The organism is Agrobacterium sp. 22-3639C2 (assembly GCF_053522105.1).
This window is the reverse complement of record NZ_JBNWDB010000004.1, coordinates 458408-667549: the sequence shown is the minus strand read 5'-3', so window position 1 is coordinate 667549 and position 209142 is coordinate 458408. Positions and strand designations below refer to the sequence as shown.

The window sequence follows — 209142 nt, the reverse complement described above, 5'->3', positions numbered from 1 at the left end:
CGCCGATGCATATCTGTTCGCTCTCACAAGCTGGGGACAAGCGTCATGGCTGAAGTCATACTATGGTGCAGATATCCATTTCGACGATCTTCTCAACCTCAGAGGCTGGTATGAACGCGTAAAAGAACGGGATGCGGTGAAGCAGTCCATACTTGAAGAAGGCTTATCGCTGAGCTGAGTTCATCATTCTTTCCAGCACGCTATATGTCCGCAATTGGCGCTTCCGCGCCAAGTCGGCCGTTGGCCCATAGCAGATGTTGACAGAGGTGTTTTGCCACACTGTACTGGCTGCCATCGCAGATGAATGCAGCCACAAGGTTAGCCAGATGCAAATTAGGAATGCCTCGAAAGAGGATGCGCTCCGGTGCGTGGAGCTTGTCGAAGCAAGACGTAAAGAATACGAGAACTACGAGCCGCGCTTTTGGAAAAAAGCCGCTAACTCAGCTGCTTCGACTCTTTCATGGTTTGAAAAACTGTTCTCTGATGAGCACAACGTGTCTCTTGTCGCCGTTGAGAACACACTGATCGTCGGTTTTCTTATCGCGCGAGAGTTTCCAACTCCGCAAGTATACGATCCGGGTGGGGCGACCGCTTTGATCGATGACTTCTGCGTTGCTGCTAAAGATCGTTGGCACGATGCGGGTGCAGCATTGTTGCAGCGCGCAAAATCGGAGCTAAATCGGCGGGGGTTCGCACAAGTTGTGGTAGTTGGCGCTCAACGGGATGCCGCCAAAACTGCGTTATTGAGCCAAGCCAACCTTTCATTAGCTTCGACATGGTGGACATCAGAAGTGTAGCATTTCCCGAAATTGCGGGCATTCCTTAACTCAACGGCACCCAGCCATAAGTTGGACTCTCCGTTGCCGGAACGGCCGCTTCTGGTGCACTCTCGCCAAACTGGCCGCCGCCCCGAGCGGCCTCAAACCTCATCTTTTAAAGAACAGGCTCGAAAACACAGTTGACCACGCCAACGTTTGCCACGAACTTGCAAAGCTCAGACATGGACGGAGTTATGTGATGGTGCGGTCGGTCATCGAGTTGCGGAACGTCGCCGGCACTGAGGCAGCGATGGGTTGGGCTGGCGGCCATACGGTGGTCATCGATCGGCCGGAAGGCAAGGCCGGGGGATTGGGTCTCGGTTTCAATGGCGGCCAAATGCTCGCTCTAGCAATAGGAGGCTGCTACTGTAATGACCTACGCTATGTCGCCCATGAACGTGGCGTGAAAATCGAACAAATTGCCGTAACAGTGACACTTGACCTAGAGGGTGTACCGCTGGTCGCCACCAAAGCCGTGCTATCTGTAAAGTGCGAGACATCGGACGGCTCCGATCCGAAAGCCTTGATCGATCATGCGTGGTCGGTGTGCACAGTCGCCAACTCCCTCAATCGCGGGATCCCGACGATAATACAGGTCGCATGACCGTTTTTGGCGCTTTTCAGCCTTTTCGCGGTACCTGCTACAGATTGAGTTGAGGCCGAAACATCTTCGCTGTCGTCCTACGGTCAATCGTCCCCACTAGACTTTGAGTCCGTCTCGGATGGCGTGGGCAAGATGTGAGGCACCGCTGCGAGAATGACCAAGACGATCGCGGTCGATAAGACGGCCGTTACCTCCATTCCCAGGCCGGCCATTACACCAATCGCGGCTGTCGCCCAGATACTGGCCGCTGTGGTGAGCCCTTCTACCTCCCGCTGCGCCGAGCGGATTATGATAGCACCCGCGCCGAGGAAGCCTATTCCTTGAACGACACCCTGCAGTACCCGTGAGAGATCGCCGATCTGCATGCCGCTCTGCAGTGGACCTAAAACGAAAAGTGCAGCACCTACGGCAACCAACATATGAGTCCGCAAGCCAGCACTTCTGCCCTTGCTCTCGCGTTCGAACCCGAGAACCCCACCGAGTACCGCCGCGATCACAAGGCGCACAGTGATGCGAGTTATGGCCGACGCGTCTGGAACATCAGAGAATTCTTTGACTAACGTCCCCCAAACTTCGTCTCCCACGGTCGCATCCTTATGTCGTTCGCAAATTTGGCATGTAAACGAGGTGCCATACAAACGCTGCGTTGGCAACTTCACTGCCGCCATCGTCACCCGTGAGGGTAACTTTTGTGCCGATAGGGGGAATAACAGCCGTCTCGCACCGTCAATTGCCGCAGGATGCCTTCCCCCAACCGTCCAGCGGAGCGATTGCTCGTGCGAGCGCAAGCAGCAAGCACCGGGATGTAAAGCCATGTCTGCATTTAGGTACGGGCAAACACGGTGTCTGTGACTGGAATGAAGGCGCGAAGCGGAAGACGACCTTCGGCCCGGAGAGGAAGTCGAGCTCGGTCCTGAACGTCCCTTGACAACTGACCCTGTTTGGAGTGGCAAATAATCGCTACTTTATGGGCTCAATTTGGAAAGCGTCCGATAAGATGGAACAATCGCAATACAGCACCGCGTCCCGTTTGCCGACAGTAGAAGAGTACCTGCATCTTCGTTCTGTCGCCGGGCTAAGTGCGTTTTCGCCAGAGGCTGCCCGGTTAGGGCTAACGGGTACGGTTTACTCGGTCGTTGTCATGCATCGAGGCGCGGCAATCGGGATGGGGCGATTGATCGGCGATGGAGGCTGCTTTTTCCAGGTTGTCGACATCGCTGTTCATCCCGACCATCAGGGACGAGGACTGGGGAAAACCATCATGCAGACAATCATGTCGTATGTCTCGCGAAAGCTGCCCGTCTCGGCCTATGTCAGTCTGATCGCGGACGTTCCGGCGAACAAACTCTACGAAAAATTTGGCTTCAAAGAAACTGCTCCGCGATCGCTGGGAATGGCATATCGGGTTACTTCGGCTAAACCTTGAAACGAGCTTGCAAGACGGCCGCAATTGGCGCAAAGCGGAAGACGGCAGTCGGCCCATTGCGGACAATGCTCAAACGGCGGCAGCGATGTTACGGCCCGGTAAAAGGTACCAAAAGACGGAAGTCAAAACGACTACACTGCCCAGCAGGACTGGCAGCGTGATCTCCTCGCTGAAGAAAATCCAAACCCATATCGGACCAAGGATGACATCAAGCATGGAAAGTAGTCCAGCTTCACCTGAAGCGACCCGTCGAGAACCAAGCAACAAGAGCACGTAACCAATGCCCGTCGTGAAAATTCCATAGAATGCGCATGCAAGGAGCTGTGTTGGCGTCGGCATCGAATGCTGCATGAGAGGAAGTGCGATGCAAAAGCATGCCAAAGCGGCAAAGACCGTCATCATAGTCGAGTCCATAGTCGGAAACCGTTTGGCGATGACAATCTGCGTGGCGCACCCAGTCGTCATGACAAATGCAGCAAGGATGCCGAGAATGTCGTTTGCCGACATCGCCGCTCCGACCGAAATACCTACCCCCAGGAACGCTAGACAACCAGCGATTATGAAGCGGTATGTCACGCGGTCCTTCAGCCACAAAAAGGCGATACCAGTCGCGACGAATGGAAGCGTGGCGTACACTGTCATGACATTAGCGACGGTGGTCCATTGCAAAGACGCAACGTAGGTGATCGCCGCTATTGTCGACACGGCACATGCGGCTAAGCCGGGCATGCCGAAAGTTCCTTTACCACCTGTCTTCGTTGATCTTCGGCGGTACAATACGAAAGCGCCGAGCGTGACTAATGAGAAGGCCGACCGCCAGCCGATCATTGACCAGACATCCATGTCGGCGATGCGCACAAAAAGCCCGGCTGTGCTCCACAGAACGGCAGAAGAAATCACCAGGTAGATGCCGACAAGCCGACTGCGTGCTATGCTCATACGAAGCTCGCTCCACGGAGAGAAATGTGTATAAGCAGCCTTGTAGACGATTGGTCTAGTTATGGATGGTCAATTTACGACGCGAGATCGGCTCATTTCCGAAGGCATGCGGCAACTGTTGGCCCATGGATATGAGGGTGTGGGGATTGGCCCGATCCTGAAGGCCGTCGATGTCCCGAAAGGGTCGTTCTATTACTTCTTCCAGAGCAAGGATGATTTCGTCGTGGCGGTCATCGAAGCCTACGAGGAAAAGTACCGTCGCCTGAGGGAGCACTTCTTCACCGACACCTCGCTCCGTCCGCTGGCTCGTCTCGACGCCTATTTTGCAGCTCTTGAAGCCGAATACAGGACGGACGCTCCGTATGCAGGCTGCCTTTATGGCATCATTGCCCAAGGCGCTGCGGGCCGGAGCGCAGTCGTTCTTGATACGCTCGCTACGTCATTCGCACGCTGGGAGAAAAGCATTCAAGGGGTGCTGGCCGCTGCGCAGCAGGATGGCGATATCGACATTGAAGAGAACATCAATGATTTAACAGCCAGTATCGTGGACGCCTACGAGGGGGCGCTCATTCGAGCTAAGGCAAAGGAGGGCGCGTCTGCGTTCACGCGCTTCCGTGAAATCGTGCTGAGACGTTTGGTTTCCCCCACAAAGCTGGATGTCCGCTAATGGCGCACAGGTGACGTGTTACGCCGCTGCGAAGCGTTGCCTGCTTTCAGGCGCGTCCCATGATGGCCTCTGTGACCGACACGAAGGCGCTTTGCCGACTGGCCGGAGCCGACCCCATTATCGCCGTTCACTATGCGGGCTGACTTCCCGGAAGCAATCATCGCGGGGGGGCCTTAGCTGTAAAGGTAGCGACGCATGCAATAGAGCAGCGTTGCCATTTCCGCGTTCTCGCGCAAGTCGATCGCGCGCCTGAAGAGGAACCGATGGGTCGCCTCGTCGACGCCATTAGTTAGCTCGCATTCAAAGGTGAACCGATGCGTTTGTGAGGATCGGCTGGTTTAGCGAACGGAAGCTTCCGTGAACTTAATGCGGGCCGAACGACCGATTGAAGCCGCTTTGCCAGCTTGCCAGACCCGATCCCATTCTGGCCGTTTGGCGCCAGAACGCCAACTCCCAAAAGCCGCCGCGAGCAACTAATCCAAAAGCTTGGCTTGCGCTCCGTCCTCATACCGCGCTCGCAGCTTCCCCAAGATCTCGTGTGAGAAACATGACGGTCGCCAAATCGGACGTTCCTCTGGGAAACTCTCTCCCAGATCGTGCCACTCGACACTAGCATCGGCGGTCGTGCCCTGGAAAGTGGCCTCAGTATTGGCCGAGAGGGCCGAAGCGCTGTAGGGAATTAAGATCCTCTGCCTCATGGTCGTGGTTTGCTCTGGGCCGGCGGTGAGCCGAACTTGCGGGAATAGGCGCGGGAAAATGCGGCGGCGCTGCCGAAGCCGACCCCGGCGGCGACCGATTTAACACTTCGTCCGGCGCGCAGTTCTGCTCGTCCGAGCGCCAGGCGCCAGCCATTGAGGTAGGCGATAGGCGACTGGGCAACGGTTTGCGTGAAGGTGGAAATGAATTGTCCGCGCGACATATCCGCTATGGCGGCAAGGTCCGCAATCCGCCAATTTCGCGCCGGATTGTCATGTATGGCCACAAGGCTGGAATGCAGTGCGGGGTGCGCCAGACCCGCCAGTAATCCCGCATCGACCGTGCCGATCGCTATTGCCTTGCGGATCGCAAGCACGACGATGATCTCGCATAGACGCGCCTCGATAGTACCGCCACCACAGCGGGCGACCTCGACCTCGGCCACCATCAGTTGACACAAACCGCGCAATTCCGGTTCGTTGGCCAGTGAAAGGCACAATTCGTCTGGCAGTGCACCGACCAACGGATTGGCACTACCGCCAAAATCCACTGTGGCGCCAGCGCATATAGCTGCGCCATCCGGCAGCGACGCCGTGGATCTGGCGCGATAAAGCAGATGGGTCGGTTCACCTGCGCCATGGACATTGATGATCAGGAGGTTAGCGGCTTCAGCACAATCGCAACGTGATGCGCCAAGATGAAAGGCTTTCAGGAAAGCCGTCAACCGATCATGTTTTCGCCCGGAATCTGAACTTTCAGTCATGTATTTCCTCCCTTTCCTGATCGCAAATCTTGTATCCTCCCTGAGCGAAGCACGCCAGCACGTCGAAACAGACAAGAGACAGCATGACACAGGATTCTGCAGCCAAATTTGACGCCTCCCGCGCAGGGGAATACGCACGACAAAGTAGGATAGCGCTGGCCGGATATGACGCCTGCCACGAGCTTTCCGCCTGCATGCTGTCTGCAGCTCTGGGCGAAGGAACGGCGGCACGGGTGCTGGTTGTCGGGGCTGGCGGTACGGCGGGCGAAATCATCGCCGCCGCTCGGCTGGAACCGCAATGGTCCTTTGTCGCCGTCGATCCTTCAGCACCGATGCTCAACCTTGCACGCGATCATCTGGTCAGGGCCGAAGTGTCTGACCGGGTGGAGACCGTCCTCGGAACCGTCTCCGATCTGGATAGAGCTCCATCGTTTGACGCTGCAATCATGATCGGCGTGCTGCACCATTTGCCAGGGAACGCCGCAAAGCAGGATGTTCTGGCGCAGATTGCAATGCGGCTGTATCCTGACGCGCCCCTGATTGTGGCGGGGAATTATCGGGCATATGCGTCTCAGCCCCTGCTCATGGCAGCCTGGGCAGCACGCTGGCGTATGAACGGCGCCGGGCCTGAAGAGGTCCAGACCAAAATGGGCAAGATTCTGCAGGGCGCGGAGCCACCCCGATCGGAAGACGAGGTCATTTCGTTGCTGGAGGGCGTTGGTTTCAACGAACCGCTTCGGTTTTTTGCAAGCCTGTTTTGGGGAGCATGGCTTGCCCGACACGTGGGGAACGCTAAGTGAGCGCCATAATCTGCTCGATTTGCAGACAGTTTGGATCAAAGAGACAAGTTCACTCTAAGCCATCCGGTATTGGCAAATTGTCAGCCCGAACCCCGATGGCTCAACGTAACGCCGGGGCGAAAAACGCCGTATGAGCACACTCGCGCAGCTAGAGGATAGCTTTCAGGCATTCGAAGCGACAACGCGAGCGACTTGAACGAAGGCGTATATCCGGAAAAGGCCGATGCGCCGAAATACACGGTCCCGCTCGACTCGGTGCCCTTGGCTCACATGATAAAAATCGGCGAGGCTGCATGCAACCTCGCCGTATCTGGCCGTTGACTTGCGCGTTCTATTTACGCGTAAAATTCGGGAGCCTTCTTGAAGTTCGCCCAGGCGTCAGGGTCATGGCCGGTGACGACTGTTGCATCATGCTTTTCGGCATAGGTGCGGAGCTTCTGAACAGAACGGACCGTGTCAACGGTCGAGGCAAGGAAGCCAGGCAAAGCCTTCTCTTCCCAGTGGTCCAGTGTGTAGGCAGCATCGATCGTCAGGAGAAGCGGTTTGCTGTTTGGCAGGCGCACCAGGAAGGACTGGTGGCCGGGCGCGTGACCGGGCGTGAAGATCGTGGTGAGCGTGCCGTCGCCGTAAACGTCGTAATAATCGTCCTGCGTACCGTTGAGGAACTGCCACTTCAGACCCGGCTTGTCGAAGTCCTTGCGGATATAGCCGCCGCCAGCAAACCAGTCGGGCGTAAAGGCATACTCATATTCAGAGCGCTGCACGATGTGGGTTGCGTTGGGGAAGCGACCGATGGCGCCGGTATGATCGAGATGCAGGTGCGACTGCACAACATATTTGACATCGGCCGGATCGAAACCAAGCGCCTTGATCTGGTCAACGCAGCCCTGGTCCTTGTCCAGCACTGGCCAATAGACATCGCAGATGCCGCCCCAATGGCCACGCGGATCCGTTGCAACTTCAATCGCGTTGCCGCCATCGATCACGGTGTGCCCAGCCGGATGGGTAATCAGGAAAAACGGAACGGGGATCTCATAGTCCGCACCGTTCCCCTGGTTCATCTTGATGTTGTGTACCTTGCATTTCAGCGTACCCGACTGAAGCATGTAAAGTCTGATATCGGTCACTCGTTTTCCTCCCTTGGGACTGAAGATATTGCTGTAAGAAATGGGTCAGAACGCCTCGCGGTAGAGCGCAAGCGCATCCTCTTCGCGGACTTCGACCGGATTATTGACCAACAGACGGCTCTGTTTCATTGCGTCGGACGCAAGCATGGCGAGCGTGTTGTCCGTCACGCCGACATCGCGCAGACGCCGCGGCGCGCCGCTTTCGTCCATCAGCGTTTCCATATGCTGAACGAACGCATCCGAACGGGTTGCCGCATCCCCTTCACCCGGAACACCCAGCACGTCGGCAAGCTCCGCATAAAGCGACGCTGCAGCCTTCGCGTTAAAGCGTAAAACCGGCCCCAGCATCAGGGCATTGGAAAGCCCGTGTGGCACGTGATAATGGCCGCCCAGCGGATAAGCGAGCGCGTGGACGGCGGCCACCGGTGAGTTGGCGAAAGCCTGACCTGCCAATGTCGCACCCAACAGCATGCCTTCACGGGCTTTCCGGTCGGTGCCGTCCTTGCAGGCGGCGATCAGATTTGCACCGAGCAGACGCAGTGCCTCGCGCGCCAGAGCATCTGATAGCGGGTTCTTCTTGTGTTTGCTGGTGTAAGCCTCGATGGCATGCACCATGGCATCGATACCGGTGGCAGCCGTATGGACCTGCGGCAGTCCCACCGTCAGTTCAGCATCCAGAAGAACGAAATCAGCGTAAAGCTGCGGGGAAACGACCCCCATCTTGGTGGTTTCGCCCGTGGTGATGATCGAGATGTTTGTGACTTCCGAACCTGTACCGGCCGTGGTCGGCACCAGCACGAGCGGCAGGCGTGATCCCTTTACGTTTCCGATCCCATACATGTCGGCAAGCGTCTGGTCGGAGACCAGAAGGACAGCCACAAGCTTGGCGATATCGAGCGATGAGCCCCCGCCAAGACCGATGACGATATCGACTCCGATCTGCCTTGCGGACTCGACGCAGTCGGCAACGATGTGCTCTGGCGGATCAGCAACGACCTTGTCAAAGATCGTGACGTTAAAGCCGCTGGCCGCAAGTGCGTCAGCAATCGGCTTGATGAGGCCGGCCTTGATGAGACCTGCATCGGTAATCAGCAGCGCCTTGCGCGCCTGAAACCTGCCGGAAAGAATCTCTCCGAGGCGCTGGGCGCCACCCCAGGCAACCTGCATGGAGGGAACGGTGCGGAATTCGAAAGGGTTGATGGTCATCTGATCCTCCCAGCGTGATCTCAGCCGATGGCCGAGCACAGGTATTTGATTTCAAGATATTCATCGATGCCGTAGTGCGAGCCTTCGCGGCCCAAGCCGGACTGCTTCACGCCACCGAATGGTGCGACTTCGTTGGAGATGAGGCCTGTATTGTGGCCCACCATGCCGTATTCGAGCGCTTCTGCGACACGCCATGTCCGGCGGACATTCTCGGTGTAGAAATAGGCCGCCAGACCAAATTCGGTGTCGTTCGCCATGGCGACCGCTTCGTCTTCCGTCCCGAACCGAAAGAGCGGGGCGACGGGTCCAAAGGTCTCCTCACGGGCAACCTTCATGGCCTGGGTTGCACCAGTCAGAACCGTTGGTTCGTAGAATGTGCCTCCAAGAGCATGGCGCTTTCCACCGGTGACGATCTTTGCTCCCTTGCCAAGGGCGTCAGCAACGTGATCCTCGACCTTTGCCACGGCATCCTGGTCGATCAGTGGACCGATCAGAACACCAGGTTCGGTGCCCTCACCGACGGACAGGCTTTCGACCCTTTTGACCAGTTTTTCCGCGAATGCGTCGTAAACACCATCCTGGACATAGATCCGGTTGGAGCACACGCAGGTCTGTCCGGCATTGCGGTATTTCGAAACGATCGCGCCCTCAACGGCCGCATCCAGATCGGCATCATCAAAGACGATGAAAGGCGCATTGCCACCAAGTTCCAGCGACAGTTTCTTGATCGTCGAGGCCGATTGCGCCATCAGCAGACGACCGACTTCAGTCGATCCGGTAAAGGAGATCTTTCGCACCGTGTCGCTTTCGGTAAATACCTTGCCGATATCGCGTGCGGCGCCCGTAACCACCTGGAAGACACCGGCGGGAACGCCCGCTTCTTCGGCGAGAACACCCAGAGCAAGTGCGGTGAGAGGGGTCTGCTCAGCCGGTTTGACGATCATCGTGCAGCCTGCAGCAAGTGCCGGGGCCGCCTTGCGGGTGATCATCGCGGCCGGGAAGTTCCATGGCGTGATCGCGGCGCAGACGCCGATCGGCTGCTTCAGGATGGTAATGCGCTTATCCGTGGTCGGCGAAGGAATGGTATCGCCATAAACACGTTTGGCTTCCTCCGCGAACCATTCCACGAAAGATGCCGCATAAAGGGCTTCGCCCCTTGCTTCCGCAAACGGCTTTCCCTGCTCGGAAGTCATCAACGCACCAAGATCATCAGCGTTCGCTACCATGAGATCAAACCATCGACGCAATATGGCAGCGCGGTCCTTCGCAGCCCGGCGGCTCCACTCGGAAAATGCCTTGCCTGCTGACTCGACTGCAGCTTCAACCTCATCTGCCGACAATGAAGGAACGTGACCGATGATCATCGAGTTGGCGGGATTTTCCACCGCAATCGTCTTGCCATCCGCAGCTTTCAGCCAGCGACCATTCAACAGGCAGGCATCACGCAACAGCGCCGCATTTTTTAGCTTGATCATCGACCTCTCCCGCACTATAGTTCAGCTAATTGAACTTGAATCATTAGAGTGAACTATGGGCCAAAGGGGCCAAGTGTGTCAAGGAAGGTGCATGGCTGAAGATCAACAATCGTCGCAAATATCAGACACTGTACCGGCACTCAGACGCGCCGTGCGTATTCTGGATCTTGTGGCAGGTTCCCCGCGGGACCTTACAGCCGCCGAGCTGACACGATTTCTGGATTTGCCCAAAAGCAGCGCGCATGGCTTGCTTGCGGTGATGACTGAGCTTGATCTTCTGGCGCGATCTGCCGATGGAACCCTGCGTATTGGACCTCACTCGCTCAGATGGGCGAACGGTTTTCTATCGCACCTCGATATCGTATCGACATTCAACGACCATCTCGCCCAGCGCCACGACCTCGATCCCTACACGGTGACCCTCACCGTCCGCGAGGGTGGCGAAGTCGTTTACATTGGCTGTCGCAACTCGGCCCAGCCGCTTGGACACACGTTTCGGATCGGTATGCGTCTGCCGGCGCCATTTACGGCCACCGGGAAGATCCTCCTGTCCGATCTGGGGCCCGGTGAATTGAGGATGCTGTTCTCTCAGTTTCCACAGCCTCTGACATCAAGGAGCGTTGCTGGCCTTTCGCAGCTTGAAGAGGAACTGGCTTTGACGCGCGCTCGCGGCTACTCCATCGACGATGGTCAGATCCGCGAAGGTATGCTTTGCATTGGGGCTGCCATACGCGATTACTCGGGAGCCGCATCTGCCGGCATTGCGATCAGTCTGATCCGCAGCGAAGCCAGCGACGAAAAAATCGCGTACCTTGGTGAGGAGCTTCGCACCACTGCCAACGCGCTTTCTGAAAAGCTTGGGTACCGATCGCAGAAAGATTAGTCGTAACCTGTAGGGGTATGGTCGATGCCGACGAGCCCAGCTTTGCTGTAGGGGCCAGTGCACCGATACCCTAGGTAGCCCCTGTCCCGAGTACGGCTGCGCCGAGCGCAGTTCCGGTCGAGAACATAAAAGACATCATCGATGTATTGAGCACCAAGGGAAAAGACTTCGGTCCGCAGATGCACGATCCACCGCGTTGCCTTATTCCTGGCTGGGACGAAGCCGAACAATGGGTTGTCATCACAAGACGACTACTTCGGAGCTTGTCCGGGATGTCGCGCCGGCCCGGATAAGGCGGCGTCTGTAAGCTCAGGCCTTGCTCCAGCCGATATTTCGGCAAACGCAGTTGAACTGGCTAATATCCGGTCATCTCCAGATAACCTTGTCCTGAGGTGCTTCCATCAAACTCTATTGGCCCTTCCCAGTAGGGGGTTGACGTCGCCATCCAGGCTTTCTCGTTCAGGGGCTTCGTTTTTATGTCGAGGCCACGGCTGGGTATCTTCACGCTCCATTCGACCGGAATGCTCTTTCCGTTGATATCCGCGGTTCGCAACGGACTGAGCAAAACGTCTTTCGGATCGACGGGAGACGGCCTTCCATCGGCGGAAATCCAGTTAGCGGAGATGTAGCCGCTTTTGTCGTCACGCAGACGGAAGGCCATGAGTTTTTCGCCGGATGCGAGGTGAAGGGAAAACCAGTCCCATCCCGTCTGGCTCGAGGCTAGCGGTTGCGACGACCATTCCCGATCGAGCCACGCCTCGCCCGTTACCTCATGAGTTTCACCATCAAGAAAGACGCTGCCGCTGACACTGTAGAATGGCTGGGAGTAATAATAGCTTGCCTGGCCCTCTGCCGATTTAACCGAGTAGCCGTTGTCCCCCTGACGCACCAAAGGCCCGTGGGCCTGAAGTTTCAGACGATATCGGAAGCTCTCGCCATTGGCGTTCAAATCGATCTGATCGAGGTCGTCCCGTGCATCGTCAGTCCCTGCCTTCATTTGCCAATTGTCAATCCAGGCGTCGAAGGGTTCGCCTTTGACCCCCGCCTGTCCCACGCCTCCCCGCGCCAGCCGTTCGGCAACATGGTGACGGCTGGCAGTCGTCACGGCTGCGTGGCCAATCCAAATTTGAGGGTCGGACCATCCGGGGCGCTCGACAGGTTCAAGCGCAGAACGAAAGAGTGTCCATTGGACGCCCATGCGCTGTCCATCGGCCGTCTGCAGATTTGCAGTAACGTACCACCACTCGATCCTGAAACCGGGATGTGCCTTGTGGTCTTTTGGAAAGACGATTTCAACGCCGCGTGTGGGAATGCTGAAGCCTTCGGCATTTGACCCGAGGCCCGCAAAGCCTTGCCCCATGACCGGCGTGGGCAAGGAAGTGCATGAAGCGCAAAGGAGCAGGAGGACGGCTTTAGCGTTCACTGGCGAATATCCTCAGAAGATCGGCCGGCGCGGTTTTAGCAAGCCGTCGAACAGGGATCAGGACCGAAATGATGGCGGCGAGCAGGGCAACAAGACCCAGCCTCAGCCAGTCTAGCGGAAACAGGATCAGCGGCAGTCGCCATCCAAAAGCCTCCACATTGATGATTGCCAGCAAAACCCAGGCCAGTCCCAGCCCGACAGGAATGGCGGCAATGAATGTCACAAGCCATAGAGCAAGAGTTCGCAGGACCTCCAGCATCGCAAGGTCGCGGCGACGAAGTCCAAGTGCCCAGACAGGAGCAAGCTGCGGCAGTCGAAGTGAAGCGAGCGTAAGCTGGCTCGAAAACATGGCAAAACCCGCCACCGCGAGCGTGAGCACATTAAGCGCGCCGGTGACCGCAAACGTCTGTTCGAAGATTGCAGCAGACTGCCGTTTCAACGAGGCCTGGTCTACAATATTGGCTTCGGGCAGGCCGAACTCCGTCATGAGGCGTTGTCTGAAGCCCGCAACATCCTCTGGCTCCATGCGAAGGCCGTATCTCAGCTTTTCAATGTCCGGGTAGTGCTGGACGAGGGCATCAAGACCAATGATGATCTCGCCCCTCGGATTGCCATAGTCGGAAAACACCCCGACGACCCGGGCTTTCCAGCCACTTGGCATTTCTATCTCTGCGCCGGGCGACGCCTTTCCTGACCTCCAGAACTGTTCGTTGACCAGTGCACCCTTCCCGCTCGCAATCTCGTCCCATGTTGCGGGCGCACCCGAAATCAACGGCCAATGATCCCTGTATGTCGCATCGTCAGCGACGCCGAAGATGCGGACGTCCTGCCCCGAAATTTCCCCTTCCGTACTCCAGATGGGTAGAACCGCCCTTGCGTGGTGGGGAAACCACTGCCGCAAACGCGCAGCTTCAGCCTCGTCACGGGCCGTCACATAGACCTCTGCGGCCAGGCGCTGATCGAGCCATCCCACAAATGTTTGCCTGAAGCTTGAGACCATGGTGCCGACCCCGATATTGGCCGACAAAGCGAGCAGCAATGCCATCAGCGCCAGGGAAAGACCCGGCAGTTGCTGGCGCGTATCGGCGAAAAACCAGCGGGTCAGTCCGTGTCCGGAGATGTGTTCGGCCACTCTCATGCCCAGTGCCAGCAAGGTTGGAAGAATGAGTGCAGCGCCCAGAAGAAGCGCTGCAAGCACTGCGAAACCTGAAATGAGCCCGCCGCCCAGCAGGACAAGCGAGCCAGATACAAAAAGCAGAACCAACCCGGAGGCCGCCTGATGGAGGAGGCTTTTCGTGGACACCATCGCCCACGCCCTGCCCTGTGCCGTGGACAGTATCGGCATCCGCCAGACGCGGAGGAGATGTTGGAGCGAGGAGAGCCCGGTCCCCACCAGCGCCATTGCAAGGCCGGCGATCCACCATTCAGGGCGCAGCGAGAGTGAACCGGCAACACTGGCCCCGTAAAGGCCGCGCAGGGTCGCGGCCACGCCCGGCAACAGAGCCGATGCGACCACGTATCCGACAACAATGCCGAGCGCTCCCGATACCAGTGCAAAGAGCGCGGTTTCGATAACCAGCATCACGGTTAAGGAGCGAAGCGAGACCCCGAGCGACCGCATGGTCCTGAACGATCCACGCCGTTGCTCGAACGACAGGCCCGTTGCGGAATACACGATGAAGAGACCGACAACGAAGGCAAGAAAACCAAAAGCCGTCAGGTTGAGATGAAAACTGTCCGTGAGGCTTGCGACATCGGGCCTGCTTTGTGCCTGTTCGAGTGAAAGTTCAGGGGCTATGTTTCCGATCGTCGGAAGATCGGGGTCTTGCGATGGCGAAACGATAAGCCGGCTCAGTTCACCATTGCGTTTCAACATGCGGTCAGCCGTGGAAATATCGACAAATGCTGCGCCATCGGGGAGATCCGCTCGTGCCTTAATGGTAAGGCCAGAGGTATCTTTCAATGTGGCAGCCGTTGCAGCAGAAACGATCATCTGTCCGGGCGTCTGAATGAATTCCACCAGCCCGGACGGATCAGATGGTGCAGGCACCATTCCGTCCGACGGCATGGTCAGGGGGTCGATGCCGATAAGCCTGATACGCGTCGTACCAAACCTGTAATCGCCTTCAATGATCGGAGAGACGTGCAAACCTGCCCTTCGAAGCCGGGCATATGTTTGCGAGGAAATTCTGCCGCCGTCCTTTGCCACCAGTTGATCCAGCTGGTTTTGCGCCAGGACCGAGGCCGCCCGGTCATAACTTGCTCTGGCTTCGGCATTGATTGCCTGGACCGCGCACCAAAGGCCGGTTGCAAGCGTGACGCCGACAATGAGGGTGAGAAGCTGAAGCGGTCGGTAGCGCCAGTGTGAGAGCAGCGCCCGGAAAGCGGTCCAGTTCATTGCGAAACCTTCCCGCCACTCAGCACGATACGCCGATCGAGTTTTACCGCCAACCGGCTGGAATGGGTCACCAGGAGGAGTGTGATCTGCGCGGACTTTGTCAGTCTCAACATAATATCGATGACGATATCAGCCGTCGCCTCGTCGAGATTACCTGTCGGCTCATCGGCAAGAATGAGGGGCGGTCTTGCCGCAAGCGTACGTCCGATCGCCACCCTTTGCTGCTGACCGCCGGAGAGCTGTTCGGGATAGCGTGCAAGCAGCTCTCCGATCCCCAGCGCCTCGACCAGGCTTTTTTCCCAGACCGGGTCGAAACGGCCCGCCAGCCGGGCGTGAAACGAGATATTGGATCCGACATCGAGGCTCGGAATGAGATTGAACTGCTGGAAGATTAAGCCCACCTCCCGGCGTCGGAAGCTCGCTCGACCGGCCTCGTCGAGATCGGTTATTTTCCGACCCCTCACCGTGATGATGCCACTGTCGGGCAAATCAAGGCCGCCGGCCAGATGCAAAAGCGTACTCTTTCCGCTGCCGGATTCCCCCGTCAGGGCAAGACTTTCGCCGGCTTCAAGTGAAAGGTCGACGCCGTTCAGGACCGGGATAATGCCTTCGGCTGTCTGGTAGGATTTCTTGATGCCGGAAAGTGAAAGGACCATGGCTCTTCGATCTCTGCTTCGTCCTATATGGACCGATATGCTGGCGGATCTCAACCGGTTTAGATACCGATATTCGACGCGCAGCCTAAACGACCGCACCGTTTCTGCCTGTAAAGTCGCCCTCCCATCTGGCGTCTCCCCCCTCCCGTTCCGAGCGTGAGATGGCACCCGACACAAAAAACACTCGCCGTAGCCTTCCGAGGCAAAACTCCTCAAAACTTAGGAGTATCCATGTCAGTCGCGGGCATCCGATTACTTTGGCTCACATGACAGGCGCATACAGGCTTCACCCTGTTGAAGAATTGTCCTATGCTGTGGAAACATGACAGGCGGTGTGCATCCGGACGGCGAGGGTCGCCAAGGCAATGTCCGGCCACAAGCAACTTCTAAACTCGGCCGGACTCTCATTGGAGAGTCGTCATGTCGGAACAATCTTTTGCAACGCCGTCCTTGCCGTTCGTACGTGTAGAAACCTGCGACGGAATACACGCCGCTGTCGCCTTTGAGGTGATGCGTGATCACTATGGGGTTTATGCTGCGACAGCAGCGGCATGGTGCGCCATCGAAGCACGTGGCGACGGTAAGGATGACCATTATCGTTTCTGGTTTGGTCTTTTTTGCGATCTTCGCAAGGCGTCCCCGGTCTTCTCTCTTCAGTTGCCACCAGCCTTCAAAATTCCAGGAATTTCTGAGCGCACCGGAATTCCGTCCGCGGAGAACAGGTGTGACTGCCTCTCGGTCTTGCTCAAATCCCGGCATGTCGGAAACGCAATTATTCGCGAAATACGATCAATAATAAAAAACTAATATTGGATTTGGCGCGGCAGCGTAGCCAATGTCTGCCAGCAAATTGCGAAAAATCAATCCATTACGAGGGCGAACGATGAAACGTGGAATCCTGTTTGTTACATTTGTAGCTGCAACCGGCCTGGTCAGATCTGCAGACGCAGAGCAGTTGATCGTCAACAGCTATGGTGGACCTTACGAAGATATCATCCGGGATCGGATCATCGAGCCCTTCGAAAAAGAATTCGGCGTGAAGGTTATCTACGACGCGGTTGGATCCGCGTCGCAAGACTTTGCGAAAATCAAGGCGACGCGTGGACGACCGGGCTTCGATGTCGTCGTCATGACTGCCTCGCAGTCGCTTGATGGCTGCCGCGATGGTCTTCTGGAGAAGTTTTCGCCGGAAACCGTACCCAACATTGCGAAACTCAACCCTGAAATCAGCAGGATCGCCGGCCCCTGCGGTGCTGTCCACGAAATTCAGTACCTGTCGCTTCTGTGGCGTAGTGACAAGCTCAAATCCACACCAACCTCCTGGTCGGCATTTTTCAGCGAGGAACTGAAGGGCAAGGTTATCCTTCCAACGTTCCAGAACATCATGGCTGCCTATCTCATGGAGATCATGTCGGTTGCGAACGGTGGCGATCTTATCGACAACGTCGATCCCGGCTTCGAGGCGATGGGCAAACTTGCAAAACAATCGATCGGCTTCGAACAGTCTTCCTCAATCATGGAGAATTACATGAAAGAAGGCCAAGTCTGGGCCATGCCATTCTGGAACGGGCGTGCGCAGCTGCTCGTCGACAGCGGTTTACCGGTTGATTACGTAAGGCCCACGGAAGGGACGATCCCGCTCGTTGCGACCTTGAATGTGCCGATTGGCGCCCGCAATAAAGAAATGGCGAACAAATTCGTCAATTTCTTTCTCGAGAAATCCAGCCAGGAGGCGTGGGTCACGGGCTACAATGTCGGCAGCGCCCGCACTGATATCGATGTTCCCGATGATGTTCGCGCCCGTCAGATCACCACCGAGGACGATCTAAAGACCCTTCTTCTCCCTGATCTTTCCACCGTCGCAGCCAAACTGCCGGAATGGGGAGCTCGCTGGGAGCGTGAAGTGATCGCGGCAGCGAAATAAGGGAGGGCACAATGACAACGCTGGAACTCCTGTCGCCACTTGAACCTGCGCGACGCCGGGCCTTTACGCTGCGGCCCTATCTTTCTCTAGTGCCACCTGCAACGGTACTTTTGATCTTCTTTGCTGTGCCAATGGGCATGATGGTCGGGATGAGCTTTCAAGGAGCCGATGATGAGGCATGGACAACAGCCAACTATCAGCGGTTTTTTTCCGACGATCTGATGCTGGCTGGTCTTGGCCGGACGATGCTCATGTCCGGTCTGGTTGCCATTTGCGTGACCGTTATGGCCTATCCGCTCGCATATTACCTGGCACGTTCGACGTCACGCTGGCGCACAGTCGTGTTTGCACTTGCGATTGCGCCCGAACTTGCCGGTGTTGTGCTGCGCACTTACGGCTGGCTGGTAATCCTGGAGGACCACGGCTTTGTGAACTCGATGCTGATATGGGCAGGGTTGATCTCTGACCCACTGCCACTGTCGAGAAGCATGTTCGGCGTCGTCGCTGGTCTGACGCATGTCGTTCTGCCCTTCGGGGTTCTTTCCTTGCTGACAAGCCTGCAAGGCATCAATCCCAATCTCGAAAAGGCCGCGCAAGTCCTGGGGGCCTCGCGTCCGGCCGTACTCCGCCATATCGTTTTGCCGCTTTCCATTCCAGGCATCGTCAGTTCGCTGCTCATCGCTTTCACGATGGCTGCTAGTGCCTATGCGACCCCGGCACTCCTCGGCGGTGCGGGCTTCAAGGTACTCGCAACGATGGTTTACGAGCAGGTCCTTTTCTACATCGACTGGCCGTTCGCTGCGGTGATGGCGAATGTGTTGCTGGCGGCAATGCTTGTCGCAGTCTTCATTGGCTCTCGCATTGAAGCGCGCCTCCATAACAAGCTGCATCTCTAGGAGAATGACGTGAACCGGTTTTTGTCGATTACCTTCAAGACTTCGCTGGCGCTCATCCTTGCATTCATCACGCTCCCGCTCCTGGTCGTGCTGGTGGCATCCGTGAGCCCGACCGCAAAGATCGTTTTTGCACCATCGCTCTGGACAACGAAGTGGTATGGCGCGCTCTTGACCAGCCGCTGGATCGACCCATTTTTGCTCAGCGTCGAGCTCGCGCTGATTGTAACGGTTCTCAGCGGACTGTTTGGGCTTCTGGCAGCCTTCGCGGTCGCCTACGAAAAATGCCCGGGCCATGCCACTATCATGTCATTCCTGTTGTCTCCGCTTTCCGTCCCGCAGATCGTCAAGGGGGTGGCAATCGTGCTGTTCCTTTCCTCGACCGGGTTTTATGGTCTTCTCGGAACGCCCGGCCTGATCATCGCACACGTCATACTCACCTTGCCATTCGTTGTGCGGATGATCGCAGGTGCAATGTTCAATTTCGACAAACGCCTTGATCTTGCGGCGCGTGTTCTGGGTGCAAGCAAGCTGCAAAGGATCCGCTACATCCTGCTGCCCTTGATCAAGCCCGGCCTTTTTTCAGGAATGACCTTCGCGTTCATTCTCTCCTTCAACAACATTCCCCTGTCGGTCTTCCTCGTCCGGCCTGGCGAAACGACACTTCCCATTACCGTTATCAATCACCTTGAATACAGCCTCGATCCGGTTCTGGCGGCAGTCAACGTCACCTCCCTCTTCTTTATCCTCGCGGCCGTCTTTCTCTTCGAGCGGATCGGCGGTTTTTCGACACAGATACATGGTGGAAGCAAATGAGCACAATGGACATAGAACTGATCGCGATCACCAAGAATTACGGTGCCAACCGCGTCGTCGACAATATTGATCTTTCGATCCCGGCAGGCGAATTCGTCAGCATCCTGGGTCCGTCCGGTTGCGGCAAGACAACGACCCTGAACATGATCGCGGGCTTCTCGGATCCTTCCAGCGGAGATATCCGGATCCGGGGGCAAAGCCAGCTGGGTGTCCCCCCGGAAAAGCGCGGGATCGGACTGGTTTTTCAGAACTACGCCTTGTTCCCGCATATGACGGTTGCCGAAAATGTCGCCTTTGGCCTGAAAATGAAAGGTTGCTCAAGAGATAAAACCGAGGCCGAGGTGCAGTCGGCCTTGAAACGTGTGCATCTCGAGGGTTTCGAACAGCGATATCCCAAGGAATTGTCCGGCGGTCAGCAACAACGCACTGCGCTTGCCCGAGCGATCGCGCCGAAACCGTCGCTACTTCTTCTGGATGAGCCCTTGTCCAACCTGGACCTCAAACTGCGAGAGGCGATGCGTATTGAGCTCAAGGAAATCCAGGAGGAGCTCGGAATGACTTTCATTTATGTCACCCACGACCAGGACGAGGCAATGGCGATGTCGGACCGCATCGTGGTCATGCATGGTGGCCTTGTGGCGCAAGAAGGTAAGCCGGACGATATTTATGACCGTCCACAGTCGCGTTTTGTCGCTGATTTCATCGGGAAATCAAATCTGCTTCCGATCGTATCGCTGAGACGGGATGAAGCAGCGACGATTGCTGTTGTCGAGGGCGGTCTTGAACTGATCGTCGTGTCGCCGGAAAATCCCGATGTCGTCCGGTACTGTTGCCTGCGACCGGAAGCCGTCCGTCTCACGCCCCGGGGAACCGAATTACCCTCCCCTGCCAATACGTTCAATGGAACCGTAACCAGGATCGTCAACCTCGGGGCGTATCGTGATTGCTTCGTCACCCTGACGAACGGGACCGTTCTCAAGTCACTCGTGCGATCGACGCGGCTGCCCGATTTGAGGGTCGGTCATCCTGTCCGTCTCTCAATTGATCCCGAGGCTGTACAGCTACTTGAAGATTAAATTGATCGTGTATTCCTATCAATGCACTGAAATTGATATTGGAGATACGAAGGTCAGTAACGCTACTCTTCCCTTGCAGAGATGGAAATTTCCAAGGAAGGAACAGGAAATGCTCAACACTCAAAGAATATCGGCCGTACAGGACGGAAGCAACGTTTGTGCCGACATCGTCGGGTTCGACTTCAACAACTATGACGAAAGGGACATTGAAGAAGTTCGCAAATACTGGCTGCACTACGGCGTTCTTCGTTTCAAGGCCGCTAACATCACTGACGAGCAGCAAGTCGCTTTCTCCCGTCACTTCGGCGAGTTCGTCATTCACCCCAAGCAGTTGCAGGAGGGTGGACATCCGACACACAAGGAAATCCTTGTTATCGCCAATACCATGAAAGACGGCAAGCCTTCCGGTGCCATGGGCAACAGCGAGGCGACCTGGCACACGGATACCTGGTTTTACGAGCGCCCGCCAGCAGGTGCAATCTTGCGTGCGGTGGAGGTGCCGGCGGAAGGTGGGGACACCTACTTTCTCTCCACCTATCGCGCCTACGATGCATTGCCGGAAGAGTTTCGCAAGGCAATCGATGGCAGGCAGATATTCTTCCAGAACGTCTACGACAAAACCGGGAAATTGCGGCTTGGCAAGGTGAAGCCTGCCAGCAAGGATTTCCGGGAATGGAACGGTATTGTCCATCCGCTGGTGCGCACTCACGCGGAAACCGGTCGCAAGGCGCTTTATCTTGGTGGAACGGCTGAAGGTGCATGGATCGTCGGGATGCCACTTGATGAAAGCGATGACCTGCTGAAGCGCCTGTGGCAGCACACGACCGAAACAAGCGAGGTTTTTGTCCAGAAGTGGACGAGAGGCGACATCATGATGTGGGACAATCGTTGCACCATGCATCGGCGGGATTCTTTTGATCCCAACACGATCCGGATCATGCACCGGACCACGACCTCCGGCGAACGTCCGGTCTGATCGTCTCAAGCTTAAGAAAAGCGACCTTAATCATGCAAGAGTACCGGATAGAAAAGGGAGGGGCTCCCCTTCCAACGGACCTTTGTGTCCTGCTGCAGGATGTTGAAACTGCAACGATCGGACATACCGAGCATTTTGGCTTTCTCAACACAGGCATCCGTCCGGTCCTTCCTGCGAAGGTCATCGGGCAGGCATTGACCGTCGCGGCACCAGGCCGCGACGGAGTGATCATCTATAAGGCGATCGACCTCATCCGGCCCGGCGATATTCTCGTTATCGCGCGGGTTGATGGGGACGATATCGCCTGTGTCGGCGGCGGCGTCGCGACAGCAGCAAAAGCGCGTGGCGCTGCTGCAATTATCGTGGACGGACCCTGCACTGATGTCGAGGAAATCGTCGCGTCAGGCCTGCCGGTCTGGTGTTGCGGAGTTTCGGCAAAAACGACGAACCGGGCATTCCGGACTGGTGGCTCCATCAATGTTCCCGTCGCCTGCGCCGGCACCGCGGTGCTTCCCGGTTTCGCGGTCCTCGCAGACACTTCCGGGATCTTCGTCGCAGACCGTTCACGGATGCGCAGCCTGGCTGAGGCGGCGCTGAAGCGTCAAGAACGGTCCGCTCGGCTGCGTGCCCATCTTGCGGCAGGCCATTCAATCTTCGCGTACGATGAGGGGCAATCCCAATGAAAATATCGCTCATTCAAATGAACTCTCAGCCGGACCGCAGGGCAAATTTGCGTCAGGCGCAGGCTTTGATGCTCAAGGCCGTCAAGGAGGAGGTGCCGGATCTGATAGTCCTGCCGGAACATTTCGATTGGTCAGGCGGTACCGCCGCGGAAAAGCTGGCGGCGGCAGACTACATGCCCGGTGGTGCAGCTTACCGGATGGCGCAGGAATTTGCTTGCCGGCACGGATTATGGCTCCATGCCGGCAGCATGCTCGAGCGTGTTCCCGGGGAAGAGCGAATATACAACACCACCGTTGTGTTCGATCCCGAAGGCAGGGAAGTCGGCCGCTATCGCAAGATTCATCTTTTCGACATTGTGGCTCCCGACGGCAAGGCCTATCGCGAGTCCGTCACGGTCGCACCAGGGCACGACCTTTTTGTCTACGAGGCTGGCGGCTTCCGGATCGGAGCCGCCATCTGCTACGACCTCCGGTTTTCCCGCCTGTTCGATCAACTTGCCGAGAACAAGGTCGATCTGGTCATTCTGCCGGCTGCCTTCACGATGCAGACCGGAAAGGATCATTGGGACGTCCTTTGCAGGGCACGCGCCATCGAGTTCCAGGTCTATTTTGCCGCGTGCGGCCAATGGGGCAGTTACCTTGCCGCCGGCGGCGAGACCCGGCAGTGTTTCGGCAACTCTCTGGTTTGCGATCCGTGGGGACAAGTCATCGCCCGCGCCTCGGATGGAACCGGCATTGCAACGGCACGGCTGGACAGCCAACGAATAAATGATGTGCGCCGGCTTATTCCCATGGAGCGCCATCGTCAGCAGTTTCCAAGCGCAGCATCTCGGGCAGGTCTTGCTGAAACGCCGTCACCAACAGCTCAACATCTAGTAGTCGAAAATGCTGCCTGCGACGGGCTATGTTCGACTTGCCGCAGCAAGACAGACCTGCCTGCCTCGTGTGAATAGTCGAGAGAGCGCCATGACGACCCCCGCAACGCAGACCCTTGCCGAATGCCTCGTGAATGCGTGTTTTGAGAACCTTCCGCCGGACGTGGTAGAGAAAGCAAAGCTCTGCCTGATGGACTCGGTCGGATGCTTTTTCGGCGGTCACCAAACCCCGGTCGCGCCGGGTCTGGAACGGCTTTCGGCTGACATCGCCGGAGGTTCCGCTTACCCTCCCCGTCCAGATCCCGCCTGGCACGCATTTCAGTACGCGACTCTGGCCAACGCCCTTGACCTCGATGACATCTACTGGAAGGGGCATCCTGGGGCGACAGTGGTTGCTGCCGCTCTCGCGGTTGCCAACCGGTCGCGCTCCACAGGGCGCGACCTGATTGCTGCAATCTTCGCCGGTTACGAAGTGGGATGCCGCATCGGCATGTCGCTCCGCCACAACAGACCGCGCAAGACCGTCCATGGCCATGGCACCTGGCAAATATTCGGCGCAGCCGCCGCGTCGGCGAAACTGCTGAAACTCGATCATAAGCAAGCGGCCCATGCCCTGGCAATCGCGGCTGCAAATGCACCTGTGGCGTCAGTCATGAAAACCGTTTACGGGGCCACACCGACAATGGCGAAAAACAATTTTGCGACCGCAGCAATGGGCGGCGTCAACGCAGCCTTTCTTGCTCGTGCCGGATTTGAAGGGCCTCTTGACGTTTTCGAAGGAGACACCGGTTTCTGGCGGATGGCGGGAGCCGATGGCGTCGACCTGTCGCAGCTGAAAATCGGGCCCGGTATTCGCTACGAAATACAAGACGTCGGCTTCAAGGCGTTTAGCTGCTGCAGGATCATTCAAAGCAGCGTCGAAGCTGCCGTTGAGGCATTCGCCGTCGCGGCTGTTCACGGCAACGGTCATGACGTCAGGGAAGTCGAGGTCTTCGCCTCCGAGATCGTCTGCCGTCCCCCGTTCAATGATCCCAAACCCCGCGACATCTGGGCGGCCCAGTTCAGCGCACCTTTTTCAATCGCCATGGGCGTGCTCGGACACGCTGCCGGTCCGGAATGGTTCGAGCCTTCCCGGTTCCTGGATCAAACAGTGCGCGAGCTGACGTCAAAAATCCGGCTCTTTCCTCTGAGACCCACGGATCGATTGAGCCATCATCACGGGGCAAAGGTCCGTCTTCACCTGCTCGACGGCCGCGTGGTGGAGGCCAATGTCGAGGTTGCGAAGGGCGATGCTGCCAATCCACTTTCGCCTTCGTTTCTGGAGAAGAAGTTTTTGCGCCTGTCGGCGGGGCGTTTGGATGGGAACGCAAAACTGGAATTACTGCAGTTCCTCAAGCAGCTCGAGTTAAAAGACGACCTGCGGTTTCTGCTGGACACGATCCGCACACCAAGAGGCGTGCCTCAGTCCGTGGACAGTCCTATGTAACCGGAATGAATATTGTCGCATAAATGATAGCTAATCTTGGCTTTATTTCCCGCTGATTCCTGCTGAAATCCTCTCGTTCGAATGTTCGAGGAGAACTCGCATGAGTGGAGGAATTATCAGTCCAAGCCTGTCAGACATACCGTGTTACTGCGCGACAGATATCGCCGTGAACGAGGCTCTCCTCGATGGCAAGATCGTCCATGAGGTTGCCGGCAAAGCATGGGACGACATTGCGCGCGGTTCCGCGTACGGCACGAAATCCGTGCTCTCCATCACCCCCGGAGAGATTGACAGGCATCCCTTGATCAAGGATTCAGTATCGCTGGAGGAGCGCCTTGGCTGGAAGTTGTCCTGCCTTTCAAGCGTCAACAGCCGCTATGGGGCGGTGAAAATCGTTGGCGCAAACGCCCTCAATCGCCAGCTCGGTCTTCCACGGTCACGGTCCACGATTGTCCTCCTGGACAAATTTACCCTCCTTCCTCTTTGCCTGCTCGATGGAACCGGCATCTCCGCCGCCAGGACGGCGAGTTATGCGACGTTTGTTCTTGAACGACTGCTCGCGCGCCGTCGAGATATGTCTGTCTTCCTGTTCGGCGCCGGACCGATTGCTGAAAAAATCGTTCTGGCGCTCGATCGATGCCACGGGGAAAAGATTCGCGAAGTCTTTATCCGTAGCCGCACAGTTGACTCAGCCATACGGCTCGCGAGATCGCTGGAAAAGACGGTAACCTTCGACATCATTCCTGTTCGGGACAACGCCGATCTCGTTCGATGCGATTTTGTGATTACTGCATCAAACGCCAAAGCTCCCGTCTTCGAGGCCAGTGAGATAGGCGACGCTCCCGTGCTTCATCTGGGTGGAGATGAAACACCCGCGGGACATTTGGAACGGGCGCTGCGGTGCGGTAGCGTTCTGTGTGACGATGTGGAGATGGTGTCGCGTCGTGGTTCGCAAAGCCTCGCGCTTCACTTCTCGCGGAAAGGAACGACGCTGGAGCAATTGGGACCACTTCTCGGCATCCGGTCAATTACGGCGGTTCTGGATCCGTCGGAGATCGCACAGGAAAAACCTGTCCACATCACCTGTGTCGGTTTGCCCATGCTGGACCTTTATGTGGCCGCACATGTCTATGAGACTTTGTCAGGCGTCACTGATGATAACGCCGGCGGAGCGACGGTTGCAAAAGCGGCCCACTGAGAGATGCTCCCATGTATATGACGAAGCTCCTCGCCGAATGCATTGCTGACCGTGTTTTCCATACCGCGCCGGTAGAGGTGAGAAACAAGGCACTGTGCTGCCTGCTCGACGCCGCGACCTGCGCTCTCGCCGGCAAATACACCACCGGATCGACGAGCGTCAGACTTGTTGCCAGCCGAATTTTCGGTCCCGGAAACGCGGCCCTCTGGTTTTCGGAGCATCGCTTATCGACCATCGGCGCCGCCTTCGCCAACTCGGCTTCTGTTTGCGCCCTTGATTTTGATGATGGTCATCGTGCCGCGCGCGGACATCCAGGTGCTGCGGTGATCCCTGCTGTTCTGGCCACCTCCGCTGACGGGGCAATCGACGCGGACGAATTCGTCGCTGCGATCGTTGCCGGCTACGAGATCGCCATCCGGATCGCCGCCGCACAAAATCCTGAGAACATAAAAAGTCGTCAAAGCGGTCTCTGGGCCGGCTACGGTGCGGTCGCTGCAGCCGGCAGTATCAATCGCACACGCGCTGATCATCTCGCCCAAGCCTTGGCGATCAACGGTGTATGGGCTCCCAATCAAGCGGCAAATGGAAGTTCCGGCTATTCGAAGCTCTCCGGAAATCATGCGAAAGAAGGAATCCCGTGGAGCGTCCTCACTGGCCTCACCGCACTCGACTTGGCCGACACTGGGTTTACGGGTCCAGAAGATATTCTCGATCACGCTTCCCATTTTGACAGGGATCGCATCGAGACCGGGCTTGGTCTGACCTGGGAAATCCTGGGGACCTATTTCAAGCCGTATTCCTGTTGTCGCTATATTCATCCCGCCATCGATGCAACGCTGGACCTCATGCAAAGCCGGAGACTCGAGCCGAAAGACGTACTGTCAATCGAGGTCCACACATTCCAGTGGGCTCAGCGGCTGCAAAACAAAGTCATACCGAAAACTCTCGTGGAGGCTCAATACAGTTTGCCTTTTTGTCTGGCAGCGGCCGTCCGGCGTGGCGCCTCTGCGCTCGCGCCCATCGATGAGCGACTTCTCGATGACCGGGAAATCTGTTCCCTTGCCGGCGCCGTTACCTTGGCCGTCGATGAACAGATCGACGAAAAATTTCCGGCAGAAACGTTAGCGCGAGTGACATTAACCACTCCTTCGTGCGAAATAACCTCCACCACCGTTATGCCGCGTGGCGATGCGGGCCGACCGATGCTTTGGGACGACCTTAGGGAGAAGTTCCATGAGGTGTGCAAGGGCAAAATGAGTGCAGCGCGTGAGGACGTTTTCGACACGGCGATTGACCAGCTCAAGTATGGTGATCCTCTGCCGTTCCTGCGAGAGATTTCGGCCGACCTGTGACTATTGATCGCTTCGCTTGGCTGTAGAAGCGCCCGAACCATTGCCTTTGATCGTTCCATTCCAGACCACCACCTTGCCATGGATGATGACGTGACGGACGCGGCCCAGGTTGACGCGATCGACGATCGCGAGATCGGCGCGCCTGCCCTTCTCGATCAAACCGCGATCGCTTGCCAGTTGTGGAAAGGCGCGTGCGACGTTCCCGGTCGCCAATGCGACAGCTGCAGCCGGTGACATCTGCTTCTTGTTAACAATGCGCTGGATTGCCACGAGGATGCTGTCCCAATGGCCGCCGGCATAGTCAGTCGAGATCGTATCGACGCATCCGGCCTCGATCAGGGCGTCGAAATTCGCCGGATTATTGCGCCAACGAGTCTGGATGCTGTCAAGCGTTGAGACATCGATGGTGACGCCACGCCGTCGCAGTTCGTGGGCGAATGATACGGATTCATCCGGCAGAAACATCGGATGGTTCGTATGACCCGCGACGATGTTTGCGCGGGGGTATTTCTCAGCGACTTCGATCAGACGTTGGACCGACGGCGCAGAATTGTGAAAAATCGCGGGGAAGCCCACACGCGCGGCTTCTCGCGCCACTTCCTCAAAGCCTCTCAGCGCGAGGTCGACCGGTGGCATTACGGACGCGAGAATGACCTGACGGACGGTTCGCGCGCTGCAGACATCGGACAGACCGCATTCGTTGAGTATCTCCTGCAATTCGCGATCGGAAACTCCATCCTCGACTTTCAGGTATCGGCCGACCACGGCATTTCGCAACCGGCGTGAAACTAGGGGTGATACCTCCCGTCCCGTCGCCAGTTTCATCGCCTCGGGAATGAACCTATATTCCTGTGCACCGCCTCCCAGTGTCTGGCCCCCGCCAACCTCACCAAGGGCTTTTGCTCCTTGAGACAAAGCATCATCGATGGATGCATGTCGATGTCGTTCGGAAAGGCCGGCACCATCGATTGCCAAGGCGGCTTCGATATTGGAAGGGGTATGCGCTGTGGAGATATGGACATCAAGCGGATGTGGATCGACCTCAAACGCCTCATCAGGCAACGCCAACCCGCATACATTCAACAATGTTGACGTCCCCTCGAGAAGGTGCCTGTTCCTGTTCCAGACGATCACGTCCCTATCGACAGGAGACGACCCGCTCGGCATAGATGGCCCGCACACGCAGCCATGGGCATGCGCATTGATAACGCCCGGGATAATCGTGTGGCCGTGAGCGTCGATGACTTCGATCTCATCAGGATTGAAGGATATATCGCCTGGCTGGACGAAAACAATTCGGCCTTCTCCGATACCGATGGATGCATTTTCATGAAATGTCGCGCCATCTCCCGTTATCACGGAAGCACCGCGTATGATCCTGTCGAGCCGACTATGAGACATTGCGATCGTCCCCCAAACCGTCTGGAGCCTGACGCGCAGGGGATTCCAGAATGTAGCCGACACCCCGGACGGTGCGGATAAGATCGGGTTGCCCGTTCCCGTTCAGTCTCTTTCGCAATCGGCCTATGTGGACGTTCAGTGTGCGCTCTTCGACATGATGCAGACCTGGCCACACCGCACTCATGAGCTCCGCCCGCCGACAAATCTCGGTCGGTCGCTCCATTAGGTACGACAACACAACAAATTCCAGTGGTCCCAAATGAATGTTTAGACCGTTTCTTGAAACCCGATGATGCTCGAAATCAATCTCGATGCCGCCATAGGACAACTGGCCTGATCGCGCTCGAGGCAGTGCCCGGCTGAGCGTACGCTTGCGCAGATATTCAAGCAGCTTGACCGGTGCAAACGGCCGGACGAAACATTCTTCGGCGCCGGCGCGCTGCATATCGACATATTGCCCCTCGGCGCCCGCACCAATGATTGCGAGCACGGGGACGCCCGCCGTGCGATGATTTCCCTTTATCCTGTCGCAGACCTCAACCGCGGGAAAGGGATCAGGTCTGCAGTCAAGCAGTATAGCCATGACTTGGTGATCGTCGGCCAGGTGCGACATCTCTTCCACGCCTCTGGCCATCCGAACCTGATAACCCTCCACTTCCAAAATATGTGAAAGGAGGAGGAAGAAGTCAGCATCAACCGAACCGATCAGGATCAATTTTTTCATCAAATGTCCTTTGCGTCGGCAGCACCCTACAAAAGCAGGGCTGTTATCTCCTGCATCGAACCAACATACCTACAATCGACACACCACTTTCTCTCATTTTCGATGTGAAATCGACTACTAGAAGTAGTAGTCGCCAAAAGTGGTGCGTTGTGGCACATTTGAAATTTATCTTTGTTATCAGGGGAGACGGTGGCCGCCGACACAGTTTGGCTACTCGCAGGACGATCATTGCAGGGACGGACATTTGACCACATCGAAGAGCGGAAAGACCAGGGATGGCTTCGTATCGAACGCTTGGCAGCTAGATCGGAAGCGTAGCGTCGCAATCGTTGAATTATCATCGCATCATCCAAACAGCGATAAACGCCTGTGCGAAACGGCTATTTTGCGTTGCCGAAGTAGATGCCTCCACCAACGGGCAACAGGCATCCGGGCTACCACGCCATCGCTGCGGTCTGGTTGGAAGCTACATAGCCCGCAACGGAAAGATGCTGCTGCCAGACCAAGACGGTCGCTCGGCGTGACTCCTGACGGGCGAGCTATCAGCGACCGAGCGGGACGCTGACCAAAGCTAGAAAAATGTTGATAAGGCGTCGGTTTCGAAGCGATCGTTCCCCCAATGTCGAGCCGATAGCCGAACAATAAGTCTGGACGCGGTACAGCCTGCCACGGCTTCAACCGAAAGACGAGCGGCAAAATCATGAAGATGTCGGTCGTCTAAAACGCTGGCGCGTTGTCGTTGAGCGCCCATGGGGAACGAGGTGCTTGTCGTCTGCGCCGTGAGACTCACCTCACATCGAAAAGGATTACGGCATGAAATCAGTGTCTGCGAATCTCGCCAAGGCTATCGAGACAATCACAGATGCCCCAACAGTCTACGAGGCTCTTTTATGTGTTAAGGAAATTTACGACGTCGATTTCGTCACCTACCATCTCACCGCAACTGTGATCAGCGACCTTGATGCACCATTTGTTCAATCGACTTACAGTCCGGAATGGATCGCACGGTATTTCCTGAAGCGATATGTTCAGGTCGATCCTGTTGTGCAACAGGGCTTTTTGCGGCAGCTTCCATTCGACTGGCGTGAATTCGAAATGACGCCCGAAATCGCAGCATTCTTTGATGATGCCCGGCAGCATGGCGTCGGAGAGTTCGGTTATTCGATCCCCATCACTGACAGGGTCGGCCGGCGGGCGATTTTCTCCCTCAGTGCGGAGCACGACCCGAAAGGCTGGGACAGACTTGTTGCAGGTAATCGGTCAGACTGGCTCGAAATCGCCTATCAGATCCATATGAAGGCGATCACGGAGATTCATGGCGGAGAAGACCCTGTTCCGGGTCTTAGTGCACGCGAGCGGGAGTGCCTGTCATGGGTAGCACGCGGAAAAGATCACAAGGATATTGCACTCATTCTCGGAATTTCCGAGCATACGGCAAGAAGCTACCTCAAGTCGGGCCGGTTAAAGCTTGGATGCGCAACTATTTCATCCGCCGCGGTCCAGGCGATGAAGTTCAGGCTGATCAACATCTGATGTAGCAGCACGAACCCGGACTTTCACCCTCGTGGCACAACAACCATAGACCTTCAATTTTCGGCGCAATACCTCAATTGATTGTGCCCATCTGTAGCAATGGGCAACCTGGGATTTACGTGCATCCTATTCCGACACATGATCGGAGATTGGCTCGTGTTCCTTCTTATCCAACCCTATCAGTATTATCGGTACGCAGGCCTGCTGGAGCAGTCGTTCCGATTGCGGAAGCGGGTTTTTCACGATTGTCTTGGCTGGCAGGTCGATGTGCATCACGGCCTTGAACGGGACGCGTATGACGAGTTAGGTGCTGTCTACCTGGTCTGGTGTGACAAGGACGCGCATCATCTCTATGGTACGGTACGGCTCATGCCGACCACAGGGCCGACATTGCTGCATGATGTGTTCAGGCGAACTTTGCCGGCAAAGGATCTGGTGTCTCCAGCCACATGGGAAGGCACACGAATGTGCCTTGATGTCGACCTCCTCAGAGCGTCTCAACCGACGCTCAGCCCATCCAGAGCGTTTGGGTTCCTTTTACTGGCCCTGTTCGAATGCGCCTTCGCGCATGGCATCAAAACACTTGTGTCGAACTACGAGCCGCCAATGGAGAGAGTATACCGGCGAGCGGGATTGAGAGTAACGGAGATTGGCCGTGCCGATGGTTACGGCCGGCTCCCGGTGTGTTGTGGCGTGTTCGCCGTTTCAGACGAAACTCTCAGTCAGATGCGAACAGTCCTTCGGGTTGCGCAACCTCTATACAGGCGATTTTTGCCAGCGGCGTCAGAAGCAGCCGCAGGACAAACGCCTCAAGGCTCGGACCACATCAAACCTCTTAGAAAAACGGAGCTCTTCTGGACCTGCAACGCAGCCCGCAGCCAGACGTGTCTCTCACGGATGGGAGGAAAATACCTCGGATGAAACTCTGGCTACACAAATTGATCGATACGACGTCCATAATGAAAACCAGCCGAGCGACTGCAGAACTACTCCATCACCTGACCCAAGAGCTGGGGTTTGACTATTATCATGCGCTGACTCTCCGTCATCCCGGGTTTGGGAACTCCGTCTTGTCGAATGCTCCCGAGGCGTGGCTGGACCAATATCGGCAGGAGCATTTCGACAGGATCGATCCAATCCTGGATCGCACCCGTGAAATAATGGCACCATTCGTCTTTGATTTTGAGCATGAGGGAAAACTCGCGCGCGGCCCCCAGCAAACATTCTATTCCAATGCAGACGAGGCGGGCATCAGGGCCGGCATATGCATGCCCGTGATGGCGCCATTCAGCGATTTGTTCACCCTCTCCCTTTTCACCGGCGACGTAACATTGCCCCACAAATACCAATTGCAGCCCGCTTTGAGTGCAAATGCTGTGGCGTTACTCTACAGGTGCGTGGAGGCGACCGCGGCCGCATCGATCAGATCACCGGCTATCGAATTGACGGCGCGACAGTCCATGGTTCTAAAATGGGCCGCCGAAGGAAAAACGACCCAGGAGATAGCGTTCCTTGAGAACATGACGCACCATACGGTGAATTTTCATATGAAGACCATTCGACGGAAACTTAAGACCGTTACCCTTCCCCAGACGACTGCATTGGCCACAAAGTTGGGATTGATCTAAGATTTGGGCTTCAGGCAAACCACTAAGATGAAATCTTCAATAGTAGAAGGCATTGAATTTATAAGAAAATAGCTATCGTTAGCGTGGACAATGGAGAGCGGCGCGACTTGCCTGAATTGGCGAAACCTCTCAGGATGGCATAAAGAAAACCAATCGAGGTCGATCTTAGAACGTCTCCACCTGGAACCTCGCGCAATTTTCCGAGGGACATTCCTACACGCTTTCCGCCAGAAGGGATGCCGACCCGATCCTGAGCGAGACGGCAAATTCTATCCCGAAGTATGCGAGGTTCGCGATGGCGTCGATCAAGACGGGCCGCCGAATTCCATAGGTCTTGGCTCCGGTCAGTTCGAAACTGTTTGGTCTGCTTGGCCTTGTGTGGTCGTGATGACCTAAATCTCCTGCCGCGCCGCCTCCTCGTCCTTCTCCTGATTGGAGCGGAACGATTTGTATTCCCATAGACCTGTCCGGGGATTGCGCCGTCGCCATATGGATTCTAGCCAGAACAGCCCGTCATCGACAGGCTTCACCGGAAACCACGCATACCATTCCCGCCATAGATGCTCCTCCCGCATCGTCTAACCCTTTCCCCCTGATGTTGACGTCATGCGCGGTATGCAACGACTACAGTTCCTCTTGCGATTGTGGCGACACCGAGCCAGTTCGGGAGCGACAGGCGCTCGCCGAGAAACAGCACGGCGAAGACCGAGACGAAGACGACCGACAGCTTGTCGATGGGGGCGACGCGGGCAGCATCCCCCAGCTTCAGCGCCCGGAAATAGTGAATCCAGGAACGCCCGTGGCGGGTCCCAAAAGGATAAGAAAGAGCCAGCTTCTCGGGGAGACCGAGGACGGTTCCTGCCAGTTGCCCCTGATGTAGAGCATCAGGCCCGCCGCCATCAGGATGACGATGGTACGAAAGAAAGTGGCGAAATCGGAGTTGACGTTCTCGACTGCGACCTTGGCGAAGATCGCGGTAAGTGCAGCAAATCCTGCCGAAAGAAGCGCCCAGAACCGCCAGCTTGTGACAAGCGTCTTCATGATCAGCCCCGTGGCCAGTAAGGCGGATAAGAGAAAGCCCGAGGAAGAGGCCGACTGTCGAAACCATCAGCGAGATCGTGACATAACCTGCCGGCAGCCCCCATCGTCCGCGCTCCCAGAGGCTGACGGTGTCGAGCGAAAAGGTAGAGAAGGTCGTGAGACCGCCCAGAAGCCCTGTTGTCATGAACAGACGCACCTCTTGCGGCAGCCCGTAGCGGACCACGAAGAACTCAGTCAAGAGACCCATGACGATGGAGCAGAGGACGTTGACGGTCAGCGTACCCCACAGGAATCCGTAGCCCATCGTCCGGGCGGCAGGCGTGTTCACGGCATGGCGTGCCGCACCGCCGATGCCTACTCCGAGGAAGACGATCAGGTAGGGCATGGCCTCGTCCTCAGCGCTTCGTGTCCGCCAATGCGTCTTCGGTCGCAAGCGAGTGGTCGAGCACGTCCCAGTGCTCGATGTGCTTGTAGATGATCACCTTGTTCTTCAGGAGCGAACCGTGTGTCCGGCAGAACTCTTCGAGCAGCTCACGGTCGGCGATGAGTTCGACGCACATGGTAAGATCAGGGTTCGGTATCTCGAAACCTTCGTGCTGCAGCTTGCCGCTGTTGGAGTAGCCGAAGTGGGTTTGATGGGCGACGGCGTTCATGATGCCGGAGGCTTTGGCCTGCATGACCAGTTCCCGGTAGAGCGGCTTGCCGCCACCGAACCAGCCTCCCGTGCCAACCGCCTTCGCGCGCGGCTTCATGTAGATGCGAACTATCCCGACCTCGCGGGAAGAAAGCTTGTGGCTGGTCATGACGATGGGCCTTCCTGAAAGATTTGCTGTTGTCTGGATCGAGCGCAGGCGCACTTCCGCCAGGAGATCGCCTCTGGCATGAGCGTTCATCTCGCGCATGTGGCGAACGGAGATATCAGGGGGGATGTCGTTGGCGGCGGCGGTCTTCGGCACGCCGACACGCTGTGAGAGGTAGATGCTGGAATGGCCGCTGCAGAGGTAGGCCACGAAGCAGGCGACGGCGATGTAGACGGAATGGGTCGCTCCGAAGAGTTCGATGCCCATAATCATGCAGGCGAGCGGCGTGTTAGTCGCGCCTGCGAAGACAGCAACGAAGCCGAGCGCGGCAAACAGGTCCGGCGGCGCGCCGAGCACACCAGCAACGGCACTGCCGAGAGCAGCACCGATGAAGAAGAGCGGTGTGACCTCGCCGCCCTTGAAGCCTGCGCTCAGCGTCACGATAGTAAAGAGACCTTTCCAGGCCCAGCTCCAGTAGTCGACATCATCGGGACGGAAGAAGCCGAGGATGGTGGCGTCCTCAAGGTTTGGAGACCAGACGCCGAGGCCGAGATACTCGCGGGTCCCCAGGATATAAACGAGGCCGATGAGGATGGCGCTCGCCAGCACCGGTCGCAGCGGCGCATAGGGCAGGATCGCCTTGTAGGCTGACGATGCCAGATGGGAGAGTTCGGCAAAGAAGTGCGCCGCGAGACCAAAGGCAACACCTGCGATCACCACCTTCAGCATCAGCAGCGCATCGAGATGAAAACCGACACCCTCGCCAGCAAGATAGGCAATCGAATAGTGGACATGGCCAATACCCCAGGCATGGCAGGTCCAGTCGGCCACGACGGCGGCCAGCAGTGAGGGAAGCAGCGCCTCGTATTGCATGCGCCCGATCGTCAGCACCTCCAGCGCAAAGACAGCGCCTGCAATCGGCGTCCCGAAGACCGCTCCGAAACCTGCCGCAATACCCGCCATCAAAAGGATGCGGATGTCCGATGGCGTCAACTTGAACAATTTGCCGAAGGCGCTCGCAAGGCTGCCGCCAAGCTGGACGGCGGTGCCTTCACGTCCTGCCGAACCACCGACGAGATGCGTCAGGACCGTCGTGACCAGAATGAACGGAGCCATGCGCAGCGGCACGCCGCCGCCAGGTTCATGGATCTGGTCGACGATGAGATTGTTGCCCCCTTCGGCCGACTTGCCGAACTTGCCATAGGCCCAGACCATCGCAAAGCCCGCGACCGGCATTAGGTAGATCAACCAGGGAAACTCGAAACGCAGCTCCGTCGCGCGGTCGAGGCTCCAGAGGAACAGGGCGACGAGCGATCCAACAACGATCGCCATCGGGACGACGATGACGAGCCATTTTGCGAGGCTGCGGATTTGCTGAAGGCGAAGACTGAAAATAGATGCGAGCGTCATGCGAACGAGGCTCCACCAAAACAGATAGTAATAGAAAAACAGAGCGGACTTTGACTTCCAGGCACGACTCTACTCCTTCGCGTGGTTCGCGTTGAGTAGGAGTCATCAGCTTCATCTGGGAAGCGGTTCGGCTTGGTGCCCGGCAGAATCCATTACCGTCAAAACCGATATGGCATCTCAAAGGTGATTGTCAACGCCCGGCGATGGTGCTCTCTGACTGGACAGCGAGGGGCTGACGTGGTGACACCGCTTACGGACAGTCATACGACGGCCCTAAATCAGCAACGCTGCGCGAGCAAGCGCGGCTCCGGGCCGTATTTTTCGCAAGAAATGCGCCAGTCAGCGTACTGACCAGGTCGCTCGCACAACTAATCCGAACAGTCCCATGATGTTCAGACGAAACAGCCCAGCCTTCAGCTCCCGTTTTCCACGGTCTGGTGCAGCCTTTGGATATGCTTGCGGCAGAGCGACTCGATCAGGGCGTGAAGTTCTGCGGTTCGCTCCTGAAGCCATTCAAGCGCTTCCTCCGATATCTCGAAACGCTTTGAATAGCGCGCCTTGACATAGGCCTCGTTGAGAATGTTGTACCATGCCGTAAAACGCTGATGGTCGCGCGGCCAGATGTCGACCAACCGTCGATCACGATCCTCCGAAAGGCCGCGCAGGAATTTGAGGTTGTGTGACGCAGGTGAATAGTTTGTCACTGTCAGGAGAAAGCAGTTGTAGGCCGTCTCGACCGCCTGATGGAGCAGGAAAACGGCCTTCTTATCCATATCCTTCGCAGAAGCAATTTGGGCGAGTTCTAGAAACTCGCTTGCGCTTAGCATTTCGCGATGAAAATGCTCCTCGGCAACTCTCAGCGCATCGGCAGGGCTGAGAGGCTTGGGCTCGGCGAGCGGTCGGTCATCGAATTCGTAGAGAACTATGCCTTCCCGGGCGATATCGACGAAGAAGGCTTGGCCATCATGCAAAAAATTGCTGATCTCGCGGGCGCCATGCATGATGAGGCCCACGGGCGTCTCGATCTCCTTGTCCCACATCAACCGGTCTGTTGTCTTGTCCCAGTATTTGGGATCGGCCAGTTCCTTGTTGCTGAGGATGACGAGAACGTCGAAATCCGAACGATAACCCTTTGACGTGTGCGGCTCATCCACCCATGTGCCACGGGCGTAGGAGCCGAAAAGGATGATTTTATAAATCCGCCCATCTTTCTTGGCTTCGGACTTCGAGCGCTCGACAATGCCGGCGAACTCTTCATGGATGATCCGGACGACCCTTTCCAGTTCGCGTTGCTTTGTCTGCGGAAGATGTCCGATATCCGATTTCATGGCCTTACCATCGATTCTTCTGGGTAGATATTCTAGCCGCTACCTGCAGGCGATTGCTACTCCACATTGTTGTAGCGCCTGCATCCACATTATGCGAGGCTCGACCGCGCTCAGCAACCATTAATCGTACAAACCTATCAATGTCGCATCTGGACCGAGGCGCTGAACCACTTTATCCTTCCTGGTATTCGAGGCATTCCTCGATCTTAATTGCGCCCTGGCGGAAGGAACTGAAATGGATCTGCGCCAAATGAGCACATTCGTTGCCGTTGCGGAAGAACTGCATTTCGGGCGCGCCTCCATCCGGCTCAACCTTGCGCAGCCTGCCGTCACTGCCCAGGTCCAGGCGATTGAGAAGGAACTGGGCGTTTCCCTTCTCATTCGTTCCACACGCCGTGTTCAGCTTACTCCCGCAGGATCGGTTTTTTACGAGCGTTGCGTTCAACTGCTTCGCGACGTCGACGAAACGTGTGCGATCACACAGGCGGTTGCGGGCAAGGCTGCCAGCAAGATCACCATCGGCACAATTCACCCGGCAACCTTCGGTGTTCTGCCCGATTTTCTTGCCCGAATTGGCCGACGTTATCCGGATATCCGCATTCATATCCGCAACGGCACAACCGAATCCATCGTACGGGACATTGAGCGCGGACAGGTCAATATCGGGTTTGTCCGGCCTTTGGACAACAACGGCGCATTGCGATGGCAGGCGATAACAGAGGAGAGGTATTTGCTCGCCGTCTCCAAAGAAAACGCTTTGGCTGAGGCCGAGACCGTCACGCTGGAAGACCTGCGCCGCCAGAAGATCATTTCCTTCTCGCGTTCAAACCTGTCCTACACGGAGCGGTATTTTCTCGATACATTCCGCGAGCATGAACTCTCCGATCGGATCGTCTATACCTGCGACGATACACTTTCACTAATCGCGCTCGTCTCCGCAGGCGTCGGTGTCGGCTTCGTTCCGGAATGGGCAGCAAACCTGCCGAACAGAAACTTTCGTTTGAAGGCAGTGGAGGAGATTGATCTGCGTATCGGCCTTGGGCTCGCCTGGAGCAATCAGGACCCGACCGCCAATCGTGATGACATCATCGAGATCGGCCGCCAGCTCGCATCCAATACGGCGAAAGGGCCGGCTCCTAAACAGCACCGCAACTGAACATCCGAAGTAGCATGCGGCAGGCCGGGGTTTTTGGTTTGCTGAACAGTCGTGAACGCACTGCTACGTGCGGACCTTATTCTCGCGCAACACAGCAAACACGAAGTCTGTCGTCGTAAATCACCGCGCGACATCTCGGGGATCGGAGAGCTCAGATCGGCGGCATCGAAGATGTTTTCGACGCGGGTGTTGACCGACAAGCCCCGCGCAACCGCGGTGGCAGCGATGTTACTACCCACCGGCCTTTACGCACTTGCTGTCTCGTTTGCCCGGCCATGAACTGGACACAGGTCGGCCAAGCATTGGGGGGCCGAAAGAGGAACCCGTTCTGAAGAATCGGCAGAACCTCTCTTTCCAAGTTATCCTGATAAATTCTATCCCGCCCGCCGCACGGTGTAGCTGCGAGGTACGCCGATCGCATCAATACCCCTCATATGAGGGAGCGCCGTTGTGGGTATTTCCCATCGTACGGACCAACTGCATGTTGTCCTTCATACTACCGTCGGTCGTCGCTTATGTTTTATGTTGGGCAAAGCGGATGGAAGACACTTCTGAGGAATGATAAATGGGGTATCAAAATGTCTCAGAGGCCTTCATTGAGCTAGAAGCTGCACTCACCGTAGCGAAGAAAATCTGCACGCAGAGTCGAGATATCTGCTTTTCGATCACCGACAGTTGCAACGGCAGGCAACTGAATTTCGAAAATGCGTGTGCCATCATCACAGTCGTTGACGGTGGTCTCATTGTAAGGGTCTCCGCCGGAGACCTGCTCACGTTCTACGGCATTCAAACGGTGATCGAGGGTCGCTTGTGGCAGATAGTACCCAGCGCCGCAAGATCAATGACATGGCTACCAGCACGAGAGTTCCTATCAGGACAATCTGCGAGAGCCTAGACAATGGACATGAGAGAATGACGGTCTGAACTGATGTGCGCCCCCCAGATAACAGGGTGAATTTCAAACATTACATCATACGGTGATTGAACTGCGGTTCAAACATTCCAATGCGGACTGTCTGGCTGCTATCTGACCCGCCATCAGACGATGATGCAAGCAGTCGTGGGTAGTCGAAGCTACATGATTCCTCAACGAAAGGAATGTCGGTCATAATCCCTTTTTAGAATTCGTTTGCACGAAAAACACCACCTCTCTCAACAACCCTATAAGCTCTGGCATTATCAACCGATAATAGACGACGAGGCCGTCACGACGCGATTCAACCACACCCGCCTCACGCAACTTTGCGAGATGCGGAGAAAGCGCTGATTGCGATAAATCGACATGGTGGGCCAACTGCTTCACGCTCTGCTCATCCTCGGAGAGTGCCAGCACGACCTCGACGCGCTTTGGGTTCGAGAGGACATCGAGCACCTCATCACATCGTTGGAAATATTCGGCGTACTTGTCTTCAACTGTTCCATGCATACGGGCTCGCCCGCGCAGATTTCCACGGATTTCGTCATAACGTTGGCGTGGGTTTCCGTCTCTTGGAAAGCGCAGAATGGTCCCCGTGGGCCGATCTGGCAAAGATTGACAATGGGCGTTGCGTCGTTCTTGGCTCATTAAAAATCTCTTTGAAATTGTCGGTCTCAATATGAAACTACAAAAAATGTTGAAGCTTGATTGCCCAATCGGATGCTGACTTCTCTAACTCGTCCATTTCCCACTCGTCATCATTTCTGGCTGTCGAATGGCTCGATGAGCAGCTTCCATTGAGCCGATTATCGGGAATAGTGGAAAGTCTCTCATTACCGATCCAACCGCAAAAAAATCGTGGCCGGTATTTTGACGTCACCGGGGTGTCGTTGTCCCCGATGACGATCAGGTATAACTTCCCGCCGTACTTCTCGGAAGTCAGAATTCTTCCCAGCTTTCGGTCACGGCAACGGCACCGCCGCCAAGTCCCACAGCTCCCGCCACTTTCGAAAGCATTCGGCGGGCAGGAGAAATGACAGGCTTGTGTTCGGCTCTCACCGCCGTCGGCCTGCCGGGTTCGACTCTTCCGTCGGCACCGACGCGGAAATCGGATATGATCTCTCGCAAGCGCTGCACCTCGCTCGCCAGAGAGGCACTCGCAGCCGTCGATTCTTCCACCATGGCGGCGTTTTGCTGCGTCACCTGATCCATCTGGTTCACAGCCGTGTTGACCTCGGCAAGACCAATCGACTGCTCTTTGGCCGACGTTGATATGGCGTCGAGCTGCGTGTTGATCGAAACAACCTGCTCCTCGATCACCTTAAGGGCTTGGCCCGTTTCCTGAACCAGCTTTACACCCGTGCTAACTTCATCCACGGAGTTTCGGATAAGATCCTTGATCTCCTTGGCCGCTTGAGCCGACCGCTGAGCAAGCTCGCGCACCTCCTGAGCGACCACCGCAAAGCCCTTGCCCGCTTCCCCGGCCCGCGCAGCCTCGACACCGGCATTCAGCGCCAACAGGTTGGTCTGGAAGGCAATCTCATCGATGACACCGATAATGCTGGATATCTGGTTCGACGACTGTTCAATGCGCTGCATGGCGATTACAGCATTCGAAACCACTTCGCCCGAGCGGCGCGCCGACTTGTTGGCTTCGATTGCCACATGACGTGCTTCTTCGGTGCGTTTGGAGGAGTTTGCAACGTTGGTGGTAATCTGGTCGAGAGCAGCTGCCGTTTCCTCAAGCGACGCGGCCTGCTGCTCCGTCCGTTTTGAGAGGTCTTCGGCACTCTGGCTGATTTCACGCGCGCCACTATCGATTGATCCTGTGGCGTTCGCCACAGATCGCAAGCTGTCTGCCAACTGTCCAACGGCTGCGTTAAAGTCAGACCTCAATGCTTCGAAATCAGTGGCAAAGGGTTCGTTCAGTCGGAACGTCAGGTTCCCGCTCGACAGGTGCTTCAGTCCTTCCGCGAGGCCCGACGTCGCCTGTGTCATCTGCTGGGCGCGCTCACGCTCAAGTTCCGCAACCCGCAGTTGCTCCGCCTCGCTGGCCGAGCGCGTCGCGGCCGCTTCCTGTTCAAGTTCCCTTGCCCGCAGGCCGTTTTCCTTGAATACTTGGACGGCCCTCGCCATACCCCCCACTTCATCGCGGCGATCCGTACCGTCGACGCCGGCGCTCAAATCCCCATTGGCGAGCACATTCATGGTGGCGGATATCCGCTGGATCGGACGCACCAGCCAGGAACGAATAGCAAGGAAACCGACGGCGAGAACGATGATCAACCCGAGGATGACAGCTGCCAGGGTCGTGGCAACGGTGCTGCTGGCTTGTGCGGACAGCTCCTCACCCGTCTTCTCAGCAGCATCGACGATCTCATTCGTTTCAGCTGTAAATTTTGGAGTGAGCGCGCTGAAAGCCGGCTGACACTGGCTCAGAAACAGCTGCTGTGATGCGGCAATGTCTTGCTCCGTCGTCGCGTTTCGCGCCGCCGCAATGGTTGGGCCACAAACCTCTTTCATGACCTTGAGGCCTTCGGTCTTGAGGAGAGCAATCTCGGCGCGCTGCGGGACAGCGCCAGCAACGATGTCCATATATTTCACAAAGCCGGCTTCAGCATCCTTGATGTCCTTTTCCGCCCGTTCGTTCAGGTCTGCCGAGCGCGACATCAACAGTTCTCCGATGGACGCTCGTGCTGCCTGGAGGTTGCGATTCGAGCGAGCCAAATATAAGGCGGCGGTTGACTCGCCATCCATCAGGCCGGCATAGTCTTCGTCAACACTGGCAATCTGTATTCCTGAATAAACGGCGACTCCGAGAGAGAACAACCCGAAACATGCCATTATAAGGAAAAATTTTGCGACGATAGAGATGTTTTTCATGTATCGCTCCTGCAACAATTGACGTTCAGTAGGAGGGACCACAAGCAATTCATTCGCCGGGTGCACCGATGGCGGTATATGATGAAAGAAAATTTCAAATATCCGAAATTTACTTCACGACATAATACCTGCCGAAGCCGATCAAGATTATCATTTCATTTCAGCATCACGATATCTAACGTGATAATATTTTATATTCGTTAAGGATGACGTTCTTGTAAGAGGTATTTAGCGCAGTTAAAGAATCTGCTCTGGCAGCTCTGGCCTATGCACGGACCCGGCGAAGGTCGCGTTCAAAATGTTGTCAGCTCTCTGAAACCATCCCCATAATAGCAGTTGCAAGTACACAGTTATACAATCAAATGTTTTAGCTCAATATCATAACACGCTGGTGCTGCTACCGGTGCGAGGGACCGTTTGGCCCGCCTTCTTGTTTTGTAGAGCTACAATTATGAATGTTTCAACCGCTATACCTACGACCATCGCCTTACCGCCACCCCTGCCGTCACCCAGCCCTGCCCCGTCATCATCCTCGGCCGTGACGACAATGGCAGGCCCCACGTGTCATTCTTCCCTGCCACCGATAGCCGCGCAGCGGAAAAAGCCGCAGAACTGCTTGGCATGGTGACGCTTAAGGTGGAAGGCGACGAACTCAGGGCGTTTCTCGGCCGGTTGCCACAGGGCAAGCTGTTCGATAGTGGCAAGGCCTTCGTGCCGTTTGTGAAGCAGGAGCTTTATCAGACCATCGCCGCCTACCTATACGCCTGCCGTGGCTGGAGAACACTCCTACCAAAAGGGCAATAGCTCGCAGGTCGTGTTGAAGACGCCAGATCCTTTTGGCGATGAAGCATTTTTGCGGGTTCCGCAGCACGGCGTGGTCGCGGAGGTCGGCCGTGATCGAATACACGCTGATCGCATCGCCAAAATTGTTCCGAGGCTGCGCGTCACCAAGCAAAACTGGAACCTTCCCGCTGGCCAGACAACGAATGTCAGCATTGGCACCTAATGGGCGGGTAACCGGGCCTGTGGGTGAGAACGATAAAGTCACGCTCAACATTAGGCTTGAAGGCGTAGTGGTTCTTAATCTCATCAGGGCCAGGAAAGGAAGTGATGACCGTCGGATTGCCCTGCTCAAGCTCCCACGGGTAATGGATGTTTCCGTTGCTCAAGATGACGAAGCGGGCATTCTGAGAGCGGGCATACTTGCGCGCCTGCCCCTGCCTATCCGAGGATCTTTATCTTCCGATTTCGCTTCCAAGACGATCAGCGGCTTGCCGTCTTTGCCCAGCAACAAAAAGTCGATGAATCCCTTCGCGCTTTTCTCAAAGTCCGCACCGAGACTTTCGATGTGCTCAGCTTCAGCTTGACGTTCGGCTCAAGAGCGACATTCGCGGGACCGCTTGTCATCGAAGAAGCGTCAGCCAGCGGCCTGCAGCAGCCGTTTGATTTTGATCCTCGCCGTCGCTTCCTTGCGTAGTACCAACGCCCATCCCCCGGGAAAATTCAGCCATCATTGCGCCTTCGGAATAAAACCCACAGTAAATCCGAACAATCGGCCAATCTTCCCTAAAGTTTCGAGCGTTGGGTTCGCCGTCCCGGCTTCGATCTCAGCAACTTGGCGCCTGGTGAGCGATAGCGTCTTGGCGAATTCGTCCTGCGTCAAACCAAGCCCTCTTCGGATTTCAACAACAGCCTCAGGTAACCTCAAGTCGCCAGTCCGAGCGCGTTCCGCCAGTGTTCGCCGGTTCTCAAGAATTTCCTCTTTCGTTGGCTTTCTCCATCGAGCCATTTAGCTGTCCTCCGGCATCACTGGCACGCCGCCAGAACGCTCTCCGCGATTTCAATGCAGCGGCCCATTGCACGCTCCAGAATTTCCGGAGACCCACCCATATCTTTCGCCATAGCTGGTGTTTGCCGGAGGTAACCGGCAAACACGGAAAGCTCAGCTGCGAGCGCATTCTGCTCATCAGGATCAGGGATCAGTTCAGCGCAAATGCGTTTCCAATCGGGAAGGTGATCGCGACCACCGTCCCGCATCATGGTCCAGCGGGTGGAACGAACGATCCCCTCTTTGGCAAGCCGCATTGGCGCGAAATCAAAGAGCGGAGACAGGCGGATCGTGCCGTCCAGGTGCTTACTCAGTGCAGAATTTCGGCCGTGATTATCGGGATTGCCGAGCGCCAAATTGGCGATGTCCCGCTTCAGGTATTCGACAATGTCCGCGAAGGGATTGGCAGAATATTGGCGCAAAACGTCGATGTAGTCCTCATGCGAGCCGACATGACCAAAATCAGCAACCCCGATCGCGGATACCAGGCTTTCTTGGCCCAGCCTAACGGTTCCGCCACCTTCTTTTTTCTTCCGGTCGAACCGAGGAATGATCAGGACACTTTCGGCATAGGTCGAAGGTTCGTCCACATTCAGGCCGATCTCTTGAGCGATCCGCGAATAGAGGGCTTCGCCTTCGAGTATAAGGCGGTCCACGGGCTCGCTGCTGCGGACCAGCTTGACAATGACGTGGCGCACGGCCTCATCATCAGTCACGAAGCTGTCGGGATAATAGAGACCGTCATTCGCTTGGGTCATCGAGACCTTGGGCCATTCGCCTTGCAGGCCGCTTGAGCCAGAGGCGAGCATTCCGAAGCGATCGGCGACTTCCATGAAACGATCCGAGCGCTCAAGCATTTCCGCTTCTGTAACCCCTTGGCGCTCAACACCGCGCAGCCGTTCCGTCTCGGCCTCCGCCGCTTCTTTGATCCGGATATTGCCTATGCCGCCCGTCGCCGATCGCAGAAGCAGCGGTAGATCAGAAGCGCGCGAGCCTTCAGCAAGACTGAGATGCTCGGCAAGCTTTCGCCTTGCATGACCCTGGGGCATAAGATCCAAGAGGAAGGGCGGCCAGCTGCGGCTATATCGATTTTCGAGATCAACGGGATATCGGACAGATAACGCGCGATGGTCGCGAACCGTTTTTCCACCCGCGAACTCCGCAGATGCAACTGTGACGAAATAGTCGAGATCGTAATCGACGATGGACGCGCCCTGGAAGCCGGCCGCGTCATCCTTAAGTTCCAGCGTCGCGGCGTGGTGCCACTGGCCATAAAAATGGGTTTGGAGCGTTAGGCGCATTAATTGACCCTTTCAATGGTTCAATTAACGCATATTTTCAATTTATTCAACCCATCAAAGTGGGTTGAATAACTGCCCTTGGACTGCCATCTACTGAAGCGGTCATTAAAACTCCTGATCCGGCTGACCATCTTCCGGCCACGCAACGCATTGCCGTAAGCGAACAGCATGAGGGACAAGCTCAGCACGGGTGTTAGCCATTCATTGGTTAAAGAGGATAACGCCGCGGGCGCGGTCGAGTACACGCCGGTGGCGCTCTGCTACGATGTTCTGGCTTGCCTGCATGCGGACAACCTGCTGCAGAACCTTCAACTGTTCCCGCATTACCTCGAACGCACGGCGCTGAGCAGGCGGCACGCGATTGATAACATCCAGCTCTCCACGCAGGATAGCATTGCGGCCGAAGCGCTCGTCGAGGGCGCGGCTGACGGTTGCAAACTCCTTACTAATGGCGGGATCGAGAGAGCCGGCAGCAACGTCGAGCCTGCCGTTCTTTTTCTTCATCGCCACTGAGAGTTCTCTCAGTGCATCTTCGGCGGACGGCGACAGTCCCGGGATGGCAATGCTCATGCGCTGGCGCTCCTCAGTGATCGCCTCCCTCTCTGCATCAAATGCGGCCCTAAATGAGGTGGCCAATAACCGCACACGGCTTGCCGCCTCCGGGACGGCACGGAAAGCCTCCTTCCGCTCCTGGCCGACAGCGAGCAATTTGTCCATGATACGGCCGGAGCCTCGCAACGCGCCGTAGGCAGCGGGATCATTGCTGATGGCCGCAGCGATCCGCTCACCGGCAAAGCCCTTCAGGATCAGATCTTCAATCTTTCCGACAGCACCTGCCGGATCGCGCCAGATACGCGCTGCCGCGTTCGCAAGGGCGGCGCGATTTTGACTGTAGTGAGGAACAGCTCGCGCCCTCTCCCGCGCCTCGTGGTCGATCGGGGTTTCAAACTCTGTTACAGCTGCAAGCATTGGCAACACCGGCACCGTCTCTTTCCCAGGCAGGACGCTGGCGCCGGTAACGATCCTGGAGCGATCTTTCCTTTCGGCAAGATGCTGTTCTTCGGCAAAGCGGCGTATGGCGGCAAAAAGACGATTGAGCTTTTCGCGCCGGTCGAGGTCAAGGTCGTCCGGCATGCGCTCGATCATGTTGCGCTGGGCAACAGTGTCTGCCTTGTCGGTGAAGGCGGACCAGCCGAAGCGAGCGTTGAGAGCGTCGTTGACCCCCCTCACCTCTTGAACAAAAAGGCGATCCTCCGCCGCGTAGGCGAAGGCCGTCTTGTAGGCATCCTTGCCACCGCGCTCGCGTACGGCTTCGATTTCGGCAAGGCGCGCCATAGCCGGTTTGGAAAGCGCCGGGATCGACAACGACATATGCGCGCGCCGTTGCTCCTCTCGCATGCCGAAGCGTTCGACCTGGCGGCGGAACTCTGTGGCATGGGAACGCGCCAGCGGCAGCAATTCGGACAAGGCCGACACCGCCGCATCGCGCTCGGAGCGGGCCGCGCGGCCATCGACAAGAAGATTCGATCCACGCAGACGGCCGAGACGCTGCGGCGAGGCCTCAAGATCGTCGGCAAGCTCGCGGGGCGCAATCCGCGCGTCGGAGGCAAGCGCGTTCAGTCTTGCAAGCGCACCTTCGGGATCGCGATAGATCTTTTGCAAGACTGGGCGAAGAATGGCGTCGCGTTCCTTCCAGTGATCCGAGCGAAGCTGCGCTCGGCGGGCATCCTCGCCGACACTGCGGGAAAACAATGTTTTCGGCGGGATGAGATATTGTCGATCCGTCGGAATTTTTGCCGTCCGGGTTTCGGCTCGTTCCTCACTATAGGAAACACGCTTCTCGCTTTCGATCGCGAAGCCGAGCGCCACGCTCGCCCGCTCCCAAAGCTTCGCCACTTGCTCGCGCTTCTGCGCCAGCCACGCCAGCTGCCGCGCCGCTCCGTCCTCCATCCAGGCTGCGACCCCAGAGAGCGTATCGATACCGCGACGCTGGGCAAAATCGCGGGCGTGCGCCCGGTAGCCGGCCTCGCTCTCGAAATCGAGGGTCGTCGTCTTGGCGCCGGAGCGGCCAAGACGCTCCACCAGTTGCTTGAACAGTTCCGGCCGATGGCTCTCCTCCTCGAGGCGCTGCCGGCGAACCTCTGTCGTTTCAATCCGTTTGGCAGTCCAGACGTTTCGATGGACCGTCCGTTCCTCGAGCCTCTTCTTTCCCGTTTTTTCGTCGATGACGGGCACCATCACCGTCACCCGTTCGACACCGTCCTTGCGCAGCGTCACCGTGTCGCCTTCCGACACGCCGGCCTCCTCCAGGGCCTTCGGAAGGCTTACGCCCCAGAGCCGATGCACGCTTCCGTCGTCCGTTTTCACATCGGCGTAGGGGCTTTTATCGGCATCCTCGTCTTGCGGCCTGAACTTCGCATTGCCGGTTCCGACCAGCTCGCCCGTGACGCCTGCGGCGTGATCAACCAGGGATCTTTTCCCCCATTCCGGCTTCGGCACAAAGTCCTCGCGAGCGGCATAAAGATCGGCCCGGTCGCGATGGCGGGTCATCGACACGTATGTCAGGTGCTGATCCATCATGCTGGTTGCGAGCACGAATGTCCTGTCGACGGTCGCACCTTGGGACTTGTGAATGGTCGCAGCATAACCGTGATCGACATTGCGATAGCTGTCTTCGCTAATGACGACATCCCGGCCATTATCGAGACGGACCGATAGTTGTGGGTCGCCGTGCGTGTCGCCGGTGTAGACGACCGTGCCGAGCATGCCGTTTTTGACATATTGGGGTCCAAGCTTTTGCGCACGCGGCTCGAGGAACCGGGCGTTTTGGAGGAAGATGATCCGGTCGCCGACGGCGAACTCCCGCACGCCTCGTTCCGTTTGAAATTCACGAGAGACGGTCAGGGCGCCTTCATCTTTCATGACGTTGCGCAGCGCTTCATTGAGCCGCCTTACGTCGTCATTGGTATGGGCGAGAACGAGCAGTTCGTCACCACGCATGCGAACCGACTGTTCTTTATCGGCATATTGCTGGATGAGGTCGCGGCGAGCGCTCGTCCAGTCAGCAACGATGCGCTCCACAGCTTCAGCCCGGCTCTCCGCCTCGACAATATGCCCCCGCTGCGCATAAGCATCCAGCCCCTCCTCGACCTTGCCGCGGGCGAAAAGACGGGAGGCCTCTCGCGCCCACTCTTCACGCTGGCGCCGCACACCGGCAAGTTCGGCAGAACCAATCCGTTCGGAAATCGCCCGAAAGGCTGCGCCGGCCTGGATCGGTTGAAGCTGCATTGCATCGCCGACCAGAACCACCTTGGCTCCAGCCTCCTCGGCGCGCTTGAGCACACGCGCCATCTGCTGCGACGAGACCATGCCAGCTTCATCGATGACAAAGATGTCCCGCCGGTCGAGGAGATCGCGTCCGTTCTCCCAGGCTAGTTCCCATGAGGCGAGCGTGCGCGATCTGATGCCGGAACTATCCTCAAGCCCTTCGGCCGCCTTGCCAGCAAGCGCCGCCCCGAAGACGCGGTAGTTGCCGCTCTCCCAGGCGATGCGCGCCGCGGCAAGCAGCGTCGATTTTCCCGCACCGGCATGCCCGACCACAGCGGCGATGCCAGTGTCGCCGGCGACATGATGGACAGCCTCCACCTGTTCGCGATCAAGCGTGAACGGATTTTCCGGATTGGCGGTTTCTATGGTTCTGACAGCCGCCGCAATCTTCGCCGCGGCGACGCCGAACCCCTTGCGCCGGGCCAGAACTTCCGCCGACTGCGCCATGTCATATTCGGTGCGCAGGATATCGCGTGTGGTGAAGACCGCAGGTTCGGCCACCTTGCCGGTCTGCAGGTTAGCCTGTTGCGGCTTCAACAGCACGAGGTCATTGGAGGCCATCAGCTTGGCGCGTATATTGGCGAAATCAGCGGGATCGTCGACATAGCGGTGCAGTGCCTTGGCGATGTCCCGTTCATCGAAGGTGGAGCGCTCGTTGCCGAGTCGTTTCAGGAGTAGGTGCGGATCGGCCAGCAGCCGGTCGGCCATCTCCTGCCGGCGCGCGAGATCGGCCGGAGCGAAATACATCGCGGCACCCTTGCGGGCGAGCGCTGCCTTTTCCGGCCCGAGATGTTTCTGGGCAATCCCGTCGAGCCCCTGTTCGGCATAGGAACGCCCGTCGAGGCGGATCTCATGGCCGGCAAGCGCCAGATGCCGATTGGCCGTATCCGCCCAGGCAATCTTCCATGCCTTCATGGTTTCCTTGTCGCCGGCCCAGAGCCTGTAGACGATCTTGCCCTTCGGTCGGTCCGGCGTGACGACCCGCAACGGCTCGCCGTCGGCGCCAAGCACCGGCACTTTCTTCGGCCCGAAACCCTGTTCCGTCAGAGGTCGAAGCGCGGTCATCAGGTGGATGTGTGGATTGCCCTGCCTGTCATGATAAACCCAGTCGGCGATCATGCCCTTGGACGTCAGGTTGTCCCGGACGAACTCGCGCACAAGGGCTATGTTCTCTGATCGCGTCAACTCTTCCGGAAGCGCGATGATCAACTCGCGGGCAAGCTGCGCGTCGGCACGAGTTTCGAATGCGTCCACTGCATTCCAAAGCGCCTCGCTGGCCGCAACGACGCTCTTCCCATCGATGGCCGCGCGCAGCCAGGCCGGTACCTGGTCCGGCAGCGCCAACTCCTCGTGTTTCAGTTCGGCGCCGCCGCCACGGTAACTGAAGGAGGTTCCGGCCTGTTCGTCCATCATCCGCGCCCGATGACGATAGGCGGCGGCCGAAACGATACTGCGTCCCGCTCCCCTGCTGATCACCTGCGCTCTGACGAACATGATCGCCACTAACGTCTCCAGTCCTTCCAGGCACGTCGCGTCAGCGACGTATATTGCGCCCTCAAATCAATCGGCCTGACAAGACCGATGCTGCTTTTCCGGAAGACGGCCCTGCTGGGATTTCCAATATCGACGTTTGGGGGCTTGTGTACGGTAGCGCGTTTGACTAATATTTTCTAGTTAGTTAAATGACGGAATAGAAATTTCCCAAGAAGTTGAAAGGACTTGATTATGACCACAAAGCCTACGCTCATGGATATTGATGCTCAAATCGAGAAGCTTCGCGAACGACGAAAAACTTTAATAGTAAAATCAGCTGATCGTTTCGCGCGTGCGGCGACGAAGTCGGGATTGGCGGAGATGGAGATCGCTGACGAGGAGGTGGATCGCATCTTCGACGAGATCGCAGCGCGATTTCGCAACGGCGAGAAGAAGCAGGCCGCTGGCTCACCTGCTTCGCCGCGTGGACAGGCAAATGGAGCGACTGGTTCGGAAACGGAGGCTCCACATGACAGCTGACCGAAAGAAGGGAGCGAGAGAAAAGTTCTTGCTCGGTGACATTGTCGTTCGCGCGGGCCTGTCGGACGCCGATCGGGCTTTCCTGCTTGGCGGACTTCTCGAAATGAAGCGGGTCGTGCAGGGGACACCTGAACATCGGCGTCTGTGCGATATCGGAGAGCTGGCCTTCAGGGATGCGGCATCCAACGGCGGGTTAGAACGCTTTTTGAAGGTGGCGGAATGAAGGGAAAGGCCAAACAGCATCCGAGCCTGTTGCTTATCACCATTCCCATCGCCGTCACCGGATTTTCCTTTTACGTCGCCCACTGGCGTTGGCCTGAATTGGCCGCCGGCATCACAGGCAAGACGCAATACTGGTTCCTTCGGGCGTCACCGTTGCCCGTCCTTTTGTTCGGGCCGCTGGCTGGATTGCTGGCAGTTTGGGCGCTGCCCCTCCATCGGCGAAGGCCCGTGGCATTGGCAAGCTTTCTATGCTTTTTCCTGGTGGCCGGCTTTTACGGGATGCGCGAGTTCGGTCGGCTTCAGCCGCTCGTAGAGAGCGGTGTGCTGACCTGGGATCGGGCGCCGTCTTTCGTCGACATGATTGCGGTCATTGGCGCAGCGATGGGGTTCATGGCGGCCGCGGTCGCGGCGCGCATCTCCAGCGTCGTGCCCGAACAGGTGACGCGCGCCAGGCGCGGAACATTCGGAGATGCAGACTGGCTGCCGATGTCGGCGGCGGCACGGCTGTTTCCCGATGATGGTGAAATCGTTATCGGTGAGCGCTACAGGGTCGACAAGGAACTCGTCCATGAGCTGCCGTTCGATCCAAACGATCCGGCCACCTGGGGACGCGGTGGCAAAGCCCCGCTGCTGACCTACGCCCAGGATTTCGATTCGACCCACATGCTTTTCTTCGCAGGCTCTGGTGGCTTCAAGACCACCAGCAACGTCGTGCCGACGGCGCTCAGATATACGGGTCCGCTCATTTGCCTGGATCCGTCCACCGAGGTGGCCCCGATGGTCGTTGACCACCGAAGAGATAAACTCGACCGAGAGGTTGTTGTGCTCGATCCGGCAAATCCGGTCATGGGATTTAACGTGCTCGACGGCATCGAGCACTCGCTAAAAAAGGAAGAGGACATTGTCGGCATCGCGCACATGTTGCTCTCGGAAAGCGTACGCTTCGAATCGTCGACCGGCTCTTACTTCCAATCGCAGGCGCACAATCTGCTGACTGGTCTTCTGGCGCATGTGATGCTGTCACCGGAATATGCAGGACGGCGAAATCTGCGCAGCCTGCGCCAGATCGTCTCCGAGCCGGAAACCTCCGTGCTCGCCATGCTGCGCGACGTACAGGAACACTCTGCGTCCCCCTTCATCCGCGAAACGCTCGGCGTCTTTGTTAACATGACCGAGCAAACTTTCTCAGGCGTCTATTCGACGGCATCGAAGGATACGCAATGGCTGTCGCTCGATAATTACGCGGCACTGGTTTGCGGCAACACGTTCAAATCGAGCGAGATCGCTGGCGGAAAGAAAGACGTCTTTATCAATATCCCCGCATCGATCCTGCGGTCCTATCCCGGTATCGGTCGGGTGATCATCGGCTCGCTGATCAACGCGATGATAGAAGCGGATGGTGCGTTCACGAGGCGAGCGTTGTTCATTTTGGACGAAGTCGATCTGCTTGGCTACATGCGCGTGCTTGAAGAGGCGCGCGATCGCGGTCGCAAGTATGGCGTTAGCATGATGCTGATGTACCAGTCCGTCGGGCAACTGGAACGGCACTTCGGAAAAGACGGTGCGGTGTCGTGGATCGACGGCTGCGCTTTCGCGAGTTACGCCGCGATCAAGGCACTGGATACCGCCCGCAACGTCTCTGCCCAATGTGGAGAAATGACCGTCGAAGTCAAAGGCAGTTCTCGCAATCTCGGCTGGGGTACGAAAAACAGGGCGTCGCGGAAATCCGAAAGCATCACTTTCCAGCGCCGGCCGCTCATTATGCCGCACGAAATCACCCAATCGATGCGCAAGGACGAGCAGATCATCATCGTTCAGGGCCACAGTCCGATCCGCTGCGGACGGGCGATCTATTTCAGGCGGAAGGACATGGATAGGCACGCCAGGCCCAACAGGTTTGCCAAGCTGGGACCTTGACGGCTCAGGCGTTTTCTTGCGGACCATATTCGACTTCTATTGGCCATTTCGTTGCCTTCATCAGCGCCATTGCCGCGTCGATCGCCTTCTAGCGCTTCGATCAGGTCGTTGTGTCTCGTTGAAGGATGAGCATGGACACCGAAGCATTGACGATGTGCTAGCTCAACCCGTCCTAGTGCGTCTCCAGTGTAGATGACAGATGCTCCTGTATCGTAGTCGTCGCGGTCGCCGCAATGGATGCCATTTGATCCTCCTTTTTCGAAAACGTGCGATGCCTGAACATGGACCGACTGACGATTGAAAGCGAGGACAGCTCGCCATCTGATTTACCGGCTGTGCTCACCTTGACGATCGCGCCCGGACGTACCGTTCAGACCGGGAAGCTTGAGCGTCAGGATGATCGGACACTGCCGAAACCGCAACAGGCATCCATCACAGAAATGAATCGGACGCGACCTCTCGATTCATAAGTCTCGTTGGACCAGATCGCGAGCATCGCCGATCATGCGGGGATGGGAACACACCACTACCAGCTTTATTGCCAGAGGATCGATGCCACCAGGAACATGGCCCGATATTACGCGCTTGCGATCCGGCCAACCCTTTTCGGGGAAATAGCCGTCGTGCGAAGCTGGGGACGGATCGGCAAGGCGGGCGGGGAGATGACCGAGGTGTTCGGCAATGAGAATGATGCGATATCGCGCTTCCTCGAACTGGTACTGCAGAAGCGCAAAAGGGGCTATCAACCGGCAAGAAGCTGTGGAAACCCCTGCAGGAGCGCCACTCTAAGGACAACGCCGCATGACAACGTAACGATCGCCTGAAAGGGTTTTCCCGTCTTTAACGAGGAAACCGTCATGACCACAACCAATGAAATCGCCGAAAAGATCGCATCCGAACAGAACCTGACCAAAGCCCAGGCGAAATCGATCGTCGAAACCGTCTTCGCGTCGATCACGACGGCAGCCACGTCCGGAGCGGAAACATCTATCCCGGGATTCGGCAAGTTCAAGATCAAGGATACCCCGGAGCGTGAGGCTCGCAATCCGGCAACCGGCGCCACCATCAAGGTTGCCGCTGCGAAGAAGCTTACGTTCCAGCCTGCCAAAGCACTGAAAGATGTGCTGAACAAGTGAGCCGCGCCGCGGTAAGCGGGGTCATCAGGGGGAGCCGCCAAAGGCAGACGGCGCAGCGTCATCGGCGCTGCTTGCCATCACGCTTAAGCTGATCTCGATCTCGATGGCAATCGGACGGTGGTGGCAGCATTGCGGGTGTATACCACCCTCAGAAGGGCGGCACGGCGTCAACGGAACCGTCCTGCTCGGCCATGATAACGGCCAGTTCGGCCAGAGCCAGTTCCAGCTCCGCGGCAATCTGGCGACGCTCGTCTGGGTGGCAATGGTTCATCTCGGCGCGCAGTTCTTCGATATGTTGTTCCAGTAGCATCGTCATCTCCTTGACGTTTGAGAAAGATGACGCCGCGGGGCGTGAGGAAATGACGGGGTCAGGGATCGCGTCGGCGACCGCCAGAGGCGGCGAGTGGGGTGCCGGTTTTGTTGAAGCGCAGGGAACCGGAGCGGAAGCAAAATCGGGGGGCCACGCGAAGTCCTTGAGGCCGGCATTTGCTCGCGGCACGATTGGTCACTCTGAGCAGACCCCGCCTGTCCGTATCGCGACCGGAAGAAGAAGCGGGCTAGATGCCCGGTTCCTTCTTGGTTTGAACAAGGGAAAAGCCCCGCCGTTTCCGGCAGGGCTTCGTCTTTGATCAGGCGTCGCGCTTCGGGCGGTTCCAGACCAACGTATAGTCACCTTCCCTCTCGGTCGGCCAAAGTGCCGCATTGATCGGGGCCGGAAAGCTCGGATCGTCGAGCTTGACCGAGATGTAGGGCTCTCCGTCGCCGGAAACCTGGCTCCAGGCGGCGCCGACTTCTGCCGCTCCGGACATGATCCGGAAGTCGGGAGCGTCGCGGGATGTGCGTTCGATCGGGTTCAGGCGGGCCTTCATGGAGGCCGTCAGAGTGCGTACGTGGCCGAGGATGGTGTTGCCGTTGGTGGTGAATTCGCCGATGACTGCCATTGTCGTGATCCTTTCGGTTTGATCGGGCCGCGACCATCGCGTCCTCGATGACTGTCGATTTGATCGGGACGATCGGACCGCATCCTTAAGGGACCGGAATGCAATGGAGGGCGGCGGGAGACGGCTTTCTTGGACCGCGAGGAATGCGAACGCAGGTCGCAGGGGAAGAAAGGGGGCGATGCCGTTGCGGGAGAACGATCGAGGCGCAGCCGCTCTTCGATCAGACATGTCAAATCGAGGCCGCGTTGGCCGCGCCACTTGCTATGCCCGAATGGATGGCAACAATGGCCACATCGATCGTTTGGGAATTTGCCGGGCCAATGCGACAAGTCCGAGGAGCGTCGCCGAACTTTCCTTCTCGATGGCGGCTCCGGTTTTCGATCGGGCACATGTCGCCCATGCTTGCTCGTATCCGCAAGAATGACCTGTTGCTGATGCGCAACGCATGAGGGCCAGTCGCAGCAAAACTGGCTCGCGCCCGCACGGAACAAGATCGCCTTCGCTTTCCTCCCGAACGGTCAATCCGCGCTGCCCGGATTCAGATTTTGGGAGCAGCACCAAAGGACGCTCCAAAAAGAGAGGAGCGCTATGACACTGCCTCCCTCGTCGCGCAGGCATCCGCCCTTGGCTGAAGACCGTGGAGATAATTGACCGCCCGCTGCGCATGCGCGGCCGCCTGGAAAATTGCCCGTTTGTCGTTGGCCAGCACCGAGATCCATGACTGCAGATAGGACGCGTGATCCGGCCGCGGCTCAAGTTCCGGCGCGATACCGAGGTCAGCGCAGAGGAAGCAACTGCCAAGTTCGGCAATGAGTTCTTCCCGCGCCCGCTCCGTCCGGTCCTTGGCATAGCGCGACAGGTCACGTCCCACGCGATGTTCTGCCGCCGTCCAGTGGGTCGCCTCATGGCTGAGGACTGCCGCATACCCGGCGGCATCGCGGAAGGCTTCGAACGGTGGCATCTGGATATAGTCCATGGCCGGAGAATAGTATGCCTGGTTGCCGCCGTGCCGAATGACTGCACCGGTATTGCGGAAGAACTCGTCCGCGTGACCGATGCGCTCGATCGGGCTCAGGAGCGGTTCGGGTACGCCATGATAGTGGTCAGGCAGGCCGTCGATCTGCGCCACGTTGAACACCGTGTACGATTTAAGGAACGGAATATCGCGCTCCACCTCGCCGCCATTGCTGTCGGTCTCCGACTTGGTGAAGCGGCTTGCATAGATGACCGTCGTTCCGGTCTCGCCCTTGCGAACAGCTCCATCCAGCTGCAAGGCCTGTTTGAACGTCATCCATGTCGGCGAGACATAGCCCCTCGCTGTGCTCTCCGACCACAACAGCAGCACGTTGAGACCGCTATAGGCTTCGCCGTTGTGGCGCAGCGGCCGGGTGATCCGTCCGGTCGTGTTTGCGGCCGACCAGGGCTTCATCCACGGACGGACGCCTTTTTCCAGATCCGCAACGATCCTGTCGGTGATCCCCGCATAGAGATCGGCGCGCTCGCCCTGCCCTTTTCTTTTCATATCCTTGAACCTCCGTTTTCGGAGGTCGCGACCATCGCGACCCCGTCACGTCGGTCAAAAGCCGGGGAGATCAGGGATGAGCGCACGCGGAACGCGCCGTAACAACGTGAAGGAGGGCGAAGCCCTTGCGCGAGACCCTCGGCCCGGCAGACCGAAGGCGGGACGGGGTAGCAATGGACAGATTACCGATCTTCATCCGCAGCCAATGCGAGGGCTTCGCCAGCAAGACCACTTTCTGCCGCACGGCAGCGGACGGAATCTTAGCAACGGCGCGGTTGAGGTTGGGACCTTCTGTCGACGCATTGAAGTCGCGTCCCGTCGTAGATTCGAGGTGGTGGCCGGCACAGGCCCTCGTGACTTCGAGCTGACGAGAACAGGACACCTTCGTCGACGTGAACAAAGGCGTGGCCGGAGCCCCGCCGTGATGGATGTTATTCGAAGGCTGACAGCTGGACTGCTGCCGCCTTGCGGTCGAGCGTCTGGCCGGGATTTTCGACCGGCCGGTCGAAGGGTTTCCATGTTTCGCCCACCACCTGCTCATAGGCTGCGACAGCGCCGACGGCCGCCATTCTGAGCGCATGTGCCTGGATGCCCATGTCGGCTGCGAATTCGCGCTTGCGCTGGGCGGCGCTCTCATAGCCGACCGGACCGTCGAGATCCTCGTCGCGGGCATCCGCAGCGCTCTTGGCGGTGGCGTTCCGCGCCTCGGTGACGGCGCGGGAGTAGAACTGGCCGGCGCCATGGGCCGATCCGACATAGGCCCCGACGATGCGCTGCAGATGGATCTGCATCGCCCGGTCGCCAAGGCCATCGGAAAGTGCGGTGGCGGTTTCGACGATCAGGCGCTCGTGCATGTCACGGATGCCGTCGCTGTCGACAATGGCGGTCCCGAAGCTTTCGGCGATCCGAAGCGCCTGTGTTTCATCGGGGCATGAAAGGCGGACCATTTCGAGGGTGGCGCCTCTGCGCAGCGGCACGACGCGGGCGGATTGGCGGATTGATTGACGGGATTGGGTTGCTGACTTTGCCATGGTGGTCTCCTTTGCTTCGCCGAAGTGTCGGCCCCCTGGCCGTTCTGTCCTTCGGTGCGGTCGAAAGGAACAGGCGCAATCCGGGCGGATCAGGGCCCGGGCAGGCCAGATCGAGCGAAGCAGGCAGGCGGTCAAGCAGGGGTGACAAGCCCTTGCGAAGCCCGCGTGCCTGCTTTGTCGAGAGCGGCATGGACCGGCCGCCCCGCGGCGCGACAGCGGCCTTGAACCGAACGGGCGCCGGTTCAGACGCCACGAAACCGAAGGACGGAACGGCCAGAGGCAAACCTCGGATGCTGAAGCTGAGAGGAAACCACGCTAGACCTGCGCCAGGCCGCGCCGATCCAACGTCCAAGCCGCAGCTTGCCCAGTCATCACAACCGCCGACGTCACTATCGGCTCGTGGTCCCGTTTGGCCTGAGCCACCCGGCAGATGTGCACGGGCACGCAATGATGCGATTGCATCCTCCTGTCGCGCGAGCGTTCACGAAAGTCCATCGACGGAGGAATTATGCCGCATAACCGAGACAATCGTCCGCAGTGCGCGACCAAATATGTTCCAGCTTCTCGTCGTGCGTCATCACAAGGGAGGGCCTGGATTCGCGTTCGATGACAGCGCTTTGCATGCGTTCGGGCGAGCTCTTGTCGGCCAGGTCGCAATAACCGCGGAAGTGCCAGAGGCACCCGTCGACCGGCAGAGAGAAGAGGATGCTGGTGACCAAACGGGTCGGGAATTCGCGCATGGCGAATATCCCGGCCTTGATCGAGAGCGGCGGCAGTATCTCAAATGTGTAGTCGTGGGATGCGTCGGCGATCTCGAACCATTCGCCACTGTAGAGCGCGCTGTCGTCCCACTCCCATACATGCTCAGCCTCGTTCGGTAATGATCGCGCTGATGTGGCACCCATGGCTGCACGCCAACTCTACTGTTTTCCAAAAAAATGCTGCGGGGGCCCTCGAGGGACGCCAAGCGGCGCGGCTCCCGGGATAGCGAAAAATCACTGAAAATTCCTGCTCTTCACCTTCAGCGTATCGATATGAAGATCAGGCGTGAACATATCCCGCGGGACGACCGGCCTCGGCCGATCGCGAGAGTCCGGCCCACCGCCCCCATGGGCAAACTCATCGCCTCGCCCCGTTGGCAGCCTGAATTCGACATCCCGATCGGCTAGGCCAACGAGATCGCCTGACAGATCGAATAGTTGCTGCGCGACAAGGTGCACGACCTCCCCTTCCCGCTGAATCCGCCCATTGATTGCCATCATCGAGGATCCGAGCACCACTCGCCGGCGCTTCTCGAACAGTGACGGCCAGACGACGATGTTGGCAGGGCCTGTTTCGTCCTCGATGGTGATGAACATGACCCCCTTGGCAGACCCGGGCTTCTGGCGCACCAGCACCAGACCTGCAGTATAAACCCATCGCCCATCCCGAGCATTCATCGCCTCCGCACAGGAGATGATGTTGCGTGCCGACAGGTCCCTGCGCAGGAACGCAACCGGATGCTGCCGTAGCGTCAAGCCCGTATGGCTGTAATCTTCGATGACGTTGTGCCCGTCCGTCATCTGCCGAAGGGCGACCTCCGGCTCCTGCTGCTCAGCAATTGCCGCCATCTCGCGCTCAGTCGCGGCGGCAAACAACGGCAATGGCTCATCACGCAGCGCCTTGATGGCCCAGAGCGCGTCGCGCCTCTCGAGTTCGAGCGATGGCAGAAAGGCATCGGCCTCTGCCAGCTGGACAAGGGCCTCCGTCGGCACGCTGGACCGGCGCCATATGTCATCGACGGATAAGAAAGGACTATTCATGCGTGCCGTCACGATCCGCGCTGCGTCAGCGACAGCCAGTCCCTTCACCTGCCGAAATCCAAGCCGGACAGCATGCCGACCGGTGCTGCCGATTTTTTCCAGCGTGCAGTCCCAGCGCGAGCGGTTGACGCACACAGGTCGCACCTCGACGCCATGCTTGATCGCATCACCGACGATCTGGGCTGGAGCATAAAAACCCATCGGCTGACTGTTGAGAAGGGCGGCACAAAAGACATCCGGGTAATGGCACTTGATGTAGTTCGATGCATAGGCGATCAGCGCGAAAGATGCCGCGTGACTTTCCGGAAAACCGTAGCTGCCGAAACCTTCGAGCTGGGAAAAGGTCTTTTCGGCGAACTCCGCCGAATAACCGTTCTTGACCATGCCGGAGACGAGTTTTTCCTTGAAGCGGGAGACCCCGCCGGTGAACTTGAAGGTAGCCATCGACTTGCGCAGCTGGTCGGCCTCGCCACCGGTAAAACCGGCGCAGACCATGGCGACGCGCATGGCGCTCTCCTGAAACAGCGGCACGCCCAGCGTCTTGCCGAGCACGGCCTCAAGCTCGGGTGTGGGATACTCTACCGGCTCCTTGCCTTCGCGGCGGCGAAGATAGGGATGCACCATGTCGCCCTGGATAGGACCGGGCCGGACGATCGCCACCTGCACGACGAGATCATAGAAGGTGCGTGGTTTCAGGCGCGGCAACATCGCCATCTGCGCGCGGCTTTCGATCTGGAAGGTCCCGAGCGTATCGGCCTTTCGGATCATTGCGTAGGTGGCTGCGTCTTCCTGCTGGATCGTAGCCAGATCGAGATCCTCGCCCTTATCCTCACGGATGAGATGAAATGCCTTTGCCATGCAGGTGAGCATGCCGAGTGCGAGCACATCCACCTTCATGAACTTCAGCGCCTCGACATCATCCTTGTCCCACTCGATGATCTGGCGGTCCTTCATCGTTGCCGGTTCGATCGGCACGAGATCGTCCAGCCGGTCATGGGTGAGGACAAAGCCGCCAGGATGCTGGCCAAGATGGCGCGGCGCCCCCATCAGTTGCTGCGCCAGTTTCAGGGTGAGCGCTAAGCGCCGGTCGTCGGGGTTGAGGTTGAGTTCCCGGATATTTCGGTCGGGCACTTCCTCCGACCAGGACCACATGCCTGATGATAGCGCCTTGATCACGTCTTCCGGCAGGCCGAGCGCCTTGCCGACATCGCGGATCGCTCCCTTGGCACGATACCGCGTAACGGTGGCGCAGAGGGCTGCCTTGTCATGTCGGTAGGTCTTGTAGATCCATTGGATGACCTCCTCGCGCCGTTCATGCTCGAAGTCGACATCGATATCCGGCGGTTCGTCGCGCTCCTGGCTGACGAAACGCTCGAACAGGAGGTCGTTGGTCGAGGGATCGATAGAGGTAATGCCAAGAATATAGCAGACGGCGCTGTTGGCCGCCGATCCCCTGCCCTGACAGAGAATGCCCTGGCTTCTGGCGAAGCGCACGATCGAAAACACGGTGAGGAAATACGGCGCGTATTTCATGGTGCGGATGAGATCGAGCTCGTGCCGAACGGTCTTTAAAACATCCGGTGGCAGGCCTTCCGGATAACGGTCAGGCGCGCATTCCCAGACATAATGCTCCAGCGAGGCCTGCGCATCCTTGCCCGGCACAATGGCTTCCTCCGGGTACTGGTAGGTCAGTTCCTCAAGCGAGAACTTGCAACGACGCACGATCTCCATGCTTCGTGCCAGGGCCTCCGGATAGCGCGGAAATAGGCGAGCCATTTCTTCCGGAGGCTTCAGATATCGGTCGGCATGACGCTCTCGCTCGAAGCCGACATCGTCGATCGTGGTATTATGCCTGATGCAGGTGACGATGTCCTGCAACTGCCGCCGACCCGGCTCATGAAACAGCACGTCATTGGTGACGACGGTTTTGACCCTGAACCGTGCCGCCATGTTGGAAATCTCATGGAGCCGCATCTGGTCGTTGGGTCGCCGGCGCAGGCACAGCGATACATAGGCTCGATCACCAAAAACGTGCGCCAACTTGCGAAGCTGCACGGCGCATGTGGCGTCCGGCAGATCCGGCACCAGAATGCCGATCATGCCTTCCGAGTAAGCCATGACATCGTCCCAGTGCAGAATGCAGTTGTTCTTGCCGCCGCGCGACTTGCCAAGCGTGATGAGCCGGGTCAGCCGCGAATATGCCGGACGATCCATCGGATAGACCAGCAACGACCTACCGTCGGCGAGGTCGAGGCGACAGCCAACGACGAGGCGGAGACCCGTCGCTCGGGATGCTTCAAGGGCGCGGACGATGCCTGCGAGCGAATTACGATCGACGACGCCGATCGCACTGAACCCAAGGAGTTTTGCAGTATCAAACAACTCCTGCGCCGACGAGGCACCACGCAGAAACGAAAAATGTGTCGTGACCTGGAGCTCGGCATAGCTCATGCGAATATCCCGTGGCAGAACCAGCGGTGTGACCCGGTTTCCGGATCAATACCGTCGCCGGAGCGGAACACCCACAAGCGCTCGCCTGCTTCATCCTCGATGACGAAATAGTCGCGCACGGCGTCCATTTCGGCATCTCGCTGCCACCATTCCCCGAAAATGCGTTCCGGGCCGTCGGCACGTTTGACCTTGCGGCGTTTGCCACGCCAGACGATGGAGACTGGGGGCCGGTCCGGCATCAGCGCGATCGCCTCGATCAACTCAGGTCTCGGCAAGAGACGAACGGGGCGGCGCCAATGGCTGACCCAGGCAACGGCGATCGGTTCGGCGACGGGGCTGATGCGCTGGACAGAGCGTTCCGGCACATCGGAGGCGACCGGTGCGACGCGATAGACCCTCTGCCCCCGGTTTCCATAGAGGTCGATCAGCGGCGTGACATCAGTGACCTCATCCTCGACCAGAGCAGAGGCTTTCTGAGCCTCCTTAAGAGGCTCGGCTATCACGGCGAGCAGGATCAGCTTTTCGATCCCGAAGCCCGGCTCGATCTTTTCCGTCCGGTCCCGAAACAGTTTTGTCAGCCAAGCGACATCTCGGGCGGGCCTGGCGGTTCCGGCGCGGATGGCCTGTCTCGTGCCATCGACCTTCTCGACGATCAGGTCGGCACGGCGAACGCCAAGCCCGCGCTGCTGGAGTTCGTCAACGAGTTGGACGACCAGACGGCCAACATATTTATTGATTGTTTCCGCAGTCCCGATCGGTTCGGCGAAGGCCTTGGAGACTTCAACCAGCTCTGCGGTCCGGATCGGTTCGATCGGCTCGGCGACACGACAGAGCATCTGGTCGAGACGGCGGCCGACCTCCGGACCGAAGCGCAATGTCAGCGGCGCCCGCGGGGTGTTGGCAAGCTCGCCGATTGTCTGGAAACCGAGAATGCGCAGATCAGAGACGATCTTTGACGGCAGGCGCAGAAGCGAAATCGGCAGTTTTTCGACGGCACCGGCCGTCTCGCCCGGAGGAACGACAATCGTTTCGCGATTGATTGCGCGGGCGCAAGCATGGGCAGCACCCCAGCTGTCGGCAACCGCCACGCGCGCCGTCAGTTTTCGGGCAAGAAACTGGTTGGCGATCTTCGTCACCATCGGCAGTTCACCACCCTGCAGATGATCGGCGCCTTCCGTATCCATGACGATACCATCAATCCCGTCGACGGCGACGATCGGCGAATAGATCGTCAGCGCCCAGAGCGTGATGCGCTCGAGCGCGGCTTGATCGGCTTGCGAATCTGCGTCAACCAGCATCAGGCCGCGAAACAGCGACTGCGCCTTTGCCGCCGCCATGCCGGCATGCACGCCCGCCTTTCTGGCAGCCGGATCGGCGGCAGACACCCATCGCTTCGAACCGCTTCTCGCGATCACGGCGATTGGCTGTTCAGGCGGAATAGACGGATCGGCCCGACGAATGCGATCCGTCGGCAGATCCGGAAGATAGATCGAGACGACCCTTGTCATCGCACGCCCTCACGAGAAACTCAGCACACTCACCCGCTTTCACGCGCATCAATTCCAGAAACCATTGAGGCCTGCCCACCCCCGGTACCGGCAACTCCTCTGACGGCATTACGCTGACACGCCATCGCGTGGTCGAGGCCGTCGGCTGCCCAAAGTCATTGGCCTCCGTCTGTCGCCGCCATCGGCGGACCGCGAGCGCCATGGTCCCGGTTCGCTCGGCTGCAAGCTGCAGGCGGCGGGAACTGACCATAGGCAGGCGAACAAGTTCACCAACGACGGCACCAAGTCCGCCGAAGGAAAGGCCCTCCTCCATATTGGCCAGCACATCCTCTTCCTTGTCGGATTCAACAAAGATGACGCGGTCGGGATGCAGACCCACATGGGCAAGAGCTGGAAAAAAAAGATCCGGCCGCGTCAGACACCAGATGACGGGGCCTTTTGTTCTTGCGGCAATGCCGGCAACACAAAGGGCGGCCGCTGCACCATCGACAGTACCGGAGCCACCGCCTGCAAACTCGTGCAGCGCTCCATAGGCGAGGCCCCCGCCAGGCAAGGCCGCATCGATCTCGGAAACGCCAAAAGAAAGTGTTCCGGCCCGCTTCGCGGATACCCCTTCCATCGACGCGATGCGATCTCGCAAGTCACAAATCACCCTCTGACGGGCAGCACTCATCGTTCACGGCTCCCTTCAAGGTCGTGTTCAAAGGATCGACATTATGTCGTACAGGCCATATGTTCATTGTTTGTTCTCGTAGTGCAAAAGAGTCAAGCACCACAAAGTTGAGGAATATTATCCCAGTATTAGCAAAGTCGAAGATTCGAAAAGGATTCAAGGAGGTAAGGGGAAACAGAAATTTTTGCAGCCCTGGCGTCCGTCGGGTTCAAAACGGTGGATAGCGGGGATAGATGAACGGCGTCACAATCTTCTTAAGGTTTTCGTGCTGAACTCGTTTGCATGACGAAGCCACCGAGATCAAAGCCGCTCCTTCGTGATACCGAAGCTCCGCTACGGTCAAAGCCGCGTCGGAAGCGCAATCCCGCACAGCCACAGCTGCTGTTTGATCCGATGCCCGATCGCGTCGAGCCGGCGCTCGCCCAATTGAAGGCGCACCCTCCACAAGGCGACCAATGGAGCTGGGAGCTGAAATGGGATGGCTATCGCCTCGCTATCCATATCGAGCCGACAGGGGTCCGCATCCTCACGCGTGGTGGCCATGACTGGACGCACCGGTTTCCGGCGATCGAGCAGGCTGCCCGGGCGCTTGGTCCGGCAACGATGATCATTGATGGCGAGGCGGTTGTGCTTGACGATGAAGGGCGGCCGGATTTCGGGCTGCTGCAGAAATCGTTGGGTGCGTCTGGAAAGACGGCTGGCAACCGAGCTTCGGACGCCATCCTCTACGCGTTCGATCTTATTTATCTCGACGGCCATGAGCTGCGCAACGTGGAGTACCGTTCGCGCCGGCATCTTCTCGAGGATACGCTGAAGGGGCACGACGGCGCGATCCGCCTTTCGGAAACCATTCACGCCGATCCCGCGATCCTGCTGGAACACGTTGGCAGCCTTGGCCTCGAGGGCATCGTCGGCAAGCAATTGGATCAACCCTATCGCTCCGGCCGGACCGGCGACTGGGTCAAGATCAAGTGCGTTAAGAGCGAAGCCTTCATGGTTGTTGGCTACGAGCCATCGACGACATCGCCCGGCGGCTTCGGCTCTCTGGTGCTTGCTGCCTATCGCGGTGCCGAGCTCATTCATGTCGGGAATGTTGGCACGGGCTTCAGGGACGCCGAGATGACCAGGCTGCGCAAGATGCTCGACAAGCTGCGCTGGAAACGGAAGCAGTTACCTGCATCCTATGCCGATCACGCAGACATTGTCTGGGTCGAGCCGACCCTCATTGCGGAGATCGAGTTCCGGGCGTGGACGGCGGACGGCAAGCTACGCCATGCCTCCTACAAAGGCTTGCGGGAACGGCAAGACAATGCCGACGTTTACAAGCTCGACTAGCGACGCAGGCGGAACTCACCACACAACTGCATTCGGTCGCAACGGAGGAATTGCTGCCATGTGCAATCTATATCGGATGGAAGACAAGGACTGGGTCTCCAAATGGGCTCAGGACGCCGAAAGCCTGATTAACCTGATGCCAGCCTATCAGATGAACCCCGACCAAATGGGGCCGATCGTCCGCAACACGGCGGAAGGCAAGAAGCAGCTTGTGCATGCGCGATGGGGATTACCTTCCCCTCGCTTCGCCTTGGAGAAAGCGGCCAAAGCCAAGGCCGAGAAGCTCGCGGCCAAGGGCAAGCCATTTGATCTCGAGGAGCTGATCCGCATGGAGGCCGACCGCGGCACGACAAACGTGCGTAAGCTCAATTTCCCGCACTGGACGCGATGGTTCGACGTCGAACACAGATGCCTTGTCCCAGTCACCAGCTTCGCCGAACCGGATCCGGCGAGCAGAGAGGAAGGCGGCAATGTGCCCAATGCCTGGTTTGCCCGCGATGACGAGAAATCTTTGATGTTTTTTGCCGGCATCCATGTGCCGCAATGGCAAAGCGTCCGAAAGGTTCGGGACGGGCTCACGACCGACGATCTCTATGGTTTTCTGACCACAGACCCCAACGATCTCGTTAAACCGATCCATGAGAAAGCCATGCCGGTTCTGTTGCTGACGAAAGAGGACACGGACATCTGGATGCGGGCGCCGTGGGACGAGGCAAAACATCTTGTCCGCCCGCTTCAGGACGATGCGTTGATTATTTCGTCGCGAGAACCGTACGGGTCCACCGTCGTGTCGAAATCGGGCGAACCGGTTGACCAAGACTGATTTGTGTAGTGTCTGACCAGGCGGCACTGGCGCCGAGAGGCCGTGGCTGCTCGTATCCCTTTACTGGCACCTGTTACAAGGACGATAGATCGAGACGGCATTTGTGAAGAACTCTCTTAAATAGCTGCTAGCTGGACAGGTCGTGGAGATCGGTAGTGATCGCCGCACCGACTGAAAACTCCGAAAACCGGACATCCAGTCCGCCACGCTCAGGCGTACATGCAGTCAAACCAACGAAATAATGGGAAACTTTAGGAAACGGAGCAAGCCGCAGCAACGGCCAAATGCTCCCATTGGAGGATGCCTGAATACGCATCGTGCCTTCCTTCAATGTGATCCGGATATAGAAATCTTCAAGCTCCTTGAAGGGCTGGGACACTGACCAGTCGGATTTTCCATCGGTGATGACTGTGCTGAGAAACCGTTCGCCATCTGTAAACTCAACGCCTGACTTCACCCATCGATTTTCATCAATGCGCACCATAAGACCGGCCTGATCGTAGAGAGACCGGAATTCGCCTTGGACGCGGACACTCGCTGTGAAACCATCCACGACCATTACACCTAGGAAATGGCCACTGTCGCGCGTGAAGCCGTAATGTGTTTCACGCCAGAAGTCAGTGTTTGCTTCGGTGGTTAAAGAGAGACCCGTCTCGGTGGCTTCCCACACTACAGGTTTATTCAGCCACTCAGCTTCTTTGAGATTAACGTCCACGGCACTGTCTCCGGAATTGCCCTTACATCACTGCTGGTGGGGCTATTGCCCGACTCAACGGATACCCGTGATCATAAACTCGGTAAAGTGAGTGTTGGCCTGCTGCCGGTTTCGTGGACACCAAGTTAAGGTGCTTCCAATGAAACTGGAGTGCATAAATGCAACGAAGGGAGTTCAGCCGCGAGTACAAGCTTGAGGCAGTGAAGTTGGTTAGGGAGCGTGAGGTCACACCCTCACCGAAGCGCTCGGCAAAAATCTTTCGATGGCAGTTGGTAGCACTATAGACAAAGCGCCTGACGGACAGATGCAATGCGATCCGTCGACCCGTACGCGGCAGATCACCGATCACCCGAGGGTAACGGCTATGAACTCGACGGGAAACGGTCCCGCAACGGGGACATATGGAGTCCGTTGACCCGGCGGACGCAGTGACAACGATCGCATCGGTGGCATCATGCATCGATTCAACGTTCAAACTGGCCGGGATCAGGTCGGAAGTCAAAACTGGGCTCGCATGGCGCTGATTCCACTTCGGAAATCACACCAATTGAATCCGAAACATCATCGAGAATGAGTCCGTGCCCAAAAAGATCCCCACGGCCATAGTCGCGACGCGCTGCGTGAAGGATAATGTATTGCGAAGATTGCCAGACATGTTCGTCACCGCCCCTCTGGCATAAACTATGCCACGCAAACGATTTCCGATTGCGTGGCATAGTCCTTGATTGGCGGCGGGGATATCCCCCGCCGATGCTCATGTCGTTGACCGATCGCCGATCAAAACTCCTGCCAGTCGTCCTTTGACGTATCGACAGCAGCGTTACCAGAGAATGCGGATGCAATCTTGCGGCCAAGCGCGCGTACGGGGGATGCTACGTATCTGTCGTTGCCGCCGGCATTGCGAACCGGAGCGGGCTGGCTCTTCTGCTGATAGGCGGTATCGGCGAGCTTGAACTGCGCGAGAAGCTGGTTGAGCGAAGCTACCTCCTTGGCCAGATTGTGGCTGGCGGCGTTGGTCTCTTCCACCATGGCAGCATTTTTCTGCGTGTCCTGGTCCATCTGGTTGACCGCGGTATTGATCTGCTGGAGGCCAGAGGATTGCTCCTGCGCGGATTCCACGATGGAGACGACGTGCCGGTTGATTTCCTGCACTTCCGATACGATCGTCGCCAGTGCCTTGCCGGTGTCGCCCACCAGCTGAACGCCCTGCTGCACCTGATCGTTCGAGGTGGTGATCAGCGCCTTGATTTCCTTGGCCGCATTGGCGGAGCGTTGCGCCAGTTCGCGCACTTCCTGCGCGACAACGGCAAAGCCCTTACCCGCCTCGCCCGCACGCGCGGCTTCTACGCCAGCATTGAGCGCCAGAAGATTGGTCTGGAAGGCGATTTCGTCGATCACGCCGATGATGTTGCTGATCTCGTTGGCGGATTTGGAGATCTGCTCCATGGCGACCACGGCGCGACGTACCACTTCGCCGGATTGTTCGGCACCTGCCTTGGCGCGGCTGACGATCAGGCCGGCCTCCTGCGCGCGCTTGGTGGAATCCTTCACTGTCGTGGTGATCTCTTCCAGAGCGGCAGCGGTCTCCTCAACGGCTGCTGCCTGCTGTTCGGTACGCTTGGCCAGATCGTCGGCGGCCGATTTGATCTCGTTTGCGCCCGCGCCGATGCCACCGGCATTCTGCGCAACCCGGGTCAATGCCGATTGCAGCTTTTCGGCGGACATGTTGAAGTCGTTACGAACACCGTCGAGTGTCGCCGTGAACGGCTGGCCGATGCGGTAGGACACATCGCCATCCGAAAGCTTCGAAAGACCGGTTGCCAGATTGTCGACGGCAAATTTGACGTCGGCAGCTTCCTTGGCCTTCTGCTGCTCGCGCGCGATGCGTTCCTTTTCCGAAAGGCTGCGATTGGCTTCTGTTTCCTGTTCAAGGCGGATGCGCTCGATCGCACTCTCGCGGAACACCTGAACGGCAACCGCCATCTGGCCGACTTCGTCCTTGCGGTCCATGCCATCGATCTCGGCTGCCGTATCGCCGCCTGCCAGCGACACCATACGCTCCCGCAGGCGGGCGATCGGCGTTGTGATGCCACGCGAGGCCACGAAAAGTGCGAGAATGATGCCGGCTGCAAAGCTGATGCCAACCACAACAAGCGAGGTCAGGATCGTGGAATTCGTCTGGCCACTCAGATCGTCGCTGCCTTTTGCAACACCCTTGGTAAGCTTGTCCAGCAACGAGCCTATTTCGTTTCCGGCCGCGCGAATTTGCCCATCAGCCTTCAGGAGTTCCGCCGCGGACTCCTGATTACGATTAGCGGAGCCAAGCTCGACGGCCTTATCCGTGCTTGTGATGATGCTCTGAGATTGTTTGAGCAGTTTGTCGATTGTGGCCGTCTCTTCCGGGAATATGGCCTTGACGTTGTTCAATCGCGAGATCAGTTCGCCTTTGTCGGTATTATACTCGCCTTTGGCGATGGCGAAATCCGGAATGGAGGTGTCGTATGCCATTACCTGATAAGCACCGTAAGCCACCGCCTGAAGATTGCGGTTGGCACGAGAAAGCTCGACAAGCGCGGCATTGTCGCCGGCAATGAACTCTGAATAGAGCGTGTCCGCGTTTTTGTAACGGGCGGACATATATACTGTTGCACCCAGACCGATGATGCAGAGCGGTAAAATGAGCGACAGAATTTTGGTGCGGATACTGGCATTCTGGAGAAATGACACGGATAACCTCAGGGCATGAATACCGCTCCTTCCCCGTGCCGGAGGTGTTCGGCAAGACTGACATTGCACGTCGCGTAACCTCGATCATCAAGGCTTCGGTAGCCGCATCATCGGCTCTGATCGCAACTGCATCATGCATGCGCCGAAAAACGCCGGCCTGCCCCCTCAAATACGGGCAGGTCACCATTCCGCGGGCGAAACGACAGCCCCGCCAAAAGGCGGAAACGCCGGGCCGCATTTCGCAAAACACGGACTAGAACCGATTGTTCCACGGCCGTGCTTCGCTCGTTTTCTTGCGATTAGTTATAGTTAAATACTTTACAATTTCTTCATGCCCAAACGGGCGCAGGAGATACCAATATCTGAAAGATCAGCGTGCGATTAGCCATCCCACCGCGCATAAGCCCGACTTGTGGGATGGTGATGCAGGCCACATTCACATATGGGCAGCGCAAGGCTTAAAGAAACCTGCGAACAAGGGCTGTACGGCGGTTACGAGTGTACGCTTCGATGAAGCTGCAGGCGCGCTCGTTTCAAACTGTCCAGCAAATGCTGCGCCATCGCGTGTCGTCAAGGACGTCGCCGCCGAATGCATCAACTCTTTGAAATCGTCCAGGCCCACGTCGTCGGCGCGCATGACTGAACGGATCAGTGGATCTGCGAAAATCTCGGCGAGCGTCATCTCGTCTATCGTCTGTCTCATCTCAGTCTCCTTTCGATAATTCCTAAGCTGTGAAAGCGGGCGATTGCTTGACGGGCTCGCGCCAAGGTGTTACCGGTAAGTAACTTTTGTGATAGTTACCGATCGGTAACACGCATGTCAACACCGCTTGAGGGTAAAAATTAAACTCATGAAATCCGAGACATCTGATCGTGCTTCTGAGCAGAAAATCGCACCTCGTGACCGGATTGTGTCAACGGCCTGCCAACTGTTTCGTGAACATGGGATACGCGGCATCGGTGTTGATGCCATTGCCGAAGCCGCCTCAACCAACAAGATGACCTTATACCGACATTTTGGTTCCAAGGACGATCTTGTGTGTGAAGCGCTCAAGCACAGTTCTCGAACGCTCGATAAAGCCTGGGAAGATCTCGAAAAAGAGAACCCGGGCGACCCGAGGGCTCAGCTCGCGGCATGGGTTAAAGCGCGCGCACAATGTCTTTCCAGCGAGCCCTATGGATGCGATTTGGCCAATGCTGCGGTAGAGTTGAAAGAGCAAGGGCACCCTGCACATGCGATAATAGAAACGTTGAAGATGGAACAGCATTCCCGGCTTGCCGATCTTTGTCGTTCGACAGGTGTAAGCGATCCCGAACTTTTGGCTGATACGCTATCCATGCTGTTAGAGGGAGCACGCGTCAGCAAACTTGCCGCTGGCAAAGAAGGTCCGTCAATGCGGTTTACGCGTGCGTGTGAAGCGGCGATGGTCTCGTTTGGTCTAGGCGCACAGGCTTCTGCCTGATCCTGGTGGTGCAAGAATGAAGTGCCACTGAAAGAGCAAAGGTGCATGTTGATCGGCCAACTTAGAGTAACCTTCGCGATAAGCGTTCTCTTCCGGATTGAGGGGCGGTTGACCAGTTTATCAGCAGCAATTGCGTTATTTCGGCTGCCCACCAAATGTGGGGTGCGACCACCGCTGTTTTGACATACAGCCTGAAAGTAGAAATTGACCGGCTGCGCTGTTCAAACCGGCGCAGAAGGTCGCAGCTCCAGCCGTTGAACGGTCCGCAATCTCCAACACCAAGGAGCTTGTATCCTTGAAAATCGACAGTGATGTCCTTTCGCATTTTCAGGCGGACGGTCCGAGCTGGCAAGAGCGCATCAACGATACCTTGCGAGCCGCAATGAATGTGTCCCATCAAGCACTTGAACGGATTTGAGCCGTTGGCGCGCTATTGCTTAAAGGTATTCTCGCGATGCCATCTCAGAAATTGTGGATGCGGGCGTTCGTGAACACCTGCCGGTACGATCGCTCTTCCGGTCTTGTTGATAAGACCTTGGATGCTGCCGCGGTCGTTCGCTTGACGCGAAACCAGGACCTCAAGATCGTCCGACAAGCCGATAAGGCCGCGATCGAACATCCAGTGTGCCGTGCGAGAGAGCGCGATGCCATTCGACAGAATATCCGGGCCGTCCGCTTCAACCGGGCGAATATGGGCGGCATCAACCTCCGCGCGGCCGCCGCCATTGATCAGCTTCAAGCCTGTTATCGCGCATCGTTTGTCGTAGGCCTGCAAGATCAGTCGGCGAAACAGGCGATCGCGAACGATACGCGATGAAAGCTGTGTGACCCGCACCCTTTCCTCTTCGAACATAAATGGAGCTTGAATGCCGCCCGAGAATCCGGCGCCAGTTGGCCTGTCTATTGCCTCGCCCGATCGCGGCAGTTCCGGTTGATCCTCTGCCAGGCCAATTGACAAGATACGATTGAAGTCTGCGGCTGAGATCGGCCGCACGGCTGCTTGCGCCCTTCCCGAAATTCGCCCCGCGTCGTTGAGCACTCCCCGCTCGATCACGCCATCTGGCCCGCTGAAAGGAACAGCGTTGACGAAATCGAGATAGCTGCCGGGTTCGATCAGAGCCAGATGCATACCGGACGCTTTGGGGTCTGGAATGACCTGTGCGACCTTGGCGACCGCGAAATATCCGCGCGTCGCCGCAACCTTTCGAGGCTCGTAGTATATGACCCAATCTCCAACGCAGGCTTGGACGCGGCCAAGATACTGGCTCGGAAACTGATATTGCTCAGCCGGACTGTCGTCGTAGATCGAATCTGTGCGGTGAATGAAAACCCCGAATCCCATATTCGATCTCTACCATGGTGATCGCGACACAAATAGGCAGATCGGTCATTATGCATGTCCTCAAGAGAATCGTGCTTTACACGCGTTATGCAACAGATCAACAAGATCTCGCTTGGATCGAAACCCAGCCCGATCTCGGAAAGCAATTCGTTCCGCAACAAGGCTGGCATTTGGCCGAAACTTTCGTCGACGCCTATGTAAGCGGTTCGTCTTTCGAGACGCGGCCTGGGCTCCAGGCCGCTTTGGCGGTGGCGAAGACCGGCGCCTATAGCGTGTTTCTCTGCCTTACTCTTGATCGCATTTCCCGCGACGTTGAGCACAGTGCCCAAATTCTCAAGATCCTGCAGTTTCATGATGTTGATTTATGGAAGGTTCACGGCGCCGCGGCGGTGTCATCGATGGAACTTGGATTGAGGGCGGTTCTCAGGCAGGAAGTGCTCGAACAGGTTCGCTACCGCGTGCGCGCAGGCAGACCATTGCCAAACATGGGCGGGTGCCAGGCGGTATCTTTTACGGCTACAGAGTGCGACGTGAGTTCGATGATAGTGGGGAGCCGGTTCGCGGCCTGCGTTCGATTGACATTTAGGATGTCGCGCTCCTCGATGACGCCAGCCAGTTCCTTCTTCAGCCGCTTGATCTCATCGGCCTCGTCGCTGCCTTGGCGTTCAACGAAGCAAACTCTTCTTCCATTCGTAAAGCGAATGCTGACTGACGCCGAGCCGCTGCGAAACCTCCGCAACCGGATAGCCTCGCTCTGTGATCTGACGCACCGCGTCACGCTTAAACTCTTCGCTGAAATTCGATTTGCTCATGGATTGGGAAAGAAGGTGTCTGCAAATCTAGGGCTATTCGCTGTATCGTCATCGGTGGGGCGCAGATGTCAGCGACCCAATGTAGAGCCGGTGTCCCCGGCAGGTCCTGCACGCGTTAGACTTGTGGCGTGGAAAATCCCTCTGCCTGCTTGGTTTCGCCCCCTCCGATCCTCGCCTTGAGCCATACAAGCGCGTCATCCAGGAAAGTGAAGACCACAGGAATGACCAGAAGGCTTAGGAAGGTGGAGGTAATCAATCCGCCTATGACAACGATACCCATGGGTTGGCGAAAGCTTGAGTCTCCCGAGACGAGACTCAACGCCGCGGGCAGCATGCCGCCGGCCATAGCGATGGTGGTCATGATAATGGGTCGTACTCGCTTGTGGCAGGCATCGACAAGGGCGTCGTAGCGAGACATGCCGGCACGTCGTGCCTCAATGGCGTACTCCACGAGAAGGATCGAGTTTTTCGAGACAATTCCCATCAGTAGGATCAGACCGATAACAGCAGGCATTGAAAAGCTCGTACCTGTTAGCACCAAAGGCAGCAGAGCGCCGCCAAGCGCCAGCGGCAGAGCCATCAAAATAGTCACAGGCTGGAGGAAATCATGAAACAGAAGGACCAGAACGGCATAGACACAGAAAATGCCGATCGCCATGGATGTGCCGAAACTACTGAACAGCTCACTCTGACGTTTTAATTCGCCCTGCTCCACGAACTTCACGCCCTGCGGCAGGTTTTTATAGCTGGGCAACTGTGCGGCTTCTGCGGTCACGTCGGAGAGGTTCCTGCCATTTAACTCGACAGTCAGCGAGACGTTGCGCGATCGGTCAAGCCGATCGATCTGGCTGGGGCTGGAGCCAATCGAGATGTCGGCGATAGCACCCAGCGCGATCTTGCTTTCTTTACCATCGACTGGGATCAGCGAGATGGCATCCAGTGACTGACGGCTTGCGGTGTCGAGCATCACGCGAATGGCGACCTGGCGTTCGGGCAGATTAAGCTTCGACAGAGCTGTATCATACGCACCAGCAGTCGCCACGCGAATGGCTTCGGCGATGGCCTTGGACGTCACACCAAGAGAGGCCGCCTGCGCAAGGTCGGGTTTTATGGTGACCTCCGGAGTCTGCATGGCCGCGGATGAAGTGACATTGCCGATCCCTGGAAGCGTGCGCAAATCAGTCTCAAGGCTTGCCGCCGCCTGTTCAAGAAGGTCAGAATTGTCGCCTGCAAGCGTCAGCGTGAGCTTTGTCCCATTGCCTCCGGAGCCTATTTCCAGGCGAACGCCGGGCAACTGCTCCAAGGCTTTTCGCAAATCATTTTCGATCTCCGACTGCTTTATATCCCGGTCGTCAATCGGCGTTAGATTGACGACGATTGTCGCACTGTTAGTGCTTGAATTTGACGTACTGTTCATCCCGCCCGTGGACGCTGTTCCGGTTGCCTGAAACACCGAGGTGACGTGGTCTACGCCTGCGATGATTTCGGATGCTTTTCGCGCCGCCTCGTCAGTCGCTTCAATCGTCGATCCATATGGCGTGGTGAGGGTAATTTGCGTTTGACTGTCATCGGAGGCTGGGAAAAAGCCCGTCGACAAATGAGACAACAGAAGGATCGTGAATGCCAGAAACCCAACCGTCCCAAGCACTGGAATCCAGCGGCGACGTAACGCACCCTTTACAAGCCAGAGGTAGCTCCGCATCAGGCGGCCGTCCTCTTCGTGTGTCTTGCCACTGGCCTTCATCATATACGCTGCCATCATTGGCGTTAGCAATCGCGCAACCAGAAGCGAGGCGAGAACGGCAACTGACGCAGTAATACCGAACTGCTTGAAAATGATGCCCGGAATGCCGCCCATGAAAGCTGTTGGAAGGAAGACCGCGACCAAGGTAAACGTCGTGGCAATAACAGCCATGCCGATTTCGTCAGCTGCCTCCATCGCCGCCTCGAAGGGGCTTTTACCCATGTTGAGGTGTCGCTCGATATTTTCTATCTCGACAATGGCGTCATCCACAAGAATCCCGACCACAAGTGAAATCGCCAGCAGTGTAATTGTGTTCAACGTATAGCCAAGCAGATACATCACGAGAAAAGTCGGTATGATCGACAGCGGCAGGGCAACAGCCGCGAGAAGCGTCGCACGCCAGTCGCGCAGAAACAGCCACACGACGAAAACGGCGATGAGCGCGCCCTCATAGACCATGTGCATCGAGGATTCGTAGTTTTGCTCGGTGGGTACGATGGTGTTGTAGGCTTCTTCGATTGTCACGCCCGGATTGGCCGCGGCAAATACCGTCATCGCGTCGCGAACTTTCTCGGTAACGGCCGTATCAGAATAGCCTTTTGAACGCTTGATCTGAGCGGCAATCACGGGTTTGCCATTCAGGTAGGCAAGTGAGGTAAGATCGTTGTGGGTATCTGTTACCGTTCCGAGTTCGTCCAGTCGAACCCAACTCCCGGCAGGTAAGGGTATGGGCAATGATCGGAGCTGTTCTACACTGTTTGCCGTTGCAAGCGTCCGGACAGACTGACTTTCGCCGCCGATTCTGCCCTTGCCACCAGACAGATCGGACTGCACCGCTTCGACCTGGCTGTTGACATCATTCGCGGTCAAACCAAGGCCATCGAGGAGATTTGCGTTGAGCTCTACCCTGACTTCTCTATCGACCCCACCAAGGCGACCGACTTCACCAACTCCGTCCACAGCCATCAGCGCGCGCGACAGATCGTTGTCGATAAACCAAGAAAGCTCTGCAGAATCCAATTTGTCTGAATGCACGACGTAGGTGATGAGCGGCGAGGCGTTCAACGACTGTTTCGAAACGGTCGGCGCGTTCATTTCTTCCGGCAGGTCGCTCTTTGCCTCGTCGACAGCACTCTTGACCTCATCCAGTGCTTCCTGGGTGTCCTTTCCAACCTGGAAGGCAACCGAGATGCTAACAGAACCATCCGTGATCGTTGTTGTGACGGAGTCCAGCTTGGAAAGGCCCGTCAGTTCATCCTCGATCTTGCGAGCCACTTCCGTTTCGAGCTGAGACGCCGACGCCCCATCCAGCGAAGCACTGATCTCGATCGTTGGAAGGTCCATATCGGGGAAATTCTGGACGTCGAGGCGATTGAAAGCCCACAGACCACAGGCGGTCAACAGGACGAAAAGCAGAACGGGCGGGACGGGATTGCGGATGGACCATGAGGAGAAATTCACTTTGCTTCCTCCTTTTTGGCAATCGTGGTGCCGTCGGACACTCGCACAACCGAGCCATCTGCGAGGAAAGCACCACCTGCTGTGACGACTTTGTCCGCCTTTTCGATACCAGAAACAATCTCGACACGGTCGCCCTGTCGGCGACCTGTCTCGACGCGCTTCCGGGCAACGGTCACCTTCTCAGCCTCATTCAAAATGAAGACATAGGAAAACCCGTCCCGGAGCGTGACGGCTGTCGCTGGCACTGTCAGCGCATCGGCGTGGTCGAACTCGAAGTAGCCGCTGGCGAGTATGCCGGTCTTCGGGGTTTGCATTCCTGCCTCGGGCTGGAGGGTCACGTAAACCGTGACCCGACCATTATTTGTCGACGTAGTGGGTGAAACCAACCTAACCTTGCCACTAATATTGCCGTCAGGGGTCGGTATAACTGCTTTCGTTCCTTGCTTTACTTCGGCCAACCGCTTTACCGGCAACTCCGCTTGCCATTCGACCCTGCTTTGCCGGATGAGCTTGAACAGTTCGTCACCGGCATTCACGACGTTACCGAGAGATGCCGAACGCGCAGATATGATCCCGTCATCGACGGCGTAAACCTTTGTCCGGTCCAGTGTCAGTTGCGAAGATGCCAACGCAGCTTTCGCAGAGAGGACGTCGGCTTTCGCCTTGCGCTCGCTGATCAGATACTCTGTCGTTTGCTGCTTCGACAACGCACCGGACCCCGTCAGTCCTCGGGCGCGATCCGCATCCGCAACCGCTTGATCGAGCGCCGCTTCCTGCTTTTCGACCGTCGCTTCCTGCTGTTCCAAATCCGCCTGCGCCGTATCAGCGGAGAACTGCACCAGCAGGTCTCCCTTTTCAACCGTCGCACCGATATCTGCTTTGACGTCGATGATTTTAAAGCCGCTAACCTCAGCGGCGATGACCGCTTCATCCCATGCGGCAAGTCGACCACTCGCAGGAATAGTCACCGGCCAGTTCAAGAGCTGGGGGTTGGAGACGCTCACTGTCAAAGCTGCAGCTTGAGAGTCGGTCTGTGCGGCGTCTTCGCTACGGGCCGACTGCGGCATGAAAGTTACGGCAAGGGCCATGGCGAGAGAGGAAAAAACGGATCTACGCATCAGTGTGTTCCAGTCATAAGGGTATTCGAGGCGCCAGGCGGAGCGGACCAACCGCCTCCCAGGGACTTGTAGAGCGCGATCCAGTATCGGACCGCGTCGCGTCTGATTTCGATGGGGGTGATGGCGGCAGACTGTGCCGAGCGACGCGCCTCTTCCCGGTCGAGGATGCTGACGCCACCAGATTTCCAATTCTCATCGACCGAGCGGAAATAGCTTTGATAGTTATCAGCGGCCATCTTGGCATCGCCGATACGCTTCAAAGCCGTGTTGACGCGAATGAGGGCTGTTTCCACGTCTGCGACAGCCGTCAAGACGCCGGACTTGTAACTTGCGACAGCAACATCGTAATCCGCCACTGCACTTCTGACGGCCGCCCTTTTGGTGCCGCCATCAAAGAGCGGTATCGACAATGCAGGACCAAAGGACCACGGTATCGATCTGCCAGTTACGGTGGATTCGCTGATTGAAATGGATCCACTCAAGCTGAGACTTGGATAGAGGTCGGCCTTTGCCGCGCCAACATCCGAAACCGTTGCTGCGACCTCAGCTTCCAGCGCATTGACGTCAGGCCGTTGCCTCAAAACGTCCGCCGGTACAGAGGCGATCCGCAACGATGAAGGCTGTGGAATGCTACTTTTCCCCTGGTCCAGCAATTTTCTGATCACCACTTCATCGGTAGCAGTCAGTTGGACCAGTGACTTGATGATGATTTCGCAGTCACCACGTTGGGCGGTTAAATTTGACGAGGATGTCGCCGCACTTGCGCGGGAGAGCGCCAAATCGGCAGTTGACGTGAAGCCGGACTGTGCTGACTTTTCAGTGGCGCGCAGTGTCTCTCTCTGCGACGCGAGCTCGTCGCGGTAAAGCTTTTCCAACTGGCGACACGCGCGATACTGGACGTAGTAATCACCGACCTCGGCTGCGACGGAAATCCGTGCGTCATGCCATGACCAGACCTTGCCTCGGGCTCTCGAAGCCGCAGCCTGTGTTTCTTTCTTAGTCTTGCCGAACAAATCAAGTTCCCAGGCTGCGTCGAGACCACCACTTTTGTTCGTTCCGGCTACAACCTTATTGAGGTCATCGCCTTTGTTGCCCTCGCGCAATGCAGAGGCAGATCCATCCAGCGACGGGAAGAGGCCCGCACGTGCGCTATCCAGCGTCGCACGCGCCTTGTCGATATTGCCGACGGCTTCTTGAACGGTCGGATTTTCCCGTTCCGCCAGTGTTAGCAATTCCGTCAGCGAAGGATCTTTAAAGCTTGCCCACCACGCGACGAGATCAGTAGGGCTTCCTCCATGCGGCAACGTCGCGTGCCAATAGGCTGACACGACAGAATTTGAAGGTTTGAGGGTGCCAAGGGCGGTACAACCGCTGAGTACCGCCAACGTGGCGAGGACGGAACCTGAAGAGAAGACTATACGCATGATCCGGGCTGCCTTTAAGCTGTCGGCTGCACTATAGGGATCGCGATGTTAATGTCGGTCAAGAACGTGTTAAGTTATGTAAAACTGCTGTATTTACGGGCGTCAGGCCTTAAAGAATTCAAGCATCGACGCGACGGATGCAAGACATGCCTAAGGTGCTTTTAATCGATGATGACATCGAGCTTACAAATCTGCTCTGCGAATACCTGACCGAAGAAGGATTCGCGGTTGACACCACAGACGACGGCAGAACCGGTGTCGTTGCAGCAACAACGACTCCGGTCGATCTTATTGTCCTCGACATCATGATGCCCCGTATGAACGGCCTCGATGTGTTGCGGAAAATCCGGCAGGTTAGCGATGTCCCGGTTCTGATGTTGACGGCCCGCGGTGATGACATTGATCGTATTTCCGGGCTTAATCTTGGCGCGGACGACTATGTCGCCAAACCCTGTTCGCCGGGAGAACTGGCCGCTCGAATCCGCGCGATTCTTCGTCGATCTAGCCGAAGCGAACGGGATGGTGGGCTGGAGGTGCTGAAAACGGGCGCGCTGACGCTATATCCTTCAACCCGTAGAGCCGAGTGGTCCGGTACCCAGCTCGAACTGACCGGCACCGAGTTCAGTCTGCTCGAGGTGCTTGTCCGTTCTTCCGGCCAGTTGGTTTCCAAACAGGATATCTCGTTGCGCGCCTTCGGCAAGCCACTGACCGCATTTGATCGCCGCATCGATGTCCATATCAGCAGTATCCGCCAAAAGCTCGGAACCCGCGAAGACGGGCAGCCGTGGATTCAGGCTGTAAGAGGCCGCGGCTATCAGCTGTTAGAGGGCTAGTGATGCATCGACTATTCTGGAAATTTTTCAGCGTGGTCTGGCTTGCCATGGCAGGGTCGATAGCACTGCTGTTTGCAATTAGCACCATGTTCCAATCCCCTTTTGAAGAAGAAGTCGCCAACCGCGAACACAGGCTTGCCCTGGAAACAACGGCCCAGGTCCTGCAATCAGATGGATATGACGCTGCAAAGAAGCTGGTGGCAGCCATGCAGCGTACCGGTCGCGAATTATCCATTCGCATCAGCCCGGTTGGTCCAGCATTCGACTGTGGGGTTAAGGCGGGACATGATCTAATTGTGAACGCGGTGAGCGACGGCAATTGCTACGAGGTCCAGATCGCCGGCTCGCCTCAGGGTGTTATTTCAAAAACCTGGCCCCGGACAGTGCCGTGGTTAGCCGCCCTCATGGCAGCGGCGGCAGCTGCCTACTGGCTCGCCCGGTACTTTATCACCCCCGTGGAGCAGCTTCGATACGGGTTGCGAGCCATAGCCAATGGCCAACTCGATGTTCGAATAGCGCATACAATTGGCAGCAAGCGCGACGAAGTTGCCTCTCTGGCGCACGACCTCGACATTACGGCAGCACGCCTTCAGGAACTCCAGATTGCACAGCAACAGTTGTTTCACGATGTCTCTCACGAGATACGTTCACCCCTTTCAAGATTACAGGCGGCTATCGGCGTCTTGCAACAAAACCCGGCGCGGTTGACCGCAATGATCGAGCGAATGGGAAGAGAAGTCGAACGCTTAGATGAATTGGTCGGCGGAATTCTAACTCTGGCGAGGCTTTCGGAACGAAACGCTCCGCGCTTTGATCGACAAACACTGGATGTTGTCGATCTCGTGAGGGAGATTGTCGAGGATGCGAGTTTCGAAGGTCAGTCACGCGATATTGGGGTTCAATATGAAGGCGTCGACACATTCGTTGCTTCCGTCAACGGAGAATTGATTTACCGGGCGCTAGAAAACGTGATCCGCAATGCAATTGCCTACACCAGAGACAAGACATCTGTTCTCGTCACTTCGGAAGTACACGGTCATCAACTTTCACTCTCCATCCAGGATGCGGGACCTGGCGTACCGGACGCGGAACTGGACGCTATTTTCCAACCGTTCTCACAGAGCTCCACCGTCACGACGCGCTCGGGCTTTGGCCTCGGCCTCGCCATCACCCGCCGCGCTGCCGAATGGCATGGCGGTTGCGCAACGGCCACCAATACGCCGTCAGGTGGACTACGCGTGGAAATCGTGATCCCCGCGAGTTCCCGAGATGCTAGGGCGGTGATTTAACCGCCCATCGTCGCTATTGGATGGAAGCTGCTGCTGTTTCTCTTCCCCGGTCAAGATGAACTTCGCCACCCCTACAATTTACCCAGCTTTACACGACGTCTAAAGCGCTTAACGTCTGGCTCTCTATGGATGTCTGTGGATTCACCTGCAGGGTATAGCCCTGTGTTGTCGGGTTCAGATATGGGAGGACCTGCGGATCATTGACGAAAATGTCGATATCGAAGCTTTCACGATGGTTTATCTGGAGCATAAGGGCGGTGTCACCGCCGGATGGTTTTGGTTATTGAGAGCTCCTGCTTCGGTTCGACTTTTTCATCTTCCCGTGTTTCCCGCCTCGTTTGCCCGCCACATCCACAAGCCGCCGAAACGTAGGACACTCCATATGGGAGGGCGCCGGGCAATCGGCGACATGGCGGAGCGTAGCGCGTAGCGCCGTCAGTTCGCGGATTTTTTGGTCAATTTCGTCGGCCTTGGCGTGGATCACGTCACGCGAGATGTTTGGCGTTCCGTTCTTGCTGAACATCCCACCGATCTCCTCGAGCGAAAAGCCCGCCGATTTGCCCATTGCAATCAGTTTAAGCTGCAACAGCACTTCAGGCGGAAACTGTCGCCGCAATCCATGGCGGGAAATTGAGGAAATCAGTCCGGCTTCCTCGTAATAGCGCAGCGCCGAGGGCTTCATCCCACTCTTTGCCGCGACCTCTCCAATATCCAGAAATTTCATGCTTGACCTCAAGTCGGCTTGAAGTGGCAGCCTGCTCTCGAACGAATATCGAAGCAAGTAGGTGAGACGGTGGAACAGACAAAATCATTCGCATTGGAAAAGGAAAAAACCGGAATAACGGTCACATTGGCGCTCGCGATGCTGCTGGCCTCGCTCGGCACTAGCATCGCCAATATCGCACTGCCGGCGCTGGTTGACGCCTTCGCCGCACCATTTTTGCAGGTTCAGGCGGTGGTCGTGGCCTATCTCGCAGCCATGACCGTGTCCGTGGTGATCGCAGGTCGACTTGGGGACAGCCGCGGGCTGAAGCCGATGCTGGTGGTCGGTCTCGCCGTATTTGCCATCGCCTCACTGCTGTGCGCCATTGCACCGAACCTGTCGTTGCTGATCGGCGCGCGGGCGCTTCAGGGCGTAGGCGCGGCATTCCTGATGACGCTCGCCATGGCGCTGATGCGCCAGACCGCAAACGAAGCGCGTGTCGGACGCGCCATGGGCCTGCTCGGCACGGTGTCGGCGCTGGGCACCGCGCTCGGCCCTTCGCTCGGCGGGCTGCTGATACCGGTCGCGGGATGGCGCGGCATCTTCTGGGTGCAGGTGCCGCTGGCGGTTCTGGCCCTAGTGCTGGCAATCAGGCTGCTTCCGGCCGGTCCTGCCAAGGCAAAGGCGCTGTCTGTCACCCTTTGGTCGGTCATGACCCGGAACCTTGTTACCAATCTCCTCGTCAATATCGTGGTCGCTGCGGTCATGATGACGACGCTCGTGGTCGGTCCCTTCTATCTCGGCATCGCACTAGGCCTTACGGCGACACAGGTCGGCTTCGTCATGGCGGTCGGCCCGGTCATTTCCATCTTCAGCGGCGTTCCGTCCGGGCGGATGGTCGACGCTTGGGGCAGTGGCCGCATCCTCGCCATCGGCCTTGCCCTGCTGGCCGCCGGATCGTTCCTGCTGGCGCTTCTGCCAAATCGGATTGGCGTCACCGGTTATGTGATCTCCATCATCGTGCTGACGCCCGGCTATCAACTCTTCCAGGCCGCCAACAACACCGCCGCCCTGGCCGAGGTCTCCAAGGACCGCCGCGGCACGGTGTCGGGCTTGATCAGCCTGTCGCGCAATATCGGTTTGATTGCCGGTGCGTCTGCCATGGGGGCGGTCTTTGCCTTCGGCGTGGGGATGGAAGAGTTCGCGCGCGCAACCGCGTCGGCCATCGCCTCCGGAATGCGGTTGACCTTCCTGCTGGCGGGCGGAATGATGCTCGTTGCAATCGGGATTGCGATCAGACATAGCAACCCCATTCCTCCGCCTTGAGGTCGCTGGGAGAAGTGACAGCCGTCGGAAACGAAGTAACCGGCTTTGCCGTCGGCGACCGTGTCATGGGGATGTCGGCGGCGGGGCCTATGCCCAGTGTGCGCGGCTCGATAGCGGGATGGCGGCTGCCATTCCGACCGGGATGTCCTTCATCGAGGCGGCCGCAGTCATGGAAAACTTCGTCACGGGCTGGGAGGCTCTTGCACATCTCGGACAAACCGCAAAAAAGCGAGACCGTTCTCATTCATGCTGCTGCAGGCGGCATCGGATCGGCGGCAGTCCAGCCCGCCAAAGCGGCAGGAGCAACCGAGCTAGCCACCGCTTCGGCGGGCAACATCGGGAACGTGCTTTCGCAGGGCGCCGAAGCCGTGTTCGATTATCAGCGGTCGGACTTCGAGGCGGAGGTCGTCGATGCGACGGCATCCTGTGGGGTCGATCTGATCATCGACTTTGTCGGCGGGTCCTACCTCGTCCGCAACATTCGTAGTCTTGCTCCTGGTGGTCGGCTTGTCCAAGTGGGCCTGTTGGGGCGAGATGACAACGCCATCATTCCGCTCGGGACTGTCCTACAATCACTTGCAATTGCTGGGCACGGCCATGAAATCCAGATCTCGCTCAGAAAAGAGAGCTATGATCCGCCGGTTCAGGGACGATGTGCTGCCAATGATGGGCAAAGAACTTCAGCCCGTTGTCGGGGCACTGTATCCGCTCTCAGCTACATCGGATGCCGATCGCCGGATGGAAGCCGGCGGAGTGTTCGGCAAGATCGTTCTTGACGATTTTCATGGGTGATGCCGGATACGCGGGGAGCTCTTGGACTGAGTGGAACTCGCGAATTGCATCGCGATAAGCCAAAAGATTGACCGCCGGTGAGTTTTGCCCAGCAGACTTTTGCACGAGGAAAGATGCCGGAGTGGTGGAGAGGGCCGCTGTGAACGGCCCTACCCCTGGAGCGCTGAATTTATAGCGTCCAGCCTCCGTCGATTGTCAGGCTCGATCCTGTCATGAAAGACGTGTCGGGACCCGTAAGATAGGCCACCATTCCCGCAATTTCTTTGGGGTCGGCAACGCGCTTCAAGGGGCTGCGGTCAGACAACATCTCAATGGCGCCGGCGTTCATGTCAGTGTCCGTTGGACCAGGTTGGATGTTGTTGACGGTGATGCGCCGCGGAGCCAGATCAAGGGCCAAGCCTTTCACCATCGCTGCGACCGCAGCCTTGGAGAATTGGTAGACGCTTGCTCCCGCCATTCCAGTCCGTTCCGCCGTGTTCGACCCGATCGTTATGACGCGGCCGCCATCCTTCATGTGCGGCACTGTGGACTGGATGGACAAGAAAACGCCGCGGATGTTGATGTCGATCATTAGATCGAGCTCTTCGAGAGTGACAGCATCCACCCTGTTGAGCCGCAAAATCCCTGCATTGACAACGACGGCGTCGATTGGCCCGAAGATGTCGACAGTCTTTGCCACCGCGCCACGAATGGCGGCAGCATCTGCGCTATTGGCCTGGATGGCCACCGCGCGGCGCCCACTCTTCTCGATCTCGTTCACGAGCGCCTGTGCGCTGTCCGGTCGCGAAACATATGTGAAGGCGACATCGTAGCCGTCTTTTGAAAGTCTTTCGACCGCAGCCGCGCCGATACCACGGGCACCTCCAAATACGAGGGCGGTCTTTCGTTCGTCGATTGTCATGGGATTCTCCTTTTATTGACAGATCAGTCCATAATTGAGCAAATCAAAAGCCTCCTTGTTGCGGAGGCCGCGTTATGGTTTTAGACGCTGTGTTGCAAATCGTGCCATCGCCTTCAGATCGAGAGCTTTTGCGCCGCCACGCGCAGCCACCTGCAGGCCGGTCATCGTCATCTGAATGAACGCGGTAGTTTCTTCAGCGTCGAGAACGGGATTGATTTCCCCCGAACGCTGCCCCTCCAACACTCTCTCCAATATGCGTCGACCTAACGCCGCACTGGCAGAGTTGCGGCGCGAATTAAGGTCCGGGTCTGTCACGCCAAACTCGCCAACTGATCCAACCCCCATGCACCCCAGCGCCCGCTCGCAATCGTCTTCCGACACAAGACCGGAAAGCAGGTCTTCGATGCCTTTTATAGGCGATGTCGGGCCGCTCAACCTCATGACATGCCCAGTGTTTGTCCGCTGCTGATAGGTATCCAGCGCTTCCAGATAAAGAGTACGTTTGTCGCCAAATGCGCCGTAGAGGCTTTGTCTGCCGATGCCCATCGCCACACGCAGATCATCGGTAGAGGTCGCGGCAAATCCCTTTGCCCAGAACACCCTCAGGGCTTTCTCCAACGCTGCGTCGCGGTCAAATTCTCTCGGTCTTGCCATGCGGACGACGTACCAATTATTGATTGATCAGTCAATAATTAAATTCCCACCATGCGGCGGAGATATTCCGGGGCAAGTGCAACATGTTCGGGCGTCGATGAGAGTGCGAGCTTCCTGACTATGGCAAGCCCCGGCCGCCGGAGCGCGGTTTTCTGTCATATTCCGAATTTTGAGCGGTCTACGTGATCCCGGATTGACATCGAAGTTAATCGTGGATATTTTATATCCACGATTAGGAGATGCACCATGAAACTGAGCGAAGGCGTCGAGCAGGCCATTCACTGCACGGCATTCCTGGCGGGGCTGTCCGAAGACGGCGTCCTGTCGGCGGCAGCACTGGCTGAACTCCACGGCGTATCGACGAGCTACCTCCTCAAGCATCTGCAGGCGCTTTCCGGCGCCGGGATCGTCGCAACGACGCCGGGTCCGAAGGGTGGATATCGGCTGGCCAAGGCGCCAAAGGACATCACGATGCTCGACATCGTCCTCGCGGTCGAAGGACCAGCGCCCGCCTTCCGGTGCGCCGAGATCCGCCAGCGCGGGCCGAATCCACTTCCGGCGCGCTACTTCACTAAGCCCTGCCAAATCAACGCCGCGATGCTGAAAGCCGAGAAGGCCTATCGCGCAGAACTCGCCAAGGTGTCCGTCGCGGACCTTCTGGCGGACCTTGGTGCATTCGACGACGGTGGCATCGCCGCCCGGGGATGCGCCTTCCTTGAACTCCACGAACGCAAGACGGGCAATCGCGCCTCGTCATAGGAGAAAGCACCATGACCAAGATGAAGAAGGTCGTCGTCATCGGCGGCACGGGCCTGATCGGCTCGAAGGCAGTGAAGCTGCTACAGGACGCCGGCCACGAAGCCGTCGTCGCAAGCTCCCGCAACGGGATTAATGCCTACACGGGCGAAGGACTGGCCGAGGCTCTTACGGGCGCCGACGCCGTCATCGACGTGTCGAACATGATGTCTTTCGATAAGGCCGTCATCACCGACTTCTTCGACAAGTCGAGCCGAAACCTGACACGTGCCGAACAAGCCGCGGGCGTGCGCCATCACGTCGTCCTCTCGATCGTCAACGCGGACCGCCTCGCCGCGAACTCATACATGGCCGGCAAACTCGCCCAAGAATACGCCGTCGCAGCATCGGGCCAGGCCTACACCATTGTGCGCGCGACACAGTTCCACGAATTCACGGAGACACTGGTGGGCGCCTACTCGGCCGACGGCGCAGTGAAAGTCCCGGATATCGACTTCCAGCCGATCGCGGCCGACGACGTCGCCGCTGCTTTGGTGGAAGCCGCGCTCGGGGAGCCGAAGAACGGATCCGTCGATCTTGCCGGGCCCGAACGGGGACCGTTCGAATCCTTCATCGGGACCTATCTCGACGCCAAGGGCGACGCTCGCCCGGTCAACGCCGACGCCGCCGTTGACTACTTCGGCGCTCCCGTTGTCGCCGGCTCACTGGTTCCCGACGGAGACTACGTCAAGGGTGCGATCACGATCGCCGAGTGGCTCAGAACATAGGAGGGAAACAATCATGAAGACCATCCTCCATGCCGCTTCAGCCCTTGCGGTCTCTCTGGCCACAGCTTCCGCTCATGACGTTGCCAAGCCTGGACTTGCATATGACACGAAGGACGCGAAGGTGACGCTGGTTTACGAGCATCCCCTCCCGGACGTTCCCGGAAAGAGCGTGAAGGGCGTCCTCGTCGAGTACGGCCCCGGCGGCTACAGTTCCGCTCATACGCATGCAAAATCCGCCTTGATCTATGCGACGGTTCTCGAAGGCGCCATCCAAAGCGCCGTGAACGGTGGCGAGACGAAGACCTTCATCGCCGGGCAGAACTTCACCGAGCTGCCGGGCGACCGCCACGACGTCAGCGCCAACGCCAGCAAGACCGAGCCGGCGAAGCTGCTTGCCGTCTTCGTCGTCGATACCGATGACACCGCCCTGACGACGCCGCGAAAGCCGTAGCGCTACCTACCAGACCTACCCCCTCACCTAGCACACGCAACGACGGTTTCTCCGGCGAACGGAGAACCGTGTCCACGAGAAAGGAAAACAAAATGTCCCGCATGAACTGGTCCGAAGTCGCCCCCGAGGGTGCCAAGGCGCTCTTCGGCGTCCATCACTACGTCACCAAGAAAACGAACTTGCCTGAGGAGCTGATTCATCTCGTCTTCCTGCGCGTGTCGCAGATCAACGGCTGCGCCCATTGCATCGACATGCATAGTCGCGATCTGCGCAAGACGATGTCCGTCGATAAGATCACGCTTGTTCCTGTCTGGGATGAGGTGCCTCACCTGTTTAGCGACCAGGAACGAGCAGCACTGGCCTGGGCTGAAGAAGTCACGAATGTCAGCCAGACCCACGCCTCGGACGAGGCCTATGCCGCCGCAGCCGCAGCTTTCGAACCGAAGGACCTCGTCGATCTGACGATCACGATCGCTGCGATGAACGCGTTCAATCGTCTCGGAGCGCCATTCCGGCTTCCGGTTGCAGCCAAGGCGTGATCGCGCGAGCAGTGCAACCGCATAGGCACCTCCCTGCCGGGCCGTCGAGGTCCGACAGGGTGTTTCGACCTGCAGATGCGACCATCCCGGTCGCCATCTCCCAGACACGGAAGGCATTATCCGGATCGAACACTTCAGAGTGTTTATGAAGGTGAGCCGCTGTTTTACTCCTGCGTGGAACCGACTGACCACGATGTAGCAGGCCTTCGACTGACCGAAGGCCTCGCCTGACAACACCGCAAATCACTCGTGTGCCGATATGCGCTCAGCCTCGACGATCACCTACTGACAAGCCCGTTAAATGCTCAGAAAGCAGCCAGAGCCGTTCAGCAGCCTGTGGATCCATGGCCCAAGGCGCCACACCTCTGGTCCCATCCGTCTCCGCCTGCGGCAGGGCGACTTCGCAATCTTCGCAGTAGACGCCACCAATACCGTTGAGTTCGGGTCGCGTTGCTGCCCAGACGCTTGTTGCCGCCCCTTGTTCCGGCGTCTTGAGATCACGCGATGGATCGACTCGACGATTGCCATCCTCATCGTAGACATCAAAAGAGTTGATCTCGTCTTCGGTAAGATGGCGGGCGAGATCGGTCAGGATGATGCCCGGGTGCAAGGAAAATGACCGTACGCCACACCCTGCTCCAAGCCGATCAAGTTCAAGCGCGAACAGAGCATTCGCCGTCTTCGCCTGGCCATAGGCCTGCCACTTGTCATAAGGGCGAGCCTTGAAATCAATGTCGTCGAAATCGACTGGACCGATTTGATGGCCGCGCGATGACACAGAGACCACCCGCGCGTTGCCAGCCTTGACCAGCGCAGGCCACAGGCCTGCAACCAACCGGAAATGGCCGAGATGATTGGTGGCAAACTGGCTCTCGTGCCCAGCCTGATCCCGGGCAAGCGGCGTCGCCATGATGCCGGCGCTGTTGACCAGGATTGAGATGGGCATGCCCGCCGCAACGATCCTGTCAACAAAGGCGGCAACCGATGCGGGATCCGCAAGATCCATCGCTTCGATAACAACATTGTCGATACCGGCAAGTGTGCGTTCGGCCTTTTCGCGATTGCGAGCCGGTACGATGACACGAGCGCCGGCACCAGCGAGCGCCCGCGTCGTCTCGACGCCGAGACCGGAATAGCCGCCGGTGACAATCGCCGTCTTGCCGGAAAGGTCGATACCCTCGGTGACCTCGCGTGCCGTGCTGGATGCGCTGAAACGAGATCCAATAGGTTTCTGTTCGGACATGTTGTTACTCCTTCATTTGTGGCTCTGGTGTCCGTCCCCTATATCGGGTAGCTTCTCGGAGTCCCCAGCCTGCAGGATCCGGATTTCTGTCGTGATCGTCCAAAACATCCAGGATCCCCTGTCCGACGTGCTCAGCGCCATCAATGCGCGTGCGCTGTTCTCCGTGCGTTTTGCAGCCGGAGGCGCGTGGTCTGTTGCTTTTCCACCACCGGGCTACCTCAAGTTCAACGCAGTCCGTGAAGGCGTTGCCTGGCTGATCTCGGAGGGAGAGGCACCGTTGCGCATTGAAGCCGGCGATTGTCTTGTGGTCAGCGGCAAGGCGTTTACGCTTTGCAGCGATCCCAACGTGACGCCGATAGCGGCGGCAGAGGTATTCGCCGGGGGTAATCTCGATGTCTCAGTGGGCGATGGTCGGGATTTCGTGCTCCTCGGCGGCAGCGTCAACCTCGATACCGTCGATGGCTCACTCCTCACCGACGCCCTGCCGCCTGTTGTAGTGATTGACCACGAAGAGGCCGGACCGATTGGCTGGCTGCTCGAACAGTTGGACCTGGAGTGGAACAGCGCAGCACCGGGTGCTCGCGTCGCCTGCAACGACCTGCTGCGGCTGGTATTTATCCACGTCCTGCGTGCCTATATGGCGCGCCAGACATCACAGCATCCCGGCTGGCTCGCCGGCCTTGCGGATGCCCGCCTGGCTCCGGCACTGCGGGCAATCCACGCCGATCCATCGCGCCGCTGGACGGTAGAAGCACTGGCGTCTCTTGCCGGCCAGTCCCGCTCCGGATTTGCCGAAAGATTTCGTGCCACCGTCGGAGCATCGCCGATCGACTATCTCGCGAACTGGAGGATGCGGCTTGCCGCCGCCCGGCTGCGGCGTGGCAACGAGCCACTACCACGGATTGCACAGTCGCTCGGCTATGGATCCGACAGCGCTTTTGCCGCCAGCTTCCGCCGCGCCATCGGCCAATCGCCGGCGCGTTACCGTTCCCTGTATCGCAACAAGATGCAGAGTGAGGTTGTCAAGTCGTGACTGCTGGTTTGCCACTAGCCGGTCTGGTGCGCAGGCAGATGCAGCGTTGCAGCAAGTCCTCATTGTTTGCGACCGCTTTCAATTTGGACACACTCCGCATCATACGCCTTGACAGGAATCGAACCCAGAACCGGCAAACCGAACAACTTATCACGCTGATCCTACCGCAAAAACACTCTCTATGACCGTCAAAGCTATCGGTCGTTTAAAGAACCGCAGACGTGGAGAGCTTCCCATGAGGCTGCTTAAACGGATCGGCTTTCGTTTGGATCGAGCCATTCACGCTGCTCATTGTTAGTGCTTTGACGGCCAACTGTTCAACTTTTTACCCTTATTTATCCCAGGCCCGAGGACCGGCGGTGCTAGTCCTTTTTCCAGAGGCGCTGATGTGGATCGGCACCCAATTTGGAAAAGGAAAGCATCATGAAAAAGCATCTGCTCGCCACTGTCGCACTTCTCATGGCCATCTCTCCCGTTGCGGCTGAAGCCCGCTGCGTGCCGAACACCCCAGTCATCGCCGCGAAAGCCGTTCCCGTCATTCAGTACAAAAACACGACGATAGATGGCGTAAAAGTCTTTTATCGTGAAGCCGGCCCCAAAGACGCACCGGTGCTACTGCTTCTGCACGGATTTCCGACCTCGTCCCATATGTTCCGCAACCTCATTCCGCTGCTTGCAGACCGCTACCGCGTGATCGCGCCTGACTATCCCGGCTACGGTCAGAGTGATGCGCCCGACCACACCAAATTTTCCTACACATTCGAGAACCTGACCAACGTCGTCGACAAGCTGACAGAAAAAGTCGGCGCCGATCGCTACAGCATGTATGTGATGGATTACGGCGCACCGATCGGATACCGGCTCGCGCTCAAACATCCCGAGCGGGTTGAAACCCTGATCGTGCAGAATGGCAACGCCTATACCGAAGGCCTCGCCGCGTTCTGGGATCCGATCAAGGCCTATTGGGCCGAGAAGACGCCGGAACGCCGGGAAGCGCTCGCCGGTCTGGTTACGCTCGAAACCACGAAATTCCAGTATACCGACGGAATGGGCGATGTCTCACATATCAGCCCCGACAACTGGGTCGTCGATCAGGCCTTGCTCGACCGGCCGGGCAACAAGGACATCCAGCTGGATCTCCTGGGCGACTACGGCAGCAATGTACCGCTTTACCCGCAATTCCAGGCCTTCTTCCGCGACAACCAACCGCCAACGCTGATCGTCTGGGGCAAGAACGACAAGATCTTTCCGGAACCTGGCGCGCACCCCTATCTTCGCGATCTCCCGAATGCCGAGATGCACATTCTCGATAGCGGCCATTTCGCCCTCGAAGACAAGCTCGATGTGATGGTGCCGCTCATCCGGGATTTCCTCGACCGCAAGGTTTGCAACTGATCGATAGCCAATCCGTTCCGCGGGGCCAGCGGCCCCGCAACTTCCCCCATCAAAGGAAAAGATCATGACCAGTCCCGTTTCGGGCACCCAGACAGCTGGTGCCCCGTCCCTCTCGATCGTCCTCGTGCACGGCGCATTTGTCGATGGCTCCGGATGGCAACAGGTCCATGGCGAACTTGTCGACCGCGGCTTTGAAGTGCTCGTCGCTCAACACCCGACGACCTCACTTGAAGGCGACGTTGCCGTGACCGAGCGCCTGATTGTCGCGGCTCGCCACCCGGTTCTCCTGGTGCGCCACAGCTACGGTGGAGCCGTCATCACCGAGGCTGGCGTCAACCCGAAAGTCCAGGCTTTGGCCTACATCGCGGCTTTCGTGCCGGATGCGGGCGAATCCGTCGCCGCTCTGAACGAAGCTCCGGAAGAGCCCGGCGAAACGAAGGCACCGTTGCTGCCGCCGCAGGACGGCTACCTCGTTGTCGATCCTGCCAGCTTTCCGGAAGCATTTGCCGCCGATGTCGACATCACGACCACGCGCTTCATGGCGGCGGCGCAGTTGCCCTGGGGCCTTGCAGCGGTCATAGCACCCCTTACCCACGCAGCTTGGAAGACCAAACCCAGCTTCTATCTCGTCGCTTCCGCCGACAGGATGGTGCCGCCTAGCGCGCAGCGCCGGATGGCCAAGCGTGCGAGTGCTGCGATCACCGAGATCAACAGCAGTCACGCCGCGATGCTGTCGCACCCGCAGGACGTCGCGGCGTTCATCGCAGCCGCCGCCTTGGCCGCAACGCCGACCGAAGGTGCCGGACAATGACCCGGCCCGTCACCCATCACCGAACCACCAGCGTTGAAGGCGTGGAAATTTTCTACCGCGAGGCTGGAGAGAAAGGCGCCCCTGTCGTGGTGTTGCTGCACGGCTTTCCAAGCTCTTCGCACATGTACCGCAACCTCATCCCAGCGCTTGCCAACCACTATCATGTGATTGCGCCCGACCTTCCGGGGTTCGGTCTGTCGGCAATGCCGTCTTCCAGCGAATTCGAATACAGCTTTGCCACTTTCTCGGATGTCATCGCCGGTCTCCTCGAACAGCTGGGCGCCGAACGCTACGCGCTCTATGTCATGGATTATGGCGCGCCAACCGGGTTTCGTCTGGCGCTCGCGCATCCGGATCGGGTGACCGCCCTGATCGTCCAGAACGGCAACGCCTATGAAGACGGCATGGGGGATTTCTGGGGGGTGACGCGGGCTTACTGGGCCGACAACGGCCCGGTAAACCGCGACGCGCTGCGGCCTTTTCTATCGCTTGACGGCACACGTTTCCAATATCTCACTGGCACAAAAGATGAGACGCGGATCGATCCGGCGGCATGGTTATACGATCAGCTCTTCCTCGACCGCCCGGGCAGCACGGACATCCAGCTGGACATCATCTACGACTATAGGACCAATGTCGGGCTCTACCCCGACTTCCACGCCTATTTCCGCGCCCATCAGCCGCCAGCCCTGATCCTGTGGGGCGAAAATGATCCCATCTTCCTGCCGGAAGGCGCACGCGCCTTCCTCCGCGACCTGCCCGAAGCCGAGCTTCATTTTTTTGATACGGGACATTTCGCCCTGGAGGACAAGGCGGACGAGATGATCCCGGTCATGCGCGACTTCCTCGCCCGAAACCTGATCCGTTAATTGGAACCCAAGAAAAGGAAAATGACCATGTACAACAGCAAATCCAAGCCGAGCGTCCTTCCCACCGGCGGCGGCGCAGCCCTCATCGATCCCTCCGACGCGCTGATCCTGCTTCTCGATCATCAGTCGGGGCTGTTCCAGACGGTCAAGGACATATCCGTGTCTGATCTGCGCCGGAATGTGGAGATGATCGCCAGGCTAGCCACTCTCTTGAACATCCCGGTGATCACCACTGCTTCGGAACCTGCCGGCACCAATGGTCCACTGATGCCCGAGATCCATGAATTGGCGCCGCACGCCGACTATGTGCCGCGCAAGGGAGAAGTAAACGCCTGGGACAATGACGATTTCGTCGCAACGGTTCGCGCAACCGGCCGCAAAACTCTCATCATGGCAGGCGTCTGGACCAGTGTCTGCGTGATGTTTCCGGCGCTCGATGCCCGCGCTGCTGGCTACGATGTCTATGCGGTGCTTGATGCCTCGGGGGATCCGAGCGAAATGGCCTCGCGGATTTCACTTGCCCGCTTCGTGCAGGGCGGCGTCAAGCCGACATCGACCAATGCATTGCTGTCTGAGCTTCACCGCACCTGGGCGCGTCCCGAGGCTGCCGAGCTTGGCAAGCTCTACGGACTTGCCGCACCGAACTATGCCGCCGTGGCCGAGAGCTATGCCCGCGCGCAGCAGGCCGCTAGAGAGGCAATCTAGTACTTTGTGCATCCGACGCCCTGCGAACAGAGCACACTTTAGGGAGATACGATATAAGTTACGGTTTCATGGATATCGCGATCACGCCTTCAGTTCGCAGGGCGCAAGCGGAAATGGGAGCGGATCATTTCTGGTCCGACTTCAAGGGACACCGCGAATTCGACCGGTTCACGGCACAGGAGACCGCGTTTATCGCACAGCGCGACAGCTTCTACATGGCCTCCGTTTCGGAAACAGGCTGGCCTTACGTTCAGCATAGAGGCGGGCCTGCCGGCTTTCTCAAGGTCCTCGACGATCGCACCCTCGCCTTCGTCGATTACCGCGGCAATCATCAATATATCACCACCGGCAATCTGACAGAAAACGACCGGACATGCCTGTTCCTGATCGACTACCCCGCGCGCACCCGGCTGAAGATCTATGCCCGTGCCGAGAAGCTGGCCCTTGACGCCGATCCGGTACTTACCGAGGCCATCACCGATGGTGCTTATGGAGCCAAGGCTGAACGCATTTTCAGGTTGAAGCTCGAGGCGTTCGACTGGAACTGTCCGCAGCATATCGTGCCTCGTTACACCCAAGCCGAATTTTTGGCCGCCTCTCGACATCTTCTGGACAAGGTCGCTCAGCTTGAGCAGGAAAATGCGTCACTGCGGGAGCGCCTCGATTCGCGACGAAAAGATTGAGCACGAACCGAGGAGAATGCAGCAAGGTCAACCAAAGTCCGTTGCACCGACGGCAAGCTGGGTCCGTTTGGTAGCGGCACCTGCACCCATTGCGCGGGCGCAATCCAATGACGTCTGGAAATAGCCCATCGCCTTGTCGGGCCGCCTGTTTCCGGCTGCAATCATTCCCGCAACGCGCCAAAGATCCGGATGCCACCAACGCTCTTCTCGTATGCCAGTTTCTGCAAGCACGGCGAACAGACTATCCTCAGCAAGCTGCAGTTCGCCTGCGGCAAGATATGCCTCCGCCAACAGGCTCCGGTAGAAGGGCACGCGAGCACGCCAGTTCCCCCGAAGCAATCCGTTGATACTGTCTTGCATCAGGGTAAAGCCTGCCTGCTCACCTCGAGAGGACTGGATAGCACCGGCGAAAAACTTGGCTGTCCCCTCGTAAATGCCGACACTTTCTCGCCGGCTGACGTCGGCCAGTTGTTGCTGAAGCCGCGAAGCAGTTTCGAGATCACCCTCCACGAAAGCGATCGGAAGGGCCGCAAGCGAAATTGCATTGCCCAAGGAGATCATGTGATCGAGATCGGCGGCACGATCGATCGCCTGACCGGCCAGCCGGGAGGCACGATCAGAATCACCTTGTAACCAAGACAGAAATGCCTGAGAGAAACGAATACCGGCAGGCAAATCGACCTGGAACCTGGACAAGCCATGCCCTTCCTCAAGGTGACCCCAATCATCCATCAGCGCCTCCAGGTCGGCCGATGCCGAATTGAACTCGCCTGCATAGATCTTGATATGCGCTAAAAGTCGTTTGCCGTCGGGCGCCGTCGTCCAGTCCAGAGCCTTTGCTGCCGCAAACTCGTTCATGCTGCGCAATGCCGTGCGGGGCCGGCCGGAATAGGCCAGAAAAACGGCCTGTCCGCACACCGATCGTATTTCAAATTCCGCGTCGCGCGACCCGTTCGCATGAAAGATGCTTTCGCGCCAAGCATCATCGGTTTGCGGGTGCATGTGGCGCGCCAGTGTCATGGCCCAGGCCCGAGCCGTGGAGAGCTTGGCTCGGCCCAGTGGCGCGAGCCCCATGAGGGCAGCGCTGTTTGACCCGGCAAGGTCGATGGCCTCCAGCATTTCCCTAAACGCCGATAGTTCTTGCCACAGCGGCAAGGCAGCGACCACCAATTCGACACCCAAAGCCGCATCGCCTGCGGGATCAAACGCCCAACCGATGGCCGCGCGAACGTCGTCGATCTGCCTCCGATATTTGCCGAGCCATTCGCGAGATGTCTGCGACGACCAATCCCGTTCGGCAATCTGCAGCTTGTCCTTTGTTCGAACGGCAAAATGTCGTCTTGCCTTCTCTCTGTAGAGGGAACCTGAAAGACGCCGCGCGGCATAGGCACCCGTGCTTTCGGCAAGTCTGTAATGCACAGTCCCGCCGTCGTATTCCGCTGATACCAGCGACTTTGCCACGAGCTGCGACAGTGCGTCTCGCCCGGTCATCGGCTCTAGGGCGCCGGCGAAATACATCGCCTCCACGTCGTCGGAGTTGAAACGGCCGGAAAATACCGAAAGCAGACCGAGCAAGACCGCCTCACGGTCAGGAAGAAGCCGATAGCTCCAGTCGAGCGTCGCCTCCAAGGATTGGTGGCGCAAGGGTGCATCCCTTGCTCCCCGGTTCATCGTATCAAAGCCATCCCTGAAGAGGTCATCGAGCGCAGAGGGTGCAAGAACACTGGCCGTACCGGCGGCCAGTTCGATGGCGAGTGCCAAGCCGTCCAGCCGTGAGCAGATCGAAACAACACTGCGGACATATTCATCAGTAGGCTTTATATCGCCTAAGCCGTACGCCTTTGAAATGAACAGCTGGATTGCCGGAAACTGTAGCGCCTCGCTGATGGACATTGTCGTCGTCTGGTGCGGATAAGCCAATCCTGAGAGAAAATGAATCTGCTCGTGCCGCGTCCGTAACGGCTCGCGGCTGGTCGCAATGATCCGCGCCGAAGGAACGTCCGCGGATATCCGCTCAACGATCGTCGCGGCCATCGCGACAACGTGCTCGCAATTGTCGATGATGAGAAGCAGCCGGTTGCTGCGAAGGACGTCGATCACGCCTGCGATGGGATCATCAAACCCAAGCGACACGCCGAGGGCAGACGCGATCGCCGGAACCACAAATCGCGGGTCGCTCAGCGTCGAGAGATCCGCAAAGGCGATGGCTTCGTTTGCCCCGCAGGATTGCTCAGCAACCGTAACCGCAAGAGACGTTTTTCCCGCGCCGCCTGGCCCGACGATGGTGACGTAACCCGCTTGATCAAGCTTTTCCGAGATCTGCCGGGTCGCTTCATCGCGGCCGAGGAGCGGCCGAACCTGTGGTGCCGCGATATGATGGCTTGTGCTGGCAACCACTTGCCGGGCTGGCGCCGGGCGATCGCTTTCCAAGGCGGCGACGAACTTGTAACCTCGCCCAGCAATGGTTGCGATGTACTCCATAGAAGGATCAAGTTCGGCCAGCGAGCGTCGAAGGTTGCCGACATTGACCTTCAGGTTATGGTCGTGGACGATATAATCTGGCCATACATGCGCAAACAGATCGGCTTTGCTGACAACCTCGCCCGCCCGCGCCACGAGCAGGGTCAGAATGTCGAAACCTCGCCCACCGAGGCCGACGGGTTGCCCCTTGTACAGGAGGGATTGAGCTTCTGGCAGAAAACGGAAATCTCCAAACTGGAAAGCGGTCTGTTTCGACAATGTCTGTAACCCGAGATCGTGTGACACCCTGCTCTCACAATTCAAAAAATTTAACGATATACCGCGCTGGCCAGTTTTCAAGGCGTATGGAGACAGGTTGCACCGCAGGCTGGCTCAAGATGAAGGTTGCCAGGCCTCTTCGCAGATCTTCGATGGTGTTGGAAGATCGTCTAGCTCGCTCAAAATCGCTCAACGCCAAAGTCGGCGCAAATCCTCATCAACGGCATTTCTGGCCCAGACGGGCGTGCAGGATTCGCCGATGAAATTGTTCTATTTTTAATCCGACAGTTCCGTTATCTGCTTTCGGCGAAGTGTCGGCCATTGGAGTACTCTCTTGGATTCTTGTTCTTCTGATCAGCCCTGCCTCACGCAGGAGGATGCCATTGAGGCCAAAGCTTTCATTGATCTGCACAAGGCCGCCCGCGGCCGATTGACGGACGAGGAGCGGTTCGCATGCGTTTCCATGAATGGTGGATGCACGATCTCACTACCGAGCGCGCCTGCGATCGGCCTCAACCGTATCCTTGGCCTCACCACACGTGAAGATCTCGACAAGGCCTACAGCTGGATGAGGGGAAAGACGGGGAACCGGTTCTTACAAGTCAATGCCGACACTGCATCGGACGAGCTGACACAGTGGATCGAGACGAAGGGGTTGGTTGCCTACGGACCTGGATGGGCGAAGCTTCGGCGATCCACGGACACGGTCCCTCTTCCATCGCCAGGCACCGTGAAAACACGAAAAGTTCGGCCCGACGAAGCCGAGGTATTCGGCGCCATGATGTGTGCCAGTTTTGGCTTTCCGGAAAGTCTCACTGCTCTATGGGCAGCAATCGTGGGACGCGACGGATGGTCTTGTTTCTACGCGTTGGATGGAGACACACCCGTGGGAACAGGAGCGATGTTCGCTTCAGGATCCTTCGCGTGGCTCGGCGGTGGAACGACCGTGCCGAGCTTTCGAAATAGAGGTTCACAAAAGGCCCTAATTCAAGCTCGTCTAAAGGAAGGCGCAGACCGTGGCGTGTCGACTTTCGTGGTAGAGACCGAAGTGCCATCGGCCGAAAAGGCCAACATCTCGAACGCCAATCTAGCGAAAATGGGTTTCGTGCATATCTATAATCGCAGCAACTTCATTTTATGACATACTTGCTGGCGAGAGAGGACCAAGGTCGTGCATTAGCAATATGATTTGGTTCGGCAGCTTAGTGGGACTGACTCTACGGATATTTATGGGGCCACTACATTGCAAGCTTATGCCTTGGCTCTTGAGAGGATTTCAACCATTGGCACGCTTCTTTCTTCCCAATGCAGTCGGTCCGTAGGACGGCTCTATGGAGGTCGACATCATAGGAGCCAGCGCTGGGTGTTTTCTCGTATAAATATGTCCGAAGAGTTCGGCAGCGAATGCTCTTCCCCAACTCGGCTATCTCTCGGCCATATGAAGCGGCACCTCTACCTACGCTTTACCCTTGGCCACAGCTCCAATTAGATTCGAAAACACCCCCTCGGCCTCGGAAGCGGAGCAGTTTCCCCGTGTAACAGCGCTTGTCAACGCGTCTCCTGCCGCAACCAATGCCGCGCAGGCCAATGCCAGCGATTCCGGCTGAAAGTTTGAGTGAGGCCGTAAAACATCAATGAACATTTCGATCACAGCATCGACTAGCTCTTGGTACACGTTGGCTTTCTCCTCGCTTCCTGCAAGCGCTGCGCCGACAGCATGAAATTCGTCACCTTGGTCGGTTCCGCAGGCCAGATAAGTTTTAGCCAAAGCCAATATAGTCTCTTTCGCCGGTCGATTTCCCTGAGCCATAAGTGTGCGAAACGCGGCAATGCGTTCGGTGTCTATCCAACGATAGAGTTCAATTAACAAACCCGTTCTGGTCTCGAAGTGCTCGTAGGTCACAGGTTTGGAAACGCCCGCCCGCACTGCCAGGTGACCTAGTGTCAGCCGATCAGCACCTTCTTCCCGAACGATCAGGCGCGCCGTCTCTAGTAGCTGCTGACGCCTCTCGGACTTCGAAAGTCGGCCTTTAGTCCTATTGTCGATGGCAGCTTTTTGCTTTTCCACTTGCATACCTACTTTTAGTAACCTACCATGTGTAGGAATCAGTAAACCACAGGTATCGTGATGTTACAAGCTTCTGGAAGTCTCCACGACCCAATACTTATTATCGGCGGCGCCGGCGAGGTTGGGCGATGGGCCACACGCTTCTTGCGTGAGCAATATCCTGATGTACCAATCCTCATTGGCGGTCGCGACGAGCAACGCGCGATACGAGCAGCAGCAGCTGTCGACGGCGCGTCTGCGGTGGTAGTGGACCTCACTGCCTCTGACCTGGGGCTAGGCGAGCAACGTGTCTCGGCGGTCGCAACGCTCTTTACGGACAAAACCGGGGCAGCTCTCCGCTGGGCCCAACAATTGGGCGTTGGGCACGTCAACATCTCACCAAGCATAAGCGAGCTGGGCTTGGAAACTGCTACATTCATGCAGAGACCTACCGCCGCGCCAGTCGTCCTTGGTACAGAATGGCTCGTTGGTGCGACAAGCGTACCGTCACTCTTGTTCGCCCGAGAATTTGGTCGTCTGGAAAACATTCATATCGAGGCAGTGCTCGATGAACAGGATGCGTTCGGACCTGCAGCGAATGCAGATCTTGAGCGCCAGATGTATGCGGGTGCTGCCGCTCTTTTGAGAACGGTTGGCGCGTGGCGATGGTACCATGGCGCCGAGACCAGATCCAAGGTGCGCGCAATCGACGGCACCGAGTTGGACGCGAACGTGTTTTCGCCAAACGACGTCTTGTTGTTGGCAAACGCAACCGGCGCTCCTGGTATTCGGTTCGACCTGGCCATTGGAATGAGCTCCACCCGCCGGAATGGCGGACCGGTATCGACTGAAATCATTATCAACCTTTCGGGCCTGGATCACGCCGGGCAGCAGCTTCGGAAACGTCACGCGATCGTTCACCCCGGGGGGCAGATGCCGCTAACGGGTCTGGGTGTCGCGCTCGTTCTTGAACGCTTGGCTGGTCTCGCGGGCGATACGCCCCGACCGGGCCTCTATTTCCCAGCCCAGCTCATCGACCACTCCACATACTTTGATCGGCTTCGCGCATCAGGCGGTGAAGTCATTGAATTGTAGCCGATCCAACACGCGCTGCAAGGCTCGGATCAAGCATAACCTGGAGCAGAAAATGAACCACACTCATAAAGCATCAGCCGCCACGGATCATCCCGTACACCATTCGCAAATCGAGGCCAACGGAGCCTCTTTCCATGTGGTTGAACAAGGCCGCGGTCCAGTAGTGCTCTTCTTGCACGGATTTCCAGACACTGTGGAAACGTGGCGTAGCCAGATGCAAGTTGTCGCAGAAAACGGATACCGCGCGATCGCGCTCGACATGAGGGGTTTCGGCGACAGCTATGCCCCGAACGATCCCGCACTTTACAGCGGGGCCCTAATTGTTGGCGACCTGATTGGCATCCTTGATGCGTTGCAGGTGCCTACCGCAACCATCATATCCCATGACTGGGGTGCCGACCACGGACAACGGGCGATGGTCATGCGACCGGATCGTTTCAACGGCATCATAACGCTCGGCATCCCGTTCCTGCCGCGTGGCGAGCTGAGTACATGGGACTTGCTACGCAGTCGCGGTCTCGGCGATCTCTATTATGCTTTCGACATGATGAAGCCGGAGACGGATGACCGTATCCGTGATGCCAGCAAGACTATTCCGAGTGCACTTTATTGGCTCTCGGGCGAACCCGCCGAAGGAACCGGCTGGGACCCCATCGACGCAAAGCGGAATATGTTTCGACCTGCCCCTGACGTGCTGCCGACTTGGGCCGATCCAGCCTATGTGAAGCACAACATCGACACGTTCCAGCGAACGGGATTCAGAGGCGGTCTGAACCAGTACCGTGGCGTGCAGGCGACGTTTGAGCATCTCGCCGCGTACAAGGACGTACTGATCAAGCAGCCATCGCTTTATATTTGGGGCGATGCAGATGGGTTGTGCCGACTGTTCCACCCGGTCCCACCAACCGTGGAAGAGATGCGCAAGACAGCGCCCGGGCTCGTCGATGTCGTGCGCCTGGAAGGTGTAGGTCACTGGCCTCATCATGAGGCCCGCGAACGCGTGAATGCCGAAATCATCAAATTCCTGAACGGCCTGAATGCCGCCGTTTCAGCAACTGTCTAATCGATCAAGGAACATAGAACCATGATACTTTCTCACGCACTTCGTACAGGCGATCTTGCTTCGGTCAAAGAAGCTATCGACGCCGGGGCGGACGTTAACGCTAGAGGCCCCGATGGTCTCACGCCGTTGATGATCGCGTCTGCGCTTGGGCAGGCACAAGCTGTTGCTTTGCTCCTTACTGCCGGCGCGGACGTGCTGACGGCGGACCCTCGAATGGGAGCAACGGCAATCCACAAAGCGGCACAGTCCGGCAGCGCCGACGTGATCGGGATTCTGCTTGACCACGGAGCCTTCATCAATCAGCAATCGCCAGTTCTTGGCAATACCGCATTGATGGATGCCGTGCTTCACAAGCACGAAGCTGTTGTGCGGGTTTTGCTGTCGCGCCGCGCGCGCACCACGATACGGAATTACTGGCAACAGACCGCGCTCGACATCGCCAAGTATGACGACCTGAAAGCAATCGCAGCGCTGATTGAGGAAAGAGATGAGGCGGATGAAAAGCACATCGCCAGCTTGTCGATCATCTCATCAGTCAAGGCCGGAAATATTGAGGAGGTGAAGCGGCTGATCGCAGATGGCGCGGATTTTGAGGTTCGGGTGCCGATAACCGGGACGTTCGATGACGACTACACGCCTCTCGGTCTTGCAGTTCGCGAAGGTCATGCCGAAATCGTGCGCCTATTGCTGGATGCTGGGGCAGATCCTCGCCGCACCATCGGTCTCATGCGCGGTTCGCCACTTCACGATGCTGCCTATTTTGGGAAGGCGGATCACATCGATATTCTGACGTCAGCAGCAAAACAGGGGGACACACAGATTGAGCTCGATGCGCAGGGTCCTTACAATGGCCTGACCGCTTTGCACGACGCTGTTTGGCATGGATACGTAGATGCAGTTGCATCCCTTGTGCGCGCTGGTGCTCGCCGTGATCTGAAAACTCACTCGGGCCTAACACCACTGAGCCTCGCTACTCTCTACGGCTATGAACCGATCGTTGAAATGCTGAGCAGCGACAGTCAGCAGACTGGATCCCAACCAGAAATCCGTTGAGTTAACTCGTTGAGCTCTCAAGGGCGCGGCGATGGAAATTAAAGACTGATCCGTAGTGCAGTGGTGTGATCTCGGTTTGATGGCCAAGCTGCGCAAATTTCGCTCGTTTAGCTACCGCACATCAACAATTTGCGGTAGCATCCGGGATGGTCGAACGCGTGGGGGACGGGTCAAAAGAGCCGCCATAGCTAGTCTCTGGCAGCCCACATGAAAAACGTTTCTCGCTGTTCTCCCGCTTTGACCGCGTCCAGATAGCGGGTCTTCCAGACATCAGCAATGAACGTCTCCATCGTCGTGGGCAATTTCGGACGATACTCGTGCTCCCCATGGAACCTTACGATGCCACTGTTCAAAGCGTCAGCACTGAGGGTGTCGTCCTGCCATTTCTCCAGCGTCCCGAACCGTGCCAGAAATTCAGCCTCGACGTCTTTACGGGTCGTTTCGATGTATCGGTAATCCACCGGCTTGCCGATCTTCTTGCCAATGATTTCGGCCAGTTCGTTCATCGAGACATCTTCCGAGCCTACTTCGAGGTATACGCGGTGTCTGCCCCTCGGATTGGTCAATTCCTTGGCCGCCAGCCACGCAATGTCATCGGTCGCCACCCAGGGCATCTTCAAATCGGGTTTGCAGAACCAGGCAATTCGACCGTATTTGGCAACCGGCCCCATCCACGCCGATACGTCGTCCATGAACCAAGCGGCGCGCAGGTGGACCAAATCGATGTTGCCGAGTTCGTTTAACTTTTCGTCCAGATCGTGAAAGCATTCGAAATGGCCCGTTTTCCCCTTCACGTCCGAACCCATGGCCGTCAGGCTCACGGCCAGGTTGACAGAGGATTTTTTGAGCGCATCGACAAAGCGCTTGGCAACAGCGGGGTAATGCCCCTCGATGTTGTTCCAATCGGTCTTCACCATAAGGAAGGCAGCATCGGCACCCTGGAAAAACTGGTCAAGGTCTCCCTCTCCGGTGTCAAAGCTTCCCAGAAATGGCTCTGCACCAAGCTCGACCAGCGCGCCCAGCGCGGGGCCACCTCGCGACAATGCTCTAACCTGATGCCCGGCCTTCAGTAAGTTCCGGGTAAGTTTAGCGCCAACTCGTCCCGTGGCACCGACGACAGAAATTCGCATGACAGTCTCCTTGCGGTTGTTGATCGCCGATTAGTAGACTATTGCTGTGCGTACGAATTTGGAGATAGTGCCAAATGATCTCGAAATCGGGCCAATCCGCAAAACTGCTGCGTTCCTGCTACGATGACATTGATCTCGACCAGTCGGATCGTCCGGCCTTCGCTGTTCGCCTCGACTTCAATGACTATGAGGCTGAAGTACCCCAGCACCAGCACGAGGAAGGGCAGCTCATCTTGGCCCTGCATGGGGCCGTCACCTGCAAGACGGAAAATGGCATCTGGATTGTCCCACCAGACTGCGGAGTCTGGATACCCGGCGGCGTGCCCCACAGCAACCAGGTGACGTCCAACGCACGCCTGTCCTATCTGTTCGTTCAACCAGGCGCAGCGACACTGCCTCATGAGTGCTGTACTTTGTCTGTGTCACCGATGCTCCGCGAGATGATCCTCCGACTGGCGGATGTACCCGTCAATTCTCCTCCGGACAATCATGTCGGCCGTATGGTGCAGGTCTTGCTGGACGAACTCGCGCAAATGCCGATACAGGGGCTGGATTTGCCCGCCTCCAGCCATCCCAAAATCGCCGCGATCACCGCTGCCCTGATGGCGGAGCCGAGCGATCGTCGCACCCTCTTGGATTGGGCGACACACGTTGCCATGAGTGAGCGATCCTTGAAGCGGCTGATGGTCCAGGAAACGGGACTTACCTTCGGCCGATGGCGGCGGCAACTGCATCTGGTCATCGCGTTGCGCGAACTGGCCAGCGGCGCGACGGTCCAGAGGGTGTCGAGCGACTTGGGATACGAATCCCCTACTGCCTTTATCGTCATGTTCAAGAAGGCATTGGGAACAACACCGACCCGCTACTTCGCGAGGTGATTTTCCGAGTAGTCGAATTTCTCAACACTGGTCGGCCCTTGCAGCACGTGCGGTGACTACAATGGGCCTACTACGGACGATGGATCTTGCGTCGTCCCGCTCAGGAACAAGGTCGAAAAAGGGCTCGACCTCACCCAGCCGATCAGAGAGGCGACGGTAGCGCTGGGATCCGGGATCGACAGCCCCCCTTTGTATCAATCATTTGGATTTTCGGCGTTGAAGCTATTGAGAGGATGCGCGTTACTTCTAAGTGCATGTCCCCAAAACACCAATACCCACGCCTTGAACGGATACGAATCAACCATCCGTGAAACATGAAGATGTTAGCCGCACGCGATGAGTCGTGGATTTTCGCACCAAATGGTGCTATATGAGCTACTCATCTACGGGGGCTGGAACATGCGATCAACCATAAATATCGACGACAATCTTATGGAACGGGCCAAGTCCCTCACGGGCACCAAGGAAACAGCAGCTCTCGTGCGGCAAGCGCTGGAGACACTCGTGCGTGTGGAATCCGGCAAACGGCTGATCGCGCTTGGCGGCTCTATGCCTGAGGCTGAAGCGTCGCCTCGCCGACGGAGCGACGTGGCAAAGTGATCCTGGTAGACACCTCGATCTGGATAAATCATTTTCGATACGATGACTCAGAACTACGAAAAATCATCAATGATGACCAGTTGCTCTGCCACCCATTCGTTGTGGGCGAATTGGCGCTCGGCAGCTTAAGAGAGAGGGCTGCAGTTTTAGAATTCCTAGCAGCTCAACGCGAGGCGCTAATCGCGACCCATGCAGAAGTAATGACGATCATTGATCGTCATTCGATATTCAGCATGGGGATTGGTTACACAGATGCGCATTTACTTACTTCAACGTTGCTCGACCGGCGATCAAGCTTGTGGACAAGAGATAAGCGCCTAGCGGCCGCAGCACAAAAAGTTGGTGTGGCACTTTACACGCACGCGCAAGCCTCTCGTTAGCCCAGCAACGCAGGACGCCCAGCAATATTGTGGCTCTTGAACGGATTCGAACCGTCGTCCACGCGTCGTGGATTGGCTAAGCATTTTGCGACGCAATTCATTCACACTCGCAGGCGCCGCCCTAACTTGGTTTTGCTGGCTAATCGGAATGATGCGCACCGAAAGAATGATCGACCGAACGGCGGTATAGCTAAGGTCGCCAAGTTGCGGAGAAATCAGCGCGGAGACGTAGAGGAAGGCGCTGCGGATACCGCTGGCTTGTGATCGCACACCGCTTTCAAAAGCGAGATTGTCGTCGCTTGAGCAGTTTTCGAAATATCCGCATATCCTTCTCTATACTGAAGCTTCCCCATAACTGTGCTAGCGAGGCCTGCATCCATTCTCTCGGCGACGGCCAATGCAGCGGCGGCCCTGTTTTTGAATGGCAAGAGAGCTTCGAGAACGTATCCATCGCCGCATGCCTTGGCGATGCACGCGATATCGAACATGTCACGTGGCTGAAGAGAGGATCCTCGATAGTGAACCTTCTTCGCGATGATTTCGCCCGGGGTCTCAAGGTCAACTTGGATTCCACGTACTGCGACGCGGGATGTTGGATCGTTGGTCAGACTTGGAGCACAAATGAAGTCAATTTCACCGATGCCCGCGAACACGATTTTCAACGCATGCGTCCCGTCCGAAACATATTCATCTGGGTTCACCTGCAGGGTATAGCCCTGTGTTGTCGGGTTCAGATATGGGAGGACCTGCGGATCATCGACGAAAATGTCGATATCGAAGCTTTCACGATGGTTTATCTGGAGCATAAGGGCGGTGCCACCCCCGAAAGTCCAGCTATCGAGGAGTTTAAAAGAAGAGTTCGCCTGATTGATAATTGACGCAGCCTGGTCGAAAAGGCTTTCCCATTGGCTCATCAGGACAACCCTCAGGCGGCCAGGGCGAGGGGATATCCAGCTAGCTGCGAGAATTTCTGGGCAATCTCGGATGCTGTACCGTGGTCGATTTCCATCTCATCCAGAAACTGGTGCTGGAGCTCGGCTTTCACTTCGGAATAGAATGAGAATGCCGAAGCATCGAAATTCTCAACGCTCGCAAAATCCGAAATCTTCGAAGCGAGTTGCTCAGCCGAAAGGTTCGTCCCGTAAGGGGCGTTCACCGTCGACAGTACCTTAATCGCAACGCTAGACATCGTTATCACCACCAATTTTCAATAAGTTATGTAATACATACCCGCCAAAAACGCAAGAAACACAGCAGACGCAGGCATGCAACGGCATTAATCCGGCTTATTCCAGTTCTTGTCACAAGAGCAGACGAAGCTGCGGCGTTTTTCTTCCCGGTGCATGTCTACTACACCGGGAAGAGGCATTTTGCGGCTCAGAGGCCGGCGCGCGCAAAACCGTGTTCAACGAGCCGGTCGATTACCTCAGGATAGCTGACGCCGCTTGCCGCCATCGCCTTCGCATACATGCTGATATCGGTGAACCCCGGAATGGTGTTCACCTCGTTGACCAAAAAAGCCATGTCCTCGGTCAGGAAGAAATCGACACGCGCCATACCGTCGCAACCGAGCGCCCGGAAGGCGAGTGCTGCCGTCTCGCGGATCTTCGTCTCAACCTCTGGCGGAAGCTCTGCCGGAACCGTCAGCGCCGCGCCATCGTCGTCGATATATTTCGCATCGTAGCTATAGAAGCCATGGCTTTCGGCCGGGATGATCTCACCCGGGCGAGAGACGAACAGGCCACCCTTGGCGTCCTCGAGCACGCTGCACTCGATCTCGCGGCCGCGGATGAATTCCTCGGCAAGCAGCTTGCGGTCATGCTTGAAGCCCTCCGCGAGCGCCGGCGCAAATTCCTGGTTGCCGGAAACCTTGCGCACGCCGACCGAAGACCCCTGACGCGCCGGCTTAACGAACAGCGGCAAACCCAACGCGATCTCAAGCGTGTCGAAGGACGGCACCCGATCCGCATGCACGGTAACAGCACGCGCCACCGGTAACCCCGCCGCCCGCAGCAGCTGCTTGGCGATATCCTTGTCAAGCGCTGTCGCTGAACCCAGGATGCCGCAGCCAACCAGTGGCACGCGGGCCACCTCCGCCAGTCCCTGCACGGAACCATCCTCGCCGAAAATACCATGCAGAACCGGGAACAGAATATCGATCTTCCCGGCATCGCTCATCCTGCCGCCGTCGATGGCGATCATCCGCCCACGCCCGCCGGGCACCAATGCGATTTCGGTGCCGTTTGCCGGCCTGGCGAGCACGCCATTTTCGAAATGGCTGAGCAGCCACTCGCCTTCCCGCGTCACGAAGATCGGCACCGCCTCGTATTTCGAGGGCTCCAGTGCCCCCACGACATTCGTCGCCGACATGACGGAGACGTCGTGTTCGGCCGAGCGGCCGCCGAAGAGAACGGCGATGCGCAGCTTGCCGCGGGAAGATGTCATGAAAACCCCCAAAATAATCTCGTGTCTAAATAGTCTAAATAGATGTCAGAAGCCGATCGAGATGCCGCGATTGGCAAAGAAGCGGTCGAATATGGCAAGCGGTAGCAGCACATCCGCCTGGCTCGCAGCATCATGACCGGATGGATTGTGGAAACGGACCGTATCAGCCGAGGCTGCCGTCACCAGAATGAGATGCCCGCCTTTTGAGGGCGGCATGCGTTCCGGCCAGCGTATGCCGCTATTGACCGAGGCGATGAAGAACGGGCGCTCAGCGAGCAGAGCGGGGATGCTCTCTGTTGCGACACCCGTCATCGTTTCTGCTGAGAGCCCGAAGCGCTCGCCCACATAGGTCACGAAGGGCGCATAGATCAGTCCCTTGATCGGAGCATCCAGCTCGTTGACGACATAGCCGCCATAGGCGGTGCAGGCACGGGCGAGAGCAAGCGTCGGAAGCAGGTCGCCGCGCGCTGCCAGGATCATCTTCAGGCAGGCCATGCCGCAGACATTGACCGCCCAGCGCGCGTATTCCTCGATCGTCTCGGCACCCGATTGCCGCCAGAGCGGATCGCGCAGCAGCGCCGCAGATCCTTCGGCAAGCACGGGCAATGTCATCTCCGGTGTTTCCCACTGACTGAAATAAGGAACGACGCCTGTTGATAAGGGCATGGCAAAAATCTCCTGAGCGGTATACTCGTATACGAGGTTGCTTGGCATGATCAAGATGATTGCTGTCTCGGAGAAGGTTGGCCATGAACGATTTCGTCGCAATAAATGTTGAAACCATCCGGCCGGAGACCGTGGCGGATCGTATCGCAAGGGTTCTGAGGGAAGCGATTTCCGGTGGAGAGCTTCGCAGTGGCGTCGCGCTCCGACAAGACGAGCTGGCCGCACGATTTGGGTTCAGCCGCATGCCTGTGCGTGATGCCTTGAGGCTTCTGGAAAGCGAGGGCCTCGTAACCATTCACCCGACAAAGGGGGCCTTCGTGGCAAGAATAGATGCCAAGGAGATTGCGGAGATCTATTCCATTCGCTCGCTACTGGAGACGGAAGCCTTGCGCCTATCATATGTAGGGCTGACGACAGCCGATTTGGACAGGGCGGCAACATTTCTCGCCCAGATCGACGCTGAGAAGGATGTGGGACGTTGGGGGACGCTGAATAAGCAGTTCCACATGACACTTTACGGCGCCTGCCAAAATGAGCGGCTCATCGGCCTTATCGCTACCCACCATGATGCAGCCGACCGCTACGTACGTGTATTGCTATCCAGCTTGGACTATGAGCAGCAATCGCAGGAGGAGCACCGTGCTCTGCTAAAGGCTTGCAGAGATCGGAATATCGACGCTGCAAGTGCAATTTTGCAGCGTCATTTGCTTGAAGGAAGTCGCAAGCTCAGCACGGCCGCCCAGTCGAGCTAAGGCGGCTCGCCGGTTCAGCGTTCGAGACGGGCGAAAGTACGCTTGACTTAGGAGATTCGCTGCCGTTGAGACGGGTAACAGGTTCATTTTTTGCTCTTGATGAGAGGTGAACCGCTGACCCCCACACCGCGGAAGTAGGAATCTACCCTGACAGACCGTTGCGTTATCACGACCTCTTCGGAAGTTTCGACTTAAAACTATCTTTCGCTTCGGCTGAAAGTGGACAAAGAGTGATTTTAGCTTAACGTCGCGAACGCATCGGGCGGGCTCAAGGTGGATTAGGCGTGGGCTTCTTCGGGACATTTGATAGGCTGCATCACGGTTTTCAACCTCAGCCGGATTGTCACCAATAGGTTGGGGGCCATCGCCCGCGCGGATTATCTCATGCCAGCTGGAACGATGTAACAATGCATGTGCTTCTTTAGAGTGATACGGTACCAGCCGTCCTGGACCTCGTACCCCCGGTGATCGATGACAATATTTACCGTCCGACACGTCACGTCCTATCGTTATAGACGGCCGGTTGAGTTCGGAGAGCACAGACTTTTGTTCAGACCGAGAGACAGTTTCGATCAGACGCTGCTGAGCTCCCGACTCCTCATCGACCCGGAACCGGACTATCTTCGTTGGATCCATGATGTGTTCGGAAACTGCGTCGCAGTCATAGGCTTTGCTCAACCCTCACGTGAGCTCCGCTTCGAAACCGTCATTCGCCTTGACCATACACCCTATGTCGCAATTGATCTGCAAATCGATCAGGACGCTTTGACTTACCCGTTTTCATATGATCCAGACGAAGCGCTGGATCTGGAACGAACCATCCAGCGCCATTACGCTGATCCACATGATCAGGTCGGTAAATGGGCGCGCCAATTCGTGCGAGCCGGGCAACCCACTGAAACCGGGCACCTGCTGATGACGTTGTGCTACGCCATCCATGAAAGTTTCATCTATGCCCGACGACAAGAGCATGGAACGCAAGCGCCGACCGAGACGCTGCAGCTTCGCAAGGGAACCTGCCGAGACTTCGCGCTACTTATGATGGAGGCCGCTCGATCACTGGGGTTCGCGGCCAGGTTCGTCACGGGCTATATCTACGTTCCAGACCGAGACGGATCAATCACCCTTGGCGGCGGTTCCACCCATGCGTGGTGCCAGATCTATTTGCCGGGCGCCGGTTGGGCTGAGTTCGACCCAACCAACGGTATCGTGGGCAACCGTGATCTTATCCGTGTTGGGGTGGCGCGGGATCCGAAGCAGGCAGTTCCTTTGTGGGGAAGTTACGACGGAACAGCCGCTGACTACGAGGGCATGTCAGTCCAGGTCAACGTCACAACGGATGATCGCATCGAAACTGTGCTCAACTGATCGGAACGCATTGCCTATCCCGGCGTTTGCCGCCCAAGCTAGTCTCACGGCAATTCGCCGGCGCAACGGAATTTTATGATGAAGATACCGCGACCGGGTGAACCGACAGTTTTTCGCGCCTGCGCCAAACATGCACGATGTTGATTAGTGAGAATGTGTGCTACTATCCGAGCGGCGAGACACGAGCTAACAAACTTGGCAATAGCAGCTTTCCCTCACGGTAGGTGTACGGCGAGACTCAGGGACCGATTCCCCTATCTGTAGGTTGCGTTGAGTTTCACATGCTGCTGGAAAACGCGTCTGAATTCGCGCTAACTCTCAAACCCAAGAGAGGTCGCCAACCGAACCACCGTCGACTGGGTGACGGAACAACAAACAGCAAGGGAAGTTGCTGTCCCGAAGGCGACGACTTCCGGGCAAGCGACAGCAGTTCGCGCTACTCTCTCTTGATGGCTAGATAGCCTCAAGCTTTTGACCTCAAGCATGTTTCTCAAATCATATACTGTTTTGGGCTTCTGAACTGTTGATTTCGTTGCCATGACGATTGTCTTTCGCCCCGCCGATGCGTTTCTGAGTGGCTGATTTTTCCAATACCTATGTGATGGCAGGAGCAATATCGGCCCCTGCCATCTATGCCTTCAACTCACAGGAACCGGCTGTTTTTCGACACGGATTCAATCGCAGCAAGTGCAATCGCCAGAGCGTTGCGAGCATCAGCTCCTGTTGGTGCATTCTGAACAACACCGTTACGAACAGCATCGACAAAGGAAGCAAGCTGCGCCGTATAGGCCTGAACGAAGTGGTCCGTATCGCGCCGCCATGTGTCGTTGGATACGCCAGTAGCGTCGAACAGCGTCATGCTAGAACGTCGTACGTCGCCCATCGCAACCATTCCGCCGGAGCCGAATACTTCGCCGCGAATATCGTAGCCGTACATTGCAGAGAAGTTTGCTTCCGCAACCGCGATGGAGCCGTTGTCAAAACGAATATTGACGACGGCGGTATCGAGGAAGCCTGTATTGCGTGCGTCCGAGCGAACCAGCGCATCTGCCATTGCAAACACTTCGACAGGCTTTGCGCCGGGGTTCAACCAAAGCAGGGTGTCGAAGTCGTGGATCAACGTTTCATAAAAGATGGTCCACAAAGGAATCCTGCCTGGGTCGCCGCCGAACGGACCAGGATCACGCGTTAGCGACCGGATGAGTTGAACTGCGCCGACCTTTCCGGCATCGATCGCTTCGCGGCCTTCGGCAAATGCCTGGTCCCAGCGACGATTAAAACCGACCTGCAGCGGAACGCCTGCGGCCTTTGCGGCGGCAATGCCGCGGTCCGCATCTTCAAGCGTGAGCGCCATTGGCTTCTCGCAGAATATCGCTTTGCCGGCCTCCGCAGCCTGCACGAGGATATTGGTGTGAAAGCGTGCGGGTGTCGCGATGATGACCGCATCCAGACCGGGGTGAGAAAGCATTTCTGCAACGTCGGTGTAAGAAGCGTCGGCGCCCAGCCTCTCCGCAAGCTTTCCAGCGGCTCCGGGGGCGGGGTCGGCGACGGCTATCAGCTCCGCGTCCACAAGCCTTTTTGCGACACTCTCACCATGAAACGAACCGATGCGCCCTGCCCCGATAAGTCCGACGTTGACTGTTTTGACCTTGGTCATGATTTTTAGTCCTGTTTTTGAAATCAGAGAGTGAAGGCTTCGCGGAAGGCAGCAAGCGCGGTGTCAGCATCTCCGGATGCCCATGCTTCCATCCCGATCGGGCCGGAGTAGCCCATGTGGCTCAGGGCTCTTGCGATCCCCTTCCAGTTCACTTCGCCGGTGCCCGGCTCAAATCGCCCGGGTACATCGGCCACCTGAATCTCACCGATCCACGGCAGGCTCCTGCGGCAAAGTTCGATCAGGTTCCCCTCACCGATCTGCGCGTGGTAGAGATCTAGGTTCAAACGCAGGCGCGGGTGGTCGATGCTCGATACGAGTGCCAACGTGTCTTCGGCGCGCCCGAACGGAACGCCGGGGTGATCGACGGGAAGATTGAGGTTTTCCAGCGTGAAAACCACGTTTTCTTCTTCCGCGAGGTCGACGATTCGGCGTAGCGTATCCTGAGCCTTCAGCCACATGGCTCCCGTGACGACCTCGACAGGCTGAATCGGTAGTCCACGATCCCCGAGGCCAGTGCCGTGAAGGTTGAGGCGCTGCACGCCAAGACGTTTACCGATCTGAGCTGTTTCGCGCGCGGTTCTCAAAAGTTCGGCTGCACCTTCTTCATCCGTAAGGCGCCCGGTCAGGTAACCGTTCATAATTGTGAAGGTCGCACCTGTGGCTTCGAGCTTGGCGATGTCGTGCTCTGGCCAATTCCAGAGGCCCACGCCAAATCCCTGCTCCTTCAATCGGGAAGCGCGCCATTCGATAGGCTTGTCCCGCCACAGCATCTCCGCGCAGGCGGCTAACGGAAACGGGGTGTTATTCATACTGCTCATTTGGGGTGTTTCCTTGGATTTTGGATATGACTGTCCCAAGGCCCGGCGAACGCGCCGGGCCAAAATTCATGTTTCCAAGTGTCTTCAGATGGTGCCGCCCAGCTCCGCGGAGATCGACTGGAGCTCTTTGCCGCCGGCCATCAGGTTCTGCAGGCCATCGAGGCTGATTTCATGTTTGGCAAATGTGCCAAGCGTCTTTCCCCTGTTCAGAGCTGTAAAACGGTTGCCGACGGCAAAAGCGTGTCTGACGTTGTGGGTAATGAAAATCACGCCCAGACCTTTGCGACGAACCTGATCGATGTACTTCAGGACCATCGAGGTTTGCGCAACACCGAGCGCAGATGTCGGTTCATCGAGAATGAGGACTTTCGCCCCGAAATACACGGCGCGTGCGATCGCCACGCATTGACGTTCGCCACCGGAGAGCGTGCCGACGGCCTGACCGGGTTCACGAACATCGATGCCGATTCTCTTCATTTCTTCGCTGGTCACGCGATCCGCGAATTCCATGTCCATGTATTTGAACGGACCGAAGCCCTTCAACGGCTCGCGACCCATGAAGAAGTTTCTTGTGACAGACATCAGCGGGATCATCGCCAGATCCTGGTAGACGGTAGCAATCCCGGCATCGAGCGCATCTCTTGGCCCGGTAAAGAGATGTTGTTTCCCCTCGACGAGGAAGTCGCCGGATGTCGGTCTGTGAACGCCGGAAAGAGTATTGATCAGAGTTGATTTTCCGGCTCCGTTATCTCCGAGAAGACACAGAACCTCTCCTGCGTGAACACTCAGCGAAACGCCGTTGAGTGCGATAATCGAGCCGAAGTGCTTTACGAGGTTCTTGACCTCGACGAGTGGTGTCTGGGTCGTGCTCATCAGCGTTCTCCCGTCACACGCTTGCGAATGATGTTGTTGAAAATAACCGCAATCAGCAGCATCCCGCCGAGGAAGACGAGGTACCAATCCTGGTCGATTGACGTGTAGGTGAGACCGATCAAGACCATGCCGAAGACGATCGATCCGAAGAACGCACCGATTGCCGAACCATATCCTCCAGTCAGGAGACATCCGCCGATGACGGCCGCAATGATGGCTTCGAACTCCTTTTGGAATCCCCGTCGTGCGTCCGTTGAACCCGCATCAAGCACGGTGAGGATCGCGACGAGAGTGGCGCACATGGCGGTAACAATGAAAAGGGTCGTCTTTACGCGCGCGACGGGAACACCCGACTTGCGAGCTGACTTCGGGTCGCCTCCGGATGCAAAGATCCAGTTTCCAAACCTCGTGCGCAGCAGAACCCAGGTCGCGACGAGTGCAATCAGCACAAACCAGAGAATTTCTACGGGGATACCGGGGACTTTCGGCGTTCCATTGGGGAAGGTCTCGATGACGCCTGCACTGCCAAGCCACGTGAAGAGGCCCGGGAAGGCATCGCCCGAGAACAGCGGCGCAAGGGGACTGTCCGCCACAGCTTCCCTCATGCCGCGAAGCTGTGTTGAACCGCCGCTCGCCCACTTCAGTCCGACGAGCGTGAGGCCACGAAGAATGAAGAGAAACGCAAGCGTTACTATGAACGATGGAAGTCCGGTGCGCATGGTGAGCTGGGCGTTGGTGACACCGATGACCACGGCGAAAGCAAGCGCGATCAGGATCGCGACGCTGAGCGGCAGATTAAGGACCACAAGGGCCGTGCCAAAAACTAGCCCTGCGAACGCGACCATCGAGCCGATCGACAGATCGAATTCGCCGCCGATCATCAAGAGTGCCGCGCCAACCGCAAGAATCCCCAGTTGAGCAGCTGGCGCCATGAAGTTTACAACGCCTGCAAGTGTGAACATGGCAGGGTTTGCGGTCAGCATGAAGAATGTTGTGACGAGCACCAGTCCTGCGACTGCGCCGAGTTCCGGACGTCGCGCGAGCGCGGTCAAAGTCGAAACCTTTTTCAGGCGCTCGTCGGATCGAGTCGGGGACCCGTTCTGTTCGTTGGCCAGCGTCATGGTCGTACCTCAGATGTCAGTTGTTTACGTGCGCCGTCGGCTGCCGTTCACGCTTCACGCGGATCGGATGTCGGGCGATGAGGGCAGCCCCCGCTGGAGGTGCGGGAGCTGCCGGATGGGTCCCGCTCAGCGGATACCCTGGGAGGACTTCTCAATCACCGAAGCGGCGGTATCCTTCTCGACAAAGCTCGGACCCGAGGCAACGTTTCCAGCAGGAATCGTGCCATATCTTGCATTCAGCGCGAGGAATGTGACTGGCAGATATCCCTGGAGATAGGGTTGCTGATCCACGGCAAAAAGCGCCTTGCCTTCCGAAACAGCCTTCAGGAAATTGGCCGAGAGATCGAAAGAAGCGACCTTGACCTTGTCGCCATTGCCCATCTTCTCGACAACAGCAACCGCTCGCTCACCGACGAGCGGCGCCGACAGGCCAAGCACGACATCGACAGAAGAATCCGAGGTTAAAGCAGCCTGAATCTTTGATTCAATTTCCGCCGGGTCGGCGGACGTCGGCAGGACCGTTACCTTTCCACCTTCAAAGCCCTTGGCGGTACCTGCGCAGCGCTGGTCAAGGGCGGCATTTCCCACCTCCTGGTTTACGCACAGCACATGCTTCATGCCCAGAGACTTGAGTTTTTCGCCGACCTTGGCCCCTGCGGTAAGTTCGTCCTGGCCAACATGAAGCTTGATGCCAAGCTTTTCCGTTGCGGCAATGCCGGAATTCATGGAAATGACGGGGATACCGGCCGCGATGGCCTTGGCAATCGCCGGGCCTAGCGCATCCGGATCGGGATTGGAAATTACAATGCCCGCCGGGTTTTGATTGACTGCGGCCTCAATGAGCTGAGCCATTGCGACCATATCGAAGGTCTCGGGTGCCCGGTAGTCAACCTTGGCATTGATGTCCTTGCCGGCCTGCATCATTCCGTTTTTCACGATCGACCAGAAGGGGTCAGAAGCTTGTCCATGAGTGACGGCGATAATGCTGGGCTGCTCCTCGGCTTTGACGCCAACCGACCAAGCGCCAATCAGTGACACGGCAATAGCCGCAGAAGCGAAATTCTTCCAAATGGATTTCATTTTTTCCTCCTCAATGTCACCCACTCCTCTGAGTGACGAATTCGAATGCTACCGGGTGCAAATGTGTTTGCTACCGGGTGCAAGCGGGTGCATGTTATGTCAGAATGCGTTAAAAGCAAGCATTCATTTCACTGAATCAAAAAAATGGAATTTATGTTCCATTACCGGAGAGTTTATGCGGAAGAGAGCAACGGCTAAACAGGTGGCAGATGCGGCGGGAGTCTCCAAGTGGACCGTGATACGAGCTTTCACACCGGGAGCTTCGATTACCGACGAAAGCAAGCGGAAGGTACTGGAGACCGCTGCAGCTTTGAACTACACGCCGAACCTTCTTGCACGAAGCCTTGCTACCAACTCGACGGGGCAGATCGCTGTCTTCGTGGACGACTTTTCCAACCCGCAAAAGCTTCCTTTCCTTGAGGCGCTTACCGAGAAGCTCCAGGCCGCAGGCCTGGTCGTGATGCTGATCAATATCAATAGCCACTTTAACCATGTGAACGCACTTCTCCATGCGGACCAGCGTCAGGTCGATGCCATCATTCTGTTTGGTACAGCGTTTCGCGACGAAACACTGACAGACCTGCAGCACGGACGCGGCATGCCGCCTATGTTCGTGCTTGCACGTGACAGTCAGATCGACGGCGTGCCAGCGGTTGTCTGCGACGCGGAACTTGCTCTCAGGGAGATCGTCGACCACCTTCATGCGCAGGGATACAAACGCCCGGGCTTCATGAGCGGTGCTGCCGCTTTGTCCACGGCTTTAAAAAGAAGCCATTACTTCACGGAGTTCTGGGCAGAAAAAGGCATCCAAAACATCGTCCAAATGAGCGCGGAAAAATACAGTCTGGACGCTGGTGCGGCCTCGGTGAGGAAGTACTTAAGCGAGACTTCACCGCAAGATCGCGTCGATGTGCTAATGTGCGAAAACGACATTCTGGCGATGGGCGCAATGGATGAGATCCGGGCAAACTTTCGCCTTCAAGTTCCCGAAGATATTGCGATAGTGGGTTTCGACAACTACGAGATATCCGGTTCGTTCGGATACGGTATTACCACCTACGAGCAACCGCGCGACGAAATGATTGATGCAATTCTGAGTATGATCAAGGGGAGTTCGGCTTTGAAGACGGTAACTCTTCGGGGACAGCTTGTCGTTCGACGCTCAACTTAAACGCTGTCGACTGATCACAGTTGAATATTCTTTGGGACCATCCGATCGGAACGTCACAAAGTCGCGGCGAAGCTTGGGTGTCATCCGAACTGGATTTCATCAACGAGGCAGGCATGCAGTGTGCGTACCAACCGCCTTGGACGGGATCGAGCCGTCGACCTGCCACTACTTCAAATGCAAACTCGCAGATAACCGCGCCAGATCAAGTACCTGGCCCACTTGGAATGTCGGGAAGGGTGTCGTGCGGGGCTGTCTGATGTTGGGGTATCAAAGGCTAGAGCGAACATCGAAGGATCTGCTGCCTTGTCGAGTTCGGCCATTGCGGCATCGGCGTCGATGGTCACTGAAATGGCCTTGCCCAAACTGAGGGCGCACTTGCAAAAAACGTCGAGCGAACCATTCATGGCCTCCGGGCTGCCATCGCCCCATCCTCCACCTCTATCGCCCAGGAACGGTTGAACTACTTCGCAGCCGCTCGTTACGATCTAGACCCATCAGGAACTGCTCTCACGACGATCCCGCCACTCTGTCCGTAATGGAGTGAGCGACGGGACAGCAGATGAAGCCTAGCCTGACATGCTTCAGCCGAGGGGTGGGTAGTCGGTATAGCCTCGCTCGTCGCCCACGTAGTAGCTGGACGGGTCGGACGGCGCCAATGCGGCATTTTGACGGAAGCGTTCGGGCAGGTCCGGGTTGCTAATGAAGAGAGTTCCGAACGTCACTGCGTCCGCCAGATTGCTTGCTATCGCCCGCTCGCCACTTTCTCGGTCATATCCAACGTTTACGACAAACAAGCCGGAGAACCGCTTTCTCGCCTCGGGCGCCAGCAGCTTGAGACCCTCGGGAAGCTGCGCCGACTCCATGAAGTGAAGAATGCCCACCTTCCTCGTTTCGAGAGCTTCGACGGCGAACATATAGGTGCCCTCCAGGTCGCTATCGCCCATGTCGTTGTAGGGTATCCGGGGCGAGAGCCTGACCGAAACACGGGAAGCCCCAAATACCCGGATTGCGGCGTCGGTTGCTTCGAGCAGGAAGCGGGCGCGGTTTTCTACAGGGCCGCCATAGGCGTCCGTTCTCTTGTTGGAACCGTCCTCGAGGAATTGGGCCGGCAGATAGCCGTTGGCGCCATGCACCTCAACCCCATCGAAACCAGCGGCCTTGGCCGCACGCGCGGCGGCCTCGTAGTCCTGAATCGTACTGTGGATCTCGTCGAGGGTGAGGGCCCGGGGGGTGACGGTCGGCTTTGGCCCCTCGGGCGTGAAAGCCTGGCTATTGAAGGGCACAGCCGAAGGTGCGACAGGCAAGGCTCCGCCATGGAAGTCTGGATGAGAAGCGCGGCCGGTATGCCAGAGTTGGGCGAAGATGAGGCCCCCGGCGTTGTGCACGGCCCGGGTGACCTTTCGCCATCCCTCGATCTGCTCGGCCGTGTGGATTCCCGGCGTATTCGTCCAGCCGATCGCCTGGTCGCTGATCTGAGTCCCCTCTGAGATGATCAGGCCAGCGGTGGCGCGTTGGGCGTAGTAGGTTGCAGTGAGCTCGTTCGCCACATGGTCTGGTGACCGCGCTCTTGTCATCGGGGCCATGAAGACGCGGTTCTTGAATTCGAACATCTCGGTCTTCAGCGGGGTCAGCAGTTTTAACTCAGTCATTTTGACGCTCCAGTTGATCTGGACGCCTAGGTATACGTTGTAGACTTGCTGTCAATCAGGCACCTTAAATCGCCTTGGTAGGCCTGAGGATACCTGGTCGCCGTCTTGGTTGGGCTCAATCAGCCCGTTTTCCCAGCTGAATACCGCTGAAACCGTCATCTGATCGTCGGGCGTCGAAGGCTTCTCGCGCTGCATTGACCTCCGGCAGCTTGTCCAGCGTCCACCGGTGAAGCTCGCCGAACGGCTTTTGCAGTGTTTGGCCCAGCTTGGTGATCTCATACTCCACAGCCACCGGCGATACGGACACGATGCGACGAGTGATGAGGCCGTTGCGTTCCAGTTTGCGGAGACACTGTGTCAGAGCCTTCTGGCTCACGCCCTCCAGACGCTTACGGATGAGGTTGAACCGATGAGGTCCGTCCGACAGAACCGCCAGAACCATCATGGACCACTTGTCGGCGATCTGATCGAAGAGTGTCCTGCTGGCGCAGTCCGAGGAGAAGCAAATCGGATCTAATTCCATGACGATACGCACCTTCACAATCCATCCATGTCGATATCTTTATGCGCACAGGTAGCCCATGTATACTTGTATTTCCCGAGGCGCTTCCTCAACACAAACTTCAGCCGGGTGCAGCAGACTCAAAATGGCCGGATGTGGGGTGCGAAGCGATCATTGCGTGCGGGCCGCGAGTGGGCCATCAAAACCGCGCTGCCAGCATCGTGCTCTTGAAAGGACACGAACCAGCGACCCCGTTATTACGAAATTCCCTCAGTACGAGATACGTATGCTAACCAAGATCTTGGCTTCACCGCACGACTGATTTGGGTCTGGGACCAAATGACCCGTTCCAATATCCAAACTGAGATAGCGTTCATTTATCGACAGTTCTGAAGGAGCCAGCTCGGAACATCCAAGTCATTCGCAGTTGGATCGTGGCATCACAAAGAGGCACGGAGCGCCAGACGAGGCGGGTACCAGGCTTTGGAAGATTTGCGACAGCGCGCTCGATTTCAAACTACAGAACCCTCCACAAAAATGGTCGCCCCTGCCGTTAGCTGTCTGCCGATATTCCTTGGTAGAGCCACTTCCAGGTCCTGTCGAAATGGAGATCGACAGACTGTCTTGTATCAAATTCGGCGCTGCCCATCATCGCGGATGAGGTGGGCATTGCGACAAGACAGTGGATGAGATGGCTGGCGATCAGGCTCACATCCCCGGTCGCAACCATGCCCGCATCCTGCGCCGTCTGTACAGCATCGACGAGCCGGTTCATGATCGGATCGGGCTGCGGCGGGATCGGTCTTTTCTTTTCGAACACGACCGCTTCACTGAAAGTGATACGCTTCAGTGCAATGAGGTTCGGTTCCATGTTGATATGCAGCAATTCGCGCATCAGGGCCCGCAGGCGCTCAAGAGCGTTGCCCTGTACCATCGGTAAGTCTCTCAGCCGCGCCACCGCTCGGGCGTGTGCGTGTTCCACCACCGCTTCGAACAGGGCGACTTTTGAGGGGAAGCGGCGATAAACAGTATCCTTGCCTGCCCCGCACTGCGACGCGACCTGCTCCATGGAGGTGCCGGCAAAGCCGCGCGTGGCAAAGAGCGTGGTCGCAGCGTCGATTATCCGTTCGGCTGCGGCGTTCTGTTCCGCCTTCAAGGGACGACCGACCCGCGCCGTCGCGTTTGTTCTTTCTGACACCAGATTTCCTCCGCACTCGCCCGCGCTTGCCCTGTTTGAAGACGTCCAGCAGGATTGCCAACATAAAAGTTGACCAACACTTTCATATTAACTGGACAGGACAGTCCCGTTTGATTTATTCACTCTAGCAGATTTCCCAAGCTTCGACCATGGGGGCGAATTCGTGAAGCAAGGTCTTTCCTTTAAAAACACTCTGACAGCCACAACTTTTCTGTTGGCGACCCATGCCCTGGCGCAGGAGCAGGCCACACAATTGGAAACAATCGTCGTCCACGGCAATGCTGGGGCGGCTGGAACATCCGCGGCGATCGTCGCCAAGTCCACTCGGTCGGCAACGAAGACCGGAACACCTGTAGTCGAAACGCCGCAATCCGTTACGGTCATAACGCGCAATCAGATCGACGACCAGAACCCGCAAACGGTCGGTGAAGCGCTGCGCTACACAGCCGGTGTTTTGTCTGATCGGGACTCGAATTCGCGTTACGATTCTGTATTTTTGCGCGGCTTCGGCGCATTTGGCACGGCCACAAATTATGTGAATTATCTGGATGGCTTGAAACTTCAACGTGGTCAGGCCTTTGCAACACCCTCGATTGATCCTTTTTTCCTTGAGCGCATCGACGTCCTGAAGGGACCGGCAGCGCTTCTTTATGGCCAGGTAAGCCCCGGCGGCCTTGTCAATCAGGTCAGCCGCAAGCCATCAAGTGTGCAGTCAAACGAGGCCAGGCTTGAAGTCGGGACCGATGGAAGGGTTCAGAGCGGTCTTTATTCCACCGGTGCGATCACCACGGATGGAACATGTCAATACGGCATCGGTATTGTTGGCCGCTCCTCCGGAACACGTTATGACGATGTGGATGAAAAGCGTCTCGGCATTGCGCCGTCCCTCAAGTGGCAGCCGGACGAGGATACCTCGCTCGTTGTTTCAGGCTATTATCAGCGCGATCCGGAAGGGGGCTATTTCAACTCACTTTATCCGCGGTTTCTAGCGCCAGCAGGCTATGCCGGTTTCCTCAGTCGGGACCTCAATGTCGGGGATCCGAATTATGACGCTTTCAGGCGCACCCAGTATGGTGCAGGTTACGAATTCGAGCACCGGCTTGATGACCAGGTGACTATCCGCTCCAACTTCCGGTATTCCGGCGTGGACAGCGATATGCGTTCGCTGCAGATGAACGGGCCAATGTCCGCGACGGGTATTATTCCCCGCTGGGCCGTCCATTCCATCGAGGACGCCCAAGGCTTTTCCTTCGACAACCAGGCTGAATTCAAGTTCGAAACTAGCGCCATCGGTCATACGCTTCTTGCCGGCCTCGACATTCAGCGCTCAAGCAGTAGCTGGGAATATCTGCTGGGCGGAGCGACGCCGCTTGATGTGGCAAACCCGGTCTACGGCCGACCGGTCGGTCCGTTCATGACGGCGATCGACAATGATCAGTCGCTTCGCCAGACAGGCATCTATCTCCAGGATCAGATCGAGATTGGCGGGCTGCGCGGTGTTTTCGGAGTGCGACACGATTGGGCCCGTCAGGATACTGACAATCTCCTCTCCGGAACATCGTTGAAACGATCCGACAGCGCAACAAGCTATCGCGCCGGCCTGCTTTACCTTTTCGATAACGGTATAGCGCCCTATGTCAGCTACTCCACCTCGTTCGAACCCTCCACCAGCGTCGGCGCTAATGGCAGCCCGTTGAAGCCGACGGAAGCGCAGCAGTATGAGGCGGGCATCAAGTATCAACCAGCAGAGCTGGACGCGATCTTCACGCTCTCCGCTTTCGATATTCGCCAGCAGAATGTGGTCTATTACAACTCCTCATCAGGCTTCAATGAACAACAGGGTGAGATCCACTCCCGCGGGCTGGAGTTCGAGGCGAGGGGAAACCTCACCAGCAATCTCGAACTGATCGCTGCGGTTTCCCTGCTCGATACGGAAGTCTCCGATTCCGGCATCACATCCATCGTAGGCAACCGGCCGCAGGCCGTACCACGCTACTACGGTTCTCTCTGGGCGAACTACACAGTCGATTCCGGTGCGCTGGAGGGCTTAAGCATCGGTGGAGGAATGCGTTTCGTCGGCTCCAGCTATAGTAACGACACCAACACGGTGAAAGCCGATGGCTACACCCTGCTTGACGCCGCACTTCGCTATGATTTTGGAGCAACGAACCCGAGACTCAAGGGGCTGCAGGCGACACTGAACGTCACCAACCTGCTCGACAAGGATTATTACTCCTCCTGCAGTTCCGAGTATTATTGCCAATATGGCAACGGCCGCACGGTGCTCGCCGGCCTCAGGTACAAATGGTGATGTCGTCGTGATCATAACGAGACGAGGCTTTTGCATCTCCTTTGCGGCAGCCGGCATCCTTTCCGGCATTCAGCCCGCTGGAGCCGAGCAGCCGGTTACCGTGAGGGATATGGCGGGGCGCAAGGTGCACCTCCCTGCCCTGCCGAAAAGGATCGTTCTGCTGGAGGCGCATGACCTGCTCACGATGTCGCTCCTGCATCGCGATCCTGCTTCGCTAGTCGTGGGTTGGGCCGCCGTCGATCGGCTCGACAGCGGTGAATTGCAGACGATCCTGCTGAACGGCCATTCCGTCAGCACGGTCGGGACGCTGAGCCCGGACACGCTTTCCCTTGAAGGGCTGATCGCCCTGTCTCCTGACCTGATCGTGACCACAGCCTTCATGACACCGCTGAGTGATGAGAATCCCCTGCTGCAGAGGCTGCAGGAGATCGGCATTCCGGTGGTATTCAGCGACGCCTCCTCAAACGCGGACGATGAGGCGCGGGCAAGCGGCCCGGTTGACGCGATGAAAGCATCTATGCGCATGTGGGGAACACTTCTGGGTGCTTCAAACAAAGCCGAGGCTTACATCGCCTTTGTCGAGCAGGAACTGGCGGACATTGCGACGCGCGTTTCCGGTGCGAAGCCCGTCACGACCTATCTGGAGGTCCAGTCGACGCTCGACGACTGCTGCTGGGCGGCGGGCAGAAAGAACTGGGGCGAATTGCTGGCGCTGGCCGGTGGTCAACCGCTTCCTGGCGTGCTCGCGCCTTGGTTTGAGAAACTGTCGCTCGAATATCTTCTCGCCACACCGCATGAGGTCTACATCGCATCCGGTGGCGGCTGGGCTTCTGGCGGTCGGCCGTCCATCGGCCCTGGAATCGACGCCGAAGAGGGTCGACGGGGGTTGCAGCATCTGATTGAGGGCCGCCCGAGTTTCGAGAATCTGCCGAGCGTTCGTTCAAAGCGTGTTTACGGGATTTGGACCGGCTTGATTACCAACATGCCCCTCAACGTGGTGTTTATCGCCCAGGCAGCCAGATGGCTGCATCCGGATCGATGTGCCGATGTCGATCCAACCGCCATTCTCGACACCATCAATCGCGACTTTGCAGCCTTTCCCATAAAGGGACCGCTGTGGGCGGCGATCTGAGACACGGAGCCACGCACGATGCCATCGACCAGCAACAACCGATACCGCGCACATGCCGCAGTCCAGTTTGAAAAGATCAACGACTATATCGAACCGATTGTTGAATCGATTGCAACTCACGACATGACCGTTAAGACGGCAGGTGGCATTCATCATATCCATTCGCCATTTGGCGACGCCACATTCGAGGCTACCGGAAACGGTTTTCGGTTGACGGCGGAAGCTTCCGATCCCGGCGGCCTGAACCGGCTGAAACATGCTTTGGCCGGGCCGATCGGTTTTATCGCCGCCCGTGAAAATCTCGATATTCAATGGGAAGGCGATCATGCGGATCCAGCCTTGCCCGACGATCTGCGCATCTTGCGGGTGCAGACCATTGAGGACCTGTCGCACGGCTTTCGCAGGATCGTTTTCGAGGGCGAGAACCTCGAACGTTACGACCGGAAAGACCAGCTCCACTGTCGTCTTATTTTCCAGCCACGCGACATGGCCGCGCCACGCTGGCCGCTACTCGACCATCGTGGGCATGTCGTCTGGCCGGACAATACTGCGGTTCCGACGCGCGTCTATACGATCCGCTTCATCGACACGGCAAGACAGACAATCACAATCGATTTCGCGCTCCATGCCAATCCCGGCCCCGCGACCGTGTGGGCGATGGATGCACGGGCAGGCGATGTCGTCGGCATTCTGGGCCCTGCTGCGAATGGCCCGGGGCCGGCCGACTTCTACGTTCTCGCCGGCGACGAGACTGCATTGCCCGGCATTGCCAGAATTCTCGAATATCTACCGGCGACGGCAGCCGGCCATGCCTTTATTGAAATCGATACGCCCGCCGACGAACTGCCGCTCTGCTCTTCCAGCGGCGTTTCGATCCAATGGTTGTATCGCAACGGAAAGGGTGCAGGGACAACGACGCTGCTTCAGGACGCAATTGGCTCCATTCGATGGCCGACATGTAGAAAGAGCGTCTTCTTCTGGGGTGGATGCGAACACAAAGCCTTCAGTGCCATTCATCGTCACCTGAAGAAGGAAGTGGGGCTTCCGCGTGACCGCTTTGTGCTCTATTCGCACTGGCACCGTTCCCTCAGCGAAGATGACATCATCGCCAGGGGCGGCGATGCCTATCTGCCTTAGTGAAGAGAATGAGTTTGCTCTTGAGCGGAATCGAACCTGCGACCTGCCAAATAGCTAACTGAATTATTGATTGATTTAACGTACGTGGATTGGTAGTGCGGCGTAATCGCCTGTCATGGAAATACTCGATGCGCGGCGGCGGTGGAACCATGAACAGCGCGGATCTGTAAGAGCGACCAGATCAACAGGTACGGGCGAGTAGCCCCCAACCGCGTGCCCGCGACGTAAGCCGCGAGGGTCGCCTGCGTTGAAGTGGTCGCCACCAATATCGCGAGCGATCTCGGTAAAAGCGGACATAGCAAGATCAGTCCCGACGATGCCTAAGACAATCGCCCCCAGGTCTAGATCTGCTTCTCTCTGACCGCCGCAAGCGTTGCGACCTCACCCTTAAGTGCGAGGCAAGCTCTCGGCCAAGCGCCCTTGTCCGCGCCGAGCGCGGTCTGAAGCCAGGCGAGCGTAAGACGTCGGGTCGCTTCCAGTACGTCTGGTGCTTCAGTGTCTGTTTCCTTTGCGTCGAGAGCTGCAATGCCGCCAAGACCATGCCCGACCCCGTGCATCATCAGCATTTCTTTAGCGCCCGGTGCATCGTGGAATGCATCTGCATGCCACTCAGGACCGCGGGTTGTAAAATGCGGATTGTCCATATCACCGCAAACGACGAGGCTGCGTGTCGAGAGCGTCGAGAAATCGACGTCGAAAAACGGAAATCGGGCAGCACTCTCAGGCGTCATGTCCTTGCCGCCGCGGCCCGGTGTCGTCAGGAGAACGCCGGCCGAGATTCTTGGATCGGAAAAATCCTCACCATCCACCTGCGCGCCGAGCAGGAGCCCAACGGTGTGGCCGCCAAAGGAATGACCGACCGCGCCGATGCGTGAATGATCCATCCGGCCAGCAACGGCTGGCGCCTCCCGTTCAATTTCGGCCAACTGGCCAAGGATCGCCTTCATCTCATTGACACGCTCGCGCCAGAAGAATGGCGTGCCGGATGAATTTGACGGCAGGCCACCGACGCGAGAACTCGCATGCGTCGGCTGGATCACCACGAACCCTCTCTCGGCCCAAAACTGGACTAGAGGAGCGTAGCCGTCCTTTGACGGAATGTAGTTGGATGGGCCGTAGCCATGCGACAGCAGCACGATCGGAAGCTTGGCTCCCGTAGCGGGGGCGGTCAGACGCAGTTCCAATGGCTGGCGGCCGTGCATCGAAAGACGGATCGGCGTGTAGGCTACGGTGGGAGCGGCCTCAGGTGTCGGAATATGCATTGCGAGATTGATCAGATTATTCATGGGTCTGGACCTTCAAAGGTTGATTTGGGTGATGATGTTAGGCGAGCGAATGACCGGCTTCGCGATATGAGGTTTCCGCGTCCGCTCCGGCCGGGATCTTCATTGGCGCATCGCTCTCTGTCACAGACCTCCAGACAGCCTCTGCGACCTCATCCGGCGTCGTGACTTCAGTCCCGGATCTCAACTTCGTCAGGTAGTCTTGGACGAAGGCTTGGTAAGGCTCGGGGATTTCCATGCCCATGCGCGAGACAGCATTCTTGCCGAAGCCGGTCGTCGGTGCAGAGCCAGGTAGGACGAGTTTAGCGCGGATGCCGAACAGCGCCGCCTCGAGCGCGAGGCTCTCCGTGAAGGCATTGAGCGCTGCCTTGCTGGCGCTGTAAACCGAAAGCGCGGGCAACGGCCTTATCGTGACGGCCGAGCTGACGTTAACGATGACGCCTGAGCGACGGGACCGCATCTGCGGAAGGACAGCTTTTGACATCGCCATCGCACCGAAGACGTTTGTCTCGAACAGTTCGCGGATATTCGACATCTCTGTGCCTTCAAGCACATTGAGCATGCCGACCCCGGCATTGTTGACCAGAGCATCGATCGTGCCGGCGGTTTCGACCGCCTCAGCAATGCTGTCCGCGCTGGTGACATCCAGCTGCAAGATTTCGAGCCTGTCGTTCGAAGGAAGAAGGTCGCTTCGCGGCGTGCGCATGGTTGCGACGACGTCACACCCGGTGTTCAAGAATTTTTGTGCGATGGCGAGGCCGAAACCGGACGAGCAACCGGTGATGAGGATCTTTGGCATGTTCCGTCTCCTGACATTTAACAAGGCTGAAGATGGACCTGATCAACCGGACCTGCTATATGCGCATGTCCGAGATTGTTTAGCGAAAGTCCGAATTGATGACCGATCCGGTTGCCGAAGTTGTTTCCTTGTTGAAGCCGAGCCCGTCGATATCAAAGCTGGTGACGGGCGGCGGTCGGTGGCTCGTTGAGCGTACGGAGGTCGGAAGCCCCTTCTACTGCGCCGTGGTCGAGGGCCGTTGCCTGATGACGATTGCCGGTCGTGAGCCAATGGTGCTCACTGACGGTGACTTCGTCCTGGTCCCAAAGATCTTCTCATTCACGATGAGCAGCATGGAGCCGCCACCACGCGGCGCACTTCCCCAACGTCTGGAAACCAGCCCCGGTGTCTTTCGCCTGGGCGACCCGGAAGCGCCGGCGGAGATCAAGGCACTGGTCGGGCATTGCACTTTCGGCTCGGATGACAAAGCCCTTCTCGTATCTCTGCTGCCGGAAGTCATCCATGTTCATGGTGAAGAGCGACTGATCGCTCTCGTCCGAATGATCAACGAGGAGAGGAGGGCTGATCGTGCCGCGCGCGAAATGGTCCTCCACCGATTGCTCGATGTGTTGTTCATCGACGCGTTACGATCGGCAGCAAGCGCCAAGGCACCGCCGGGTCTCCTGCGTGGCATGGCCGATCCGCTGCTGGCGCCGACCTTGCGCCGGATACACGCAGATCCGGGTCGTAGCATGACGGTGGAGACGCTTGCTCAGGAGGCTGCCATGTCTCGCTCGACCTTCTTCGATCGTTTCCGCAAGGAAGTTGGTGTAGCACCGATGGAATACGCGACGGGATGGCGTATGGCACTGGCAAAGGAGTTCCTCCGCGAGGATATACCCATAGCGGACATTGCCGAGCGCGTCGGCTATGGATCGACCAGCGCTTTCAGCGTCGCCTTCAATCGGCATGTGGGAATGCCGCCCGGCGTCTATTCGCGGTCAGTTGCTGCGGCTTAACGCTTCCGAACCTTACCCGCCGATATAGGCGGCCAGCGGCCCTGTCGCAAATTTTCTTGGTTAACCGCGTGTTGACGATTACCGGAGAAATTTCCGCTCCCAATGTAGTGGAGCATAACAATGATTCTGAATGCCATTGCCGAGAAGCTGAAGCGACGGACGCGCAAGGATATGGCGGTTTCAGCGACAAGGTGAACAATCATTATTTGAAAACCGTCGGCTCAGCCGTGCTGATTGCCCTAATCGGGACGGGTATCGATATGGCTGTCCCGCAAAGCTCGACGCTCGCGACCCAGGACACGGCCTCGGATGCGGCGCGGCGGAATTTCGCGGAAACGTTCGGCGGGTTGCGGACCGGACTATACAACGGAATATTGATGTTCAGCCGACGCTGGAAATTCGCCCGGCTACAAGTTCAATATCCTCGTCGATCAAGACATTATATTTCCTGGTGCCTATCGGTAACTTTTCGGGCACATTTTCGCGAAGCGGTGGCCCCAGCAGTGCGTAGTTTTCTCCGCGAATGGTGGCACCGTCACCTTAACACTCGGACCTAGTTTATCTTTGATTGCCCGCTATAGTGAGCTTCGTTTCCGGGCCGAAAATTAGACTAGTGGGGAAACAGATGCCAGAGCGTAGATCATTTCAGGCGAAAACTTTGCGGCTTTCCTAAGTACTGGGTCAAGGCGTTCGCTCGACGGTCTGCCAACAAATGAAAGCTCTGTAGCCGCCAGAAATAGCGACGAGACGCCGGGAGTTAGAAATCGGCACTCAAGCCCTCGTTTGGGTGTTGTGACATTTATGCAGTTTCTTTTGGCAGCTCAACACCATCACATATTGGAATAAACCGGGCCTTCACCGCCCTGCGGCGGCACCCAGTTGATGTTCTGGTTGGGGTCCTTGATGTCGCAGGTTTTGCAGTGGACGCAGTTTTGCGCATTGATGACGTAAACCTCTTCGCCGTCCTTTTCCACCCACTCATACACACCGGCCGGACAGTAGCGTGTCGAAGGACCGGCATAGACATCGTGTTCGGAGCGTTTCTGCAAATCCATGTCCTTGACCTGCAGGTGCACCGGCTGGTCTTCCTCGTGGTTGGTAGAGGAGATGAAGACGGAAGACAGGCGGTCGAAGGTGAGCACGCCGTCGGGCTTCGGATAGGCAATCGGCTTGTGGAACTTGGCGGGCTCCAGGCTTTCCGCATCCGTCTTGCCGTGTTTCAGCGTGCCGAAAATAGAGAAGCCGAGAAGTTGGTTGGTCCACATATCCAGGCCACCTAGACCGACGCCGATGGCAGTGCCGAGCCTCGACCATAGCGGCTTGACGTTGCGCACGCGCTTGAGATCCTTGCCGATGTCGCTGTCGCGCCACTCATTTTCGATCTCGATCACCTCATCATTGGCGCGACCGGCTGCTAAGGCATCGGCAATCCTATCCGCCGCCATCAGGCCGGATAGCACCGCATTGTGGCTGCCCTTGATGCGTGGCACGTTGACGAAACCGGCGGAACAGCCGATCAGCGCACCGCCGGGGAAGGTCAGCTTCGGCACGGACTGATATCCGCCCTCGGTAATGGCACGCGCGCCATAGGACAGGCGTTTGCCGCCCTCAAAAGTGTCCCGAATGGCCGGATGCGTCTTGTAACGCTGGAACTCTTCGAACGGATAGAGATAGGGGCTCTTGTAGTTCAGATGCACCACGAAGCCGACGGCAACGAGGTTGTCTTCGAGATGATAGAGGAACGACCCGCCCCCGGTTTTCATGCCCAGCGGCCAGCCGAAGGAGTGCTGCACGAGGCCGGGCCGGTGCTTTTCCGGCTTGACCTGCCAGAGCTCCTTGATGCCGATGCCGTATTTCTGGACATCGCTGTCCTTGGAGAGATCGAATTTTTGGATGAGCTGTTTCGCCAGCGATCCACGCACACCCTCGCTGATCAGCACATATTTGCCATGCAGTTCCATACCGCGTGTGAAGGCCGGTCCCGGCTCTCCGTTCCGCTCAACGCCCATGTCGCCGGTCGCGACGCCGATGACGGCACCTTCGTCGTTATAAAGCACTTCGGTTGCCGCAAAGCCGGGATAGATTTCAACGCCAAGCGCTTCGGCTTTTTCCGCCAACCACCGACAGACCAGGCCGAGAGAGACGATATAATTGCCGTGGTTGCTCATCAGTGGCGGCATCAGGAAATTTGGAAGACGGATGGACCCAGCCGGGCCGAGCAGCAGGAACTGGTCGTCCTTCACTTCGGTCTTGAAGGGATGCCCCTCCTCTTCACGCCAGCCTGGCAGCAGGCGGTCGATGCCGATAGGATCGACAACGGCACCGGACAGAATATGCGCGCCGACTTCGGCACCCTTTTCCAAAACCACGACGGAAAGGTCCGGATTGACCTGTTTCAGCCGTATCGCCGCAGATAGACCCGCAGGTCCAGCGCCGACGATAACAACGTCAAATTCCATCGATTCGCGTTCATGTTCGTCACTCATCGTCATACTCCAGGCGCAACCTGTTCAGGCTCAGAATTTGGGGCGAGGCAGACCGTTGGCTGCGCACGCCGCGTTCAAAGTATTGGCCATGAGCATCGCAATGGTCATTGGCCCCACTCCGCCAGGCACCGGGGTAATGGTCCCGGCAATTTCTAGAACCTGCGTGAAGTCCACATCTCCGACCAGCCGAGACTTCGTCCCGTCTGAAATTCTGTTGATGCCTACGTCAATCACCAGAGCGCCAGGTTTTATCCAATCAGACTTCACCATCATGGGACGTCCCACGGCTGCAACAACGATATCCGCCTGACGACACACGCCCGGAAGGTTATCCGTTTTGCTGTGAGCTATCGTCACCGTTGCGTTTGCCGCAAGCAGCAAATTTGCCATCGGCTTTCCAACAATATTAGAACGGCCGATGACAACAGCATTCAGTCCCGACAAGTCATCGCCAAGGACTTTTTGGATGAGGATCATCGAGCCGGCCGGTGTGCATGGAACGAAAGCATCATTGGTTGCCCCGGCACTTAACTTCCCAACGTTGAGGTGGTGAAAGCCATCGACGTCTTTATCCGGTGAGATAGCTTGGACAACATTATCGGCATCGATGTGTTTGGGCAGAGGTAGCTGAACGAGAATGCCGTGAACGGCGGGATAGCCATTCAATGTCTCAATCAGCGACAGAAGGTCGGATTCGCTGGTGTGTTCCGGCAGTTCATGCTTGATCGACATGAATCCACATTCCTCGGCTTTCTTTCCTTTCGAGCTCACGTAAACTTGGCTTGCAGGATCGCTGCCGACGATAACGACAGCCAGCCCGGGCTTGATACCATGCTCCTCGAGTAGCTTGGTTTCCTTCTTCACCTGTTCCAGAACGTCGTCCGCGACGGCTTTGCCCGAGAGTATATTTGGAAACCTATCCATTTTTACGGCCTTAACTGAAAACAACGGTCTTGTGACCGTTGAGCATGACGCGGCATTCGGAATGCATTTTGACGGCGCGCGCCAGCACCCGGCTTTCAATGTCTCGGCCCGTAGCGACGAAATCTTCAGCGGACATGGCATGCGTCACGCGCTCGGTTTCCTGTTCAATGATCGGGCCTTCATCCAGGTCGGGTGTCACGTAATGCGACGTGGCACCGATAATCTTAACGCCACGATCAAAGGCCTGATGATATGGTTTCGCGCCCTTGAACGACGGCAGGAACGAGTGATGAATGTTGATGATCTTCCCGAAAAGCCGCGTGGAAAGGTTATCGGATAGCACTTGCATGTAACGGGCGAGGATGACCAAGTCGGCTCCCGTTTCGGCGGTCAAAGCGATCAGGCGTTCCTCCTGTTCTGCCTTGTTTTCCTTCGTCACCTTCCAGCAATAAAATGGAATGCCTTCGAGCTTTGCGGTCGCAGCGCTGTCGTCGTGGTTTGAAACGATTGCGACCACTTCGGCATTCAGCCAGCCGACACGGATTTGATACAACAGGTGAAGCATCGCATGGTCGAACCTGGACACCATAATTATAAGTTTGGGTTTGCGGCTGATATCGACCAGTTTCGTCTTCATTTCGAACCGGTCGGTCACAGATTTCAATGTACGTTCGACATCGTCTCTTTTTTTCTCGTCCGATGTCGTGAATGCTAGCCGCATAAAAAACCGGTTGGAATTCCTGTCCCAGTATTGGTTGCTTTCAGCGATGTTGGCACCAATAGCTGCGAGTTCGGTCGTGACAGCTGCAACGATGCCCACCTTGTCTTCGCAGTTGAGGGTGAGAATGAAATTTGATGGCATTAGTTTTCCCCTTTTATAGCCATTTGACACGCGCAGTCGTCTACGCTCCGCCGAAGCGAAGTGACAAAACGCGTTGTGATGATTATCGACCCCGCGTCATTACGTTCTCGGGGCCTCTGCTATGCTAGTAGTGTGGTGGAGTAATCACCCACACGATCTTCGCTGGCTTATCGGCAGAGTTTGCGCAGCGATGAATTTCAGTGCTCTTGAACGCGAAACTGTCTCCCTCCTCAAGCTGGAAGAAAGTTCCCGAAACCCACAAGTCCAGTCGACCGGAAACGACAAGTCCCGCTTCAACGCCGTCATGACTGTAGTCGCCGCTATCGGCACCTGGCTCAATGGTACTCATCAGCATTTCCAATGGGCCTCCCAAATTGGGCGACAGCAGTTCTTCCTCAATTCCGATTCCCGTGAAGGTAAACCGGCGGCGATTATGCGATCTGACAACCACGTCCCTTTCAGAACTCGGCACGTCGTCCGCATGGAAAAACCAGTTCATGTGCACTCCAAGAGTGCTGCTGATCTTCTTCAATACGCCAATTGGTAGTTTTGTCTGGTTGCGTTCGATCTGACTGAGATACCCGACGGATATATCAGATGCGTCTGCGACCTGTTGAAGTGTTAATCCTTTGACCTTCCGTAGCTCCCGGATTTGTCCGCCGATTTCGTTTTCGGGCACTGCGTCCTCGGTCGGGAGGTCTTCGGCTCTACGCAAACTTCTAGGGGGCATGGGGATCCTCGCGCAAAATTCCAAATTCTTGCATTTTTATCAGAGACGCCGAGGTCGCTGAATTTTATGGCATCCCCTTCCATGAAATTTCCCGCGATGTTTTACAAGCAGTTTTAGCTTCCATGGTGATACTGAATATTCATTTGTGAAAAATCAAGCTCATGTTTTCACGCTTGTAAAAAAATTTTTTCTGTGGAATTATTTTGACAATCCGATTTTTACAAGATTGGCACTGACGCCGCGAGGCAAAAAGATCAGGCCCTAAGACGGAGTGGGAACTTGAAAAAAACTGGACGGAACGCCTCTAGGGGTGTGCTCCGCAATGCGGACCTGTATCTACCGATGACTTTCGAAACGGACCCCTTGTTCTGTCGGGGTATGTGCTCATGAATCATCAAAACGACGGAAATATTGTACGCTTCGATGCCGTAGAGAAAACCTACGATGGCAAAAACATCGTCGTCAAACGACTGAACCTCGACATTCGAAGGGGTGAATTTCTGACGATGTTGGGACCATCGGGTTCTGGCAAAACGACATCGCTCATGATGCTCGCCGGGTTCGAGATGCCGACATCAGGAACAATTGTACTGGACGGCAAACCAATCGAACGACTTCCCCCACACCGCCGGAACATTGGCGTTGTTTTTCAGAATTATGCCCTCTTTCCCAACATGTCTGTTGCGGAGAATGTCGCGTTTCCTCTGCAAATGAGAAATGTGAGCAAGGCAGACCAAAAGGACCAAGTCGAGGAAGCACTCGATATGGTGCAGATGGGACAGTTCGCGGACCGCCGTCCGGCCCAACTTTCGGGTGGCCAGCAGCAGCGCATAGCATTGGCTCGGGCACTCGTCTTCAAACCATCGCTTATCCTAATGGATGAACCTCTTGGTGCGCTCGATAAACAGCTCCGGGAGCACATGCAGCTCGAGATTAAACATCTCCATGAAAAGCTCGGCATTTCGATCGTTTATGTAACCCACGATCAGAGCGAAGCGCTCACGATGTCAGACCGGATCGCGATCTTCAACGACGGCATCGTTCAACAGCTCGGTTCGCCGACGGATATCTACGAAAACCCGTCCAATCCTTTTGTTGCTCGCTTCATCGGCGACAACAATGCTCTGCTGGGCAAGGTCGAATCCGTCGAAGGATCAATTTGCCGGGTTAAGCTCGACGGCGCTGACCAGATCGTCCAAGCCAAGGCCCCGCCTTCTATCCGCCCCGGTGACCGAACGACATTGTCGATCAGGCCGGAGCGAATTCACATCGATCCAAAGAACGACAATGACAATGATAACGCCACTGCGGCAGTTGTCGAAGAGGTGATCTACCTCGGTGATCATGTTCGCGTCCGCGTTTCCGCCCTCGGCAGCAACGACATTGTCATCAAGGTTCCGAATGGCTCGTTGCATTCATCGAGCGTGACAAGGGGCAAAAAGCTCAACATCAGCTGGAGCCTAACGGACTGCGCCGCGCTGCAATGAACAGCGCCGCCCCTAGATCCTTGCCTTTCTCAACCGAGTTACGGCCTGGAATATACCAGTAGCGAGCTCTCTCATCAGTTCGCGATTGGAATGTGAATAACCACATCAACCAAGGGGAATGAAAATGACACATAAAAAGATGTCCAGATTCACAAAAGCAGCAATCTTCGCGACTTTTCTTGCAGGGACTTCTGGCATTGCGCATGCAGCCGACACTCTTACCATCGCTTCATGGGGCGGTGCATATCAGGAGAGCCAGGCCAAAGCATACTTCGAACCTTTCAAGAAGGAATCGGGTGCGAACATCGTCACGGACGAATGGAGTGGCGAGACCGCGAAGCTTAAAGGCATGGTCGAAACCGGCACAATAAGCTGGGATGTCGTTGATGTCGAACCTGGTCACGCTTTGCAAGGATGCGACGAAGGTTGGCTCGAGAAAATCGACTACGACAGCTTGGGTGGCAAAGACAAATTCCTCCCAGGCTCCGCACTTGAATGCGCTATCGGAAACGTCGCTTTTGCCTATATCTTCGCCTATGACGCTGCAAAGTTTCCCAACGGTGGACCACAGACGGTCGCCGACATCTGGGACGTGAAGAAATTCCCGGGTGCTCGCTCTCTTCGCAAATCGCCAAAATCCACACTTGAACTTGCGTTGATCGCCGACGGTATTGCTCCGGCTGACGTATACAAGGTGCTGGAAACCAAGGAAGGCGTCGATCGCGCGTTCAAGAAGCTCGATGAAATCAAAGCGAGCGTTAAAGTCTGGTGGGGCGCTGGCGCACAGCCTCCTCAACTCCTTGCTGATGGCGAAGTAGCTATTACCACTGCTTATAACGGCCGTATCTACGACGCGGTGAAGTCCAGCGGTAAGAACTTCAAGATCGGCTGGGATGGCGCTGCGCTTGATTGGGATATGTGGGCAATTCCAAAGGGCACATCCAAGCTGGAACTTGCGAAGAAATTCGTAGCCTTCGCGAGCAAGCCAAAAAACCTGGCAGAGCAGACAAAGTACATCCCTTACGGACCATCCAGCATCGAAGCTGCCAAGTATGTGGATAACAACGTGCTGCCTAATCTGCCGACTGCTCCGGAAAATTCGAAAACCTCGTTCTCGATTTCCGCGCAGTTCTGGGCAGACCACGACGAAGAGCTGACGGAGCGCTTCAACAACTGGCTTGCGAAATAACGAGCTTCTCGGCGGGGGGCATGCCTCCGCCGAGTCTTCAATGCGAGTTGGTGAGATAGACGATGGCTCAAACCCTGCAAAACACGGTATTCGACAATAAAGCAGACGTGCGTGAGGACGTACATGCTGTGCCTGATGCTGAGCTAAAAAAACGACTGGACAGATCACGCAGAGCTGGCAGCGCGAAGGCGCTTCTTCTGATCGCTCCTCTCCTTGTATTCCTGCTTGTGACGTTTCTGCTGCCTATCGGACTTCTTCTCGTTCGAGCCGTGGATAACCGCGAGGTTCCATCTGTTCTGGCGACAAGCGCCCCACTTCTGGCAGCTTGGGACCGGCAGGGATTGCCGTCGCATAAAACATTCAGTGCCTTCGTCAATGACCTGAAAGCCGCGCCTCGGGACCGCATAGCGGAAGTCGGCAAACGCCTGAATTATCTCGACGCCGGTTTCAGAACGCTGCTGACCCGTACCGTTCGTGAGCTGGAAAGCGTGAACCCGGAAAAAGCGAAAGAAGGGCTGATCGCCACCAATGAGCGATGGGGCGACCCACAGACCTGGCAGACAGTCGTTGATGGATCGCCCGCTCTGACCAGTTATTACTTATTGAAAGCAGTTGACCTCAAAAAAGGTCCAGATGGCTCCATCACGACTGCGGCTGATGATGCAATATACATTGATGTGATCCTGCGAACTATTTTCATCAGCCTCTCAGTCACCGCACTTTGCGTCCTTATTGGTTACCCCCTCGCCTACATGCTGGCATCGACAGATGCGAAGACGGAACGTTGGCTGATGATGCTCGTTCTTCTGCCCTTCTGGACCTCGCTGCTGGTTCGCACGACCGCATGGCTGGTCCTGCTACAAAGCAACGGCGTGGTTAATTCACTCCTCAAATATCTCGGTGCCATCGTCGATCCGATCGAACTGGTCCACAACCGCGTTGGCGTGCTGATTGCAATGACGCATATTCTCCTGCCATTCGTTGTGCTTCCAGTTCATGCTGTGATGAAAGGCATTCCGGGCACTTACTGGCGGGCTGCGTCATCTCTTGGTGCTCCTCCCTACAAGGCTTTTCTTAGGGTCTACCTACCGTTGACGCTTCCCGGCGTCGGAGCGGGAGCCCTTCTCGTATTCATCCTTGCGCTCGGCTACTACATCACCCCGGCTCTTGTCGGCGGTCCAAAAGATCAGATGCTGAGCTATTTCATCGCCTATTTTGTCAATCAATCCTCCAACTGGGGCATGGCAGCGGCTCTTGCAGTCGTACTCCTCGCGCTTGTTGTTGGGTTCTATACGGCGCTCGTTATTGCCTACGGACGCCGTTCGGGAGCAAAAGCATGAGTGCCGCGACCTTACGCCCCAAAGCAAACGGTGCTCGCTGGTTGCTGCGTGCATTCTCCGCCGTAGTCCTCTTCTTCCTGATGGCACCGATACTCGCAATTATTCCGCTTTCGTTCAATTCGGAGCCATTCTTCACCTATCCAATGCCGGGACTATCTTTGCGTTGGTATGAGGCCGTGTTTTCCTCGGCGGACTGGCAGTTGGCTGCTCGCAACAGCATCATCGTGGCGGTATTCGCAACGCTTCTCTCGACAATCCTTGGGACACTCGCTGCAATTGGGCTTAACCGCCCGGATTGCCCTTGGAAAATGGCACTTTCGGCGATCATTATCTCGCCGATCGTCATCCCTGTCGTAGTGGCCGCGGTTGGCATCTTCTACTTCTATGCCGACATCGGCCTCCTGAATACGTTGACCGGGCTTATCCTCTCGCACACCGCACTCGGCGCACCTTTCGTTATGATCACTGTCGCTGCCACACTTTCAGGCTTCGATCACCGTCTCATGCGGGCCGCTGCAAGTCTCGGGGCGTCCCCGACCACCGCATTCCGTCGGGTGATGCTACCTATCATCATGCCGGGCGTGGTTGCGGGAGCGATATTTGCCTTCGTCACATCATTCGACGACGTTGTGATTGCCCTCTTCGTAAGCGGCGCAGAGCAGAAAACACTTCCCCGCCAGATGTGGTCAGGCCTACGCGAGCAGATCAGTCCCGCCATCACTGCCGTCGCAACGCTTCTAATTATCGTCGCAGGCGCTTTGATGCTGACTTCAAACGCACTTCAGGCTCGCCAGGAGCGAGCCACAAACCCTGACGCGGGCTGACGCGCTAGACTTCGGAGACAAACATGAAAATCCTCGTGCCTGTAAAAAGAGTAATCGACTACAACGTCAAAATCCGTGTGAAGGCCGATGGGTCGGACGTGGAACTGGCCAATGTGAAGATGTCGATGAACCCATTCGACGAAATCTCGGTCGAAGAAGCGCTGCGCCTCAAAGAAGCTGGTGTTGCACAGGAAGTCGTCGTCGTTTCAATCGGCCCCGCAAAGGCCGAGGAAACACTTCGAACAGCACTTGCCATGGGCGCTGACAGAGCAATCCTTGTCGAAACTGATGACAACGTAGAGCCATTGGCCGTTGCGAAAATCCTCAAATCCGTTGCTGAGACAGAACAGCCGGGACTGATCATCGTCGGCAAGCAAGCGATAGACGATGACAGCAATCAGACCGGACAAATGCTCGCGGCCCTTCTGGGTTGTGCGCAAGGCACTTTCGCCTCCAAGGTGGTGATCGAAAATGGTCGGGTAACTGTCACCCGAGAGGTGGACGGTGGTTTGCAAACTATCTCTATCAAGCTTCCCGCCGTCGTCACCACGGACCTGCGCCTGAACGAGCCGAGATATGCGTCTCTTCCAAACATCATGAAGGCAAAGAAAAAGCCGCTCGACAAAACGTCTCCGGCGGCTCTCGGCATCTCCACCGCCCCACGCGTGAAGGTTCTGAAGACCGAGGAGCCAAGTGGCCGCAAAGCAGGCATCAAGGTGAAGTCGATGGCCGAACTGGTCGAGAAACTCAAATCAGAAGCTGGCGTTTTTTGAGCCGGGAGACAATACAATGACCATACTCTTGATTGCTGACCATAATTCCGAAACCGTATCGGACCAAACGACTAAAGCTCTTACGGCAGCACGTAAGATTGGCGGCGAAATCCACATCCTCGTGGCAGGTCAGAATGTCGGGACTGTCGCCAAATCCACAGCCTCGCTCGCTGGTGTGGCGAAAGTGCTGGTTGCCGAAGCACCGCATTTTGCCAACAATCTTGCTGAGCCACTCGCCGACCTGATCGTTGGACTTGCGGCCTCCTACGGCACCTTGATTACGGCCGCGACGTCCGTTGGCAAAAACGTCATGCCGCGCGTGGCGGCTTTGCTTGATGTCGCACAGATATCCGAGATCACCGAGGTCGTCTCACCTAATACCTTCAAGCGCCCTATCTACGCGGGAAATGCCATACAGACTATCCAGACCACGGACGCTATACAGGTCCTCACCGTCAGAGCAGCAGCATTCGAATCCACCGAGGACGGTGGCTCGGCATCCATCAAACAATTGGCTGCGTCGGCAGATCCGGGGCTTTCGACCTTCGTGAGCGATGCTCTATCCTCGTCAGATCTTCCGGAGCTCAGCTCGGCCAAGATCATCATCTCCGGTGGGCGCGCGCTTGGGTCCGCCGAGAAATTCTCGGAAGTCATATTTCCTGTGGCTGAAAAACTGGGCGCAGCCGTCGGTGCCTCGCGTGCAGCGGTCGATGCCGGATACGCGCCGAACGATCTCCAGATCGGTCAGACGGGCAAAGTCGTCGCACCTGACCTTTACATCGCTTGCGGCATTTCTGGCGCGATCCAGCATTTGGCAGGCATGAAAGACTCCAAGGTCATCGTCGCCATTAACAAGGACGAAGAGGCTCCGATTTTTCAGGTTGCCGACTACGGCCTAGTGGCTGACTTGTTTGAGGCACTCCCAGAACTGCAACGCGCACTCTGAAATTGAGGAGATTTGAATGTCCGAACTACCCTCAAGAGCACGCGTGGTCGTCATCGGCGGTGGCGTCGTTGGCGTTTCCGGTCTTTATCATTTGGCGAAAGCGGGGTGGACGGATTGTGTCCTTCTCGAAAAAAATGAATTGACATCAGGATCGACGTGGCACGCAGCCGGGAACGTACCGACGTTCTCGTCGTCTTGGTCGCTGATGAACATGCAGCGATATTCAACCGAACTGTACAAGCGGCTTGGTGCCGAGGTCGATTATCCGATGAACTACCATGTCACCGGATCGCTTCGTCTCGCCCATACCGATGATCGTATGCTCGAATTCCAGCGCGTCAAAGGTATGGGTCGCTATCAGGGCATGGATATCGAGGTCTTAGGAGTCGATGAAATCAAGGGGCGGTACCCGTTCCTTGAAACACATGATCTCAAGGGGGCTCTCTATGATCCTAACGATGGGGATATCGATCCGGCACAGCTAACCCAGGCGCTCGCGAAGGGGGCTCGCGATATGGGCGCGAAGATCATTCGTTTTTGCCCCGTCACCTCCGTTCGCCGCGATGGAGATGAGTGGGTCATCGCAACCGAAAAGGGCGATATCCGATGCGAGTTTGTGGTCAACGCCGCCGGTTATCGCGCGCAGGAAGTCGGCCGAATGTTCGGTCGCGAAGTGCCGATGGCGGTCATGAGCCATCAGTATATTCTTTTCGATGAAATCCCGGAGCTTGCTGCATGGTCACGCGAGAACGGTGGCAAGCTGCCGCTTCTACGAGACGTCGACAGCTCCTACTATCTTCGTCAAGAAAAGACTGGCATGAATCTCGGCCCTTATGAACGGAACTGCCGGGCTCACTGGAACACTTCAGCCGATCCAATGCCGGAAGACTTTTCGTTCCAGCTTTATCCAGACGATCTGGATCGGTTGGAATGGTATCTGAATGATGCCGTTGAACGCGTCCCGATCCTCGGCACTGCCGGTCTCTCGAAGGTCATCAACGGACCTATCCCCTACGCACCGGACGGCAACCCGCTGATCGGCCCGATGCCGGGTGTTCCCAACGCATTCGAAGCCTGTGTTTTCACATTCGGGATTGCTCAAGGCGGCGGCGCGGGCAAAGTTCTCGCGGAATGGATCATTGAAGGTCAAACCGAGTGGGACATGTGGTCGTGCGATCCGCGTCGCTACACCAATTACACCGACCCGCAATATTGCGTCGATAAGGCACTCGAAATCTATGGCAACGAATATGCCATCCATTTCCCGAAGCACATGTGGCCTGCGGCACGCGATCGCAAACTTTCTGCTATCCACGATAAAACAATGGCCCTTGGTGGACAGTTCGGACCGTTCAACGGTTGGGAACGCGCAAACTGGTACGCCAAGCCGGGCGATGACACGAGCGAAGCCGCAAGCGAAACCTTCAGCCGCTCCGGCCCGTGGCAGGAACGTGTGAAGGAGGAGTGCGAAGCCGTCCGCGATCACGCTGGCATTCTCGACCTCCCGGGCTTCTCGCGTTTCAAAGTCGACGGCCCCGGTGCCCGGCAGTGGCTGCTCGGCCTGACGACGGGCTTGGTGCCGAAGCCAGGCAGGATCGGCCTCGCATATTTTGCCGATGCAAAGGGGCGTATCGTGACGGAAATGTCCGTTATGTCGATCGGGGAGGATGAATTCATCCTTATTACGGCAGCTATAGCTCAATGGCATGACCGCGAATGGTTGGAGAAACATCTTCCCAAGGACACCGAGATCACGATCACCGACATCACTGAGCAGTTCTCCTGCCAGATTTTGACTGGTCCGGCATCGCGCGACATTCTGACGTCGGTCACGTCCGCGGATCTTGCCAAGGGTTGGCTGACCCACCAGACGACAGAAATCGGCGGCAAGGAATGCAGGATCATCCGTGTATCGTTTGCGGGTGAACTTGGGTGGGAAATCCACAGCGGGGTAGAAGACACCCCAGCGGTTTTCGATGCAATCTGGAACGCTGGACAGCCCTTCGGGCTTCGCCCGTTCGGCATGTTCGCCTTGGACTCGCTGCGTCTCGAAAAGGGGTACCGCGCGTGGAAGGGCGACCTATCGACAGACTACACCGTGCTGCAAGGCGGTCTGGAACGCTTTGTGAAATGGGACAAGGAAGACTTCATCGGAAAGGTTGCCTTGGTCTCGGAAAAACAGGCAGGCGTGTCGAAGCGTTTTGTGACGCTGACTGTTGATGCCGGTGATTTCGACGCACCGTATATGTCGACGATCTGGCTGGGTGACACGATTGTTGGTGAGACGACATCAGGCGGTTACGGACACCGCGTTGGAAAGTCCATCGCCCTTGGCATGCTTCGATCAGATCTCCACGAACCCGGAACCCGTCTTGAAATTGAAATATTTGGACAACGTCACGCGGCCACCGTGCAGGCTGACGAACCGCTTTGGGACAAGCAGAACGAAAGAATCCGCGCATGAGTAACATTCCTTCAAAGGCACGCGTCGTCATCATCGGTGGCGGAATTTCCGGCTGCTCGGTTGCATACCATCTGGCTAAGCTTGGCTGGACGGACATCGTTCTGCTGGAGCGCAGGCAACTGACCTCTGGCACGACATGGCATGCAGCCGGTCTTATCGGTCAGCTTCGCGCTTCCCAGAACATGACCCGGCTCGCAAAATACTCTGCTGACCTCTACGTCAAGCTTGAGGCGGAAACTGGCATCGCCACCGGCATGCGTCAGAACGGGTCGATCACCGTTGCTTTGACAGAGGAGCGCAAAGAGGAAATCTACCGTCAGGCAACGCTTGCGCGTGCCTTCGACGTCGATGTGAACGAGATTTCGCCGCAAGAGGTGAAGAACCTCTATCCACATCTCAACATCAACGACGTTGTCGGGGCAGTTCATCTGCCCCTCGATGGGCAGTGCGATCCGGCCAACATCGCGATGGCCCTTGCGAAGGGAGCACGTCAACTTGGCGCGAAGATCATCGAAAACGTCAAGGTAACAAAGGTTCATGACCGAGATGGTCGCGTTACCGGAGTATCGTGGGAGCAAAACGGCGAACATGGTACGATTGACACCGAGCAAGTCGTCAACTGCGGCGGCATGTGGGGTCGTGATCTCGCGGCACGCTCAGGCGTCACGCTGCCACTCCATGCTTGCGAGCATTTCTATATTGTAACTGAGGCGATTGAAAATCTTTCGCGCCTTCCAGTTCTCCGCGTTCCAGATGAATGTGCCTATTACAAGGAAGATGCTGGCAAAATGCTGCTCGGCGCATTCGAGCCCGTTGCGAAGCCTTGGGGCATGGATGGCATTCGTGAGGACTTCTGCTTTGACCAACTGCCCGAGGACTTCGACCATTTCGAACCCATTCTCGAAAAGGCCGTCAACCGTATGCCTATGCTGGAAACGGCCGGCATTCACACCTTCTTCAATGGTCCGGAAAGCTTCACGCCCGATGACCGCTATTATCTCGGCGAAGCGCCTGAGATGAAGGGCTACTGGGTTGCCGCGGGTTATAACTCAATCGGCATATCGTCCTCTGGCGGTGCGGGTTTTGCACTTGCCCAGTGGATGAACGATGGCGAGCCGCCTTTCGATCTTTGGGAAGTTGATATCCGTCGTGCGCAGCCATTCCAGAAAAACCGCGCCTACCTCAAGGAACGCGTGACAGAAACTCTCGGTCTGCTCTATGCCGACCACTTCCCCTATCGGCAGGTTGCCACGTCGCGCGGCATCCGCCGCTCACCGCTGCACGAGCATCTGAAAGCGCGCGGAGCGGTCTTTGGCGAAGTCGCCGGGTGGGAGCGCGCCAACTGGTTCGCCAAGGAAGGCCAGGAGCGCGAGTATCGCTACAGCTGGAAAAGACAGAACTGGTTCGAGAACCAGAAAAAAGAACACCTCGCGGTCAGAAACGGAGTCGGCCTGTTCGACATGACATCGTTCGGCAAGATCCGCGTGGAAGGACGTGACGCGCTCAAGTTCCTCCAACGGGTTTGCGCCAACCAGATGGACGTGGCACCGGGCCGCATCGTTTATACCCAGATGCTGAACAGCAAAGGCGGCATCGAATGCGACCTGACGATCACGCGCCTGTCCGAGACCGCGTTCTTCCTGGTCGTCCCCGGTGCAACCTTGCAACGCGACCTTGCCTGGCTCCGCAACAAGCTGGACGCGGAAGAGTTTGTCGTCATCACCGACATCACCGCGTCGGAATCGGTCCTCGTCCTGATGGGACCAAAATCGCGCGAGGTCATCCAGCGGATCAGCCCCAACGACTTCTCAAATGAAGCCTTCCCGTTCGGAACGGCTCAGGAGATCGAGATCGGTATGGGTCTCGCTCGAGCTCATCGTGTCACATACGTTGGCGAGCTCGGTTGGGAACTCTATGTCTCGACCGACCAGACCGCCCATGTGTTCGAAACCATCGAACAGGCCGGTCAGGAAACCGGGCTGAAGCTCTGCGGCCTTCATACTCTGGATTCGTGCCGTATCGAGAAGGGTTTCCGCCATTTTGGCCACGACATCACAGACGAAGACCACGTTCTGGAAGCAGGCCTCGGTTTTGCGGTTAAGACTGCCAAAGGAGACTTCATCGGACGTGAGGCGGTGATCAAGCGCAAGGAAGACGGTTTGGAGAGGAGGATGCTTCAGTTCAAGCTTCGCGATCCCGAGCCTTTGCTCTTCCACAACGAAGCTCTCGTACGCGATGGCAAGATCGTGTCGATCATCACTTCCGGCAATTACGGCCACTATCTTGGTGGCGCAATTGGGATGGGATACGTGCCGTGCAAAGGTGAAACTGAGGAGCAGGTTCTCGCCTCGACATACGAAATCGAGGTCGCTGGACAACGCTTTGCCGCCGACGCGTCGATCCGACCAATGTACGATCCGAAATCCGAACGAACGAAACTTTAAGGCTGAGGAGGAACCAGAATGAATATCGCAAACACTCTAAACCTCGAGAGCTACTGGATGCCTTTTACGGCAAATCGGCAGTTCAACAAAGCACCACGCCTCCTAGCTTCAGCAGAAGGCGTTTACTATCAGGACGTCGATGGCAATAAGGTTCTTGATGGGACCGCGGGCCTTTGGTGTGTCAATGCTGGTCACGCCAGAAAGTCCATTGCACAGGCAGTTGAACGTCAAATCATGACTTTGGATTTCGCACCCTCTTTCCAGATGGGGCATCCGATCGCATTCGAGTTCGCAGATCGCGCCAGGTGAAGTTGGCAAAAAGCTGAACAAAATCTTCTACACCGGCTCCGGTTCGGAGTCGGTGGACACCGCGATGAAAATTGCGATTGCGTACCAGCGCGCCATCGGCCAAGGCACACGGACACGTGTGATCGGTCGCGAACGTGGATACCACGGTGTGGGTTTCGGTGGAATTTCCGTGGGCGGTCTTGTCAACAACAGGCGGGTCTTCCCCCAACTTCCAGGCTCGGATCACCTCCGCCACACTCATGACATTGCGAAGAACGCCTTCACAAAAGGTAGCCTACCGGAGCACGGTGCTGAGTTGGCAGACGACCTTGAAAGAATGGTCGGACTGCACGGCGCCGAAACCATCGCAGCCGTTATTATTGAACCGGTTGCTGGATCAACTGGCGTACTCCTTCCGCCAAAGGGAAATTTAGAACGTCTGCGTGCTATCGCGGACAAGCATAAAATTCTTTTGATATTCGACGAAGTGATCAGCGGTTTTGGCCGTTTGGGAGCACCCTTCGCTGCCGATCACTTCGGCGTCACGCCAGATATCATCACCACGGCCAAGGGCCTGACAAACGGCGTCATTCCGATGGGTGCGGTTTTCACATCCACTGCAGTCTACGATGCCCTAATGCAAGGACCTGAATCCGCGATTGAACTGTTCCACGGCTATACTTATTCGGGGCACCCCGTGGCTTGTGCCGCTGGCCTTGCCAGCCCCGGGCGCTCTTCCTGATATTCGAACAACGGCACGCCTTAGCCGCAGGATGTCTGCACCAGATCGAAGTCGAGCCTTATCATCTGCTGCGCGCCGAGCGGCGTTGCCGTCAAACCGATCGTCCAGCAGGCTGGCGAACTCGTCACTGTCGCGATGGATCACGCGCCCCTTGCCGAAAAGCCGCATGATTAGCGGCGGCCCGGAAACCGCACAGAACATGATGGTGAGGCGGTCGTTTATCCCCAGATGAGCAGCGGTCTCGTTGCCGCTGCAGGTGCGGTCGAGATACATCGCGACGTTGCAGCCAAGGATACGAAACAGTCGATGCCGCATAGGGAAGGCCCTTGAAGACCTGGACCCCAGGGATGTCGGTTGGCACACCTTTAACCTGGCCTCCGTCAATCTTGACGATATCGACCGGCGTGTTCTTCGCCTCGGTTGCTGTCTTTGAGCAAAGGCTGTTTGGGCTGAACTAGCATCGACATGCAGACGATCGATGCCGTTGATACACGAGATTTTTTCATTTTGTCTCCTCCTCATCGATAAATTTAGGTCATGGACGCTGAGCTTGGCCTCTTATCTCTGCTTCGGTCATACCGATCCCCTCTAGGACCTTCCTGCGCAAGTACGCATCTCGGGTCGGATAGATCGTCGAGGTTCGCATGGCCACCTCGCCTTCGTGAAAACGAAGGAACTGACCGCCCGACTGTGGTGTGACCTGTCCCCAGTGCGGGACATCGTTCCCGTTTGGATCGCCGGTTTTGACGAAGTTCGCGAGATAGCTAACGGCGATGTCACGCATCGCGAAATCCGGATCGGTCCAGGGAAGTTGGCCGGGCTTGTCAGCGCGGATGGAACCATTGAAATACCAGTTATCGGCAGCATGCCAAGCGCGCAGGAAACCCTGGTCCTTGCCGGGCGGCCAGTGATCCCAGTAATAAAGATAGACGTTGGACCTGCTGTGCGCTTTCGCATATTCGGCTCCAACACGCACATATTCGAACATGTAGTCGTTCAGCATGCGCAAAGACAGGCGATAGGCTTCGGTCGGATCATCCGTTGCGTAAAGAGGAAAGACCTTTTCGTCGACATTCCCTACCTGATGCGGACGAATTGCAGAAAGCATGGCTTTCTGCTGTTCCTCCTGCGTCATCTTCAAATCATTGGGGCGCAACCCGGTATACTCGTCCGCTGTCTGGCCAATAATGATATCAAGCCCGTCGAAGTCGCCCGGCTGGAGCAGGTTCACGGAATCCGGCGTGTAGACGTAGTCGTCGATCGTGAAGAACTGGTTGGTCGCTACGGCACCCGCCATGACGCCAAACAGTGTATCCTTTCCGCCCTTCCATTTTTCCAGCCAAGCGTCATTGCCAATGCTCCGCAGCTCGGCAAGGGTTGTCTCCTTGCCGAACAGCTTGTTGACCGCCTGCTGATTATCCTGCGACTTTTTCGAAAAATCGACGATCTTTCCAGGCAGGAAGCCAGTGAAGCTCGACTGAATGAATGCTCGTTTGAACAGGCCCTTGGCTAGAGGCGTTCGCAGCAACGCCACCGTGTTTTCGCCACCCGCCGATTGTCCGCCGATCGTCACGGTGGCAGGGTCGCCGCCGAATGCTTCGATGTTGGTCTGGATCCATTTCAGCGCATCAACGAGATCGAGGACGCCGAAATTGCCCTTCGGCCCGTTCGGGTTATCCTTGGCCATCTCTGGCAGAGACAGCCAGCCCAGCGCTCCCAGCCGATACTGGACCGAAACGACGACGACGCCCTTTGCAGCCAATTGCGCGGCATAGAGGTCTTTCATCGCGGCCGATCCCAGGCGGTTCGCGCCGCCATGGATCAGCATGTAGACGGGCAGACGATCATTCCTATGCTCAGCGGGCGTCCAGATCGAAAGGTTCAATCCGTTGTCGCTGGTCGGGCTCTCGGCGTGCCTATTGACGTCCTGAAGTATCTGGTCGCCCCACTTGTCGGCGATCAGGACGCCATCCCACGCCTTCACAGGCGGCGCGGGTTTCCAGCGGTTTTCACCACCTACACTGCCTGCAAAGGGAATTCCCAGAAATTGCGTGACGCCGGGCGTGTCGCTCGGCACACCCTGCACCTTTCCACCGGTGACGGATGCTTCGATAATCGGTGCGGCGTTAGCGATCTCAACGAAACCTTGTCCGAATGCAATGAGGGCACCAAGCACAAAACTCCTCACCGCTCGACGGACATGTTGGGCCGACTGGTTGAAATTCGTTGTTTTCTTCACGATATCCTCCAAGGATAGCTTCATGGGCATCAGATCTCTGACAACATGATCTAACCGTCTTTGCTCTCCGCTGTGACAGGGAGCAGTCCTGCAAGGAACCAATCATAAGGAGCATCGTCGCACCCCGGCAAGTTTGCGCCAGGCAAATCAGTTATGCCGGCACGGCATCGGATCGCCAAGGGATGCCGCCTGGAAGAGTGCGGCTTCTTTTCTCTTAAGTACTTCAAGAACCATTCAACGAATTCCCAAGTTTAATGCCGCCAAACTGTTCGGGCAATTGAACGACATAGATCTTCCATGGGCGCTTCACCATGTCTTCCTTGTTACCGAACAGCTTGGTTCGCCGCGACTGGGTGATCGGAATGTAAAGCTTGCGGTCGACGCTGATAAATGACCCGTCCGGGCTGACAAACTCCGCGTCGGAGGTCAGGACGGCCGTCTGCCCGCTCGGCGAGAGGATCGTCACCCGTTTGTTGTCGAGTTCGGAGAGGTAGAGATTTCCCTCCGTATCGAGTGCGCATCCGCCACTGCGGGCAATCGGGGAATACTCCTCAACCTGTGTTGCAAGATCGGCGTCCGAGAGGGCTGCATTGCGCATGGCTGCTGCCTTGATCTTGATGAACGGTCCGGTGGGAGCCGCTGCATAGATCCATTCGCCGTCGTTACTGATCTCTATCATGTCGATCTTCGGCGTTTGGTGATTGCCCTGCGGGAGATTGGGCTCGACCTTCGCCTGCATCTGCGGAAAGCCCGACATACGCCGCAATGTTTGGCCAGTTAGGAGGTTGTGATAGATCAAGGCACCTATCCCGGAATCGGTGACGTAGACATGGTCACCGAAGACCCGTAGATCGTTCATCTTGGCACCCTTGGGAAGCACGCTGTCGTCGAAACGCAGGACCTGCAGGACCTTTCCGGACTCCGGGTCGAGCTGAACCAGTTTTTGCGCGCCGGGTTTGGGTTCGGAAAGCTCGGGTGGGTAGGAATCTGCACGCAACGCTCCCTGATCCACCGCCCAGAGGCTATCGTCCTTGAAAATGTGGATCGAGTTCACATAGACGAAACTGTTGCGTCCATCGTCGCCGGGCTTCCACGCATTCCAGCCATTGCCCGGGAAAGCCACCACCTTTCCGTCAGATCCACGCTTCGCAAGGCAGGGGGTGTCGTCATAGCCGGGATAGCGGGGTAGACCGAAAAACATTTCACCGGTGCGGGTTAGGGCAACCTGGTTGCAGAACCAGGGCAACTCGGCTGCAACTGTGTCCGGAAGTTCGTTATCTTCTGCGAATGTTTTCTGGAATGATAGCGGCGTGACCGCCGTCGCGATGCCAGCGGCAGCGATGAATGATCGACGTGAAAGTCTCATAATTTTCTCTCTCGTGTTAACTGTTCAACGGCATTGCAAGCAACGAGAACCATGCACAGCACGACGGCGCGCATCGGCAATGCGCGATGGGCGACTTGATGTGACGGACACTCTGGCAGCGGATTGGCCGGTTCCTCCTCTGGCCTCTCCGCTTCAGGACAGTGTGGGATAACAGCTGTCGTTTCCAGTTGGCTGTCGGGTATATCAGTCGTCCGTTTCGGCATGAGACAACCCAAGCATGTCGCGTATCTTCTCCTTCGGCAGAGCAGTCCGACATGCGTTCGCATCGACGCGCCATTAGCTGGGTGCCAACGCCATGGACGTCAGAATGTACCAGCGGAGAACGGACACGTAGCCACGGGCACTGATCTACGCGCCACGGAGCGCGTCAATCGATGAGAATGTCAGCCTTGATGAGGCCAGCATCTCCAGGGTGTTCGTTGACGTTAAGCCCGCGTGGCTTTTGCGAAAATGATGAGATCAGGACCCGGACTGCCTATTCAGGGACGATAACATCCGGATGCCCGCTTTCATCCAGCGCGCGCCGCACAAATCCCGACGCCTTTTTCTCACGCACAAAGGCCATGACAAACTCTGCGGCCAGAGTATTTTTCACGTTGACTCCTACAGCTTGTGGAATGGCCATGAAGGGTTCAGTCATCACCTCATAATCGGGGTTATATGCAGCAACCTGATTCATGGCCTGACGAACACCCGCAAGGCCGTCCACTACCCCCTCTTTGAGCGCGGCGACCGCGTCGGCGAAGCTATCGAAGCGGGTGAGTTGCCCTGCCCCGCCACTGCGCGACAGGAAGAGCTCATAGGCGCTGCCCGCAACCGCGCCCATCCGTAGCTGCATTCGATCGACGTCCTGGACGGCCCTCACCGATTTGGCGTGCTGCACGAGAAAGGCACCCTCGATCTGCACATAAGGTTCGCTATAGGCAATGTGCTTAGCCCGCTGCGCGTCGATTGCCAGGAAGCAGACGTCCCATTCGCCCGAACCGACGCTTTTTGAAACGGATCCGGCCTTGTCGTAATGGCGAAATGCAATCGGCGTGCCCAGAGTTTCCGCAAGCGCTCGGGCGAGATCGACCGATACACCGGTTGGTGTCTCATCCGTTTGGCCGCGCCGGACGAGCACCACGTTGCCGTGGTTCAAAGCGCAATTGAGTGTCCCGGATGGCGTGAGTTCGGCGCGAACGGCATCCATGTCGAATTCTGGCAAAGCCATCTACCGTGTCCTCCTCCAGCCGTTCAGATGGATTTCATCCATTCGTCTTCGAGCGGGAACTGCGTAATCATCAATTCCAGTCCATCTTCGCCCGCCTGGACCTTCGCTGCCATATCGGACGAGCACACGAAAATCAGAGAGTAAGGCTTATACGTCTCGTGTTCGTAGATCAGGCTGCCGTTCAAGACGATGAGATACTGACCACCGCCTTCGGTCGGGTCAGGAGTCTGTGTCATCATGCCTGGGCCGAGGCGCAGGACTTTGACGTTCATGCCCTCATCGCCTTCCTGCTCTTCAATTACTGTGTCGATTGTCAATTCCGTCCGGTTTCGAAGCACTGGCTCGATTGACAGTGTAACTGCGCCCGACGTGCGATGGCGCCGTTTGGTGGGTCGCAGCTTGTCGCGCACGTTCGGGGTGCTGAGATAGACCAGTCCGGCATCCGTCTTGCTGCGCAGCGTCAGGTAGGAAAGCCCCTGCGCGCTGGCGATCAGCGGACCGTAACCTGTGTGGTGGTCGGCATAGTGAACCGTTACCAGATGCACGTCGTCGCGTCCGATCGTGCCGCTGCCGGCGATAAATACCTGGAATTGGTCGACGATATGGAAATGCGAGTCGAGTTTCTGATGGGCATTGAGGTCGAGCCGGAACGCCTGGGGGTCTGGTGCCGCGATGTCGGAGTTTTTTCCGAACATGTTGATCTTCCAGGATTGGCCGCGGCGGAACCTGTCCGGTTCCTTTTCCGTGTAAGATGCAGCCTGCATGCGGGAAGTCCTCCTCTGACGATGGGTTTACGGTCTATGTTCAGTGATGGTGCGGTGGTGGAAATTCGACGTCCAGGGCAACCGCCAGCGCATCGCGGTCCATGCCGATCATGTCATGCAATTTGCCGAACTGCTGTGCGCCGTTGATCGTCTGCACGGCAATCAGGCGAGCGCCTTTGAATCCAAGGACAGAGAATGCGCCACTGACAGGTGCATTCAGAACCGCCTCCATATCGGAGCCATGTACGTCCCCGGCCATCTGGATCTGGATCCCGGCCTGGTGCGACCAGTAGCGCGCAAGCCGCTTGACCGGCAAAGGCGTGCCCGCGATGGAGGCGGCGACTACCTTGGCCTGATCCTGGCCGGGATTGACCGCCTCATTGCGAATGTGACGCTGGAGAATTGGATCGTACCAGGCCGAACAATCTCCGACCGCATAGATCGAAGGATCCGATGTCAGCCCCGTCTCTGAGCACAGGACCCCACCATTCACCTTCAGTCCGGCGCGACCAGCAAGACTGTCGTTCGGTACCGCTCCGATTGCCGCCACGACCAGGTCGGCCGCAATCGTTTCACCGCCGTCGAGCGCCACTATATCGGCACCACGCCGGCTGTCATGATGGAGAGCTGTCAGGGTTACGCCGAACCTGACGCTGAGCCCCCTGGCTTCATGCCGATCCAGCACGTAATTGGCAATCGACTTGCTGACGGTTCGCTCCATCAGCCGGTTGCCTGCCTCGATAATGGTAGCGCGAAGGCCATTCTCAACCGCGATCGCGGCTATTTCCACCCCGATCAGTCCACCGCCGATGATCGCGACAGATTCGGCCTGGGAAAGACGGGCTTTCAATCCTTGAAGGTCATCATGAGTGCGCAAATAGTGTGCGATCCCATCTGGATCGATCGTCCGCGGCAGACGGCGGGACTCTGCGCCACAGGCAAGGATCAGCCTATGATAAGGGTAACGTGTTCCGTCGGTAGAGAAGACGTATTTTTCCGCAGGGTGAATGCTCTCGACCATCACGCCCTGCTTCAGTTCGATGCGATTGGCGGCGTAGAAGCTCTCTGGACGCAGAAGAGGCGGCGCGAAGTCCTGTTTTGTCAGCCCATCCTTGGAAAGAGGTGGTCGATGATAGGGCAACGCACTTTCCTGGGTCACCAATGTGACGGCGTCTTCGCAGCCAGCGACACGCAGCGCTGCCGCAGTAGCGACGCCTGAATGGGATGCGCCTAGGATCAATATGCCTGCCATAACGAGAACCACCGTATCCCTGTGTCGTCAACCAACGACGATCATGTCGAACTCGCTCTTGCGAGCACCGCATTCAGGACAGACCCAGTCGTCCGGGACGTCCTCCCATTTGGTCCCGGGAGCTACGCCTCCGTCGGGATCGCCAAGTGCCTCGTCGTAGACATAGGCACACAAAATACACTGCCAAATTTTAAAATCGCCCCGTTGCGAAAGGTCATCTGTAACCGACATCGCATCTCCTCCAGAATTGACGTGATGATAGAAACTATTACGGGATGCTTGATATCGCTAGACGTTCTGGATAACTATCAGACATATCATTTCGGCATATCTGATGGAGGCAGCGGCGTGGATATTCGGCAGCTCAGTTATTTCGTACGTGTCGCGGAACTTGGCAGCTTCAGCCGGGCCTCTGCATTTTTACACGTAGCCCAACCCGCGCTGAGCAGACAGGTCCAGAACCTGGAAACGGAGCTGAAAGAAAAGTTGCTGATCCGCAATGGACGCGGTGTTGAACTTACCGAAGCCGGCGAGCGTCTTCTGGACAATGCCCGCGGCATTCTGCGACAGATCGAGCGCGCCTATGAAGATATCGAAAACTCCCGGACCGGAAAGTCCGGCAAGGTTGCGATCGGGTTGCCCGCGACAATTTCGACTGCGATTGCGACGGCCTTGATCCGCAAGCTTCGGGACGAGTTGTCCGACGCACAGGTGATGCTCGTCCACGGCCGATCTAACCAGTTGCAGGAGTGGATCCTATCGGGCCGACTAGACATGGCGATCATGTATGACGCCCCCTCGTCTGCCATGCTGGAGATCCATGATCTGGTGGACGAAAATCTTTTTCTAATCGGCCGCGAGGGTGCTTTCAATGACACCGATCCCGTCATGCTGGAATCGCTTGCTTCACTCCCGATGGTGATCGCCTGTCGGCCGAACAGCACAAGGGTGCTACTCGATTCTGAGCTGGCGCGGATGGGACAGAAGCTCAATATCGTCTTTGAACTCGATCCTCTCGACACGATGTTCGACCTCGCCAGGGACGGATATGGCTTCACTGTCGCATCAAAACGCACTCTTGCATCGAAGGGCGCTGATGCTGGACACGGTCTGGCCCTGCGCAAGATCATCGGCCCCGAGCTTATTCTTTCCGTCCAGCTTGTACTGCCGTCGCGCCGGCTTTCCAACAAATTGCACGAGGCGGCATTTCGGATATTGCGAGATTTGAGCCTCCGTCTGCTGCAAGAATCATGAGCGTAGAGGCGTCATCACTTTGAACTGCATGAGGTAAGCCCGATCAGCCCCACGATGACGATCATGACTGTTGCACTGGCGAGGACCGGCATGGTCAAGCCAAAGATATCCGAAGTAAAGCCAAGGATCATTGCACCCAATGAAGGACTTGCTCGGAAAATCAGGCCGTGAATGCTCAGCGCTCGGCCTCGCAAACCGACTGGTGCTGCTAGTTGTATGAAGGTCTGTGTCGCCACAAGGCTGACCGAGCTTAGATAACCCATTCCCATGGCAAAGAGCGCCATGAGCCATAACGAATGGCTGAGAGCAAAGGCGATCGCTGTAAGGGCAGCGAGCAGCCATGCCATCGTGACCTGGATCGGCAGTTTCGAAGGGACAATATATAAATTCATGGTCAGACCGGCAGTGACCGACCCGAATGCCATGGACGATGTCAACACGGCGAGGCCTGTTGCCGCCGGAGCGGAAAAGCCGGCGGCAAATGCCGGAAGCATTTCCGCAATCGCGCGAACGAATATTCCTCCTGCGAGAAGCAAGAGTAAAATCCGGCGCATGCCGCTATTGGAGGCAACATATCGGAAGCCCTCAACGATCTCGACCAGAAAATTTCCAGCTGGCTGGTGCCTGAGGCCCGTTGTAGGCGCTTTTATTCGGTGCAAGATCAGAACAAAGACGATGGTGGCGATGGCATTCAGAACAAACACCCAGACGACATCAAACTGTACAATAAGAAGGCCGGCCAAGGCCGGGCCGATTAGTCGGGCGAGATTGACGTTCATCGAATTGATGGCGACAGCTCTCGGGACGTCGTCCTGACTGACCAGCTCCTGGACGATCGACATGCGTGCCGGTTGTCCAAGGGCAATGATGCAGCCCTGAAACAGGATCGCTCCGATCAGGGTCCACAGAGACAAAAGATCGAAATAGATGAGCGCAGCCACAAGTGTCGCGATCACCGCGAGGATGAACTGGCAAAGTTGGTTCAGTTTGAGAACATTCCACCTGTCGGCTGCAGCTCCGCCGAGCGGGCCAACAACGATCGTCGGCAGAAGATCAGCTGCAGCTAGCGCTCCCAGCCATGCCGCCGACTGCGTCATGTCCCAGACAACCAGGCTGCAGGCAATCCGTTGCATCCAGGTTCCGACAAGCGAAATGCAGTTGCCGGCGGTATAGACCGCAAACTGCCCCCGCGACAGTAGCCGTATCAGCGACATGTGCGAACTTTTATCGACATGTCAGGATTGTTCACGCCGCGGTCTCCGGCTTGACCATGTTGACCACGCGGTCGGGCTTGCCGTCGAGAAAACATCCGATCAGCCGGATCGCATCGGCGTAATAGGTTCCCAGCATCTCTCGGGTGAAATAGCCAAGATGCGGCGTGATCACCACATTGGGAAGATTTCGGAACGGATGGTCGATCGGTAACGGCTCGTTTTCGAAGACATCGAGTCCAGCACCGGCGATTGCACCGGACGCCAGGACATCGATGAGCGCTTGCTCGTCGATGATTGCACCGCGCGCCGTGTTGATGAGATAGGCGGATTTCTTCATCATCCGCAATTCGTTCGGGCCAACGATACGGTGGGTACGCTCGCTCAACGCCAAATGTACCGTGATGATGTCGGAGGTTGTAAACAACTCTTCCTTGGTCACGCGCCGCGCGCCGCATGCTGTCGCCTGCTCGTCAGTCATGTTCTGGCTCCAGGCCACGACATCCATGCCAAACACCTTGCCGATTTCCGCAACGCGGCGGCCAAGCCCGCCGAGCCCGAGGATACCGAGTGTCTTCCCGCCGATCGTCGTGCCTGCCTGATGCTGCCATCCGCCATCTCGCATCATCCGATCTTCGGAAGCGATATGCCGAGTGGCCGCCAGAATAAGACCCCAGGTGAGTTCTGCAACACCCCCGGCACCGGCACCTGCGACCGGGGTATTGGAAACGGGAATGCCGCGCGCAGCCGCCGCTGCGACATCCACCGTGTCATATCTCTTGCCGGTCACCACGATGTATTTGAGGCGCGGCAAGCGAGTGATTAGTTCCCACGGGATCGGCATTCTCTCTCTCAGAGTGCAAATCACATCGAAGTCCGCAAGCGCTCGTGCGGCCTCGTCCGGAACGGCGAGCGGTCTGTCGAACACCACAACATTGGCGCGGGAGGTCAACGATGTCCAATCGGCGACCTGCTGCGAAACACCGATATAATCGTCAAGGATGGCTATATTCATCCGCATAGAATTCCCTGCTTTATGTGTTTCTCGACAGACAAGCTCTCAGACGCCCAGCGTTATTTCCGCTCCCATTCTTCGGCCCAGATCTGCAGCGGGTCGAGCGTGCCCTGCCGGAAATTGACGAGATCCGGAACGGCAACATAGGCACGTGGGTAGAAGTAGAGCGGTAGCATCGGCAGATCTTCGGCGAAGATCTTCTGGACCTCGGCCCATCCATCCTTCGTTGCCTGGGGGTCGAGCGCGACTTCAAGTTGGGAAATGGCCTTGTCCATCTCCGGGCTGGCATAGGCAGAGAAGTTGTTGCCGACGAAGTTGTTTTCAGGCTTGGGGACGGTGTCGGAGCCGAGCGCGATACGCGGGGACACGGAGGGAGAAAAGTCGATCGAAGACATGATCAGCGCCTTGAACTTGCGCTTTCTCGCCATATCACCGTTGAATTCCTGCAGTGGAACGAAGTTTGGCTTTATCTCGATGCAGACTTCCTTCATCTGGCTCTGCAGGACCTGGGCAATCTGTTCACGCGTCTGGTTTCCTGCCGTCGAAACCAGTTCCAAGGATAGCCGCTCGCCCTTGTCGTTGACGCAGATGCCACCGGCCCCGGGCTTCCATCCCGCCTCCGCTAGGAGGGCTTTCGCCTTCTCCGCGTCGTATTTATAAACAGCCATGCCCTTGTTGTAGTAAACGTTCTGATCACTCAAAATGCCATTGGCCACGGGTTGCAGGCCGCCGAAAAGTTCGTCGCTGATGGCCTGGCGGTCAATCGCATATAGCAGAGCCTGGCGAACGGCCTTGTTCTTGAGGATTGGATTTTCGAAGTTGATGGCGATGCGCTCGACGTTTGTCCCGTAGTCCAGATGATAATTGAACTTGGTCGGCTGCTGTGCTCTCAAATCGAGCATTTGCGAAAAGCTAATACCGCCGGGGCTGACAGGAACCGCATCGACGGAACCAGCCAACAGGTTCTGCAAGAGTGAGGAAGAGTTGTCGCGGTAACTCAAAACGATGCGCTGCAGATGCGGCTTTGAACCGACCCAATTCGGATTTGGAGTGAAGACGATGCGAGTGCCTATCTGATAGTCGCTCAACAGGTAGGAGCCATTCCACAGGCCCGGATTGGTCGGCTGAGTGTTGTAAAGAGACTGCTTCACGTAGCTTTCGAGTGTCGGATTGGCGGCGTAGACCGGCCCTTCGAGATGCTCGGGAATGACCTGGTCCCAAGAGTTGTAGCTTGACAGGATTTGCGGCAGCGTCAGGATCACGGTGCTTTCGTCGACCACATCCACTGCCGAGGCGCGGTCCCAGGAATTATAATTCGAAAAGCCGATCTTCGGGTCGCGAGCCATTTTCCAGGTGAATGCGATATCCTTTGACGTCACCGGTTGGCCATCTCCCCAGGCCAGCCCCTTCTTCAGTTTCAGAGTCACCTTCATGCCCTTGTTGCCATCGGGCAAATCAACGATCTTTGCGAGCCCATTTTCGATGGTTGGCAACGTCTCGCAAAGAATGCATTGATTGACGACATTCTGATCGAACGCGGTCATCGGCCGAAGCGAATAGGTGACAACCAGCCTTTTGGTGTTGTTGACTTGGATCAACGGGTGGAAATTAGTGAGAAACTGGAGCTGCCCAACGACAAGCTGGCTCTTGTTTGCCTGCGCCGATGCGCTCGAAGTGCCAGCAATCGCTATCGCCACCCCGGTCAGCGCAGCCTTTGCAAATCTCCTAATGGTTGATCTCACAGACGTCATCGTGTTCTCCTCCCTAGATTTCTGTTTTAAACGTTCAATGCCCAGACGAACCGGAATCAGCCCGTGGATCGAATGCCGACCGAACGCCATCTCCGACAAAATTGACCGCCATCACGGTGGCGAAGATCAACAGACCGGGATAGACGGCGAGCATTGGCGCGGAGATTATCAACTGTTGTGCATTGGTCAGCATGTTGCCCCAGGTCGGCGTCGGCGGAATGATACCGAAACCAAGGAAGCTGAGCGTCGATTCAAACAGGATGATACGTCCGACCGAAAGCGTCATCGCAACGATCAACGGCGTGGCGATGTTTGGCAGCACATGGACGAACACGTTGTAGCTACCCTTGGCACCGCTGACACTCGCCGCCCTGACATAGTCGACATCCCGCAGGCCGATCGCTCCAGCCCTGCCTATCCTGGCGATGGTGGTCCAGTCTACCAGAGCGATAATGATGACAATCCGTAGGAAGACCGCGGTTGGCGAGGTCGCGGCATCCGGGCTGAGGCCGAGCTTGGTGAGATCAACCGCGCCAAGCACGATCAGAACGGGGATCAGCGGAAGCGCTATGATGCAGTCTGTCATCCGCATCAGAATATTGTCGAACTGACCACCGATATAGCCGGCAGTGACGCCGATAGCGATGCCGATGGCTGCGGTGATGAGCGTAGCCAGCAGCCCGACCGCGATCGACACCTGCCCACCATACAGCAGACGGAGCAGCACATCGCGTCCAATTTCGTCAGTTCCAAGCCAGTGCTGGACTGACGGTGGTTTGAAACGCCTCAGCAGATTGGTCGCGTTCGCATCGATGCCACTGAAATATTCGATCGGGCCGGCCATTGCGCAGGCAATTGTCAGGACGAGCAGGAAACCAAGTGAAATCATCGCCAGCTTGTTGTGCCGAAAACGATCCCACCGCTTGCTCCAGACGGAGTTCTTCTCGGCCTTCAGCGGCCGGCTTTCAATGGTAACAGTACTCATGTCAGCGAAATCCTCGGATCGAGCCAGGCATAGGCAAGGTCGGCAAGCAAGCTCGACACTAGCGTGACGATGGTTGCCAGAAGAAGGCCGACGAGAGCCAGGTTGAAATCGATATTGCTAATCGAGTCGTAAATGACCTTGCCCATTCCAAGCATGCCGAAGATGGTCTCGACCACGAGCGCTCCTGAAAAAAGGGAGCCAAAGCCAAGGGCCAGTACTGTCACCATAGGAATGAGTGCATTGCGTAGAGCATGGCGCATGACGACCGTGGTTTCCGATAGTCCCTTTGCCCGTGCCGTGCGGACAAAGTCCGAGTTCAGCGTCTCGATCATCGACGCGCGCACATATCGAACGAGCGGTCCTACGTGGAAGAAGGTCAGCACCGTGACCGGCAGGATCAGGTGATAGAGCTGCTCGGCAAGCGAAGCATCACCCAGCAGCGGCGTGCCGCTGGCCGGCAACCAGCCGAGCTTGACGGAAAACACGATGATCAGGATCAAAGATGTCCAGAAGCCCGGCAGCGAAATGCTGGCAAAGGCAAACAGGCTGACGAGGCTGTCGGTCCAGCCACCGGGCTTGCGTGCAGCGATCGCACCCAGCAGCATCGCCAGAGGAATGCTGATCAGTTCCGTCAGGATCAACAGCTTTGCCGTCTGGATGACGGCTGGGCCCAGGACATCCATCACAGGACGGAAATAAACGCTCGAATAGCCCAGATCACCGTGAAGGGCCGAAACCAGCCAGTGGCCGTAACGCGTCCAGATCGGCTGATCGACACCGTAAAGCGCGCGCATCTGGGCCATGGATTCCGGTGTCAGCGATGGGTTGCCCTCCAGCATGTTTTCGACCGGATCGCCCGGCATCAGGCCGATCAGCATAAAGAGAAGCAGCGACATCACCAAAATGACGAGGACCGCTTGGAGAAGACGCGATATCGTATATCTCAACATCGGTTCAATCCTTGAAGTGGCAGGCGGAGAGTTGCTTGGGTCGACCGGGTGCCGGCGAAAGCAGCGGTTTTTCCGTTCGGCAGATATCCTGAGCCTTGGGACAGCGTGTATGGAAGACGCAGCCCGATGGCGGCGCTAGCGGAGACGGCATTTCACCCTTGAGAAGCTGCTCGCGCTTTCGCCTGCCTCTGCCGATCCGCGGCACGGCAGCAAGCAAGGCTTGCGTGTAAGGATGACTGGGGGTCTCGAAGAGATCATCGCGACTTGCGATTTCCATCACACGGCCCAGATAGAGAACCGCCACCCGGTCGGCAAGATGGCGAACGACGCCAAGATCGTGGCTGATGAAAAGATAGCTGATGCCGTGCTGCTGCTTTATGTCGTCGAGCAGGTTGAGGACCTGGCTCTGGATGGAGACGTCCAGCGCCGAGAGCGGTTCATCGGCGACGATCATTTCGGGTTCCGCGATCAGGGCGCGCGCAATGGCGATGCGCTGGCGCTGGCCGCCAGAGAACTGATGCGGATACCGACGGGCCGCTTCCGGCGGCAGGCCCACCTGCCCGAGGACCTCAATGGCGCGGGCGCTACGCGTTGCCGCAGGGACGCCCGCCAGCCTCAATGGTTCCGCGACGATATCTTCGACCACCATCCGTGGATCAAGTGCCGAGAACGGGTCTTGAAAGATGACCTGAACCGGCGGCCTGCCGTCTTGCGTGGGCCTGCTGCTGTTGAAGGTCACCGACCCGGCAGTCTGCTTTCGCAGTCCCGCCACGACAAACCCGAGCGTGCTCTTGCCGCTGCCGCTTTCGCCGACAAGTGCCAGGGTTTCGCCCTTGGCAACGGTCAGAGAGACGTCGTTGACCGCCTGCAGCCACAGTTTGGGCTTTATAAAGCCGCCGCCCAGTGGAATGTCGACATTGATGTGATCGAGCGTGAGAAGGTCGGTCATGGATTTGCCTTGTGACATGCAACGCGATGGCCGGGAATGACGTCAAGAAGCGCTGGCTCAACCGCGCGACAGTGATCGTCGGCAAGTGGACAGCGCCTGGCAAAGCGACATCCCGGGATGGCTTCCGAGGTGACCCGCCCGGGAATGACATAAAGGCGCTTGACCGGTTTGTCCGGATCGGGAAGGGTCGCGATCAGTCCCTGGGTATAGGGATGAAGTGGATTTTCGAACAGCGCCTGGGAGGGTGCGTATTCCACGGCCTTTCCGGCATACATCACCATGATCGCGTGGGCGACCTCCGAGACGACCGCGAGATTGTGGCTGATGAACTGGATCGACATCCTTGCCTCGTCCTGAAGCGTCAGCATCAGGTCGAGAATCTGCGCCTGGATGGTGACGTCCAACGCGGTCGTCGGTTCGTCAGCAATAAGAAGGTCGGGTTTACACGCCAGCGCCATGGCGATCATGGCGCGTTGGCGCATCCCGCCGGACAATTGATGCGGATAATCCTCTGCCCTGCGCGCCGGCGACGGAATACCCACCTGATCCAGAAGATCTACGCCGCGGCTGGCAGCTTCCTTCCTGGAAATATTCTCATGCTTGACCAGGACTTCGCCAATCTGGCGGCCTACCGACATCACCGGGTTCATCGCCGTCATCGGCTCCTGGAAGATCATCGCAATGCGCCGGCCGCGCAGTCTCTGCCATTGCTTCTGGCTGAAGGCCGCGAGGTTTTGGCCATCAAAACCGATCGTACCACCGACCTTGCCATTTCCAGCAATAAGCCCAAGCAATGCCAGCGATGTCATCGTCTTGCCGCAACCGCTTTCGCCGACGATCCCAAGTGTCTCGCCCTTGGCGATGGAATAGTCGAGGCCCCTGACGATCTGGGTGGTACCGGCACCATTCGGGAAGCTGACGGTAAGATCGCGAACGTCGAGCAACGCGCGCGAGCCGACCGTCGGCTGCGAAATGCTCGCATCAAAATCCGATTGGGTCGCTTGTTGCATCTTTACCTCCCTACGTGTCCATGGCCGTTGTTCATCCGGCCAATCTGGTCGTGCTTGTCGAATTGCGGCGGCATCCTCCTTCGCCGCAATTCGGTCTTTCTGTCTACAGCTCGATCACACCGACACCGTCACGGATGACAATCGTCGTTCCAAACGGCTCGGACAGACGGCGATAGCGATCCAGAATTCGGACAGCGTCATCTCCCTTTGCGAGGATCGGACGACCTTCCGTGTTGTGATGTTCGCCGTTTCCGGTGCGGCGAGTCTGCTTAACGTCGGGTGTCGTATCGCGGCCCATTTCGACCGGATGCAACCGGATGCGTTTCAGCTTTTCGTCCTGCATTTCGAGTTGGATGATCGCCGAGCTCCACCATGTATCGACCGGAGTATCGAGGCCCGGATGCAGTGGATAAGCGGCTGGCGTCAGTGTCTGCAGACGGTCGACATCGTGTCCCCATGCATCGTAGCTGTCATAGGGCACGCGCTGGATAAATTCCGACTGTGCGAAGAAATTACCGACGCCGTAGAAAATCGGCTTGCCATTGTAGATTTCAATGCCGAGCGTCCGGTGCCAGCCATGGCCGACGTAAATGTCGGCACCACCATCGATGACAGCCCGAGCGAACTCTTTCACAAAACCTGGCGGAGTATCGCCACGCGGACCGTCGGAAACGCTGAAATGATGCGCGACAATGACCAGATCGGCCATTTCCCTCGCTTCATGGACAGAGCGCAGATTGCGCTCGAGATCGCGCTTGTGACAACGGCTGATGATTTCGCAGTGGTCGCCGACAAAGAACGATTCCGGATCGCCCCATTGCTGAGCACCCGGGATCTGTATCCCGAACGAGCCCTCCCGGCCGTGTTTTGGCTTTTTGGCAATGTTGAGCTTATCGCCGAAGACCTTGAGTTGATCGGCCGTCTCCTGATCGAGCATGAACTCGAACGTGAGCCGCTGCGGATTGACGCCAGGCCGGCCACGAAGTGCACCCTTCGAATGACCGGCCCACATGAAATGCTGGTTGCCGGAACTGGTCGAAACAAGCGCGACACGTCCGTTTTTCTTCTCGACATATCCAGGTTCGCTGGCAAGTTCGAGATCGGCACCAGTGCCTGCTGTGACGATGCCGGCCGCCTTCATGTGCTTTTTCGTGGCGAACAGACCTTCTGCACCGAAATCGAAACTGTGATTGTGTGCCGTCGACATGATGTCGAAGCCAGCCCACTTCAGATCTTTGGCGATTTCAGGGTCGGACATCATGAAGCTGCCGATGCCCTGTCCGCGTGCAGGCCATTTCAATTCATCATATTCGGCAAAATTCATTTCGAGGTGACCATAAGTCACGTCGGCGTCTTTCAGCAATTCCCAGACCTTTTGAAACTCCGGTTCGTCATGCATGCTGAACGGCCTGCTCACCATGACTTCGCCGGCCAGACTAACTTTCCAATTCCGAGATGATACCATAATAACCTCCTGCACGTGCTGCCGCCTCGCCACCATTGTGCGACCCGTGCATCGCTGCATTCTTGATTGCCTAAACCTGGAAACTCCCTTGCGACCGCTCTCCTTCGATCGCCCAGCAACCATATCAGCACTTTGCGATATCACCAGTTTCGTAACGCGCCTTTCAGAAATGCCGTTTTGGCATATCTTCGCGACGTTGCCGCAATTGCGCGACCCAGGCACTCCGATCACGCAACGGCCGTGAGCGCCCGTATCCTCTCACCGAACCAATTTCGACGCGCGACATCTCGTTGATCACAAAATGGAGCGCGTTTGAGGGCTATTCCTGCCACCCCTGGACCTTCCGATATTTCCGGATATACAGCCTCGTGGGGGCGGTTCAGATTGGTTACCCACCGAGATCTATCGCTCTTGGCGGCTATGCTCGATGGCGCGGTAAATCTATCGGTAAGGCGTTGGGGACTTGCTTTCCCGACGACGTTTCATAAATCGCAGGCGCGCCTTCGCGCTGCAGCACCATTTTGCGTCGAGTGCGCCCCAATATCATGTTGCTGCCAACCGAAATCATGCGTCTTACTAAACGGCTGGTGGCGTGCCGTGAGTATGGAATGTCTCGATTGTTTTCAGGCCCCATGCCTGGCCTTTCTTGCGCTCCGTTTCTGTCCAGACAACCGGTTCCCAGTCGGGGGCGAGGATCAGGCGGGCACCGGAATTGGCGAGTTCGACGCGGTTTCCAGCCGGCTCCCAGACATACAGGAAGAATGTACCCTGAATGGCATGCTTGTGTGGCCCGGTTTCGATATGGACCCCGTTTTCCAGAAAGATATCCGCTGCCCTTAGAATATCCTCGCGCGTATCCGTCGCGTAAGTAACATGATGCAGCCGACCATCGCCGCGTCCGTGCTCCTCGGTGCAGGCAAGATCGTAGGTCTTGTTGTTGATGGTGAACCAGCAGCCGCCAAGCCGACCGTTGTCGAGCTGGATCATTTCTGTCACACGCGAGCCCAGGCATGTTTCCATGAAACGGCGGAATTCCGAAACGTCGCTTGCCAACAGGTTGAGGTGATCGAGCCGGCGTGGATGACATCCGCGACCGTGGAACCGTTGCGCCAAATTTTTCAGTCTGGGTTTCTCCGTCACGGGCGGCTGGTAGCGTACCGTATCATAGTAGATTTCGAAGACATGCCCGAACCGGTCCGCGAAGCGGAAGGCTTTGCCGTGGCCGCGATCACCATCGACCCAACCGATCACCGGGTACCCGCTTGCTTCGATCACTTCGACCCTCCGGGTCAGGGCCTCCGGAGACGAAGTCCGGTAGGCGATATGACCAACACCGGTTGTGGTATGCCGGGTGAGTTTCAACGTGTGAAATTCATAGTCATCCCACGCCCGCAAATAGGCTGAGTTCTCGTCCCTGTCGGTCAAGGTTAGACCATAGACGTTGATGAAGAAATCGAGACTGTCTTCGAATTTATCCGAATACATCTCCACATGCGCCAGATGCGCGATGTCAAAGCATGGTTCCATGTTTCTTTCCATCCGATCACGTATCCTTACATACCGTTCCCGTTCCCGGTCACGGGACCGGGAACATGGGGCGGCTTTCGCTCTAGCCTGTCAGGCCGCGTAAGAGCGGCCCACACATCGTGCTAGCAGGCGCTGCGAACCCAAAACATGTTCATGCTGGCAACGCGTTTGCTATCGACTTGCGACCAACCACGCGTGTTCTTACTGTTGGGGGATGTTGGTCGTCTCGATGACCGCTCCCCACTTGGCGATGTCATCAGCCAGACGTTTGCCGATCTCTTGTGGGGTGCTCGACCGCGCCTCAACGCCGAGGTCCGTAAAACGCTTTCGCACCGCCTCGTCCGCCAGCACTTCGATCAGCGCGGCGTTCAGCGCCGATACAATGTCTGGCGGGGTTCCTTGCGGGGCAAAAATTGCGTTCCATGATGTGACGTCGAAGCCGCTCACACCCAATTCCGTTGCGGTCGGCACATCTATGGTAAGAATGGACCGCTGCGGCCCAGACGATGCGATCGCAATGGCCTGGTTTTGCTGCAAGGCAGACTTGAGTGCAGTCTGGCTGTCGATGATCATATCGAGCTCACCGCCGAGAAGTGCGACCTGCAGATCTGGCGTCGCCTTGTACGGGACAATGGTGAAATCAACACCTGTCACTGACTTGAACAGTTCAGCTGCCAGATTCTGGCTGCTTCCCGTATTGATCGTTCCGACGTTCAGTGCACCTGGCTGGGCCTTGGCGGCATCAAGCACATCTTTAAGCGTTTTGAACCTGCTGTCGGCCTTGGTGACAAAGACAAAATCGAAATAGGCAAGGCTCGAAACCGGAACAAACTCTGCAACCGGATCAAACGGCAGTTTCTTGAACAGCGGAACGCTTATTGCCGTGCCATTCGAAAACAGTGCCAGAGTGTAGCCATCCGGCTCGGCATTGAGAACGGCTCGGGCAGCCGTCGCACCTGCTGCACCGGGTTGGTTCAGAATAATGATCTGTTGGCCGAGCTTTTTGCCCAGCGCATTTGCGACGATACGCGCGGTGATGTCAGCGATGCCGCCCGGCCCGAATGGCAGGACCAAAGTGATATCACGGCTGGGGTAGTTCTCCGCCGCTGCTGTCGGCGTCAGGGATGATGCGAGGGCCGAACCGACCATCGTCATGATTAGAACGCACCGGCAAACCCATCTTGTCAAACTGCTCATGTCTACTCCTCCCATTTATCCTGTCCGCATGGCGCGGAGCCTCAAAAATCGTTTCCTCTTTGTTGCAGCATCACCCAAAGCTCCTCCTCGAGACGATGCCACGACACCATTCCGACTCAGCTGGTAGGTGCAGGAAACACCAATCCTTCGAACAGCTTACGTGCGGTCCGCACAGTGCCAGCCGCTTTTATTTCCCCATCCTGTCCGGCATCGAGGAACACCTCCATGGCACCGGTCGGATGCTCGATCAGATATCGTCCGTCTGACGGCTGAGTCGCGAGATCCGCCGCCGGGCTATTCGCAAGCCGTGTCGCCGTGGCGACCGTTACTGCAGCCAGCACGCCAACGGATGCGTGGACACGATGGGGTATGAAGCTGCGCGTAGAAATCGCACCGCCATTTTTTGCCGCAGAAACAAGTGTCATCTTGGGAACAGAGGCTGTCGTCACCTCACCCAGGTTCATCATCGGGCCGGCCTTCAGTCGGATGGCTTCGATACGCGACTTAACCGCTTCATTTGCCTCGATTTCCTCGCGCGTTTCCGAACCGCTCAGGCCAAAATCTGCAGCTCGCATCACGACGCAGGGCATGCCATTATCGATCAATGTCGCCGGTATCTCGTCGATCACATCGACCTCGTTTCCGGTCGGCAAAAGAGCGCCGCACATCGATCCGGCTATGTTTTCGAACAGAAGCGGGACAGCCGCGTGTCGCCCGGGCACGCCAGCAATCTCGGTATCGCCCGCATAGGTGACGCGTCCGTCTGGCGTCGCGACCTTGGCCACGGCCACTTCACCGGTGTTGACCATATGGATCCTGATCTGCGTGAGACCGTCTTCCGCCGCCACCAGACCGCGCTCGATCGCTGCCGGTCCGACCCCGGCCAGAATGTTGCCGCATCCCTGGGCGTCACTTACCAGCGCCTTATCGACGAAGACCTGCAGAAACAGATAATTGACATCGGCATCCGCGCGTCTGGCGGGGGAGAGGATGGCGACCTTGGACGTTAAGGGGTCGGCCCCGCCGATGCCGTCGATCTGGCGCGTATCCGGCGAGCCCATGATACGCAGGAGAAGCGCATCGCGTTCAGGCGGATCGACGGGCAGGTGCTCGGCCAGAAAATACGCCCCTTTCGACGTGCCACCGCGCATCCAAAGGCAGGGTATGCCGTTCTCATACATAGCGCAGACCTTTCTTCTCCAGGGTCGGGCGCATGTCATAGATATCCAGACCCAACTCGCCTGTGGCAAGACGGCTGCGCTTGGCCTCTTCATTGGCAAGGCGCCTTTCGGCCGCTGCAAGGACTTCCGTGGCTTCGGTACGTTTGACGACACAGACACCGTCATCATCGGCAATGATAATATCGCCCGCCTCGATATGGGCACCGGCGCAAACAATCGGCACGTTCACCGAGCCGACCGTCTCCTTGACCGTACCCTGCGCAGAGATCGCCTTCGACCAGACCGGAAAGCCCATGGCGGTCAGGTCGCGGATATCACGCACACCCGCATCGATCACCAACCCTTTGCAGCCGCGTGCCATTGCCGACGTTGCCAAAAGGTCTCCAAAATAGCCGTTGTCACAGGGTGAGGTCGGTGCGAGGACGAGGATGTCGCCGTTCTTAAGCTGTTCGATTGCCACGTGAAGCATCCAGTTGTCGCCAGGCGGGGACGAGATTGTCACTGCCGAACCTGCAATTTGCGCGCCCGCGTAGATTGGACGCATGTAGCTGGCGAGCATCCCCTTGCGCCCCTGCGCCTCGTGAACGGTCGCCACACCAGCAGTGGCGAGCCGGTCGAGGATGTCGGCTGCAACCCGTTCGATATTTTGAACAACTATACCCATGTCTCTGTTTTCCTTTGTGTAAAAGCTCTCGGATCCGGTCTTAGGCTACGCCGTGCGCGCGTCTCAAACGCGCATTTCCGACGGTTTCCGCCAACATCCGCTCGTTGAGTTTGCCTTCCCATTTGGCGATGACAATCGAAGCGAGCGCGTTGCCGATCAGGTTCACGAAGGTTAAGCCTTCGGCCAGAATGCGATGGATACCAAGGATCAGCGCGATGCTGGCAACAGGGATAGCACCCGTTGTGCTCAAAGTGGCCGCGAGAACGACAAAAGCCGCACCTGCAACACCTGCCGCTCCCTTGGATGTCAAAAGAAGCACGCCGATCAGGCTAAGCTCGTGCCAGATGGTCAAAGGCGTGTTTGTTGCCTGGGCGAGAAAAACGGCGACCGTCGTCAAATAGAGGCATGTGCCATCGAGATTGAAGGAGTAGCCCGCAGGGACCACGAAGCCTACGACAGATTCCTCGCAGCCCACCTTGCCCATCTTTTGAATGAGCCGTGGCAGGACGGTCTCGGTTGACGTCGTGGCGGCAACTATAATGATCTCGTCCCACAGATAGCTGAATAGTCGCAACAGGCTGACCCCACACCAGTGGGCAATCCCGCCGAAAACAATCGCTGTGAACAGGGTACAGATGACAAAAAACTCGATAATCAAAGAACCCAAAGACCACAGCGATGACGTCCCGAACTGGCCGATGGTGAACGCGATTGCCCCGAACGCGCCAAGCGGCGCGAAATACATGATGTAACCGATGATCTTGAAAAAGCCCTGCGAGGCACTCTCGATCACATGAAAGACCGGCTTGCCGCGCTCGCCGATCGACGCCAGTGCGATCCCGAAAAGAACCGAGATGAACAGAACCTGGAGGACGTGTCCCTGGGTAAAGGCACTGACGAAGCTATCAGGAATGATGCCCATGAAGTACGCGGTCATCGACTGGTCGTGAGCCGTCGCGACGTAGGATTTGATCGACGATGCATCCAGTGTCGCCGGATCGATGTTCATGCCTGCTCCGGGCTTCCAGAGATTGACGGCGACAAGCCCGAAAACCAACGCGATCGTCGTGACGACCTCGAAATAGATAATCGACTTGAGCGCAACGCGCCCGACACTTTTCATGTCGTTCATGCCGGCAATGCCATGAACAACCGTAACGAAGATGATCGGTCCTATCATCATGCGGATCATCTTGATAAAGGCATCGCCAAATGGCTTCATCGCAATGGCGATGCCCGGTGCGAAATGTCCCAGAAGAATGCCAAGTATGGTTCCGGCGAGCACCTGGAACCAGAGCTGCCCGAAAATTCCAAATGTGCTGCGGGCACTCGCCTTGGTTGGCGAGGGATTAGTTGCGCTTGAATAAGCCACGTGTTGGTCTCCTCCCTGAATCACGTATGCGGACGGTGCGGTCGTTCGGAAGCGAGACCTTGAAATCCCACCGGTGCCCGAAGAGCAGCACGTAAAGAGGAATCGATTCGACCACGCGATCCGAAACCGCGGACAAGTCACGACGAAGGCGTAGTCAGTCAGATTTTCTGAACACTTCCTCCTCGTCCTCCTCGTAAATTTAATCGACGAACCGCCAGAAAAAGCAAAATGGAATTGGTCACCTGCCATAAGTTATGGTTAAGTGTGGCAATGTACACGCATCGTGAAATCAATCTCCGCCACTTCGAGGCCGTCGCCATCGCCGGCCGGACCGGCAGCATCAGCAATGCTGCGCTTGCGATGAACCTGTCGCAGCCGGCAGTCACGCAGGCTGTAGCAAAGGTGGAAGCGCAGCTTGGACACAACCTTCTCGAGCGGCAGCCCGGCGGAGTGGTCATGACTCCGGCGGGTGCGTTGATGACGGAACGGATCGAAAGAGCGCTTGCCTATATCGTCAAGGGTGGGCAGGGCGTGCGGCGTTCTGCCCGGCTGCCAGCCCTACCAAATATCGAGCGCCGCATCACACTCAGCCAACTGAGAGCATTGACGGCCGTCGATCAAGCCGGAAGTTTCGCACTTGCTTCAAAGGTAACGGGTTTATCAGAACCAGCCCTGCACCGCTCCGCCCGAGAACTTGAGCAACTTCTTGGAATATTGCTATTGACACGCCATGGGAGAACAGTTCAACCGACCCCTGCTGCGGCCCATCTGCTGCGTTTCGCGCGATTAGCCTTTGCGGAATTGGAGGCCGGCTTCGACGAACTGGCGGCATTGAAGCTGGAGGGTGCCGGGCGCATCACCATCGGAACGTTGCCAATGGCGCAGGCAATCCTGCTGCCGAGGGCGCTTGCCAGGTTCTCCAGCGCTTATCCGGCCGCGAAAATCACCGTGCTTGAGGGACCCTATCCTGACCTGCTGACAAATCTGCGCACTGGCCAGATGGATGTCCTGATTGGTGCAATCCGCGAGCCACCGCCCTCCAAGGATGTCGTTCAGGAGGAATTGTTTGATGATGATCTGGTAATTGTTGCACGGGCTGACCACCCGCTGACCATGGAGCACGATTTCGACTATGAACGGTTGAGGGATTTCCCATGGATCATCGCGGCCAGCAAGGCCCCCATGCGGGTCCGTTGGGATGAAATGTTTTCCGAGCGCGGCATAGATCCGCCTGGGATGCGCATCGAGAGCAATTCGGTCACGATCAGCAGAGGTCTGATGCTCAGCGATGACTGGCTGACCCTGATGTCGCGCGATCAGTTCATCCTTGAGCGTCGAGCCGGACTGTTGGTCGAAGTGCCGAGTGCCTTTTCGTCGCAGCGGAAAATCGGGCTGACAGTTCGTGACGACTGGCGGCCTACACGCCTACAGGCCGCGTTCGTCTCGGAATTCCGACGGGCATGCATCGACTGGACTTCAGAAAAACTAATGGCGCGAAACTCGTTCCGATATGCGTAGGGACAGCCGAACGCTTATAAAGCTTCCACGACGAGGGAGGAGACCGCTCGCCAATCCTGACCGCGCCTGGCGCCCTCCGTTGTTCATTGACACTGCCGAGGCTGATGCTTGCGGCTGATTGGAGATGTTGGAGGACCACAACGCCATGATTATTGACTGCCACGGCCATTACACCACCGCGCCCGCCCCCCACACTAGGTGGCGGGGCCAGCAGGAAGACGCCATCACGAATGGCGGCGATATCGATCCCGCCTATCCCGAGATCTCGGATGACGAGATCCGCGAAACGATCGAAGCCAACCAGTTGCGGCTGTTGCGCGAACGCGGTGCGGACATGACAATCTTCTCACCCCGAGCCTCAGCGATGGCACCGCACGTTGGAGATCAATCGGCGGCCAAGGTTTGGGCACGACGCTCCAACGATCTCATTAAACGTGTAGTTGATCTCTATCCTGAGACATTTGTGGGCGTTTGCCAGTTGCCTCAGACACCAGGCATTTCGATATCCACGTCAATCGACGAGCTTGAGCGTTGCGTTTCCGAACTGGGATTTATTGGCTGCAACCTAAACCCTGATCCCTCCGGCGGTCGTTTCGATTCGCCACCTTTAACGGACAAAGCCTGGTATCCCTTTTTTGAGAAAATGGTCGAACTCGACGTCCCGGCCATGATCCATGTGTCGGGAAGCTGCAACTGCGCCATGCATGCCACGGGCGCTTATTATCTTGCCGCTGACACGATCGCTTTCATGCAGTTCCTCGAAGGCGATCTTTTCAAGGATTTTCCCGATCTGCGTTTCATCATTCCACATGGAGGCGGCGCCGTTCCCTATCACTGGGGCCGTTTTCGCGGTCTTGCAGACATGCTAAAGCGACCACCGCTGGATCAACATGTCATGAAGAACGTGTTCTTTGATACCTGCGTTTATCACCAGCCCGGAATTGATCTGCTGTTCGAAGTCATCGACATCGATAACATCCTGTTCGGTTCCGAAATGGTCGGCGCTGTCCGTGGTATCGATCCGCAGACTGGGCATTATTTCGATGACACAAAACGTTACGTCGATGCTCTGGATATTTCGGAGACGGACAAGCGAAAGGTATTCGAGCTCAATGCCCGCCGAGTTTATCCGCGACTTGACGCGCAGCTTAAGGCAAGGGGATTGTAATGGCCGAATTTAAGATGGACCCGAACTGGATGTGCTTTGATCCCAGCCCAAGCAAACCCAGCTATTGCCCACCTGCCGGCGCCGTCGATGCGCATTGCCATGTGTTCGGACCTGGCGACAAATTTCCTTACTCTCCTGAGCGGAAATACACCCCTTGTGACGCGGGTAAGGACAAACTGTTCGCCCTGCGGGACTATCTTGGCTTTGAACGCAATGTCATAGTCCAGGCAACCTGCCATGGCGCCGACAACCGTGCACTGGTCGATGCTCTCCGCTCTTCGAACGGAAGGGCACGCGGGGTTGCGACTGTTCGCGACACGGTGTCTGGCGACGAACTGAACGAGTTGCATGAGGCTGGCGTGCGCGGTGTGCGCTTCAATTTCGTGCGCCGGCTCGTCGATCCGAAACCTGACGCCTACTACTACTCCATTATTGACAAGATCGCACCGCTCGGATGGCACGTCGTTATCTATTTCGAAGCGGCGGATCTGGATGAGCGGTGGGACTTTTTCACTTCACTACCAACAACGGTCGTGGTCGATCACATGGGACGTCCGGACGTTGGCAAGGCTGTTGATGGCCCGGAGTTTAGTCGATTCATAAAGTTGATGGCAGAGCACAATAACGTCGTAACCAAGGTGACATGTCCCGAGCGCCTTTCAAAAGCAGGCCCTCCACGTTACGATGACGTCATTCCTTTTGCCCGTACCTTGGTGGAACGTTTTTCTGACCGCGTCCTTTGGGGCACAGACTGGCCCCATCCCAACATGACGAACCACATGCCGGATGACGGCAATCTGGTTAATTTAATTCCGCATATTGCGCCTACAGAGGTACTGCAGCGAAGACTGCTTATAGACAACCCAATGCGAGTATATTGGAGCTGACGACCAGGTGCGGCACCTGCGTAAATAAAGTAGCAAGCAACACATCTAAATCAAAGTTAGGAGAGCCAAGCGAGCCGAGTTTAGCGCTCGGGTCCGTTTTCTCATACAGGTGGCTGCTGTTTTGACCCTGGACACTGCAGAAGCTTATTTGACGATAATTAGCCCTTTATTTGCGCTCTATGCACTCATCGCGCTAATGGCCAGTTCCGGTTACGTCACTTCGTCTTCGGAAGGCCGGGTTGTGACGTGGTTCGGGTTATTCGCTTTGCCAAATCTTCTCAAGGCGGCGTCTTCACATTCTTGGCGCGGCTCGTACCCCAGCTCGGCGCCGACGTCTGGGATCGGCCGAACGGGGTGACGAGATGCAGTTGTGCATCTTCTAGGCGCCTCACTCCATGGCAACTTACGAGCCAGCGAAATATTCAAGTTCATCCGCGATCCGCTCCACTGTCCGCAGCAGCGCATGGGTCCGCGCTTCGTCGGCGGCACCACGGTCCGCGAAAAAGACGCGTCCGTCGGTCAGCGACGGCTCGGTCGAGATCGTCCGCAGAGCGCCCTTCAGCGGATAAGCTTCGACCACCTTGGATGGGAAGATTCCGATGCCGGTTCCGGCCGCGACAAGCTGCAGAGCGGCATTCAGACTCGAGCATAGGCAGGTCTTTTCCGGCGTGATCTTCGCTCCGGCAAACCAGCCGATCGTCGTGCGATACATGGCCGTCGGCGGTGGTGTCGTAACGATCGTCGATTGCGCCAGCTGGCGTGGCGCCCCCCCGACACTCGGCATGCCCGACGCGCGCACCCAATCGTTCCTCTGCACTCCAAGGGCCGATAGTCGGACCTCCCGCAGGCCGATCGGATCGACAAGGATCGCGACGTCGAGCTCACCGTTCGTAAGCGATTGCTCGAGTACATCGCTGGTCGCAACCACCCACTCCAGACGCAACAACGGAAAATCGGTTTTCAGACCACTGATAAGGCGCGGCATGCAGGCCACCGCGAACCCCTCCGCGACACCGAAGCGCACATTTCCCTCCATTTCCGGTTTACGGGAGAGATTTGCGAGGCCGCGATAGGCATCCAGCACGATCGCGGTGCGCCCGAGGAAAGCATGGCCATGCCGCGTCAGCCGCAATCCCCTGCCCTGTCTCTCGAAGAGCGGAACCTCGATCTCGATCTCCAGCTGCTTCAAGCGCAGCGACAGGGTCGGCTGCGTGACGTTGAGGCGGTCGGCGGCTTTCTGAACGCTGTTCAGCTGCGCCGTCCAATAGAAAGCCTCAAGTTGCGGAATGGACGGTCGATTCATTGAAAAAACCTATACGTATTTCTGAAAAATCCCAATTGGACATTCGAAACCTATGCATCGAATAATCCGCGTCAAGAAGGTTGTCTGGGAGGAGACCTGAATGGCGAAGCGCAGCTGGATCTCGATCCTCATATTCACCGCTGTCATCATCAACTACATTGACAGGATTGCGCTCTCGATCGCCTCGAAGCCGGTCGCCGAGGAGTTCGGCTTCACACCGGTTCAGATGGGCTATCTGTTCTCGGGCTTTCTCTGGACATATGTGCTCTGCCTCATTCCCATCGGCCTGCTCGTGGAGCGGATCGGCGCCAAGCGAATGGTCGGCGGCGGCATCGCGATCTGGTCGGGCGCAACGATCCTGACCGCAGCGACGTCCGGTTTCACAAGCCTGCTCGGCGCCCGCCTCGTCATGGGCGCCAGCGAGGCCTCGACCTTCCCGGCCTGCGGCCGCATCATCCGGAGCTGGTTTCCTGAGCGCGAGCGTGGACTTGTAACGACGCTTTTCAACGGCGGTTCTTCGGCCGGTCCCGCTCTTGGCGCGCTCGTCACCGCCGCACTGGTGGAGGCCGCCGGCTGGCGCACGACATTCGTCGTGCTCGGCGTCATCGGCTATGTCTGGCTGGCCGCCTGGTGGTTTTGGTATGCTGAACCCGAGCGCGCGACATGGCTATCCGAGGGTGAGCGCCGGACAATTCTGGCCGGGCGCTATGGCGACAACAGCGGCGAGCCGACCCCGCCCTCCTCGCTTCGATATCTGCTGTCGCAGACCAGCGTCTGGGGCCTTGTGATCACGCAGGCTTGCCTCGTCTATACCGCCTATCTCTTCCTGACCTGGCTTCCGACTTTCCTGCAGTCGACCCGCGAACTCTCGACGCTCAACACCGGCTACCTCACCGCCATTCCCTATCTGGTCACCATTGTGCTCAGCGTTCTGATCGCCTGGGCCAGCGACAGGTCTCTGTCCTCCGCGCGTATCCGCAGCGGTGCCCGGCGCTATTTCATCGCAGCGATGGCGATCCTCTCGCTGCTCATTCTTCTCGCACCATCCGTCAACAATCTTTCCGAACTGCTTATCGTTCTCACGCTGGTGCTTACCGGCTCGACCACCGGCGCCGGTCTGAACTTCACGCTCGTAAGCGATCTCCTGCGCAATCCCGCCGATGTGTCGCGCGTGATCGCGATCACCGCCCTTGGCGGCAATCTGTTCGGCCTCATCGCGCCGGTCATCACCGGGTATATTGTCGCCGGTACCGGCAGTTACGACTGGGCGTTTGCGGTTGCCGCAGGACTGTTGCTGGCGGGCGCGATCGCAACGCTGACGATGACCCGCCGGCCGATCAATCCGGAATTCGAAACCGGAGCGGACGACGTTTCACTGTACCAGACACAACAGGCACGCCCATGACCCACCACTACGCCCGCCCGCGCCGCGAGGTGACCAACGACACGCGACGAATGGTCGTCGAGGACTTTCCCGAGATCGCCGAGATACCCGACGATGATCTTCGCAAGCGAACGATCGAGGCGTGGAGCTACTCGCTGAGTTGCTCCGGTTTCCAACGCTTGTCGGACATTCCGCCGGAGGGCAATCCGGGCTCGCCGACACTGATCAGCGGTAGCCAGGCCGACCATGTGCGTGGCGTCTTCCGTTATACCAATGTCATCGCACGCGAGTTCCAGGATACCTATCCGGCTGTCTCGATCGACTGGGGAATCCTGCTTGCCGGCGCGGCGTGCCACGACGTCGGCAAGCCTTACGAGTTCGACCCAGAGAACCGTCAGCGCTGGCAGGGAAATCCGTCGGGCGCCGGCGCTCCAACATTCCGGCATTCGGTTTTCGGCATGCACGTCTGTCTGACCGTCGGCCTCCCCGACGAGGTCGCGCATATCGCCGTCGGTCATTCATTCGAGGGAAATCACACCGGAGTAAGTACGGAGTGCATGATCATACGCCAGGCGGACCAAGGTTGGTGGCACGTGGCTGCAGCACTTGGGCTCGCCGATTCGACGACGCTTGGCGGATTGGCATCCAACCTTACCGTGCGCCCTCTTTAACCAAGCTTAGATTGTGCGGCGGCCATTGGTGGCCCGCCGCACAAGATCATATTCGCAATCAACGATGGAGGAGAAGTTGATGAGAAGATTGTCCCTGTTGAGCCGGGCGGGAGGATTGGCCCTATTGACGATGCCGCTGATATCGGCCGCGCCGGTCGCCGCCGAAGAGTTCATCGCGTCCGAAAGCACAACGGCCGTCGAGACGAACAAGGGAAGCCTCGTCGGCGCCCTTGATGACGGCATCTACAGCTATCTCGGCGTGCCCTATGCGAAGGCCGAGCGCTTCATGCCGGCGAAGGAGATCGAACCCTGGAAAGGGGTGCGTCCGGCAGTCACTTATGGCGAGAATTGCTTCATCCCGCAGATGAAGGAAGTTGCCGGCGACGAACTCTTCAACCCGCACCGCTACATGCCGATGAGCGAAACATGCCAGTTCCTCAACCTCTGGACACCGGCGATCAAGGACGGAAAGAAGCGACCGATCATGGTCTGGATCCACGGTGGCGGCTTCACCAACGGTTCCGGTATCGAGCTAACATCCTATGATGGACATAATCTCAGCAAGGAAGGCGACGTCGTTTTGGTTACGCTCAACCACCGCCTGAATGTCCTGGGCTTCCTCGATCTCTCCGCCTATGGGGACGAGTACAAGCAGTCCGGCAATGCCAGTGTCACCGATCTCGTCGCGGCGCTGAAGTGGGTTCACGACAACGCCGAGGCCTTCGGCGGCGACGCTGGCAACGTCACGATCTTCGGCCAGTCCGGCGGCGGCTACAAGGTGCGAGCGCTTATGGGAACACCGGCGGCAAAGGGCCTGTTCCAGAAGGCGATCGTGCAGAGCGGCTCGCGGACCGATTCCGTCACCGACCAGAAATCCTCGCGCAAGGTTGCGGAACTGACGCTAAAGAACCTCGGCCTGAAGAAGGATGAAATCGACCAGCTAGGGAAGGTGAATTACTTTGACCTGCTTGCCGCATCCGACAAGGCCATCAAGGACGCGACGGCCGAGGGCGCGAGGGATGCTCGCTATGCGCCTGTCCAGGACGGCTCCTATATTCCGGAGAACCCGGTGGGAACGCAATGGGTGGATCAGGCAAGCGACATTCCGCTGATGGTGGGGAACACGCTCAACGAGTTCGAGACCGTGATCAACCACAAGAGCGCCGATCTGCTGGCGGACAACAGGAGCCGCTGGGACGACGCCAAGGTCAAGGCCAAGCTCCAGGAACGCTTTGGCGACAAGGCCGACGCCGTCGGCGCGGCATTTGCGGCCGCCTACCCGGAGAAGAAGGCCGCCGACGCCTACTTCATCGACCTTCGCTTCCGCCCGGGCGCAGTCCGCGATCTCGACCTGAAGGCAAAGCAGAACGGGGCGCCGGTTTATTCCTACATGTTCGCCTATGAATCGCCCGTGCTCGATGGCATCGCCATGGCATGGCATTGCTCCGAATTGCCTTACGTCTTCGCCAATGCCGGGCTGGTCAAGACCTCAACCGGCGGAGGCGCGGAGGCGCTCGAACTCTCGAAAAAGATGAGCCAGGCCTGGGTGAATTTCGCGCGCAATGGCAAGCCGAGCGCCGAAGGCCTTCCGGATTGGCCAGCCTACACGACGGACAAGCCGTCGACGATGGTCTTCGACAAGGATAGCCGCGTCGCCGTCGATCTCGATCGCAAGCTGCTGAAGGCAGCCGGCGCGCTCTAAATCGCATCTTTGCGCCGGGCGGCTCGCTCGCCCGACGTTTTTCCCGCTTGCCTGCAGATGACAGGCAAAGGCGGACCCTACGTTTCAGGAGGTATAATGAAGACGATTGCCCTACTGTCCGCCTTTACCGCGTTTCCCGCCATTGCATTGGCGCAGCCCGCCGATCAGGCTTCTTACGAATCCCGCTACATCAGGTTGAGCGATGATACGGAAGGGCTGCTGCTGCAGCCGAAGACGCCCAATCCCAACGCGCACGTCGCCTTTGTCTTCTCCCATCCCAACCGCGACAACTTCAAAGAACTCCCAGGACCCGCCATCGCCAGCCATGGCTATACGGTGATGCTGGTGAACTATCGCGGCGACCGTGATAACCCGGACGCGCCGCCCGAGGATTTCCTGCCCAGCATCTCGGACGGGATCGCCAAGCTGAGAACACTCCCTGGTATCGACAAGGTCGTTCTCCTCGCGCACAGCGGCGGCACCCACATGGGCACGCTCTATGAGAACGTCGCCGAACATGGCCCGGCCGCCTGCCAGGGACCGGAGAAAATTGTTCCTTGCGACGGTGAGAAGATTGGCAAGCTTGAAAAGCCGGATGCGCTGATCCTGCTCGATCCCACGCTCGGCGCCGCGCACCAAATGAGCGCCGTCGATCCCGCCGGCGGAGGCGAGAAACGCGACGCCAGCCTCGATATGTTCGCCAAGGAAAACGGCTATGACATCGAAGGCAAGAAGGCAACCTATACGCCTGAGTTTGCCGGGGCGTTCTTTACCGCCCAGGCCAAGCGCAATGACGCGATTGTCGACGCCGCGCTCGAGCGGCTGAAGCTGATCGAAGCCGGCAAGGGCGAATTTGCGAATGACGAACCATTCGTCGTCAAGGGCGTGGGCATCAGGGCGCTCGGAGCCCGCCTCTACCAGCCAGACCTCTCCTTCGCCGCGCACACCAAGCGGCCACACATGCTGCTGAAAGCCGACGGGACGCGACCGGTCGAGGTGATAAAATCGGTGCGCCCATCGGCCGGCGGCAAGCAGGTGCTGAAGATGCTCGATGAACTGGGCGCCATGAATTACTCGACGACGGTCCGCGGCTTCCTTGCTAATTCGGCGATCCGGGCAAGCGCAGACTACGCCTTTGCAGCCGACGACATTACCGGGATTGACTGGGCCTCGTCCTACACGTCGACGCCGGCCAATGCCGAAGGGGTGAGCGTGCCGGCTCTCGTACTGACGATGAGCTGCCATTATCTCGTCGTCCCGGGCGAAGTGATCTACAACCGCCTCGGTTCGAAGGACAAGACCTACGCCTCGGTAGAGGGCGCCACGCATCTCTTCCAGCCGTGCCGGCCCGAGTACGGCGATACGAAGAGGCGTGTGTTCGATTTCGTCGATGAATGGGTTTCCAAACCCGGGCGCCTCTAGCGCGAGCGCGGCCCGAAACCACTGCATATGTGAAAATCCCAACGATCTTAGGGGGAGATCATCCATGAGGAAAGCAACATTGAAGTCGAGCTTTTTGTCGGCCGTCGTAAGCCTGGCTGTGCTTGGCCTGTCGCTTGGTGCGGCGCACGCGGCATCCGCGATCGGCGTCGTCACGACCGAGGGCGGGAAGGTCAGCGGCGTCGACACTGATGTCCCGGGCGTCGAAGTCTTCAAGGGCATTCCCTTTGCCGGCCCCACCGGTGGAGACAACCGCTTCAAGCCGCCGCAGCCGGTTGAAAAATGGGAGGGCGTCAAGAAGGCCGACACCTGGGGCGACCAGGCGCTCCAGGACATCCACACCAATCCGACCGGCGCCTTCTGGGGAGATGAGTTCTACTTCGATCCGGATTTTCTGCCGAAGGCCAGCGAGAACGGCCTGAACCTCAACGTCTGGACACCGGCAAAGAGCACGAAGGCGAAATTGCCTGTCTATGTCTGGATCCACGGCGGCGCGAACCACCATGGATATGCGTCCGAAATGGAATTCTACGCGTCGAAGCTGGCGGCTAAGGGCATCATCGTGGTGTCGGTGCAATACCGTCTGGGCGCGCTTGGCTGGCTGGCATTGCCGGAGCTTTCGGCCGAGAGCCCTAACAAGGTCTCCGGCAACTACGCGATGCTCGACCTCATCAAGGCGCTGCAGTGGGTGCATGGGAATATCGCGGGCTTCGGCGGCGATCCAGATAATGTGACCATCGGCGGTCAGTCTGCCGGCGCGCGCAACTCATCAATGCTCCTGCGCTCACCCTTGGCCAAAGGTCTCTTTCATCGCGCGGTGATCGAGAGCGGCCAGACCGGCTTTTTCTCTTCGCCAATGCAGCCACTCGCCGAGCGCGAGGCAGCCAACAAGAAGGCCGTCGAGCAGGTCTTCGGCAAGCCGATGAGCCTGGCCGACCTGCGCGCCATTCCGACCGACGACTTCATTTCCAAGAAGGCCGCGGACGATAAGACCCAGCTCTACGAAGAGTTGCACAAGGGCGTCAACGGAACAGCGTAGCACACGGTCGACGGATATGTCTTCACCAACGAGTCGGTCGATCTGCTTCGCCCCGGCGCGCTTGACGGCATCGACATCATGTTCGGCGGGACCTCGGATGAGTACACCTCGCTGATGGGCGGGCCGGACAAGACGCTTTCCGATGCCGAATTCGCGGATGCGATGTCGAAGATCGGCTACGACGATGCCTGGAAGAAGGTCTACCGCCCTTCGGATCCCCAGGATGCCTATCGCAAGTCGCTCCGGGCCAAGGCCGACTACAATCTGCAGGGTTACCTGTTGTCAGCCGAGATTGCGAAGCGCCGAAACAAGGACTTCAACGTCTACACCTTCTACTTCAACCACGCCCCTCCGGGGCGCAACACCGAGTTCTACGGCTCCTTCCACTCCTCCGACCTTTGGTACTTCATGGATTCGATCCGCGAAAAGCCAGGCCAACGGTTCTGGACCGACGCCGACTACCGCATGGCGGATACGATGTCGTCCTATCTCGCGAATTTCGTCAAGACCGGCAATCCGAACGGCAAGAAGCTGCCGGAATGGCCGCAGGCCACGCACGGCAAATTTATGCGGTTCCACGACGGCTACGCGATGTCGGCCAAGCACACACCCTATCCTGAAAGGGACGAGCTCAATCGTGAAACCGTTATGCGTATTCAGAAGCTTGGACAGGAAACCAAACTCAAGCAGTGAGCAGGCTCGGCAAGAATGCGGGTCCGACGGAATGTCGGTACTCACCGCGAAATGTTGACGTGACGAGACCAGCCCGTTGCGTAAGGTGAGGTATGTTTCAAAAGGATAGGGAAGCCATGACCAGACTGACAGCCAAAGACTTTCCGCAGGAGCTTCTTGAGCTCTACGACTACTATGCGCATGGTCGCATCACCAAACGCGAGTTTCTTGAAAGAGCTGGAAAATTTACTGTCGGCGGACTAACAGCCGCTGCAATCCTTTCGTCCATGAGCCCCAATTACGCGCTGGCGACGCAAGTCGAATTCACAGATCCAGATATCGTGGCAGAGTACATCACTTATCCTTCGCCGAAAGGAAACGGCGACGTTCGGGCATACCTAGTCAAGCCCGCAAAGGCGACAGGAAAGCTGCCTGCCGTCGTTGTCGTTCATGAAAACCGCGGTCTCAATCCATACATCGAAGATGTCGCTCGCCGCGTTGCAAAGGCGGGGTTTATCGCATTTGCGCCTGACGGTCTAACTTCCGTCGGCGGCTATCCAGGGAATGACGACAAGGGTCGTGAGCTCCAGCAAGAGGTAGATCCGGAAAAGCTGATGAACGACTTTTTCGCGGCAATCGAGTTCTTGATGGCCAATAACATGACCACGGGGAAAGTTGGCATCACCGGTTTCTGCTACGGAGGGGGCGTGGCCAATGCTGCCGCCGTCGCTTATCCGGAGTTGGCTGCGGCGGTTCCCTTCTATGGCCGCCAACCGAAAGCTGAAAGCGTACCATTCATCAAGGCGCCGCTCCTGATCCATTACGGGGAACTTGACAAGGGCGTCAACGAAGGATGGCCTGTTTACGAGGCGGCGCTTAAGACCAACGGCAAAATCTACGAAGCCTATATCTATCCTGGTGCGAATCACGGCTTCCATAATGATTCAACGCCCCGTTACGACGAGGCCGCCGCAGATCTCGCGTGGCAGCGAACGGTCGAATGGTTCAAGCGCTACCTCAGCTAAAGCCACTTCGTGGCCGGTGGTTCATGCTCGTGACCTCAGAACCGTCGGCCTCGATTGCCAAAATGAAAGGCTTCCCGATGGATGAACGAATTACCGGTGTTTTGGATGGATATCATGAGCGGATGCGGGCCGAGCGAAGCAGGCCTCGCGAAGGGGCTCCAGGTGGCCGCGACGGCGGAAAGGATTAGAGGGGGCCATTGGTCCCGAAACCGGCCGCTTCATCAATGTTCTGGCGTCGAGCATGAAGGCTCCTACGATTTTGGAAATCGGTACTTCGTTCGGCTACTCCGCAATCTGGCTTGCAGAAGCAGCCCTATCCGCGGGTGGTCGCGTTATCACGATGGAAATCCATGGCTACGAGTCTGAATACGCCCAGAGGATGGCGAACAAGGCTGGCCTCTCTGACATCATCGAGTTTCAGATCGACGATGCCGTCTTTCGCGCCTTGGGATTTCCGTACCCAACGAAGTTTCGGTTGTCGGGTATAATGACATCCCCATCGTCAGCCATCTTCTAACCCCGCTTACGAAACTGCGGGTTCCCTTTGAGCAGATCGCATCAAACGCGTTGGATCTGCTGACAGGCGGAGTTGTTTCGGCAGGCGACCGGATACGCATTTCGGCTCCGACCTTGATACCCAGAAAGACATCAGCCAAGCCCAACTTTTGATAGGAAACGAACCATAGGCTTCGTCATCCCTGCCGGCCATCCATCTGGTTTGCTTATGTTTAAACCACCCGTTGCGCCGTGCCGATCTATCTGAGCGCAAATTGTGGGCTGTTTAAAACGTAGGTCGTCCCTACCTCTCACGCGGCTTTTAACCGGCACGGAGTGGTCACTGATGCGGAGCCGTGCGTTGCAAGTCCGAAGTCACGGCGGATCAACGCCAGATGTACTGGCAAAAGCCTTCAGACAAAACCGGCAGCTGTTTCCAGCTGCCGGCGTGATGTTTTTAAGCCAAGTTAAGCGGCAAACGAGCTGTCAAAGCTGAACGAGCCGGAGGCGTTGCTGAACGAGAACGTCCCAGCCTTCTGCACGACTTCTCCCGGCAGCGTTGCCGAGAAGGTGCCGGAGCGGCTGCCGAAGGTATAGCTGCCGCTGACGGCGCCATCAGCGCCAATGGTGACCGTCGAAGCGACAGTCGTGGCGCCGCCGCTGACAAGATCGAGCATGTCGGCATTGATTTCAGTGATGTTGCTCATGTTAGTCTCCTATTGGGTTAGGTTTGAGGGATTAACCGGGATGGTCCTCCCCTCTTCTTGTCGTCACCGGCTGCCTATGGCCTTTAGGGGGTCCAATACCCAGTCGGTGAAGTGCCGGCGATCCGTTATGACATCGCCGATGAGGGTCATACCGGGGGTCAGCGGGCGCTCTTCGCCGTAGGCGGCGATGCTGGTGCGCTCCAGACTGACGGTTACGCGGTAGACGGGATCTTTGAATGCGATGGGAGCCAGAAGCTCACCCTCACGATAGGTGGCGCGGGATACCTGCACGACATGGCCCGACACCACGCCGAAGCGCTGATACGGGAAGGCGTCGACCCGGAGCCGCACTTCCTGCCCCGGCTGGATCAGGCCGGCCGCGCGCGGCGGCACCAAAAGGTTGGCCTCGAGATTGCTGCCGGCCGGCACCAGGGCCGCAAGCGGCGACTGTGCCACCGCCGTCTGCCCCGGCTGCGCCTGAAGTGCCGCGACCCGACCGGCTACCGGCGCGACCATGACGTAGGCGCGGTTGACCTGCAATTGCGCCAGGGATTGCTCCAGCTCGCTGCGAAGGCCTTGCAGCTGCGCCAGCTTGTCATCCCGCTCCGCCGCCAGGCCCGCCAGATGCGACCGGGCATCGTTGAGATCGCCCTGCCGCTGCTCCTTCTGCCGCTCCAGCTCGTGGATGACACTCTCTTGGGCGAGGATCTGCTGCTGGCGACGCGACAGCTCGAAGCGCGTGCCGCTGCCCTTGATCTGAAGCTGGGCATAACGGCCGGCATCGTCGGTTTGCAGGGCTTGCAGGCGGCGTTCCGATTCCAGGCGCTGTTCCTGGCTCGCCAGCTCTCCGCCAAGCCCTTCGACGCGGGCCGACAGGCGTCGCCCCTCCTCGTCGAAGCGGGCTTTCGTTGCCGTCATCTGTGTGTCGATCGACTGGATACGGGCTTGGGTCTCGGAGCGCAGCTTTTCGCCGACCTGACCGTCGGCGCCGGTCGTTTCCAGCGACAGCTCCACCATCGGCTGGCCCTGGGTCACCACGTCGCCTTCATGGACGAGCACCCGCGTTACGATACCGCCCTTGGTAGCGTAGAGCTGCGCCAGGCCGCCGGTCGGGGCGATGTAGCCCTGCACGGTCTCCTTACGGGCATAGGTGCCAGTCATGAGATAGGTGGCGCCGACAACCACGAAGACGCCGAGGATCGCCGTCATGACACCGTGGCTCACTGGCTGCGCAATCATCACCTCGCCGCGAAGTCGGCGGCGGTGTTCTATGGCTTGCGTGCGGAACAACGCCTCGCTCATGGCACCACCTGCAAAGGCTGTGCCGGCACATCCCGCATCAGCTCACGCACATGGCCGTTCTCCACGGCGAAGACACGCGCCGCACCCTCGATAGCACCGGGGCGATGGGCGACCATCACCTGGGTAATGCCGAGTCTGCTCAGCGCCTGCATGACGCGACGTTCCGCAAGGACGTCGAGATTGGCCGTCCCCTCGTCGAGGAACAATATGGACGGTCTTCTGTAGAGCGCCCGCGCCAGCAGCGCCCGCTGTTGCTGACCGCCCGACAGGGTCGATCCTAGATCGCCCACCAGGGTCATGTAGCCCATCGGCATGCGCAGAATCTCGTCATGAAGGCCGACAAGCCCCGCGACCGCTTCGACTCGTGCCAGATCCATGTCGGGATCGAAGAAGGCGATATTGTCGGCGATCGTGCCCGCGAACAGCTGGTCGTCCTGCATCACTACGCCGATCTGCGCGCGGTAGGCCCGCATCCCCAGAGCGTTGAACGGCAGATCGTCCACGAGCACTTCACCCTCGTTCGGCGGATAGAGGCCCATCAGTAGCTTCAGGAGCGTGGACTTGCCGCCGCCCGACGGGCCGACAAACACAACGGACTGCCCCGGCTTGATCGCCAGTGATACATCCTTCAATACCCAGGCTTCGCGCTCGGCATAGCGGAAAGAGAGGTTGCGCACGTCGAGCGCGCCGGCGAGCGGACGATCCTTGCGCGTCTCGGCGTCCAGGTCCGGCTCGGGATCCTGGTGCACGGCATCGGCCAGGCGCTCCAGATGCAGACCCGTCATGCGGAATTTGAAATATTGATCGACGAGCGACAGGGCGGCAGTGCTGAACTGGCCGCGATAGGACAGGAACGCCAGCAGCATGCCGAGCGTCATCTCTCCGCGGATGATAGCGCCGGCGCCCAGATAGAATACCAGCAGCATCTCCGCTCCCGTCAGGAAGGAGAGGCCAGCCGTTCCTTTGAGGCTCACTTTCTGGAGGCGCACATTGTTGTTGATGCTGTCGGCATAGGCGTTCTGCCAGACACCGTGGCGCTCAAGCTCTCGGCCGAACAGCTTGAAGGCGCGCGCACCGCGGATGGTTTCGAGGAAGACACCGTCAACCTTGGCTTGGTACTGGATGCCCTCATTGGTCAGGCTTCGCAGCCAGGGGAAAGTGCCGAGCCGGATACAGATGACGAGCGTCAGCGAGACCAGCACGACGCTTGCCAGATAAGGTGCATAGATCAGCATCACCGCCAGGGTGACGATGGCCATAAGCCCGTCTAGGGCGCCAGAGACGAGGCCGCCTGTCAGAAGGTCCTGCACCGGCTGCAGGGAGTTGAAACGGGACAGAATATCGCCGAGACGTCGCTTTTCAAACCACGGTATCGGCAGGCGTAGCGCATGGCGCAACAGGTTTCCACGCATCTGGAAGGTCAAAAGAGTGCTGAAATGCATCTGCACGTAGCCGCGCAGCAGTGTCGTCGCGCTCTGGATCAGCAGCAACAATCCAGCACCGATAACAATCACGTTCAGAAGGCTGAGATCACCCTTGGATATCGCTTCGTCAACGATCATCTGGTTGACGAGCGGCGACAGCAGAGCGAAGAACTGCAGCAACGCAGAGAGGGCCAAGATCTGGAGCAGGCTAGGAATGAAGCCGGCGCTCTTCGACCACAGATCGGCCAGGCGCACCCGCTCAACCACCTTGCGCTTGCGGAAAGTGGCGGCCGGCGTCAGTTCCAGCGCTACGCCTGTAAAATGCCTGGATGCTTCCGCATGGGACAATCTCAGCTGGCCAATCGCAGGATCATGCATCTCGATCCGGCTTGGCGTTACCCGGCTCAACACGACATAATGCGACATGTCCCAGTGCAGGATGCAAGGCATCTTCAGCTTGCCGATATCCTCCATCTCCAGTTTCAGGGCCCGGCTGGTAAAACCGAGATCGTCAGCAACCGAGATGAGGCTCTTCAGCGTCGTGCCTTTCGCGGACACGGCATGGCGTCGTCTGAGTTCGGGCAGCGTCACCCGATGGCCGTGATAGCCCGCCACCATCGCCAGACAGGCAAGTCCGCATTCGGCAGCTTCAGACTGTAGAAGGGGCTCGATCCGCGACCGATTGTGAAGACTATCGAGAAGCAACTGAAGATCCTATCACGCGATTGAAGGAGAATCCGCCTACCTTAGCTCACAGCTTGGCCGCCCGGCGGGGCGCCCACTCCGAGTGACCCATCGGCGCCCAAACCCTACGCCTCAAGTCAGAAGCGATCGGTAGTGATGCGCCGTGTCTCAAGTATCTCGCCATATCGGGACACGATGACGAGGCGCCGCTCGCCACGGCGGGAGGCCCTGACTGAAAAACGGCCGCGTTCCAATTTGACGTCGCGAATGCGATATCCATGTCCCTCGAGCATGCTAATGACATCTCCCTGACGAAGCTCACGGCGTTCATGACGTCTTTCGTGTCGGTCGCGAACATACCGATCTTGCGCCTGGACGAGATGCGCGTCTTGGGCTTGTGCCGAATAATCGCCGGTCATCAGGAACGCGGCGGAAGCGAGCGCAATCAGGTTTCTTTTCATTTTTTTCTCCTTGGTAGCCGGACTGTCCGCATTATCGAACAGCTGCAAGCGATCACGGCTTGAGGGTTTGAAAACATGTTTCATCGCGGCCCGACGTTGATGTTTATCGCAACCTGTTTGCAGCCGGTTCATTGGACGGCCATTAGGTACGAGACATCGTATCCGTTGATCTCCGCTGGGGCAGTCCCAGTGGAGACCGTTAAGACGCCTGTCGCATCCGCATCGGAGCCTGGAGGTAATCGGATGCCGAGCTTTTTAGAACTTGTAACTTGCGCCTAAGAGAGCCTTGTGTTGTGTTGCTCCGAACTCACCGATGGATGAGCCAAAATCCTTATTGCCGAAATCGGAATACCGATACTCGCCACGGACCAGGATATTATCGGTGAAGGCGTGCTCGACACCGGCTCCAGCCGTCCATCCGATCAGGATGTCGTCCTTCTTATCAGAGCCAGAAGCATCGGCTTTAACGCCTGCTGCTGCAACACCGCCCGTAGCGAAGAACAAGGTGCGATCCCACGCATAGCCAACACGGCCGCGGCTAGATGCATCCCATTCGACATTTGCATCGCTGCTCTTTTCGAAATTGTAGTTAAAGTCGTTCTCGATACCAAAAACGATGTTTCCGTGCTGGAAATTGTAACCAGCATGCCCTCCCGCTGAACCACTGTCGAGATCCACGTCGGAGCCAAAAATCGTAGCCTGGTTCCAGCTATATCCGCCCTGCGCACCGAGGTAGAAGCCAGACCAGTCATACGCTGAGGAAACCTGCTGCTCGCTCGGAGGCGAGGGCTGCTCATAGACAAGATCGGCGCCAAGAACCGGTGCTGCGGAAGAGAGCGCAAGCGCTGCGAAGGCCAAAAGTCTAAGTTTCATGGGATGGTTCCTATGTTGAGTTTGCGGAGCAGGGATATCGCCAGCGGCTCAGCCCTGCCCATGAGGTTGACTATGGCCCAGGGGCATGTTGCAGAGTATCTTTTCAGATTATGTTTTGTTGCGACGCGGAATTTCCGCCGCCTGTGCACTCACGATGGCGCATTGTCGAAATTACAGAACCGTGCTTGGTCGCCGCGCGTCCCGGGGATTGGTTGTCAGATGCCGCTGGCGGGCTTCAAGCAATAGGGGACGCAATTGATCCGAAGATATGCCGTCAGCATCCATCAACTGCCTAATCAGCGGATCTTTGAGAACGTCATGAATTGTCAATTCGCCTTCGAACATACTGATCTCCTTTGTGTGGAGAACTATGCACGCTGCAGATCGCCTCGTGATGTCGAAAGCAAGCCAATACCAAGGCGGGATGTGCGATTAGATTGCAGTTTATGATGGGATGCCCGAGAGCGATATACACTGACGTGCGGCGTGGGGCGTTGTAGAGCAAATATTAACCGTCATTGATCAGAACCCTTGCGCCCATTGCCGTCTTCTAATCGACGTTGGTAGAGCGACCGTACTGAATAGCTGCTGTTTCATGGTTTCTAATCCTCGCCGATTGAAGAGCCTGAATGTTCAACCGACCCGGATCAGCTGAATTGACCAATGCCAAAGTCGCCATCAGTCCAGCTCGGACAACTTGGTTATGGCATCTCGACCCAGCTTTAGCGTCGTGAATGGCAAAGCCGCCGTCTGAACAAGCACAAATCCTGCGCCGTTGAATACGGCTGTCCCCACTTTGACGGCTTGGTTCGAGCGCCCAATTTCTGTTATTTCGGCGCCACTGTCTGGCGAGAGTGCAGAATTTTTGGGTGGTATCGTGCCAACGACCAGAGGATGGCGGGTCTCGCAACTCGGGTTGCATCGATCGTAGCGGGAAACTTTGGCCGAGCTACTAGTAGATATTACAGGGTTAGCCCGCCCGGCGCCACTGGGTTTGGATGTTTCAAAGACCGGACGTTTGGTCGGAATAACAGTGTAGGGTATGGAAGCAGTTTGCGTCTCGGTGATGTTCGCCATCATTGGTGCTGGCGCAACGTCGATGATGTCTCGAAGTTTTGTTGCAACGGCTGCCGCTTCCCAACCGACGGGATAGGAGGCAATGGCCTCTTTCAAAACAGGGGTCTGTGTTGGAGCCGGATCGCTGTAGGCAAGCATACAGAGAACGCCGAGCACTATCCCGCCAGCCGCAAGCGTGAGCAACGCTGAAGGGTGGTGACGCCGCTTTGGGATCCGTATCTCGAGATCATGGCGATGCTGCCACACACGCTCGACACGGATCACACCCCCATTTGGGGCCTCCGGTGGCGAAATGATATCGCCTTCGAGATGATCGGACATTGGATACCTTTCTTTTTGCGCTTGACGATGCTCGAGTGCAAGCTTGGCCCAGCGAAGTGGCCGAGCAAGACTGTGAATAGTTTGAGGATTCGATGCTGGTTTCGCACCTCAATACTGTTCGTGCACGACACCCATAATATCGCCGGACCGCGATACACTCACGAGCAGGTTGTCGCCGCGGCGGGTTGCCTTCACCAGATAACGTACTCCGACATCCTGAACATTTCTCACTCGGTAGCCACGATCCACAAGCAAGGTGATGACATCGTCCGGTGCAAAGCTGGACGGTCGCCCGGCCCACCGGTTCAGATTGTCATGATTGCGGTTCCACGAATGTAAAAAGTTGGATTCCGCGTTCCCGTCGACCGAGTAAGGATCTGAAGGCTGGGCATCGTAGATAACCACCTGCGGGAAGGCTGGTACGGCAGCGATAGCGCTAAGAGCAGCGGCCGCACTGAACGCGATGACATAACGTCTCATGAAACTCTCCTTGATTAAACGCTGCCCGGCTTTATTTGGGACCCAGTCGGAGCGATGTGTGGAGGCGATACGAAGCACGACGACATCATGCGCCTGGCTGACGTTGCCGTGTGTCGTTTGTTATTGCAAAATGTTGTAACCGCTTTTACGGACGCAACTGTGCCAGCAGCACATCGGCCCCCGTGTCGATTGCCACCTGGGACGCCTTTAGAGGCCCAAAGCTCGCACCGACATTCATTGCGTTCGGATACTGTTTGGAGACATAGGCGGACAGCAGCGTGTTGCTCGCTGCGTCATAGATCTCGACAGCGTAGGCCACCGATCCGGTCATCGAACCTTCCTTGTCGCGCGCGGCCTGCACCGCGTCTGCGTGAACTGGGACTGCATGTAGCTCGCGAGCGTATTCTTGTCATGCTCGCTGACTTTGCCGAACTGATTGTCCTGCCCACGATAGACCGTGACAGGATCAACGATGACCTTGTCATATTGTCTCCAGTTCGCTCCGCTATTGTAACGGTAAGGAATACGGCCGCTACGGTCACTTGGATCAGCTTTCAGGTGTTGGGCGGATGCGAGACCGGTATAGGCCGTCGGATCTGCAGTGGTACAGCTGGAAAGTGCGCCGCTGACGATGAGGCAGACGCTGGCTTGGGAAGGTGTCTTCAACGATTTTGGCTCCAGCCGGTATTAGCGCCGTGGGGCGAGTGTGGCTGGATGAGCGATAGCTCGCTGTGGCGTTACTGTGTTTTCAATAATGTTGGTAAATGTTCGCGCCGAGTGAAGTCATGAAGCGATCGGTGTATAGGCGGGCGATTTTCCGTGCTGGACCGTCTCCCTTTTCGGCAAGAAGATTTCCACGATAAGCCCATTTGGCAGACGATCCAGCAACGTGAATACGCCCTTATGGCCGATCACCACGATACCTTGGGCGATGGAAAGCCCGAGTCCAAATCCACCGCTATTAGCGCCGGTCTGCCGAGATTCATCTGCCTTGAAGAAAGGCTCAAGAGCCTTTTGCTTTAAATCGTCCGGCAAACCAGGTCCATCATCGGAAACCCTGATAAGGACCCCGTCAGGCCGGTCATCCAATTCAATCTCGATATGTTCGGCGTAGCGGGAGGCATTGTCGACAAGATTAGAAATGGCACGCGTCAAACCCTGCGGCATGCACGTGTATGTCACGCGCCGGGGGCCAACAAAGCGGGTGTTAACGCCCGTGTCTACGAAATCGTCAGAGATCGTTTGAAGCAAACTCGACAGATCCACTTTGCGAGGCGGCTCGAACTTGTTATCCAGAAAGCTGAGGCTGGCGTCGATCAGCGAAGACAGCATTGTGACGTCAGCCAGCATCATGTCTTTCAGCGCCGGTTCGTTTGATCGATCAATACGCATGCGCAGTCGGGTGAGCGGTGTCCTGAGGTCGTGGCTGATCGCGCGCAGCACCCTTGTTCGCTCTCGCAGCATCGTTTGGATTCGGCCTTGCATGACATTGAGGGACGCTGCGAGGCTCCTGATCTCGGATGCCCCTTCGGCTTTGAATGGCTGCTCGGAATGGTCGTCCATGCTGACGCGTTGAGCGGCGGCAGCGAACCGGACAAGTGGTTCCGTGATTAGCCAACTGCCGAGTAAAGCCAGAAGTAGGAGGGGGATCACGATTTTCAATATTCCGCTCGCCATGGCCGGAGCAAGCCAGACACTGGTTGGGAATTGTGGCATCGCGAAAGACAGGGCTCTTGAATCGTCAACTTTGACGGTGAGTACGGGCGGCTCGCTATCCCTCGAGAAGGCGTTTCTGATCGATGTCAAGAAACCGTCATTGATAAGCTCTCTGACCCGCGTCAAGATTTCTGGGTTGAGTGTGCCGACTTCGTAAGACATTGACGCCTGGGAAGGGAGAGCCCGTTGCGCCGAAACACCAATCCGACCGGCGAACAGAAATGCTGCATCTTCTTCTGCGGAAGTTTGGCTGTGCGCAAACTGTTCAAGCACCGTCTCTAAGCGACCAGCGAACAAACCTATCTCAATCCCCTTGTCGTGGCGCCCGTAGATAAAGGGCTCCGTCAAAGCCGCTGTTGTTGAGACGAGAACGACCAATAAAATGGCGAGGAACAAGAGTTGTTTGCGGATAGAGGCGCTGCGGAGCCCGGTCATGGAATACGCTCAACCTTGGAGGCAAAGAGGTATCCGCCGAGCCGTACGGTCTTGATAAATGTCGGGTCTTTAAGATTGGGCTCAATTTTCTGGCGAACGCGGCTGATATGGGCATCGATACTTCGCTCGATTGGCCCGGCCGAGCCGGCGTGCGTCATCGCCAGAAGCTGCTCGCGTGTGAGCACCTTGTTGGGGTGGCTGCAAAATGCCCAAAGCAGATCGAACTCTGCCGTCGTCATGGAAACCTGAGCACCTTCGGTGTCGAACAGTTCGCGACTTCGCGGATCGATCCGCCATCCTGAGAACGTCATCGGTTCGAGCTGAGCTTCTGGCTCTTCATGATCAAACGCTCTTCGCAAAATGTTTTTGATACGAGCCATCAACTCGCGCGAATTGAAGGGCTTCGTGACGTAATCGTCGGCCCCTAGTTCGAGACCAAGGATCCGGTCGATATCGTCGCGAAGGGCCGTTAACATCAGGATTGGCGTTTTTCCAGACGACCGCAGCCTCCTGCAGATGCTGAAGCCGTCCTCGCCGGGCAACATTCCGTCTAGCAAGATGAGATCGAAGCTATGGCGGGAGAGGATCCTGTCCATCTCGATTCCGTTCGCGACGGACGCGGCTTCAAAGCCGTTGCTTTTGACCAGATCAACCAGCATGCCAGCTATATCTCCGTCGTCCTCAACGACCAGGATGCGTGCCTGAGCCGGAGTTACCATTCGGAGCGTTACAGTGTCACTTGCCTGCTGTGGAGACATCGCCATATCGAACTCTTGCCGGGTCAGACCCGTCTATTGTGGTGAACGACACGCGGCCCTTGCCGCTTTTCATTTTACCTCTATCCGATATTGTGCAAAGCTTTATTCGGAAATGTTGCAAGATGTTGCGATGTTTTTTCTACGGATTGTTTTTGCTGGCTTCCGTTGCCTGATTGCTCACATTCACTCACTGTAGATTTCGAGCGGCATTCATCGAAACCGAGCGTCGACAATAACGTCGGCAATGTAGCATGCCCTGACTGTCAGCAGCGAAAAGAATGTTGCGGACACCCAGGCAACCAGATGATGTTTGGATAGCGATCGCCGGGGCAATCTCTCTGCCAGTGCAAGACAGGTGTGCTTGGCGAACCGCGCCAGCGGCACGACTACAAATAATGTCAGGATGACGTATCCGCTGAACGATACGGCACTGATAAACCAGAACATCACGAGATATCCTCCCAAAAATGACTGCTCCTGTTTTGGCACTGCGACACGCAAAAACTCAGCGATGTGTGAGAACCCGGTCAATCGCCATAGCCTAAGCCTAGCCACCTGCTGCAACGTCTATCCGGCAGGCAACCGCTCTTGGATGCAAGAAAAACCAGCTTTGGCTAAAAATTCGGCCGCATTACCACCTGGCGTTTCAGGATTGAGCATTCATTGTACCTCTGGCAGATCGCCTCGGGCGTAGAGCATTTGCCACGATAGCCCACCACTGTACGGCATCCTTTCGCGGCATCTGCGACGAGGTTGCACGATCTCCCTCAACGTCCAGCCTTGCCGGCACCGGCCGCGCGAGAAACTCCACCCTTTCAAGAAAAGCTTTGCTGTCGAACCGCTTCGAGTTGACTGGCGTTCCATCACCGTAGATGCCAGCGTGAAAGAAGACTTCGAGATTGATGACCGGAAGGGCACGAATATTGCGCAGTAGGTCGATATCGGGCCGGGTTGTAATGGCAAAGACAAACTGGTTGGAGCGAAGCGCGTCGAAGGCCTCGGGTACCGTCGATACCGCGAGCGCCTCATATCCGTGCTCCGCTAGCCTGGCAATAATCTTAATGCCTGCAGCCTGTGGTAGAAAGACAAGAATTCTTGACGGATTGCGGGCTTGGACCATGTGGCAGTTTTCCTCATCGCTGATGACGAAACCTAATCCGTGCGCGTGCAGCTGTGTGTTTGGTTTTATGTAGTTTTATACGGATATGGAGTGCTCGTAACAAAACCGAATGAAACTGAATCCAATTGCATATTTCGCTGGTCTACCCTGCGTTGGATTCATGGAGGTTTTGATGTTTAATCTCGTTGCTCTATCCGCGTTTAGAAATGTTTGTCTGTATCTACCAGATCCGCGCGCCGCAAAGTTGCTCGAAAAAATTTCGAGGCGGAGGGACTGGCGGGATCAACTGCGACAACGTCGGCTGAATTTCAGCGGTCGATGCAGAGCCAACACTTTACGGCGATTGTTTCCGTATCCTCGTACATCGACCAAATCCGCCAAACCTCTGACCTCCCGATTATCGACATACAGCCACTAATCGAAGACTGGTGTCGGGCAGGATCGTTTCAAAGACTGTCCGCTTTCGAAACTCTGACATTTCTGCAAGGAACCTGTTTCGTTGCCATGCGACGATGAACCGGTGTCAGCTGTTGGCAAATGCGTAAAGCGGTGACCCTGCGACCTAGACAATCTACTGCAATAGATTGGCAGGCACGAGCCAATAGAATATCAAACAGCCATGAAACTCTCTCCGAAATCAGGCTCCGGCGGACGACCCACGCAAGAGGAAGCAATACAACTGTCTGGCAAGATCCTAGACGTTGCCGAGCGCTGTTCCTGACGCAGGGGTTCGAGCGAACCTCTATTGATCAGATCCCCAATACCGCCCACGTGGCAAAGCGGAGCTCTATGCTCGTTTTGTGGACAAGGAGGCCCTTTTCGACGCTGTGAACAAGAGACGTATCGATCACAACCTGTTGGAGATAGGTGGCCTCGACCTTCACGGGTTGAAGCTGGAGGATAAGTTACTTCGGCTGGCCTATCTTCTGCTCGAACACGTACTTCAGCCGGAGGCGATTGAGCTGGATCGGGCGATTACCGCTGAAGCAGTCCGCTTTCCGAATCTCGCGCGGCTCTATAGAGAGCATGCTGCACCTCGCTACATAGGATATGTCGCGCAGATGCTAATGTCTTCGCCGGAGCACTATGCGGGCGAACTTCGGCAGGCGGAGCAGGATGCTAACAATTTCCTCGCTTTGCTGGTGCTGCCCCTTTTACGGACTGCGCTTTTCTCGACGCCTGAGCATGTCAGAATTGAACTGGCGGGTGGTGTCATCGAAGACCGCGTCCGGTTTTTCATGAAGGGCATCCAGCCGTAGGCCAATAACGCCCTTCACCGTGGTTTGTAATTATTCGGCCGGAGCTGGCCGTGCAGCCTGATCCCGCTCGCGTTTCGAGGGATCCCTGCTGAACTTCATAACGAATGCGAAGAATACGGGTACGAAGAAAATCGCGAGGATCGTCGCGGAGACCATGCCGCCGAGGACGCCAGTGCCAATAGCCGTCTGACTACCGGATCCTGCACCGGTGGCTATCGCCAAAGGCACCACTCCCAGCGCAAAGGCTAAGGAGGTCATCAGAATCGGCCGGAAGCGGAGATGTGCAGCCTCGACCGCCGCATCGAACGTCGACTTACCCTCCGCCCTCAAGTCCTTTGCAAATTCGATGATCAGAATAGCATTCTTGGCGGAAAGCCCCATGATGGTGATCAGACCGACCTTGAAGTAAACGTCGTTGGGCATATCGCGCAGCATCACTGCACCAACCGCGCCAATTACACCAAGAGGAATGACCAACAGCACGGAGAGCGGAATTGCCCAGCTTTCATAAAGTGCGGCGAGGCAAAGAAACACAAGGATCACCGACAGACCGAGCAGCATCGGCACCTGCGATCCAGACTGAATTTCCTGGAGGGACTGGCCGCTCCACTCGTAGCCAAAGCCCGGTGGGAGCGTAGCTGCAATCCGTTCGACTTCGGTGATCGCGTCGCCGGAGGAATAACCAGGAGCCGCCTGACCGCTGAAACGGACCGTCGGGAAGCCATTGTAACCGACGATCTGCGCCGAGCCTTTGGTGAAGTCGTACCTCGCGAAGGCCGAAATCGGGACCATCCCGCCTTCGGAATTTCTCACCGTCAGTTTCATCACATCGAAGATCGTACCGCGCTTGTCCGCATCGGCCTGAACCGTCACCCGTTGCATTCGTCCTGCGTTGGGAAAATCGTTCACGTAGGCAGAACCGAGGTTGGTGCTAATCGTCTGGTTGATGTCAGCGAAGGTAACGCCGTAAGTGTTGGCCTTCTCGCGATCGATGGTCAGCACGGTTTGCGGCGCATCGGCCAGACCCTCAACCATGACCCGAGCAAGAACTGGACTTTTGCCGGCCTCTGCCAAAAACTGGTCACGCGCGGCATTCAAAGCCTCCGTACCTTGGTTGCCGCGATCCTGAAGCCGGAACGCAAATCCATTCGAGGTGCCGAGCCCGGAAATGGCGGGTGGTGACAACGCATATGCCGTAGAATCCTTGATCGCCTGGAAGCCGGCATTGAACTTGGCCGACAAAGCTTGTGCCGACTGCTCGGCGGTTCGTTCGCTCCAATCCTTCAGGGTGATGAAAGACAGTCCCGCGTTCTCTCCTGATCCGGAAAAGCTAAAGCCGCTGATCGCGACAATGCGGTCTACCGACGGTTCAGATGTGACGACCTTCTCCATCAGCTTGATCGAGTCGAGCGTCCGTTGCGCCGTAGCGTCAGCAGGACCCTGGACCTGTGCGAGCAACGTACCTTGGTCTTCGTCCGGCAAGAAAGATGACGGCAGTTGCAGGAACATCCAAGCGGTGGCAGCGGCGACGACGAGATAGACCAACATGACACGCGCTGAGCGCCTGATCAGGCCAGCGACCCATCCGCTATATGTATGTGAACCTCTGTCGAAGCCGCGGTTGAACCAGCCGAAGAAACCTTTCTTGGTGTGAGCATGCCCCTTTTCGACAGGTTTCAGAAAAGTCGCGCAGAGAGCAGGGGTTAGCGTCAAGGCAAGGAAAGCAGAAAAGAGGATCGACGCCACCATTGTCAGCGAAAACTGCTTGTAGATCACGCCGACTGCACCGGGGAAGAATGCCATCGGAACGAAAACCGCAGTCAGCACCAAAGTGATGCCGATCACCGCGCCGGTTATCTGCGTCATCGCCTTCTTTGTTGCCTCCTTCGGCGAAAGGCCCTCCTCCATCATGATACGCTCGACGTTCTCGACCACGACGATAGCATCATCCACGAGAATACCGATAGACAGAACCATGCCGAACATCGTCAGCACGTTGATCGAGAAACCAAGCACAAACATCACACCGCACGCGCCTAGCAACGCGATTGGCACGACGATCGTCGGAATGATGGTGTAGCGAATATTCTGCAGAAAGAGATACATGACCAGAAAGACAAGGGCCATCGCCTCGGCCAGCGTCATCAAAACCTGTTCGATAGAGATATAGACGAATGGTGTGGTGTCGTAGGGGACCGAATATTCGATGTCGTCGGGAAACGACGGCGCCAGCTCTGCGAGCCGCGCCTTGATGGCAGCGGCGGTGGTCAGCGCATTGCCTCCCGGTGCCAGCTCAATTGACGCACCGGTAGCCGGCTTGCCGTTGATCCGGACCGAAGTCGCATAACTGTCGGCACCGACCTCGATCCGAGCGACGTCACGCAGACGTACCGTCGACCCGTCTGTTTCGGCGCGGAGTACGATTTGGCCGAATTCATCGGGAGACGTCAACTGCCCCTTGATCAGTAGCGATCCGGTCGTGCGGCGATCGGGTTGCGAGGGAGCAGTTCCCAAACGACCGGCGGCGACTTGGGCATTCTGTGCCTGTATTGCACTGGTGACGTCAGCCGGAGTTAGGTTAAGGCCGAGCAGCTTATCTGGATCAAGCCAGACTCGCATGGCACGCTCGCTGCCGAACAGCTGGGCATTACCGACACCCGGAACGCGCCGCAACTCGTTGGCAACATTACGGCTCATGTAGTCGCCAAGCGCGATACCATCCATCGAGCCGCTCTTTGATGTCAGGGCCACCAGCAACAACGTGCCACCGCCTGCAGTATCGACGCTGATACCTTGCTGGACGATGGACGATGGCAGTCTGGCCTCAACGCGGCGAACACGGTTTTGAACTTCGACAGCCGCCGTTTCGGGAAGCGTACCTGGTTCGAACGTCACGGTAATGCTGATAGCGCCTTGGGCATTCGACGTGGATTCGTAGTAGAGCAGCCCCGGAATACCGTTAAGCTCTTCCTCCATCAAACGCGTTACACCCTCATAGGTGTCTTCGGGCGAGGCGCCGGGATAGGTTGCAGAGATGGTGATCTGCGGCGGTGCCACATCCGGATACTGCGAGATGGGCAGCACGGTCAGCGAAATTGCGCCTGCCAACATGATGGCGATGGAAAGCACCCAAGCAAAGACGGGGCGATCGATAAAGAATGCAGGGATCAAGGATCAGCCCTCCTTTTTCGTGGAGGCATCCCCAGCGACTGGATTGATCCAAGCCTCAGCCTGTACGGCTTGGCCGGGGCCGACCTTCTGAAACCCTTCAACGATCACTTTGTCGTTGGGCGCAAGCCCTTTGATTATCACCCATCGGCCATCAAATATCCAGCCAAGCCTGACCTCCCTGACTTCAACCTTACCTTCGGCATTGACGAGATAAAGTTGCGGTTTTCCAGCGGTATCGCGCTGGACGGATTGTTCGGGCACGGCAAAGGTTCCTTCGAGCGCTCCCTGCTGGAGTTTAGAGCGGACATACATTCCTGGTAGGAGGTTCCGCTCTGGGTTGGGAAATTCGCCACGCAGAATAAGCTGCCCAGTCAGGGCATTGACGCTTGCTTCGGAAAAAAGAAGTTTGCCGTCGTGCGGATAGGTACGACCCTGCTCCGTCACGAGTTTCATGCTGACACCACCTGCTGCATCCTCCTTGAGGTCGCCGTTTTTGATGGCGTTCCGCAACAGGATAAGTGTGTCGGCGGGCTGCGTGAAATCGGCATAAATCGGATCGATCTGCTGGATCGTTGCCATGACGTCAGAGGTCGGGCTCACCAGCGTGCCCTCCGTAATCAGGGCGCGACCTATATTGCCGCTAATTGGAGCCTTGATCTGCGTATACTGCAGTTCGAGTTGTGCGGAACGGAGGTCTGCCTGTGCTCGGGCAACATCTGCGTTGCTCTGCGCGAGTTCACCGACAGCCGTTTCGCTGGCATCTGCACTAGCGACACCGCTCTGACGCAACTGGTTTTGCCTGTCAGCCTTTTGACCTGCTAGCTTCTGTGCCGCGAGCGCGGCGTCGAGAGTAGCCTGGGCGGAGTCAACCTTTGCCTGAAATGGCGCCGCGTCAATGACGTAGAGAAGATCACCCTCTCTGACGGTTGCTCCCTGCTCGAAGACCCGCTTTTGCACGAGACCGGTGATCCGGGGACGGACATCCGCGGTAATCATCGGTGAAACGCGGCCCGGCAATTCGCTGACAACTGGGATGGTTTCTGGTTTGACTTCTACAATAGAAACTCGGGCGGGCGACTGTTTCTGCTCGCCTTCCTCATTTCCACAAGCCGCGAGCGAAAGGACGGCACAGGCCACAAGGGCAAGTTGGATTGTGTTGGTTGCACGTGGCATAAGTCATCCTGAAAATTATTAGCATGAGTGGGCAAGTGAGCAAGTGTCACAAATGGTCGAAGAACGAACCGTTCCGTTGCGTTCTTCGATCGTATCCTTTTTTGACTCATCGGCATCTCGGCACTTGGTCAAATCCGCATGAGGAAGCATTGGGTGAGGCTTCCTCATGCGGTTCACAGCCAGCATGCGCCATTCGACGTGTGCTGAGCCTTGAATGAGAGTGCTACGCGAGATCTTTTATGCAACTGCTCAGGCTATCAGATGACAGACCCATCTATGTTTTTGGATTCTGTTATGTTGAGAAATGTTGCGGTGCCGATTTCTCGTCGCGATCGCACATCATCTCTGGCGGCTATGCCCGACGGCGCGGTTAAGGCGTGCCAGAGAGGCTTTGCCGACGACGTTTCATACATCGCAGACGCGCCTTCGCGCTACAGCACCTCTTGCGTCACGTGCGCCCCTATATCATGTTGCCGCCAACCGAAATCGTGCGTCTTGCTATACGGCTGGTCTCGCCTGGGCTCATCGACACGCCGCTCTGGGCAAAGATGGAGGAAGCCAACCGAAACGCCATGTTCGAGCGCGTTGCCGCCAGCTTGCCCGCCAAGACGATTGGTCAGCCCTCTGACATCGCCAATGCAGTGCTCTTCCTCATGACCACCCCATTCGCCACCGGCTCGACCGTTCGGGTCGATGGCGGCGGCGTGATAGGATGAGTGTCATGAACCTCGATCACGTGACCTTGCGGACTGCCGACCTGGAGGGCACCAGACAGTTCCTTCAGGACCTGCTCGGTCTGACTGTCGGATACCGTCCCGCGTTCGGCTTTCCGGGCTACTGGCTTTACGAGGGCGACCAGCCGATCGTGCATCTTATCCCCGGCGGTGGGGCGCCCGTTGGATCCAGTGCGGAGGTGATCGATCATATCGGCTTCCGGATGGACGGTTATGATGAATTCCGGGCTGGCCTCGACAGAAGGCAAACCCCGTACTCGACAATGGAGTTGCGCGATCTGGGCGAGCGACGCCTGTTCGTCAGAACACCCGGTCAGATCTTGATCGAACTTGTGTTCCGCGAGGCGTCGAAGCAGGCCGCCACCTAGACGGGATGGCTGTGACGCGCCCAATTGTCAGTCACATACGTTTTATAATCGAACCCGACGGAGCCCTCGTTACCGGATCCACAGAAGGCATCGGATACGCCATCGCCCGTCAACTCGCGCGGGCAGGCGCGGACGTAGTGATCAACGGCCGGTCCGACGAGAAGACCTCCAAGGCAGCCGAACGTCTGAAGGGCGAAGGCGCCAAGGGTACCGTCACCGCCGTCCCAGCCGACGTCGCCACCGCTGAAGGATGCGGCGCCCTGGTCGCCAATGTTCCTCATATAGACATCCTCATCAACAATGCCGGCATCTTCCAGCCGCTCGACTTCTTCGACGCCGGCGACGAGGTGTGGGACCGCCACTGGCAAGTGAACGTCATGTCTGCCGTCAGGCTTTCGCGGGCGTATCTTCCCGGAATGCAAAAGCGCGACTGGGGCCGCGTCATCTTCATCGCGTCGGAATCCGGATTCAACATACCGGTCGAGATGATCCACTACGGCGTGAGCAAGACTGCGGACATCGCGGTTGGCGACCGCCTGTCCGACATAAAAAGCACTGGAGATGTTGGTCTTCAGCAGCTGCTCCCAGCGCTCCATCGGAAACTCTTCCAGCGGGCTGCGAAACTGCATGCCGGCATTGTTGATCAGGATATCGATCGGGCCGGTGCTGCCTTCGATCGCATCGACGCCGCGCTTGACCGCGTCGGCATCCGTCACGTCGAAATCGCCGGCCGAAACCCGAGCGCCGGTGTCAGCCAGTTCGCGGACCGCGGCGTCCAGCTTCGCGCGATCGCGGCCGTTCAGCGCAACCTCGGCGCCGTGCTCAGCGAGCCCGCGCGCAAGCGCGAGCCCGATCCCCTGTGACGAACCTGTGACGAGCGCTCGCAGACCGGCAAGGTCGAAAAGCGGGAACGTCATTGCGCTTACCCCTGTGCCGAGAGATCGTGGATCGCGGCACTGGTGACGCGGTGGTAGACCTTGCCGTCGAACATGGTCAGCAGGTGCTGTGTCTGTTCGCGCGACTGGAAGCGTGCGTCGCAGGCCATGGCGCGCTCGAGCGCGGCCTGATCCGGATAGGTGATGGCCAGAAGCAGGGGCATGGACGGCGCACCCTCGTCGCGTTCGAGCTCGCGGCAGACGGCAACGCTCACCGCGCCGTCAAATCTGGCCCATAGCGGCGTCAGCGTTTTCTCTACGAAACTGTAGAATTCGTCCTCCTTGCCGGCCTTAATCGTTCCAACGAATTCTGCGTAGCGGATCAGCATGTCATTCCTCCTCGTTAGGCCTTCGGGCCATCGTAAAACTTCATCAGGGCGGCATTGTCCGCCGCACCGAGACCTGCGGAGACCATCAGCCGATGGATCTCCATGCAAAGCGATGTCATGGGCATTGCCGTGCCGGTGTGGATGGCTAGTGACTGCGCGGCTGAGAGATCCTTGACCATGTTGTCGATGCGGCCGGTCGGCGAGTAGTCGTTGCGCGCCATCTTACCCATGAACTCCTGCAGGATCGCACTGTCGGCGCGGCCGCCACTCAGCGCCGCGGGAATCCGCTGCGCATCGACACCGGAATCGATTGCCAGCTTGGTCGCTTCCGCCACGGCGACGAAATTGAGCGCGCACAGGACTTGATTGATAAGCTTGGTCGTCTGCCCCGCGCCGCTCGGGCCCATCAGGGTCAGATTCTGGCACAGGTCATCAAGGATCGGCTTCGCCTCGGCAAAATCAACCGGGTCGCCCCCGACCATGACGGTGAGCTTACCCTCCAGCGCCTTCGGTGCGCCGCCCGAAAGCGGGCAATCCAGCCACTTCATACCGGACTCAAGGGCATCCGCGCAGAGCTGTCGTGTTGCGATCGGATCGATCGACGACATGTCGATGACCACGGTCCCCTGACGGGCTCCTTCTGCGACCCCTCTTTCGCCGAAGACGGCCTCTCGAACGATCCGCGCCGAGTTCAGGCTGAGAACAACGGCGTCGGCGCGAGCGGCCGCATCCGATGCCGACGTCGCCGGGGATGCGCCCTTGGCCTCAATCTGCGCGAGCTTGGCCTGATCCAGGTCGAATGCGATCAAATCATGCCCTGCTGACAGAAGGCGCGAGCCAATCGCATTTCCCATCACACCACAGCCGATGAGCGCGATTTTCCGTTTGGTGGACATAGCAATTCCTCTTCTGCCAAAGGCAGCCAATGTTTCGCGATAGAATGGACGGCTCGATCAGCCGACTTCGGACCGTAGGAAGGCCTGGAGCTCAGGTGTCTTCGGCGATGAAAAGAATTCGGAAGACGGGCCTTCCTCGTGGATCACTCCGTCCTTCATGAAGATCGTCCTGTTGGCGACCCGACGAGCGAAACCCATTTCATGGGTGACCAACAGCATCGTCATGCCCTGACGGCCGAGGCTTTCGATTACAGCAAGCACTTCGCCGGTCAGTTCCGGGTCGAGTGCGGATGTGACTTCATCGAACAGAAGGACCTTGGGATGCATGGCCAGTGATCGTGCGATGGCGATACGTTGCTGCTGTCCACCCGAAAGCATATCGGGATAGGCATCGAAGCGATCTTCCAGGCCGACCAGTGCGAGACACCGCTTGGCTTCTTCACGGGCCGCAGCCTTGGCCTCACCTTTCACCTGAATGGGCGCCAGCATGATGTTTTCGCCTGCCGTTAGGTGAGGGAACAGATTGTAGCTCTGAAAAACGATGCCGACGTCGCGCCGCAACGCGCGCAGCGCGGCAGGCTTTCGCGACATCCCATGACCGGCGATCTGAATCTCGCCGCTGTTGATCGTTTCCAAACCGTTGAGGCATCTCAGGAAGGTGCTTTTCCCAGACCCGCTTCGGCCGATCAGTGCGACGACCTCACCGCCCGCAACTGTCAGGGAAACGCCCTTCAGCACCTCCAGCGGCCCGAAGCTTTTCCGGATTTTGTTTGCGACTACTACGGTCATCTCAAATCTCCTGGTGGGAACGCGAGGTGCGACGAGACACCTCGCGATGGGCCGCGCTTAAAAGGACGGTAGAGTTGGCATTGGGGTTTTCATCCACTTTTCGTAGATCGCGCCAAGCTCTCCACTCTGATTGTGAACGAACAGGACGGTATTCAACCAGTGCAGAAGATCCGGATCGCCGCGACGCATGCCGACGCCGTAGAAGCTCTGAAGATAGGTCACCTTTTCCTCGAACTTGCTATCGGGATAGCGCTGCTGGAGCTGAGCTGCGATGTAATTGACGGTCCCGATTGCATCGACCTGCCCGGCAACGAGTGCGTTTAGCGTCGTGCTGTCGTCGTCAAAGCGAACCAGTTCCATACCGTCGATCTTCGCCGCAGAAAGGATCTTCTCATGCGCGGTTCCGCGAGGCACGCCGACGCGCTTGCCTTTCAAGTCTTCGAGGCTTTTGATCTCGGTACCCTGGGGGGCGATGATGACCGACTTGTGCCCGCCGTACGGATTGGAAAAAGCAACAGACAGGGCGCGTTCGGTATAGATGCCGAAGCTGGCAACAACGAAGTCGACCTTGCCGGTCTGAAGCGACGGGATGCGGCTCTGGCCGGTAACGGGCACAAGTTCGAGCTGGACACCGAGATCCTTCGCGAGCAGCTTCGCAACATCGACGTCAAGGCCATCGGGTTGCATCTGCTCATTGGTCACTCCGAAGGGAGGAACGGACAGATCCACGCCAATCATGACCTTTTTGCGGGCGATGATGTCGTCGAGCGATGAGGCGGAAGCAGCGGTTGTTCCAAACGCGATTGCCAATCCGACAAGGGGAATGAGTAGAGACTTTAAGCGCATTGCAATCCTCACAGTTTTTGAGTTCCGGGTTTAGTGAAAACGACCTTCTGCGTGTCGTTAAGAATTTAGGCGCGCGATCCGCGTTTGGCGGCTCGATGCTCCAGCCAGAGGCTGATTTGTGTCAGCGGGAAGCAGACGATGAAATAGAGTGCGGCAACCGCCAGGAAGGATTTCAGCGGCTCGAACGTGGCATTGCTGACGAGTTGTCCGGCACGTGTGATCTCGATGAAGCCGATGATCGACGCAATCGACGTTTGTTTGATGATCTGCACCAGGAAGCCGACAGTCGAAGGCATTGCCAGCCGGACCGCTTGCGGCACAATGACGAAGCGGAGGACCTTCAGCGGGTGCATGGCGAGTGCCTCGGCACTTTCCCACTGTGCTTTGGGAATGGCGCGCAAGGCGCTTTCCCAGATGGCCCCGAGGAAGGCTGCCGAATTTATGGTCAAGGCGATTGCGGCCGCCGTGATCGCGCTAAGCTCGAAGCCGAAAAGCGACGGCGCGTAGTAGCAGATGAACATCAGGATCAGCAGTGGCAATCCCTGGATGAATTGCATGTAAGCCGATGTCAAAGTTCTCAGTGTCCGGCTGGTCGATATCCGCAGCAGGGCAAGTGCCGCCCCAAGTATCCCCCCGCCTACGAAGGCGATTGCGGTCAGGGTCAGGGTCCATTGAAGGGCATAGACGATGAAGAGGAATTCGTTGGTACCAAATGTGCGCATATCATGCCCTCCCGAGGAGTTTACGGCGCGAACGTGTGAATATCAGCAGCCCTGCGGCGTTGAGGATGGCTCGGAAGACAAAGTTGAGGGTTACGTAGATCGCGGCGATGACCAGATAGACTTCCATCGTCCGGAACGTCTCGGAACTTGCGATCATCGCAGCCCCTGTCAGGTCCTCGACGCCGATCGCCGATACAAGGCTGGTCGAGAGCATCAGCAGGACGCATTGCGAAACGACCGGCGTGAATACCTTCTCCAGTGCGGGCGGCAGGATCACGAACCGAAGTGTCTGGAGGTACGTCAGCCCGAGGCTTTCCGCGGCTTCGAACTGGCTCCGGTGAGTGGCCTGAATGCCGCCTCTAACGATCTCGGCAATATAGCCGCCATTGTTCAGGATGAGCGCGACCAGCACCGATGTCAGGGGAGAAAGCCGTAGCCCAAGGCTTGGCAGTGCGAAGAAGATCACGAAGATCTGCACCAGCAGCGGCGTATTGCGCATCAGTTCCACGTAACAGCGTACAAGCAGGCGCGGCACAAGTCCGGGAAGCGTGGAAACGACCGCGCAGAAGACGCCAAGGGCGAAGCCGCCGAATATGCCCACGAATGAAAGCAGCATGGTCAGCCAGAGACCGCTGAGAAACTGCGACAGATATGGGACCAACGATGCGAACTGGAATGTATATGCCATTTTGCCCTCGCGTATGGTGACAGTCCGTGCCCGGTTTTATTCGGCGCCCAAGGGACGGACGCGAATGTTCTTGCCCGCCTGTGCGATCGTATCGGGATGGCATAGATCGAGGGCTGCCGCGACGAGCCACCAGGTGTGGTCGGCCTGACGGATGATGAAGCACTCTGTACTGTGGCCGATCTGACCGAACTCCATTGCGTGACCCATGCAGATATGGCCGACCTCATCGGGCAGACCGACGGAAAGGCAGACATGCGCACCGTAGGCCGAGTGGCGGAACGTGGGATCGCCATAGCGGTCGCCACGTTCTTCGGAGCGCTTCAGCATGACGGGATCGAATTCCCAGGTCTTGCCGATGTCGTGGCAAAGCCCGCCGGCCAGGAGAATGTCGCGATCAACCTTGGCTTCGGGATATGTAGCCTTGAACTCCTCGTAGATCGACAGTGCAAGCCGGGTCACGCCGCGCAGATGCGCGTCCTGCGTACCACGCTTGAGCGAAAAGATGTTCGGGCTTCCCTCGCCCTGGATGTCGGTGACGCGATCAAAAGATGAGCGCTCGAGAGCAAAAACCCAGGCGTCGATAACCTTCTCTCGAAGTTCGTCCGACTGGATATCCGCTATCTCAGGCAGATCTTCGAGAATATGCTCACGCGAAATCGTTTTGTACATTTTTTGATCACCTGAATAAACTGCTTATTGAGCGAGCTTAAGATTGAATGAATTCAAAATCCAATTAGGATATTGGCAGGTATCGATCGAATTTTTCTATGGAAGAAAATGGCTCTCAGTTTCTCGGCAGTCGAAGCCTTTTATTGGGCCTCTCAGTTGCGCAGCTTCAACGCCGCGGCAGAGAAGCTGAGCATCACGCAGCCGACGGTTTCGTATCGGATCAAGGAGTTGGAGGAACAACTCGGTGTTCCGCTTTTCATTCGGCAAAAACGGCAGCTGCAGCTGACCAGCGAGGGTGAAGCCCTCAAGCACTACGCCGAGGCGATGATCGGCATTGCCAGAGATATCGAATCTAACATCAAGACACGCAATACGCGCCTGCCGACGCTCAGAGTGGGTGTGATGGATAGTTTCGCCGCAGTCTGCCTCCCGGCACTGCTGGACGAACTGGATGGCCGATTTGCTGAAAGCCGCATTGCAGCTACCGTCGACACGAGCCATAGCCTCGCCCGACAGCTTTCTGAGGGGCTTCTCGATATCGCCGTCCTGTCGACACCCCCCGAGCACGACAACGTTGCGCTGGAACTCCTCGGCCGTCAGACGGTGGAATGGTTTGCCAGCCCCAAACTTGAGATGCCCCGCGAATTCGTCTCGGACGCGATGCTCCTGCGACAACGGATATTCTCGACACCCGCGCCATCCAATCTCCACACCCTGACAACCACTGCTCTCAGCGGTAACCGCGAGCTTGGTCTTCGCCTCAATGTCTGCAACAGTCTTGGAGCCATCCTCAATCTGGTCGAAGCGGGCACTGGCATCAGCATATTGCCAGGCAGACTGCTTCATACGCAGCTTAAAGCAGGCAAGGTGCATTCGCTGCGGACCCACTCCCGTCTCCCGATGCAGGACGTGTTTATCGGGACCAACAAGGGCGCAGTGGTCAGGGCGTTACCGCAAGTGGCGCAGATGATCCGCAAGGTGAGCGTGGACGTCGCTTTCTGCGGCTGAGAAACGGGGCGGTCCGTTACGCAGTCTGAAACCCTTCCAACCCGGCCGCGACCTCCTTTGCCAGTGCGACAAAGGTCTTGGCCGCGGTACTTCGGTAGCCGTGCCGGCGCTGCATCAGTACGGCGGTACGCTGGAGGCGCACCGGATCGAGGGCAATAGCCTTCAGATCCTGATGCGCGAAGGCGATTGTTGCGGGAAGGAGTGTAGAGAGACTTGTCCGGCGTACAATTTCGACCACTGCGCTTATGGAGTTGACCTCTATCTGAACACGCGGCTGAATGCTGTGCTGACGGCAGAATCGGTCGATCTGATCTCGCGTCGCAAACTCAGCACTCAACAGCACTAGTGACTCCGCGCTCAGCGCATCAAGTCCAACGGATCTTTCACTTGCCAGAGGGTGCCCGGCTCTGACGACTAGGGCGAGGGTTTCCACCAGGAGGGAGTCGAGGTCGAGATCTGCTGTCGGCGTGCCGGAAAAGGCGATCCCCACATCGATCTCGTCAGACAGGAGTAGATTCTCCATGTGCTCCTGGGAAATCTCTCGCAGATTGAGGGAGATACTCGGGTAGCGGCTGTGAAACGCCTCGACCAAGGGCCCCACCAGATAGGTCGTGAAGGTCGGCGTCACCGCCACCCTCAGCGAACCACGGCTGAGGTCGTCGACGTCGTGGAGGGCGCGCTTGGCTTCAAGGAACTCCTGCGAAGCGCGGCGCACGTATTGCAGATAAACCTCCCCGGAGTCCGTCAATCGTGTCGTACGACCCGTTCGGTCGAACAGCTGCACACCCAGGCTCTCCTCCAACAACCTGACCTGCTGCGAAAGCGCGGGCTGGGAGACATGCAAGGCCTCCGCAGCCCGCGTGAAGCTCTCTTGCTCCGCCACTGCGAGAAAGTAACGAACCTGTCGAGAGAGCATATTAAGACCTATAAGATTATCTAATCCAGCGCATAATAAACGAGACTTTTACATTATGCCACGCTCTCCGTAGTTTCATCCTCGACAGATCGCGAAACGGAGATTGCAGCGATGAAAGACATTATTGACGGCTTTCTGAAATTTCAGCGGGAAGCCTTCCCTGAGCGGGTCAAGCTGTTCAAGGACTTGGCAAATCAGCAGAATCCGCGGGCTCTGTTCATTTCCTGCTCGGACAGCCGCCTGGTGCCTGAGCTGGTTACACAGCGCGAGCCGGGCGACCTCTTCGTCATCCGAAACGCCGGTAACATCGTTCCGTCTTACGGCCCCGAGCCGGGCGGCGTTTCTGCCTCCGTCGAATATGCGGTCGCGGCACTACAGGTCTCTGACATTGTGATCTGCGGTCACTCCGATTGCGGTGCAATGACGGCCATCGCGACATGCAAATGCCTGGACCACATGCCTGCTGTGGGCAGCTGGTTGCGCTACGCGGACTCAGCCCGTGTGGTGAACGAGGCCCGGCAACACAAGGACGAGCCTGCCAAGGTCGCATCCATGGTGCGCGAAAATGTCATCGCCCAGCTCGCCAATATCCAGACCCACCCGTCGGTGCGCCTGGCTCTCGAAGAGGGGCGCATAGCCTTGCATGGCTGGATTTACGACATCGCGAGCGGCCTTATCGAAGCTTTCGATGGCAGCAAGGGCGCCTTCGTTTCCCTTGCGGACAATCCCGAAGTCCAGGCCATCAAATATCAGGCCAGGTGCGCTGCCTGAGCCCCAATCC

At 57.4% G+C, this 209142-nt stretch carries 185 protein-coding genes, 14 pseudogenes and 1 riboswitch; of the genes and pseudogenes, 91 read left to right on the top strand and 108 right to left on the bottom strand.

Annotated elements, in window-relative coordinates; all coding sequences use genetic code 11:
- The first annotated feature begins 368 nt into the window (after nt 1-368).
- Together ACQZ6D_RS20470 and ACQZ6D_RS20465 are read left to right on the top strand one after the other, a co-directional pair.
- On the top strand, nt 369-797 hold the full coding sequence (locus tag ACQZ6D_RS20470) for a GNAT family N-acetyltransferase (protein ID WP_236762352.1): 429 nt from the start codon (nt 369-371) through the stop codon (nt 795-797).
- A 220-nt stretch (nt 798-1017) separates the two neighbouring features.
- On the top strand, nt 1018-1422 hold the full coding sequence (locus ACQZ6D_RS20465; protein WP_003517291.1) for an OsmC family protein: 405 nt from the start codon (nt 1018-1020) through the stop codon (nt 1420-1422).
- An 83-nt stretch (nt 1423-1505) separates the two neighbouring features.
- On the opposite strand, the gene ACQZ6D_RS20460 is transcribed toward ACQZ6D_RS20465, so the two are convergent.
- Complete coding sequence (locus ACQZ6D_RS20460; RefSeq protein WP_035201502.1) at nt 1506-2006, bottom strand: MgtC/SapB family protein; 501 nt, start codon at nt 2004-2006, stop codon at nt 1506-1508.
- Between the two features lie 413 nt (nt 2007-2419).
- On the opposite strand from ACQZ6D_RS20460, the gene ACQZ6D_RS20455 reads away from it, so the two are divergent.
- Complete coding sequence (locus tag ACQZ6D_RS20455; protein ID WP_448730158.1) at nt 2420-2848, top strand: GNAT family N-acetyltransferase; 429 nt, start codon at nt 2420-2422, stop codon at nt 2846-2848.
- Between the two features lie 69 nt (nt 2849-2917).
- Here the strand turns inward: ACQZ6D_RS20455 and ACQZ6D_RS20450 are convergent, their stop codons facing one another.
- On the bottom strand, nt 2918-3787 hold the full coding sequence (locus ACQZ6D_RS20450) for a DMT family transporter (protein WP_173995512.1): 870 nt from the start codon (nt 3785-3787) through the stop codon (nt 2918-2920).
- A gap of 61 nt (nt 3788-3848) precedes the next feature.
- Here ACQZ6D_RS20450 and ACQZ6D_RS20445 point away from each other — a divergent pair, with 61 nt between their 5' ends.
- The gene (locus ACQZ6D_RS20445; protein WP_111805088.1) at nt 3849-4454 is read left to right on the top strand and encodes a TetR/AcrR family transcriptional regulator; all 606 of its coding nucleotides are present in this window, start codon (nt 3849-3851) and stop codon (nt 4452-4454) included.
- Nucleotides 4455-5148: 694 nt separating this feature from the next.
- On the opposite strand, the gene ACQZ6D_RS20440 is transcribed toward ACQZ6D_RS20445, so the two are convergent.
- Nucleotides 5149-5913, bottom strand: coding sequence for an AraC family transcriptional regulator (locus ACQZ6D_RS20440; protein WP_174007663.1), 765 nt, complete (start codon nt 5911-5913; stop codon nt 5149-5151).
- An 83-nt stretch (nt 5914-5996) separates the two neighbouring features.
- On the opposite strand from ACQZ6D_RS20440, the gene ACQZ6D_RS20435 reads away from it, so the two are divergent.
- A complete protein-coding gene (locus ACQZ6D_RS20435) occupies nt 5997-6713 on the top strand; it encodes a class I SAM-dependent methyltransferase (protein ID WP_097169959.1) in 717 nt (238 codons plus the stop codon).
- A gap of 335 nt (nt 6714-7048) precedes the next feature.
- On the opposite strand, the gene attM is transcribed toward ACQZ6D_RS20435, so the two are convergent.
- The 3 genes from attM to ACQZ6D_RS20420 are packed head-to-tail and all read right to left on the bottom strand — an operon-like array spanning nt 7049 to nt 10521.
- Nucleotides 7049-7840 carry an AttM family quorum-quenching N-acyl homoserine lactonase gene (gene attM / locus ACQZ6D_RS20430; protein ID WP_003517310.1) on the bottom strand — a complete coding sequence of 264 codons (792 nt, stop codon included), beginning with the start codon at nt 7838-7840 and terminating at the stop codon, nt 7049-7051.
- Nucleotides 7841-7885: 45 nt separating this feature from the next.
- On the bottom strand, nt 7886-9046 hold the full coding sequence (locus tag ACQZ6D_RS20425) for an iron-containing alcohol dehydrogenase (protein ID WP_076846152.1): 1161 nt from the start codon (nt 9044-9046) through the stop codon (nt 7886-7888).
- 20 nt (nt 9047-9066) lie between these two features.
- Nucleotides 9067-10521 (bottom strand): NAD-dependent succinate-semialdehyde dehydrogenase, encoded by a 1455-nt coding sequence (locus tag ACQZ6D_RS20420; RefSeq protein WP_111800638.1) that lies wholly within the window; start codon nt 10519-10521, stop codon nt 9067-9069.
- Nucleotides 10522-10576: 55 nt separating this feature from the next.
- Between ACQZ6D_RS20420 and blcR the strand changes: the two genes are divergently transcribed.
- The gene (blcR, locus tag ACQZ6D_RS20415) at nt 10577-11404 is read left to right on the top strand and encodes an IclR family transcriptional regulator BlcR (protein WP_111800637.1); all 828 of its coding nucleotides are present in this window, start codon (nt 10577-10579) and stop codon (nt 11402-11404) included.
- Between the two features lie 355 nt (nt 11405-11759).
- On the opposite strand, the gene ACQZ6D_RS20410 is transcribed toward blcR, so the two are convergent.
- From ACQZ6D_RS20410 to ACQZ6D_RS20400, 3 genes are read right to left on the bottom strand one after another with little or no spacing between them, the layout of a single operon-like run.
- Entirely contained in the window at nt 11760-12827 is a 1068-nt protein-coding gene (locus ACQZ6D_RS20410) for a lipocalin-like domain-containing protein (RefSeq protein ID WP_111800636.1), read from the bottom strand.
- The gene (locus ACQZ6D_RS20405; RefSeq protein WP_162633849.1) at nt 12817-15225 is read right to left on the bottom strand and encodes an ABC transporter permease; all 2409 of its coding nucleotides are present in this window, start codon (nt 15223-15225) and stop codon (nt 12817-12819) included. Before ACQZ6D_RS20405 ends, ACQZ6D_RS20410 begins: the two co-directional genes overlap by 11 nt.
- Nucleotides 15222-15881 carry an ABC transporter ATP-binding protein gene (locus tag ACQZ6D_RS20400; protein WP_111801743.1) on the bottom strand — a complete coding sequence of 220 codons (660 nt, stop codon included), beginning with the start codon at nt 15879-15881 and terminating at the stop codon, nt 15222-15224. Before ACQZ6D_RS20400 ends, ACQZ6D_RS20405 begins: the two co-directional genes overlap by 4 nt.
- A gap of 420 nt (nt 15882-16301) precedes the next feature.
- Between ACQZ6D_RS20400 and ACQZ6D_RS20395 the strand changes: the two genes are divergently transcribed.
- From ACQZ6D_RS20395 to ACQZ6D_RS20345, 11 genes are all read left to right on the top strand, one after another.
- Complete coding sequence (locus ACQZ6D_RS20395; protein ID WP_111835364.1) at nt 16302-16688, top strand: hypothetical protein; 387 nt, start codon at nt 16302-16304, stop codon at nt 16686-16688.
- A gap of 76 nt (nt 16689-16764) precedes the next feature.
- Nucleotides 16765-17805: an ABC transporter substrate-binding protein gene (locus ACQZ6D_RS20390; protein ID WP_112182996.1), complete on the top strand. Its 1041-nt coding sequence runs from the start codon at nt 16765-16767 to the stop codon at nt 17803-17805.
- A gap of 11 nt (nt 17806-17816) precedes the next feature.
- Nucleotides 17817-18701 carry an ABC transporter permease gene (locus ACQZ6D_RS20385; RefSeq protein ID WP_003517329.1) on the top strand — a complete coding sequence of 295 codons (885 nt, stop codon included), beginning with the start codon at nt 17817-17819 and terminating at the stop codon, nt 18699-18701.
- A 9-nt stretch (nt 18702-18710) separates the two neighbouring features.
- A complete protein-coding gene (locus ACQZ6D_RS20380; RefSeq protein WP_112182995.1) occupies nt 18711-19514 on the top strand; it encodes an ABC transporter permease in 804 nt (267 codons plus the stop codon).
- Nucleotides 19511-20590, top strand: coding sequence for an ABC transporter ATP-binding protein (locus tag ACQZ6D_RS20375; protein WP_205650011.1), 1080 nt, complete (start codon nt 19511-19513; stop codon nt 20588-20590). The genes ACQZ6D_RS20380 and ACQZ6D_RS20375 overlap by 4 nt, the downstream gene beginning before the upstream one ends.
- Nucleotides 20591-20699: 109 nt before the next feature.
- The gene (locus ACQZ6D_RS20370; protein WP_003517335.1) at nt 20700-21566 is read left to right on the top strand and encodes a TauD/TfdA dioxygenase family protein; all 867 of its coding nucleotides are present in this window, start codon (nt 20700-20702) and stop codon (nt 21564-21566) included.
- A 32-nt stretch (nt 21567-21598) separates the two neighbouring features.
- Nucleotides 21599-22249: an RraA family protein gene (locus tag ACQZ6D_RS20365; RefSeq protein WP_112182993.1), complete on the top strand. Its 651-nt coding sequence runs from the start codon at nt 21599-21601 to the stop codon at nt 22247-22249.
- A complete protein-coding gene (locus ACQZ6D_RS20360) occupies nt 22246-23202 on the top strand; it encodes a carbon-nitrogen hydrolase family protein (RefSeq protein WP_448730159.1) in 957 nt (318 codons plus the stop codon). The genes ACQZ6D_RS20365 and ACQZ6D_RS20360 overlap by 4 nt, the downstream gene beginning before the upstream one ends.
- A complete protein-coding gene (locus tag ACQZ6D_RS20355) occupies nt 23135-24610 on the top strand; it encodes an MmgE/PrpD family protein (protein ID WP_448731721.1) in 1476 nt (491 codons plus the stop codon). The genes ACQZ6D_RS20360 and ACQZ6D_RS20355 overlap by 68 nt, the downstream gene beginning before the upstream one ends.
- Nucleotides 24611-24710: 100 nt before the next feature.
- Nucleotides 24711-25808, top strand: a complete 1098-nt coding sequence (locus tag ACQZ6D_RS20350; RefSeq protein ID WP_112182991.1) for a Rossmann-fold NAD(P)-binding domain-containing protein — start codon at nt 24711-24713, stop codon at nt 25806-25808.
- Between the two features lie 11 nt (nt 25809-25819).
- On the top strand, nt 25820-27160 hold the full coding sequence (locus ACQZ6D_RS20345) for an MmgE/PrpD family protein (RefSeq protein ID WP_112182990.1): 1341 nt from the start codon (nt 25820-25822) through the stop codon (nt 27158-27160).
- Here ACQZ6D_RS20345 and ACQZ6D_RS20340 read toward each other — a convergent pair whose 3' ends face one another.
- Together ACQZ6D_RS20340 and ACQZ6D_RS20335 are read right to left on the bottom strand one after the other, a co-directional pair.
- Nucleotides 27161-28561, bottom strand: coding sequence for an amidohydrolase family protein (locus ACQZ6D_RS20340; protein ID WP_333717762.1), 1401 nt, complete (start codon nt 28559-28561; stop codon nt 27161-27163). It abuts the gene before it with no gap.
- A complete protein-coding gene (locus ACQZ6D_RS20335; RefSeq protein ID WP_035200958.1) occupies nt 28551-29285 on the bottom strand; it encodes a response regulator transcription factor in 735 nt (244 codons plus the stop codon). The genes ACQZ6D_RS20340 and ACQZ6D_RS20335 overlap by 11 nt, the downstream gene beginning before the upstream one ends.
- A gap of 813 nt (nt 29286-30098) precedes the next feature.
- On the opposite strand from ACQZ6D_RS20335, the gene ACQZ6D_RS20330 reads away from it, so the two are divergent.
- From ACQZ6D_RS20330 to ACQZ6D_RS20320, 3 genes are all read left to right on the top strand, one after another.
- The gene (locus ACQZ6D_RS20330) at nt 30099-30818 is read left to right on the top strand and encodes a helix-turn-helix transcriptional regulator (protein WP_112182988.1); all 720 of its coding nucleotides are present in this window, start codon (nt 30099-30101) and stop codon (nt 30816-30818) included.
- A 156-nt stretch (nt 30819-30974) separates the two neighbouring features.
- A complete protein-coding gene (locus ACQZ6D_RS20325; protein WP_112182997.1) occupies nt 30975-31739 on the top strand; it encodes an acyl-homoserine-lactone synthase in 765 nt (254 codons plus the stop codon).
- Nucleotides 31736-32446 (top strand): autoinducer binding domain-containing protein, encoded by a 711-nt coding sequence (locus tag ACQZ6D_RS20320; protein ID WP_112182987.1) that lies wholly within the window; start codon nt 31736-31738, stop codon nt 32444-32446. The genes ACQZ6D_RS20325 and ACQZ6D_RS20320 overlap by 4 nt, the downstream gene beginning before the upstream one ends.
- 392 nt (nt 32447-32838) lie before the next feature.
- Here the strand turns inward: ACQZ6D_RS20320 and ACQZ6D_RS20315 are convergent, their stop codons facing one another.
- The 5 genes and pseudogenes from ACQZ6D_RS20315 to ACQZ6D_RS20295 form a co-directional block, all read right to left on the bottom strand.
- On the bottom strand, nt 32839-33021 hold the full coding sequence (locus ACQZ6D_RS20315; RefSeq protein ID WP_112182986.1) for a hypothetical protein: 183 nt from the start codon (nt 33019-33021) through the stop codon (nt 32839-32841).
- Nucleotides 33022-33050: 29 nt separating this feature from the next.
- Nucleotides 33051-33487, bottom strand: a pseudogene (locus ACQZ6D_RS20310) (EamA family transporter).
- Nucleotides 33488-33518: 31 nt separating this feature from the next.
- Nucleotides 33519-33872, bottom strand: a pseudogene (crcB, locus tag ACQZ6D_RS20305) (fluoride efflux transporter CrcB); the annotation flags it as partial.
- Nucleotides 33873-33882: 10 nt separating this feature from the next.
- Nucleotides 33883-35697, bottom strand: a complete 1815-nt coding sequence (locus ACQZ6D_RS20300) for a voltage-gated chloride channel family protein (protein ID WP_112182985.1) — start codon at nt 35695-35697, stop codon at nt 33883-33885.
- 89 nt (nt 35698-35786) lie between these two features.
- A riboswitch (Fluoride riboswitch) is annotated at nt 35787-35863 on the bottom strand.
- A gap of 247 nt (nt 35864-36110) precedes the next feature.
- A complete protein-coding gene (locus ACQZ6D_RS20295; RefSeq protein ID WP_112182984.1) occupies nt 36111-37025 on the bottom strand; it encodes a nucleotidyltransferase and HEPN domain-containing protein in 915 nt (304 codons plus the stop codon).
- 235 nt (nt 37026-37260) lie between these two features.
- Between ACQZ6D_RS20295 and ACQZ6D_RS20290 the strand changes: the two genes are divergently transcribed.
- Nucleotides 37261-38181 (top strand): LysR family transcriptional regulator, encoded by a 921-nt coding sequence (locus tag ACQZ6D_RS20290; RefSeq protein ID WP_112182983.1) that lies wholly within the window; start codon nt 37261-37263, stop codon nt 38179-38181.
- Nucleotides 38182-38746: 565 nt separating this feature from the next.
- The gene (rctB, locus tag ACQZ6D_RS20285) at nt 38747-39076 is read left to right on the top strand and encodes an SMa0974 family conjugal transfer regulator (protein WP_112182982.1); all 330 of its coding nucleotides are present in this window, start codon (nt 38747-38749) and stop codon (nt 39074-39076) included.
- Nucleotides 39077-39286: 210 nt separating this feature from the next.
- Here the strand turns inward: rctB and ACQZ6D_RS20280 are convergent, their stop codons facing one another.
- The gene (locus ACQZ6D_RS20280; RefSeq protein WP_080581032.1) at nt 39287-39745 is read right to left on the bottom strand and encodes an ArsR/SmtB family transcription factor; all 459 of its coding nucleotides are present in this window, start codon (nt 39743-39745) and stop codon (nt 39287-39289) included.
- Nucleotides 39746-40036: 291 nt separating this feature from the next.
- Entirely contained in the window at nt 40037-41980 is a 1944-nt protein-coding gene (locus tag ACQZ6D_RS20275; RefSeq protein WP_003517369.1) for a methyl-accepting chemotaxis protein, read from the bottom strand.
- A 561-nt stretch (nt 41981-42541) separates the two neighbouring features.
- Between ACQZ6D_RS20275 and ACQZ6D_RS20270 the strand changes: the two genes are divergently transcribed.
- On the top strand, nt 42542-42784 hold the full coding sequence (locus ACQZ6D_RS20270; protein ID WP_162633848.1) for a hypothetical protein: 243 nt from the start codon (nt 42542-42544) through the stop codon (nt 42782-42784).
- Between the two features lie 89 nt (nt 42785-42873).
- Nucleotides 42874-43347 carry a hypothetical protein gene (locus ACQZ6D_RS20265; protein ID WP_162633847.1) on the top strand — a complete coding sequence of 158 codons (474 nt, stop codon included), beginning with the start codon at nt 42874-42876 and terminating at the stop codon, nt 43345-43347.
- A gap of 143 nt (nt 43348-43490) precedes the next feature.
- Here ACQZ6D_RS20265 and ACQZ6D_RS20260 read toward each other — a convergent pair whose 3' ends face one another.
- The 3 genes from ACQZ6D_RS20260 to traA all read right to left on the bottom strand — a co-directional run bounded on the left by ACQZ6D_RS20260 (nt 43491) and on the right by traA (nt 49939).
- Entirely contained in the window at nt 43491-43769 is a 279-nt protein-coding gene (locus ACQZ6D_RS20260) for a helix-turn-helix transcriptional regulator (protein ID WP_003517384.1), read from the bottom strand.
- A 17-nt stretch (nt 43770-43786) separates the two neighbouring features.
- A complete protein-coding gene (locus ACQZ6D_RS20255) occupies nt 43787-45109 on the bottom strand; it encodes a type II toxin-antitoxin system HipA family toxin (RefSeq protein ID WP_111801742.1) in 1323 nt (440 codons plus the stop codon).
- A gap of 201 nt (nt 45110-45310) precedes the next feature.
- On the bottom strand, nt 45311-49939 hold the full coding sequence (gene traA / locus ACQZ6D_RS20250; protein ID WP_448730160.1) for a Ti-type conjugative transfer relaxase TraA: 4629 nt from the start codon (nt 49937-49939) through the stop codon (nt 45311-45313).
- A gap of 222 nt (nt 49940-50161) precedes the next feature.
- On the opposite strand from traA, the gene ACQZ6D_RS20245 reads away from it, so the two are divergent.
- From ACQZ6D_RS20245 to ACQZ6D_RS20225, 5 genes are all read left to right on the top strand, one after another.
- Nucleotides 50162-50449, top strand: a complete 288-nt coding sequence (locus ACQZ6D_RS20245; RefSeq protein ID WP_111801740.1) for a TraC family protein — start codon at nt 50162-50164, stop codon at nt 50447-50449.
- Entirely contained in the window at nt 50439-50672 is a 234-nt protein-coding gene (locus ACQZ6D_RS20240) for a conjugal transfer protein TraD (RefSeq protein ID WP_448730161.1), read from the top strand. The genes ACQZ6D_RS20245 and ACQZ6D_RS20240 overlap by 11 nt, the downstream gene beginning before the upstream one ends.
- Nucleotides 50669-52588 carry a Ti-type conjugative transfer system protein TraG gene (traG, locus tag ACQZ6D_RS20235; protein WP_448730162.1) on the top strand — a complete coding sequence of 640 codons (1920 nt, stop codon included), beginning with the start codon at nt 50669-50671 and terminating at the stop codon, nt 52586-52588. Before ACQZ6D_RS20240 ends, traG begins: the two co-directional genes overlap by 4 nt.
- A gap of 512 nt (nt 52589-53100) precedes the next feature.
- Nucleotides 53101-53412, top strand: coding sequence for a WGR domain-containing protein (locus ACQZ6D_RS20230; RefSeq protein ID WP_031234211.1), 312 nt, complete (start codon nt 53101-53103; stop codon nt 53410-53412).
- A 33-nt stretch (nt 53413-53445) separates the two neighbouring features.
- Nucleotides 53446-53724, top strand: coding sequence for an HU family DNA-binding protein (locus tag ACQZ6D_RS20225; RefSeq protein ID WP_003517400.1), 279 nt, complete (start codon nt 53446-53448; stop codon nt 53722-53724).
- Nucleotides 53725-53872: 148 nt separating this feature from the next.
- Here ACQZ6D_RS20225 and ACQZ6D_RS20220 read toward each other — a convergent pair whose 3' ends face one another.
- From ACQZ6D_RS20220 to ACQZ6D_RS20185, 8 genes are all read right to left on the bottom strand, one after another.
- The gene (locus tag ACQZ6D_RS20220) at nt 53873-54034 is read right to left on the bottom strand and encodes a hypothetical protein (RefSeq protein ID WP_019565695.1); all 162 of its coding nucleotides are present in this window, start codon (nt 54032-54034) and stop codon (nt 53873-53875) included.
- 319 nt (nt 54035-54353) lie between these two features.
- A complete protein-coding gene (locus tag ACQZ6D_RS20215; protein ID WP_112178817.1) occupies nt 54354-54665 on the bottom strand; it encodes a DUF736 domain-containing protein in 312 nt (103 codons plus the stop codon).
- Between the two features lie 586 nt (nt 54666-55251).
- A complete protein-coding gene (locus ACQZ6D_RS20210; protein ID WP_174069273.1) occupies nt 55252-56187 on the bottom strand; it encodes an ArdC family protein in 936 nt (311 codons plus the stop codon).
- A 431-nt stretch (nt 56188-56618) separates the two neighbouring features.
- Complete coding sequence (locus tag ACQZ6D_RS20205) at nt 56619-57218, bottom strand: hypothetical protein (protein ID WP_333717757.1); 600 nt, start codon at nt 57216-57218, stop codon at nt 56619-56621.
- A gap of 506 nt (nt 57219-57724) precedes the next feature.
- Nucleotides 57725-58123: a DUF1419 domain-containing protein gene (locus ACQZ6D_RS20200; RefSeq protein WP_127966648.1), complete on the bottom strand. Its 399-nt coding sequence runs from the start codon at nt 58121-58123 to the stop codon at nt 57725-57727.
- A gap of 90 nt (nt 58124-58213) precedes the next feature.
- Nucleotides 58214-61471: an error-prone DNA polymerase gene (locus tag ACQZ6D_RS20195; RefSeq protein ID WP_448730163.1), complete on the bottom strand. Its 3258-nt coding sequence runs from the start codon at nt 61469-61471 to the stop codon at nt 58214-58216.
- Nucleotides 61468-62979: a Y-family DNA polymerase gene (locus ACQZ6D_RS20190; protein ID WP_448730164.1), complete on the bottom strand. Its 1512-nt coding sequence runs from the start codon at nt 62977-62979 to the stop codon at nt 61468-61470. Before ACQZ6D_RS20190 ends, ACQZ6D_RS20195 begins: the two co-directional genes overlap by 4 nt.
- The gene (locus ACQZ6D_RS20185; protein WP_035200997.1) at nt 62900-63652 is read right to left on the bottom strand and encodes an ImuA family protein; all 753 of its coding nucleotides are present in this window, start codon (nt 63650-63652) and stop codon (nt 62900-62902) included. The genes ACQZ6D_RS20190 and ACQZ6D_RS20185 overlap by 80 nt, the downstream gene beginning before the upstream one ends.
- 282 nt (nt 63653-63934) lie before the next feature.
- Here ACQZ6D_RS20185 and ligD point away from each other — a divergent pair, with 282 nt between their 5' ends.
- Nucleotides 63935-64987: a non-homologous end-joining DNA ligase gene (gene ligD, locus ACQZ6D_RS20180; RefSeq protein WP_174019589.1), complete on the top strand. Its 1053-nt coding sequence runs from the start codon at nt 63935-63937 to the stop codon at nt 64985-64987.
- Between the two features lie 58 nt (nt 64988-65045).
- A complete protein-coding gene (locus ACQZ6D_RS20175; RefSeq protein ID WP_145167140.1) occupies nt 65046-65810 on the top strand; it encodes an SOS response-associated peptidase family protein in 765 nt (254 codons plus the stop codon).
- Nucleotides 65811-65937: 127 nt separating this feature from the next.
- On the opposite strand, the gene ACQZ6D_RS20170 is transcribed toward ACQZ6D_RS20175, so the two are convergent.
- From ACQZ6D_RS20170 to ACQZ6D_RS20155, 4 genes and pseudogenes are all read right to left on the bottom strand, one after another.
- Nucleotides 65938-66525 (bottom strand): DUF1349 domain-containing protein, encoded by a 588-nt coding sequence (locus tag ACQZ6D_RS20170; protein WP_065687550.1) that lies wholly within the window; start codon nt 66523-66525, stop codon nt 65938-65940.
- 340 nt (nt 66526-66865) lie between these two features.
- Nucleotides 66866-66985: pseudogene (locus ACQZ6D_RS20165) on the bottom strand (hypothetical protein); the annotation flags it as partial.
- 317 nt (nt 66986-67302) lie between these two features.
- Nucleotides 67303-69252, bottom strand: coding sequence for a methyl-accepting chemotaxis protein (locus tag ACQZ6D_RS20160; RefSeq protein WP_145167096.1), 1950 nt, complete (start codon nt 69250-69252; stop codon nt 67303-67305).
- A gap of 436 nt (nt 69253-69688) precedes the next feature.
- On the bottom strand, nt 69689-69955 hold the full coding sequence (locus ACQZ6D_RS20155) for a hypothetical protein (protein ID WP_003517422.1): 267 nt from the start codon (nt 69953-69955) through the stop codon (nt 69689-69691).
- Nucleotides 69956-70103: 148 nt separating this feature from the next.
- Between ACQZ6D_RS20155 and ACQZ6D_RS20150 the strand changes: the two genes are divergently transcribed.
- Together ACQZ6D_RS20150 and ACQZ6D_RS20145 are read left to right on the top strand one after the other, a co-directional pair.
- Complete coding sequence (locus ACQZ6D_RS20150) at nt 70104-70715, top strand: TetR/AcrR family transcriptional regulator (protein WP_003517423.1); 612 nt, start codon at nt 70104-70106, stop codon at nt 70713-70715.
- A 217-nt stretch (nt 70716-70932) separates the two neighbouring features.
- Nucleotides 70933-71133 carry a BrnA antitoxin family protein gene (locus tag ACQZ6D_RS20145; protein ID WP_080581035.1) on the top strand — a complete coding sequence of 67 codons (201 nt, stop codon included), beginning with the start codon at nt 70933-70935 and terminating at the stop codon, nt 71131-71133.
- Nucleotides 71134-71145: 12 nt separating this feature from the next.
- On the opposite strand, the gene ACQZ6D_RS20140 is transcribed toward ACQZ6D_RS20145, so the two are convergent.
- A complete protein-coding gene (locus ACQZ6D_RS20140) occupies nt 71146-72057 on the bottom strand; it encodes an HNH endonuclease (protein ID WP_448730165.1) in 912 nt (303 codons plus the stop codon).
- Between the two features lie 14 nt (nt 72058-72071).
- Between ACQZ6D_RS20140 and ACQZ6D_RS20135 the strand changes: the two are divergent.
- Nucleotides 72072-72470 (top strand): annotated as a pseudogene (locus tag ACQZ6D_RS20135) (recombinase family protein); the annotation flags it as partial.
- A gap of 272 nt (nt 72471-72742) precedes the next feature.
- On the opposite strand, the pseudogene ACQZ6D_RS20130 reads toward ACQZ6D_RS20135, so the two are convergent.
- From ACQZ6D_RS20130 to ACQZ6D_RS20115, 4 genes and pseudogenes are all read right to left on the bottom strand, one after another.
- Nucleotides 72743-72869, bottom strand: a pseudogene (locus tag ACQZ6D_RS20130) (transposase); the annotation flags it as partial.
- Between the two features lie 115 nt (nt 72870-72984).
- Nucleotides 72985-76074, bottom strand: coding sequence for an efflux RND transporter permease subunit (locus ACQZ6D_RS20125; RefSeq protein ID WP_112361551.1), 3090 nt, complete (start codon nt 76072-76074; stop codon nt 72985-72987).
- Nucleotides 76071-77192, bottom strand: a complete 1122-nt coding sequence (locus ACQZ6D_RS20120) for an efflux RND transporter periplasmic adaptor subunit (RefSeq protein ID WP_153793660.1) — start codon at nt 77190-77192, stop codon at nt 76071-76073. The genes ACQZ6D_RS20125 and ACQZ6D_RS20120 overlap by 4 nt, the downstream gene beginning before the upstream one ends.
- A complete protein-coding gene (locus ACQZ6D_RS20115) occupies nt 77192-78616 on the bottom strand; it encodes an efflux transporter outer membrane subunit (protein ID WP_448730166.1) in 1425 nt (474 codons plus the stop codon). Before ACQZ6D_RS20115 ends, ACQZ6D_RS20120 begins: the two co-directional genes overlap by 1 nt.
- Before the next feature lie 146 nt (nt 78617-78762).
- Here ACQZ6D_RS20115 and ACQZ6D_RS20110 point away from each other — a divergent pair, with 146 nt between their 5' ends.
- Complete coding sequence (locus ACQZ6D_RS20110) at nt 78763-79449, top strand: response regulator transcription factor (protein WP_019565676.1); 687 nt, start codon at nt 78763-78765, stop codon at nt 79447-79449.
- Nucleotides 79450-79451: 2 nt separating this feature from the next.
- Complete coding sequence (locus ACQZ6D_RS20105) at nt 79452-80738, top strand: HAMP domain-containing sensor histidine kinase (RefSeq protein ID WP_111802211.1); 1287 nt, start codon at nt 79452-79454, stop codon at nt 80736-80738.
- A gap of 91 nt (nt 80739-80829) precedes the next feature.
- Here ACQZ6D_RS20105 and ACQZ6D_RS20100 read toward each other — a convergent pair.
- Both ACQZ6D_RS20100 and ACQZ6D_RS20095 read right to left on the bottom strand, forming a co-directional pair.
- Nucleotides 80830-80988, bottom strand: a pseudogene (locus ACQZ6D_RS20100) (nucleotidyl transferase AbiEii/AbiGii toxin family protein); the annotation flags it as partial.
- Between the two features lie 30 nt (nt 80989-81018).
- Nucleotides 81019-81462 carry a helix-turn-helix domain-containing protein gene (locus ACQZ6D_RS20095; protein WP_111802210.1) on the bottom strand — a complete coding sequence of 148 codons (444 nt, stop codon included), beginning with the start codon at nt 81460-81462 and terminating at the stop codon, nt 81019-81021.
- 69 nt (nt 81463-81531) lie between these two features.
- Between ACQZ6D_RS20095 and ACQZ6D_RS20090 the strand changes: the two genes are divergently transcribed.
- The gene (locus tag ACQZ6D_RS20090; protein ID WP_111802209.1) at nt 81532-82767 is read left to right on the top strand and encodes an MFS transporter; all 1236 of its coding nucleotides are present in this window, start codon (nt 81532-81534) and stop codon (nt 82765-82767) included.
- Between the two features lie 200 nt (nt 82768-82967).
- The gene (locus tag ACQZ6D_RS20085) at nt 82968-83543 is read left to right on the top strand and encodes a zinc-binding dehydrogenase (RefSeq protein ID WP_333717747.1); all 576 of its coding nucleotides are present in this window, start codon (nt 82968-82970) and stop codon (nt 83541-83543) included.
- A 185-nt stretch (nt 83544-83728) separates the two neighbouring features.
- Here the strand turns inward: ACQZ6D_RS20085 and ACQZ6D_RS20080 are convergent, their stop codons facing one another.
- Together ACQZ6D_RS20080 and ACQZ6D_RS20075 are read right to left on the bottom strand one after the other, a co-directional pair.
- Nucleotides 83729-84460: an SDR family NAD(P)-dependent oxidoreductase gene (locus ACQZ6D_RS20080; RefSeq protein ID WP_019565670.1), complete on the bottom strand. Its 732-nt coding sequence runs from the start codon at nt 84458-84460 to the stop codon at nt 83729-83731.
- Nucleotides 84461-84532: 72 nt separating this feature from the next.
- On the bottom strand, nt 84533-85078 hold the full coding sequence (locus ACQZ6D_RS20075; RefSeq protein WP_236736277.1) for a TetR/AcrR family transcriptional regulator: 546 nt from the start codon (nt 85076-85078) through the stop codon (nt 84533-84535).
- Nucleotides 85079-85360: 282 nt separating this feature from the next.
- Here ACQZ6D_RS20075 and ACQZ6D_RS20070 point away from each other — a divergent pair, with 282 nt between their 5' ends.
- The 4 genes from ACQZ6D_RS20070 (at nt 85361) to ACQZ6D_RS20055 (ending at nt 87627) form a co-directional block, all read left to right on the top strand.
- Nucleotides 85361-85873, top strand: coding sequence for an RrF2 family transcriptional regulator (locus ACQZ6D_RS20070; RefSeq protein WP_003517449.1), 513 nt, complete (start codon nt 85361-85363; stop codon nt 85871-85873).
- Between the two features lie 11 nt (nt 85874-85884).
- A complete protein-coding gene (locus tag ACQZ6D_RS20065; RefSeq protein WP_111802208.1) occupies nt 85885-86637 on the top strand; it encodes an NAD(P)H-binding protein in 753 nt (250 codons plus the stop codon).
- Between the two features lie 13 nt (nt 86638-86650).
- Entirely contained in the window at nt 86651-87088 is a 438-nt protein-coding gene (locus ACQZ6D_RS20060) for a cupin domain-containing protein (RefSeq protein WP_003517453.1), read from the top strand.
- A gap of 92 nt (nt 87089-87180) precedes the next feature.
- Complete coding sequence (locus ACQZ6D_RS20055) at nt 87181-87627, top strand: carboxymuconolactone decarboxylase family protein (RefSeq protein WP_003517456.1); 447 nt, start codon at nt 87181-87183, stop codon at nt 87625-87627.
- 265 nt (nt 87628-87892) lie between these two features.
- On the opposite strand, the gene ACQZ6D_RS20050 is transcribed toward ACQZ6D_RS20055, so the two are convergent.
- Nucleotides 87893-88870 (bottom strand): oxidoreductase, encoded by a 978-nt coding sequence (locus tag ACQZ6D_RS20050; protein ID WP_019565666.1) that lies wholly within the window; start codon nt 88868-88870, stop codon nt 87893-87895.
- Nucleotides 88871-88961: 91 nt separating this feature from the next.
- On the opposite strand from ACQZ6D_RS20050, the gene ACQZ6D_RS20045 reads away from it, so the two are divergent.
- The 6 genes from ACQZ6D_RS20045 (at nt 88962) to ACQZ6D_RS20020 (ending at nt 94366) form a co-directional block, all read left to right on the top strand.
- Nucleotides 88962-89903, top strand: a complete 942-nt coding sequence (locus tag ACQZ6D_RS20045; protein ID WP_111802207.1) for an AraC family transcriptional regulator — start codon at nt 88962-88964, stop codon at nt 89901-89903.
- Between the two features lie 423 nt (nt 89904-90326).
- Nucleotides 90327-91298, top strand: a complete 972-nt coding sequence (locus ACQZ6D_RS20040) for an alpha/beta fold hydrolase (RefSeq protein ID WP_448730167.1) — start codon at nt 90327-90329, stop codon at nt 91296-91298.
- A gap of 64 nt (nt 91299-91362) precedes the next feature.
- Nucleotides 91363-92109 carry an alpha/beta hydrolase gene (locus ACQZ6D_RS20035; RefSeq protein ID WP_448730168.1) on the top strand — a complete coding sequence of 249 codons (747 nt, stop codon included), beginning with the start codon at nt 91363-91365 and terminating at the stop codon, nt 92107-92109.
- Nucleotides 92106-92978, top strand: a complete 873-nt coding sequence (locus tag ACQZ6D_RS20030) for an alpha/beta fold hydrolase (RefSeq protein WP_448730169.1) — start codon at nt 92106-92108, stop codon at nt 92976-92978. The genes ACQZ6D_RS20035 and ACQZ6D_RS20030 overlap by 4 nt, the downstream gene beginning before the upstream one ends.
- A 27-nt stretch (nt 92979-93005) precedes the next feature.
- Nucleotides 93006-93683, top strand: a complete 678-nt coding sequence (locus tag ACQZ6D_RS20025; RefSeq protein WP_019565661.1) for an isochorismatase family protein — start codon at nt 93006-93008, stop codon at nt 93681-93683.
- Between the two features lie 53 nt (nt 93684-93736).
- Nucleotides 93737-94366 carry a pyridoxamine 5'-phosphate oxidase family protein gene (locus ACQZ6D_RS20020; protein ID WP_448730271.1) on the top strand — a complete coding sequence of 210 codons (630 nt, stop codon included), beginning with the start codon at nt 93737-93739 and terminating at the stop codon, nt 94364-94366.
- A 27-nt stretch (nt 94367-94393) separates the two neighbouring features.
- Here the strand turns inward: ACQZ6D_RS20020 and ACQZ6D_RS20015 are convergent, their stop codons facing one another.
- A complete protein-coding gene (locus tag ACQZ6D_RS20015; protein ID WP_448730170.1) occupies nt 94394-97132 on the bottom strand; it encodes an ATP-binding protein in 2739 nt (912 codons plus the stop codon).
- 307 nt (nt 97133-97439) lie between these two features.
- Here ACQZ6D_RS20015 and ACQZ6D_RS20010 point away from each other — a divergent pair, with 307 nt between their 5' ends.
- Nucleotides 97440-98246, top strand: coding sequence for a GNAT family N-acetyltransferase (locus ACQZ6D_RS20010; RefSeq protein ID WP_448730171.1), 807 nt, complete (start codon nt 97440-97442; stop codon nt 98244-98246).
- A 315-nt stretch (nt 98247-98561) separates the two neighbouring features.
- Here ACQZ6D_RS20010 and ACQZ6D_RS20005 read toward each other — a convergent pair whose 3' ends face one another.
- Nucleotides 98562-99179 (bottom strand): TetR/AcrR family transcriptional regulator, encoded by a 618-nt coding sequence (locus tag ACQZ6D_RS20005; protein WP_111790977.1) that lies wholly within the window; start codon nt 99177-99179, stop codon nt 98562-98564.
- 54 nt (nt 99180-99233) lie between these two features.
- Between ACQZ6D_RS20005 and ACQZ6D_RS20000 the strand changes: the two genes are divergently transcribed.
- Genes ACQZ6D_RS20000 through ACQZ6D_RS19990 form a run of 3 tightly spaced genes read left to right on the top strand, consistent with a single transcriptional unit; the run spans nt 99234 to nt 102363 of the window.
- Nucleotides 99234-100247: an NAD(P)-dependent oxidoreductase gene (locus tag ACQZ6D_RS20000; RefSeq protein ID WP_448730172.1), complete on the top strand. Its 1014-nt coding sequence runs from the start codon at nt 99234-99236 to the stop codon at nt 100245-100247.
- Between the two features lie 52 nt (nt 100248-100299).
- The gene (locus tag ACQZ6D_RS19995) at nt 100300-101310 is read left to right on the top strand and encodes an alpha/beta fold hydrolase (protein ID WP_127966499.1); all 1011 of its coding nucleotides are present in this window, start codon (nt 100300-100302) and stop codon (nt 101308-101310) included.
- 21 nt (nt 101311-101331) lie between these two features.
- The gene (locus tag ACQZ6D_RS19990) at nt 101332-102363 is read left to right on the top strand and encodes an ankyrin repeat domain-containing protein (RefSeq protein ID WP_019565654.1); all 1032 of its coding nucleotides are present in this window, start codon (nt 101332-101334) and stop codon (nt 102361-102363) included.
- Between the two features lie 188 nt (nt 102364-102551).
- Here the strand turns inward: ACQZ6D_RS19990 and ACQZ6D_RS19985 are convergent, their stop codons facing one another.
- Complete coding sequence (locus ACQZ6D_RS19985; protein WP_448730173.1) at nt 102552-103493, bottom strand: NmrA family NAD(P)-binding protein; 942 nt, start codon at nt 103491-103493, stop codon at nt 102552-102554.
- A gap of 74 nt (nt 103494-103567) precedes the next feature.
- Here ACQZ6D_RS19985 and ACQZ6D_RS19980 point away from each other — a divergent pair, with 74 nt between their 5' ends.
- The 3 genes from ACQZ6D_RS19980 to ACQZ6D_RS19970 all read left to right on the top strand — a co-directional run bounded on the left by ACQZ6D_RS19980 (nt 103568) and on the right by ACQZ6D_RS19970 (nt 105351).
- Nucleotides 103568-104371, top strand: coding sequence for an AraC family transcriptional regulator (locus ACQZ6D_RS19980; protein WP_448730174.1), 804 nt, complete (start codon nt 103568-103570; stop codon nt 104369-104371).
- A 399-nt stretch (nt 104372-104770) separates the two neighbouring features.
- Nucleotides 104771-104971 carry a type II toxin-antitoxin system VapB family antitoxin gene (locus ACQZ6D_RS19975; RefSeq protein ID WP_013637280.1) on the top strand — a complete coding sequence of 67 codons (201 nt, stop codon included), beginning with the start codon at nt 104771-104773 and terminating at the stop codon, nt 104969-104971.
- On the top strand, nt 104968-105351 hold the full coding sequence (locus tag ACQZ6D_RS19970; protein ID WP_060642074.1) for a type II toxin-antitoxin system VapC family toxin: 384 nt from the start codon (nt 104968-104970) through the stop codon (nt 105349-105351). Before ACQZ6D_RS19975 ends, ACQZ6D_RS19970 begins: the two co-directional genes overlap by 4 nt.
- 215 nt (nt 105352-105566) lie before the next feature.
- Here the strand turns inward: ACQZ6D_RS19970 and ACQZ6D_RS19965 are convergent, their stop codons facing one another.
- The 4 genes from ACQZ6D_RS19965 to ACQZ6D_RS19950 form a co-directional block, all read right to left on the bottom strand.
- On the bottom strand, nt 105567-106265 hold the full coding sequence (locus ACQZ6D_RS19965) for a nucleotidyl transferase AbiEii/AbiGii toxin family protein (protein WP_003519101.1): 699 nt from the start codon (nt 106263-106265) through the stop codon (nt 105567-105569).
- 11 nt (nt 106266-106276) lie between these two features.
- The gene (locus tag ACQZ6D_RS19960) at nt 106277-106540 is read right to left on the bottom strand and encodes a hypothetical protein (protein WP_013637284.1); all 264 of its coding nucleotides are present in this window, start codon (nt 106538-106540) and stop codon (nt 106277-106279) included.
- A gap of 188 nt (nt 106541-106728) precedes the next feature.
- Complete coding sequence (locus tag ACQZ6D_RS19955) at nt 106729-107796, bottom strand: D-alanine--D-alanine ligase family protein (RefSeq protein ID WP_019565647.1); 1068 nt, start codon at nt 107794-107796, stop codon at nt 106729-106731.
- A 45-nt stretch (nt 107797-107841) separates the two neighbouring features.
- The gene (locus ACQZ6D_RS19950) at nt 107842-108462 is read right to left on the bottom strand and encodes a C39 family peptidase (RefSeq protein ID WP_448730175.1); all 621 of its coding nucleotides are present in this window, start codon (nt 108460-108462) and stop codon (nt 107842-107844) included.
- Nucleotides 108463-108545: 83 nt separating this feature from the next.
- Here ACQZ6D_RS19950 and ACQZ6D_RS19945 point away from each other — a divergent pair, with 83 nt between their 5' ends.
- Nucleotides 108546-109214, top strand: coding sequence for a GntR family transcriptional regulator (locus ACQZ6D_RS19945; RefSeq protein WP_025591213.1), 669 nt, complete (start codon nt 108546-108548; stop codon nt 109212-109214).
- A 471-nt stretch (nt 109215-109685) separates the two neighbouring features.
- Nucleotides 109686-110582, top strand: a complete 897-nt coding sequence (locus tag ACQZ6D_RS19940) for a transglutaminase family protein (RefSeq protein ID WP_080850473.1) — start codon at nt 109686-109688, stop codon at nt 110580-110582.
- Between the two features lie 643 nt (nt 110583-111225).
- Here the strand turns inward: ACQZ6D_RS19940 and ACQZ6D_RS19935 are convergent.
- The 5 genes from ACQZ6D_RS19935 to ACQZ6D_RS19915 all read right to left on the bottom strand — a co-directional run bounded on the left by ACQZ6D_RS19935 (nt 111226) and on the right by ACQZ6D_RS19915 (nt 116131).
- Entirely contained in the window at nt 111226-112239 is a 1014-nt protein-coding gene (locus ACQZ6D_RS19935) for a Gfo/Idh/MocA family oxidoreductase (protein ID WP_448730176.1), read from the bottom strand.
- A 23-nt stretch (nt 112240-112262) separates the two neighbouring features.
- Nucleotides 112263-113057, bottom strand: a complete 795-nt coding sequence (locus ACQZ6D_RS19930; protein ID WP_448730177.1) for a TIM barrel protein — start codon at nt 113055-113057, stop codon at nt 112263-112265.
- An 84-nt stretch (nt 113058-113141) separates the two neighbouring features.
- Complete coding sequence (locus ACQZ6D_RS19925) at nt 113142-113930, bottom strand: ATP-binding cassette domain-containing protein (RefSeq protein WP_080850482.1); 789 nt, start codon at nt 113928-113930, stop codon at nt 113142-113144.
- A complete protein-coding gene (locus tag ACQZ6D_RS19920) occupies nt 113930-115051 on the bottom strand; it encodes an ABC transporter permease (protein ID WP_065662701.1) in 1122 nt (373 codons plus the stop codon). The genes ACQZ6D_RS19925 and ACQZ6D_RS19920 overlap by 1 nt, the downstream gene beginning before the upstream one ends.
- 126 nt (nt 115052-115177) lie before the next feature.
- Nucleotides 115178-116131, bottom strand: a complete 954-nt coding sequence (locus ACQZ6D_RS19915) for a sugar ABC transporter substrate-binding protein (protein ID WP_019565640.1) — start codon at nt 116129-116131, stop codon at nt 115178-115180.
- Between the two features lie 175 nt (nt 116132-116306).
- On the opposite strand from ACQZ6D_RS19915, the gene ACQZ6D_RS19910 reads away from it, so the two are divergent.
- Nucleotides 116307-117302 carry a LacI family DNA-binding transcriptional regulator gene (locus tag ACQZ6D_RS19910; protein ID WP_065662699.1) on the top strand — a complete coding sequence of 332 codons (996 nt, stop codon included), beginning with the start codon at nt 116307-116309 and terminating at the stop codon, nt 117300-117302.
- 581 nt (nt 117303-117883) lie between these two features.
- On the opposite strand, the gene ACQZ6D_RS19905 is transcribed toward ACQZ6D_RS19910, so the two are convergent.
- The 3 genes from ACQZ6D_RS19905 to ACQZ6D_RS19895 form a co-directional block, all read right to left on the bottom strand.
- Nucleotides 117884-118951 carry an alkene reductase gene (locus ACQZ6D_RS19905; protein WP_448730178.1) on the bottom strand — a complete coding sequence of 356 codons (1068 nt, stop codon included), beginning with the start codon at nt 118949-118951 and terminating at the stop codon, nt 117884-117886.
- A gap of 115 nt (nt 118952-119066) precedes the next feature.
- Complete coding sequence (locus ACQZ6D_RS19900) at nt 119067-119474, bottom strand: winged helix-turn-helix transcriptional regulator (protein ID WP_080802563.1); 408 nt, start codon at nt 119472-119474, stop codon at nt 119067-119069.
- Between the two features lie 532 nt (nt 119475-120006).
- Nucleotides 120007-120651, bottom strand: coding sequence for a TetR/AcrR family transcriptional regulator (locus ACQZ6D_RS19895; protein WP_448730179.1), 645 nt, complete (start codon nt 120649-120651; stop codon nt 120007-120009).
- 163 nt (nt 120652-120814) lie between these two features.
- Between ACQZ6D_RS19895 and ACQZ6D_RS19890 the strand changes: the two genes are divergently transcribed.
- Genes ACQZ6D_RS19890 through ACQZ6D_RS19880 form a run of 3 tightly spaced genes read left to right on the top strand, consistent with a single transcriptional unit; the run spans nt 120815 to nt 125231 of the window.
- Nucleotides 120815-122962, top strand: a complete 2148-nt coding sequence (locus ACQZ6D_RS19890) for a TonB-dependent siderophore receptor (protein ID WP_448730180.1) — start codon at nt 120815-120817, stop codon at nt 122960-122962.
- Between the two features lie 7 nt (nt 122963-122969).
- A complete protein-coding gene (locus tag ACQZ6D_RS19885; protein ID WP_448730181.1) occupies nt 122970-124094 on the top strand; it encodes an ABC transporter substrate-binding protein in 1125 nt (374 codons plus the stop codon).
- Nucleotides 124095-124112: 18 nt separating this feature from the next.
- A complete protein-coding gene (locus ACQZ6D_RS19880) occupies nt 124113-125231 on the top strand; it encodes a DUF2218 domain-containing protein (RefSeq protein WP_448730182.1) in 1119 nt (372 codons plus the stop codon).
- A 341-nt stretch (nt 125232-125572) separates the two neighbouring features.
- On the opposite strand, the gene ACQZ6D_RS19875 is transcribed toward ACQZ6D_RS19880, so the two are convergent.
- Both ACQZ6D_RS19875 and ACQZ6D_RS19870 read right to left on the bottom strand, forming a co-directional pair.
- Nucleotides 125573-126517, bottom strand: a complete 945-nt coding sequence (locus ACQZ6D_RS19875; protein WP_448730183.1) for an alpha/beta hydrolase family protein — start codon at nt 126515-126517, stop codon at nt 125573-125575.
- A 37-nt stretch (nt 126518-126554) separates the two neighbouring features.
- Nucleotides 126555-127313 carry an SDR family oxidoreductase gene (locus tag ACQZ6D_RS19870; protein WP_448730184.1) on the bottom strand — a complete coding sequence of 253 codons (759 nt, stop codon included), beginning with the start codon at nt 127311-127313 and terminating at the stop codon, nt 126555-126557.
- Nucleotides 127314-127411: 98 nt separating this feature from the next.
- Here ACQZ6D_RS19870 and ACQZ6D_RS19865 point away from each other — a divergent pair, with 98 nt between their 5' ends.
- Both ACQZ6D_RS19865 and ACQZ6D_RS19860 read left to right on the top strand, forming a co-directional pair.
- Complete coding sequence (locus ACQZ6D_RS19865) at nt 127412-128311, top strand: cupin domain-containing protein (RefSeq protein WP_448730185.1); 900 nt, start codon at nt 127412-127414, stop codon at nt 128309-128311.
- Nucleotides 128312-128463: 152 nt separating this feature from the next.
- Nucleotides 128464-128776: pseudogene (locus ACQZ6D_RS19860) on the top strand (TrbI/VirB10 family protein); the annotation flags it as partial.
- Between the two features lie 365 nt (nt 128777-129141).
- Here the strand turns inward: ACQZ6D_RS19860 and ACQZ6D_RS19855 are convergent.
- The 4 genes from ACQZ6D_RS19855 to ACQZ6D_RS19840 form a co-directional block, all read right to left on the bottom strand.
- The gene (locus ACQZ6D_RS19855) at nt 129142-130797 is read right to left on the bottom strand and encodes an electron transfer flavoprotein-ubiquinone oxidoreductase (RefSeq protein WP_448730186.1); all 1656 of its coding nucleotides are present in this window, start codon (nt 130795-130797) and stop codon (nt 129142-129144) included.
- Nucleotides 130798-130827: 30 nt separating this feature from the next.
- Nucleotides 130828-131721, bottom strand: coding sequence for a bifunctional methylenetetrahydrofolate dehydrogenase/methenyltetrahydrofolate cyclohydrolase FolD (folD, locus tag ACQZ6D_RS19850; RefSeq protein WP_448730187.1), 894 nt, complete (start codon nt 131719-131721; stop codon nt 130828-130830).
- A 10-nt stretch (nt 131722-131731) separates the two neighbouring features.
- Nucleotides 131732-132583: a formyltetrahydrofolate deformylase gene (purU, locus tag ACQZ6D_RS19845; protein ID WP_309510237.1), complete on the bottom strand. Its 852-nt coding sequence runs from the start codon at nt 132581-132583 to the stop codon at nt 131732-131734.
- A gap of 124 nt (nt 132584-132707) precedes the next feature.
- Nucleotides 132708-133262, bottom strand: coding sequence for a helix-turn-helix domain-containing protein (locus tag ACQZ6D_RS19840; protein ID WP_284183943.1), 555 nt, complete (start codon nt 133260-133262; stop codon nt 132708-132710).
- 437 nt (nt 133263-133699) lie between these two features.
- On the opposite strand from ACQZ6D_RS19840, the gene ACQZ6D_RS19835 reads away from it, so the two are divergent.
- The 9 genes and pseudogenes from ACQZ6D_RS19835 to aptA all read left to right on the top strand — a co-directional run.
- Nucleotides 133700-134800 carry an ABC transporter ATP-binding protein gene (locus ACQZ6D_RS19835; protein ID WP_173995467.1) on the top strand — a complete coding sequence of 367 codons (1101 nt, stop codon included), beginning with the start codon at nt 133700-133702 and terminating at the stop codon, nt 134798-134800.
- Nucleotides 134801-134939: 139 nt separating this feature from the next.
- Nucleotides 134940-135989 carry an ABC transporter substrate-binding protein gene (locus ACQZ6D_RS19830; RefSeq protein WP_448730272.1) on the top strand — a complete coding sequence of 350 codons (1050 nt, stop codon included), beginning with the start codon at nt 134940-134942 and terminating at the stop codon, nt 135987-135989.
- Between the two features lie 62 nt (nt 135990-136051).
- Nucleotides 136052-137329, top strand: coding sequence for an ABC transporter permease (locus ACQZ6D_RS19825; RefSeq protein ID WP_448730188.1), 1278 nt, complete (start codon nt 136052-136054; stop codon nt 137327-137329).
- Nucleotides 137326-138153, top strand: coding sequence for an ABC transporter permease (locus ACQZ6D_RS19820; RefSeq protein ID WP_173995465.1), 828 nt, complete (start codon nt 137326-137328; stop codon nt 138151-138153). The genes ACQZ6D_RS19825 and ACQZ6D_RS19820 overlap by 4 nt, the downstream gene beginning before the upstream one ends.
- A 23-nt stretch (nt 138154-138176) precedes the next feature.
- Nucleotides 138177-138926 (top strand): electron transfer flavoprotein subunit beta/FixA family protein, encoded by a 750-nt coding sequence (locus tag ACQZ6D_RS19815; protein WP_448730189.1) that lies wholly within the window; start codon nt 138177-138179, stop codon nt 138924-138926.
- A 16-nt stretch (nt 138927-138942) separates the two neighbouring features.
- Entirely contained in the window at nt 138943-139872 is a 930-nt protein-coding gene (locus ACQZ6D_RS19810; protein WP_173995463.1) for an electron transfer flavoprotein subunit alpha/FixB family protein, read from the top strand.
- 16 nt (nt 139873-139888) lie between these two features.
- A complete protein-coding gene (locus ACQZ6D_RS19805) occupies nt 139889-142336 on the top strand; it encodes a GcvT family protein (protein WP_448730190.1) in 2448 nt (815 codons plus the stop codon).
- Nucleotides 142333-144780, top strand: a complete 2448-nt coding sequence (locus tag ACQZ6D_RS19800) for a GcvT family protein (protein WP_173995461.1) — start codon at nt 142333-142335, stop codon at nt 144778-144780. The genes ACQZ6D_RS19805 and ACQZ6D_RS19800 overlap by 4 nt, the downstream gene beginning before the upstream one ends.
- A gap of 18 nt (nt 144781-144798) precedes the next feature.
- Nucleotides 144799-145792, top strand: a pseudogene (gene aptA / locus ACQZ6D_RS19795) (omega-aminotransferase AptA); the annotation flags it as partial.
- Between the two features lie 553 nt (nt 145793-146345).
- On the opposite strand, the gene ACQZ6D_RS19790 reads toward aptA, so the two are convergent.
- From ACQZ6D_RS19790 to ACQZ6D_RS19765, 6 genes are all read right to left on the bottom strand, one after another.
- On the bottom strand, nt 146346-148049 hold the full coding sequence (locus tag ACQZ6D_RS19790; protein WP_448730191.1) for a carboxylesterase family protein: 1704 nt from the start codon (nt 148047-148049) through the stop codon (nt 146346-146348).
- A 223-nt stretch (nt 148050-148272) separates the two neighbouring features.
- Nucleotides 148273-149415, bottom strand: a complete 1143-nt coding sequence (locus ACQZ6D_RS19785; RefSeq protein ID WP_448730192.1) for an L-dopachrome tautomerase-related protein — start codon at nt 149413-149415, stop codon at nt 148273-148275.
- A 496-nt stretch (nt 149416-149911) separates the two neighbouring features.
- Nucleotides 149912-150649 carry a transporter substrate-binding domain-containing protein gene (locus ACQZ6D_RS19780; protein WP_448730193.1) on the bottom strand — a complete coding sequence of 246 codons (738 nt, stop codon included), beginning with the start codon at nt 150647-150649 and terminating at the stop codon, nt 149912-149914.
- A 23-nt stretch (nt 150650-150672) separates the two neighbouring features.
- The gene (locus tag ACQZ6D_RS19775) at nt 150673-151413 is read right to left on the bottom strand and encodes a hypothetical protein (protein ID WP_448730194.1); all 741 of its coding nucleotides are present in this window, start codon (nt 151411-151413) and stop codon (nt 150673-150675) included.
- A 40-nt stretch (nt 151414-151453) separates the two neighbouring features.
- The gene (locus ACQZ6D_RS19770; protein ID WP_448730195.1) at nt 151454-152665 is read right to left on the bottom strand and encodes an NAD(P)/FAD-dependent oxidoreductase; all 1212 of its coding nucleotides are present in this window, start codon (nt 152663-152665) and stop codon (nt 151454-151456) included.
- A 27-nt stretch (nt 152666-152692) separates the two neighbouring features.
- Nucleotides 152693-152896, bottom strand: coding sequence for a rubredoxin (locus ACQZ6D_RS19765; RefSeq protein WP_173995455.1), 204 nt, complete (start codon nt 152894-152896; stop codon nt 152693-152695).
- Between the two features lie 117 nt (nt 152897-153013).
- On the opposite strand from ACQZ6D_RS19765, the gene ACQZ6D_RS19760 reads away from it, so the two are divergent.
- Complete coding sequence (locus ACQZ6D_RS19760) at nt 153014-153919, top strand: LysR family transcriptional regulator (RefSeq protein ID WP_173995523.1); 906 nt, start codon at nt 153014-153016, stop codon at nt 153917-153919.
- Between the two features lie 14 nt (nt 153920-153933).
- On the opposite strand, the gene ACQZ6D_RS19755 is transcribed toward ACQZ6D_RS19760, so the two are convergent.
- From ACQZ6D_RS19755 to dctA, 13 genes are all read right to left on the bottom strand, one after another.
- Nucleotides 153934-155133 (bottom strand): MFS transporter, encoded by a 1200-nt coding sequence (locus tag ACQZ6D_RS19755; RefSeq protein ID WP_448730196.1) that lies wholly within the window; start codon nt 155131-155133, stop codon nt 153934-153936.
- Between the two features lie 31 nt (nt 155134-155164).
- Nucleotides 155165-156151, bottom strand: coding sequence for a D-2-hydroxyacid dehydrogenase family protein (locus ACQZ6D_RS19750; protein WP_173995453.1), 987 nt, complete (start codon nt 156149-156151; stop codon nt 155165-155167).
- A 53-nt stretch (nt 156152-156204) separates the two neighbouring features.
- Nucleotides 156205-157896 carry a peptide ABC transporter substrate-binding protein gene (locus ACQZ6D_RS19745; RefSeq protein ID WP_448730197.1) on the bottom strand — a complete coding sequence of 564 codons (1692 nt, stop codon included), beginning with the start codon at nt 157894-157896 and terminating at the stop codon, nt 156205-156207.
- Nucleotides 157897-157930: 34 nt separating this feature from the next.
- A complete protein-coding gene (locus ACQZ6D_RS19740) occupies nt 157931-158881 on the bottom strand; it encodes an ABC transporter permease (protein ID WP_173995451.1) in 951 nt (316 codons plus the stop codon).
- The gene (locus ACQZ6D_RS19735) at nt 158878-159831 is read right to left on the bottom strand and encodes an ABC transporter permease (protein WP_103660241.1); all 954 of its coding nucleotides are present in this window, start codon (nt 159829-159831) and stop codon (nt 158878-158880) included. The genes ACQZ6D_RS19740 and ACQZ6D_RS19735 overlap by 4 nt, the downstream gene beginning before the upstream one ends.
- A gap of 4 nt (nt 159832-159835) precedes the next feature.
- Nucleotides 159836-160780, bottom strand: a complete 945-nt coding sequence (locus tag ACQZ6D_RS19730; protein ID WP_448730198.1) for an ABC transporter ATP-binding protein — start codon at nt 160778-160780, stop codon at nt 159836-159838.
- Nucleotides 160777-161790, bottom strand: a complete 1014-nt coding sequence (locus ACQZ6D_RS19725; RefSeq protein WP_173995449.1) for an ABC transporter ATP-binding protein — start codon at nt 161788-161790, stop codon at nt 160777-160779. The genes ACQZ6D_RS19730 and ACQZ6D_RS19725 overlap by 4 nt, the downstream gene beginning before the upstream one ends.
- Nucleotides 161791-161893: 103 nt before the next feature.
- Nucleotides 161894-163255 carry a CapA family protein gene (locus ACQZ6D_RS19720; RefSeq protein ID WP_448730199.1) on the bottom strand — a complete coding sequence of 454 codons (1362 nt, stop codon included), beginning with the start codon at nt 163253-163255 and terminating at the stop codon, nt 161894-161896.
- 576 nt (nt 163256-163831) lie between these two features.
- The gene (locus ACQZ6D_RS19715) at nt 163832-164782 is read right to left on the bottom strand and encodes a VOC family protein (protein WP_173995447.1); all 951 of its coding nucleotides are present in this window, start codon (nt 164780-164782) and stop codon (nt 163832-163834) included.
- Between the two features lie 201 nt (nt 164783-164983).
- Complete coding sequence (locus ACQZ6D_RS19710; RefSeq protein WP_448730200.1) at nt 164984-165937, bottom strand: Bug family tripartite tricarboxylate transporter substrate binding protein; 954 nt, start codon at nt 165935-165937, stop codon at nt 164984-164986.
- A 158-nt stretch (nt 165938-166095) separates the two neighbouring features.
- Nucleotides 166096-167160, bottom strand: a complete 1065-nt coding sequence (locus tag ACQZ6D_RS19705; RefSeq protein WP_448730201.1) for a 4-oxalomesaconate tautomerase — start codon at nt 167158-167160, stop codon at nt 166096-166098.
- Nucleotides 167153-167824: a 4-carboxy-4-hydroxy-2-oxoadipate aldolase/oxaloacetate decarboxylase gene (locus ACQZ6D_RS19700; protein WP_448730202.1), complete on the bottom strand. Its 672-nt coding sequence runs from the start codon at nt 167822-167824 to the stop codon at nt 167153-167155. The genes ACQZ6D_RS19705 and ACQZ6D_RS19700 overlap by 8 nt, the downstream gene beginning before the upstream one ends.
- A gap of 40 nt (nt 167825-167864) precedes the next feature.
- A complete protein-coding gene (gene dctA, locus ACQZ6D_RS19695; RefSeq protein ID WP_448730203.1) occupies nt 167865-169196 on the bottom strand; it encodes a C4-dicarboxylate transporter DctA in 1332 nt (443 codons plus the stop codon).
- A gap of 270 nt (nt 169197-169466) precedes the next feature.
- On the opposite strand from dctA, the gene ACQZ6D_RS19690 reads away from it, so the two are divergent.
- From ACQZ6D_RS19690 to ACQZ6D_RS19680, 3 genes are all read left to right on the top strand, one after another.
- Nucleotides 169467-170714, top strand: coding sequence for a LysR family transcriptional regulator (locus ACQZ6D_RS19690; RefSeq protein ID WP_173995443.1), 1248 nt, complete (start codon nt 169467-169469; stop codon nt 170712-170714).
- Nucleotides 170715-170859: 145 nt separating this feature from the next.
- On the top strand, nt 170860-171882 hold the full coding sequence (locus ACQZ6D_RS19685) for an amidohydrolase family protein (RefSeq protein WP_173995442.1): 1023 nt from the start codon (nt 170860-170862) through the stop codon (nt 171880-171882).
- Nucleotides 171882-172769, top strand: a complete 888-nt coding sequence (locus ACQZ6D_RS19680; protein ID WP_448730204.1) for an amidohydrolase family protein — start codon at nt 171882-171884, stop codon at nt 172767-172769. The genes ACQZ6D_RS19685 and ACQZ6D_RS19680 overlap by 1 nt, the downstream gene beginning before the upstream one ends.
- 403 nt (nt 172770-173172) lie before the next feature.
- Here ACQZ6D_RS19680 and ACQZ6D_RS19675 read toward each other — a convergent pair whose 3' ends face one another.
- Nucleotides 173173-174072 carry a LysR family transcriptional regulator gene (locus tag ACQZ6D_RS19675; protein ID WP_448730205.1) on the bottom strand — a complete coding sequence of 300 codons (900 nt, stop codon included), beginning with the start codon at nt 174070-174072 and terminating at the stop codon, nt 173173-173175.
- Between the two features lie 100 nt (nt 174073-174172).
- On the opposite strand from ACQZ6D_RS19675, the gene ACQZ6D_RS19670 reads away from it, so the two are divergent.
- The 9 genes and pseudogenes from ACQZ6D_RS19670 to ACQZ6D_RS19630 all read left to right on the top strand — a co-directional run.
- A complete protein-coding gene (locus ACQZ6D_RS19670) occupies nt 174173-175477 on the top strand; it encodes an MFS transporter (RefSeq protein ID WP_448730206.1) in 1305 nt (434 codons plus the stop codon).
- Nucleotides 175474-176127 carry an HD domain-containing protein gene (locus ACQZ6D_RS19665; RefSeq protein ID WP_448730207.1) on the top strand — a complete coding sequence of 218 codons (654 nt, stop codon included), beginning with the start codon at nt 175474-175476 and terminating at the stop codon, nt 176125-176127. Before ACQZ6D_RS19670 ends, ACQZ6D_RS19665 begins: the two co-directional genes overlap by 4 nt.
- 79 nt (nt 176128-176206) lie before the next feature.
- The gene (locus ACQZ6D_RS19660; RefSeq protein WP_448730208.1) at nt 176207-177829 is read left to right on the top strand and encodes a carboxylesterase/lipase family protein; all 1623 of its coding nucleotides are present in this window, start codon (nt 176207-176209) and stop codon (nt 177827-177829) included.
- Between the two features lie 96 nt (nt 177830-177925).
- Nucleotides 177926-179251, top strand: coding sequence for an alpha/beta hydrolase family protein (locus ACQZ6D_RS19655; protein ID WP_448730209.1), 1326 nt, complete (start codon nt 177926-177928; stop codon nt 179249-179251).
- Between the two features lie 64 nt (nt 179252-179315).
- Nucleotides 179316-180308, top strand: coding sequence for a carboxylesterase family protein (locus ACQZ6D_RS19650; protein ID WP_448730210.1), 993 nt, complete (start codon nt 179316-179318; stop codon nt 180306-180308).
- An 18-nt stretch (nt 180309-180326) separates the two neighbouring features.
- Nucleotides 180327-181001: pseudogene (locus ACQZ6D_RS19645) on the top strand (carboxylesterase family protein); the annotation flags it as partial.
- A 116-nt stretch (nt 181002-181117) separates the two neighbouring features.
- Complete coding sequence (gene yghX / locus ACQZ6D_RS19640) at nt 181118-182005, top strand: YghX family hydrolase (protein WP_448730211.1); 888 nt, start codon at nt 181118-181120, stop codon at nt 182003-182005.
- 241 nt (nt 182006-182246) lie between these two features.
- Nucleotides 182247-182522 carry an O-methyltransferase gene (locus tag ACQZ6D_RS19635; RefSeq protein ID WP_448730212.1) on the top strand — a complete coding sequence of 92 codons (276 nt, stop codon included), beginning with the start codon at nt 182247-182249 and terminating at the stop codon, nt 182520-182522.
- Nucleotides 182441-182674: pseudogene (locus ACQZ6D_RS19630) on the top strand (substrate-binding domain-containing protein); the annotation flags it as partial. The gene ACQZ6D_RS19635 and the pseudogene ACQZ6D_RS19630, both read left to right, overlap by 82 nt.
- A 293-nt stretch (nt 182675-182967) precedes the next feature.
- On the opposite strand, the gene ACQZ6D_RS19625 reads toward ACQZ6D_RS19630, so the two are convergent.
- The 13 genes and pseudogenes from ACQZ6D_RS19625 to ACQZ6D_RS19565 form a co-directional block, all read right to left on the bottom strand.
- A complete protein-coding gene (locus tag ACQZ6D_RS19625; protein ID WP_173995434.1) occupies nt 182968-183207 on the bottom strand; it encodes a Blp family class II bacteriocin in 240 nt (79 codons plus the stop codon).
- A 63-nt stretch (nt 183208-183270) separates the two neighbouring features.
- Nucleotides 183271-184509 carry an HlyD family secretion protein gene (locus tag ACQZ6D_RS19620; RefSeq protein ID WP_448730213.1) on the bottom strand — a complete coding sequence of 413 codons (1239 nt, stop codon included), beginning with the start codon at nt 184507-184509 and terminating at the stop codon, nt 183271-183273.
- Complete coding sequence (locus tag ACQZ6D_RS19615) at nt 184506-186638, bottom strand: peptidase domain-containing ABC transporter (protein ID WP_173995432.1); 2133 nt, start codon at nt 186636-186638, stop codon at nt 184506-184508. Before ACQZ6D_RS19615 ends, ACQZ6D_RS19620 begins: the two co-directional genes overlap by 4 nt.
- A gap of 116 nt (nt 186639-186754) precedes the next feature.
- Nucleotides 186755-187210: a hypothetical protein gene (locus ACQZ6D_RS19610; RefSeq protein ID WP_448730214.1), complete on the bottom strand. Its 456-nt coding sequence runs from the start codon at nt 187208-187210 to the stop codon at nt 186755-186757.
- A gap of 123 nt (nt 187211-187333) precedes the next feature.
- Nucleotides 187334-187951 carry an outer membrane protein gene (locus ACQZ6D_RS19605; protein ID WP_173995430.1) on the bottom strand — a complete coding sequence of 206 codons (618 nt, stop codon included), beginning with the start codon at nt 187949-187951 and terminating at the stop codon, nt 187334-187336.
- Nucleotides 187952-188122: 171 nt separating this feature from the next.
- On the bottom strand, nt 188123-188296 hold the full coding sequence (locus ACQZ6D_RS19600) for a hypothetical protein (RefSeq protein WP_173995429.1): 174 nt from the start codon (nt 188294-188296) through the stop codon (nt 188123-188125).
- Between the two features lie 333 nt (nt 188297-188629).
- A complete protein-coding gene (locus tag ACQZ6D_RS19595; RefSeq protein ID WP_448730215.1) occupies nt 188630-189349 on the bottom strand; it encodes a hypothetical protein in 720 nt (239 codons plus the stop codon).
- Between the two features lie 108 nt (nt 189350-189457).
- Nucleotides 189458-189829 (bottom strand): hypothetical protein, encoded by a 372-nt coding sequence (locus ACQZ6D_RS19590; protein WP_173995427.1) that lies wholly within the window; start codon nt 189827-189829, stop codon nt 189458-189460.
- A 145-nt stretch (nt 189830-189974) separates the two neighbouring features.
- Nucleotides 189975-190495, bottom strand: a pseudogene (locus ACQZ6D_RS19585) (DUF3313 domain-containing protein).
- Between the two features lie 117 nt (nt 190496-190612).
- Nucleotides 190613-191980 carry an ATP-binding protein gene (locus ACQZ6D_RS19580; RefSeq protein WP_173995426.1) on the bottom strand — a complete coding sequence of 456 codons (1368 nt, stop codon included), beginning with the start codon at nt 191978-191980 and terminating at the stop codon, nt 190613-190615.
- A complete protein-coding gene (locus tag ACQZ6D_RS19575; protein ID WP_173995521.1) occupies nt 191977-192699 on the bottom strand; it encodes a response regulator in 723 nt (240 codons plus the stop codon). The genes ACQZ6D_RS19580 and ACQZ6D_RS19575 overlap by 4 nt, the downstream gene beginning before the upstream one ends.
- A gap of 249 nt (nt 192700-192948) precedes the next feature.
- A complete protein-coding gene (locus ACQZ6D_RS19570; protein WP_448730216.1) occupies nt 192949-193185 on the bottom strand; it encodes a hypothetical protein in 237 nt (78 codons plus the stop codon).
- A 199-nt stretch (nt 193186-193384) separates the two neighbouring features.
- Nucleotides 193385-193858, bottom strand: coding sequence for a hypothetical protein (locus tag ACQZ6D_RS19565; RefSeq protein WP_173995424.1), 474 nt, complete (start codon nt 193856-193858; stop codon nt 193385-193387).
- 827 nt (nt 193859-194685) lie between these two features.
- Between ACQZ6D_RS19565 and ACQZ6D_RS19560 the strand changes: the two genes are divergently transcribed.
- Nucleotides 194686-195117, top strand: coding sequence for a TetR/AcrR family transcriptional regulator C-terminal domain-containing protein (locus ACQZ6D_RS19560; RefSeq protein WP_448730217.1), 432 nt, complete (start codon nt 194686-194688; stop codon nt 195115-195117).
- A 30-nt stretch (nt 195118-195147) separates the two neighbouring features.
- On the opposite strand, the gene ACQZ6D_RS19555 is transcribed toward ACQZ6D_RS19560, so the two are convergent.
- Both ACQZ6D_RS19555 and ACQZ6D_RS19550 read right to left on the bottom strand, forming a co-directional pair.
- Nucleotides 195148-198285, bottom strand: coding sequence for a multidrug efflux RND transporter permease subunit (locus tag ACQZ6D_RS19555; protein ID WP_448730273.1), 3138 nt, complete (start codon nt 198283-198285; stop codon nt 195148-195150).
- Nucleotides 198286-198291: 6 nt separating this feature from the next.
- Nucleotides 198292-199461: an efflux RND transporter periplasmic adaptor subunit gene (locus ACQZ6D_RS19550; protein ID WP_173995422.1), complete on the bottom strand. Its 1170-nt coding sequence runs from the start codon at nt 199459-199461 to the stop codon at nt 198292-198294.
- A 500-nt stretch (nt 199462-199961) separates the two neighbouring features.
- Here ACQZ6D_RS19550 and ACQZ6D_RS19545 point away from each other — a divergent pair.
- From ACQZ6D_RS19545 to ACQZ6D_RS19535, 3 genes and pseudogenes are all read left to right on the top strand, one after another.
- Nucleotides 199962-200177, top strand: a pseudogene (locus tag ACQZ6D_RS19545) (SDR family oxidoreductase); the annotation flags it as partial.
- Nucleotides 200174-200563 (top strand): VOC family protein, encoded by a 390-nt coding sequence (locus ACQZ6D_RS19540; protein WP_448730218.1) that lies wholly within the window; start codon nt 200174-200176, stop codon nt 200561-200563. The pseudogene ACQZ6D_RS19545 and the gene ACQZ6D_RS19540, both read left to right, overlap by 4 nt.
- Nucleotides 200564-200568: 5 nt before the next feature.
- Nucleotides 200569-201150: pseudogene (locus ACQZ6D_RS19535) on the top strand (SDR family NAD(P)-dependent oxidoreductase); the annotation flags it as partial.
- Here the strand turns inward: ACQZ6D_RS19535 and ACQZ6D_RS19530 are convergent.
- The 8 genes and pseudogenes from ACQZ6D_RS19530 to ACQZ6D_RS19495 all read right to left on the bottom strand — a co-directional run.
- A pseudogene (locus ACQZ6D_RS19530) lies at nt 201091-201480 on the bottom strand (SDR family NAD(P)-dependent oxidoreductase); the annotation flags it as partial. The pseudogenes ACQZ6D_RS19535 and ACQZ6D_RS19530 overlap by 60 nt on opposite strands.
- A 5-nt stretch (nt 201481-201485) precedes the next feature.
- The gene (locus ACQZ6D_RS19525; RefSeq protein ID WP_173995420.1) at nt 201486-201827 is read right to left on the bottom strand and encodes a hypothetical protein; all 342 of its coding nucleotides are present in this window, start codon (nt 201825-201827) and stop codon (nt 201486-201488) included.
- Between the two features lie 14 nt (nt 201828-201841).
- The gene (locus ACQZ6D_RS19520; protein ID WP_173995419.1) at nt 201842-202723 is read right to left on the bottom strand and encodes an NAD(P)-dependent oxidoreductase; all 882 of its coding nucleotides are present in this window, start codon (nt 202721-202723) and stop codon (nt 201842-201844) included.
- A 57-nt stretch (nt 202724-202780) separates the two neighbouring features.
- A complete protein-coding gene (locus ACQZ6D_RS19515; RefSeq protein WP_035201045.1) occupies nt 202781-203512 on the bottom strand; it encodes an amino acid ABC transporter ATP-binding protein in 732 nt (243 codons plus the stop codon).
- A 57-nt stretch (nt 203513-203569) separates the two neighbouring features.
- On the bottom strand, nt 203570-204358 hold the full coding sequence (locus ACQZ6D_RS19510; RefSeq protein ID WP_448730219.1) for a transporter substrate-binding domain-containing protein: 789 nt from the start codon (nt 204356-204358) through the stop codon (nt 203570-203572).
- Between the two features lie 65 nt (nt 204359-204423).
- On the bottom strand, nt 204424-205080 hold the full coding sequence (locus ACQZ6D_RS19505) for an amino acid ABC transporter permease (protein ID WP_035201049.1): 657 nt from the start codon (nt 205078-205080) through the stop codon (nt 204424-204426).
- A gap of 1 nt (nt 205081) precedes the next feature.
- Complete coding sequence (locus ACQZ6D_RS19500; protein ID WP_076845996.1) at nt 205082-205768, bottom strand: amino acid ABC transporter permease; 687 nt, start codon at nt 205766-205768, stop codon at nt 205082-205084.
- A gap of 36 nt (nt 205769-205804) precedes the next feature.
- Entirely contained in the window at nt 205805-206437 is a 633-nt protein-coding gene (locus tag ACQZ6D_RS19495; protein WP_035201052.1) for an HD domain-containing protein, read from the bottom strand.
- 72 nt (nt 206438-206509) lie between these two features.
- On the opposite strand from ACQZ6D_RS19495, the gene ACQZ6D_RS19490 reads away from it, so the two are divergent.
- Nucleotides 206510-207445, top strand: a complete 936-nt coding sequence (locus ACQZ6D_RS19490) for a LysR family transcriptional regulator (protein WP_448731732.1) — start codon at nt 206510-206512, stop codon at nt 207443-207445.
- 16 nt (nt 207446-207461) lie between these two features.
- On the opposite strand, the gene cynR is transcribed toward ACQZ6D_RS19490, so the two are convergent.
- Entirely contained in the window at nt 207462-208361 is a 900-nt protein-coding gene (gene cynR / locus ACQZ6D_RS19485; RefSeq protein WP_448730220.1) for a transcriptional regulator CynR, read from the bottom strand.
- A gap of 111 nt (nt 208362-208472) precedes the next feature.
- Here cynR and ACQZ6D_RS19480 point away from each other — a divergent pair, with 111 nt between their 5' ends.
- On the top strand, nt 208473-209132 hold the full coding sequence (locus ACQZ6D_RS19480) for a carbonic anhydrase (RefSeq protein WP_448730221.1): 660 nt from the start codon (nt 208473-208475) through the stop codon (nt 209130-209132).
- Nucleotides 209133-209142: the final 10 nt, after the last annotated feature.

Excerpts from the sequence above, each read along its gene's own strand:
- ACQZ6D_RS20465 (WP_003517291.1), top strand. The coding sequence starts at position 1,018 with ATGGTGCGGTCGGTCATCGAGTTGCGGAACGTCGCCGGCACTGAGGCA.
- ACQZ6D_RS20455 (WP_448730158.1), top strand. The coding sequence starts at position 2,420 with ATGGAACAATCGCAATACAGCACCGCGTCCCGTTTGCCGACAGTAGAA.
- ACQZ6D_RS20450 (WP_173995512.1), bottom strand. The coding sequence starts at position 3,787 with ATGAGCATAGCACGCAGTCGGCTTGTCGGCATCTACCTGGTGATTTCT.
- ACQZ6D_RS20445 (WP_111805088.1), top strand. The coding sequence starts at position 3,849 with ATGGATGGTCAATTTACGACGCGAGATCGGCTCATTTCCGAAGGCATG.
- ACQZ6D_RS20440 (WP_174007663.1), bottom strand. The coding sequence starts at position 5,913 with ATGACTGAAAGTTCAGATTCCGGGCGAAAACATGATCGGTTGACGGCT.
- ACQZ6D_RS20435 (WP_097169959.1), top strand. The coding sequence starts at position 5,997 with ATGACACAGGATTCTGCAGCCAAATTTGACGCCTCCCGCGCAGGGGAA.
- ACQZ6D_RS20425 (WP_076846152.1), bottom strand. The coding sequence starts at position 9,046 with ATGACCATCAACCCTTTCGAATTCCGCACCGTTCCCTCCATGCAGGTT.
- ACQZ6D_RS20420 (WP_111800638.1), bottom strand. The coding sequence starts at position 10,521 with ATGATCAAGCTAAAAAATGCGGCGCTGTTGCGTGATGCCTGCCTGTTG.
- blcR (WP_111800637.1), top strand. The coding sequence starts at position 10,577 with ATGGGCCAAAGGGGCCAAGTGTGTCAAGGAAGGTGCATGGCTGAAGAT.
- ACQZ6D_RS20405 (WP_162633849.1), bottom strand. The coding sequence starts at position 15,225 with ATGAACTGGACCGCTTTCCGGGCGCTGCTCTCACACTGGCGCTACCGA.
- ACQZ6D_RS20400 (WP_111801743.1), bottom strand. The coding sequence starts at position 15,881 with ATGGTCCTTTCACTTTCCGGCATCAAGAAATCCTACCAGACAGCCGAA.
- ACQZ6D_RS20395 (WP_111835364.1), top strand. The coding sequence starts at position 16,302 with ATGTCGGAACAATCTTTTGCAACGCCGTCCTTGCCGTTCGTACGTGTA.
- ACQZ6D_RS20390 (WP_112182996.1), top strand. The coding sequence starts at position 16,765 with ATGAAACGTGGAATCCTGTTTGTTACATTTGTAGCTGCAACCGGCCTG.
- ACQZ6D_RS20385 (WP_003517329.1), top strand. The coding sequence starts at position 17,817 with ATGACAACGCTGGAACTCCTGTCGCCACTTGAACCTGCGCGACGCCGG.
- ACQZ6D_RS20375 (WP_205650011.1), top strand. The coding sequence starts at position 19,511 with ATGAGCACAATGGACATAGAACTGATCGCGATCACCAAGAATTACGGT.
- ACQZ6D_RS20370 (WP_003517335.1), top strand. The coding sequence starts at position 20,700 with ATGCTCAACACTCAAAGAATATCGGCCGTACAGGACGGAAGCAACGTT.
- ACQZ6D_RS20365 (WP_112182993.1), top strand. The coding sequence starts at position 21,599 with ATGCAAGAGTACCGGATAGAAAAGGGAGGGGCTCCCCTTCCAACGGAC.
- ACQZ6D_RS20360 (WP_448730159.1), top strand. The coding sequence starts at position 22,246 with ATGAAAATATCGCTCATTCAAATGAACTCTCAGCCGGACCGCAGGGCA.
- ACQZ6D_RS20355 (WP_448731721.1), top strand. The coding sequence starts at position 23,135 with ATGCTGCCTGCGACGGGCTATGTTCGACTTGCCGCAGCAAGACAGACC.
- ACQZ6D_RS20350 (WP_112182991.1), top strand. The coding sequence starts at position 24,711 with ATGAGTGGAGGAATTATCAGTCCAAGCCTGTCAGACATACCGTGTTAC.
- ACQZ6D_RS20345 (WP_112182990.1), top strand. The coding sequence starts at position 25,820 with ATGTATATGACGAAGCTCCTCGCCGAATGCATTGCTGACCGTGTTTTC.
- ACQZ6D_RS20340 (WP_333717762.1), bottom strand. The coding sequence starts at position 28,561 with ATGTCTCATAGTCGGCTCGACAGGATCATACGCGGTGCTTCCGTGATA.
- ACQZ6D_RS20335 (WP_035200958.1), bottom strand. The coding sequence starts at position 29,285 with ATGAAAAAATTGATCCTGATCGGTTCGGTTGATGCTGACTTCTTCCTC.
- ACQZ6D_RS20330 (WP_112182988.1), top strand. The coding sequence starts at position 30,099 with ATGAAATCAGTGTCTGCGAATCTCGCCAAGGCTATCGAGACAATCACA.
- ACQZ6D_RS20320 (WP_112182987.1), top strand. The coding sequence starts at position 31,736 with ATGAAACTCTGGCTACACAAATTGATCGATACGACGTCCATAATGAAA.
- ACQZ6D_RS20315 (WP_112182986.1), bottom strand. The coding sequence starts at position 33,021 with ATGCGGGAGGAGCATCTATGGCGGGAATGGTATGCGTGGTTTCCGGTG.
- ACQZ6D_RS20300 (WP_112182985.1), bottom strand. The coding sequence starts at position 35,697 with ATGACGCTCGCATCTATTTTCAGTCTTCGCCTTCAGCAAATCCGCAGC.
- ACQZ6D_RS20295 (WP_112182984.1), bottom strand. The coding sequence starts at position 37,025 with ATGAAATCGGATATCGGACATCTTCCGCAGACAAAGCAACGCGAACTG.
- ACQZ6D_RS20290 (WP_112182983.1), top strand. The coding sequence starts at position 37,261 with ATGGATCTGCGCCAAATGAGCACATTCGTTGCCGTTGCGGAAGAACTG.
- rctB (WP_112182982.1), top strand. The coding sequence starts at position 38,747 with ATGGGGTATCAAAATGTCTCAGAGGCCTTCATTGAGCTAGAAGCTGCA.
- ACQZ6D_RS20280 (WP_080581032.1), bottom strand. The coding sequence starts at position 39,745 with ATGAGCCAAGAACGACGCAACGCCCATTGTCAATCTTTGCCAGATCGG.
- ACQZ6D_RS20275 (WP_003517369.1), bottom strand. The coding sequence starts at position 41,980 with ATGAAAAACATCTCTATCGTCGCAAAATTTTTCCTTATAATGGCATGT.
- ACQZ6D_RS20260 (WP_003517384.1), bottom strand. The coding sequence starts at position 43,769 with ATGGCTCGATGGAGAAAGCCAACGAAAGAGGAAATTCTTGAGAACCGG.
- ACQZ6D_RS20255 (WP_111801742.1), bottom strand. The coding sequence starts at position 45,109 with ATGCGCCTAACGCTCCAAACCCATTTTTATGGCCAGTGGCACCACGCC.
- ACQZ6D_RS20245 (WP_111801740.1), top strand. The coding sequence starts at position 50,162 with ATGACCACAAAGCCTACGCTCATGGATATTGATGCTCAAATCGAGAAG.
- ACQZ6D_RS20240 (WP_448730161.1), top strand. The coding sequence starts at position 50,439 with ATGACAGCTGACCGAAAGAAGGGAGCGAGAGAAAAGTTCTTGCTCGGT.
- traG (WP_448730162.1), top strand. The coding sequence starts at position 50,669 with ATGAAGGGAAAGGCCAAACAGCATCCGAGCCTGTTGCTTATCACCATT.
- ACQZ6D_RS20230 (WP_031234211.1), top strand. The coding sequence starts at position 53,101 with ATGGGAACACACCACTACCAGCTTTATTGCCAGAGGATCGATGCCACC.
- ACQZ6D_RS20225 (WP_003517400.1), top strand. The coding sequence starts at position 53,446 with ATGACCACAACCAATGAAATCGCCGAAAAGATCGCATCCGAACAGAAC.
- ACQZ6D_RS20220 (WP_019565695.1), bottom strand. The coding sequence starts at position 54,034 with ATGCTACTGGAACAACATATCGAAGAACTGCGCGCCGAGATGAACCAT.
- ACQZ6D_RS20215 (WP_112178817.1), bottom strand. The coding sequence starts at position 54,665 with ATGGCAGTCATCGGCGAATTCACCACCAACGGCAACACCATCCTCGGC.
- ACQZ6D_RS20210 (WP_174069273.1), bottom strand. The coding sequence starts at position 56,187 with ATGAAAAGAAAAGGGCAGGGCGAGCGCGCCGATCTCTATGCGGGGATC.
- ACQZ6D_RS20205 (WP_333717757.1), bottom strand. The coding sequence starts at position 57,218 with ATGGCAAAGTCAGCAACCCAATCCCGTCAATCAATCCGCCAATCCGCC.
- ACQZ6D_RS20200 (WP_127966648.1), bottom strand. The coding sequence starts at position 58,123 with ATGGGTGCCACATCAGCGCGATCATTACCGAACGAGGCTGAGCATGTA.
- ACQZ6D_RS20195 (WP_448730163.1), bottom strand. The coding sequence starts at position 61,471 with ATGAGCTATGCCGAGCTCCAGGTCACGACACATTTTTCGTTTCTGCGT.
- ACQZ6D_RS20190 (WP_448730164.1), bottom strand. The coding sequence starts at position 62,979 with ATGACAAGGGTCGTCTCGATCTATCTTCCGGATCTGCCGACGGATCGC.
- ACQZ6D_RS20185 (WP_035200997.1), bottom strand. The coding sequence starts at position 63,652 with ATGAGTGCTGCCCGTCAGAGGGTGATTTGTGACTTGCGAGATCGCATC.
- ligD (WP_174019589.1), top strand. The coding sequence starts at position 63,935 with ATGACGAAGCCACCGAGATCAAAGCCGCTCCTTCGTGATACCGAAGCT.
- ACQZ6D_RS20175 (WP_145167140.1), top strand. The coding sequence starts at position 65,046 with ATGTGCAATCTATATCGGATGGAAGACAAGGACTGGGTCTCCAAATGG.
- ACQZ6D_RS20155 (WP_003517422.1), bottom strand. The coding sequence starts at position 69,955 with ATGAGACAGACGATAGACGAGATGACGCTCGCCGAGATTTTCGCAGAT.
- ACQZ6D_RS20150 (WP_003517423.1), top strand. The coding sequence starts at position 70,104 with ATGAAATCCGAGACATCTGATCGTGCTTCTGAGCAGAAAATCGCACCT.
- ACQZ6D_RS20140 (WP_448730165.1), bottom strand. The coding sequence starts at position 72,057 with ATGGGATTCGGGGTTTTCATTCACCGCACAGATTCGATCTACGACGAC.
- ACQZ6D_RS20120 (WP_153793660.1), bottom strand. The coding sequence starts at position 77,192 with ATGCGTAGATCCGTTTTTTCCTCTCTCGCCATGGCCCTTGCCGTAACT.
- ACQZ6D_RS20115 (WP_448730166.1), bottom strand. The coding sequence starts at position 78,616 with ATGCGTATAGTCTTCTCTTCAGGTTCCGTCCTCGCCACGTTGGCGGTA.
- ACQZ6D_RS20110 (WP_019565676.1), top strand. The coding sequence starts at position 78,763 with ATGCCTAAGGTGCTTTTAATCGATGATGACATCGAGCTTACAAATCTG.
- ACQZ6D_RS20105 (WP_111802211.1), top strand. The coding sequence starts at position 79,452 with ATGCATCGACTATTCTGGAAATTTTTCAGCGTGGTCTGGCTTGCCATG.
- ACQZ6D_RS20095 (WP_111802210.1), bottom strand. The coding sequence starts at position 81,462 with ATGAAATTTCTGGATATTGGAGAGGTCGCGGCAAAGAGTGGGATGAAG.
- ACQZ6D_RS20080 (WP_019565670.1), bottom strand. The coding sequence starts at position 84,460 with ATGACAATCGACGAACGAAAGACCGCCCTCGTATTTGGAGGTGCCCGT.
- ACQZ6D_RS20070 (WP_003517449.1), top strand. The coding sequence starts at position 85,361 with ATGAAACTGAGCGAAGGCGTCGAGCAGGCCATTCACTGCACGGCATTC.
- ACQZ6D_RS20065 (WP_111802208.1), top strand. The coding sequence starts at position 85,885 with ATGACCAAGATGAAGAAGGTCGTCGTCATCGGCGGCACGGGCCTGATC.
- ACQZ6D_RS20060 (WP_003517453.1), top strand. The coding sequence starts at position 86,651 with ATGAAGACCATCCTCCATGCCGCTTCAGCCCTTGCGGTCTCTCTGGCC.
- ACQZ6D_RS20055 (WP_003517456.1), top strand. The coding sequence starts at position 87,181 with ATGTCCCGCATGAACTGGTCCGAAGTCGCCCCCGAGGGTGCCAAGGCG.
- ACQZ6D_RS20050 (WP_019565666.1), bottom strand. The coding sequence starts at position 88,870 with ATGTCCGAACAGAAACCTATTGGATCTCGTTTCAGCGCATCCAGCACG.
- ACQZ6D_RS20040 (WP_448730167.1), top strand. The coding sequence starts at position 90,327 with ATGAAAAAGCATCTGCTCGCCACTGTCGCACTTCTCATGGCCATCTCT.
- ACQZ6D_RS20035 (WP_448730168.1), top strand. The coding sequence starts at position 91,363 with ATGACCAGTCCCGTTTCGGGCACCCAGACAGCTGGTGCCCCGTCCCTC.
- ACQZ6D_RS20030 (WP_448730169.1), top strand. The coding sequence starts at position 92,106 with ATGACCCGGCCCGTCACCCATCACCGAACCACCAGCGTTGAAGGCGTG.
- ACQZ6D_RS20025 (WP_019565661.1), top strand. The coding sequence starts at position 93,006 with ATGTACAACAGCAAATCCAAGCCGAGCGTCCTTCCCACCGGCGGCGGC.
- ACQZ6D_RS20005 (WP_111790977.1), bottom strand. The coding sequence starts at position 99,179 with ATGCAAGTGGAAAAGCAAAAAGCTGCCATCGACAATAGGACTAAAGGC.
- ACQZ6D_RS20000 (WP_448730172.1), top strand. The coding sequence starts at position 99,234 with ATGTTACAAGCTTCTGGAAGTCTCCACGACCCAATACTTATTATCGGC.
- ACQZ6D_RS19995 (WP_127966499.1), top strand. The coding sequence starts at position 100,300 with ATGAACCACACTCATAAAGCATCAGCCGCCACGGATCATCCCGTACAC.
- ACQZ6D_RS19990 (WP_019565654.1), top strand. The coding sequence starts at position 101,332 with ATGATACTTTCTCACGCACTTCGTACAGGCGATCTTGCTTCGGTCAAA.
- ACQZ6D_RS19985 (WP_448730173.1), bottom strand. The coding sequence starts at position 103,493 with ATGCGAATTTCTGTCGTCGGTGCCACGGGACGAGTTGGCGCTAAACTT.
- ACQZ6D_RS19980 (WP_448730174.1), top strand. The coding sequence starts at position 103,568 with ATGATCTCGAAATCGGGCCAATCCGCAAAACTGCTGCGTTCCTGCTAC.
- ACQZ6D_RS19975 (WP_013637280.1), top strand. The coding sequence starts at position 104,771 with ATGCGATCAACCATAAATATCGACGACAATCTTATGGAACGGGCCAAG.
- ACQZ6D_RS19965 (WP_003519101.1), bottom strand. The coding sequence starts at position 106,265 with ATGAGCCAATGGGAAAGCCTTTTCGACCAGGCTGCGTCAATTATCAAT.
- ACQZ6D_RS19960 (WP_013637284.1), bottom strand. The coding sequence starts at position 106,540 with ATGTCTAGCGTTGCGATTAAGGTACTGTCGACGGTGAACGCCCCTTAC.
- ACQZ6D_RS19955 (WP_019565647.1), bottom strand. The coding sequence starts at position 107,796 with ATGACATCTTCCCGCGGCAAGCTGCGCATCGCCGTTCTCTTCGGCGGC.
- ACQZ6D_RS19950 (WP_448730175.1), bottom strand. The coding sequence starts at position 108,462 with ATGCCCTTATCAACAGGCGTCGTTCCTTATTTCAGTCAGTGGGAAACA.
- ACQZ6D_RS19945 (WP_025591213.1), top strand. The coding sequence starts at position 108,546 with ATGAACGATTTCGTCGCAATAAATGTTGAAACCATCCGGCCGGAGACC.
- ACQZ6D_RS19940 (WP_080850473.1), top strand. The coding sequence starts at position 109,686 with ATGACAATATTTACCGTCCGACACGTCACGTCCTATCGTTATAGACGG.
- ACQZ6D_RS19935 (WP_448730176.1), bottom strand. The coding sequence starts at position 112,239 with ATGACCAAGGTCAAAACAGTCAACGTCGGACTTATCGGGGCAGGGCGC.
- ACQZ6D_RS19930 (WP_448730177.1), bottom strand. The coding sequence starts at position 113,057 with ATGAGCAGTATGAATAACACCCCGTTTCCGTTAGCCGCCTGCGCGGAG.
- ACQZ6D_RS19925 (WP_080850482.1), bottom strand. The coding sequence starts at position 113,930 with ATGAGCACGACCCAGACACCACTCGTCGAGGTCAAGAACCTCGTAAAG.
- ACQZ6D_RS19920 (WP_065662701.1), bottom strand. The coding sequence starts at position 115,051 with ATGACGCTGGCCAACGAACAGAACGGGTCCCCGACTCGATCCGACGAG.
- ACQZ6D_RS19915 (WP_019565640.1), bottom strand. The coding sequence starts at position 116,131 with ATGAAATCCATTTGGAAGAATTTCGCTTCTGCGGCTATTGCCGTGTCA.
- ACQZ6D_RS19910 (WP_065662699.1), top strand. The coding sequence starts at position 116,307 with ATGCGGAAGAGAGCAACGGCTAAACAGGTGGCAGATGCGGCGGGAGTC.
- ACQZ6D_RS19905 (WP_448730178.1), bottom strand. The coding sequence starts at position 118,951 with ATGACTGAGTTAAAACTGCTGACCCCGCTGAAGACCGAGATGTTCGAA.
- ACQZ6D_RS19900 (WP_080802563.1), bottom strand. The coding sequence starts at position 119,474 with ATGGAATTAGATCCGATTTGCTTCTCCTCGGACTGCGCCAGCAGGACA.
- ACQZ6D_RS19880 (WP_448730182.1), top strand. The coding sequence starts at position 124,113 with ATGCCATCGACCAGCAACAACCGATACCGCGCACATGCCGCAGTCCAG.
- ACQZ6D_RS19875 (WP_448730183.1), bottom strand. The coding sequence starts at position 126,517 with ATGAATAATCTGATCAATCTCGCAATGCATATTCCGACACCTGAGGCC.
- ACQZ6D_RS19870 (WP_448730184.1), bottom strand. The coding sequence starts at position 127,313 with ATGCCAAAGATCCTCATCACCGGTTGCTCGTCCGGTTTCGGCCTCGCC.
- ACQZ6D_RS19865 (WP_448730185.1), top strand. The coding sequence starts at position 127,412 with ATGACCGATCCGGTTGCCGAAGTTGTTTCCTTGTTGAAGCCGAGCCCG.
- ACQZ6D_RS19855 (WP_448730186.1), bottom strand. The coding sequence starts at position 130,797 with ATGAGTGACGAACATGAACGCGAATCGATGGAATTTGACGTTGTTATC.
- folD (WP_448730187.1), bottom strand. The coding sequence starts at position 131,721 with ATGGATAGGTTTCCAAATATACTCTCGGGCAAAGCCGTCGCGGACGAC.
- purU (WP_309510237.1), bottom strand. The coding sequence starts at position 132,583 with ATGCCATCAAATTTCATTCTCACCCTCAACTGCGAAGACAAGGTGGGC.
- ACQZ6D_RS19835 (WP_173995467.1), top strand. The coding sequence starts at position 133,700 with ATGAATCATCAAAACGACGGAAATATTGTACGCTTCGATGCCGTAGAG.
- ACQZ6D_RS19830 (WP_448730272.1), top strand. The coding sequence starts at position 134,940 with ATGTCCAGATTCACAAAAGCAGCAATCTTCGCGACTTTTCTTGCAGGG.
- ACQZ6D_RS19825 (WP_448730188.1), top strand. The coding sequence starts at position 136,052 with ATGGCTCAAACCCTGCAAAACACGGTATTCGACAATAAAGCAGACGTG.
- ACQZ6D_RS19820 (WP_173995465.1), top strand. The coding sequence starts at position 137,326 with ATGAGTGCCGCGACCTTACGCCCCAAAGCAAACGGTGCTCGCTGGTTG.
- ACQZ6D_RS19815 (WP_448730189.1), top strand. The coding sequence starts at position 138,177 with ATGAAAATCCTCGTGCCTGTAAAAAGAGTAATCGACTACAACGTCAAA.
- ACQZ6D_RS19810 (WP_173995463.1), top strand. The coding sequence starts at position 138,943 with ATGACCATACTCTTGATTGCTGACCATAATTCCGAAACCGTATCGGAC.
- ACQZ6D_RS19805 (WP_448730190.1), top strand. The coding sequence starts at position 139,889 with ATGTCCGAACTACCCTCAAGAGCACGCGTGGTCGTCATCGGCGGTGGC.
- ACQZ6D_RS19800 (WP_173995461.1), top strand. The coding sequence starts at position 142,333 with ATGAGTAACATTCCTTCAAAGGCACGCGTCGTCATCATCGGTGGCGGA.
- ACQZ6D_RS19785 (WP_448730192.1), bottom strand. The coding sequence starts at position 149,415 with ATGAGACTTTCACGTCGATCATTCATCGCTGCCGCTGGCATCGCGACG.
- ACQZ6D_RS19780 (WP_448730193.1), bottom strand. The coding sequence starts at position 150,649 with ATGGCTTTGCCAGAATTCGACATGGATGCCGTTCGCGCCGAACTCACG.
- ACQZ6D_RS19775 (WP_448730194.1), bottom strand. The coding sequence starts at position 151,413 with ATGCAGGCTGCATCTTACACGGAAAAGGAACCGGACAGGTTCCGCCGC.
- ACQZ6D_RS19770 (WP_448730195.1), bottom strand. The coding sequence starts at position 152,665 with ATGGCAGGCATATTGATCCTAGGCGCATCCCATTCAGGCGTCGCTACT.
- ACQZ6D_RS19765 (WP_173995455.1), bottom strand. The coding sequence starts at position 152,896 with ATGTCGGTTACAGATGACCTTTCGCAACGGGGCGATTTTAAAATTTGG.
- ACQZ6D_RS19755 (WP_448730196.1), bottom strand. The coding sequence starts at position 155,133 with ATGTCGCTGATACGGCTACTGTCGCGGGGGCAGTTTGCGGTCTATACC.
- ACQZ6D_RS19750 (WP_173995453.1), bottom strand. The coding sequence starts at position 156,151 with ATGCGGATGAATATAGCCATCCTTGACGATTATATCGGTGTTTCGCAG.
- ACQZ6D_RS19745 (WP_448730197.1), bottom strand. The coding sequence starts at position 157,896 with ATGACGTCTGTGAGATCAACCATTAGGAGATTTGCAAAGGCTGCGCTG.
- ACQZ6D_RS19740 (WP_173995451.1), bottom strand. The coding sequence starts at position 158,881 with ATGAGTACTGTTACCATTGAAAGCCGGCCGCTGAAGGCCGAGAAGAAC.
- ACQZ6D_RS19735 (WP_103660241.1), bottom strand. The coding sequence starts at position 159,831 with ATGTTGAGATATACGATATCGCGTCTTCTCCAAGCGGTCCTCGTCATT.
- ACQZ6D_RS19730 (WP_448730198.1), bottom strand. The coding sequence starts at position 160,780 with ATGACCGACCTTCTCACGCTCGATCACATCAATGTCGACATTCCACTG.
- ACQZ6D_RS19725 (WP_173995449.1), bottom strand. The coding sequence starts at position 161,790 with ATGCAACAAGCGACCCAATCGGATTTTGATGCGAGCATTTCGCAGCCG.
- ACQZ6D_RS19720 (WP_448730199.1), bottom strand. The coding sequence starts at position 163,255 with ATGGTATCATCTCGGAATTGGAAAGTTAGTCTGGCCGGCGAAGTCATG.
- ACQZ6D_RS19715 (WP_173995447.1), bottom strand. The coding sequence starts at position 164,782 with ATGGAACCATGCTTTGACATCGCGCATCTGGCGCATGTGGAGATGTAT.
- ACQZ6D_RS19710 (WP_448730200.1), bottom strand. The coding sequence starts at position 165,937 with ATGACGATGGTCGGTTCGGCCCTCGCATCATCCCTGACGCCGACAGCA.
- ACQZ6D_RS19705 (WP_448730201.1), bottom strand. The coding sequence starts at position 167,160 with ATGTATGAGAACGGCATACCCTGCCTTTGGATGCGCGGTGGCACGTCG.
- ACQZ6D_RS19700 (WP_448730202.1), bottom strand. The coding sequence starts at position 167,824 with ATGGGTATAGTTGTTCAAAATATCGAACGGGTTGCAGCCGACATCCTC.
- ACQZ6D_RS19690 (WP_173995443.1), top strand. The coding sequence starts at position 169,467 with ATGTACACGCATCGTGAAATCAATCTCCGCCACTTCGAGGCCGTCGCC.
- ACQZ6D_RS19685 (WP_173995442.1), top strand. The coding sequence starts at position 170,860 with ATGATTATTGACTGCCACGGCCATTACACCACCGCGCCCGCCCCCCAC.
- ACQZ6D_RS19680 (WP_448730204.1), top strand. The coding sequence starts at position 171,882 with ATGGCCGAATTTAAGATGGACCCGAACTGGATGTGCTTTGATCCCAGC.
- ACQZ6D_RS19675 (WP_448730205.1), bottom strand. The coding sequence starts at position 174,072 with ATGAATCGACCGTCCATTCCGCAACTTGAGGCTTTCTATTGGACGGCG.
- ACQZ6D_RS19670 (WP_448730206.1), top strand. The coding sequence starts at position 174,173 with ATGGCGAAGCGCAGCTGGATCTCGATCCTCATATTCACCGCTGTCATC.
- ACQZ6D_RS19665 (WP_448730207.1), top strand. The coding sequence starts at position 175,474 with ATGACCCACCACTACGCCCGCCCGCGCCGCGAGGTGACCAACGACACG.
- ACQZ6D_RS19660 (WP_448730208.1), top strand. The coding sequence starts at position 176,207 with ATGAGAAGATTGTCCCTGTTGAGCCGGGCGGGAGGATTGGCCCTATTG.
- ACQZ6D_RS19655 (WP_448730209.1), top strand. The coding sequence starts at position 177,926 with ATGAAGACGATTGCCCTACTGTCCGCCTTTACCGCGTTTCCCGCCATT.
- ACQZ6D_RS19650 (WP_448730210.1), top strand. The coding sequence starts at position 179,316 with ATGAGGAAAGCAACATTGAAGTCGAGCTTTTTGTCGGCCGTCGTAAGC.
- yghX (WP_448730211.1), top strand. The coding sequence starts at position 181,118 with ATGACCAGACTGACAGCCAAAGACTTTCCGCAGGAGCTTCTTGAGCTC.
- ACQZ6D_RS19635 (WP_448730212.1), top strand. The coding sequence starts at position 182,247 with ATGAAGGCTCCTACGATTTTGGAAATCGGTACTTCGTTCGGCTACTCC.
- ACQZ6D_RS19625 (WP_173995434.1), bottom strand. The coding sequence starts at position 183,207 with ATGAGCAACATCACTGAAATCAATGCCGACATGCTCGATCTTGTCAGC.
- ACQZ6D_RS19620 (WP_448730213.1), bottom strand. The coding sequence starts at position 184,509 with ATGAGCGAGGCGTTGTTCCGCACGCAAGCCATAGAACACCGCCGCCGA.
- ACQZ6D_RS19610 (WP_448730214.1), bottom strand. The coding sequence starts at position 187,210 with ATGAACCGGCTGCAAACAGGTTGCGATAAACATCAACGTCGGGCCGCG.
- ACQZ6D_RS19605 (WP_173995430.1), bottom strand. The coding sequence starts at position 187,951 with ATGAAACTTAGACTTTTGGCCTTCGCAGCGCTTGCGCTCTCTTCCGCA.
- ACQZ6D_RS19600 (WP_173995429.1), bottom strand. The coding sequence starts at position 188,296 with ATGTTCGAAGGCGAATTGACAATTCATGACGTTCTCAAAGATCCGCTG.
- ACQZ6D_RS19595 (WP_448730215.1), bottom strand. The coding sequence starts at position 189,349 with ATGTCCGATCATCTCGAAGGCGATATCATTTCGCCACCGGAGGCCCCA.
- ACQZ6D_RS19590 (WP_173995427.1), bottom strand. The coding sequence starts at position 189,829 with ATGAGACGTTATGTCATCGCGTTCAGTGCGGCCGCTGCTCTTAGCGCT.
- ACQZ6D_RS19580 (WP_173995426.1), bottom strand. The coding sequence starts at position 191,980 with ATGACCGGGCTCCGCAGCGCCTCTATCCGCAAACAACTCTTGTTCCTC.
- ACQZ6D_RS19575 (WP_173995521.1), bottom strand. The coding sequence starts at position 192,699 with ATGGTAACTCCGGCTCAGGCACGCATCCTGGTCGTTGAGGACGACGGA.
- ACQZ6D_RS19570 (WP_448730216.1), bottom strand. The coding sequence starts at position 193,185 with ATGTTCTGGTTTATCAGTGCCGTATCGTTCAGCGGATACGTCATCCTG.
- ACQZ6D_RS19565 (WP_173995424.1), bottom strand. The coding sequence starts at position 193,858 with ATGGTCCAAGCCCGCAATCCGTCAAGAATTCTTGTCTTTCTACCACAG.
- ACQZ6D_RS19550 (WP_173995422.1), bottom strand. The coding sequence starts at position 199,461 with ATGCCACGTGCAACCAACACAATCCAACTTGCCCTTGTGGCCTGTGCC.
- ACQZ6D_RS19540 (WP_448730218.1), top strand. The coding sequence starts at position 200,174 with ATGAGTGTCATGAACCTCGATCACGTGACCTTGCGGACTGCCGACCTG.
- ACQZ6D_RS19525 (WP_173995420.1), bottom strand. The coding sequence starts at position 201,827 with ATGCTGATCCGCTACGCAGAATTCGTTGGAACGATTAAGGCCGGCAAG.
- ACQZ6D_RS19520 (WP_173995419.1), bottom strand. The coding sequence starts at position 202,723 with ATGTCCACCAAACGGAAAATCGCGCTCATCGGCTGTGGTGTGATGGGA.
- ACQZ6D_RS19515 (WP_035201045.1), bottom strand. The coding sequence starts at position 203,512 with ATGACCGTAGTAGTCGCAAACAAAATCCGGAAAAGCTTCGGGCCGCTG.
- ACQZ6D_RS19510 (WP_448730219.1), bottom strand. The coding sequence starts at position 204,358 with ATGCGCTTAAAGTCTCTACTCATTCCCCTTGTCGGATTGGCAATCGCG.
- ACQZ6D_RS19505 (WP_035201049.1), bottom strand. The coding sequence starts at position 205,080 with ATGCGCACATTTGGTACCAACGAATTCCTCTTCATCGTCTATGCCCTT.
- ACQZ6D_RS19500 (WP_076845996.1), bottom strand. The coding sequence starts at position 205,768 with ATGGCATATACATTCCAGTTCGCATCGTTGGTCCCATATCTGTCGCAG.
- ACQZ6D_RS19495 (WP_035201052.1), bottom strand. The coding sequence starts at position 206,437 with ATGTACAAAACGATTTCGCGTGAGCATATTCTCGAAGATCTGCCTGAG.
- cynR (WP_448730220.1), bottom strand. The coding sequence starts at position 208,361 with ATGCTCTCTCGACAGGTTCGTTACTTTCTCGCAGTGGCGGAGCAAGAG.
- ACQZ6D_RS19480 (WP_448730221.1), top strand. The coding sequence starts at position 208,473 with ATGAAAGACATTATTGACGGCTTTCTGAAATTTCAGCGGGAAGCCTTC.